This is a genomic window from Arthrobacter sp. B1I2 (genome assembly GCF_030816485.1).
In the GTDB taxonomy this organism is placed as follows: domain Bacteria; phylum Actinomycetota; class Actinomycetes; order Actinomycetales; family Micrococcaceae; genus Arthrobacter.
Window position 1 is genome coordinate 568,289 of the sequence record NZ_JAUSYC010000001.1, and the last position, 225,319, is coordinate 793,607.

At 66.3% G+C, this 225,319-nt stretch carries 205 protein-coding genes, 1 tRNA gene, 9 pseudogenes and 3 riboswitches (1 of these 218 only partly in view); of the genes and pseudogenes, 93 read left to right on the forward strand and 122 right to left on the reverse strand.

Annotation, left to right across the window (positions count from 1 at the left end):
* Positions 1-73 precede the first annotated feature (73 nt).
* Together QFZ57_RS02640 and QFZ57_RS02645 are read left to right on the forward strand one after the other, a co-directional pair.
* The gene (locus tag QFZ57_RS02640; protein WP_306628920.1) at positions 74-736 is read left to right on the forward strand and encodes a TetR/AcrR family transcriptional regulator; all 663 of its coding nucleotides are present in this window, start codon (positions 74-76) and stop codon (positions 734-736) included.
* A 41-nt stretch (positions 737-777) separates the two neighbouring features.
* Entirely contained in the window at positions 778-1,059 is a 282-nt protein-coding gene (locus QFZ57_RS02645) for a hypothetical protein (protein WP_306628921.1), read from the forward strand.
* Between the two features lie 47 nt (positions 1,060-1,106).
* Here QFZ57_RS02645 and QFZ57_RS02650 read toward each other — a convergent pair whose 3' ends face one another.
* The 7 genes and pseudogenes from QFZ57_RS02650 to QFZ57_RS02680 form a co-directional block, all read right to left on the reverse strand.
* The gene (locus tag QFZ57_RS02650; protein WP_306897730.1) at positions 1,107-1,523 is read right to left on the reverse strand and encodes a hypothetical protein; all 417 of its coding nucleotides are present in this window, start codon (positions 1,521-1,523) and stop codon (positions 1,107-1,109) included.
* An 83-nt stretch (positions 1,524-1,606) separates the two neighbouring features.
* The gene (locus QFZ57_RS02655; protein ID WP_306897731.1) at positions 1,607-1,864 is read right to left on the reverse strand and encodes a hypothetical protein; all 258 of its coding nucleotides are present in this window, start codon (positions 1,862-1,864) and stop codon (positions 1,607-1,609) included.
* 112 nt (positions 1,865-1,976) lie between these two features.
* Positions 1,977-2,288, reverse strand: coding sequence for an AzlD domain-containing protein (locus tag QFZ57_RS02660; RefSeq protein ID WP_306628924.1), 312 nt, complete (start codon positions 2,286-2,288; stop codon positions 1,977-1,979).
* Positions 2,285-3,076, reverse strand: a complete 792-nt coding sequence (locus QFZ57_RS02665) for an AzlC family ABC transporter permease (RefSeq protein ID WP_306628925.1) — start codon at positions 3,074-3,076, stop codon at positions 2,285-2,287. The genes QFZ57_RS02660 and QFZ57_RS02665 overlap by 4 nt, the downstream gene beginning before the upstream one ends.
* Positions 3,073-3,573 carry a DoxX family protein gene (locus QFZ57_RS02670; protein ID WP_306897735.1) on the reverse strand — a complete coding sequence of 167 codons (501 nt, stop codon included), beginning with the start codon at positions 3,571-3,573 and terminating at the stop codon, positions 3,073-3,075. Before QFZ57_RS02670 ends, QFZ57_RS02665 begins: the two co-directional genes overlap by 4 nt.
* Before the next feature lie 90 nt (positions 3,574-3,663).
* Positions 3,664-5,061: a CoA transferase gene (locus tag QFZ57_RS02675; RefSeq protein ID WP_306897737.1), complete on the reverse strand. Its 1,398-nt coding sequence runs from the start codon at positions 5,059-5,061 to the stop codon at positions 3,664-3,666.
* A gap of 9 nt (positions 5,062-5,070) precedes the next feature.
* Positions 5,071-5,971 (reverse strand): annotated as a pseudogene (locus QFZ57_RS02680) (glycerophosphodiester phosphodiesterase).
* A gap of 49 nt (positions 5,972-6,020) precedes the next feature.
* Between QFZ57_RS02680 and QFZ57_RS02685 the strand changes: the two are divergent.
* Complete coding sequence (locus QFZ57_RS02685) at positions 6,021-7,382, forward strand: DUF445 domain-containing protein (protein WP_306628929.1); 1,362 nt, start codon at positions 6,021-6,023, stop codon at positions 7,380-7,382.
* Positions 7,383-7,504: 122 nt separating this feature from the next.
* Here the strand turns inward: QFZ57_RS02685 and QFZ57_RS02690 are convergent, their stop codons facing one another.
* The 4 genes from QFZ57_RS02690 to cycA form a co-directional block, all read right to left on the reverse strand.
* The gene (locus tag QFZ57_RS02690) at positions 7,505-8,254 is read right to left on the reverse strand and encodes a LamB/YcsF family protein (RefSeq protein WP_306897740.1); all 750 of its coding nucleotides are present in this window, start codon (positions 8,252-8,254) and stop codon (positions 7,505-7,507) included.
* Positions 8,238-9,038 carry a hypothetical protein gene (locus QFZ57_RS02695; RefSeq protein WP_306632407.1) on the reverse strand — a complete coding sequence of 267 codons (801 nt, stop codon included), beginning with the start codon at positions 9,036-9,038 and terminating at the stop codon, positions 8,238-8,240. Before QFZ57_RS02695 ends, QFZ57_RS02690 begins: the two co-directional genes overlap by 17 nt.
* 163 nt (positions 9,039-9,201) lie before the next feature.
* Positions 9,202-10,083: a formyltetrahydrofolate deformylase gene (gene purU, locus QFZ57_RS02700; RefSeq protein WP_306632408.1), complete on the reverse strand. Its 882-nt coding sequence runs from the start codon at positions 10,081-10,083 to the stop codon at positions 9,202-9,204.
* A 59-nt stretch (positions 10,084-10,142) separates the two neighbouring features.
* Positions 10,143-11,684 (reverse strand): D-serine/D-alanine/glycine transporter, encoded by a 1,542-nt coding sequence (gene cycA, locus QFZ57_RS02705; RefSeq protein WP_306897742.1) that lies wholly within the window; start codon positions 11,682-11,684, stop codon positions 10,143-10,145.
* A 51-nt stretch (positions 11,685-11,735) separates the two neighbouring features.
* Positions 11,736-11,831: riboswitch (glycine riboswitch) on the reverse strand.
* Positions 11,832-11,929: riboswitch (glycine riboswitch) on the reverse strand.
* A gap of 290 nt (positions 11,930-12,219) precedes the next feature.
* A riboswitch (glycine riboswitch) is annotated at positions 12,220-12,319 on the forward strand.
* A 160-nt stretch (positions 12,320-12,479) separates the two neighbouring features.
* On the opposite strand from cycA, the gene gcvP reads away from it, so the two are divergent.
* From gcvP to lipA, 6 genes are all read left to right on the forward strand, one after another.
* Complete coding sequence (gcvP, locus tag QFZ57_RS02710; protein WP_306897743.1) at positions 12,480-15,332, forward strand: aminomethyl-transferring glycine dehydrogenase; 2,853 nt, start codon at positions 12,480-12,482, stop codon at positions 15,330-15,332.
* Between the two features lie 11 nt (positions 15,333-15,343).
* Complete coding sequence (gene gcvT / locus QFZ57_RS02715; protein ID WP_306897745.1) at positions 15,344-16,480, forward strand: glycine cleavage system aminomethyltransferase GcvT; 1,137 nt, start codon at positions 15,344-15,346, stop codon at positions 16,478-16,480.
* A 174-nt stretch (positions 16,481-16,654) separates the two neighbouring features.
* A complete protein-coding gene (gene gcvH / locus QFZ57_RS02720; RefSeq protein WP_306897748.1) occupies positions 16,655-17,038 on the forward strand; it encodes a glycine cleavage system protein GcvH in 384 nt (127 codons plus the stop codon).
* 11 nt (positions 17,039-17,049) lie between these two features.
* Complete coding sequence (glyA, locus tag QFZ57_RS02725; protein WP_306897750.1) at positions 17,050-18,351, forward strand: serine hydroxymethyltransferase; 1,302 nt, start codon at positions 17,050-17,052, stop codon at positions 18,349-18,351.
* 158 nt (positions 18,352-18,509) lie between these two features.
* Complete coding sequence (locus QFZ57_RS02730; RefSeq protein ID WP_306897752.1) at positions 18,510-19,937, forward strand: L-serine ammonia-lyase; 1,428 nt, start codon at positions 18,510-18,512, stop codon at positions 19,935-19,937.
* Positions 19,938-19,950: 13 nt separating this feature from the next.
* Complete coding sequence (gene lipA, locus QFZ57_RS02735) at positions 19,951-20,964, forward strand: lipoyl synthase (protein ID WP_306897754.1); 1,014 nt, start codon at positions 19,951-19,953, stop codon at positions 20,962-20,964.
* A gap of 119 nt (positions 20,965-21,083) precedes the next feature.
* Here lipA and QFZ57_RS02740 read toward each other — a convergent pair whose 3' ends face one another.
* The 3 genes from QFZ57_RS02740 to QFZ57_RS02750 form a co-directional block, all read right to left on the reverse strand.
* Positions 21,084-23,429, reverse strand: a complete 2,346-nt coding sequence (locus QFZ57_RS02740; protein ID WP_306897756.1) for a glycoside hydrolase family 65 protein — start codon at positions 23,427-23,429, stop codon at positions 21,084-21,086.
* A gap of 140 nt (positions 23,430-23,569) precedes the next feature.
* Positions 23,570-24,307: an HAD family hydrolase gene (locus tag QFZ57_RS02745; protein WP_306628938.1), complete on the reverse strand. Its 738-nt coding sequence runs from the start codon at positions 24,305-24,307 to the stop codon at positions 23,570-23,572.
* 198 nt (positions 24,308-24,505) lie between these two features.
* Positions 24,506-25,123: an alpha/beta hydrolase gene (locus QFZ57_RS02750; RefSeq protein ID WP_306897759.1), complete on the reverse strand. Its 618-nt coding sequence runs from the start codon at positions 25,121-25,123 to the stop codon at positions 24,506-24,508.
* A gap of 169 nt (positions 25,124-25,292) precedes the next feature.
* Here QFZ57_RS02750 and QFZ57_RS02755 point away from each other — a divergent pair, with 169 nt between their 5' ends.
* The 5 genes from QFZ57_RS02755 (at position 25,293) to QFZ57_RS02775 (ending at position 30,103) form a co-directional block, all read left to right on the forward strand.
* The gene (locus tag QFZ57_RS02755) at positions 25,293-25,550 is read left to right on the forward strand and encodes a DUF6458 family protein (RefSeq protein WP_306897761.1); all 258 of its coding nucleotides are present in this window, start codon (positions 25,293-25,295) and stop codon (positions 25,548-25,550) included.
* Positions 25,551-25,856: 306 nt separating this feature from the next.
* Positions 25,857-26,663, forward strand: a complete 807-nt coding sequence (locus QFZ57_RS02760; RefSeq protein WP_306897763.1) for a DeoR/GlpR family DNA-binding transcription regulator — start codon at positions 25,857-25,859, stop codon at positions 26,661-26,663.
* Positions 26,660-27,682, forward strand: coding sequence for a 1-phosphofructokinase family hexose kinase (locus QFZ57_RS02765; RefSeq protein ID WP_306628942.1), 1,023 nt, complete (start codon positions 26,660-26,662; stop codon positions 27,680-27,682). The genes QFZ57_RS02760 and QFZ57_RS02765 overlap by 4 nt, the downstream gene beginning before the upstream one ends.
* A 2-nt stretch (positions 27,683-27,684) precedes the next feature.
* A complete protein-coding gene (locus tag QFZ57_RS02770) occupies positions 27,685-29,763 on the forward strand; it encodes a PTS fructose transporter subunit IIABC (protein WP_306897766.1) in 2,079 nt (692 codons plus the stop codon).
* A gap of 61 nt (positions 29,764-29,824) precedes the next feature.
* The gene (locus QFZ57_RS02775) at positions 29,825-30,103 is read left to right on the forward strand and encodes an HPr family phosphocarrier protein (protein WP_015935750.1); all 279 of its coding nucleotides are present in this window, start codon (positions 29,825-29,827) and stop codon (positions 30,101-30,103) included.
* Between the two features lie 119 nt (positions 30,104-30,222).
* Here QFZ57_RS02775 and QFZ57_RS02780 read toward each other — a convergent pair whose 3' ends face one another.
* The 3 genes from QFZ57_RS02780 to ku all read right to left on the reverse strand — a co-directional run bounded on the left by QFZ57_RS02780 (position 30,223) and on the right by ku (position 32,792).
* Positions 30,223-30,654 (reverse strand): SRPBCC family protein, encoded by a 432-nt coding sequence (locus QFZ57_RS02780; protein ID WP_306897775.1) that lies wholly within the window; start codon positions 30,652-30,654, stop codon positions 30,223-30,225.
* 3 nt (positions 30,655-30,657) lie between these two features.
* Complete coding sequence (locus tag QFZ57_RS02785) at positions 30,658-31,500, reverse strand: class I SAM-dependent methyltransferase (protein WP_306897777.1); 843 nt, start codon at positions 31,498-31,500, stop codon at positions 30,658-30,660.
* Between the two features lie 131 nt (positions 31,501-31,631).
* Positions 31,632-32,792 (reverse strand): non-homologous end joining protein Ku, encoded by a 1,161-nt coding sequence (ku, locus tag QFZ57_RS02790; RefSeq protein WP_306897779.1) that lies wholly within the window; start codon positions 32,790-32,792, stop codon positions 31,632-31,634.
* 40 nt (positions 32,793-32,832) lie between these two features.
* Here ku and QFZ57_RS02795 point away from each other — a divergent pair, with 40 nt between their 5' ends.
* Positions 32,833-35,322: an ATP-dependent DNA ligase gene (locus QFZ57_RS02795; RefSeq protein WP_306897781.1), complete on the forward strand. Its 2,490-nt coding sequence runs from the start codon at positions 32,833-32,835 to the stop codon at positions 35,320-35,322.
* A 169-nt stretch (positions 35,323-35,491) separates the two neighbouring features.
* On the opposite strand, the gene QFZ57_RS02800 is transcribed toward QFZ57_RS02795, so the two are convergent.
* A complete protein-coding gene (locus QFZ57_RS02800; protein WP_306897783.1) occupies positions 35,492-35,749 on the reverse strand; it encodes a hypothetical protein in 258 nt (85 codons plus the stop codon).
* A 436-nt stretch (positions 35,750-36,185) separates the two neighbouring features.
* Between QFZ57_RS02800 and QFZ57_RS02805 the strand changes: the two genes are divergently transcribed.
* Both QFZ57_RS02805 and QFZ57_RS02810 read left to right on the forward strand, forming a co-directional pair.
* Positions 36,186-37,775: an MFS transporter gene (locus QFZ57_RS02805; RefSeq protein ID WP_306897784.1), complete on the forward strand. Its 1,590-nt coding sequence runs from the start codon at positions 36,186-36,188 to the stop codon at positions 37,773-37,775.
* Between the two features lie 210 nt (positions 37,776-37,985).
* Positions 37,986-39,095 carry an FUSC family protein gene (locus QFZ57_RS02810; RefSeq protein ID WP_306897785.1) on the forward strand — a complete coding sequence of 370 codons (1,110 nt, stop codon included), beginning with the start codon at positions 37,986-37,988 and terminating at the stop codon, positions 39,093-39,095.
* On the opposite strand, the gene QFZ57_RS02815 is transcribed toward QFZ57_RS02810, so the two are convergent.
* From QFZ57_RS02815 to QFZ57_RS02835, 5 genes are read right to left on the reverse strand one after another with little or no spacing between them, the layout of a single operon-like run.
* Positions 39,063-39,836: an SDR family NAD(P)-dependent oxidoreductase gene (locus QFZ57_RS02815; protein ID WP_306897786.1), complete on the reverse strand. Its 774-nt coding sequence runs from the start codon at positions 39,834-39,836 to the stop codon at positions 39,063-39,065. The genes QFZ57_RS02810 and QFZ57_RS02815 overlap by 33 nt on opposite strands.
* Positions 39,837-39,849: 13 nt before the next feature.
* Positions 39,850-41,697, reverse strand: a complete 1,848-nt coding sequence (locus tag QFZ57_RS02820) for an IucA/IucC family protein (RefSeq protein ID WP_306901509.1) — start codon at positions 41,695-41,697, stop codon at positions 39,850-39,852.
* 44 nt (positions 41,698-41,741) lie between these two features.
* Positions 41,742-42,326, reverse strand: coding sequence for a GNAT family N-acetyltransferase (locus QFZ57_RS02825; RefSeq protein WP_306897788.1), 585 nt, complete (start codon positions 42,324-42,326; stop codon positions 41,742-41,744).
* Positions 42,323-43,663: a lysine N(6)-hydroxylase/L-ornithine N(5)-oxygenase family protein gene (locus tag QFZ57_RS02830; protein WP_306897790.1), complete on the reverse strand. Its 1,341-nt coding sequence runs from the start codon at positions 43,661-43,663 to the stop codon at positions 42,323-42,325. The genes QFZ57_RS02825 and QFZ57_RS02830 overlap by 4 nt, the downstream gene beginning before the upstream one ends.
* The gene (locus QFZ57_RS02835; protein ID WP_306901510.1) at positions 43,660-45,291 is read right to left on the reverse strand and encodes a pyridoxal phosphate-dependent decarboxylase family protein; all 1,632 of its coding nucleotides are present in this window, start codon (positions 45,289-45,291) and stop codon (positions 43,660-43,662) included. Before QFZ57_RS02835 ends, QFZ57_RS02830 begins: the two co-directional genes overlap by 4 nt.
* 164 nt (positions 45,292-45,455) lie before the next feature.
* Between QFZ57_RS02835 and QFZ57_RS02840 the strand changes: the two genes are divergently transcribed.
* Both QFZ57_RS02840 and QFZ57_RS02845 read left to right on the forward strand, forming a co-directional pair.
* A complete protein-coding gene (locus QFZ57_RS02840) occupies positions 45,456-45,800 on the forward strand; it encodes a hypothetical protein (protein ID WP_306897791.1) in 345 nt (114 codons plus the stop codon).
* A gap of 252 nt (positions 45,801-46,052) precedes the next feature.
* Positions 46,053-46,376, forward strand: a complete 324-nt coding sequence (locus QFZ57_RS02845) for a hypothetical protein (protein ID WP_306897792.1) — start codon at positions 46,053-46,055, stop codon at positions 46,374-46,376.
* A gap of 83 nt (positions 46,377-46,459) precedes the next feature.
* Here QFZ57_RS02845 and QFZ57_RS02850 read toward each other — a convergent pair whose 3' ends face one another.
* From QFZ57_RS02850 to QFZ57_RS02885, 8 genes and pseudogenes are all read right to left on the reverse strand, one after another.
* Positions 46,460-47,425, reverse strand: coding sequence for an NAD(P)/FAD-dependent oxidoreductase (locus QFZ57_RS02850; protein ID WP_306897794.1), 966 nt, complete (start codon positions 47,423-47,425; stop codon positions 46,460-46,462).
* 107 nt (positions 47,426-47,532) lie between these two features.
* Positions 47,533-47,862: a GNAT family N-acetyltransferase gene (locus tag QFZ57_RS02855; RefSeq protein ID WP_306628958.1), complete on the reverse strand. Its 330-nt coding sequence runs from the start codon at positions 47,860-47,862 to the stop codon at positions 47,533-47,535.
* A gap of 15 nt (positions 47,863-47,877) precedes the next feature.
* A complete protein-coding gene (locus tag QFZ57_RS02860) occupies positions 47,878-49,257 on the reverse strand; it encodes an acyltransferase family protein (protein WP_373461173.1) in 1,380 nt (459 codons plus the stop codon).
* A 51-nt stretch (positions 49,258-49,308) separates the two neighbouring features.
* Positions 49,309-49,428, reverse strand: a pseudogene (locus QFZ57_RS02865) (DUF1304 domain-containing protein); the annotation flags it as partial.
* Positions 49,429-49,529: 101 nt separating this feature from the next.
* Entirely contained in the window at positions 49,530-50,381 is an 852-nt protein-coding gene (locus QFZ57_RS02870; RefSeq protein ID WP_306897800.1) for a class II fructose-bisphosphate aldolase, read from the reverse strand.
* Entirely contained in the window at positions 50,381-51,847 is a 1,467-nt protein-coding gene (locus QFZ57_RS02875; RefSeq protein ID WP_306897803.1) for a GntP family transporter, read from the reverse strand. The genes QFZ57_RS02870 and QFZ57_RS02875 overlap by 1 nt, the downstream gene beginning before the upstream one ends.
* A 230-nt stretch (positions 51,848-52,077) precedes the next feature.
* Positions 52,078-52,977, reverse strand: coding sequence for an NAD(P)-dependent oxidoreductase (locus tag QFZ57_RS02880; protein ID WP_306897805.1), 900 nt, complete (start codon positions 52,975-52,977; stop codon positions 52,078-52,080).
* 29 nt (positions 52,978-53,006) lie between these two features.
* Complete coding sequence (locus tag QFZ57_RS02885; protein WP_306897808.1) at positions 53,007-54,485, reverse strand: four-carbon acid sugar kinase family protein; 1,479 nt, start codon at positions 54,483-54,485, stop codon at positions 53,007-53,009.
* Positions 54,486-54,658: 173 nt separating this feature from the next.
* On the opposite strand from QFZ57_RS02885, the gene QFZ57_RS02890 reads away from it, so the two are divergent.
* Entirely contained in the window at positions 54,659-55,363 is a 705-nt protein-coding gene (locus QFZ57_RS02890; protein WP_306897810.1) for a FadR/GntR family transcriptional regulator, read from the forward strand.
* A 161-nt stretch (positions 55,364-55,524) separates the two neighbouring features.
* On the forward strand, positions 55,525-55,737 hold the full coding sequence (locus QFZ57_RS02895) for a dodecin (RefSeq protein WP_306628964.1): 213 nt from the start codon (positions 55,525-55,527) through the stop codon (positions 55,735-55,737).
* 72 nt (positions 55,738-55,809) lie between these two features.
* Here the strand turns inward: QFZ57_RS02895 and QFZ57_RS02900 are convergent, their stop codons facing one another.
* On the reverse strand, positions 55,810-56,016 hold the full coding sequence (locus QFZ57_RS02900; RefSeq protein ID WP_306628965.1) for a hypothetical protein: 207 nt from the start codon (positions 56,014-56,016) through the stop codon (positions 55,810-55,812).
* 139 nt (positions 56,017-56,155) lie between these two features.
* The gene (locus tag QFZ57_RS02905) at positions 56,156-57,055 is read right to left on the reverse strand and encodes a helix-turn-helix domain-containing protein (RefSeq protein WP_306897813.1); all 900 of its coding nucleotides are present in this window, start codon (positions 57,053-57,055) and stop codon (positions 56,156-56,158) included.
* Positions 57,056-57,274: 219 nt separating this feature from the next.
* On the opposite strand from QFZ57_RS02905, the gene QFZ57_RS02910 reads away from it, so the two are divergent.
* From QFZ57_RS02910 to QFZ57_RS02965, 12 genes are all read left to right on the forward strand, one after another.
* On the forward strand, positions 57,275-58,096 hold the full coding sequence (locus QFZ57_RS02910) for an aldo/keto reductase (protein ID WP_306897815.1): 822 nt from the start codon (positions 57,275-57,277) through the stop codon (positions 58,094-58,096).
* Between the two features lie 66 nt (positions 58,097-58,162).
* On the forward strand, positions 58,163-59,134 hold the full coding sequence (locus tag QFZ57_RS02915) for an aldo/keto reductase (protein WP_306897816.1): 972 nt from the start codon (positions 58,163-58,165) through the stop codon (positions 59,132-59,134).
* On the forward strand, positions 59,128-60,150 hold the full coding sequence (locus tag QFZ57_RS02920) for an NAD-dependent epimerase/dehydratase family protein (protein WP_306897818.1): 1,023 nt from the start codon (positions 59,128-59,130) through the stop codon (positions 60,148-60,150). Before QFZ57_RS02915 ends, QFZ57_RS02920 begins: the two co-directional genes overlap by 7 nt.
* A gap of 103 nt (positions 60,151-60,253) precedes the next feature.
* Positions 60,254-60,967 carry a TetR/AcrR family transcriptional regulator gene (locus tag QFZ57_RS02925; protein ID WP_306897820.1) on the forward strand — a complete coding sequence of 238 codons (714 nt, stop codon included), beginning with the start codon at positions 60,254-60,256 and terminating at the stop codon, positions 60,965-60,967.
* Between the two features lie 127 nt (positions 60,968-61,094).
* The gene (locus QFZ57_RS02930; protein ID WP_306897821.1) at positions 61,095-62,351 is read left to right on the forward strand and encodes an acyl-CoA dehydrogenase family protein; all 1,257 of its coding nucleotides are present in this window, start codon (positions 61,095-61,097) and stop codon (positions 62,349-62,351) included.
* Between the two features lie 34 nt (positions 62,352-62,385).
* On the forward strand, positions 62,386-63,582 hold the full coding sequence (locus QFZ57_RS02935; RefSeq protein ID WP_306897823.1) for an acetyl-CoA C-acetyltransferase: 1,197 nt from the start codon (positions 62,386-62,388) through the stop codon (positions 63,580-63,582).
* Between the two features lie 23 nt (positions 63,583-63,605).
* A complete protein-coding gene (locus QFZ57_RS02940; RefSeq protein ID WP_306901511.1) occupies positions 63,606-65,162 on the forward strand; it encodes a long-chain-fatty-acid--CoA ligase in 1,557 nt (518 codons plus the stop codon).
* Positions 65,163-65,371: 209 nt separating this feature from the next.
* Positions 65,372-67,933 carry a rhamnogalacturonan lyase gene (locus QFZ57_RS02945; RefSeq protein WP_306897825.1) on the forward strand — a complete coding sequence of 854 codons (2,562 nt, stop codon included), beginning with the start codon at positions 65,372-65,374 and terminating at the stop codon, positions 67,931-67,933.
* A gap of 35 nt (positions 67,934-67,968) precedes the next feature.
* Positions 67,969-68,802, forward strand: coding sequence for an aldo/keto reductase (locus tag QFZ57_RS02950; RefSeq protein WP_306897826.1), 834 nt, complete (start codon positions 67,969-67,971; stop codon positions 68,800-68,802).
* Positions 68,803-68,935: 133 nt separating this feature from the next.
* Positions 68,936-69,202: a GlsB/YeaQ/YmgE family stress response membrane protein gene (locus QFZ57_RS02955; protein ID WP_056331329.1), complete on the forward strand. Its 267-nt coding sequence runs from the start codon at positions 68,936-68,938 to the stop codon at positions 69,200-69,202.
* A 126-nt stretch (positions 69,203-69,328) separates the two neighbouring features.
* A complete protein-coding gene (locus QFZ57_RS02960; protein ID WP_306897830.1) occupies positions 69,329-69,745 on the forward strand; it encodes a YtxH domain-containing protein in 417 nt (138 codons plus the stop codon).
* A gap of 381 nt (positions 69,746-70,126) precedes the next feature.
* Entirely contained in the window at positions 70,127-71,863 is a 1,737-nt protein-coding gene (locus QFZ57_RS02965; RefSeq protein WP_306897832.1) for an HNH endonuclease signature motif containing protein, read from the forward strand.
* 4 nt (positions 71,864-71,867) lie between these two features.
* On the opposite strand, the gene QFZ57_RS02970 is transcribed toward QFZ57_RS02965, so the two are convergent.
* Complete coding sequence (locus QFZ57_RS02970) at positions 71,868-72,689, reverse strand: putative protein N(5)-glutamine methyltransferase (protein WP_306897834.1); 822 nt, start codon at positions 72,687-72,689, stop codon at positions 71,868-71,870.
* Between the two features lie 218 nt (positions 72,690-72,907).
* Here QFZ57_RS02970 and QFZ57_RS02975 point away from each other — a divergent pair, with 218 nt between their 5' ends.
* Complete coding sequence (locus QFZ57_RS02975; protein WP_306897836.1) at positions 72,908-73,954, forward strand: lactonase family protein; 1,047 nt, start codon at positions 72,908-72,910, stop codon at positions 73,952-73,954.
* Positions 73,955-74,139: 185 nt separating this feature from the next.
* Positions 74,140-77,295 carry an alpha-amylase family glycosyl hydrolase gene (locus QFZ57_RS02980; protein ID WP_306897838.1) on the forward strand — a complete coding sequence of 1,052 codons (3,156 nt, stop codon included), beginning with the start codon at positions 74,140-74,142 and terminating at the stop codon, positions 77,293-77,295.
* 81 nt (positions 77,296-77,376) lie between these two features.
* Here QFZ57_RS02980 and QFZ57_RS02985 read toward each other — a convergent pair whose 3' ends face one another.
* From QFZ57_RS02985 to QFZ57_RS02995, 3 genes are all read right to left on the reverse strand, one after another.
* Positions 77,377-78,285: an SDR family oxidoreductase gene (locus tag QFZ57_RS02985; protein WP_306897840.1), complete on the reverse strand. Its 909-nt coding sequence runs from the start codon at positions 78,283-78,285 to the stop codon at positions 77,377-77,379.
* 13 nt (positions 78,286-78,298) lie between these two features.
* Positions 78,299-80,518 carry a 4-alpha-glucanotransferase gene (gene malQ / locus QFZ57_RS02990; protein ID WP_306897842.1) on the reverse strand — a complete coding sequence of 740 codons (2,220 nt, stop codon included), beginning with the start codon at positions 80,516-80,518 and terminating at the stop codon, positions 78,299-78,301.
* A 165-nt stretch (positions 80,519-80,683) separates the two neighbouring features.
* A complete protein-coding gene (locus QFZ57_RS02995; RefSeq protein WP_306628984.1) occupies positions 80,684-81,418 on the reverse strand; it encodes a GAF and ANTAR domain-containing protein in 735 nt (244 codons plus the stop codon).
* A 176-nt stretch (positions 81,419-81,594) separates the two neighbouring features.
* On the opposite strand from QFZ57_RS02995, the gene QFZ57_RS03000 reads away from it, so the two are divergent.
* The 3 genes and pseudogenes from QFZ57_RS03000 to QFZ57_RS03010 all read left to right on the forward strand — a co-directional run.
* On the forward strand, positions 81,595-82,641 hold the full coding sequence (locus tag QFZ57_RS03000; protein WP_306897845.1) for an aldo/keto reductase: 1,047 nt from the start codon (positions 81,595-81,597) through the stop codon (positions 82,639-82,641).
* Positions 82,642-82,787: 146 nt separating this feature from the next.
* Positions 82,788-85,424, forward strand: a complete 2,637-nt coding sequence (locus QFZ57_RS03005) for a GH32 C-terminal domain-containing protein (protein WP_306897847.1) — start codon at positions 82,788-82,790, stop codon at positions 85,422-85,424.
* A 173-nt stretch (positions 85,425-85,597) separates the two neighbouring features.
* Positions 85,598-85,771 (forward strand): annotated as a pseudogene (locus QFZ57_RS03010) (DUF3040 domain-containing protein); the annotation flags it as partial.
* On the opposite strand, the gene QFZ57_RS03015 reads toward QFZ57_RS03010, so the two are convergent.
* The 4 genes from QFZ57_RS03015 to QFZ57_RS03030 all read right to left on the reverse strand — a co-directional run bounded on the left by QFZ57_RS03015 (position 85,748) and on the right by QFZ57_RS03030 (position 88,865).
* Positions 85,748-86,848 (reverse strand): DMT family transporter, encoded by a 1,101-nt coding sequence (locus tag QFZ57_RS03015; RefSeq protein ID WP_306901512.1) that lies wholly within the window; start codon positions 86,846-86,848, stop codon positions 85,748-85,750. The pseudogene QFZ57_RS03010 and the gene QFZ57_RS03015 overlap by 24 nt on opposite strands.
* Before the next feature lie 2 nt (positions 86,849-86,850).
* Positions 86,851-87,447, reverse strand: a complete 597-nt coding sequence (locus QFZ57_RS03020; RefSeq protein WP_306897850.1) for a TetR/AcrR family transcriptional regulator — start codon at positions 87,445-87,447, stop codon at positions 86,851-86,853.
* Positions 87,448-87,525: 78 nt separating this feature from the next.
* Positions 87,526-87,819 carry a putative quinol monooxygenase gene (locus tag QFZ57_RS03025; protein ID WP_306628989.1) on the reverse strand — a complete coding sequence of 98 codons (294 nt, stop codon included), beginning with the start codon at positions 87,817-87,819 and terminating at the stop codon, positions 87,526-87,528.
* 47 nt (positions 87,820-87,866) lie between these two features.
* Positions 87,867-88,865: a LacI family DNA-binding transcriptional regulator gene (locus QFZ57_RS03030; RefSeq protein WP_306901514.1), complete on the reverse strand. Its 999-nt coding sequence runs from the start codon at positions 88,863-88,865 to the stop codon at positions 87,867-87,869.
* 220 nt (positions 88,866-89,085) lie between these two features.
* Between QFZ57_RS03030 and QFZ57_RS03035 the strand changes: the two genes are divergently transcribed.
* From QFZ57_RS03035 to QFZ57_RS03070, 8 genes are all read left to right on the forward strand, one after another.
* Positions 89,086-90,162 carry a substrate-binding domain-containing protein gene (locus QFZ57_RS03035; RefSeq protein WP_373461292.1) on the forward strand — a complete coding sequence of 359 codons (1,077 nt, stop codon included), beginning with the start codon at positions 89,086-89,088 and terminating at the stop codon, positions 90,160-90,162.
* A gap of 30 nt (positions 90,163-90,192) precedes the next feature.
* The gene (locus QFZ57_RS03040) at positions 90,193-91,239 is read left to right on the forward strand and encodes an ABC transporter permease (RefSeq protein ID WP_306897854.1); all 1,047 of its coding nucleotides are present in this window, start codon (positions 90,193-90,195) and stop codon (positions 91,237-91,239) included.
* Positions 91,236-92,030: an ATP-binding cassette domain-containing protein gene (locus tag QFZ57_RS03045; protein WP_142029923.1), complete on the forward strand. Its 795-nt coding sequence runs from the start codon at positions 91,236-91,238 to the stop codon at positions 92,028-92,030. Before QFZ57_RS03040 ends, QFZ57_RS03045 begins: the two co-directional genes overlap by 4 nt.
* A 94-nt stretch (positions 92,031-92,124) precedes the next feature.
* Entirely contained in the window at positions 92,125-93,087 is a 963-nt protein-coding gene (locus QFZ57_RS03050; protein ID WP_306897859.1) for a carbohydrate kinase family protein, read from the forward strand.
* A gap of 164 nt (positions 93,088-93,251) precedes the next feature.
* Positions 93,252-93,728 carry a hypothetical protein gene (locus QFZ57_RS03055; protein ID WP_306897861.1) on the forward strand — a complete coding sequence of 159 codons (477 nt, stop codon included), beginning with the start codon at positions 93,252-93,254 and terminating at the stop codon, positions 93,726-93,728.
* Positions 93,725-95,590 (forward strand): glycoside hydrolase family 15 protein, encoded by a 1,866-nt coding sequence (locus QFZ57_RS03060; protein ID WP_306897863.1) that lies wholly within the window; start codon positions 93,725-93,727, stop codon positions 95,588-95,590. The genes QFZ57_RS03055 and QFZ57_RS03060 overlap by 4 nt, the downstream gene beginning before the upstream one ends.
* A 135-nt stretch (positions 95,591-95,725) precedes the next feature.
* Positions 95,726-96,025 (forward strand): DUF4193 domain-containing protein, encoded by a 300-nt coding sequence (locus QFZ57_RS03065; RefSeq protein ID WP_306628996.1) that lies wholly within the window; start codon positions 95,726-95,728, stop codon positions 96,023-96,025.
* Between the two features lie 126 nt (positions 96,026-96,151).
* Entirely contained in the window at positions 96,152-97,222 is a 1,071-nt protein-coding gene (locus QFZ57_RS03070; RefSeq protein ID WP_306628997.1) for a quercetin 2,3-dioxygenase, read from the forward strand.
* Positions 97,223-97,310: 88 nt separating this feature from the next.
* Here QFZ57_RS03070 and QFZ57_RS03075 read toward each other — a convergent pair whose 3' ends face one another.
* The 8 genes and pseudogenes from QFZ57_RS03075 to QFZ57_RS03110 form a co-directional block, all read right to left on the reverse strand.
* On the reverse strand, positions 97,311-98,552 hold the full coding sequence (locus QFZ57_RS03075) for a DUF3500 domain-containing protein (protein WP_306897866.1): 1,242 nt from the start codon (positions 98,550-98,552) through the stop codon (positions 97,311-97,313).
* On the reverse strand, positions 98,530-100,302 hold the full coding sequence (locus tag QFZ57_RS03080) for an FAD-dependent monooxygenase (protein ID WP_306897868.1): 1,773 nt from the start codon (positions 100,300-100,302) through the stop codon (positions 98,530-98,532). Before QFZ57_RS03080 ends, QFZ57_RS03075 begins: the two co-directional genes overlap by 23 nt.
* On the reverse strand, positions 100,302-101,186 hold the full coding sequence (locus QFZ57_RS03085; protein WP_306897871.1) for a fumarylacetoacetate hydrolase family protein: 885 nt from the start codon (positions 101,184-101,186) through the stop codon (positions 100,302-100,304). The genes QFZ57_RS03080 and QFZ57_RS03085 overlap by 1 nt, the downstream gene beginning before the upstream one ends.
* 56 nt (positions 101,187-101,242) lie before the next feature.
* Entirely contained in the window at positions 101,243-102,163 is a 921-nt protein-coding gene (locus QFZ57_RS03090) for an alpha/beta hydrolase (protein ID WP_306897873.1), read from the reverse strand.
* Positions 102,164-102,349: 186 nt separating this feature from the next.
* A complete protein-coding gene (locus QFZ57_RS03095) occupies positions 102,350-102,832 on the reverse strand; it encodes a hypothetical protein (protein ID WP_306629002.1) in 483 nt (160 codons plus the stop codon).
* Positions 102,829-105,294, reverse strand: coding sequence for a molybdopterin oxidoreductase family protein (locus tag QFZ57_RS03100; RefSeq protein WP_306897876.1), 2,466 nt, complete (start codon positions 105,292-105,294; stop codon positions 102,829-102,831). Before QFZ57_RS03100 ends, QFZ57_RS03095 begins: the two co-directional genes overlap by 4 nt.
* Before the next feature lie 96 nt (positions 105,295-105,390).
* Positions 105,391-106,389 carry a bile acid:sodium symporter family protein gene (locus QFZ57_RS03105; RefSeq protein WP_306897878.1) on the reverse strand — a complete coding sequence of 333 codons (999 nt, stop codon included), beginning with the start codon at positions 106,387-106,389 and terminating at the stop codon, positions 105,391-105,393.
* 90 nt (positions 106,390-106,479) lie between these two features.
* Positions 106,480-106,837: pseudogene (locus tag QFZ57_RS03110) on the reverse strand (AMP-binding enzyme); the annotation flags it as partial.
* Between the two features lie 11 nt (positions 106,838-106,848).
* Here QFZ57_RS03110 and QFZ57_RS03115 point away from each other — a divergent pair.
* The 3 genes from QFZ57_RS03115 to QFZ57_RS03125 all read left to right on the forward strand — a co-directional run bounded on the left by QFZ57_RS03115 (position 106,849) and on the right by QFZ57_RS03125 (position 108,759).
* Positions 106,849-107,265 carry a MarR family winged helix-turn-helix transcriptional regulator gene (locus QFZ57_RS03115; protein ID WP_373461293.1) on the forward strand — a complete coding sequence of 139 codons (417 nt, stop codon included), beginning with the start codon at positions 106,849-106,851 and terminating at the stop codon, positions 107,263-107,265.
* A 521-nt stretch (positions 107,266-107,786) separates the two neighbouring features.
* Positions 107,787-108,293: a hypothetical protein gene (locus QFZ57_RS03120; protein WP_306897880.1), complete on the forward strand. Its 507-nt coding sequence runs from the start codon at positions 107,787-107,789 to the stop codon at positions 108,291-108,293.
* Positions 108,294-108,525: 232 nt separating this feature from the next.
* Positions 108,526-108,759, forward strand: a complete 234-nt coding sequence (locus QFZ57_RS03125; protein WP_306897883.1) for a hypothetical protein — start codon at positions 108,526-108,528, stop codon at positions 108,757-108,759.
* A 117-nt stretch (positions 108,760-108,876) separates the two neighbouring features.
* Here the strand turns inward: QFZ57_RS03125 and QFZ57_RS03130 are convergent, their stop codons facing one another.
* On the reverse strand, positions 108,877-109,257 hold the full coding sequence (locus QFZ57_RS03130; protein ID WP_306897884.1) for a LuxR C-terminal-related transcriptional regulator: 381 nt from the start codon (positions 109,255-109,257) through the stop codon (positions 108,877-108,879).
* Between the two features lie 137 nt (positions 109,258-109,394).
* Between QFZ57_RS03130 and QFZ57_RS03135 the strand changes: the two are divergent.
* Positions 109,395-109,508, forward strand: a pseudogene (locus QFZ57_RS03135) (LysE family translocator); the annotation flags it as partial.
* Positions 109,509-109,613: 105 nt separating this feature from the next.
* Here QFZ57_RS03135 and manD read toward each other — a convergent pair.
* From manD to QFZ57_RS03170, 7 genes are all read right to left on the reverse strand, one after another.
* Positions 109,614-110,843, reverse strand: coding sequence for a D-mannonate dehydratase ManD (gene manD / locus QFZ57_RS03140; RefSeq protein ID WP_306897886.1), 1,230 nt, complete (start codon positions 110,841-110,843; stop codon positions 109,614-109,616).
* 62 nt (positions 110,844-110,905) lie between these two features.
* Positions 110,906-111,967, reverse strand: coding sequence for a sugar kinase (locus tag QFZ57_RS03145; protein WP_306897888.1), 1,062 nt, complete (start codon positions 111,965-111,967; stop codon positions 110,906-110,908).
* Complete coding sequence (locus tag QFZ57_RS03150; RefSeq protein WP_306629007.1) at positions 111,964-112,647, reverse strand: bifunctional 4-hydroxy-2-oxoglutarate aldolase/2-dehydro-3-deoxy-phosphogluconate aldolase; 684 nt, start codon at positions 112,645-112,647, stop codon at positions 111,964-111,966. The genes QFZ57_RS03145 and QFZ57_RS03150 overlap by 4 nt, the downstream gene beginning before the upstream one ends.
* A gap of 5 nt (positions 112,648-112,652) precedes the next feature.
* A complete protein-coding gene (gene dgoD, locus QFZ57_RS03155; protein ID WP_306629008.1) occupies positions 112,653-113,801 on the reverse strand; it encodes a galactonate dehydratase in 1,149 nt (382 codons plus the stop codon).
* Positions 113,802-113,811: 10 nt separating this feature from the next.
* On the reverse strand, positions 113,812-114,690 hold the full coding sequence (locus QFZ57_RS03160; protein ID WP_306629009.1) for a carbohydrate ABC transporter permease: 879 nt from the start codon (positions 114,688-114,690) through the stop codon (positions 113,812-113,814).
* Positions 114,687-115,640 carry a carbohydrate ABC transporter permease gene (locus QFZ57_RS03165; protein WP_306629010.1) on the reverse strand — a complete coding sequence of 318 codons (954 nt, stop codon included), beginning with the start codon at positions 115,638-115,640 and terminating at the stop codon, positions 114,687-114,689. Before QFZ57_RS03165 ends, QFZ57_RS03160 begins: the two co-directional genes overlap by 4 nt.
* A gap of 97 nt (positions 115,641-115,737) precedes the next feature.
* Complete coding sequence (locus QFZ57_RS03170) at positions 115,738-117,036, reverse strand: ABC transporter substrate-binding protein (RefSeq protein WP_306897892.1); 1,299 nt, start codon at positions 117,034-117,036, stop codon at positions 115,738-115,740.
* A gap of 138 nt (positions 117,037-117,174) precedes the next feature.
* Here QFZ57_RS03170 and QFZ57_RS03175 point away from each other — a divergent pair, with 138 nt between their 5' ends.
* A complete protein-coding gene (locus QFZ57_RS03175) occupies positions 117,175-117,927 on the forward strand; it encodes a FadR/GntR family transcriptional regulator (RefSeq protein ID WP_306629012.1) in 753 nt (250 codons plus the stop codon).
* A gap of 56 nt (positions 117,928-117,983) precedes the next feature.
* On the opposite strand, the gene QFZ57_RS03180 is transcribed toward QFZ57_RS03175, so the two are convergent.
* The 3 genes from QFZ57_RS03180 to QFZ57_RS03190 are packed head-to-tail and all read right to left on the reverse strand — an operon-like array spanning position 117,984 to position 122,670.
* On the reverse strand, positions 117,984-118,955 hold the full coding sequence (locus tag QFZ57_RS03180) for an alpha/beta hydrolase (RefSeq protein ID WP_306629013.1): 972 nt from the start codon (positions 118,953-118,955) through the stop codon (positions 117,984-117,986).
* The gene (locus tag QFZ57_RS03185; protein ID WP_306897895.1) at positions 118,952-119,944 is read right to left on the reverse strand and encodes an alpha/beta hydrolase; all 993 of its coding nucleotides are present in this window, start codon (positions 119,942-119,944) and stop codon (positions 118,952-118,954) included. Before QFZ57_RS03185 ends, QFZ57_RS03180 begins: the two co-directional genes overlap by 4 nt.
* Complete coding sequence (locus QFZ57_RS03190) at positions 119,941-122,670, reverse strand: alpha-L-rhamnosidase (RefSeq protein ID WP_306897897.1); 2,730 nt, start codon at positions 122,668-122,670, stop codon at positions 119,941-119,943. Before QFZ57_RS03190 ends, QFZ57_RS03185 begins: the two co-directional genes overlap by 4 nt.
* A 150-nt stretch (positions 122,671-122,820) precedes the next feature.
* Between QFZ57_RS03190 and QFZ57_RS03195 the strand changes: the two genes are divergently transcribed.
* Complete coding sequence (locus tag QFZ57_RS03195; RefSeq protein WP_306897898.1) at positions 122,821-123,651, forward strand: IclR family transcriptional regulator; 831 nt, start codon at positions 122,821-122,823, stop codon at positions 123,649-123,651.
* A gap of 142 nt (positions 123,652-123,793) precedes the next feature.
* Positions 123,794-124,552 (forward strand): SDR family NAD(P)-dependent oxidoreductase, encoded by a 759-nt coding sequence (locus QFZ57_RS03200; protein ID WP_306897900.1) that lies wholly within the window; start codon positions 123,794-123,796, stop codon positions 124,550-124,552.
* A gap of 12 nt (positions 124,553-124,564) precedes the next feature.
* On the opposite strand, the gene QFZ57_RS03205 is transcribed toward QFZ57_RS03200, so the two are convergent.
* From QFZ57_RS03205 to QFZ57_RS03235, 7 genes are all read right to left on the reverse strand, one after another.
* Entirely contained in the window at positions 124,565-125,029 is a 465-nt protein-coding gene (locus QFZ57_RS03205; protein ID WP_306897902.1) for a phage tail protein, read from the reverse strand.
* 80 nt (positions 125,030-125,109) lie between these two features.
* Complete coding sequence (locus QFZ57_RS03210; protein ID WP_306629018.1) at positions 125,110-125,685, reverse strand: hemerythrin domain-containing protein; 576 nt, start codon at positions 125,683-125,685, stop codon at positions 125,110-125,112.
* 91 nt (positions 125,686-125,776) lie between these two features.
* The gene (locus tag QFZ57_RS03215; RefSeq protein WP_306897907.1) at positions 125,777-128,065 is read right to left on the reverse strand and encodes a family 78 glycoside hydrolase catalytic domain; all 2,289 of its coding nucleotides are present in this window, start codon (positions 128,063-128,065) and stop codon (positions 125,777-125,779) included.
* A 39-nt stretch (positions 128,066-128,104) separates the two neighbouring features.
* Positions 128,105-129,112, reverse strand: coding sequence for an oligopeptide/dipeptide ABC transporter ATP-binding protein (locus QFZ57_RS03220; RefSeq protein WP_306897910.1), 1,008 nt, complete (start codon positions 129,110-129,112; stop codon positions 128,105-128,107).
* The gene (locus QFZ57_RS03225; RefSeq protein ID WP_306897912.1) at positions 129,109-131,205 is read right to left on the reverse strand and encodes a dipeptide/oligopeptide/nickel ABC transporter permease/ATP-binding protein; all 2,097 of its coding nucleotides are present in this window, start codon (positions 131,203-131,205) and stop codon (positions 129,109-129,111) included. The genes QFZ57_RS03220 and QFZ57_RS03225 overlap by 4 nt, the downstream gene beginning before the upstream one ends.
* Positions 131,202-132,155 (reverse strand): ABC transporter permease, encoded by a 954-nt coding sequence (locus QFZ57_RS03230; RefSeq protein WP_306897914.1) that lies wholly within the window; start codon positions 132,153-132,155, stop codon positions 131,202-131,204. Before QFZ57_RS03230 ends, QFZ57_RS03225 begins: the two co-directional genes overlap by 4 nt.
* A gap of 60 nt (positions 132,156-132,215) precedes the next feature.
* Positions 132,216-133,772, reverse strand: coding sequence for an ABC transporter substrate-binding protein (locus tag QFZ57_RS03235; RefSeq protein WP_306897915.1), 1,557 nt, complete (start codon positions 133,770-133,772; stop codon positions 132,216-132,218).
* 217 nt (positions 133,773-133,989) lie between these two features.
* On the opposite strand from QFZ57_RS03235, the gene QFZ57_RS03240 reads away from it, so the two are divergent.
* Complete coding sequence (locus QFZ57_RS03240) at positions 133,990-135,249, forward strand: glycoside hydrolase family 1 protein (protein ID WP_306897917.1); 1,260 nt, start codon at positions 133,990-133,992, stop codon at positions 135,247-135,249.
* 81 nt (positions 135,250-135,330) lie between these two features.
* Here QFZ57_RS03240 and QFZ57_RS03245 read toward each other — a convergent pair whose 3' ends face one another.
* The gene (locus QFZ57_RS03245) at positions 135,331-135,768 is read right to left on the reverse strand and encodes a universal stress protein (RefSeq protein WP_306897920.1); all 438 of its coding nucleotides are present in this window, start codon (positions 135,766-135,768) and stop codon (positions 135,331-135,333) included.
* Positions 135,769-135,804: 36 nt separating this feature from the next.
* Entirely contained in the window at positions 135,805-136,089 is a 285-nt protein-coding gene (locus QFZ57_RS03250; RefSeq protein WP_306629027.1) for a hypothetical protein, read from the reverse strand.
* A 196-nt stretch (positions 136,090-136,285) separates the two neighbouring features.
* Here QFZ57_RS03250 and QFZ57_RS03255 point away from each other — a divergent pair, with 196 nt between their 5' ends.
* Positions 136,286-136,591 carry a hypothetical protein gene (locus QFZ57_RS03255; protein ID WP_306629028.1) on the forward strand — a complete coding sequence of 102 codons (306 nt, stop codon included), beginning with the start codon at positions 136,286-136,288 and terminating at the stop codon, positions 136,589-136,591.
* Here the strand turns inward: QFZ57_RS03255 and QFZ57_RS03260 are convergent.
* Positions 136,576-137,328 carry a GAF and ANTAR domain-containing protein gene (locus tag QFZ57_RS03260; protein WP_306897921.1) on the reverse strand — a complete coding sequence of 251 codons (753 nt, stop codon included), beginning with the start codon at positions 137,326-137,328 and terminating at the stop codon, positions 136,576-136,578. The genes QFZ57_RS03255 and QFZ57_RS03260 overlap by 16 nt on opposite strands.
* Before the next feature lie 103 nt (positions 137,329-137,431).
* On the opposite strand from QFZ57_RS03260, the gene QFZ57_RS03265 reads away from it, so the two are divergent.
* Entirely contained in the window at positions 137,432-138,988 is a 1,557-nt protein-coding gene (locus tag QFZ57_RS03265) for a carboxylesterase/lipase family protein (protein WP_306897923.1), read from the forward strand.
* Here the strand turns inward: QFZ57_RS03265 and QFZ57_RS03270 are convergent.
* The 4 genes and pseudogenes from QFZ57_RS03270 to QFZ57_RS03285 all read right to left on the reverse strand — a co-directional run bounded on the left by QFZ57_RS03270 (position 138,966) and on the right by QFZ57_RS03285 (position 141,325).
* Positions 138,966-139,407: pseudogene (locus QFZ57_RS03270) on the reverse strand (SRPBCC family protein). The gene QFZ57_RS03265 and the pseudogene QFZ57_RS03270 overlap by 23 nt on opposite strands.
* A complete protein-coding gene (locus QFZ57_RS03275) occupies positions 139,407-139,676 on the reverse strand; it encodes a hypothetical protein (protein ID WP_306897925.1) in 270 nt (89 codons plus the stop codon). The pseudogene QFZ57_RS03270 and the gene QFZ57_RS03275 overlap by 1 nt, the downstream one beginning before the upstream one ends.
* A 26-nt stretch (positions 139,677-139,702) precedes the next feature.
* Positions 139,703-140,476 carry an SDR family NAD(P)-dependent oxidoreductase gene (locus QFZ57_RS03280; RefSeq protein ID WP_306897928.1) on the reverse strand — a complete coding sequence of 258 codons (774 nt, stop codon included), beginning with the start codon at positions 140,474-140,476 and terminating at the stop codon, positions 139,703-139,705.
* A gap of 24 nt (positions 140,477-140,500) precedes the next feature.
* Complete coding sequence (locus tag QFZ57_RS03285) at positions 140,501-141,325, reverse strand: sugar phosphate isomerase/epimerase family protein (RefSeq protein WP_306897931.1); 825 nt, start codon at positions 141,323-141,325, stop codon at positions 140,501-140,503.
* Positions 141,326-141,512: 187 nt separating this feature from the next.
* Between QFZ57_RS03285 and QFZ57_RS03290 the strand changes: the two genes are divergently transcribed.
* From QFZ57_RS03290 to QFZ57_RS03310, 5 genes are all read left to right on the forward strand, one after another.
* Complete coding sequence (locus QFZ57_RS03290) at positions 141,513-142,850, forward strand: MFS transporter (RefSeq protein WP_306629035.1); 1,338 nt, start codon at positions 141,513-141,515, stop codon at positions 142,848-142,850.
* A gap of 36 nt (positions 142,851-142,886) precedes the next feature.
* Positions 142,887-143,798 (forward strand): transketolase, encoded by a 912-nt coding sequence (locus QFZ57_RS03295; RefSeq protein WP_306897934.1) that lies wholly within the window; start codon positions 142,887-142,889, stop codon positions 143,796-143,798.
* The gene (locus QFZ57_RS03300; RefSeq protein ID WP_306897936.1) at positions 143,795-144,814 is read left to right on the forward strand and encodes a transketolase family protein; all 1,020 of its coding nucleotides are present in this window, start codon (positions 143,795-143,797) and stop codon (positions 144,812-144,814) included. The genes QFZ57_RS03295 and QFZ57_RS03300 overlap by 4 nt, the downstream gene beginning before the upstream one ends.
* 132 nt (positions 144,815-144,946) lie before the next feature.
* Positions 144,947-145,606: a GntR family transcriptional regulator gene (locus QFZ57_RS03305; RefSeq protein ID WP_306901517.1), complete on the forward strand. Its 660-nt coding sequence runs from the start codon at positions 144,947-144,949 to the stop codon at positions 145,604-145,606.
* A gap of 92 nt (positions 145,607-145,698) precedes the next feature.
* Positions 145,699-146,148, forward strand: a complete 450-nt coding sequence (locus QFZ57_RS03310) for a transferase (RefSeq protein ID WP_306897938.1) — start codon at positions 145,699-145,701, stop codon at positions 146,146-146,148.
* 29 nt (positions 146,149-146,177) lie between these two features.
* Here the strand turns inward: QFZ57_RS03310 and QFZ57_RS03315 are convergent, their stop codons facing one another.
* The 5 genes and pseudogenes from QFZ57_RS03315 to QFZ57_RS03335 all read right to left on the reverse strand — a co-directional run bounded on the left by QFZ57_RS03315 (position 146,178) and on the right by QFZ57_RS03335 (position 151,910).
* Positions 146,178-147,230: a LacI family DNA-binding transcriptional regulator gene (locus QFZ57_RS03315; protein WP_306897940.1), complete on the reverse strand. Its 1,053-nt coding sequence runs from the start codon at positions 147,228-147,230 to the stop codon at positions 146,178-146,180.
* A pseudogene (locus tag QFZ57_RS03320) lies at positions 147,230-148,715 on the reverse strand (glycoside hydrolase family 1 protein). Before QFZ57_RS03320 ends, QFZ57_RS03315 begins: the two are co-directional and overlap by 1 nt.
* A complete protein-coding gene (locus QFZ57_RS03325) occupies positions 148,712-149,611 on the reverse strand; it encodes a carbohydrate ABC transporter permease (protein WP_373461174.1) in 900 nt (299 codons plus the stop codon). Before QFZ57_RS03325 ends, QFZ57_RS03320 begins: the two are co-directional and overlap by 4 nt.
* A gap of 11 nt (positions 149,612-149,622) precedes the next feature.
* The gene (locus QFZ57_RS03330) at positions 149,623-150,615 is read right to left on the reverse strand and encodes a carbohydrate ABC transporter permease (RefSeq protein WP_373461175.1); all 993 of its coding nucleotides are present in this window, start codon (positions 150,613-150,615) and stop codon (positions 149,623-149,625) included.
* Between the two features lie 2 nt (positions 150,616-150,617).
* Positions 150,618-151,910, reverse strand: a complete 1,293-nt coding sequence (locus tag QFZ57_RS03335) for an ABC transporter substrate-binding protein (RefSeq protein WP_306897947.1) — start codon at positions 151,908-151,910, stop codon at positions 150,618-150,620.
* A 294-nt stretch (positions 151,911-152,204) separates the two neighbouring features.
* On the opposite strand from QFZ57_RS03335, the gene QFZ57_RS03340 reads away from it, so the two are divergent.
* Positions 152,205-154,136 carry an adenylyl cyclase gene (locus QFZ57_RS03340; RefSeq protein WP_373461176.1) on the forward strand — a complete coding sequence of 644 codons (1,932 nt, stop codon included), beginning with the start codon at positions 152,205-152,207 and terminating at the stop codon, positions 154,134-154,136.
* A 69-nt stretch (positions 154,137-154,205) separates the two neighbouring features.
* On the opposite strand, the gene QFZ57_RS03345 is transcribed toward QFZ57_RS03340, so the two are convergent.
* The 12 genes from QFZ57_RS03345 to arfA all read right to left on the reverse strand — a co-directional run bounded on the left by QFZ57_RS03345 (position 154,206) and on the right by arfA (position 164,583).
* Positions 154,206-155,246, reverse strand: coding sequence for a HoxN/HupN/NixA family nickel/cobalt transporter (locus QFZ57_RS03345; RefSeq protein WP_306897951.1), 1,041 nt, complete (start codon positions 155,244-155,246; stop codon positions 154,206-154,208).
* Entirely contained in the window at positions 155,246-156,076 is an 831-nt protein-coding gene (locus tag QFZ57_RS03350) for an urease accessory protein UreD (RefSeq protein ID WP_306901518.1), read from the reverse strand. The genes QFZ57_RS03345 and QFZ57_RS03350 overlap by 1 nt, the downstream gene beginning before the upstream one ends.
* A gap of 143 nt (positions 156,077-156,219) precedes the next feature.
* Positions 156,220-156,837: an urease accessory protein UreG gene (ureG, locus tag QFZ57_RS03355; RefSeq protein ID WP_306897953.1), complete on the reverse strand. Its 618-nt coding sequence runs from the start codon at positions 156,835-156,837 to the stop codon at positions 156,220-156,222.
* Positions 156,838-156,864: 27 nt separating this feature from the next.
* Positions 156,865-157,533 (reverse strand): urease accessory protein UreF, encoded by a 669-nt coding sequence (locus QFZ57_RS03360; RefSeq protein ID WP_306897955.1) that lies wholly within the window; start codon positions 157,531-157,533, stop codon positions 156,865-156,867.
* A gap of 144 nt (positions 157,534-157,677) precedes the next feature.
* Entirely contained in the window at positions 157,678-158,157 is a 480-nt protein-coding gene (gene ureE / locus QFZ57_RS03365) for an urease accessory protein UreE (RefSeq protein WP_306897957.1), read from the reverse strand.
* 27 nt (positions 158,158-158,184) lie between these two features.
* Positions 158,185-159,942: an urease subunit alpha gene (gene ureC, locus QFZ57_RS03370; protein WP_306897958.1), complete on the reverse strand. Its 1,758-nt coding sequence runs from the start codon at positions 159,940-159,942 to the stop codon at positions 158,185-158,187.
* The gene (locus tag QFZ57_RS03375) at positions 159,939-160,277 is read right to left on the reverse strand and encodes an urease subunit beta (RefSeq protein WP_306629051.1); all 339 of its coding nucleotides are present in this window, start codon (positions 160,275-160,277) and stop codon (positions 159,939-159,941) included. The genes ureC and QFZ57_RS03375 overlap by 4 nt, the downstream gene beginning before the upstream one ends.
* Before the next feature lie 11 nt (positions 160,278-160,288).
* A complete protein-coding gene (locus tag QFZ57_RS03380) occupies positions 160,289-160,591 on the reverse strand; it encodes an urease subunit gamma (protein WP_306629052.1) in 303 nt (100 codons plus the stop codon).
* A gap of 97 nt (positions 160,592-160,688) precedes the next feature.
* On the reverse strand, positions 160,689-161,240 hold the full coding sequence (locus QFZ57_RS03385) for a cysteine hydrolase family protein (RefSeq protein ID WP_306629053.1): 552 nt from the start codon (positions 161,238-161,240) through the stop codon (positions 160,689-160,691).
* Positions 161,241-161,335: 95 nt separating this feature from the next.
* Entirely contained in the window at positions 161,336-162,340 is a 1,005-nt protein-coding gene (locus QFZ57_RS03390; RefSeq protein WP_306897962.1) for a LacI family DNA-binding transcriptional regulator, read from the reverse strand.
* The gene (locus QFZ57_RS03395; protein ID WP_306897964.1) at positions 162,340-162,927 is read right to left on the reverse strand and encodes an HhH-GPD-type base excision DNA repair protein; all 588 of its coding nucleotides are present in this window, start codon (positions 162,925-162,927) and stop codon (positions 162,340-162,342) included. The genes QFZ57_RS03390 and QFZ57_RS03395 overlap by 1 nt, the downstream gene beginning before the upstream one ends.
* Before the next feature lie 129 nt (positions 162,928-163,056).
* Positions 163,057-164,583: an arabinosylfuranosidase ArfA gene (gene arfA / locus QFZ57_RS03400; protein WP_306897966.1), complete on the reverse strand. Its 1,527-nt coding sequence runs from the start codon at positions 164,581-164,583 to the stop codon at positions 163,057-163,059.
* Positions 164,584-164,952: 369 nt separating this feature from the next.
* On the opposite strand from arfA, the gene QFZ57_RS03405 reads away from it, so the two are divergent.
* A complete protein-coding gene (locus QFZ57_RS03405) occupies positions 164,953-165,753 on the forward strand; it encodes an ANTAR domain-containing response regulator (protein ID WP_306897968.1) in 801 nt (266 codons plus the stop codon).
* Positions 165,754-165,826: 73 nt separating this feature from the next.
* Entirely contained in the window at positions 165,827-166,300 is a 474-nt protein-coding gene (locus tag QFZ57_RS03410; RefSeq protein ID WP_306897970.1) for a hypothetical protein, read from the forward strand.
* On the opposite strand, the gene QFZ57_RS03415 is transcribed toward QFZ57_RS03410, so the two are convergent.
* The 5 genes from QFZ57_RS03415 to QFZ57_RS03435 form a co-directional block, all read right to left on the reverse strand.
* Positions 166,290-167,069 carry an anti-sigma factor gene (locus QFZ57_RS03415; protein ID WP_306629059.1) on the reverse strand — a complete coding sequence of 260 codons (780 nt, stop codon included), beginning with the start codon at positions 167,067-167,069 and terminating at the stop codon, positions 166,290-166,292. The genes QFZ57_RS03410 and QFZ57_RS03415 overlap by 11 nt on opposite strands.
* Positions 167,056-167,634, reverse strand: coding sequence for an RNA polymerase sigma factor (locus tag QFZ57_RS03420; RefSeq protein ID WP_306629060.1), 579 nt, complete (start codon positions 167,632-167,634; stop codon positions 167,056-167,058). The genes QFZ57_RS03415 and QFZ57_RS03420 overlap by 14 nt, the downstream gene beginning before the upstream one ends.
* Positions 167,635-167,685: 51 nt before the next feature.
* Positions 167,686-168,417 carry a class F sortase gene (locus tag QFZ57_RS03425; protein ID WP_306897973.1) on the reverse strand — a complete coding sequence of 244 codons (732 nt, stop codon included), beginning with the start codon at positions 168,415-168,417 and terminating at the stop codon, positions 167,686-167,688.
* Positions 168,418-168,528: 111 nt separating this feature from the next.
* Positions 168,529-169,365 carry a DUF4397 domain-containing protein gene (locus QFZ57_RS03430; RefSeq protein ID WP_306897975.1) on the reverse strand — a complete coding sequence of 279 codons (837 nt, stop codon included), beginning with the start codon at positions 169,363-169,365 and terminating at the stop codon, positions 168,529-168,531.
* Between the two features lie 121 nt (positions 169,366-169,486).
* On the reverse strand, positions 169,487-170,506 hold the full coding sequence (locus QFZ57_RS03435) for a LacI family DNA-binding transcriptional regulator (protein WP_306897978.1): 1,020 nt from the start codon (positions 170,504-170,506) through the stop codon (positions 169,487-169,489).
* A 143-nt stretch (positions 170,507-170,649) separates the two neighbouring features.
* Between QFZ57_RS03435 and QFZ57_RS03440 the strand changes: the two genes are divergently transcribed.
* Together QFZ57_RS03440 and QFZ57_RS03445 are read left to right on the forward strand one after the other, a co-directional pair.
* Positions 170,650-170,991 (forward strand): YciI family protein, encoded by a 342-nt coding sequence (locus QFZ57_RS03440; protein WP_306897980.1) that lies wholly within the window; start codon positions 170,650-170,652, stop codon positions 170,989-170,991.
* 61 nt (positions 170,992-171,052) lie between these two features.
* Positions 171,053-171,646, forward strand: coding sequence for a M23 family metallopeptidase (locus tag QFZ57_RS03445; protein ID WP_306897982.1), 594 nt, complete (start codon positions 171,053-171,055; stop codon positions 171,644-171,646).
* Between the two features lie 254 nt (positions 171,647-171,900).
* On the opposite strand, the gene QFZ57_RS03450 is transcribed toward QFZ57_RS03445, so the two are convergent.
* Positions 171,901-172,602 (reverse strand): GntR family transcriptional regulator, encoded by a 702-nt coding sequence (locus QFZ57_RS03450; protein ID WP_306897984.1) that lies wholly within the window; start codon positions 172,600-172,602, stop codon positions 171,901-171,903.
* Between the two features lie 231 nt (positions 172,603-172,833).
* On the opposite strand from QFZ57_RS03450, the gene QFZ57_RS03455 reads away from it, so the two are divergent.
* The 7 genes from QFZ57_RS03455 (at position 172,834) to QFZ57_RS03485 (ending at position 179,813) form a co-directional block, all read left to right on the forward strand.
* Positions 172,834-174,000 carry a mandelate racemase/muconate lactonizing enzyme family protein gene (locus tag QFZ57_RS03455; RefSeq protein WP_209742176.1) on the forward strand — a complete coding sequence of 389 codons (1,167 nt, stop codon included), beginning with the start codon at positions 172,834-172,836 and terminating at the stop codon, positions 173,998-174,000.
* 94 nt (positions 174,001-174,094) lie between these two features.
* Entirely contained in the window at positions 174,095-175,471 is a 1,377-nt protein-coding gene (locus QFZ57_RS03460; RefSeq protein WP_306897986.1) for a cation:dicarboxylate symporter family transporter, read from the forward strand.
* 114 nt (positions 175,472-175,585) lie between these two features.
* Positions 175,586-176,533, forward strand: a complete 948-nt coding sequence (locus QFZ57_RS03465) for a phosphoglycerate dehydrogenase (RefSeq protein ID WP_306897989.1) — start codon at positions 175,586-175,588, stop codon at positions 176,531-176,533.
* A 35-nt stretch (positions 176,534-176,568) separates the two neighbouring features.
* The gene (locus QFZ57_RS03470; protein WP_306897990.1) at positions 176,569-177,648 is read left to right on the forward strand and encodes a tartrate dehydrogenase; all 1,080 of its coding nucleotides are present in this window, start codon (positions 176,569-176,571) and stop codon (positions 177,646-177,648) included.
* A complete protein-coding gene (locus QFZ57_RS03475) occupies positions 177,645-177,953 on the forward strand; it encodes a hypothetical protein (protein WP_306897993.1) in 309 nt (102 codons plus the stop codon). The genes QFZ57_RS03470 and QFZ57_RS03475 overlap by 4 nt, the downstream gene beginning before the upstream one ends.
* 16 nt (positions 177,954-177,969) lie before the next feature.
* The gene (locus QFZ57_RS03480) at positions 177,970-178,887 is read left to right on the forward strand and encodes an HpcH/HpaI aldolase/citrate lyase family protein (protein ID WP_306897995.1); all 918 of its coding nucleotides are present in this window, start codon (positions 177,970-177,972) and stop codon (positions 178,885-178,887) included.
* Positions 178,888-178,991: 104 nt separating this feature from the next.
* Complete coding sequence (locus QFZ57_RS03485) at positions 178,992-179,813, forward strand: fumarylacetoacetate hydrolase family protein (protein ID WP_306897997.1); 822 nt, start codon at positions 178,992-178,994, stop codon at positions 179,811-179,813.
* A 139-nt stretch (positions 179,814-179,952) separates the two neighbouring features.
* Here the strand turns inward: QFZ57_RS03485 and QFZ57_RS21590 are convergent, their stop codons facing one another.
* Positions 179,953-180,186, reverse strand: coding sequence for a hypothetical protein (locus QFZ57_RS21590; protein ID WP_373461177.1), 234 nt, complete (start codon positions 180,184-180,186; stop codon positions 179,953-179,955).
* 823 nt (positions 180,187-181,009) lie between these two features.
* On the opposite strand from QFZ57_RS21590, the gene QFZ57_RS03495 reads away from it, so the two are divergent.
* From QFZ57_RS03495 to QFZ57_RS03515, 5 genes are all read left to right on the forward strand, one after another.
* On the forward strand, positions 181,010-181,768 hold the full coding sequence (locus tag QFZ57_RS03495) for a prolipoprotein diacylglyceryl transferase (protein ID WP_306898001.1): 759 nt from the start codon (positions 181,010-181,012) through the stop codon (positions 181,766-181,768).
* 59 nt (positions 181,769-181,827) lie between these two features.
* Positions 181,828-182,052, forward strand: coding sequence for a hypothetical protein (locus QFZ57_RS03500; protein WP_306898002.1), 225 nt, complete (start codon positions 181,828-181,830; stop codon positions 182,050-182,052).
* Positions 182,053-182,280: 228 nt separating this feature from the next.
* A complete protein-coding gene (locus tag QFZ57_RS03505; protein ID WP_306898004.1) occupies positions 182,281-182,643 on the forward strand; it encodes a hypothetical protein in 363 nt (120 codons plus the stop codon).
* On the forward strand, positions 182,640-184,244 hold the full coding sequence (locus QFZ57_RS03510) for a radical SAM protein (protein WP_306898005.1): 1,605 nt from the start codon (positions 182,640-182,642) through the stop codon (positions 184,242-184,244). The genes QFZ57_RS03505 and QFZ57_RS03510 overlap by 4 nt, the downstream gene beginning before the upstream one ends.
* A gap of 20 nt (positions 184,245-184,264) precedes the next feature.
* Positions 184,265-184,639 (forward strand): hypothetical protein, encoded by a 375-nt coding sequence (locus tag QFZ57_RS03515; protein WP_306898007.1) that lies wholly within the window; start codon positions 184,265-184,267, stop codon positions 184,637-184,639.
* A gap of 485 nt (positions 184,640-185,124) precedes the next feature.
* Here QFZ57_RS03515 and QFZ57_RS03520 read toward each other — a convergent pair.
* Positions 185,125-185,197: transfer RNA gene (locus QFZ57_RS03520), tRNA-Lys, on the reverse strand.
* Positions 185,198-185,408: 211 nt separating this feature from the next.
* Between QFZ57_RS03520 and QFZ57_RS03525 the strand changes: the two genes are divergently transcribed.
* The 4 genes from QFZ57_RS03525 (at position 185,409) to QFZ57_RS03540 (ending at position 188,649) form a co-directional block, all read left to right on the forward strand.
* Positions 185,409-186,068, forward strand: a complete 660-nt coding sequence (locus QFZ57_RS03525; RefSeq protein ID WP_306629079.1) for a hypothetical protein — start codon at positions 185,409-185,411, stop codon at positions 186,066-186,068.
* 348 nt (positions 186,069-186,416) lie between these two features.
* Positions 186,417-187,034 (forward strand): DUF47 domain-containing protein, encoded by a 618-nt coding sequence (locus tag QFZ57_RS03530; RefSeq protein ID WP_306629080.1) that lies wholly within the window; start codon positions 186,417-186,419, stop codon positions 187,032-187,034.
* A 1-nt stretch (position 187,035) separates the two neighbouring features.
* Complete coding sequence (locus QFZ57_RS03535) at positions 187,036-188,046, forward strand: inorganic phosphate transporter (protein ID WP_306629081.1); 1,011 nt, start codon at positions 187,036-187,038, stop codon at positions 188,044-188,046.
* Between the two features lie 195 nt (positions 188,047-188,241).
* Entirely contained in the window at positions 188,242-188,649 is a 408-nt protein-coding gene (locus tag QFZ57_RS03540) for a hypothetical protein (protein WP_306898010.1), read from the forward strand.
* A gap of 20 nt (positions 188,650-188,669) precedes the next feature.
* Here QFZ57_RS03540 and QFZ57_RS03545 read toward each other — a convergent pair whose 3' ends face one another.
* The 5 genes from QFZ57_RS03545 to pstS form a co-directional block, all read right to left on the reverse strand.
* Complete coding sequence (locus tag QFZ57_RS03545; RefSeq protein WP_306898012.1) at positions 188,670-189,068, reverse strand: hypothetical protein; 399 nt, start codon at positions 189,066-189,068, stop codon at positions 188,670-188,672.
* 90 nt (positions 189,069-189,158) lie between these two features.
* Positions 189,159-189,938 carry a phosphate ABC transporter ATP-binding protein PstB gene (gene pstB, locus QFZ57_RS03550; protein ID WP_018770927.1) on the reverse strand — a complete coding sequence of 260 codons (780 nt, stop codon included), beginning with the start codon at positions 189,936-189,938 and terminating at the stop codon, positions 189,159-189,161.
* A gap of 78 nt (positions 189,939-190,016) precedes the next feature.
* Entirely contained in the window at positions 190,017-191,129 is a 1,113-nt protein-coding gene (pstA, locus tag QFZ57_RS03555; RefSeq protein WP_306898021.1) for a phosphate ABC transporter permease PstA, read from the reverse strand.
* On the reverse strand, positions 191,130-192,062 hold the full coding sequence (gene pstC, locus QFZ57_RS03560) for a phosphate ABC transporter permease subunit PstC (RefSeq protein ID WP_306629085.1): 933 nt from the start codon (positions 192,060-192,062) through the stop codon (positions 191,130-191,132).
* Between the two features lie 100 nt (positions 192,063-192,162).
* The gene (pstS, locus tag QFZ57_RS03565) at positions 192,163-193,284 is read right to left on the reverse strand and encodes a phosphate ABC transporter substrate-binding protein PstS (protein ID WP_306898023.1); all 1,122 of its coding nucleotides are present in this window, start codon (positions 193,282-193,284) and stop codon (positions 192,163-192,165) included.
* Between the two features lie 254 nt (positions 193,285-193,538).
* Between pstS and QFZ57_RS03570 the strand changes: the two genes are divergently transcribed.
* From QFZ57_RS03570 to QFZ57_RS03580, 3 genes are all read left to right on the forward strand, one after another.
* Complete coding sequence (locus tag QFZ57_RS03570) at positions 193,539-194,666, forward strand: FUSC family protein (RefSeq protein ID WP_306629087.1); 1,128 nt, start codon at positions 193,539-193,541, stop codon at positions 194,664-194,666.
* Positions 194,667-194,737: 71 nt separating this feature from the next.
* A complete protein-coding gene (radA, locus tag QFZ57_RS03575) occupies positions 194,738-196,111 on the forward strand; it encodes a DNA repair protein RadA (RefSeq protein WP_306629088.1) in 1,374 nt (457 codons plus the stop codon).
* Positions 196,112-196,254: 143 nt separating this feature from the next.
* Positions 196,255-197,889 carry a sensor histidine kinase gene (locus QFZ57_RS03580; RefSeq protein WP_306898031.1) on the forward strand — a complete coding sequence of 545 codons (1,635 nt, stop codon included), beginning with the start codon at positions 196,255-196,257 and terminating at the stop codon, positions 197,887-197,889.
* Positions 197,890-197,966: 77 nt separating this feature from the next.
* Here the strand turns inward: QFZ57_RS03580 and QFZ57_RS03585 are convergent, their stop codons facing one another.
* Complete coding sequence (locus tag QFZ57_RS03585) at positions 197,967-198,206, reverse strand: hypothetical protein (protein ID WP_306629090.1); 240 nt, start codon at positions 198,204-198,206, stop codon at positions 197,967-197,969.
* Positions 198,207-198,324: 118 nt separating this feature from the next.
* On the opposite strand from QFZ57_RS03585, the pseudogene QFZ57_RS03590 reads away from it, so the two are divergent.
* Positions 198,325-198,814: pseudogene (locus QFZ57_RS03590) on the forward strand (NUDIX domain-containing protein).
* Positions 198,815-199,108: 294 nt separating this feature from the next.
* On the opposite strand, the gene QFZ57_RS03595 reads toward QFZ57_RS03590, so the two are convergent.
* Together QFZ57_RS03595 and QFZ57_RS03600 are read right to left on the reverse strand one after the other, a co-directional pair.
* Positions 199,109-200,335, reverse strand: coding sequence for a beta-ketoacyl-[acyl-carrier-protein] synthase family protein (locus QFZ57_RS03595; RefSeq protein ID WP_306629093.1), 1,227 nt, complete (start codon positions 200,333-200,335; stop codon positions 199,109-199,111).
* A gap of 6 nt (positions 200,336-200,341) precedes the next feature.
* Positions 200,342-201,955, reverse strand: a complete 1,614-nt coding sequence (locus QFZ57_RS03600; protein WP_306629094.1) for a peptide chain release factor 3 — start codon at positions 201,953-201,955, stop codon at positions 200,342-200,344.
* A 193-nt stretch (positions 201,956-202,148) separates the two neighbouring features.
* Here QFZ57_RS03600 and QFZ57_RS03605 point away from each other — a divergent pair, with 193 nt between their 5' ends.
* The 3 genes from QFZ57_RS03605 to disA all read left to right on the forward strand — a co-directional run bounded on the left by QFZ57_RS03605 (position 202,149) and on the right by disA (position 204,314).
* Positions 202,149-202,391: a hypothetical protein gene (locus QFZ57_RS03605; protein ID WP_306898037.1), complete on the forward strand. Its 243-nt coding sequence runs from the start codon at positions 202,149-202,151 to the stop codon at positions 202,389-202,391.
* 99 nt (positions 202,392-202,490) lie between these two features.
* Positions 202,491-202,991, forward strand: a complete 501-nt coding sequence (locus QFZ57_RS03610; RefSeq protein ID WP_306898039.1) for a 2'-5' RNA ligase family protein — start codon at positions 202,491-202,493, stop codon at positions 202,989-202,991.
* 246 nt (positions 202,992-203,237) lie between these two features.
* Positions 203,238-204,314, forward strand: coding sequence for a DNA integrity scanning diadenylate cyclase DisA (disA, locus tag QFZ57_RS03615; RefSeq protein ID WP_306629097.1), 1,077 nt, complete (start codon positions 203,238-203,240; stop codon positions 204,312-204,314).
* Between the two features lie 82 nt (positions 204,315-204,396).
* Here the strand turns inward: disA and QFZ57_RS03620 are convergent, their stop codons facing one another.
* On the reverse strand, positions 204,397-205,089 hold the full coding sequence (locus tag QFZ57_RS03620) for a hypothetical protein (protein WP_306898042.1): 693 nt from the start codon (positions 205,087-205,089) through the stop codon (positions 204,397-204,399).
* 116 nt (positions 205,090-205,205) lie between these two features.
* Here QFZ57_RS03620 and QFZ57_RS03625 point away from each other — a divergent pair, with 116 nt between their 5' ends.
* The 3 genes from QFZ57_RS03625 to QFZ57_RS03635 all read left to right on the forward strand — a co-directional run bounded on the left by QFZ57_RS03625 (position 205,206) and on the right by QFZ57_RS03635 (position 207,243).
* Positions 205,206-206,186 carry an A/G-specific adenine glycosylase gene (locus tag QFZ57_RS03625; RefSeq protein WP_373461294.1) on the forward strand — a complete coding sequence of 327 codons (981 nt, stop codon included), beginning with the start codon at positions 205,206-205,208 and terminating at the stop codon, positions 206,184-206,186.
* A 60-nt stretch (positions 206,187-206,246) separates the two neighbouring features.
* Entirely contained in the window at positions 206,247-206,678 is a 432-nt protein-coding gene (locus tag QFZ57_RS03630) for a DUF3592 domain-containing protein (RefSeq protein ID WP_306898043.1), read from the forward strand.
* A 76-nt stretch (positions 206,679-206,754) separates the two neighbouring features.
* Positions 206,755-207,243, forward strand: coding sequence for a hypothetical protein (locus QFZ57_RS03635; RefSeq protein WP_306629100.1), 489 nt, complete (start codon positions 206,755-206,757; stop codon positions 207,241-207,243).
* Between the two features lies 1 nt (position 207,244).
* On the opposite strand, the gene QFZ57_RS03640 is transcribed toward QFZ57_RS03635, so the two are convergent.
* The 11 genes and pseudogenes from QFZ57_RS03640 to lysS form a co-directional block, all read right to left on the reverse strand.
* A complete protein-coding gene (locus tag QFZ57_RS03640) occupies positions 207,245-207,568 on the reverse strand; it encodes a hypothetical protein (protein ID WP_306898046.1) in 324 nt (107 codons plus the stop codon).
* A gap of 152 nt (positions 207,569-207,720) precedes the next feature.
* Positions 207,721-207,894 (reverse strand): hypothetical protein, encoded by a 174-nt coding sequence (locus QFZ57_RS03645; protein ID WP_306629102.1) that lies wholly within the window; start codon positions 207,892-207,894, stop codon positions 207,721-207,723.
* A gap of 36 nt (positions 207,895-207,930) precedes the next feature.
* Positions 207,931-208,656, reverse strand: coding sequence for a dihydroxyacetone kinase phosphoryl donor subunit DhaM (gene dhaM / locus QFZ57_RS03650; RefSeq protein ID WP_306898048.1), 726 nt, complete (start codon positions 208,654-208,656; stop codon positions 207,931-207,933).
* On the reverse strand, positions 208,653-209,285 hold the full coding sequence (gene dhaL, locus QFZ57_RS03655) for a dihydroxyacetone kinase subunit DhaL (RefSeq protein ID WP_306901521.1): 633 nt from the start codon (positions 209,283-209,285) through the stop codon (positions 208,653-208,655). The genes dhaM and dhaL overlap by 4 nt, the downstream gene beginning before the upstream one ends.
* 2 nt (positions 209,286-209,287) lie before the next feature.
* Positions 209,288-210,289: a dihydroxyacetone kinase subunit DhaK gene (dhaK, locus tag QFZ57_RS03660; RefSeq protein WP_306629104.1), complete on the reverse strand. Its 1,002-nt coding sequence runs from the start codon at positions 210,287-210,289 to the stop codon at positions 209,288-209,290.
* A gap of 246 nt (positions 210,290-210,535) precedes the next feature.
* A complete protein-coding gene (locus QFZ57_RS03665; protein WP_373461179.1) occupies positions 210,536-211,054 on the reverse strand; it encodes an amino-acid N-acetyltransferase in 519 nt (172 codons plus the stop codon).
* 106 nt (positions 211,055-211,160) lie between these two features.
* Positions 211,161-213,285: pseudogene (locus QFZ57_RS03670) on the reverse strand (prolyl oligopeptidase family serine peptidase).
* Between the two features lie 275 nt (positions 213,286-213,560).
* Positions 213,561-216,053 (reverse strand): ATP-dependent Clp protease ATP-binding subunit, encoded by a 2,493-nt coding sequence (locus QFZ57_RS03675; RefSeq protein WP_306629107.1) that lies wholly within the window; start codon positions 216,051-216,053, stop codon positions 213,561-213,563.
* Positions 216,054-216,398: 345 nt separating this feature from the next.
* Positions 216,399-216,734 carry a histone-like nucleoid-structuring protein Lsr2 gene (locus QFZ57_RS03680; RefSeq protein ID WP_306629108.1) on the reverse strand — a complete coding sequence of 112 codons (336 nt, stop codon included), beginning with the start codon at positions 216,732-216,734 and terminating at the stop codon, positions 216,399-216,401.
* A gap of 129 nt (positions 216,735-216,863) precedes the next feature.
* The gene (locus QFZ57_RS03685; RefSeq protein ID WP_306629109.1) at positions 216,864-217,040 is read right to left on the reverse strand and encodes a hypothetical protein; all 177 of its coding nucleotides are present in this window, start codon (positions 217,038-217,040) and stop codon (positions 216,864-216,866) included.
* Between the two features lie 2 nt (positions 217,041-217,042).
* Positions 217,043-218,581, reverse strand: coding sequence for a lysine--tRNA ligase (gene lysS / locus QFZ57_RS03690; protein WP_306898051.1), 1,539 nt, complete (start codon positions 218,579-218,581; stop codon positions 217,043-217,045).
* A 68-nt stretch (positions 218,582-218,649) separates the two neighbouring features.
* On the opposite strand from lysS, the gene QFZ57_RS03695 reads away from it, so the two are divergent.
* A complete protein-coding gene (locus QFZ57_RS03695; RefSeq protein ID WP_306898053.1) occupies positions 218,650-219,564 on the forward strand; it encodes an alpha/beta fold hydrolase in 915 nt (304 codons plus the stop codon).
* Here the strand turns inward: QFZ57_RS03695 and atzF are convergent.
* The 3 genes in view from atzF to QFZ57_RS03710 are tightly spaced (at most 11 nt apart) and all read right to left on the reverse strand, a layout consistent with a single transcriptional unit that may run on beyond the window.
* Complete coding sequence (gene atzF, locus QFZ57_RS03700) at positions 219,542-221,386, reverse strand: allophanate hydrolase (RefSeq protein ID WP_306898055.1); 1,845 nt, start codon at positions 221,384-221,386, stop codon at positions 219,542-219,544. The genes QFZ57_RS03695 and atzF overlap by 23 nt on opposite strands.
* Entirely contained in the window at positions 221,383-225,120 is a 3,738-nt protein-coding gene (uca, locus tag QFZ57_RS03705; RefSeq protein ID WP_306901525.1) for an urea carboxylase, read from the reverse strand. Before uca ends, atzF begins: the two co-directional genes overlap by 4 nt.
* An 11-nt stretch (positions 225,121-225,131) precedes the next feature.
* A protein-coding gene (locus tag QFZ57_RS03710) for an urea amidolyase associated protein UAAP2 (RefSeq protein ID WP_306898056.1) crosses the window boundary here: on the reverse strand, positions 225,132-225,319 show its 3' end. 490 nt of this gene lie beyond the right edge of the window; the window shows 188 of its 678 coding nt (coding positions 491-678); its start codon lies beyond the right edge, outside the window; its stop codon occupies positions 225,132-225,134.

The following is a 225,319-nucleotide window of genomic DNA, read 5'->3' on the forward strand; positions in this document are numbered from 1 at the left end:
TGCCCGCCGTCACATAAGCCCCTACCCCGCAGTAACGGTGTTGGCCCCGGGCTCCGTTGCTAACCTTTTGGGCATGAGCCTCGCAGTCGCCCGAAAGCCCCTCCGCGCAGACGCAGCGCGGAACGTGGACAAGATCATTACGGCGGCGCGCCAGTGTTTCCGGGAGTTCGGCCCGGAAGTGCCGCTCCAGACCATCGCAACCACCGCGGGCGTGGGCCCGGCAACCTTGTTCCGCAACTTCGCGGACAAGGAAGAACTGGTCCTGGCAGCGCTTAACCGGCAGCTCCGGCTCACCGTGGACCCCGTCATGGACGGCGCCCTGGCCGATATTGATGCCGCTGCCGGGCTGTTGCGCGTGCTCGAGGCCCTGATGTCTGCCGCAAGCGACGACGCCAACCTGCTGTGCGCCGTGGCCGGCCGGCGGGAACTCCTCACCGGAATCACCGGATCGCTGATGGAATCCATGAGCGTCCTGCTGGTGCGCGGGCAAGGCCAGGGAAGCCTGCGCACAGACATCTCCATGACGGACATGTTCCGGCTGCTCGCCATGCTGATCGGCGTTGTGGACACCATGGAACCGGGCTCTGATGCCTGGCGCCGGCCCCTGGCGCTGGTCGAGGACGCCATCCGCACGGTCCGCCCGTCACGCCCGCTTCCCGTGCTGGTTCCCGTCCCGGCTGCCGCAGCACCTGGCATCCCCGCCGGCACCATTGTCGGCACACAGCAGGTGCAATAAACTCAGAGCGGGGTTAGGCAGCCAGCCTCGATAATTGCGAGATGGAGCAGACCCATGCATCTTTTCGTGCGTATCCGCCCTGCAACGGCCACGCTGCGATGAACAGCTCAAAGCTTTTCCGGTTCCTCACTGATCCACGCGGGCCGGAGGAAGTCCTGCCTACGCTGACATCCGGGGAACTCGTGGAACTGCTGGACGCCCTGTACCAGAACCTTGATACCCCTGAGCCTGAGTTCGGCGCGCAGGTCTGGTACGAAATGGGCGTCGAAGAAAGCTGCCGCAGGGCCGTCTCCCCTGACGGCGCCGCCCACGGGGTGGCCTAGCTACCGCTGTATCCAGCTCCTGCCAACCGGTCAGCGCCGCCCGGTTGTCAGGAGTCTTCCCGGCCTGCCTGCCCGGCGCCGGTTTCTTCCGCTTCGGCGCTGCCGTCAGTGCCGCGGGGCGCCTGTCCAGGTCGTGGCGGCTGTCCAGGTCCGGGACGCTCATTTCCCTCGTCCTGGTGTCCCTGGTGTTCGTGCCCCTGGTGCTCATGGAACTCGTTGGGGACGTGGTGCTTCGCCTCCATCAGATGCTGCTGGAGTTTCTCCTCGGCATCCCGGCGCCGCCGTGCGGTGTCCCGCAGTTCACGCGTTGATTCGGAGCCGCGGGGGTCCAGGTAGGCAGGCCGCTGCTTCCCGGACTGCTCCGCGGCAGGTACTCCAGCGCCATGCGCCTCGGCAGCGCTCTCTCCGGTGTCCTCGGTGCCGTGGCCGTCTTGCGGCTCAACCGGCGGTGACTGTTCGTCCATCTCGATTTCTCCTTTGGTGGCCGCCTGGGTCTTGGCTGCATCTCTTCCAGTCCACCACATATGGCATCCGGGATGTGGGTCCGCTAGGCGTTGCCCGCATCTGCACGCTTGCGGATTTCCTGCCGCACCAGGGCCTGCAGGGCCGGAACGGACGACGACGGGTCGAGGCCAAGTGCCGCACGGAGCCTTTGGGAGAGAATTTCCAGGTCCTCTTCCGGTACGTCCCTAAGGCCGGAAAAGCGCTTGAAGAAGCGTTTGGCTGGGAGGCCTGCACGCCGTCGGGCATTCTTGTGGCGGGGTCTGCCCGCCAAGCCCCCCAAAAGATGCAGCTGATTTTCCATGGTCGCCGTTCATAGGAATGCCATGGCCAACTGCATAAGCCGATCTCATAGTACAACCGCCAACCCGCCTGTAAAGTGACCTGCGTCACGACTCTTGCCGGCGGGCACCCTGTCAGTTCCAGCCCAAAGCCCTCAGCAGAGCAGCTGTGCCGGCTCCGGCGATGACCACCACCAGGAAGGGTGCCCGGCACACCAGTGCGATCGCGGCCGCGGCAAGCGCCCCCAGCCTGGCGTCCGCGGCGAGTCCTTGGCCCGACACCACGGCGTTCACCACGGTCAGGGAGGCAAGCAGGCCGATGGTCACGGTGCCCGCAACGCGTGATATGCGCGGGTCCTCCAGAAATCGGGCGGGCACGAAATACCCCACGATTTTCCAGGCATAGGCAAGCGCGCAGGCCACAAGCAGCCAGATCCACAAGCTCATGCGCCTGCCCCCGGATCCGTGCCTTTCGTACTCTGCCCGTCCGTACGGGGGCCGCTTACCTCCCGGTGGTGGCCGGGGTGATGCCCGGCGTAAGGCTCGATGTCCGGCTCAAGGCCCTCGTCACGGCGCCCGTGGCTGAACCAGCCCATCAGGGCGGCCACCAAGGCAGCCACCAGGATGGGTACGCCAGCAGGCACAAAGGGAACGGCAACTACGGTGGCCACGGCGCACACCACCGCGATGGCGACGGGCTCCCTGCCCTTGAGACGCGGCCAGAGCAACGCCAGGAAAGCGGCGACGGCGGCACCATCGAGCCCCCACTGCTTGGGATCGCCCAAGCTGCTGCCCGCTACCGCACCCACGGCCGTGAAGAGGTTCCACAACACGTAGACGCCAATCCCGGCAGCCCAGAATCCACGCCGCTGCTCGGCCGGGTCCGTCTGGCCCGTACTGGTGGCTGTGGATTCGTCGATGGTCAGCTGCGCGCCTACGTACTTGCGCCAGCCGGTGGGCCGCAGCAGCGCGTTCAGCTGCATGCCGTAGATGCCGTTGCGCATGCCCAGTAGGGTCGCAGCGCCCATGGCCGCGATACCCGAACCACCACCTGCCACCACGCCGATGAATGCGAACTGCGAACCGCCGCTGAAGAGGAGCAGGCTCAGGGCCATGGTCTGCCAGAAGTTGAACCCGGATGTCACGGCGAGCGCCCCGAAGGACACCCCGTACAGGCCGGTGGCGATGCTGATGGAGATACCCACCCTGACCGCCGGCGAGGCCAACAGCTTCACATCCGTGCTCCAGTTCCAGCTGCCTGCAGCGAGGGTTTCCGCAGGCTCCAGGCCCACACGATCAGCGGCGCCTGGAGCGGCAGCCGGACGGTGTGTATCTTCCGCCGGCGGGGTGTGCCCTGCGGGCCGTATGCCCTTACGAGGGCGTCAACATGTCCTGCCAGGAAGGCGGTGAACATCGCCGTGAGGGCCGTGGCAGTCAGCTTTCGGGTAGGCGGCAGGATGATTCCGACGGCGGCTGCCAGCTCCAGCAGCCCGCTCACGGCGATCCACTCATCCCGCGACAGGATGGCCAGCGGAGGGTTGACTACAGCGTTTTTGTTCGTGCCGGGTTCCGGATCTTGGCCAAGTTCCGGATCCCGGCGGCAGAGATATTCCGGAACTATGTCGCGGTAAAAGCCGGGATCCCTGAAGTGCTTGCCCGCGCTGGCCAGCAGGGCTCCCATGGCAGCTGCGGACAGGTTTTTGACAGCACGGCCGGACCAGGGAAAAGACATGGAACCACTCAATCACAGCCGCGGCGGCGGCCAGAAACCGGTGGGTTAGGGCAGGCCGGCGACGGCGGAACCGCCGCGTGCGTGCGGCGGTCATGCCCAGGCCGGCGGCGAGCTTCCGTAGGGCGGTGGCGGGGACGGGTAGTCCAGCCGCTGGCCCGCGGCCATCAACGGCGGACCAACATAGCGGAGCTTTCCGTAGCTGCTGTCCATCCACCGGTATTCGGGTGCGGGCACTTCTGCCGGGCGTTCAGTGTTCTTTGGAAGGGAAAACAGTTCCTCGGCGGTGCGGGCAAGCGACAGGTGTGCGGAGCCACCCGTCCCCGCCTCCCGGCGTCCATCCAGAAGGCGGACGGCAGCCGCAGCAACGCCGTACCCTGTGGCGTGGTCCAGCGCCTGGACCGGAAGGGCACCTGGGCGCCATCCGCCGTCGTCGTTGTCCTTCCCGTAGACGTGCGCGATTCCGCAGGCGGCCTGGACGATGCTGTCAAAGCCGCGCGTACCGCTCCATGGCCCCGTGCTGCCCCAACTGTCGAGGGTGACCACCACCAGCCCGGGGTGCGATGCCAGAAGTTCCCCCGGGTTGAGCCCGAAGCGGCCAAGGGCGCCGTGCCGGTAGCCAGTAATAACGACGTCGGCACCGGCCACGAGCTGCTGGAGGTCGTGCCGGCTCTGCGGGAGCCCGAGATCAGCCTCCGCGCTGCGCTTGCCGAATGCCGTGTCCACGAACTGGTCTTCGATTTCCGGTAAGGCAGGCGGGTCGATCCGCAGGACGTCGGCTCCCAGCGCCGCCAGCAGGCGGGTGGCCACCGGCCCAGCGATCACCCGGGTCAGGTCCAAAACCCGCAGCCCGTCCAGGGCCCGCAGCCCGTCATGGGGCAAGCCGCTATGGGGCGGGCCGTCGACGTGCCCGTTACCGGCGCCGGAACCGCCGCCCGCAGCTGTCGCCGCTGCAAAATCCTGCAGCCCTAAACCGGCTGTGGTGCCGTTGGCGAACTCGAAGGCAACCCAGGGCCCGGAGCCCGCCGCCCGGCCCATGTCCGAGGCCAGCCATTCACTGCGTGTCCTGACGGCCGAGGCTATCCCGCCGTGGCCCTGGATGGCGGCCTCGGCCTCCAGGGCCGTCATGGAGCGAAGTTCCCGTTCAACCCCCTCCGCGGAGGTGGCACCCAACGCCTGCAGCAGCCGCTGCTCATGGTGCGGGTAGTTCGCGTGGAGCCGGATCCAGCCGTCGCCGGTGCGCCGGAAGCCGGAGAGGGGCGCGAAGCCTTGCGGTGCACGTCCGGCGATGCGCAGGTGTCCGAAGGAATCGAAGGCAGCAGCAGTGAGCTCGGGTGTGGTGCTGAAACGGCCAGGGGTGCGGGCATACAGGTTCAGCGCCGCAGCCGCGGCTCCTACGGACTGCAGTGCCAGGCCTTCGACGTCGAGCGGCCCGGCCCACCAGCGGCGCGGGGAATATGGACCCGGCGAATACAGGCGCGGGGTGCCCATGTGTCCGCCCTACTTTCCCTGCGGTGAGGCCATGTGGAGCTGGTCAAGGACACGGGCCGGCACGTTGGTGGTGATTTCCTGGATGCCCAGCTCCTGGCAGAGGGCCACGTCCTCCGGCGAGTCCACGGTCCACACGCGGAAGCGCCGGCCGGATTCCAGCCAGCGGCGAATGGTGCCGGGGCGCTCGCGGACATAGTCGATGCCAGGGCCCGCCATGCCCACCTCGCAGTCGTCCAGGATCTGTTCACCCTCCAGCTGCGTGGCCTTCATGAAGTTGGCGATGGCGCCGCCGGCAATTGGCCCCACGCCCAGTCCACCGCGGATCTCGTGGATGGTGAGATCGTCGACGAGCTGGCAAATGTACTGGGGCGGGACGGAGCGGAGCAGATGGCGGACGGAATCCGGACTGAAACTCATGAAGGTCACGGCCACGTTGTCCACCGTGGAGCTCCGGGGGTCCCAGCCCTCGCTGCGGAGGACCTCCAGCACCCGGTCCTCCAGTTTCAGCTGGTAGGGGCTGGGATGTTTCAGCTCGATGGCGAGCCTTACGGCGCGGCCCGCTCCACGGAGGACGTCCAGCAACTCAGGGAGGGTGAGGAGCTGTTCCGAGCGTGCCCCATAGGTTTCGGGGATGCGGACGCCCTTTCCAGGACGAAAAATCCAGCTGGTGCAGCTCGCGCAGGGTCCGTTCAGCCACCGGCCCCGTCCCGTCCGAGGTGCGGTCCAGGTTGGCGTCGTGGAGCAGGACCAGGTGCTGGTCCCTGGTCAGGTGGACATCGCACTCCACCCCGTCCGCCCCGTCAGCCAGGGCCTGCAGGTAGGCGGCGCGGGTGTGTTCGGCGTAGGCGCCGCTTGAACCGCGGTGGGCAAAGACCAGCGGCCGCTGCAGCACTGACTCGTCAATTGTCATGGACACACGGTAGCCGACCCGCCCCCGCCTTCGGGGCTAGGCTTGGCACATGCAGGTGAACTCTGAGGCAACTACTGGGCCAACCACGCTGGAAGACCCCACCGAAGCAGTGCAGCAGGTGCGGCCCGGCACCAAGGCGGCAGGCGCCGTCGTAAGCCAACAACTAAGTGCCGGTGACGCCGAAAAGGCGGCAGCGCTGCGGAAGATGAAGCTGCTGGCGCTGGGCCTGCTGATTGCCATGGCCGTGATTTTCGTCTTCGCGTTCGCGCTGCAGAAGGAGTATCCGTGGCTGCAGTACGTGCGCGCGGCGGCTGAGGGCGGCATGGTGGGCGCGCTCGCCGACTGGTTCGCCGTGACCGCGCTGTTCAAGTACCCCATGGGCATTAAGATCCCCCACACTGCCATCATCCCGCGACGGAAGGACCAGATCGGCGCCTCCCTGGGCGAGTTTGTGGAGACCAATTTCCTTTCTGAACAGGTGGTTCAGGACAAGCTGGCGAGCGTTAATATCGCCCGCCGGGCGGGTGTTTGGTTGGCCGCGCCCGGCGGCGCCGACAGGGTGGCAAAGGAGGGCGCAGCGGTCATTCGTGGCGCCTTCAAGGTTTTGAATGACGACGACGTCCAGGCCGTCATCGAGGGCATGGTCCGCAAGCACCTGCTCACGCCGCCGTGGGGGCCTCCGGTGGGCCGGCTGGCGGAGCGGATTTTCCATGACGGACACCATCACACGCTGGTGGACCTGCTGGTGGACCGCGCGGCGGACTGGGTGGACGACAACCACGAAACCGTAACGCACCTGGTGTCCGACCGGTCCCCCACCTGGGTTCCGCAGTTCGTGGACGGGCTGGTGGGCGACAAGGTCTACATCGAGATCCTGAAGTTTGTGCGCGCCGTCCAGGCGGACCCCCGCCACCAAGTGCGGCAGTCGATCGACAAGTACCTCAACGACCTCGCGCAGGACCTGCAGCATGATCCGGCAATGATCGCACGCGCAGAGGACATCAAGGCACAGGTCCTGGGTGACCCGGAGGTGCGCGAGCTCGCCTCGCGGACGTGGGGCACCGTCAAGAATGCCCTGCTTGGCGCCGTGGACGATCCCCACAGCGAACTCACCATCAAGTTCAAGGCAGCGGTGCGCGATTTTGGATCGCGGCTCGTGGAGGATCCGGAACTGGCCGGGAAGGTCAACGCCTGGATCGGCGACGCCGCGGGGTACCTGGTCAGGACCTACCGTTCGGACATCGCAGGGGTCATCACAGACACTGTGGCGCGGTGGGATGCGGAGGAAACCTCGCAGAAGATCGAGCTCCAGGTGGGCAAGGACCTGCAGTTCATCCGCATCAACGGCACCGTGGTGGGGTCCCTGGCCGGGCTGGCGATCTTCACGGTGGCGCACCTGATCTTCGGGTGATCTGTTGCCGCGGGCTTGCGACCCGGATAAATTCTGACGACGCGGAGGTTACTTTTCGCACCCCATATATGGGGTGCGAAAAGTAACCTGCGTAGCGCCAGTTAGCGTGGGTGTCGAAATTCCTACGCGAAGGGCTCAAGCCCTACGCCGGCAGCCTCAAGTCCTGCCCGTACGCGGGCGGCCAGCTCTATTGCGGCAGGGGTCCCGCTATGGAGCCGCAGCGAATCCGGCCGGACCGCAACCACCGTTCCGTCCACGGCCACCACTTCGCCCTTCGTAGCCAGGCGGACGGCGCGCTCAACCACTGCGTCGACGTCGTGCAGGACCGCATCCTCCCCGGACAGCGGCAGCAGACTGCCGTCGGCGAGGTAGGCCCGGTCGGCGAAGGCCTCGATGAACACGGGGTGCCCTGCCTCCTTGGCCTGCTTCAGCAGCTCCGAGCCCGGGAAGCCCAGGATGGGAAGGCCTGGATCGTAGGCGTTGACGGCCGCAACCACGGCCGAGGCCTGCTCGGCGTCGTGAATCAGCGTCTCGTACAGGGCTCCATGCGGCTTCACGTAGTCCACCGAGGCACCCACGGCGTGCGCCACGCCGTCGAGCGCGCCCAGCTGGTACAGCACGTCACCGAAAAGCTCATCGAAGCTCATCCCAAGCGCGCGGCGCCCATAGCCGGCCAGATCGCGGTAGCCCAGGTGCGCGCCGACGGTGACATCCAGTTCGTACGCAGCACGGCAGGTGTCCAGCATGGTGACGGGGTCGCCGGCATGAAGGCCGCAGGCCACGTTGGCGCTGGTGGCCAGCTGGAACATGGCCGGATCGCCTCCAGTGGTCCAGGCGCCGAAGGATTGGCCTACGTCAGCGTTGAGATCCAAGTATGTTGCCTTCCAGCGTCAGGTTGTCCGGCCCGGCAGCGGCGGTCAGCTCTCCGGGGATGGTGTCCGGCATCGGCCCGAACGCCTCACGGGCATTCCTGGCCACCGCACGGCCCATCACGAGGTTACCGGCTCCACCCACCACGGCCCCTATGCCGAACGGAAGGGCCCTGCCGAACAGTGCAGTTCCCTGGCGCTTGAGCAGGTTCTTGAGGAAAGCCGTCTGGATTCTCTTCCGGACGCTGCCGAATCCCGGCACCACCATGGACTTGGACAGCACGTTGCCCCAGGTATTGGTGGCGCTGCCGGATGCCTGCCCGCCGAGAGTTCCCAGGAGGGCTGTGCCCTCCTCACCGAGCATGATGGCCATGACCATGGTGCCGGCCTTCTCCGGATTGGTGAGGCGGATGCCGTGGAGTTCAGCAAGCGAGGTTGCGTAAAGTGCCGTCGCTTCCAGGAAACCCACGGTGGCGGCGGCGGAAAGTCCCAGCGACGCCACGGTCCCAACGCCGGGGACGACGGCGGTTGCACCCACCAGGGCGCCGCCGCCGGCAACAGCACGCAGGTAGTCACGCTCTGCGATGTCCGCCAGCTGCGCAGCGGTGGCCCGTGGATGCTTCTTCTGGAGCCGGCGGATGTAGCCAACCACCAGTGGGCGTTGGATCTGCACCGCCTTCAGGAGCATGTTGTGGACGCCGGGCTTCGGCTTGCCCTCCGAATCGAACATTGTTCTGTGGGCGGTTTCCTGTGCAATACGTACTGCTGGGTTGCTGCGCCGGGCCATGGTCACCTTCATTCAAATCGACCTGCAGCGGGTAGGCTGCCGTGCTCTTTCCATCCTATGTGGACAGACACTAAGCATGCTTAACTTTCCGGTCCGTGGCTCAGGACCGGGCCGCTGCTGCGGCAGATTCCGTGGGATCCTGACGCAGCAACAGGGATTGAGGTCAGCGCAGGACCACGGTCCGGCCGCCGGACAGGATGACCCGGCCTTCAGCGTGCCAGCGCACGGCATTGGTCAGGGCGCGGCACTCGGCATCCTTGCCCACCCGCACCAGGTCGGCCGGCGTGTAGGTGTGGTCCACCTCGATGACCTGCTGGGAAATGATCGGTCCCTCGTCAAGCTCGGAGTTGACGTAATGAGCGGTGGCGCCCACCGTCTTCACACCCCGCTCGTAGGCCTGGTGGTAGGGCCGGGCCCCCTTGAAGCTCGGAAGGAACGAATGGTGGATGTTGATGGCCCTCCCACTGAGCCGGGAGGTTGTGCCGTCACTGAGAACCTGCATATAACGTGCCAGCACCACCAGTTCCACACCGTACGCGTCCACCAACTCAAGCAGCCGGGTTTCCGCCTCGGGCTTCGTTTCCGGCGTGACCGGGATCAGGTGGAACGGAACGCCGTGCCATTCCGCAAGGCCGGCCGTGTCCGGATGGTTGGAGACCACCGCAACGATTTCCACCGGCAGGTCGCCGTCCCGTGCCCGGACAAGGAGGTCGTTCAGGCAGTGCTCGTATTTGGACACCATCACCAGGATCCGCTGCCGGCGGCTATGCGGCTCCAGCCGCCATTCCATGCCCCAGTCCCCCGCAACGGGACCGAACCGCTCGCGCAGCATCCCGCCGTCGAACTCTTCCTGTGCGGTGAAATGCACCCGCATGAAGAACTCACCCGATGCCTTGTCACCAAACTGCTTGATGTCCACGATGTAGCACTCCTGCGCCAGGAGGAACGTGGCTACAGCCTGGACGATGCCCAGCGAATCCCGGCATTTGAACGTGAGGATGAAATCGGTGGCAGGTGACGGTGCACCCTCGGGATCGCCGGGCATTCCGGCCGGCTGTGCGGCGGGCTGTGCGGCGGACATGACAGTTGCTGAACCGCCGGCCGTCATTTCCTGGCCTGCTCAGCCTCGTGCGCAGCAGGATCAGCATCCCGGCCCGCGTTCCGCCCGACGGCGGCTTCGTCGGCGCGAAGCTCAGCCCGGAAGACCTCGAAGCGGGCCAGGTGCGCGGGCCGGCGCCGCAGAATGGCCCATGCCACGCCGAGGACGGCGAACCAGATGGGCGTTACCAGCAGGGCGATGAGCGTGTCCGGCTGGGTTGTCAGGGCCCAAAGGACGAAGGCGAAGAACGCGTAGACCACCCACACTGCGGGGATGCCGCCGGGCATCTTGAACTTGGAAGCCGCGTGCAGGTGCGGGCGCCGGCGCCGGAAGGAGATGTAGCTGGCCAGGATGATCGACCAGACGAAGACGAAGCAGACGGCTGACACGGTGGTGACCATTTCGAACGCCTTGCCAATATCCTGGCCGGCATACATGAGTACGACGCCGGAGAGCAGCAGGACGCAGGACAGGAACAGTGCGTTGCTGGGCACCTTCCTCCTGGACAGGCGGCTGAAGAGGTTAGGGGCATCGCCTTCCTGGGCGAGGCCGAAGACCATGCGGGAGGTGGAGTAGATGCCGGAGTTGGCGGAGGACATTGCCGAGGTGAGGACCACCAGGTTGACCACAGTGGCTGCGGCGCCGAGGCCGGCCAGGGAGAACATTCCGATGAAGGGGCTGTGGCCTGCGGCGAACTGTGTCCAAGGGGTGACGGCCATCAGGATGATCAGCGCGCCAACGTAGAAGAGCAGCACGCGGACGGGGATGGCGTTGATGGCCCTGGGCAGGGTGCGCTCGGGGTTCTTGGCCTCGGCGGCCGTGGTGCCCACCAGTTCGATGCCTACGAAGGCGAACACTGCGATCTGGAATCCGGCCACGAAGCCCATGAATTCGTTGGGGAAGAACCCGCCGTGGCTCCACAGGTTGGTGAAGCTTGCCGTGCCCGCGTCGCTCTGGAAGCCGGTGAAGATCATGAAGAGACCCACGATGATCAGGGCAGCGATGGCGATGATCTTGATGAGGGCGAACCAGAACTCGGTCTCGCCGAAAGCCTTGACGGTGGCGAGGTTCAGCAGGAGCAGGATGGCCACCGTGGCCAGGCCCGGGATCCAGAGCGGCAGGGCCGGCCAAAGTTCCCGTGAGTAGCCGGCGATGGCGATGACGTCCGCGATTCCGGTGATCACCCAGCAGAACCAGTACGTCCAGCCGGTGAAGAAGCCTGCCCAGGGCCCCAGGAGGTCAGCTGCGAAGTCGCTGAAGGACTTGTAGTTCAGGTTGCTCAGCAGCAGTTCGCCCATGGCCCGCATGACGAAGAAGAGCATGAAGCCGATGATCGTGTACACGAAGATCACGGATGGGCCGGCCGCGGAGATGGTCTTGCCCGAGCCCATGAAGAGGCCGGTTCCAATCGCGCCGCCGATGGCGATGAGCTGGATATGCCGGTTGGTAAGCTGCCGCTCCAGGTGGGGAGGCTCGCTGCGGGCTGCCGTGGTGGCGCCGTGATTGCGGGCTGGTTCGCCGTTGGACGTGGGGGGATGAATCGCCATGAGGAACTCCATCGATAAAGCGGCTTCTTGGGTGCCGCAAAAGATTTGGTTCCTCCCCGCTCTGTTGTGGACCTGAGAGTTTCCGCAGCCAAAGCCGCTTGCACCGTCGGTGAGCCAGGGACATGCCTGGCTGCTTTCCAGAGTTGCCTGTCCGCGGCGGTACGGGGGCCTGAGAGTTTCCTGGGGAGGATTTGCTCCTACGGCGCCTGCTGGATGTACCGGCAGGGCTCTCCCGCCGCAGGTCGAAGGCGTGTTCAGTTGGAAGCCGCAGCCTTTTGGGCCACAGCCGTCATGCGATGGGATGGGCGCCGGCAACCAGCCGCTCCGGATACGCTGAGCCAGCCACTGGCAGGCGCCGATCCCGGGGTTCAGTGTGGTGTCCGTCACGATCGAATGTCAAACCCCTCCCGACACAAAGCAGGTGCCAGCGCGCTTCAGATGCCGGGTCCAGCCCCAAACGCTGCCGCCGATTTGCCAGAGGGCCGCATATCCCGATACCTTGTGAGCCGAATCACCCACATTTGAATAAGCCTTTCGAGCTGTGACGGGAGAGTCCTCCCGGCATCCACCGGGCAGGCGCCGTAGGAGCAAATCCTCCCCAGGAATCTCTCAGGCCCACGTACCGTCATGGCGAGGCGACTCTGGAAAGCAACCGGGCTTCAGTCCGGTTCACCGACGGTGCAAGCGGCCCCCTGCCAAGAGCAGGCAACGCGGAATCTCTCAGGTCCAATACAGAGCGGGGAGGAACCCATCACACGCCGTGCCACCTCAGGCCGGCCAGAACCGGAGTTCCTCATGACGATTCAATCGCTTCCAACATCGTTTGTTGACCGCCATATCGGCGCGCGCCGCCAGGCCGACGTCGACACCATGCTCAAGGCCGTGGGCTACGACAGCGTGGATGGCCTCGTGGACGTTGCCGTTCCCGCCTCCATCCGCCAGGAAACCGCGCTCAAGCTGACCGACGCCCTCAGCGAGGTGGAGGTCCTTGCCGAGCTCCGCCGGATCGCGGGCAGGAACAAGACCGCTGTCCAGATGATCGGCCAGGGCTACTACGACACCGTGACCCCGCCGGTGATCCGCCGCAACATCCTCGAATCCCCCTCCTGGTACACCGCCTACACCCCGTACCAGCCGGAAATCTCCCAGGGCCGGCTTGAGGCACTGCTGAACTTCCAGACCATGGTCCAGGACCTGACGGCCCTACCGGTGGCCAATGCCTCGCTGCTGGATGAAGCAACCGCCGTGGCAGAGGCCGTGCTGCTGATGCGCCGCGCAAACAAGACCAAGCCCGCGGCCGACGGCAAAACGGTTATGGACGCCGACTGCCTCCCGCAGACCATCGCCATCGTCAAGGGCCGCGCCGAAGCCCTCGGCTTTGACGTGGAAGTCGCCGATCTCTCCCAGGGCCTGCCGGAAGGGACCATCAACGGCATTGTGCTGCAGCAGCCCGGCGTCTCCGGCCGGGTCTGGGACCAGTCCGCCGTGATCACCGCAGCGAAGGAGCGCGGCGCGCTGGTCACCGTTGCCGCGGACCTGCTGGCCCTCACCCTGATCACTCCTCCGGGTGAGCAGGGCGCGGACATCGCCGTCGGCTCCACCCAGCGTTTTGGCGTGCCGTTGTTCTTTGGGGGACCGCACGCCGCCTACATGGCCGTCCGGAAGGGCCTGGAACGCACCCTTCCAGGCAGGATCGTGGGTGTCTCCAAGGACAACGCCGGCGCACCCGCCTACCGCCTGGCGCTGCAGACCCGCGAGCAGCACATCCGCCGCGAGAAGGCCACCTCCAACATCTGCACCGCCCAGGCGCTGCTGGCCATCGTTTCCTCCTTCTACGCGGTCTACCACGGCCCGGACGGGCTGAAGGCGATCGCCGAGACCGCCCACCACAAGGCGAGGGTCCTGGCTACCACCCTCACGGCCATGGGCCGCGAACTCGTCAGCGATTCATTCTTCGACACGCTCACGGTCCGCGTCCCGGGCAAGGCCGCCAAGGTGGTCACCGCCGCCGAAGGCCGCGGCATCAACCTGCGTTTCATCGACTCCGGCACGGTGGGCGTCTCCATTGATGAGACGACGACGGCGGCAACACTTTCCGCCGTCGCCGTCGCCTTTGGCGCCGGTCCGGTGGGTGACGCGCAGGGTTTCGAGCTGCCCGAAGAAGTGCTGCGCACCTCGGCGTACCTGCAGCACCCGGTCTTCAACACCCACCGGTCCGAAACGCAGCTGCTGCGCTACATCCGCAAGCTTTCCGACCGCGACCTGGCGCTGGACCGCACCATGATCCCGCTGGGCTCGTGCACCATGAAGCTGAACGCCACCGCCGAGATGGAGGCCATTTCCTGGCCGGAATTCGCCTCCATCCACCCGTTCGCCCCGGACTCCCAGACCGAAGGCTGGCGTGAACTCATCGCGGACCTGGAAGCGGACCTCACCACGATCACCGGCTACGACCAGGTGTCCATCCAGCCCAACGCCGGCTCCCAGGGCGAACTCGCCGGGCTCCTGGCGATCCGCGGCTACCACCACTCCCGGGGCGAGGCGCAGCGCAACGTCTGCCTCATCCCGGCCTCCGCCCATGGCACCAACGCCGCCTCCGCCGTGCTTGCAGGCATGAAGGTCGTCGTCGTCGCCACCGCGTCCGACGGCACCATCGACCACGACGACCTGACGGCCAAGATCGAAGCCAACAGGGACGTCCTGTCCTGCATCATGATCACCTACCCGTCCACGCACGGCGTGTACGACGGGGACGTCCGCGAGGTCTGCGACGCTGTCCATGCTGCCGGAGGGCAGGTCTACATCGATGGCGCCAACCTGAACGCGCTGGTGGGCCTGGCCCAGCCGGGCAAGTTCGGCGGCGATGTCTCCCACCTGAACCTGCACAAGACTTTCTGCATCCCGCACGGCGGCGGCGGACCCGGCGTCGGCCCGGTCGCAGCCAAGGCGCACCTGGCACCCTTCATGCCCGGCGACGCCACTAAGGCTGCCCACGAGGATGGGCACGGGGTCGCCATCAGCGCGTCCCGGTTCGGTTCGGCCGGCGTGCTGCCGATTTCCTGGGCCTACGTGAAGCTCATGGGCGGCGAGGGACTGACCGAGGCCACCAAATCCGCGCTGCTGGCAGCGAACTACGTGGCCTCCCGGCTGAACGAGTACTTTCCTGTTCTCTACACGGGCGAAAGCGGCTTGGTTGCCCACGAGTGCATCCTGGACCTGCGTGAACTCACGGCCAGGACCGGTGTCACCGCCGAGGACGTGGCCAAGCGGCTGATCGACTTCGGCTTCCACGCCCCCACCCTGTCCTTCCCCGTCGCCGGCACCCTGATGGTGGAGCCCACCGAGTCCGAGGACCTGGCGGAGATCGACCGATTCATCGAAGCCATGATCACCATCCGCGCCGAAATCCAGCAGGTGGCCAATGGCCACTTCACACTTGAGGCATCGCCGGCGCGGAACGCACCGCACACGGCGGCCGCCGTCGTCACTTCAACCTGGGACCGTGCCTACCCGCGCGAGCAGGCCGCCTTCCCCGTTGTGTCGCTGCGGCAGGACAAGTACTTCCCGCCCGTGGGGCGCATCGACGGCGCAGCCGGGGACCGGAACCTGATCTGCTCCTGCCCGCCGCTCGAAGACTTCGAAAACTAAGGACCGGCACCATGACCGAGAACTACACCGCCCTTTACGACGAGCACAAAAAGCTCGGAGCCTCGTTCACGGACTTCGGCGGCTGGCAGATGCCGCTCAAGTACGAATCCGAACTCGCCGAGCACCACGCTGTCCGCAGCGCTGCCGGCCTGTTCGATCTCTCCCACATGGGCGAGGTCTGGGTGACCGGCCCGGACGCCGCCGCCTTCCTGGATTACGCCCTCGCAGGGAAACTCTCCGCGGTGGCTGTTGGAAAGGCGAAGTACTCGCTGATCTGCGATGCCGACGGCGGCATCATCGACGACCTCATCACCTACCGCCGGCCGTCCCCCGAAGAGGGCATGGACAAGTACCTCGTAGTGCCCAATGCGGGCAACGCCGCCGTGGTAGCCAAGGAACTCCTGGCACGCTCCGCCAACTTTGACGTCACAGTGGAGGACGCCTCTGCGGAGACTTCGCTGATCGCCGTGCAGGGGCCGAATTCCGAAGCGATCCTCCTGCAGCTGGTCCCGGCCGAACAGCACGGACTGGTCGCGGAGTTGAAGTACTACGCCGCCGTCGAGGTGGAAATCAACGGGCAGGACCTGTTGTTGGCCCGTACCGGCTACACCGGCGAGGACGGCTTCGAAATCTACATCCCCAACGGGGACGCAGCCGGCCTGTGGGAAGCGCTGCTGGAAGTTGGCGCCGGCCACGGGCTGATCCCCGCCGGGCTTGCCTGCCGCGACTCCCTCCGTCTCGAGGCCGGGATGCCGCTCTACGGCAACGAACTCTCCCGCCGCACCAACGCCTACGCGGCCGGGCTGGGCCCTGTGGTGTCGCTGGCAAAGGAGAGCGACTTCGTGGGCAAGGAAGCCCTGGCCGCCATCAAGGCCGCAGGAGTCGGTTCAACCATGGGGCAAAAGCTGGTGGGCCTCAAGGGCACCGGACGACGGGCCGCCCGAGCCCACTACTCCGTCCTGAAGGCCGGCAGCCTCGTGGGGGAAGTGACCTCCGGCCAGCCCTCCCCCACCCTCGGCTACCCCATTGCCATGGCCTACGTTGACGTCGAATTCGCAGAAGTCGGCACCATGCTGGACGTTGACCTTCGCGGCAAGCCGGAGCGCTTCGAAGTGGTAGCTCTCCCCTTTTATAAGCGAAGCAAGTAACAACGTGCGCACCGTCGCTCCAACCTTTCGGCAAGTGAGTGACTACGCCCATGGTGGCTGAGCGGATTCCGGAAGCGTGCGTCAAAGCGACGAAGGAGCAGCACGCGGAGGAATTCGGTCAGACGCCACCCAACTGAACCACGACCTGTTTTTGATGAGTAAGGAAAATAGATAATGAGCAAAGTTGTTTCTGAACTGAAGTACTCCGCCGAGCACGAGTGGGTTGCCGCTGACGGAGCCGGACCTGCGGGGATCGGAATATCTGCCGTCGCCGCCGATGCCCTGGGCGACATCGTGTACGTGGACCTGCCCGAGGTGGGCTCCACCGTTACCGCCGGCGAGACCTGCGGCGAGGTGGAATCCACCAAGTCCGTCTCCGACCTTTACGCTCCGGTGACCGGTGAGGTCATCGAGATCAACGACGGCGTGGTGTCCGACCCCGCCCTGATCAACACCGATCCCTACGGGGCCGGCTGGCTCTTCAAGGTGGCCGTTACAGAGGAAGGCCCGCTCATGTCGGCCGAGGAATACGCAGCAGCGAACGGCGGCGAGCTGTGAGCGGCGCTGGCATGACCACAACAGCAGCCTTCGAGCAGGTAGTCTCCCCGTCCCTGGACGCAGACCTGTCCGCCCTGGATCCCGAGATCGCCGTAAAGATCGACGACGAACTCACCCGTCAGCGTGACGGCCTGGAGATGATCGCTTCCGAGAACCACACCGCCGTCGCCGTGATGCAGGCGCAGGGTTCGGTGCTGACCAACAAATACGCGGAGGGCTACCCGGGCAAGCGCTACTACGGTGGCTGCGAGCACGTGGACGTCATCGAACAGCTCGCCATCGATCGGATTAAGGCACTGTTCGGCGCGGAGTTCGCCAACGTGCAGCCACACTCCGGCGCTCAGGCCAACGCCTCGGTGATGCACGCGCTGATCAAGGCGGGCGACACCATCATGGGCCTGAACCTGGCCCACGGCGGCCACCTCACCCACGGAATGAAGATCAACTTCTCCGGCAAGCTGTACAACGTGGTGCCGTACGGCGTCCGCGAGGACACGCACACGGTGGACATGGCCGAGGTGGAGCGGCTGGCCCGGGAGCACAAGCCGCAGCTGATCGTTGCTGGCTGGTCCGCCTACGCCCGCCAGCTGGACTTCGCCGAGTTCCGCCGGATTGCCGACTCCGTGGGCGCCTACCTCATGGTGGACATGGCGCACTTTGCTGGCCTCGTGGCCGCCGGGCTGCACCCGTCGCCGGTGCCGCACGCCCACGTCACCACCTCCACCACGCACAAGACCCTCGCTGGTCCGCGCGGCGGCATCATCCTGACCAACGACGCCGACATCGCCAAAAAGATCAACTCGGCTGTGTTTCCCGGTCAACAGGGTGGCCCGCTGGAGCACGTCATCGCCGGCAAGGCCGTAGCGTTTAAGATCGCGGCTTCGCCCGAGTTCAAGGAGCGCCAGGAACGCGTCCTGGCCGGCGCCCGGATTTTGGCCGAACGCCTGGTGCAGCCCGACGTCAACGCCAAGGGGATCTCTGTGGTCTCCGGCGGCACCGATGTGCACCTGGTCCTGGTGGACCTGCGCAACTGTGAGCTCGACGGCCAGCAGGCCGAGGACAGGCTTGCGGAAATCGACATCACGGTCAACCGCAACGCTGTCCCCTTCGACCCGCGGCCGCCGATGGTGACCTCGGGTCTCCGGATCGGCACCCCGGCACTGGCCACGCGCGGCTTCGGTGAAGCAGCCTTCCGGGAGGTTGCGGACGTCATCGCCGAGGCATTGATTGCCGACGCCGGCGCGGACCTTTCCGGGCTGCGTCACCGCGTCGAGGCTTTGGCTTCTGCGCATCCGCTCTACCCGGGCCTGTAATCCCCTGCGGGACCGTCGGACCGGACATTTTCACGCGTGCTGCTCCTTCGTCGCTTTGACGCACGCTTTCGAAAAGTCCGGCTCCGCCAGCCCCTCGTGCCCACGTCGCCTTGGTGACGCTCTACCCGCCCGCTACACGACTAGTAAGGAATCCCACCATGGCCGTTGGCGTATTTGATCTCTTTTCGATCGGTATTGGCCCTTCCAGCTCCCACACTGTGGGGCCGATGCGGGCTGCTGCCGTTTTTGCGGAGGAGCTCAAGGGCCTGGGCAAGCTCGCGGAGGTGGCCTCGCTGCGGGTGGACCTTTATGGTTCCCTCGCGGCGACGGGGCATGGGCATGGCACAATGACCGCGGTCCTGCTGGGGCTGGAAGGGTTCCATCCGGAGCTCATCCTGCCCGACGAGGTGGAAGAACGGCTGGTCGCCATCGCGGAGACCGGGATGTTGCAGCTCGCCGGGGCGGTGTCCTTGCCGTACGGGGTGAAGGATATGGTGCTGCGGCCGCTGACTGTCCTGCCCCGCCACACGAACGGCATGACCTTCACGGTGTCCGACGCCGAGGGCAACGTCCTGCACGCCGCCACGTTTTTCTCGGTGGGCGGCGGCTTCATAGTGCGCGAGGGCGAGGAGGACGCCGCCCAGCAGGAACTCGAAGAGTCCAAGAAGGAACTGCCGCTGCCGTTCCGCACCGCTGCCGAGCTGCTGGAACACTGCCGGGAAACCGGGCTGGGCATCAGCGACGTGATGCGGGTCAATGAGGAGGACAGCCGTACTCCCGGGGAAATCCGCGAGGGCCTGCTGCACATCTATTCCGTGATGGAGGGCTGCGTAGCCACCAGCCTGAAGCGCGAAGGCGTGCTGCCCGGGGGACTGAAGGTCCGCCGTCGTGCCCCGGACTGGTACGACCGGCTGAAAAAGGAAAGTTCACGGCCGGACTGTAAAGGCCAGGACCAGGACTTCTACGACCAGAAGTATTGGCAGGAGTGGGTTAACTTGATCGCCCTTGCGGTGAACGAGGAGAACGCCTCCGGCGGTCGCGTGGTCACCGCGCCGACCAACGGCGCGGCAGGGATCATCCCTGCAGTGTTGTTCTATGCGCTGCACTTCGCCCCGGGGATGGAGAACGCCACACAGGAGGACCGCGACGACGTCGTGGTGAAGTTCCTGCTCGCCGCCGGCGCCGTCGGGGTGCTCTACAAGGAACAGGCCTCCATCTCCGGGGCGGAGGTGGGCTGCCAAGGCGAAGTGGGTTCGGCGTCGTCGATGGCGGCCGCCGGACTCGCGGAAGTGATGGGCGGGACCCCTGCCCAAGTGGAGAATGCGGCCGAGATCGCGATGGAGCACAACCTGGGCCTGACGTGTGATCCGATCGGCGGGCTGGTGCAGGTTCCCTGCATCGAACGAAACGCGATCGCCGCGGCGAAGGCCATCAACGCCGCGAAGATGGCGCTCTGGGGGGACGGTTCGCACCGCGTCTCGTTGGACGAGGTCATCATCACCATGCGCGAAACGGGCAAGGACATGAGCTCCAAATACAAGGAAACGGCCATGGGCGGCCTCGCCGTCAACGTCGTCGAATGCTGAAGGAAGTACAGAAATGACATTGGCACCTGAAGGCCGGAAGATGCTGCGGATCGAGCAGCGCAACGCTGCGGTCCCGGTGGAGCGCAAACCGGAATGGATCAAGGCCAAGGTCCAGATGGGCCCGGAGTTCGTCGGGCTGAAGAACCTGGTGAAAAAGGAAGGCCTGCACACCGTCTGCGAAGAAGCCGGCTGCCCCAACATCTTCGAATGCTGGGAAGACAAGGAAGCCACGTTCCTGATCGGCGGCTCCGAATGCACCCGCCGCTGCGACTTCTGCCAGATCGACACCGGCAAGCCCTCACCCGTGGACCGGTTCGAACCCACCAAGGTGGCCCGCTCCGTCCAGTCCATGGCCCTGCGCTACGCCACCGTCACCGGGGTGGCCCGCGACGACCTCGCAGACGAAGGCGTCTGGCTCTACGCCGAAACGGTCCGCAAGATCCACGAACTGAACCCCGGCACCGGGGTGGAACTGCTGATCCCGGACTTCTCCGGCAAACCCGACCACATCAAGGCGATCTGCGACTCCGCCCCCGAGGTCTTCGCGCACAACGTCGAAACCGTCCCCAGGATCTTCAAGCGGATCCGGCCCGCGTTCCGCTACGAACGCTCCCTGGACGTCATCACCCAGGGCCGGAACCTGGGCATGGTCACCAAATCCAACCTCATCCTGGGCATGGGCGAAACCCGCGAAGAAATTTCCGAAGCCCTCCGCGACCTCCACGAAGCAGGCTGCGACCTGATCACCATCACCCAGTACCTGCGCCCCTCCGAACGGCACCTGCCCGTGGACCGCTGGGTCAAACCCCAGGAATTCGTGGACCTCCAGCACGAAGCCCAGGAGATCGGCTTCCTCGGCGTCATGAGCGGACCCCTGGTCCGCTCCTCCTACCGCGCCGGCCGCCTCTGGGCCACCGCCATGCGCAAAAAGGGCCGCGACATCCCCGCCGAACTCGCCCACATCGCCGACGGCATCCAGGACTCCGGCACCACCCGCCAGGAAGCCGCCACCCTGCTGGCAGGCTAAGAACTTGCTAAGCGGCAGGAATGGGTGGAACGCACGACGGCGGCAGGATACCCAGGCGGGCCGGCGGGACTACCTGCCGGCCCGCCGTCGGACGGGTACCCCTGAACCTGGCAACCCGCTCAGCTGTTGCCGCGCACCACGGGGATGCTCGCCGTCGGCAGTCCGCTCGGGAAGACCGTGGGCTCCGGTTCCGGGACGCGCTCCAGTGGCACCTGCACGGGCTGGCCCGCCACAGTGAGGCGCTGGCCGCGGACATCCACCTCCAGCGGCCCGCCCTCCTGGACCGTCAGCGTGATGGCGCCGGCCGCAAGCTGCACCAGCAGCAGGCGGCCCCGGATCTTCAGGTGGAAGGCGAGTCCTTCCCATTCGGCGGGCAGGCGCGGATCGAAGAACGGGACGCGGCCCTGGTCACGCATCCCGGCGAAGCCGCATACCAGCGAGCTCCAGACTCCCCCGGTGGAGGCGATGTGCACGCCGTCGATGGTGTTGCCGTGCGTGTCGTCAAGGTCGATGAAGACGGCGCTGGTGAAGTGATCCAGGGCTTCCTTTGAATAGCCCACCTCGGCGGCCATGATTCCCTGAACACAAGCGGACAGGGTGGAGTCGCCCGTGGTGATGGGATCGTAGAAGTCGAAGGCGCGCTGCTTTTCCTCGGCTGTGAAATCCTGCCATTGCAGGAACATGGCCAGGACCGTATCCGCCTGCTTGAGGACCTGGTGGCGGTAGATCACCAGCGGGTGGAAGTGCAGCAGCAGCGGGTACTTGGACCGCGGCGTGGTCCAGTCCCAGGCCTCCAGGGTCATGAAGTCGTTGTCCTGGGAGTGCACCTGCATCCGCTCGTCGAACGGCAACTGCATCCGGCTGGCCGCGGCCTCCCACAGCTGGCGTTCCTCGTGTGAGATGCCGGCGTGCTCAAGCGCGGCCGCTGCGCGCAGGTTGAAGCGGGCCATGACGTTCGTGTAGAGGTTGTCGTTCACCACCGCCGTGTACTCATCAGGACCCGTAACGCCGTGGATATGGAACTGCCCGTCCTTGCCGAAGAAGCCAAGGGATATCCACATCCGGGCGGTCTCGATCAGCAGCTCCGCGCCCATTCCTTCCCGGAAAGCGGAGTCGCCGGTAGCCCAAAGGTACCTGTTGGTGGCGAAGGCAATCGCGGCCGCAATATGGAACTGGGCCGTGCCGGCGGCGTAGTAGGCACTGGCTTCGAGCCCGTTAATGGTGCGCCAGGGGAAGAGTGCGCCGTCCACGCTCAGCTCCTTGGCCCTGATTTTTGCTTCGGGGAGCATGCCATGGCGGAACTCCAGGACCTGCCGCGCGCCGTCGGGATTCGTGTAGGTCAGATACGGCAGGAGGTACACCTCCTGGTCCCAGAAGTAGTGCCCCTCGTAGCCGGAACCAGTCACGCCTTTGGCGGGGATGCCGGCGACGTCGGCCCTCGCCGTGGCCTGGGCGAGCTGGAACAGGTTCCACCGGATGGCCTGCTGCAGGCCTGGGCGCCCGCCCTCAACCACAATGTCGGATGTAGCCCAGTAGTCACGGAAGTGGGCAACACTTTCGGCAAAGATGTCATTCACCGGACGTAACGCCTCTTCCGCCACCGCGGCTGCGTCGATGTCCGGGTCCTGGACGGTGCGGCCGGCCGCGTAGCTGACGCTTTTTTCCAGCCGGAACGGATCGTAGGCGTCGACTGCAAGAACGTACCGGACGCTGCTGTCATCCTGGTCCACCAAGGTCTCGAACGGCTGGTGACCGGCGGAGGTCCAGTGGTCCACCGCGATCCCCACCCGCTGCTTGGATTCGGCCGCCTCCCAGGACAGTCGCAGGGAGCCGTCGCCGCCGTCGAGCCGCACGGGCAGCAACACCCGTCCGGCGTGCCGGCCGGCCCTGCGCGGATCATGCACGGAGTGGTCTTCCACCGGCTGGTCCTGGCGGTTGATGACTGAGGAGGTGACGTCCAGGGAGACCTGCCGGTCCGTGGCCACCTCCAGGGAGATGGCAAGACTGCCGCGGGATGCGTAGCCAACGGCACGCCGTTCAGTGGTGGTCACCGTGGCACCGGACCGGCACTGCCAGGTGATCCTGCACTCGTAGATGCCGGTGGAGAAATCGACGGTCCGCCGGTAATCGAGTACCTCGGATTCGGCCAGGCTCAGGCTTTCCCCGTCCACCACCACCGTGAAGTTGTTGGCGTCCGGGATGTAAAGGATGCGCTGCCCCGTCCGGGCGAACCCAAAGGCGTTCTCCGCATGCTTGATGTCCCAGATTTCGTGCAGCCCGTTGATGAAACTGCCCGGCAGTTCCGCGTCGGCCGCCGACCAATGGGAACCCCGGATCCCCAAGTGCCCGTTTCCCAGGGCGAACAGGGTTTCAAGGGCACCCGCGCTGCCGGTCTCGTGGCGCGTTTCAACGAGTTGCCAGGGGGTGTCGGGGAACCGTTCGCGGTCCGCGGTGATCAGTGCCATGGTCGGGGTCCTTTTGGCCTTGCCGTGCTGCCGGGCAGGCCGGCACGGAGTATTCGGGGGAAGAGTGGTATTCGGACTTGAGCTGCCCGGGGAAGCAGCAGAGTTGCCCGGGGAAGGCAACAGGGGGTCTGGCGGCGGGTTTAGGGGATGAGTTCCTGAAGGTCGTCGACCACCAGGGTGGCCCCGGCGTCCAGGAGCGTCTGCCGCCCGGCACCGCGGTCCACCCCGATGACCAAATGGAACGATCCCGCTTGTCCGGCCTGCACGCCCGACACCGCGTCTTCCACCACAACGCACTCGGAGCTGGGCAGGCCCAGCAGTTTGGCTGCATATTCGTAGGTGTCCGGGTTTGGCTTGCCGGGCAGCCCCTGCGCTGAAGCCACCACGCCGTCCACCACGACTGCAAAGTGGTGGCTGAGTCCGGCGGCCTTCAGAACGGCGGGGGCGTTGCGGGAGGAGGAGACGACGGCGACCTTGAGTCCGCGGTCCAGCGCGGCCTGGAGGAAGCGCACCGAGCCCTCAAACGGTTCGACGCCGGCGCTCACGATGTCATTGAAGATCGCGTTCTTACGGTTGCCCAGGCCCTGGACGGTTTCGTTGTCAGGGGCATCATCCAGCGGGCCTTCCGGCAGCTTGAGCCCCCGGGAGGCCAGGAAGTCGCGCACTCCGTCAAAACGGGGCTTGCCGTCGATGTGGTCGAAGTAGTCGCTTTCGCTGTATCCGGAGACCCCGGGCTGCGAGGACAGGTAACCGTCGAACAGTTCCTGCCAGGCACGCTCATGCACGGTGGCCGTGGGCGTCAGCACCCCGTCCAAGTCAAACAGGATCGCTGCCGCGCCGGTCCAGGCGGCGGTATCAGCTGCAGTTTGTTGTGTCATCGGCAGTGCGATGTCCTCTCGATTTGCGGACTGGCGGCACTGCCGGGGCGGCCTGCAGGAGGGTACTGCTGGCGCGGCATGCGCGCAGCATCGCTTCCTGTCCGCCCACTGCAGGACCGACTATGGCCGTAGACGAGTGTAAGCGCTTGCAAATTTGACTTGCAAATGTTTTTTATGGCTGACGCATTTGCCTGCGGCTCAGCGCAGTACGTAATGGCGCAGGAAGGCGCTGACGTCCACCATTTCCGTCTTTGACATGGCATGCCCCATCCCCGGGTACGTCCGGGCCGTCAACAGGGTGTTTTCTTCCAGCCATTCCTCGGTGTAGGCCACGGCGTCCTCGTTGATCACCAGGTCCGCCTTGTCCCGGCCCCAGAAGAACGGGGGTTTAGCGTCGAAGGAATCCGTCACCGTGAGGAGCTCGTTGTTGAGTACGAAGCCGGACAGGCCCACAACGGCCTTGTAGTCATCCGGATGCAGCCGCAGGAGCGTGGTCGCCATGGCCATGCCCTGGGAGTACCCCATCAGGCTGACGCTGCTGTGCTGGTCTTTGACGGAGCTGATCCAGGCCTGCACTGCGTTCGCGGCCGAGATGACGTCGGCGAAGTCGTTTGCCAGGAAGTAGTCGAGCAGGAACCAGCCCCAGTGGTCGCCGATCGGCATCGGGGCACGCAGGGCCGCGAAGGTGAACTCCTGCGGCAGGTAATCGAAGAGGCGTACCATCCGCGACTCATCCGTGCCGTAACCGTGCATCATCACCAGCAAGGGAGTGCCGGCGCGCTGGCCTTCCGGCTTTGACCACACAACTGTTTCCACCGGACAAGCCTAACGAGGTAAGCGCGCCGTACCGGCCGGGTCATTGAATCCGGAATCACCGGGAGGTAGCGTGACGCTTGACAGACAGCAGGCTTAGCTTTGGCAGTGTACGCACCACCTCTCCGTAACGCCCAACCAGTGCCGCCCAGACGCGGCTAAGGAGCAAGTCATGAGAATCGGCTCTTCAATCTTCCTCATCGCCCTTGGCGCCATCCTTGCCTGGGCCGTGGCTCCCGGCTTGATCCCCTTCGTGGACCAGCAGCTGGTGGGCTACATCCTGATGGCCGTGGGCGTGATCGGGCTCATCGCTTCGCTGGTCCTCGCCTCCCCCGGCCGCAGCCGCCGCGTGAGCGAGTCCCGCTCCGTCATCGATCCCGATACGGGCGAGCGGATCACCCGCCACGAAAGCCGCGACGGCGGCATCTAACCTAAGCGGAACCGGGACGGGGATCCCGGAGTGCTGCTGATGACCCCGACGAGCCGGGCTGGACCACCACGCGTCCAGCCCGGCTTTCGCATTCCCCGGAGTTTTTGGGCAGCTGTGAAGAGTTGGAGGGCCCGGAAGTCCCGGCATCTGCCCAAAAATTCCAACGGATCGTAAGGGAATCTTTGTTTCATGTTGATTTCCATTGACAAACCAACAGAAGCAAAGATAAAGTCAAGTAACTCAACATCCGTGTGATACCAATCACGCTGGAAACAGAAACAGCAGGACCTACGCAACGGAGGGTACGTGTTCGCCGAAGAGCGCCAGCAAAAGATTGCCGAGCTTGTAGCCGGCAGCGGCCGGGTCAGCGTGACCCTGCTGGCTGAGCGCTTCCGCATCACCACCGAAACAGTCCGCCGGGACCTTGCCGCCTTGGAAAACGCCGGCACCCTCCGGCGCGTCCACGGCGGTGCCGTGGCGGCGGATCGTTTCAGCACCACCGAGGAAAGCATCACCGAGCGCGCCATCCAGCGGCCGGACCAAAAGATCCGCATCGCTGAAGCCGCCCTGGCCCTGATACCCCGGAACTCGCCGGCCAGTGTCCTCATGGACGGCGGCACCACCACCGAGGTGCTGGCGGACATGCTGGCGCGGCGCACCGCCGTCGAACCTTCCGACGGCAGCGGGCCGCACCACGAACTGGTGGTCATCACCCACGCGGTACCGATCGCCAGCAAGCTTTCCAACGTTCCCGGCGTTGCCCTGCAGATCCTCGGTGGCCGGGTCCGCGGAATCACCCAGGTGGCCGTGGGACAGGCAACGGTGAACGCCGCCGCCCGCATCCGCCCGGATATCGCGTTCATTGGCACCAATGGCATCCACGCCACTTTTGGCGTCAGCACTCCCGATCCTGAAGAAGCAGCCGTCAAGGCAGCCTTCGTCCAGTCGGCACGCCGCATTGTGGTGCTGGCCGACTCCTCCAAGCTGGACACGGAAACCCTGGTCCAGTTCGCCTCCCTGAAAGATCTGGACACCTTGATCACAGACAGTGAACCCGGACCTGAACTCGCGGCCGCCCTGGAAGATGCCGGCGTGGACGTGGTGGTCGCATGATCGTCACCTTCACGGCCAACCCCAGCCTCGACCGCACCGTCGCCCTCCCCGGGCCCCTGGCACGCGGTGAGGTGCAGCGCGCCGTCTCCGTCCGCCAGGAGTCCGGCGGCAAGGGCGTCAACGTCTCCCGCGCCCTGGTGGCTTCCGGCCTGGAGTCGCTCGCCGTCCTCCCCGGCGCGGACAGCGATCCCGTCCTTGCCGGCCTGCGCGAAAGTGCAGTGCCGTTCGTGTCGCTTCCCATCGATGAGCCGCTGCGCACCAACGTGGCACTCACCGAGCCCGGCGGCGTGACCACCAAGATCAACGAGCCCGGGCCGGTCCTGGCCGCCGACCAGCAGGAGGCCCTCATCAAGCTGCTGCTGGAAAGCTCGCGCGGTGCCGGCTGGGTTGTCCTGGCCGGCTCCCTGCCGCCGGGATTCCCGGACAACTTCTACGCCACGGTGGCGCGGCGGATCCGGGAGGCGGGCAACGGCACTGCGCCGCTGATCGCCGTCGACTCCTCCGGGGCGCCCCTCGCCGCCGCTTTGACCGACGCCGGAACCTCCGACGACGGAACAGGCACCGGCGGAACAACCACAGGTTCCGGGAAACCGGACCTCCTCAAGCCCAATGCCGAGGAACTGGCGGAGCTGGCCGCAGCCGCCGGTTTTGCCCCGGTCACCGGTGACGAGCTGGAAGCGGACCCGGCTGCTGCCGCTGCCGCCGCAGCCGCCGTCGTACGTTCCGGTGTGGGTGCTGTGCTGGCAACTCTCGGTTCCAAGGGAGCTGTCCTCGTAACGGCAGACGGCGCGTGGCTGGCCACGCACCCGCCGGTCGCCGCGGTCAGCACGGTAGGCGCGGGCGATTCCGCACTTGCCGGCTACCTGCTTGCCCACGGCAGGGGCGCCGCCCCTGCCGACTGCCTTCGTCAGGCGGTGGCCCACGGTGCCGCCGCTGCCTCCCTGCCGGGTTCCACTGTTCCGGCAGTAAACCAAACCACCCCGGATGCCGTAATCATCACGGCCCTTCGAAAGGATTGACAGTGACCCAGCTCATCACCACGGAACTGGTCGAGCTCGACCAGAACCTGGGCAACACCCCCGAGACGGTGATCCGGCACTTGGCAAGCAAGGTTGCAGCCACCGGACGCGCATCAGAAGTTGAAGGCCTCTTCGCCGACGCCTTCGCCCGCGAGCAGAAGACCGCCACCGGCATCCCCGGCGGCATCGCGATCCCGCACTGCCGCTCGGCGGCGGTCACCGTACCCACCCTGGCCATGGCACGGCTGAACCCGAAGGTGGACTTCGGCGCCAAGGACGGCCCGGCAGACCTGGTGTTCTTCATCGCCGCTCCGGACGGCGCGGACCAGGAGCACCTGAAGCTGCTGTCCAAGCTGGCCCGGTCCCTGATCAAGAAGGACTTCACCGCAGCCCTGCGCAACGCTTCCTCGGAGGCGGAGATCGTGGAGCTGGTGGACGGCGCCCTGGCCGACAAGCCTGCCGCACACGCCGCAACCGCCCCGGCTGATGCAGTCCCGGTTGGCGCCGCCGTTGGTGCCGCCGGCTCCTCCGCAGCAGCCGGCAGCACGGCAACCGGCGCTGCAGGTTCCGCCGGCCGGGGCCCCAAGCGCCTCGTGGCCGTAACCGCCTGCCCCACCGGCATCGCCCACACCTACATGGCGGCCGATTCTCTTGTGGCAGCCGCCCAGGAGGCCGGCGTCGACCTGCAGGTGGAGACGCAGGGTTCCTCCGGTGCCAAGCCGCTGGATCCCGCCGTCATCGCGGCCGCCGACGCCGTCATCTTCGCGGTGGACGTGGATGTACGCGGCAAGGAACGCTTTGCCGGCAAACCCGTCATCAACGCCCCGGTCAAGCGCGGCATCGACGAGCCGGCCAAGATGGTCCAGGAAGCCCTTGCCGCGGCGGACAACCCCCATGCCCGCCGTGTCCCGCACTTCGGGGCTGAAGAGCAGGCAGAGCATGAGGCCGAGGAAAGGGGCGAGCACATCGGCCAGAAGCTGAAGCGCGCACTGCTCACCGGCGTCAGCTACATGATTCCGTTCGTGGCGGGCGGCGGCCTGCTGATCGCCCTGGGCTTCCTGCTCGCTGGCTTCGACATCGCCCTGGGCACCAAAGCCAATGACATCCTGGCAGCCAACACGCTGTTCAACCTGCCTAACGGCAACCTGGCTCTCTACGTCGGTACTGTCCTATACAAGATAGGCAGCCTGTCGATGGGCTTCCTGGTCCCCGCACTGGCCGGTTATATCGCCTACGCAATCGCCGATCGACCGGGCATCGCGCCCGGCTTCGTTGCCGGTGCGGTTTCCGGATTCATGGGGGCCGGGTTCCTCGGCGGCATCGTTGGCGGCCTGTTGGCTGGATACATCGCCCATGTCATAGGGACCTGGAGCGTTCCCCGCTGGCTCCGGGGCCTCATGCCTGTGGTGATCATTCCGCTCCTGGCCTCCATCGTTGCCTCCGGACTGATGTTCCTAGTGCTCGGCGGACCCATCGCCGCCCTGACCAACGCCCTCAACAGCTGGCTGTCGGGCATGACCGGTGCCTCCGCCGTGGTCCTGGGCGTCATCCTCGGCCTCATGATGTGCTTCGACCTGGGCGGCCCGGTCAACAAGGTCGCCTACGCGTTCGCTGTCGCAGGGCTCGGCGCCGGCAGCGCCACCAATCAGGCTCCGTGGCAGATCATGGCAACGGTGATGGCTGCGGGCATGGTGCCCCCGCTGGCGATGGCACTGGCCACTGTCCTGGACCGGAAGCTCTTTAGCCTGGCCGAGCGTGAAAACGGCAAGGCAGCCTGGCTGCTGGGCGCGTCCTTCATCTCCGAAGGTGCCATCCCGTTCGCCGCAGCCGACCCGCTGCGCGTCATCCCCGCCAGCATGCTGGGCGGCGCCCTTACCGGAGCACTGACCATGGCCTTCGGTGTGACGTCGCAGGCACCCCACGGCGGCATCTTCGTGTTTTTCGCCATCGGCAACGTGCTGATGTTCATCCTCTCGATCATTGCCGGCACCATCGTCACCGCCCTTGCCGTCGTGGCACTGAAGCGCTGGGCAGCCCCGAAGACCGCTGATACCGTGGAGAGCGTTCCCGCAACGGTCTGACCGCCACTCATAACCTAACCGGCGCTGATCCAACAGCAAGCCGAACCACAAAGGAGCAACAATGCCAGAACGCACCGCAACCGTCGCCAGCCGTGTAGGCCTGCACGCCCGCCCCGCCGCGATCTTCGCGGAGGCAGCCGGCGAGTTCGACCTGGACATCACCATCGCCCGTGAAGGTGAGCCGGCCGACGAGGCCATGGATGCCGCCAGCATCCTGTCCCTCATGAGCCTGGGCGCCTCACACGGCGACGTGGTGGTCCTGCGCGCTGAGGGTGCCGGCGCGGACGATGCGCTGGAGCGCCTGGTGCAGATCCTGGAAACGGATCACGACGCCGAGTAGCAGCCACGCTGCCTGACAGCACAATGCCGTCGGCCGCCGTCGGGCTTTCCCCTTTGCGGGAGAAGGCCCGACGGCGGCCGCTTGGCTTTAAGCGTCATACCCACCCAGTGCGGGACCAGTCAGCCCCGCTCGGCGATCGCTTTGACGTCAGCCACCAGCTTGTCCCACATGGCCTTCGAATGCGCCGCCGCCTCTTCCGTGGGATTGTTGTCCTGGGCCAGGGTCAGCCGCGTTGAGCCGTCCAGTTCCTCCAGGGTCCACTCGAGTGTGTGGTAGTTCTCCGGCTTGTCCTCCTGGCCGGACAGCGCACTGAAGTGGGTGTGCACCAGTTTCTGTCCCGGCCGGACGTCCTTGATCTCTCCCTTGTCCTGGTATGTCTTGCCGTTCCACTCGCCCTGCCAGGTGATGGGGTTTCCCACTTTCCAGTCTGTTGCCAGCTCTGTCCCGAACATGAACTCCTTCACCGCGGCCGGATCGGTGATCACCTCCCACACGCGCTGCGGAGGGGCGTTGATGGTGGTGACGGCCGTTGCCACATGGCCTTCCGGCATGGCTCACGCCTTTTTCGCAGTGAAAAGCAGGTACTCCCATTCCATCTGGAACGGGATATCCCCGTGCGCGTCCCCGAAGGAGTCAGCCAGCTCCGTGAGGGCCTGGTCCAGTGCCTGGACCTTGTCCTGGTCCTGTCCCAGCGATTTGTAGACGGAGATGATGGGACCGTAGTGGGACTTGAAGTACCGCACGAAGTCCGCCGGCTGGTGGAAGCTTTTGACGGCCAGGTTCTGCTTGCGGGTATGGACGCCGGTGATCCTGCCGCCGAGCAGTTCGCGGACATGCTCCTCGCTCCCCCACAGCGGCGCGGGCTGCGCGCCGGGCGGTGGCGGCGGAGCAAAGGGCTTCATGGCGGCAAACATCTGCCCGATGAATCCCTCCGGTGTCCAGCACAACAGCCCTACGGAGCCTCCGGGCTTGCACACCCGGAGCAGCTCGTCGGCAGCCGCCTGGTGGTGCGGCGCGAACATGACGCCGATGCAGGACATCACCACGTCGAACTCCGCATCGCCGAAAGGCAGTGCTTCCGCATCCCCTTCCTGCCACTCCAGGCTGACGCCCCGGTTTGCGGCCTCCCGGCGCCCTGCCTCGAAAAGTTCGGGAGTGAGATCGCTGGCCACCACTTTGGCGCCCATCATTGCGGCAGGAATGGCTGCGTTGCCTGTTCCGGCCGCAACGTCCAGGACCCGTTGGCGGGACTTGATGCCGCAGGCCTCCACCAGGACCGCGCCCAGTTCCAGGAGCATCTCATCCGCCAGGGCCGGGTAGTCCCCGGACGCCCACATTGCCCGGTGCTTCTTTTTCAGCTCCCGGTCCGCCTCCGCCACATCGGTCTGATCGCTCATGTCCGTGCCCCTTTACATGTCCGTCCACAATGGGTGACAGCACGCTGTTGGCCCAGCGGAGGCTGCGATGCGACCCATTGTGGACGCGATGCAGGCCGCTGTAAAGGCAGGGTTGCAGGCGGACGCCCGGGTCAGGCGGGCTTGCGGGCCCTGGTGGTCTTGGCTGCGGTCTTGCTTCCCGTGGACTTGGTGTCCGAGTTGGTGCCGGATGCCTTGGACGCGGTTGACTTGGCTGTGCTGGATTTGGCGGCGGTGGACTTGGACGCGGTTGACTTGGCTGTGCTGGACTTGGACGCTGTTGAAGCGGCTTTCGTGGACGCGGACTTCGCGGACGACTTCGCTGCCGCAGGCTTCGCATCGTCCGTGCCGGTCTTGGCAGCCGTCTTCGAGGTTGACCGCGAAGAAGCGGTTTTGGTGCCGGAAGACCCGCGCGCCGGCTCGGCATCCTCGTCCGCTGTGTCCGCTTCGTCGTCGGAATTTCCACCGGCGGAGGCGGCCTCCCCGCCGCCGCGCTTCCTGTCCAGGCTCCGCTTGAGGGCCTCCATAAGGTCGATGACCTCGCCCTTGCCGCCCTCCCCGGCCTCGACGCCAAAGGTCTCCTCCGTGTCCAGCGATTCGCCCTGTTCGAGCTTGGCGTCAATGAGCTGGCGCAGCTGCACCTGGTACTCATCCGTGAAGGAGGTGGGTTCGAAGTCCGCGGCCATGGACTCCACCAGCGCCGCAGACATGTCCCTTTCCTGCGCGGAGATCTTGATGGAGGCGTCCAGGGACGGGAAGTTCGCCTCGCGCACCTCATCGGGCCACAGGAGTGACTGCAGCACCAGCACGTCGTCCTTGATCCGCAGGGCACCAAGCCGGGTCTTCTCCCGCAGCGCGAACTGGACGATGGCCACCCGGTCCGTGTCCTCCAGTGCCCGGCGCAGCAGCACGTAGGCCTTGGGCGACTTGGAGTCCGGTTCCAGGTAGTAGCTTTTCTCGAACATCATGGGTTCAAGCTGCTCGGACGGGACGAACTGCACCACTTCGATCTCATGGCTGTTCTCCGCGGGAATGGACTTGAGCTCATCCTTGGAAAGGACCACCGTGCGGCCGTCCTCCTCGAACGCCTTCTCGATGTCCGAATAGTCCACCACCTCCCCGCAGACCTCGCAGCGGCGCTGGTAACGGATCCTGCCGCCGTCGGCGTTGTGAACCTGGTGCAGACTGATGTCATGATCCTCAGTGGCGCTGTAGACCTTCACAGGCACGTTGACCAGCCCGAACGCGATGGCACCTTTCCAGATGGCTCTCATTCCTACAGTCAACATCAGAGCGGGCCGGAGGTGAAGCCCCGTGGCCGGCAGTAAGGAGCGTGTCCGGGTTGCGGGACGCGAACTGACCCTCACCAACCTGGACAAAATCATCTATCCGGAGACCGGCACCACCAAGGCGGACGTGCTGGCCTACTACGCCGCGGTGGCCCACGTCCTGATCCCGGCGGCGGCCAACCGACCGGCAACGCGCAAGCGGTGGGTCAACGGAGTGGGCACGGCAGACAAGCCCGGTGAAGTGTTTTTCCAGAAGGACCTGGAGGACTCTGCCCCCGGCTGGCTGCCACGGGCCGCCATCACGCACAAAGACCGGACCATCCACTACCCCATGGTCAATGACGCCGCCACGCTGACCTGGTTCGGGCAGATCAATTCAGTCGAAATCCACGTGCCGCAGTGGCGGGTGGACTCGCACGGCAACCAGCTCAACCCGGACCGGCTGGTGCTGGATCTGGACCCGGGCGAGGGCGCGGGCCTGCCGGAATGCCGCGAGGTGGCCCTCCTGGCGCGCACCATCCTGCAGGACGTGGGCCTGGACCCGGTGCCGGTCACCAGCGGCAGCAAGGGCATCCACCTCTACGCAGCGCTGGACGGGACGCAGACCTCGGACCAGATCTCCGCTTTCGCGCGGGAACTGGCCCGGGCGCTTGAGGCCGACCACCCGGACCTGGCGGTCAGCGACATGAAGAAGTCTCTCCGGACGGGCAAGGTGCTGGTGGACTGGAGCCAGAACAACGCCGCCAAAACCACCGTGGTCCCCTACTCGCTGCGGGGAAGGCCCACGCCCATGGTGGCCGCACCCCGGACCTGGCGGGAAATCGACTCGCCCCGGCTCAGCCACCTGGACTACCTGGAAGTCATGCGGCGGGTGCGGGACGGCAAAGACCCTTTCGCCGCCGTCGTCAATGCTGCGGCAAGCACAACGGAGGGTGCCGCCAGCCACGAGGAAACGCACGACGGCGACCCCCGCCTGGGCAAGTACCGCTCCATGCGCGACCCCGAGGCAACACCCGAACCGTTCGCAGGAGTTCCGGCCGGCGGCAACTCCTTTGTCATCCAGGAGCACCACGCCAGCCGGCTGCACTGGGACCTCCGGCTGGAACATGAGGGCGTGCTGGCCTCCTGGGCCCTGCCCAAGGGTGTCCCGGAGTCGGGCGGCAAGAACCACTTGGCTGTCCAGACCGAGGACCATCCCATGGATTACCTCACCTTCCACGGGACCATCCCAAAGGGGGAATACGGGGCCGGTGAGATGACCATCTGGGACACCGGCGCCTACGAGCTGCACAAATGGATCAACGGCAAGGAAGTCATCGTCACCCTGACCGGTTCCGAGGGCGGCGGGCTCGGTGGCACCAGGAAGATCGCGCTCATCCACACGGGACGCGGGCAGGGCAAGGACGCCGAGGGGCAATGGCTCATCCACCTGATGGACCAGGAGCATACAGGCGGACGACGGCGGCATGCGGCTCCCGCGGCTCCGGAACCTTCGCAGGAAGCCGGTGAAAGCGAAGCTGCCGCTGATGTGCAGCCCTCAGCTGATCCCGTCGCGGACCCGCTGGAATACCAGCCCATGATGGCCACCTCCGGGGATACTGCCGATCTTCAGGGCAGCAACTGGCAGTACGAGCTCAAGTGGGACGGTGTGCGGGCCATCCTGGTGGCGGACAGGGAGAGGGTCCGGATCTTCTCGCGCAACGGCAACGACGTCAGCCGGACGTACCCCGAATTCACGGACCGGGCCTGCTGGCCGGAGCAGCCGTTCGTCGCCGACGGTGAGATCATCGCCGTCGGGCCGGGTGGAAAGCCTGATTTCGGGCTGTTGCAGGGCCGGATGAAGCTCACCCGGGCCGCCGACGTCGCCAAAGCCCGCACCGCGATCCCGGTCCAACTGATGCTGTTCGACCTGCTTTTCGACGATGGAAAGGACCTCCGGCGCCTGCCGCTCAGCACCCGGCGCCAGCGGCTGGAGGCATTCTTCCGCCCGTCCGGCTGCCCCGTGGACCTCTCCACGGTGCTCAACGAGCCCGTGGAACTCCTCCTGGAAAGCGCGCAGGAACTTGGCCTCGAAGGAATCATGGCCAAAAGGACGGACAGCCGCTACGTCAGTGGCCAGCGGACGCGGACGTGGACCAAACTCAAGACCGAGAAGACCCAGGAAGTGGTGGTGGGCGGCTGGCGGCCGGGAAAGGGAGGCCGCCAGGACACTGTGGGGTCACTGCTGGTGGGGATTCCCGACGGCGGCAAGCTTCAGTACGTGGGCCGCGTCGGCTCTGGATTCAGCAGCCGGGAACTCACGGAACTGCGGCAGACGGTGGAACGCCTCGGCCGGAAGACATCGCCTTTCCACGACGTCCCCCGCCCCGATGCCGCCGACGCCCACTGGGTGTCACCGGAGCTTGTGGGCGAGGTGACCTACAGTGAGTGGACCGGGCCGGGCAGGCTGCGGCACCCACGGTGGCGGGGCTGGCGCGTGGACAAGGACCCGTCGGAGGTGGTTCGGGAAGACTGACCCGGGCTTACGGCGCGGCAACCCCGGCGACCATGTGCCCTGGCGACGCGCAAATTACCTGCTGACGCACAAATTACCTGGCGACCCGATATTCGGTGGTCGCCAGGTAATTTGCGTGTCGAGATGCGAACGTGCGCGTCGTGGGTGCGGCGCCCGCTACGGCCGCGCCCTACGAAGAGTGCGGCATCTGCGGCCGGCCGGTGCGGTGGACGGCGGTCACGGCAGCCTCATGTCCCATGCGGCCATGCCCGGCAGCCCGGTCCTTGGGATGCCGGCGTTTCCCGTAGCCGTCCGGCCACCCGCTTTGCTGCTCCGCGGGGACGGCGACCATTGCCGCCGGGCCTGGGGCCACCGTCGCATCCATGGCTGCCGCAATGTGGTCCGCCACCTCGGGCCTGATATGGAACTGGTTGGACTGTTCACCCATTCTTGGTTCTTCCCTTCTTTCCTTCGTTCTTCCATGAAACGAAACGCCAACGAATGCGCCCGGGCGCACGCGGACTACTGCCCGGAAAGAGGTGTGTTCATCGCTCCACCATAGGCACGTCGGAGGCTCCTGTGAACCCCCTCCAGGCTGCGTGGGCCGGGTCACTTCCCCGCCCACAATCACCAAAAAAAGGGGCCTGAAACGGAGCTCGACGAAAAATTTTTGGGAACCCTGCCGTTGATCAGCCTGCTTCCCAGTAATGGTGCGGGAAACGGCGGCGCAGAAATCTCTGGAATATGCCCCTGAAGCGGCCCAAAAGGGTGCACTCTACGCCATTGAACTGTTGTCACGCTACAGCATCCCGTAAAATTGAAGGCCTGCCCGGAGCGGGGCAGCTACAAGTCGTAAGCAAATGACCTCCACAGGAGTTGCCCAAATGCCCACAGACCGAAGCATGACCGACTCTTCAGCAGGCGCCAGGAACGCCCGCGGAACAGACCCGGCAGCCGCCAAGGCTGCCAAGAAACCAAAGCTTTTGCCGCGGCGACGGCTCAAGGAATCCGACGTCAACGTCGTTGACCAGCCGATGCTCAAGAAGGCCCTCGGCGGGACCATCGTGGGAAACACGATGGAATGGTACGACGTAGGCGTCTTCGGCTACCTCATCACCACCATGGGCCCGGTGTTCCTTCCCGAGTCAGATCCCACCACGCAGACGCTGTTCCTGCTGGGAACCTTCGCTGCCACCTTCATCGCCCGCCCCCTGGGCGGCGTGATCTTCGGCTGGCTCGGCGACAAGGTGGGCCGCCAGAAGATCCTGGCCACCACGCTGATGATCATGGCGGCAAGCACCTTCGCCGTCGGCCTCCTGCCCGGGTACGCGCAGATCGGACTGTGGGCTGCCGCGCTGCTGGTGCTCCTCAAGGTCGTCCAGGGCTTCTCCACCGGTGGTGAATACGCCGGCGCAACCACCTTCGTGAGTGAATATGCGGCCGACAAGCGCCGCGGCTTCTTCGCAAGCTTCCTGGACCTCGGCAGCTACCTGGGCTTCGCCATGGGCGCCGCCCTGGTTTCCGTCCTGCAGCTGACGTTGGGCCAGGACAGCATGGTGGACTGGGGATGGCGCATCCCGTTCCTCGTTGCAGGCCCGCTGGGCCTGATCGCCGTCTACTTCCGGAGCAAAATCGAGGAATCGCCGCAGTTCCAGGCCACCCTTGATGCCCAGGAAGAAAACGCAAAGAATGCATCCGCTGGTGAGACTGCCACGGCCAAGGGTCCCGTGGGGATCGTCAAGGCCTACTGGCGCCCCATCGTCGTTGCCATGGTTGTGGTGGCTGCTGCCAACACGGCCGGCTATGCGCTGACGTCCTACATGCCCACCTACCTGACCGAGTCCAAGGGCTACGACGAGGTGCACGGCACGCTGCTGACCATTCCGGTGCTGGTGGTCATGAGCCTCTGCATCCCGCTGACCGGCAAGCTGTCTGACCGGATCGGCCGCCGTCCGGTGCTCTGGATTGGTGCCATCAGCACCATCGTCCTGGCCATCCCGGCGTTCCTGCTGATCGGTATCGGCGCCGTGTGGTCCACCCTTGCCGGGCTGGCCTTGATTGCATTCCCTGTAACCTTCTACGTGGCCAACCTGGCCTCGGCACTGCCGGCCCAGTTCCCCACGTCCAGCCGCTACGGGGCCATGGGCATCGCCTACAACTTCGCCGTGGCCATCTTCGGCGGCACCACGCCCTTCATCGTGGCGGCCCTGATCAGCGCCACCGGGAACGACATGATGCCTGCCTACTACCTCATGGCCACCTCCCTGGCGGGCGCCATCGCCATCTACTTCCTGAAGGAATCCGCCAACCGTCCCCTCCCGGGATCCATGCCCAGCGTGGACACCCAGGCAGAGGCAAGGGAACTGGTGGCCACCCAGGACGAGAACCCGCTGATCAACCTCGACGAACTGCCGTTCGAAACCCTGGACGGCACCGACCCCCAGGCACACCGCGGGGTTCCGGCGCGGGCATAACTCCAGCCGGCCGCGCGGGCACTCTTGTAGCCCACGCTCACAGGCCCGTCCTGCGTGTTTCCTTGGGGGAAGCACGCAGGACGGGCCTTCGCGTGTCTGCCGGATGTCCTCGTGTGACTGCCGGCAATATGACTCTGCCTGATGCCCGGTGATACGTTCCCAAGGGCCTTCGGGCCGAGGCAGGACAACAAGACAGGACAGGTCAGGGACATGAAGCGCGTCGTGGAACAGGTACGCGCACTCCACCGGCTGGAACCGGCCAACAACGACCACCTGGCTGCGTTGCGCGTGGCCCTGAGCGTCGCCGTCCCGTCGCTGCTCCTGCTGGCCGCCGGCCGGACCGACCTCATCATCTACGCCGTGTTCGGCGCCCTGACCGGCATGTATGGCCGCTCAGAACCCCACCAGCTGCGGCTCCGCCATCAGGCCCAGGCTGCCCTGGTGCTGCTGACCGGAGTAGCCGTGGGGGTAACGCTGTCGACGAGCCACATCCATTCCTGGTGGCTGGTAGCGGTGGAAGCCACCCTGGCAGGAGTGGGCTCGGTGTACTCGGACCGGGTACGGCTGAAACCAAACGGGCCCTTCTTCGGAATCCTCGCCTTGGGCGCGTGCGCCTCCGTTCCCACCGCAGTCCCCTGGTACGCCGCCCTGCTCATCGCGGCCGGATCCGCGTTGTTCTCCATCGCCGTGGGCTTCAGCGGCTGGATGCGGCGAAGGTCATGGGAACCCGGCGCAACGAGGAGGGTGCCGACCCGCTCGGCGGCAAAGCGGCGCGAACTGGCGGTCCACGCCGCCCGGTACGTCCTGGCCGTGGGTGCCGCCGGGACAGTGGGCGTCCTGAGCGGCAGCGGCCACCCGCACTGGGCCATGGCCGCGGCCGCAGTGCCGCTCGCCGGCGCAGACCTGCCCAGCAGCGTCCGGCGGGGTGTCCACCGCATCGTGGGGACGCTCCTGGGCCTGGCGGTCACCGCCGTCGTGATCCTTCCGGGACCCTGGACCCTGTCAGCGCTCTATCCCGCGTTTCAGGAGCCGGTACGCCAGGCCACGGTGCTGGCCCTCCTGGTAATCCTCTTCCAGTTCGCCACCGAGCTGTTCATGACCAGGCACTATGGCCTGGCGATGGTCTGGTTCACGCCGGTCATCCTGCTGATGACCCAGTTGGCGTTCCCCACCGAACCGCAGGTACTGATCCTTGAGCGCGCGGTGGAAACCCTGGTGGGCGCGCTGATGGGGATCCTGGTGGTGGTGGCTGTCCGCCGGTCCGGTTGGCGCACGCGGACCGCGCCCCTACTTCGGTTTCCGCGCCGGTCCCGCCATTAGCCGCGCCGGGGCCACCTTGGCTACCGCTGCCAGCACCTTGTAGCGTTTGGACGGGATGGACACCGCCTTGCCGCGCTCGTTGTCCGCCAGGCCTTCACGGACCACGCGCTCCGCGCGCAGCCACGTCCAGGCCGGGGCCACCGACTTGTCCATCCCCATGCGGTCGTGGAACTCGGTGTGGGTGAAACCCGGACAGACCGCCGTGACCTTGATGCCGCGCGGGCGGTAGGCAAGGTTTGCCCACCGGCTGAAACTGAGAAGCCAGGCCTTGGCCGCCGAATACGTACCGCGCGGCAGGAACGCGGCCACGCTTGCCACATTGATGATCCTGCCTTCTCCGCGCTCCAGCATGCCCTTCAGTGCCGCGTGGGTGAGCACCATGGACGTTTCCGTGTGCAGCTTCAGGTGCTTCTTCTCCTCCCCCGCGTGGTTGTCCTCGAAGTTGTGCAGCAGGCCGATCCCTGCGTTGTTCACCAGGATCCCCACCGGACGCCGGGCGTCTTCAAGGCGTTCGACGACGGCGGCCACGTCGTCATCCTGCGTCAGGTCGGCGGGGAGCACCTCAGCGGTGATTCCGTAGCGCCGCCGGAAGTCCTCCGCTGTTTCCGCGAGCCGGGACGCGTTCCGCGCCACCAGGACCAGGTCGTGCCCCTGCGCGGCGAGCTGCTGGGCGAATTCGTGGCCGAGCCCGGCGCTGGCGCCGGTGACGAGTGCTGTTGTCCGGGAGCTGGATGGCGTCATGCTGCAAGCCTAGTCATGCCGGTGCGCGCCCGTCCGCGAACGGGGCCAGCGGGTTGGCCAGTCGCCCGGCCATCTGCAGCCCTCCGGACGGATCCGCGAGGTCCAGCATGTTCTGGTTGTTGCGGAGCTGAAGGCGGTTCAGGCAGGACAATGCGAAATCAGGAGCGAAAAGATCGTGCCGTGCGAACTGGTCGGCGAGTTCCGGATGCTGCCGCTGGTAGTCCTGGATGGCCGCGGCTGCCGTGCGCCAGAAATTCTCCTGGCACAGCCGGCCGTCCTCCTCCAGCAGGGCGGCCAGGAACCTGAAGATACAGTCGAAGATGTCCGTGAAGATGGCCAGCACCTTTTCGCCGTCGGGAATGGCGGTGCGGATCCTGGATACGTCCGCAGGCAGGTCCAGCCGGTCCCCCATCACCACGATTTCCTCCGCGATGTCCTTCATGATGGCCCGGACGGGAACGCCGTCCTCAAGGACCAGGATGACGTTCTCGCCGTGCGGCATGAACGCCAGCTCGTACCGGTACAGGCCGTGCACCAGGGGCACCAGGTAGGCCTCGAAGTAGCGGCGCAGCCAGTCCTCCGGGTCCAGGCCGGACCGTTCGATGAGCGCGGAAACCATGGGTTTCCCGGCGGAATCCACGTGCAGGAGCGAGGCCATGGTGGCCAGCTGCTGGCCGTCCCGCAGGAGCGGCAGCGGGCTCTCCCGCCACAGCGCGGAGAGCATCTTGCGGTAGGGGGATCCGGCGGCGGAAGCGGCCTCGTAGTACCGGTTGTGGTAGCCGATGGCCGCCACTTCCCCGATCATGGTGAATCCGCGCCGCTGCAGGGCACCGTCCGCTCCGATCAGTTCCCGCAGCCAGTCGTTGATGGCGGGGGTGGCCTTCATGTATTGCGGTGACAGTCCCCGCATGAACCCCATATTCAGCACGGACATGGCCGTTTTGACGTAGTTCCGTGCCGGCGCCGAGGTGTTGAAGAACGTGCGGATGGACTGCTGCGCCTGGTATTCGTCCGTGCCCGTGCCCAGGTGGACGATCCGCTGCCCGGAAATCTCGGCCGCGAACGTCACGGTCAGCTTGTTCTCCCACTGCCAGGGGTGGACCGGCATGAAGAAGTACTGGTCCGGGTCCAGGCCCTGCCGCTGCAGGTCAGTGCTGAAGTCCCCGGCGAGCGGGCCGAGTTCAGCCTCCACGTGCGCCGTGTAGTCGAGCCCGGCGCTTGATGTGAACACGGCATGGGACCGGTGGACTGCGATCCACTCCAGCCGGACGGGCGCCCCGGCCTCCGGAGCGTACGCGTGGTAGTCGCTCATGCCGAAGCCCAGGCGGCCGTTGTTGGCCACGAAGCACGGGTGGCCCTCGGTCATGCTGCGCTCGATGGCCTGGAAGTCGGCGGCAACGTCCCGTCCGCCCGTGACCCCGGCGGCGAGTTCGGCAGCTGGGGGCTGGTCCGCCCGCTGCTTGTAGGCGTGGCTGGCCAGGGTGCTGCTGACCTCTTCCAGGTAAACCGGGAGCATCTGGAGGCTGATGCCCAGCGTCCCATGGAACTCCGTAATGAACCCAAGGACGTCCAGCGGGACTTCGGTGCCATTCCGGAAGTACCGGATGGAGGCAGCATCGATGGACCAGTGCTCAAGCTCCAAAATCCTGGCGCTGAAACGGTATTCGTGCGCACCGTCCGCACTGGTGACACGGTAGCTGCCGGCGTCCGGCGTGGCAGAGACCCGTTCAGGCGGGAGGATCCGTTCGGGCGAGAGGATCCGTTCGTGAGAGAACTCCGCGAGCGCCTTGCGGAGCAGGTGCCGGTTGGCGGCGTCCCAGCGGTCTGCCGTCAAGTGGGAAACGGCGGTGCCGGCGGGCATGGCCGTACGGGCGGCAACGGTTTTGTGGTCTTCGAGGTGGACAGTCACAGTGCTCCTTGCGGGACAGGGGTGCGGGAAGGGCTGGAAGGGGTGTTGCGCGGCAGCATGGCGCGGGCGGACAGGTAGTCGGAGCGGCTGCAGAAGCTCAGCAGTGCCTCCTTGTCCGGAAGCGCCACCACCCCTGCCGGCCGAAAGCCGAGCCGTTCGTTGAGTGCGTGGATCCTGGTGTTCCGGACGTCCGGTTCCACCACCACGCGTTCCACCTCAGGCCTGTCGAACAGCCGGCCAAGGACTGCGTCCATCACCGCGGCGGTGTAGCCCGGCTGTGGAGCGTCCGACGGCGGCCCCACCAGCAGGTGCATCCCCACGTCACCGGGGCGGACCGGGTAGGCACCGGCCAGGGGTGAGGACCCCGGAAGGTACTCCTCCGTCAGGAAGGCGGGGACGCCGCCGTCGAGCCCCAGCAAGGCGTGGTGGTGTCCGCTCGCCTGGATGCCGGCATATTCGGCGGCGACGTCGGCGACGCCGTCGGACAGCATGCCCCAGAAGGAGGCGTAGGGCCTGGTGACCCAGCTGTGCAGGAGCGGCGCGTCAGTCTCCGGGTCCACGCAGCGGAAGGTGAACCTCATGCCGGCACCCCTTCGGTCACGCCCGCCGGTACCCCGAACTGCTGGAAGGCGATGCTGCGCTCCACGGGGTACACTTCCCGGCCGGTGATCTCCCGGAGGATGCAGGAGTTTCGGTAGGCACCCATGCCAAGGTCCGGGGTGGCGAACCCGTGGGTGTGCAGCTCGGCATTCTGGACGAAGACCTCCCCCGGTTCCACGCCCGCGCCGTAATGGCGGTCCACTGCCAGCCGGCCGGCGTTGTCCCGGGCGATCCGGTCCTGGATGCCGGCCAGGAAGGCCGGCTCGCGGTAGCGGTAGCCGGTAGCAAAAACCACCGCTTCACTTTCCACCGTGTAGGCCCGGTCCTGTTCCCCATGGTGAAGGTGCAGGGTGTGGGTTCGGGCCTCCGGATCCCACCGGGCGCCGGTAAGGGTGGAGTGGGTCAGCAGCTGCGTGTCCACCATGCCGGAGATGCTCCTGGTATAAAGCAGGTCGTAGATGGCATCGATCAGGTCCGGGTTGATGCCCTTGTAAAGGTTCTTCTGCGTCTTGTTGAGGTGGTCGCGCCGATGCGGCGGCAGGCCGTGGAAGTAGTCCACGTACTCCGGCGACGTCATCTCCAGCGTCAGCTTGGTGTACTCCAGGGGGAAGAACCGGCCGGAGCGCGTCACCCAGTTCAGCTGGTACCCGTGGCTGTCCGACTCCTGCAGGAGCTCATGGTAGATCTCGGCCGCGCTCTGGCCACTGCCCACGATGGTGATGCTGCGCTGCCGCTGGAGTTCGGCCTTCCGGGACAGGTAGTCGGCATTGTGCAGGGCCGCTCCCCCGCGCCCGGCGGTTGCTTCCGCGAGTATGCCCCGGCCGGCTTCCGGCACGTACGGGGAGGTTCCGGTGCCCAGCACCAGCCGCCGCGCCAGCAGCACCTCCTGCCCGGCCGGACCGGAGACGGACAGCCGGTACACGCCGTCGTCGTACGCAGCATCCAGCACAGCTGTGCCAAAACGGACCGAGGGCAACTGCCCGGCCACCCACTGGCAGTACTGGTTGTACTCGGCGCGCAGCGGATAGAAGTTCTCCCGGATATAGAAGCGGTACAACCGGCCCGTCTGCTTGAGGAAGTTCAGGAACGAATACGGCGAGGTGGGGTCGGCCATGGTCACCAGGTCCGCCATGAAGGGAACCTGCAGGTGGGCGGGCTCCAGCATCATGCCGGGGTGCCACTCGAAGGAGCCGCGCCGCTCAAGGAAGACGCCCCGAAGGCCCTCCACCGGTTCGGCAAGGGCGGCAAGGCCCAGGTTGAAGGGCCCGACGCCGATCGCGGCGAAGTCGTAAACGGTACCGCGCGTGGGGGTGCTCATGCGCCTGCCCCGTTCCGTACTGCCCCGTTCCGCAGCAGCCCCGCCCCGGTGCGGCGCAGGAGGTTGATGATTCCGGCGATGTCACCAAGGGTGGCCTCGGCATTGAGGAGCGTGAACTTCAGGTAATGGCGGCCACCGACCCTGGTTCCGGCCACCACGGCCTCACCGGAAGCGAACACTGCCGCACGGATGGCCGGGTTCAGTGCGTCTGCCCCGTCCTCGGACAACCGGGCGCCGCCTTCCGTCCGTGGCCGGTACCGGAACACCAGGGTGCTCAGCTGCGGCGGGGCCGCGAGCTCGAAGTCATCGTCGCTGTCAAGGAGTGCGCCCACCCGCCCGGCGAGGTCAATCGCTTCGTCGAACAGCGCGCCGATGGCGTCCGCTCCCATGATCCGCAGGGTGAGCCAGAGCTTCAGGGCGTCGAAGCGGCGGGTGGTCTGGATGCTTTTGTCCACCTGGTTGGGAATGTCGGCCAGGGCCGCACTTTCCGGATTGAGGTAGTCCGCGTAATAGGTGATGTGCCGCAGCATCGCGGATTCGCGAACCAGCAGGGCGCTGGAACTGACGGGCTGGAAGAAGGTCTTGTGGAAGTCGACGGTAACGGAGTCGGCCAGGGAGATGCCGTCCAGCAGGTGCCGGTACCGGCCGGAAAGCATCAGGCCACCGCCGTATGCGGCGTCAACGTGGAACCAGGCACCATGGGCGCGTGACAGGGCTGCGAGCTCTGCGAGCGGGTCCACCGCGCCGAAATCGGTGGTCCCGGCGGTTCCCACCACCGCCATTGGTATCAGGCCGCCGTCGTGCGCTTCCGCCATGGCCGTAGCGAGGGCCGCGGGATCCATCCGGTGGTCCGCCGTGCAGGGAACAGTGATCACGGCATCGAAGCCCAAGCCCAGCATGGATGCGGATTTTTGGACACTGAAGTGGCTGTCCGCCGAGCTGAAGATCCGCAGGGAGTCCAGCAGCGCCGGCAGCCGGAGGCCATTGCGGGCCGGGTCCTGCCGGAGGGCTGCCACGGCATGGTTGCGGGCGATCAGCAGTGCCTGCAGGTTGGACTGGCTGCCGCCGGAAGTGAAAACGCCGTCCGCGGCGTCCCCCAGCTGGAGCCTCTCCGCGGTCCAGTCCACCAGGCGCCGTTCGATCATGGTGGCACCGGCGCTTTGGTCCCAGGTGTCCAGGGAGGAATTCACGGCGGAGAGGACGGCCTCGCCCACCAGGGCCGGGATCACCACTGGGCAGTTCAGGTGGGCCGCGTACTTGGGGCTGTGGAAGTAGACGGCGTCCCGCAGGTAGACGTCCTCAAGTTCCTGGAGGGCGGTGGCAGTGTCCGGCAGTGGGGTGTCCAGGTCCACCGCGGCAACCCGCGCCTGTATCTCGGACGGGGTGATGCCGGTAAACGGTGCGGTGGTGCGTTCAACTTTGGTGGCCACCGCAGTGACGCCCTGCAGCACCTGCGCCACGTACCGGGCTGAATTGCGGGGGTTGAAAAGATGGTTCCCCGCCGCCAGCGCAAGTTCGACGCGGCCAGCGAAGTCCTGGTCCGGAATGGTTTCCGGCAGTCTCCGGTCAGCCCGTGGATGGTCCACAGGCTGCTCCGATCGCTGGTTGGGCTGGTCGCGGCGGGTCATCAACGGCAAGGTTTTTCCTTCTGTCGGCACGGTCGGGTAAGGACAGCCTTACTTAGGTGACCCTTTTAATCAAACTTTCGTGCCGTAATTATCCGACACAGGTCCGCGGACGTTAGGCTGTTGCCTTCAGCAGGCAGCCAGGCTGCCGGCAAAAAGGGGGAAATATGGACCAGCAACAGTCCGGCACCATCGGATTCCGCGAGGTGGACCGGGACGGCAATCACGTGCCGGCGGAACTGCAGGACATGGAGCCGGCTGGGACGGGACGGTCCCGGCCCGCACCGAATCCGTTCATCGTGGTGTTGTGGCTGCTGGCGGCAGGGCTGATCCCCGGGGGAACGTCGGTGCTGCTGAACGGGCCAATGGCCGTTGGGCCCTCATCCAGCGGCGGGGTGCCGTTGGCATACCTGGTGTTCACGTTCGCCCCGCAGGTGCTCCTGGCCGGTTTCGCCACCCTGATTTTCCTGCTGTTCTGGCATGCCTGGCACTGGCAGCGCCGGCGCGGGTAGCCGGGCTTTTCACGGCAGCCGGACCGGCAGTCGATGGGTCAGCCGGTCCGGCAGGGAACAGCGCGAGGGCGCGTGCCCGGAACGCGGGAAAGTGCCTGCGAGCCGCGTCCCGGCTGGCTGGCCCGCCAATCCTGACTTGTGCATCAATTAGTAAGCATGCTTTGCTTACGGGGTAGATGAACCTCCGCAAGCAGTTCGCGGCGGGGCTGCCAACGCTGGTGGTTCCGTGAAAGAAGCCCAAGGAAGAACATAATGACCACCGCAATGGAAGACCAGCTGACGGCGTTTGGGGAACGCAGCGAAGCAGCTGGACAGCTCTTGACCGCCACCGTACCCGTGGACGCTGGGCTGCTGATGACCCTTAATTCACGCATGCACTGCCGCATGCCCATGCAGCGCGTTGACCACGAGGAAATGCCGGTCCGGCAGCCCGTATACGTTGACGGCAACGCCGTCGTTGCCCTGCGGCCGGGATCCGTCCCGGAGAGCGTGGTCACCTACCGTTGTGCCTGCGGCTTCACCATCGATGATCCGGGCACCGCCATGCCGGTCAACGATCAGGCCCTCGCCAGCTGAGCAGGCCCTCTTAGGCGCAGGCCTGCTCCACATTGAGAGGCCCTCCCGCCAACCAGCTCTTTCCATCACAGGACCTTTAGCGGCTACTGCCCCGCAGGAACGCGGGCGGCCTCAACAGCGCGCCGCGTGTCCGCCATGACCAGGTCTGCATTGATGGCCTCTGCCGCCCGGAGGCCCGCTGCGGCCGCCGTCATGACCTGGGCCGAAACGTCCACGGCGTTCCCGGCGGCCCACACTCCCGGGGAGGATGTCCGGCCGCTTTCGTCGGCCTCCAGGCGGCTCCCCGGGCCTTCCTGGAGGGCGGCCGGTTCCAGCCCCAGCCGCTGGAGCATGTGGGCTTTGCTCATGGTGGCCGGACTGACCACCAGCACGTCCAGGTCCACCGTCCCGCCGCCATCCAGGGCGGCGCCGGCGAGCCGGTCCTCCCGGATCTCCAGCGCCCGGACCTTTCCCTCCACCACACGGACGGACCGCGCCGCCAGCTGTTCCTCCTGGCCCGGGCTGAGCTCCAGGGCGTCGTTCAGCAGCAAGGTCACGTCCGGACTCCACTGCCGGAACGTCAAGGCCTGCATGACGGAGTGGGAATCGGCCGCCAAGACCCCGATTCTTTGATCGCGGACCTCCCAGCCGTGGCAGTACGGGCAGTACAGCACGTCCCGTCCCCAGCGGTCGGAGACTCCGGGAAGGTCCGGCAGCTCATCCACAATTCCTGACGCGATCAGCAGGCGCCGGGCAGTCCGGGTGGAGCCATCGTCCATGGTTAGGACGAACTGGTCTTCCAAGCGGCTTGCTGACCGGACAAACCCCGAAGCCATCATCCCGCCGTACCGGGCCAGCTCTTCCCTGCCGGCTGCGATCAGGTCCCGCGGGCTCGTCCCCTCCCGGCTGAGGAATCCGTGGACGCTTTCCGCCCCGAGGTTGCGCTGTTCACCGGCGTCGATCACCACCACCGAACGCAGTGCCCGTGCCAGGGCTATGCCCGCGCTCAGCCCCGCCGGTCCCCCGCCAATGACAGCCACGTCGAAATTGGTGTCCTGGTTATCCGCCACAGTGCCCTTCCCTGCCTTGCTGCACATGCCCTTTGGCACATGCGTACCTATCCGGGCTGTACCCGGGCAGGCCGGAAAGTAACGGAAGTGGCGATGGCCAGGGTGGGTCAGCCCTCCGGCCAGTCGATGAACTGGCCATAGCCTTCATGCTTGCGCAGGTAGCCGGAAATGAAGGGGCAATGCGGGATGATGCGTTTGCCGGTGGCCACCACGTCATCAAGGGCAAAGTGCGCCAGGACTTTGCCAAGGCCCTGGCCCTCAAAGTCATCGCTGGTCTCGGTGTGGGTGAAATCGATGTGCCCGGGAAGGTCGCGGAAGAAGGCCTGCACAGCCAGCCTGTCATCCACCAGGAGTTCGTACCGGTGCTGCGCGTCATTGCGCCGCAGGGTGACATTGGCGGTGAACTTGTCCTCCGCGGACGTGGTGTTCTCGGTCATGGTTCGACACTGGCACTACTTCACCGCGCTGGCAATGCCCCCTCGCCCCCTCTTCCGCCGGGCCCTGCCTTGAGCCCTGGGAACAGCAGCCCACCGCCGGAACGGAAAGCCCCCCAGCAGAAGTATCGCCACGGAAAAGCAGGCAGCGCCGGCTGCCAGCAGCCCCAGAGATAGTCCGTTGAGGGCGGCGTCCGCCACGGGGATGAAGACCACCACGACGGCGGCCCCTGCCACGGTGGGCCTGCAGCGGAAGGCGTGGGTCGCCGTCGTCCGTTCTTCCAAACGGCCAAAGGCTGCAGCCACCGGCAGGAGCAGCAGGACCAGCGCGAGGACCACCACGGGCCGCGACCACCACCATTCAGCGGTTCCGGAGACCGGTTTGGGGATCGGCGCCAGAAGTAGTAACCCGGACATGCCTGCCAGCAGCGGCAGATGCCACAGGTACACCGTCAGGGACCTGGCACCAACCAGCAGCAGGAGCCGGCCGATCCAGCGGATGACTGCCAGCGGTGCCAGGAGCGGCCGCGCCAGTTCCATCACAGCCAGTTGGGAGGCGCCCAGGAGCACCAGGGTCAGGTTGGGCGGGTTGAGGTTGACCAGCATGTTACCCCGATACAGTCCCAGGCCCGTCACGAGCCCCAACAGCAGGTGTGCCGCCACGGCAAGGCCCAGGAGCCCAGAGCGGGACAGGCGGGAAAAGTGTCCGTCGGCAGCCAGGAAACCAAGTTGTTGGACCGCGCACCACACGAACACCAGGTTGGCATTGGAAAGGTCCGGCAAGGCACCCCTGAGGCAGTCCACGGCAACCACCAGCCCGGCAAGCAGGCCGAAGGTCAGCCACGGCGCGCGGGCATGAAGCGCTGCCAGGACCGGAATGTTCAGCTGCGCCGCGAGGTAGGCGGCCAGGAACCACAGCGGCATGGCCGCCCCGGCGGACACGAGTTGGACCACCTGCTGGTCCACGCCCAGCGCGGCTGCCACCGACAGGCCCGCCACCATCGTTGCCAGCAGGGCGGTGGCCGGGCGGACCAGGCGCAGGAGGCGGGCGCGCATGAACTGGGCCCCCGTCCCGCCGCTTGCTTTGAGCCGGCGCCAGGACTGCAGGCCGGTGATGCCGCCGGTGACGAAGAACAACGGCATCACCATGAAGATCCAGATGACGGGTTCGAACCAGTCCTGTTCGGCGAGGGTGTTCTCGGTTGTCACCGTCCCGTCCGGGTGCAGGACCGGGCTGACCATCAGGGAGTGCCCCACCACCACCAGAACCAGGCAGATGAAACGGACAAGGTCGATGGCCGGATCACGGCCTGCCGTGTCCGGCCCGGTTCCTGTCCCCCGCTTGCTGGTGCTGCGCACGGGGATCCTACAAAGACTCGACGCTGCCCATGGGACCATTGTGCCCCCGGCGGCCCGCGCGGTATCAGGACTTTCGCCGGTTGCCGGCCTTTACGGCAGTGTTGCCAGCAGCCCAAGAACGACGGCGAGCAGCGGCGTGGTGCCCTGTGTCAGGGCGGCGCGGAGGTACTTTCGTCCGGTGAAGGCCAGGACGGCGGCCGCCAGCAGCATGGGCCGACCCCGCGCCAAGCGCCACGAGCCCTGGGCAAAAAGAAGGGAGGCAGGGATCATTCGTTGATCCCAGCCTCCCGTCTTTGCTGCTTCCTGTGGCGTTACCGTGCCAGTGTGGCGAGCGTGGTGACGGCGAAGCCCTTGGCCGCCTGGTTCCACGTGGCCAGCAGGCCCTGCAGGTTTTCGCCGTCCGCGCGGTGGGCGGGAAGCTGGTCCTGGAGGGTGGCCAGCACCCCGGTCCGCAGCTCGGTGTTGAAGTTGACCTTGCCAACGTTCATGGCCGCGGCCTTGACGAGCTCCTCTGCGGGGATGCCGGAGGCGCCGTGCAGGACCAGCGGAATGTGGATCCGCGCCGCGATGTCCTGCAGCACGTCCCAGCGCAGCCGCGGCTCGCCCTTGTACTTGCCGTGGACGTTGCCCACGGCCACTGCCAGCAGTTCCGCACCAGTGCGGGACACGAAGTCCTCCACCTGCGCGGAGTCCGTCAGCCCTGCCACGTCCACGCCGGACTGGTCGGCGCCGAAAGCGCGGTCCTCGTCCCCTGCCAGGCCGCCGAGTTCCGCTTCCAGCACCACGTCGGGGCCCAGCAGCTCGCGGGCCGCCCGGACCAGCGCGATGTTGTCCTCGAAAGGGAGTGACGAACCGTCGGCGAGGACCGAATCCGCCCCTGCCGCGACGGCGTCGGCCATGACCTTGAGGTCAGTTGCGTGGTCAAGCTGCACCGCGACGGGCACGGCAGCGGCATCAGCCAGGCCGCGCAGCGCCGCGATGAGCCGGAGACCGTTCGCGGTGGCGGCGGTCTTGGGTGCCACCAGCAGGATCACGCCCCGGCCGGATTCCTCGGCGGCGCCCACCACGGCCAGCGCGGTGGTGAAGTCGTAGCAGGTGAAGGCGGGCACCGCAGAGCCCTGCTGCAGGGCGGAGGTGACCAGGTGGTCCAGTCGGGTACGCATCAGACGCCCAGGCCTCCCACCAGGATCCAGGCAACGAAGGTCAGCGCGAAGCCGGCCAGGCCCAGGACGGTGGTCAGGACCGTCCAGGTCTTCAGACCGTCGGAAACGGTGAGTCCGTAGTAGCGGACCACAACCCAGAAGCCGGCATCCGTCACGTGCGAGAGTCCCAGGGCGCCGAAGCCGATGGCGATCACGATCACGGCAATCTGCGCGGGGCTGTAGCCGCCGCCGCTGACCGCTGCGGACAGCAGCCCGGTGGTGGTCACGATGGCCACGGTGGCGGAGCCCTGCGCGGCGCGGAGGGCCAGCGAGATGATGAAGCCAAGGAGCAGCAGGGGAACGCCGAGCGTGTCCAGGGTCTTGGAGAGCGCGGAGCCGATGCCGGAAACCTGCAGGACGTTGCCGAACACGCCGCCGGCGGCCACGACCATCAGGATGGAGGCGATGGGAGGCAGGGAGCCTTCGAAGATCTCGCCGGTTTCCTTGAAGGACCAGCCGCGGCGGACGGCCAGCAGGAAGAAGGACAGCGCTACGGCTACCAGCAGGGCCAGGAAGGGGTTCCCGATGAAGGCTGCAAGGCCATACAGCGGGTGGGACTTGGGGAGGATGAGGGTGCCGGCGGTACCCAGGAGGATCTGCACGATGGGGGCGGCAATCAGGAAGATGATCAGGGCCGGCCGGGGCGGTGCGATCGCGGCGGCACCGGGGCCGTCATGGCCCACCTTGACCAGCGAATCGGAGCCGAATTCCTCCACCTGGGCCTTCACGGCAGGCAACAGCTCGTAGTCCTTGCGGTTCATGATGGCGGCAACCCAGTAGGACAGGAAGCCCAGCGGGATGCAGATCAGCAGAGAAATCAGGGCGATGAGTCCGATGTCGGCACCGAGCACGCCGGCGCCGGCCACGATCCCGGGATGCGGCGGGACCGCAACGTGGATGGCGAGCATGATGCCGGCCATCGGCAGGCCGAACTTGACCGGGTGGACCTTGGCGATCTTGGCGAAGGCGTACACGATGGGCACCAGCACGATGATGCCCACCTCGAAGAAGACGGGGATGGCCACCAGGAAGCCGACGGCGGTGAGCGCGACGGCCACCCGCCTGGCACCCAGCTTGCGGGTGAAATGGTCCGCGAGGGACTGGACGCCGCCGGAGACCTCGATCATCCGGCCCAGCACTGCACCAAGTGCGATCAGGATGGCGACCTTGCCCATGGTGCTGCCCACTCCGCCGGAAACCACGGTGAAGATGTCCTGCAGCGGGATGGTGGCAGCCACGGCCACCAGGATGCTGACGGTGAGCAGGGCCACGAAGGCCTGGATCTTGAAGCGGATGATCATCACCAGCAGGATGGCGATGCCCACCGCGGCGATGGTGAGCAGCACCGGCGTGCCGAGCTCAACTGCGGGTTTGATGGCCGGGGCATCGGCCGCCCGCTGTATCAGCGGATTCATGAGGTGGTTCACGGGGAATTGTCTCCTTTGACCTGCCGGTCTGGGCGCAGACGGGCATCAGGGGTTAACGGTGTGGCCGGACGCGGCGGGGAACCGCTCCAGCCGCGCTGGGAGGTGCGACGACGGCGGAGGGGGGACCGCCGTCGTCGCACGTTCTTCGGCGTGGAGTTTTTGGGCAGATAACGGGACCAAAAGGCGTTTTTAGTCGTGGCATCTGCCCAAAAACTCCACGCGGGGGCGGTTTACTTGGTGCGCTTTGTGGGCGCGACCACCTTGATGACGGCGGAGTCATCGGCGGCCGCCAAGCCCTGGGCCTGGCCCAGGAGGTACAGCTGCTCGGCGGCGGCGGCAACAGGGGCTGCCATGCCGGCGGCGCGGGTGGCCTTGCCCACGATGCCCATGTCCTTGACGAAGATGTCCAGGCGGGAGAGGACCTCGGCGCCTTCCTCGTCGTAGGCCTCCAGGATGCGGGGGCCGCGGTTGGAGAGCATGAAGGATCCTGCCGCACCGGCTTCCAGGGCGGCGAGGGTCTTGGCCTGGTCCAGTCCCAGTGCGTCGGCCAGGGCCAGGGCCTCGGCCGCGGCGGCGATGTGGACGCCGCAGAGGAGCTGGTTGACGGTCTTCAGGGCCTGCCCGTCGCCGGGTTTGTCGCCCACAACGGTCAGGGTGGAGGCCAGCAGTTCCAGTGCCGGCGCGGCCTTTTGGCGGGCTTCGGCGGAAGCACCGACGACGATCAGCAGGTCACCTTCGCCGGCGCGCTTGGGTCCGCCGGACAGCGGGGCGTCCACCAGGTCCACACCGTATTCGGCCAGCTTGGCCACGGTGGCGGGAATGGCTTCCGTGCCCACGGTGCTGCCAAGGATGACGACGGCGCCCGGCTCGAGTACCGGGGCCACGCCGTTCTCGCCGAAGAGGACGTCGTTGAGCTGTTCGCCGTTGCGGACGGCCAGGAGCACTGCGTCAGCACCCTTGGCGGCCTCGCGGGCCGTGGTGAAGGTGGCGATGCCGGCTTCCCGGGCGAGCTCCAGGCGCGGCTCGGCGATGTCGAAGCCGTGGACGGTCAGCTGGGAGGTCAGGCGGGTGGCCATGGGCAGGCCCATGGCGCCAAGGCCCAGGACGGTAACGGTGTAATTGCTGGTCATGGTGTTCTCCGTTGAATTTCGTGCGGGTTTCAGAAAGTATTGCTGAGCTTGCGGGTGACCTGGGCCAGGGAATCGTCGTCGCCCACGTTGCCGGCGAACACGATGTACGGGATGCCCTTGGCGGGTCCGTCCACCGGTTCCCAGAGGCTGACGATGCCGGGGAGCATGGGGCCGCGGACAATCGCGTGGCGGATTTCCAGGCCGTGGGCTGCCACATCCGAGGAGGTGATGCCGCCCTTGGCGATGACAAACCGCGGCGGGAAGGTCTTCAGGGTCCGGTTGACCACGTCAACGACGGCGGCGGAGACGGTCCGGGCGATCCGCAGGCTTTCGGCGGGGTCGTCCGTCTTGATGAGCAGGCGGCTGGTGTGGACGATGACGTCACCGCTGCGGAGGGCTTCGACGACGGCGTCCACCGTCCGGTCCAGGTGCGCCTTGGCTTCCGGCTCGGCGCCAAGGAGCTTCTCGACGTCGATCTCGATGGTGCGCGCAGAGCCGTGTTCTGCCGTGAGGACGTTAAGCTGCCGGGTGGTGAGGCCAACGTGCGAGCCCACCACGATCAGGCCGCCTGCCTCCGACGGGGTGTTGCCCGCATAGGCCTCTTCGGCGGTGAGGGCGGTGCGCACTTCCTGGCCGATGCGGCCACGGACGAACGGGGGGCCGACGCGGTAGAGGAGCTTCTTGCCCCGGCGTTCCGCTTCATCAAGGCCCAGGGCCAGGGCGCGGAAGTCGTTCTCCGTGACAATGTCCGCCACGATGGGCGTTGAGTCGGTGGCCGGTTCGATGGCGTCGGCGATGGCCTTGGCGGAGATGGCGGGGTCCTGGGCGGTGGCGCCGGCGCGGATGGTGTTCAGGTCCAGGACGATCACGGAGTCTGCGGGGAACCTGCCCTGCGACTTCTCCGCCACGTAGTCGGCCATGACGGAGGTGCTGAAGCCGAAGGACGCGTCCTTCGCGAACTCGGTCTCGGAGACGGGGACCAGGGTGCCCTTGGCGTCGCCGGTGCCGCGCATGTAGTGGACGCCGCCGATGGTGAGCCGGCCGGCGTCGGGGAACGCCGGAACCAGGACAACGCCGTCGGTTTTCTCGCCGCTGACTTCGGCAACGGTGGCTGCAATGACGTCCGGTTCCAGGGGGTAGTGGCCGCGGAGGGTGGAGTCGCTGCGGCTGACGAAGCCCAGGCGCAGGCCGGAGCCAGCCGCGGTCAGGGCGTTCCGGACCACTTCCTCGTTGCGTGCCGCCGCCTCTGCAGGGTCAAGGCTGCGGGTGTTGGTCAGGACGTAGACGGCGGGCTTGCCCTGGCCCAAGGCCCAGGAGAAGTCTTCCACTTCCCAGCGGGTGAGCACCGGCAGGTCTGCCACGGACTGCGTGCCGGTGGGGTCGTCGTCGAGCACTACCAGGACGCGGGGAACCTCCGCGTCGGAAGCGGCCAGCGCGCGGGCAACCAACCCGGCGGGGATGTCCATGTCTGCCGGATAGGCGGCCAGAACGTCTGCTTCAAGCGTCACAGTGCACTCCATTGTGTAGCGATCCGGCGGGGCGGATCCAGATGTAAAGGTAACTGTAAGATGTCTGACATCTTGCATTTGAATGTCAGTGTGGCACACCACATACGGACGCGCAAGTACACTTGTCTGACATATCCGCCAGGCGCAGGCCGGGAACAGGGATCGGGGGCAACATGGCAAGGAAGTCACTGGTTGGCGTGGTGGCCGACGAGTTGCTGGACCGCATCATTGAAGGCGAATTCCCGCCCGGCTCCACCGTTCCCGGCGAGCACGAACTGAGCGCGCGCCACGAGGTCAGCCGCATGACGGTCCGTGAAGCCATGAAGACGCTGCAGGCCCAGCGCATCCTGAGCGTGGAACGCGGCCGGGGAACATTCGTGAATCCGCTGAGCCGCTGGGCCTCGTTGGAAGCCGTGCTCCGGGCCGCATCCGAGGGCAAGAACGACGCCGATGCCTCCATCCAGCTCATCGAGCTCCGCCGGATGCTCGAAACCGGAGCCTGCGAGCTTGCCGCCGGACGGATCGCGGAGGAGGACATCGAGGCCCTCTTCAACCACGTCTCAGCCATGAAGGCCGCCCACAGCATCAACGACGTCGCCGCTTTCGTGGAGGCGGACCTTGCCTTCCATGACGTCATCCTGCACGCCTCCGGGAACGTCTTTGTGTCGGTCCTGTTTGATCCGCTGCACCGCGTGCTGGAAAAGCGCAGGACTGAGACCTCTGCCGTTCCCGCCATTCAGGAGCACGCAATCGGCCATCACCGGAATATTGCCGAGGCCCTGAAATCCCGGGACGCCGTCCGGTCACGCGAAGCCATGGACGCCCACATGCAGCAGACCCTGGACGACCTCAGGCAGCTGGTGCTGGAAACCAAATAGCCCCGGAGTTTTTGGGCACGTATGCGGACTTGGGGCGGCCGGAAGTCCGCTTATCTGCCCAAAAACTCCAGCGCCCTGGCCTCTGTTCAACGCTCCCGCAGTCACACTAGGCTTCAGGAACGCCCCGCAACCGGGAGCATCGACGATCACGAGGAGCGAAGTTGTCCAACCACACGTACAGCATTTCTGAAATTGTCGGCACCTCCACCCAGGGCGTGGACGATGCCGTCCGCAACGGTATTGCCAAGGCATCCCAGACCCTCCGGAACCTCGACTGGTTCGAGGTCAAGGAGGTCCGCGGCCACCTGGAGGACGGGAAGGTCGCGGACTGGCAGGTCACCATCAAGATCGGCTTCCGCCTGGAAGATCACTAGACACACCAGCCGTAACGCGAAGGGGTCGTGAAGCCTGGCTTCACGACCCCTTCACTTTTGACCGAATGTGCCCTAGTTCGCCGCGCCCGGGCTGCGCCGCCGCCAGACGGTGGGCACGCCGTCGAAGGCGGGAAATACGTGGCCTTCAAAGAAGGACAGGACGGTGTGCGGATCGAGGTCGGGGCTCCAGAGACCCGAAACAGGGCAGTGCGAACCGGTGGCGGTGGAGGCGGCGCCGGCTGACGCCTGGCGCTCCTTCAGCAGGGCGATGCGTTTCATCGTTGAGACCATCCTGGGTGTTAAAACTGGGCGGGGAAAGCTGGTACTCCCACCCTAGGAAACGGCAAACCGCGCACCAATGGGCGGCTGGCCAGAATCAGCCCTCCGTGCTGGACGAATGTACAGAAGGAGCGGGCGGTCAGCCTGCCTCGCCGCTTTCCGGTACGGCCGCAGCGTCCCGGTTCCGGTCCACATCCGGCGCAGCGCCGAGGCTTCCCAGCAACGCCAGGGCGTCCGACGACGGCGATCCCGGCCGGGCGGAGTACACCCTCAGCGTCTGGTCGGGGTCCTCCGGCAGGACAAGGTTTTCAAAGTTCAGTTCCAAGTCCCCCACCGCCGGGTGGTGCAGCCGGACAGTGCCGGCCGCGCGGGTGGCCACCCGGTGTCCGGCCCACCACTGGCGGAAGTGCTCACTGTGGACGGCGAGTTCGCCCACCAGATGGTTCGCCTGCGGATCATTCGGGTGCCGTCCCACATCCAGCCGCAGGGACCCCGCAGCTTCAGCCGCCACCGTCTTCCAGTCCCTGAACAGTTCCCGCGCCGCGGGGTCCAGGATGGTCCAGCGGGTGAGGTTGCGCTCCGCGGGCGGCAGCGCCGGAAAGTCGGCGAACAGCAGGAACGCCATCCTGTTTCCTGCCAGGACGTCGCTGCGCCGGCCCAGCACCATCGCGGGCACATCCCCCACCGCGTCGAGGAGTTGCCGCAGTGCCGGGCGGACGCCCTGCACTGCATTGGCGCCGGGCTCGCGGGGGGCGCCGGCGCAGTTCTCGAGCAGGTCCATCATGTGCGCATGTTCGCTGCTGTCCAGGCGAAGCGCCCGGGCCACCGCATCCAGGACCGTGCGTGACGGGTGGATGTTGCGGCCCTGTTCCAGCCGGACGTAGTAGTCGGTGCTGACCCCGGCCAGCCGGGCCACTTCCTCCCGCCGGAGGCCTGGAACCCTGCGTGCGCCCGTACTGGGGCCGGTCCCCGCAACGTCGGGGCTCAGCCGCGACCGCATGGCCTTGAGGAATTTTCCGAACTCGGCGCTTTGACCCATGGAGACCATTGTGCCCCCGATGGATGCCTTGCTCTACAACGAAGGTAGGACTGCCGGTCCTAGGAAAAACAGGAACAGCCTTGTCTGCTGACTTGATGGGAAAAAGTGCATAGGCTCAGGAGTGAGCCGGCGGAAACCGCTTTCTCAATGTCGAGCAGCCGGCACCAATCGTTCCAGCCTCAAATCGTTTCAGCACCATCACGTTCCAAGGAGCACACCATGTCAGAGCTGACACTCAACAACGGCGTCACCATTCCGCAGCTTGGCTTCGGCGTTTTCCAGGTCCCGCCGGAAGACACCCAGCGGACCGTGGAGGACGCCCTGGAAGCGGGCTACCGCCACATCGACACCGCCGCCGCCTACCGCAACGAGGCCGGAGTGGGGGCAGCGCTGGCCGCTACCGGAATCTCCCGCGAGGACATCTTCGTCACCACCAAGCTCCGCAACGGCGAGCAGGCCCGGGCGCAGGAGGCCTTCCAGAACAGCCGCAAGGCACTGGGCCTGGACTTCATCGACCTCTACCTCATCCACTGGCCGGTCCCGTCGCAGGGGCTGTTCGTCCAGGCCTGGAAGGAGATGGAGCGGCTTTACGAGAACAAGGAAATCCGCGCCATCGGCGTCTCCAACTTCCTCTCCGACCACCTGGACACGCTGCTGGAGTCGGCTGAAACCGTGCCGGCCGTTAACCAGATCGAGCTGCACCCCAGCTACCAGCAGGCGGACCTTGCGGCGAAGTGCCGGAGCCTGGGCATCGCCGTGGAGTCTTACAGCCCGCTGGGGCAGGGCGGGGACCTGAACGGAAACGCCGTCACGGCAATCGCCGGCGCGCACAACGCCAGCACGGCCCAGGTGGTGCTCGCCTGGCACCTTGCCAACGGAAACATCGTCATTCCCAAATCGGCAAACCCGGACAGGATCCGGGAAAACTTCGCAGCCTCGTCCCTGAAGCTGTCCCAGGACGAACTGGCCGCCATCACCGCCCTGGAGTCCGGCGCCCGCATTGGCTCCGATCCCGCCGTCGCCGCCTTCACCCAGATGTAGGTTTCCCACAGGCTCCACCACCGGCATTCCATCCGCCGGCAGGCATCGCCACCGAAAGGATTTTCCATGCAGTACACCCACCTGGGCCGCTCCGGCCTGAAAGTCTCCCGCCTCTGCCTGGGCACCATGAACTTCGGCCCCCAGACGGAGGAGGCGGACGCCCACAGCATCATGGACTCGGCCCACGAGGCCGGCATCAACTTCTTCGACACCGCCAATGTCTATGGCGGCGTGGACCACCGCGGCTGGACTGAGGAAATCATCGGCCGCTGGTTCGCCAAGGGCGGCGAGCGCCGTGAGCACACCGTGCTGGCCACCAAGCTCTACGGCACCATGACGGACCGGCCCAATGAATCCAAACTCTCGGCGCTGAACATCCGCCGGGCACTGGATGCCAGCCTCAAGCGCCTGCAGACCGACTACATCGACGTGTACCAGTTCCACCACATCGATCGCGATACTCCGTGGGATGAGATCTGGCAGGCCATCGAAGTGGCCGTGCAGCAGGGGAAGATCCTGTACTCGGGCAGCAGCAACTTCGCCGGCTGGCACATCGCCCAGGCGCAGGAAGCCGCCCGTCGGCGGAACTACACCGGCCTGGTCAGCGAGCAGTCCATCTACAACCTGTTCATGCGCCAGGTGGAACTGGAGGTCATCCCGGCCGCGCAGCAGTACGGCCTGGGCCTCATCCCCTGGTCGCCGCTGCAGGGCGGACTCCTGGGCGGTGTCCTGAAGAAGGAACGCGAGGGCGTGCGGCGCACCGAAGGACGGGCTGCAGAAACGCTGAAGAAGCACCAGGACCAGATCCGCCAGTACGAGGACTTCGCCGACGAACTGGGGCATGAACCCGGCGATGTTGCCCTGGCCTGGCTCCTGCACCAGCCTGCCGTGACCGCCCCGATCGTGGGTCCGCGGACGCAGGAACAGCTGGACGCTGCCATCCGGGCCCTGGACGTCACGCTGGATGCCGATGCGCTTAAGAAGCTGGACGACATCTTCCCCGGACACCGAACGGCACCGGAAGACTACGCGTGGTAACCCCGGCAGCGGCCGATACGGTGGCGCCCAGGAGCATCCTTTTCATCGGCGGCACCGGGGTCATCAGCGCGGCGGCGGCGGAACGCGCCGTCGCGCTGGGCCACCGGCTGACCATCCTGAACCGGGGCCAGTCCACCAGGCCGGTCCCGGACGGGACGGAAGTGCTGCACGCGGATGTCCGCGATGCCGCGTCGGTCCGGGAGGTCCTGGGCGGCAGGGAGTTCGACGCCGTCGCGGACTTCATCTCCTACACCCCGGACCAGGCGCAAACAAGCATGGACCTGTTCCGGGAGCGGACCGGCCAGTACGTCTTCATCAGCTCCGCCTCCGCGTACCAGAAGCCACCCACCAGGCTGCCCATCCTGGAGTCAACGCCGCTGAAAAACCCCTTCTGGCAGTACTCCCGGGACAAGATCGCATGCGAGGAACTGCTCTACCGGGCCTACCGGGAGCAGGACTTTCCACTGACCGTAATCCGGCCATCGCACACCTACGACCGCACCAAGATTGCCATGGTGGGCGGCTGGACGGACATCCACCGCATGCGCAGCGGCCTTCCGGTGATGGTCCATGGCGACGGCACCTCGCTGTGGACGCTGACACACAGCAGGGACTTCGCCAAGGCATTCGTCGGCCTGCTGGGAAGGCCGCAGGCGGTGGGCGAAAGCTACACCATCACCTCGGATGAGTACCTGCCCTGGAACCAGATCTATCGGCTCTTTGCCAGGGCAGCAGGTGTGCGGGAACCGGAACTGGTTCACGTGGCGTCGGAAACCATCGCCGCCCACGACCAGGAACTGGGCTCCAACCTCCTGGGCGACCGGTCCCATTCGGTGGTCTTTGACAACACCAAGATCAAGTCCCTGGTCCCGGACTACACCGCCACCATCCCGTTCGCGGACGGGGCCCGGGAGATTGTCGAGTGGTACGACAGCCACCCGGAGTTGCAGCAGGTGAATGAGGCCTACATGCAGCTCTCCGACAAGCTCACCAGCTGGTCCCGGCAGGGCGCCTGAACCGGCTTTCCCGGCGCCGCTGGCCTGCCGTATCCGGCGGCAGGCCAGGGGGCAGGTCGGCGGCGAGGCCGGCACCCAATGGTGACTGTGCTAATTTCGGCGCATGACGTTGCCCCCTTCCGAACAACCCGTCGTCGATACACCTGTTGCGGCCGCCATCGGACTCCTGGCCAGGCAGGGTTTCGACGCAACGTCCGTTGAGGAACTTGCAGAGGCTTCGGGCATGAGCCGCAGCACGTTCTTCCGGCGATTCGGGTCCAAGGAGGACGTTGTCTTCGCTGACCATGAGCGGATCCTGAGCCAGGTGAACCACCGGCTCGCGGAATCGAGGCTGGAGCCCCTGGCCGCCGTTGCGGACGCGGCATTGCTGGTCTTCGACCACCACCTGCGCAACCGGGAAACGTCGCGTGCCCGGTACGAACTTCTGCAGGCGGTTCCGGCCCTGCGGGACCGGGAGCTGGTCACCTCGCATCGGTACGAGCGGGCGTTCCTGCAGTACCTGAATGACAAGCTGCCCCGGGACGGGCGGCGCGGGTACAAGGCCGTGGCCTTCGCCGCAGCCGTGGTGGCCGTGCATAACGCCTTCCTTCGGCAGTGGCTGCGCGCCTCGCCCGAGGCCGCGGAAGCAGCGGATGGCGACCGGAAAAGGGCCGCAGCCCTCGCGGGCGAACTCCGGTCCCTGGCGGAAACCTTCAGGCCCGCACTCCTTGCCGCCACTGCTGCCACCGAACCGGCGCGGACCGTCGTCGTGACCGTCCTTCCGGGCTCGGCCGATAAGGAAGCGGTGGCCCAAGCGGTCCGGGACGCACTTCCCTGAGGACCAATTTCCGGCTGATACTCAGTTTCTTGACGTGGAACTGCGTTTCAATGCATCCTTAGTTCCTGTGGTCCAAGCCACATGGTTGCGGTGGTCCCACCACCATTGATTCAGAGGATGCAGATACATGACGACGACGTCGCCCGCCCACGTGCCCACGCGCACCGGACGCTCCACCAGCTTCCCTGCCGGCACCGTGGAGCCGGGCTACCTCCTGACCGAGGCCCTGGGGACGGATCCGGCGTCCGTCCTGGCCGGCGTCAGCGACGAGGACCGAGCCTACTGGGACCGCGCGCGCCGCTTCGTCCAGGATGAGGTCCTCCCCGTCATCGATGGCTACTGGGAACGCGGTGAGTATCCGCTGCACCTGCTCCGGCGCCTGGGTGAACTGGACCTGCTGCGCGACGGCGTTCCGGTGGACGGCTTCGCTCCGATGAGCAGCATGGCCGCCGGACTGGTGAACATGGAAATAAGCCGCGGTGACGGCTCCGTGGCAACAATGATCGCGGTCCAGGGCGGCCTGGCCCTGCGGTCCGTTGCCGAATGCGGGTCTGCGGCGCAGCGGGAGCGCTGGCTGCCGGCGATCGCCAGCGGCACCGAGTACGCGGCGTTCGCGCTGACGGAGCCCACCCACGGCTCCGACTCGGTGGCCCTGGAAAGCACGGCGACCCGTACTGACGGCGGTTTCCTGCTCAACGGTGAGAAGAAGTGGATCGGCAACGGCTCTATCGGCGGCGTCAGCATCGTGTGGGCGCGGGGTGAGGACGGCCAGGTCCACGGCTACCTGGTTCCGCAGGACTCCCCCGGGTACACCGCGACCAAAATCGAAGGCAAACTTGCCCTGCGTGCCATCTGGCAGGCCCACATCAGGCTGGAGGACGTCTTCGTCCCGGAAGGGAACGTCCTTCCCGGCGCACGTACTTTCAAGGACACAGCCCGTGTGCTGCTGGCGACCCGACTGGGGGTGGCCTGGTCCGCCGTCGGCCACGCCACCGCCTGCTACGAAACGGCCGTCCAGTACGCCAAGCAGCGCAAGCAGTTCGGCCGGCCGCTGGCCGCCTCCCAGATCGTCCAGGAACGGTTGGCCCGGATGCTCAGCGAACTTGCCACCATGCAGCTGATGGTGGTGCAGATGACGCGCCTCGATGAGGCCGGAACGCTCACACCGGAGCAGGCATCGCTGGCCAAGTACACCTGCACCCGCACTGCGCGGGGCATCGCCTCCAACGCCCGCGACCTGCTGGGCGGCAACGGCATCCTCCTGGAAAACCGCGTGGCCCGGCACCTGGCCGATATTGAAGCCATCCACACCTACGAAGGCACCGAGACCATGCAGGCCCTGATCATCGGCCGGGGCATCACCGGCACCTCCGCCTTCGCCTGACCTCCGCCGCACCGCCACCCCGAAAGGACTGTTCTTGAACCAGAACGCCAACATCCCCGTCATTCTGAGCGGCGCCCGTACCCCGTTCGGCAGGTTCCGGGGCAGCCTCACGCCCTTCTCGTCCAGCCAACTGGGAGCTCATGCCATCCGGGCTGCGCTGGAACGGACCGGTGTGGCACCGGAACAAATCGGCGCCGTCATCGTGGGGCAGGTCATCCAGGCCGGAGCCGGGCAGGGCCCTGCCAGGCAGGCCAGCCTGGCCGCCGGAATAGGCTGGGACGTCCCCACCGTCACCATCAACAAGCTCTGCCTGTCCGGGCTGACGGCCGTGATTGACGCAGCCCGGATGATCCGCACGGGGGAAGCCGACTTTATTGTCGCCGCCGGCCAGGAGTCGATGACCAACGCACCGCACCTGGTCCCCGGGCTTCGCGCCGGCGTCGTCATCGGTGATGCTCCCATACTTGACTCCCTGAACCACGACGGACTGCAGGACCCGGTCAGCGGCAAGCTGATGGGCGAGGCCACCGACGCCGGCAATGCGGGGCGCGGGATCACCCGTACCGAGCAGGACGCCGTGGCGGCACGCTCCCACCAGCGCGCCGAAGCAGCCCGCGCTGCCGGGGTGCTGGCCGAGGAAATCGCGCCGATCCAGGTGCCGCAGCGCAAGGGCCCTGCCGTAACCCTCGAGCATGACGAGGGCATCCGCCCGGAAACCACGGCCGGATCACTGGCGCAGCTCCGGCCGGCGTTCTCCAAGGAGGAGACGGCCACCATCACCGCAGGCTCATCGTCCCCGCTCTCCGACGGCGCCGCAGCCCTGGTCATTGCCAGCAAAGCGGCAGCGGAAGCCGCAGGGCTGGAGTGGATCGCGGAAATCGGGGCGCACGGGCAGACTGCCGGGCCAGACGGATCCCTGCACTCCCAGCCTGCCCGGGCCATCGAACGTGCGCTCAAGGATGAGGGGCTCACCGTTCAGGACCTGGACCTGGTGGAAATCAATGAAGCGTTCGCCTCGGTCCTCATCCAGTCCGCCAACGACCTGGGCATCGAAACTGGAGCCGTGAACGCCGAAGGCGGTGCCATCGCCCTGGGCCACCCCGTCGGCGCCTCAGGCGCGCGTCTTGTGCTGCACCAGGCACTGGCGCTGAAACGCCGCGGCGGAGGCACCGGCGTCGTAGCCCTCTGCGGGGGCGGCGGGCAGGGCGACGCCCTGATCCTCAAAGCATGACCATCCCAACCAAGAAGCAGGCCATGACCAACACCACCTCCGCCGACGGCTTCGGCACCATCTCCGTCGCAGCCGTCCTGGCTGAATCTGCCAAAAGGACCCCCGACAGCATCGCCCTCGTCGTCGGAGAGGACCAGGTCAGCTACGGCGAACTCTGGGACCAGGCCCGCGCCTATGCCGGTGCACTCCGGGCCCGCGGCATCGGCCCTGGAGACGCCGTCGCTGTCCTGATCCCCAACGTTCCGGACTTCGCCCGGGTGTACTACGCCATCTTGTCGCTCGGCGCCATCGTGGTCCCCGTGCACGCCCTGCTGAAGGCCCGCGAAATCGAATACGTCCTCCAGGACAGCGGCGCCAGACTGCTGATCTGCGCCGCTCCGCTGCTCGCGGAGGGCGCTGCCGGTGCTGCGGCCAGCGGAGTCGACGTCCTGACCGTGATGGCTCCCAACGACGGCGGCTTCCCCCGGCTGGAGGCGGAAGCCGCAGGCGCGGAGCCCATCCGGACGTATGAACCGTGCCGCCCCTCCGATACAGCCACCATCCTCTACACCTCGGGCACCACCGGCAAACCGAAAGGTGCGCTGGGAACCCACTTCGCGCTGGTGGAACAGACCAGCGTCCTGCTGACCAGCGTGATGGATTTCCGCCCGGGTGACGTCCTGTTTGGCGGCCTGCCGCTCTTCCACACGTTCGGCCAGACGGTGGTCCTCAACACGGGACTGAGGGCCGGCGCCACCATCGTCCTCATGCCGCGCTTCACCGGCGAGGACGCCCTGAAGCTGCTGGCCAGGCACAACGTCAACATCTTCCTCGGCGTGCCCACCATGTACGTGGCGCTCCTGGAAGCTGCCAAGACGGTGCCGGACCGGCCGACAGCCCTGCGGTACGGCATCTCCGGCGGCGCATCCCTTCCGCTGGCTGTCATGGACAAGTTCCGCGACGTCTTTGGCGTGGAGATCCATGAGGGCTACGGCCTGACCGAGACCTCCCCGGTAGCCGCTTTCAACCACGTGGGGACGGCGCCACGGCCTGGCACTATCGGCGTCCCGATCTGGGGCGTGGACATCGAGATCGCCCGCCCGGAGACCGTGGAGAGCATCGAGCTGCTACCCAACGGCGAACTCGGCGAGCTCGTCATCCGCGGGCACCTGCTGATGAAGGGCTACCTCAACCGGCCGGAGGCCACCGCGGAGGCGGTGGTGGACGGCTGGTTCCGCACCGGGGACCTGGGGACAAAGGACGACGACGGCTACCTCACCATTGTGGACCGCAAGAAAGACATGATCATCCGCAACGGATACAACGTTTACCCCAGGGAAGTGGAGGAAGTCCTGCTGACCCACCCGGCAGTGGTGAGCGCCGCTGTCTACGGCATCCCCGACGACGCCCACGGGCAGGAAATCGCCGCTGCCATTGTGCTGGACGCCGGGGCCACGGTCACCGAAACCGAGTTGAGGGACTTCGCCAGCAACCAGCTCGCGGCCTACAAGTACCCGCGGGTGGTCAGGATCCTTTCCGAACTGCCGTTGGGACCCAGTGGAAAGATCCTGAAGCGGAAGCTGGCGGAGGATCCCGCCTAGCACAGGGCCGGCGCCACACGGCAGGACGCTGAAGGCACGCCCGCCAAGCGCTCTTGGCGGGCGTGCCTTGGCGGGCGTCTGGCGCCCACCTTCTACATCGTTCTAAATACCCTGCCAGAGCCAGGAAAACAAGGCTTGCCTTGACCCCTCCCCCACTCATAGATTGCTTGGGAAGCGTTTTCCGGTCTCAAAATTGAAAGGATTCACTGATGAATCCACGCCTAACCCCCGTACGTCTTCTCTCCGTGGCCGCCGCCGGCCTGGCACTGACGGTTGGCTGCCTTGCTGCCCCGGCCTCCGCCGTCGGCCCCTCCCCCAAGCCGGGGAACCCCGGCATCCAGCTGGACCACCTGGACCGCGGACTGGTGGCCGCCGGCACCTCGGAGGGCGTCTTCCTCAGCTGGCGCCTGCTGGGCAATGAAGCCACCGGGTCCTCGGCCACCGGCCTCACCGGTACTGACTTCAATGTGTACCGTGACGGCCAAAAACTGGCCACCGTCACAGACAGCACCAACTTCCTGGACCGCGCAGGAACCGCCGCTTCGGCATACCAGGTGCGTGCCGTCGTCGGGGGCGTTGAAGTGGACCACAGCGCCACGGCCACCCCCTGGGGAAGCAACTTCAAGGACATTCCGCTTAAGAAGCCGGCGGACGGCGTGACCCCCGCCGGCCAGCCCTACACCTACTCCGCCAATGACACCTCGGTGGGTGACGTGGACGGCGACGGGCAGTACGAGTTCGTCGTCAAATGGGACCCGAACAACTCCAAGGACGTCTCGCAGGTGGGCTACACGGGCAACACCTACGTGGACACCTACAAGGCGGACGGCACACTCCTCAGCCGGATCGATCTCGGCGTCAATATCCGCTCCGGCGCCCACTACACCCAACTGCTGGTCAACGACTTCGACGGCGACGGCCGGGCGGAGATGATGATGAAGACGGCTCCGGGGACCAGGAGCACCAGCTTCAACGCCGACGGAAGCGTGGCCGCGAGCTCCTTCATCTCCCTGCTCCAGTCCGACCTTGACGCCGGGTACTCCAACACGGATGACTACCGCATGAGCGCCGCGGACTACTACCAGCACATGGTGAAGACCTTCCAGGGCTGGACCGAGCACCCCGAGGTCAAGGCCGGCCACTGGCCCGCCACCCTGGAGCAGGCCTTCGGCATCGCGCCGCAGTACAAATACCCGCTGTCCCAGGCCGACGCCGAAAAGCTCACGGACTACTTCATGGACGTTTACGCTCCGTCGCGCAGCGCCCGCAACAACCTGCGCGCGTTTGAAGGCTTCATCGTGTCCGGACCCGAGTACCTGACAGTTTTTGAAGGCGCCACGGGCAAGGAACTGAAAACTGTGGCCTACCAGCCCGGCCGCACCGACGACGGCCTCATGTGGGGCGACTACGCCTTGGCGCGCATCGAACCGGGCAACCGCGTGGACCGGTTCCTGGCCGGCGTCGCCTACCTCGACGGCAGGAAGCCTGCGGCAGTCTTTGCCCGCGGCTACTACACCCGCACCACCCTGGCCACCTACACCTGGGACGGCGCCAACCTCTCGCCGGTCTGGAACGTGGACTCCGGCTGGACGCCCATGACCAACCCGTTCAACGACTCCCCGCACGGCCGTGACGGTACGGACCCCACCTACGGCAAGCTCACCACGCAGGGCTTCCACTCGCTGAGCGCCTCGGACGTGGACGGTGACGGAAAGCAGGAGATCGTCTACGGATCGGCAACGCTCGACGACGACGGCTCAGTTTTGTACACGTCGTTCGACACCCTGCCAACGGGCAGCGCCGCGCCCGGCGAAGAGGCGCGGCTGGGCCACGGCGACGCCATGCACGTCACCGACATCGATCCCAACCGGCCGGGCAAGGAAATCTTCACCGTCCACGAGGGCGCCGCATACGCACCCTACGGCTACGCCATGCGGGACGCGGCCACCGGTGAGGTGCTGTTCGGCGCGTACTCGGGCAAGGACACCGGCCGCGGCATGATCGGCGACGTTGACCCGTCCGTCCCCGGCATCGAGAACTGGGCCATCGGCATGCAGGCCGCGGACGGCACCAAGCTCTCCGGCTCCCAGCCGGGTACCAACATGAGCATCAAATGGGCCGCGGACATGACCACGCAGATCATCAACGGATCCGGTGACCAGACCCCCACCATCGACGACTGGAAGCGCGGGCGGCTGCTTACGGCCGAAGGCACCCGGACCAACAACAGCACCAAGGGCACTCCCAGCCTGGTGGCGGACATCCTCGGCGACTGGCGCGAGGAGATGGTGGTCCGGACAGCAGACAGCTCGGCCCTGCGCATCTACCTGAGCACTGAGGTGACCAACCACAAGCTCTACACCCTGATGCACGATCCGCAGTACCGGGCCGAGGTTGCCCGGCAGAACACGGCCTACAACCAGCCCGCCTACACGGACTTCTACTTTGCCTCCGACATGAACTTTGGCGACGTCCCGCTGCGCGCCGCCTGGCTCCCGGGCAGCATCAAGGCCCTGCAGGACATCCTGGCGGACCTGGTGGAGTCGGGCGATGTCTCAGGGCCGGTCGCGAGCCAGCTTGGCGCCAGCATCCAGCAGGCTGCAAAGGCAGTCCAGGACGGCGAGCCGACCAAGGCAGGCCAGGCCCTGCAGCGGTTCGTGGACTTCCTTGCCCAGCAGAAGAACCCGGATACGGTATCAAGTACGGCCCGGGTGTCGCTGGACTACAACGCCGGCAATATCCTCCGGGCCTTTTCGAATCCGGGCCTCTAAGAGCCGGGACGGCCGATACAGGGGAGACTGATGGCATGACACTTGCACCGCTCATCGAACTCAATGACGGCAACACGATTCCGCAGCTGGGGCTTGGCACCTGGCCGCTGGACGACGAACAGGTGGCGGCCGCCGTCGTACAGGCTGTGGAAGCCGGGTACCGGCACATCGATACCGCCGTGAAGTATGGCAACGAACGCGGCGTAGGCAACGGCATGCGGGCCAGCGGCGTGGACCGCAACGAGCTCTTCATCACCACCAAGCTCGACGGTGAATTCCAGGGCCACGACCGCGCGGTGGCGGGCTTGGAGGGGTCCCTGAAGCGCCTTGGGCTGGACTACGTGGATCTGCTGCTGATCCACTGGCCGCTGCCCGGCAGGGACCAGTATGTCTCCACGTGGCAGACGTTTGAACGGCTGCAGGCAGAGGGAAAAGTCCGGTCCATCGGCGTATCCAACTTCAAGCCGGCGCACCTCGAACGGCTGATGGCGGAGACCGATGTGGTGCCCGCGGTGAACCAAATCCAGCTCAGCCCGGCAATAACCCGCTCCGCGGAGCGGGAATTCCACGCCAGGCACGGAATTGTCACCGAATCGTACAGCCCCCTTGGCGGGTCGGGGGCAGGTTTAGTCGGCGCTCCTGTCCTCGTCCAGTTAGCGGAAAAACACGGAAAAACACCTGCACAACTGGTCCTGCGGTGGCACGTACAAAACGGATTGGTAACGATTCCGAAGACGGCCTCACCGGAGCGGATGGCGGAGAACCTGGACGTGTTCGATTTCGCCCTGGATCCGCAGGATCTAGCGGAATTATCGATCCTGGATGAGGGCCCCGGAGCGGGCAACGACTCGGACAAAACCGGGCACTGAAACCGGCCTGAACTGCGCCTTTTTACAAATACGGGGTTGGCAAAAAGATAGTAAGCATGATTACTATTGAGGCAGAAGGATGAAGTGCCTCCGGGATCCGGAGGCCTCCTTTACTTAGGAAGAGGAACGACAAATGGGATTTATTGCATTTCTGATTCTCGGACTTATTGCTGGTGCGATCGCTAAGGCGATCCTCCCGGGCAGGCAGGGCGGCGGCTGGGTCATCACCCTGATCCTGGGCGTCGTTGGCGCCTTCCTCGGTGGCTGGCTGGGCGGACTGATCTTCGGCAGTGGACTGCAGGAGTTCTTCTCCATCCAGACGTGGCTGCTGGCGATCGTCGGCTCGCTGATCGTCCTTGCCATCTACGGCATGGTCACCAAGCGCAGCGCCCGCGGATAACTAAACGGGCAAGCCAGGAGGCCGGCCTGGGGACACTATCCCCAGGCCGGTTTTCATTTTCTCCGGTAACGGGCGCCCGCTACCCCGGCCGGGACTGACAACCTTCTCGCAGAGCAGGAGTTCATCATGAAAAACAAGCTTCTTTTGGGTGCAGGCGTTGCCGTCGGCTACGTCCTCGGTTCGCGTTCAGGCCGTGCGGCCTATGACAAGCTGAAGGCCCGCGCCGCCGGTCTCTGGGACAGCAAGCCCGTCCAGGACAAGGTCTCTGTAGCTACTGAGACCATCAAGGAAAAGGCGCCTGAGGTGGCGGACCAGTTGAGTGAGGCAGCGCGCCGGGCAGGCACAGTCATCGGCTCTGCGATGCACCGGGACAGCGCGTCCGGTACGTCCGGCGGGAGCCACTCCCCGGCGCCTGTCGCTGGTACTTCCACTTCCACGGCCGGCGATGCCGGTGGCCTGGGCGAAGACCACATCCCCGCGCACAGCACGCACCCGGAAACCACCAACCTTGGTACCTCCGACGGGACCGACACCAAAGCCTGATTGCCGCTTCGTCCCCGTTCGTTACGCCGGCACCGCCGCGTGACAAATGGAATGTACCGGCTATGTGCTACAACTAAATCGCCTTGCTGGCCGTCGCGATCCTTGGGGGACGCGGCGGCCAGCAGCGTTTAACCAGCAGTGTCTAAAAGGACTCGGGACAACTCCCGCCCAAGTTTTCCACATAGCAGTATTGCCGACTCCTGATTGTCAGTGCTGGCTGGCAGAGTTGGGTTATGGAGGCCATTGGGGAGCAGCTTGGGGAGACGGACGACGCCGGCAGTTGGCTGCCGCGTCCGGCCTACCTTCACGCGGTCCCTGGGGAGGAACCTGCACGGCAACCTGAGCCCGTGTTTGACCCCGGACTTGTTTCTGAGCTGGTTTTTGAAGCCGGACCTGTTTCTGAGCCCGGACCTGCCGCGCCTGTTTCTGAGCCCGGACCTGCCGGGCATTCCGGGCCGGGACGTGTTGGACGGGCTGGCTGCGCAGCTTGCCGCCGCCGCCCTGGCCGCCCCGGGCGTGCTCGCAACGGCCACCTACGCCCAGGCCGCCGATTTCGCTGACCACGTTGAGCGCCTCTCCCGCAACATGGAGTACCTCCAGCTCCTGGCAGCCGGGACCGTGGACCGGACCCGCGCACAGGCCATCAGAGACGCAGCCGCAGCAGGATACAGCCGCGGCAGGCGCTCCATGTGGGACGCCGACGGTGTGGAAACCCTGAATGAAACTGACGCTGACTGGCCCGCCCGCTTCGCCAGTCCCACCCGCCCTGTCGCGATCTCTCCGGCCGATGACGGTTGCCGGAACACCGCTGAGTTCCTCCGTCTGCGCCTCCGGATTCCCATCCGCGAAGCCCGCCGCCGGCTCACCCTCGCCCAGCACACGCTCCCTGGTACCAGCCTCACCGGCCAACCCGTCCCACCGGCCCGGCCCCGCATCGCCGCCGCCCTCGCCCCCAGCACGCCCAGCACGCCCAGCAGCAGTGAAGCCGGCATCACCGAAACCGGGTCAGTGCAGGGGCCGGCGGTGTCCTCGCACGCCGGCACACTCATCACCGCCACCCTGGACCGGCTCCAACACCACACCACCGCCGGCACCCTGGACCGGATCGAACACCACCTCACCAAAGCCGCCACCACCACCGACCCCGACTTCCTCGCCCGCCTGGCCCAACGATGGACCGACACCATTGACGCCGACGGCACCGAACCCACCGAAGAAGCCCTCCGCCACACCCAAGGCGCCTTCATCCGCAAACCCCGCCACGGCCTGCACCACCTCGAAATCTTCGCCACCACCGACCAGTACGAACACCTCCTCACCGTCATGAACACCGCCACCAACCCCCGCACCAACAGCACGGAAACAGGCACCACCGCCACGAACGGCACGGCCAGTGAAACCAAATCCGATGACGGCACGGGAACAGTCCGGTCGGGTCAACGGACAAGCAGGAACCCTGACCTGCCCGACCTGGACCGGCGGACCCGGCCACAAAAACAACTGGACGGCATCATCACCGCCGCCAAGATCGCCCTGGCAACCAACACCCTGCCCACAACCGGCGGCAACCGACCCCAAATCATCGCCACCATCCACTACCAGGACCTCTTCCCCACCCGCACCACACAACCCGGGACAGGGAGAGAGCCAGGGGCAGGGCCTGGAACGGCATCAGGGACCGGTGCGTTCGCATTCACCGGCCCCGTCGCCGCGGCCACCCTGCGCAAAATCGCCTGCGACGCCGACATCATCCCTGCACTCCTGGGCACCCGCGGCGAAATCCTTGACCTCGGCCGTAAAACCCGCCTCTTCACCCCAGCCCAACGCACCGCCCTCATCGCCCGTGACCAAGGCTGCGCCTTCCCCAACTGCACTATCCCCGCACCCTGGTGCGAAGCCCACCACATCACCTACTGGTCACGTGGCGGCCCCAGCACCACCACCAACGGCGTCCTGCTCTGCAGCCACCACCACCACCTCATCCACAAAGAACAATGGACCATCACCACCACCCACGACACCCCAACCTTCATCCCCCCGCCCTACATCGACCCCACCCAAACACCCCAGCAAAACCACTACTTCAAACCTCCGCCACCACCCCACCCACAAGAATGAAGACCTAACCCATGACGCAAGGGACAACCGCGCGACCGACAACCACGGTCCCGTCAAGCTCCTCCGAACGGACCGTCCGGGTGCGGAACCCGGCTGCAGCCAGGATTGCGGAGGTGCCGGCCGCCTGCCGCTGGCTGGTTTCGATGAGCAGATGACCGCCGGGGGCCAGCCACCCACGAGCACCGGCAGCAACCCGGCGGTGGAAGTCCAGGCCGTCAGGACCGCCATCAAGGGAGACAACGGGCTCGTACAGGCGTGCTTCCGGCGGCATGGTGCGGATGGCTTCCGTGGGAACGTAAGGAGCATTGACAACGAGCACCTGGACACGGCCGCGCAACACGGACGGGAGGGCGTCGAACAAGTCCCCCGCATGCACCTGACCACCAAGGGGCACAACATTCCGACGGGCACACCGTACCGCCGCGGGGTCGATGTCCGCGGCATGCAGCTCCACCAACGGCACTTGATGAAGGAGTGCCGCTCCCACAGCACCGGACCCACAGCAGAGGTCGACGACGACCGGCAGCGTCGGCTCGAGGCCGTCCGGCAGCAGGGCCCGTGCCTCGTTGACCAGCAGCTCGGTACGGCGCCGCGGCACGAAGACGCCGGGCTCGACCAGGACGCGGCGGCCCGCAAATTTTGCCCAGCCCAGGATGTGTTCCAGGGGGACGCCTTCCACCCGGCGCTGGACATTCCGGGCAAGGCCGGTGGGACTTGAAGCCTCAGCCAGCAGCAGACGGGCCTCTTCCTCCGCAAATACACAGCCCGCGGACCGCAAGGCACAGGCAACTTCCTCGAAGACCGGCGAAGTGGAAGGACTGTGCACAGCCTGTGGCTCAGGAGGCGGCGCAGCAACGCCATTCGGTGAGCTGACGGGTACCCCCACGCCGGTTAGGCCAGGCTCTCCGGCCGACGCCGGGAGGGGATCCCCAATACCGTTACAGCAGTCATGGGACCCACCTCCTTCAGCCGTTGCTGGAAATTCCATGCTAGTAGGTGGCCGGGCGCACGGGAATGGACGGCAACAATTGGCAGGATGGGACCATGACTACGGGCACAACCAGCAACATTCTCTGGATCGGCACCTACACCCCCGACGGCGGCGGCCGCGCCGATGGCATCGGTGCTGTCCGGGAGCATCCGGACGGAAGCCTCGAATGGCTGGGCACGGCAGTCGAGGCACAGTCGCCGTCGTTCCTTGCCGTCCACCCGACGCTGCCGGTGGTGTACGCCGCGGCGGAGCAGCGCAAAAAGGTCCAGGCCTACCGCCGCCGGGGCGATTCTGCGTTGGAACTGCACGGGACACCGGAGCGGGCCGGCGAGGCCACGTGCCACGTGGCCGTGGACCCGATCGGCCGCTTTGTCACCGCTGCCTGCTGGGGCGACGGGCAGGTCCTGCTCTACGAGTTGGATGCCGACGGCGGCATGATCGGGCGGTTCCCGGCCGCACCGTCGGCCGACCCCCACGCCAGCCTTTCTCCCGGCAGCCCCCGACAAAGCCGAGCCCACGCCAGCCTCATGCTGCGTGACGGGCGGATCATGACCACAGACCTGGGCCATGACGTCCTCCGCATCTGGACCTACGAGCCGGGCACCGGGCTGGTGGCTGACCATGAAGTGGTCCTCCCCTACGGTTGTGGCCCCCGCCATATGGTGGAGCACCCAACCGGCAACGTCTTCATCGTGTCGGAGTACTCCGTGGAGGTCTTCGTGGTCCGTCCCGAGGCAGGCACTTACGAGCTGGTATTCCGCGGGCCGGCAACGGCAGGCGCCAGCCAGGAAGGCGATTCCGCCGCCGAAATCTGCCTCGGCCCGCAGGGAAACTTCGCGTATGCCGGCGTCCGCGGCTCCAACGTCATCAGCGTTTTGGAAGTCGCAGCGGACGGCACCGAACTGATCCCCGTGAAGGACATCGGCAGCGGCGGGGACTGGCCACGGCATCACCTGGTCCGGGGAAGCTGGCTGCACGTGGCCCACGAACGGTCGGACAACATCGCCACGTTTGAGCTGGATCCCGTCACCGGGCTCCCGGGCCCGGCGCTTCACAGCCTGCCTACTCCATCCCCCACTGCCCTGGTATCCGCCGGCTGACGGCACCTCCAGGCAGACCTTCATAGGCGAAAGCACCCTCCACAAACACTGGAGTAATTAAGTGCAAGCGCTTACAGTTGTGACTTGGTTCACAGGTCAGCATGCTGTCCTTCGAACCCTCCTGCCGCATCCCTTGTCAACGGCAAGCCTGTACAGCAGCGCTGCTTCCCAGGAAGGTCTCACCCTTGTTATTCCGCACCCCTCCGGGCGCGCCCCCAAGCGCCCACCTGCCGGCAAAGCCCGCAGGAACACAGCACCCCACAAGCGGCCGGCCACTCTCCGGCCGCTCCGTCACAGCCAGGTCCGCGGCCGGCCTCCTGGCGGCCGCCGTCGCCATTTCCGTTGCAGTCCTCCCGGCTCACGCCGCCCCCAACCCTAAAGACCAGGGCCCCAAGGATCCTGGTACCAACGGCCGGGGATCCTCCTCCGCCCTGCATTCGCTGCGCGGTCCCGTGACGGACGAGAACTTCTACTTCGTCATGGCAGACCGGTTCAGCAACGGCAGCCCCGGCAACGACCAGGGCGGGCTGGGGTCCGACCCCATGGTCTCCGGCTTCGATCCCGCAAAGAAGGGCTTCTATAACGGCGGCGACCTGGCGGGCCTGCGCAACAAGATCGACTACATCCAGGGCCTGGGCACCACGTCCATCTGGCTGACCCCCAGCTTCAAGAACAAGGCGGTCCAGCCGGAGGACAAGTCAGCCGGCTACCACGGCTACTGGGTCACCGACTTCACCCAGATCGATCCGCATCTGGGCACCAATGACGAACTTAAAGCCCTCATTGACGAGGCCCACGCCCGCGGCATGAAGGTGTACTTCGACATCATCACCAACCACACGGCTGACGTCATCGGCTACCAGGAAGGCGACCGCAAAGGCTACGTCTCAAAGGATGCTGTCCCCTACAAGACGGCCGCGGGCGAAGCATTCGATGACCGCGACTACGCCGGCACCGGAACGTTCCCGCAGCTGGACCCAAACACATCATTCCCCTACAAGCCCCTCCTGGCCCCCGGCGAAGAAAACCTCAAGGTCCCCGCATGGCTGAACGACCCCGCGCTTTACCACAACCGCGGCGACACCACCTTCACCGGCGAAGACTCCATGTACGGCGACTTCTTCGGCCTCGATGACCTCTTCACCGAAAATCCCACGGTGGTGCACGGCATGGAGGACATCTATAAGTCCTGGATCGGCGACTTTGGCGTGGACGGCTTCCGCATCGACACCATGAAGCACGTGAACAACGAGTTCTGGCAGGAATTCGGCCCTAACGTCCTCAGCTATGCCAAGGAGCATGGCAAGGACGAATTCTTCATGTTCGGCGAAGTCTTCGATACCACCAAGAGCTTCACGTCGCAGTTCACCAACGGCAACAAGATGCAGGCAGTGCTGGATTTCCCCTTCCAGGACGCCGCCCGCAACTTCGCCTCCAAGAGCCAGGACGCCACGGCGCTGCAGGCCTTCTTCGCCGGCGACGACTGGTACACCGACGCCGATTCCAACGTCTATGAGCTGCCCACCTTCCTGGGCAACCACGACATGGGCCGCATCGGCACCTTCATCGGCCAGGACAACCCGGCCGCAAGCGACGCCGAGAAGGTGGCACGCGACGAACTGGCCCACGAGCTGATGTACTTCTCCCGCGGCAACCCGGTGGTCTACTACGGCGACGAACAGGGCTTCACCGGCCCGGGCGGCGACCAGGACGCACGCCAGACCCTCTTCGCCAGCAAGGTCCCCGAGTACCTGGATGACGACCTGCTGGGCACGGACGCCACTCACGCCACCGACAACTTCAGCCCGGGCCACCCGCTCTACGCCAAGATCCACGAACTGGCAGCCCTCACCAAGGAGCACCCGGCGCTGCGGAACGGCGCCCACCAGCACCGCTACGCCTCTGATGGGCCGGGCATCTACGCCTTCTCCCGCACCGATGCCCAGGACCAGCGCGAATACGTGGTGGCCCTGAACAACAGCGCCCAGCCCCGGACAGCGGAGGTCCCCACCTACATCGCCAAGCGCAGCTACACGCGTATCTACGGTGAAGGCGCCGACGAGGTGAAAACCTCGGGGGACGCCAAACTGACCGTGACCGTGCCGCCGCTCTCCGCCGTCGTCTATGAATCCTCGGGAAGGATCCCGCACTCCCAGGCGGCTCCCGCCGTCGCCCTCCAGCAGCCAACCGGCGCGCCGGGTGACAACGGACGCATCAACGTGACGGCCGACGTCGACGGTTCCTCGTTCTATGAGGTCACCTTTGAAGCGAAGACACCGGGCGGCGGATGGCAGCCGATCGGGACGGACGATACCGCGCCGTACCAGGTGTTCCACGACGTGGCAGCGCTGGACGCCGGCACGCCACTGGAGTACCGCGCCACCGTGCTGGACAACGGCGGGCACACCGCCACCAGCAAAACCCGTTCGGCGAGCGTCCCCGCGCCAGTCCTGACCCTGCAGGAGCCCGCCGAGGGCAGCAGCGTGGAGGGCAAAGTCGAGCTGAGCGCCACCGCTGATCCGGAGAAGGCCAGCCATGTGGTGTCCTTCGAGCGCAGTGTTGACGGCGGGCACTGGACGGCGGTGGGCACCGACTCGTCGTCACCCGTGTACTCGGCAAGCGATGACGTGTCCGGCCTCGCGGCCGCCACGAAGGTGCGCTACCGCGCCTCAATGAACGGCACGGGCTTCAACGTCACCAGCGGGACCAGGACCGTGACGGTGGGCCAGGCCCCGCAGCCCGACTCTGTCACGGTGGCCGGATCCCTGAACCAGGCAATGGGCTGCAGCGCGCAGTGGGATCCAACCTGCAGCCAGGCGCGGATGGTGCTGGATCCCGTCGACCGCATCTGGCGGTTGACCGTGGACCTGCCGGCCGGGAAGTACGAGTACAAGGCCGCCCTCAATGGCGGCTGGGACGAAAACTACGGCGCCGACGGCCAGCTCAACGGGCAGAACATCGTGCTGGACCATCCCGGCGGCCCGGTCACCTTCCGCTATGACAACAGCACCCACCTGCTGAGCGCCGTTTACGCCTCCCAGCAACCGGCCGCCGTGGCTGCAGCGGGAAGTATGGACAGCGAGCTGGGCTGCGCCGCGGACTGGGAACCGTCCTGCAGCCAGGCGCAGCTGGTGCTGGACACGGCAGACCTGGTGTGGAAGCTGTCTGTTCCGGACCTGCCGACGGGAAGCTACGAGTTCAAGGCTGCCCTGAACCGCAGCTGGGACGTCAGTTACGGGGCTGGCGGGGCTTCCCCGGGTGCCAATATCGTGTTTGAGCACGACGGCGGCCCGGTCACCTTCCGGTACGACCACTTCACGCATGTGATCGCCGCGGGCTAAGGCACGAGGAGGGGGTCACTGTCAGCCCGGTCCGAAAGCTTCGGAGCGGTTGACAGCGGCCCCTTCCGGCCCCGGCGGCGCCTACCCGCGCACGGAATGTCCCAACGTCCCCATGAGCCGCCGAATCGCGTCCTCGGCCGTGGGCGGCGGGCCAAAGACATCCCGCTGGCGGGTGGTATCAGCGACGTAACGGCCGGTTTGGAACCAGGCCATCATGGTCGCCATGTCCTTGACGATGGGGTTGCGGCGGCCAACCACGGCAGCGGCAGCCTTCAGGACCGGCATGGGGACGGAGCGGACCTTGATCCGGGTGCCAGTCATGCGCCCCGCGATGTCCGCGAAATCCTGCATGCCCATCGGCCGGTCCCAGCCAATATCGATGTGCTGGCCCTCCACGCCGGGGGAATCGACGGCATCGGCCAGGTAACGGGCAAGGTCAGCGGTCAGCACGAACGTCAGCGGGACACGCGGAGAACCAAACCACATAACCCTTCCCTTGGCCACGGGGTCGCCGCCGGACCGTGTCACCTGGTCCAGGAAGGCGCCGGGGCGCAACGCGACGTAAGGGACTCCCAGCTGGCCCAGTCGGTCCTCCATCAGCTTCTTGTGCCAGAAATGGGGCACCTGCGGGGTCTGGTCGCAGGTGAGGATGCTGGTCAGCACGAAACGTCGAATTCCGGCCCTGCTGGCCGCCTCGGCAAGGTTGGCGTTGCCCACCGTATCGATCTCCGGGCTGTCGCCCTTGCGGTGCCGGGTGTAGCCGGCTGCGGAGGTGATGACGGCATCGACACCTGCCAGGGCCTGGTTGAGCGAGTCGGGTTGCATCATGTCGCCCCTTGCAATGTCGACGCCGACCGCCTCCAGCTTGGCGGCATCGGAGCCGGGACGCACCAGGGCGCGCACTTGTTTCCCCCGGGACATCAATTCGCTGACGACCTGGCTGCCCAGCATGCCAGTACCGCCAACCACCAGGGTAGGACCGTCGCTCATTGCATTCTCCAACCTATTTGTCGTGCAGGGCCCCCTCTACCGCCGCGAGCAGCGAGTTGAACCGCTTGTTGGCGGGAAGGTCATCGAGGTATACGGGTTTGCCGTCCGGGCCGCCCAGCGGCACCTGCCAGTTGGGGTACAGCGCCTCGGTGGTGCCGGGCTGGTTCTGGACCCGCCGCTCCCCCACCGCGTCCACCAGGGCCACGCCGAGGAGGACAGAAGGCGCCTGTGCCAGCAGCAGGTGCAGCGCCTCGATGGTGTGCTCCTCCGCAGACAGGTCCCCGCCGGCGGCAGCCCCCTCAGAGAGGTAGCCGCGTTCGCGCAGCAGGGCAAACATTTTCTCCAGGGAGGCGTTGTGTTCGGCGCGCTCTTCCTCCTCGGACCGTTCCAGCAGGCCCAGCCTGCTTCGCAGCCCCACATGATCCCCGGCAAGGTAGCCGGCGGTGGGCGGAAGGTCGTGGGTGTTGACGCTGGCGAGTGCCTGGGTGCGGTACTTTTCCGGCGCAAGGGGCGAATCGCCGTCGTACTCGAACCACAGGATGGACGTGCCCAGGATGCCGCGCGCCGCCAGGTAGTCGCGCACCCACGGCTCGAAGGTGCCCAGGTCCTCCCCGATCACCACCGCACCGGCGCGGTGCGCCTCGAGGGCGAGGATGCCTATCAGTGCCTCGTGGTCGTAGCGGACGTAGGCGCCGTCACCCGGAGCATTGCCCATGGGGATCCACCACAGCCGGAACAGGCCCAGGATATGGTCCACGCGGATGCCGCCGGCGTGCCGGAGCACGTTGGCCAGCATGTTGCGGAACGGCTCGTAGCCGGCCTCGGCCAGCCGCGTGGGGTGCCAGGGCGGCTGCCCCCAGTCCTGGCCCTGCTGGTTGTACATGTCCGGCGGTGCGCCCACGCTGGTGTCCGGGGTCAGCACGCCGCGCAGCGTCCACGCGTCGGCACTGCTGTGGTCCACGCCAACTGCGAGGTCGTGCACCACGCCAAGCCGCATCCCCGATCGCAGCGCGGCCCGCTGGGCGTTTTCCAGCTGCTCGTCACAGATCCACTGCAGCCAGCGGTGGAATCCGATCCGGTCCGCCAGCTTCTCCCGCAGCGCTTCGGCGGCCGGCGTTCCGATGGCGCACGCCGGGTCTTTCCAGAGGGGATCGCCCGGTGCCAGGTCCTCGCGGATGGCTGACCAAAGCGCGAAATCTTCCAGTCCGCTGCCGGAAACGCGGCAGAACTCGTCGAAGGCAGCCTGCCGGGCCGGCGGGCGCCGGGCGTGGTAGAGCATCTCCAGCGCCTGCAGCTTCGCCCCGTAGACGGCGTCGCGGTCCAGGCGGGCGCCCTCCCTGTTCAGCCCTGCCACTTCCTCGTGCAGCTTCTCCAGCGCCGCACGTTTCCGCGGCCGGAGGTACGCCAGTTCGGGGATGGCCTCGATCCGGATGTACAGCGGGTTGAAGAACCGGCGGGTGGACGGCGAGTAGGGCGAGGGCTGCACCGGCGGAACGGGCTCAGCCGCGTGCAGCGGGTTGACCAGCACGTAGTCGGCGCCGCGCGCACCGCTGATCGCCGCCAGGTCCGCCAGGTCGGCAAAGTCGCCGATGCCCCACGACCGCTTTGAGCGCACCGAATACAGCTGGGTGGCCAGCCCCCAGCCGCGGCGCTCCTCCAGCGGCTTTGCCGTGGCCAGCCGCGCCGGCGTGACCACCAGGGTCGCGGTGGCGGTAGCGCCTTCCGACTCCGCATGCAGGGCGTGCCAGCCCAGCGGCAGGTCCTCGGGAAGGGAGAACGTGGCACGCCCCACGGAGACGCCGTCGACCTCCCGGGGCGGGACCCAGACATCCTGCTGAACCGCCTCCCGCGACCCGGCTCCCCCTTCCAGGGTGATGGTCAGGCGGGCGGTGGCGCCGTCCCGAAGATGGACCGGCACCTGGGCGGGTTCGCCCTGTTTGATGACGACGGCGGGCGGCAGCATCCGCCGCCAAGGCGCCAGTTCCGCTTCCGCCAGGGCAGCCTCGATGAGCTGGTTGGTGTGTGCCTGAACGCCGAGGGCGGCCAGCACCTTGACCAGCGTCGCTTCGGCCACGGAATGCGGAAGCCCGTCCCAGGCCTGGAAGGACGTGCCTACGCCGTGTGCGTCGGCCAGCTGCTGCAGCAGGTGCGGATCCACCGGTTCAGGGGCAGCGGCAGGAGGGTCTGCGGGCATAGCTGGCCGTGGTGCGTGCTGCTGGTCTGAAGCCGTCATGGGTGTCCGCCTCGTCTGTGATGGTCCCGGAACTTACAGTGCTGCTGTTACACCGGGCGCTGACACCCCCGTGCACAACCGTTGGTTCAGATTATTGCAGGGCGGCGCGAAGGCGAAACCCGGCCGGCATGCAGGCCGGTCGGGAGAAAGGTTTCCGGGACGGGCCTACGGATCGAAGTGCGTGGTCACCCCTCCGTCACTGACCCGGCCAATGATTCCCGCCGCCAGGTCCCGCAGCTTCTGGTTCCGGTGGCTGGACGCCTTGGTAAGCATGGCTATGGCTTCATCCTGGGAACACCGGTTCTGCGCCATGATCACCCCGCAGGCCAGGTCGATCGTGGTGCGGTTCGCCATGGCAGCTGTCAGGTCATCCGCCAGGTTCCGGGCATCGGCGATCCGCAACGAGAGCCTCAGTGCGCGGCCCGCGAGCTCTGCAAACCCTTCAGCCTTACGGATGACGTCGGGAGCAAAGATATCCGGCTCCGCCGCGAAGAAGTTCAACGCGGCGGACTGATGTTCGTCCAGGACAAGGGGAACGCCCAGCGCACTGCGGCAGCCGTTATCAGCCAGCACCTTCCGGTAGTCGGGCCAGCGGTTATCGGTGCCTACATTGGACAGGACCATGGGCTTCATGGCGTCCAGCGCTGCAATGCACGGCCCATCCCCCAGAACCTGTTCCAGCTGGTCCAGGACTACGGCGCGCTCGCTGCTGCCGGCGATGGTGGTGCTGCGTTTGCGGCGGCGGAGCGTAACCCCGCATTCGATGAAGACGCCCGCTGCATCGGTGAGCGTGGAAGCGGCAACAGTGGACAGCTCAGTCAGGAAGTCAGCCACATTGCTGCTGCCGATGATGAGATCGTGCAACTGGACGAACTGATCGTCACTTTGAAGGGTGCCCATCCCTCAATATAGGCGCCCGGCCTTGCCGTGCGCGCGCCACAAAACGTCATTCCCATGGCCCCGGTTACCCCATGCGACGAAAAGAGAAGGACTAAGGCGGAAATCTGTGGTGGTCCGTGCAATCTGTGTAGCCTCATGACGATCCGGGCACGGCAACTGAATGGAGGAGAAGGCAGATGAGTCTGAGCGAACTGCGGGTGTTCGGACGGTCGGGCACTCCCATCAGTCCCTTTACCCTTGGCACCATGAATTTCGGCGAGGGTACCGGCAGCTCCCAGGGCGCTCCCACCGGAGCGGATGAGAGCATCCGCATCATCCACGCAGCCCTGGACGCCGGCATCACCGCAATTGACACCGCGGACGTCTATTCACAGGGCGAGTCCGAACAGGTGGTGGGCCGGGCCCTCCGCGGCCGTCGGGACGATGTCTTCCTCGCCACCAAGTTCCACGGCCAGATGAGCCCCAATCCTGCGCACTCCGGGAACTCCCGGCGCTGGATCACCCAAGCCGTGGAGGGCAGCCTCCGGCGGCTGCAGACAGACCGCATCGACCTGTACCAGGCGCACCGGCCGGACTACAACACCGACGTGCTGGAGACCATCACCACCCTTAACGACCTGATCCGCCAGGGCAAGATCCTCTATTACGGCACCTCCGTGTTCACGCCGGCGCAGCTTGTCGAGGCGCAGTGGCTGGCCACCACCAACCACCTCATTCCGCCGCTGGGCAACCAGGTTCCGTACTCCATGCTGGTCCGCGGCAACGAACGCGACGTCCTGCCCATCGCCCAGCAATACGGACTGGGCGTGCTCGCTTACGGACCGCTGGCGGGCGGCTGGCTGTCCGGCAGCTTCGTCCTCGAATCGGGCAGGCCGCCCACCCGCGTCCACACCCTCCCGGGACGGTACGACATCTCCGGGCCGGCCAGTGAGCGGAAACTGCTCGCCGCGGACTCGCTGGCCAGGCTGGCAGACAAACTGGAGCTGTCCCTGGTGGACCTTGCCGTGGGGTTTGCCCTGACCCACCCCGCCATCAGCAGCGTGATCATCGGACCGCGGAGCGGGGAACACCTCCAGGCCTACCTTCGCGCCGCGGACGTCCAGCTGGGCGAGTCGGTTCTGGACGCCATCGACGACCTGGTGCCCCCGGGCACCAACTTCGTGGAACGGGACGCAGGCGCAATCGTCCCGTCCATCGAGTTCGCGGAATTACGACGGCGGTAAGCGGCTCCTGCAGCCGTCAGGCGCTGGAATAATCCGTTGACTTGTCTTGTGGACATCCTTTAGCGTTCCTGTCACTGACAACGTTGTCTAGATGACAAGACGCGCGATGAAGGGCGACTCCACGCATGAAATCCCCTGCATTAAGAATGAAACGGGCAAGCGCAGCATTGACCCTGGCCGGGTTCGCCCTGGCAGCGGCACTCGCAGGAGCCGGGGCGGTCCAGGCCACGCCAGCCACCCTGGATCCGCAGCCGGGCGGGGAACCTTTCCGGCCGGCAATCCACTTCACCCCGCAGCAGAACTGGATGAACGATCCAAACGGGCTGGTGTTCCACAAGGGGGTCTACCACCTCTATTACCAGCACAATCCTTCCGGCAACACCTGGGGCAACATGTCCTGGGGCCACGCCACCTCCATCGACCTCACGCACTGGAAAGAGCAGCCGCTGGCCATCGCCACCGATGACCAGCAGGACATCTTCTCCGGCAGCGTGGTGGTGGACAAGAACAACACCTCGGGCTTCGGGACCCCGGAGAACCCTCCGCTGGTGGCCGTGTTTACCAGCGCCTACAAGGATGCTTCCCCGTACCGGGGACTGCAGGCCCAGTCCTTGGCGTACAGCCTGGACGATGGCCAGACGTGGACCAAGTACAGTGCCAACCCTGTCCTGAACCGCAACTCCGCCAACTTCCGCGACCCCAAAGTCTTCTGGTACGACACTCCCGGCGGCGGAGGGTATTGGGTGATGGCCGCCGTCGAAGCCACCGACCACAAGGTCCTGCTCTACAAATCCACCAACCTCAAGGACTGGGGACTGCTCAGCCAGTTCGGTCCGGCAAACGCCACCGGAGGCCTGTGGGAATGCCCCGACCTGTTTCCGCTTGCGGTGGATGGGGATCCGGCCAACATCAAGTGGGTCATGGTGGTGAACATCAACCCTGGCGGCGTGGCCGGAGGGTCTGCTGGCCAGTACTTCGTAGGCAACTTTGACGGCACCACCTTCACCTCGGAGTCCACCAAGGCCAGCGATGTCCTGCCCGCAGGGACCCCCGTGGCCGGCTTCAACGACGGCAGCTACAACGGCTGGGCGGTCAACAATGAGCCGGGCAACTGGAAGAACGGGCCATTCGGCGACGTTCCCGCACCCGGCACACTGCCGGGCCAGAATGCCGTGACCGGATTCGCCGGCACCGGCCTGGTCAACTCGTTTCACGACGGCGACTGGCCGGTGGGGTCCATGGCCTCGCCGGAGTTCACGCTCACCAGTGACTACCTCAACTTCCTGGTGGGCGGAGGCCAGCACCCACGCGTCTCGGACAAGCTGGACAACACTCCCCCTCCCGGCGACCTGCTGTTCGACGGCTTTGAGGTTCCGGACGGAACCACACTGGCCGACGCCGGCTGGACCGGCACCGGCGACCTCGCACCGGTGTTCCAGCCCGCCACGGCCGGGGGTGACTTCTACATCGGAGCCAAGCGGATCAATACGTTCGAAACCGGCGGAGCTCCCGGCGACGACCGGCAGGGAACCCTGACCTCGCCGTCCTTCACTCTCAGCCGCAACTTCATCAGCCTGCTGGTGGGCGGGGGTTCCCGTCCCGCCGGGTCCGGACAGACTCTTGAGGCCCAACTTTTGGTCGACGGCCAGGTGGTCCGTTCAGTCGCCGGCGGTGACACCGGACAGCTCAACTGGAAGGGATGGGACGTCTCCGAATTTGCCGGACGTACAGCCCGGCTGCGGATCGTGGACCAGGCCACCGGGGGCTGGGGCCACCTGACCCTTGACCACGTCATGCTGACGGACCAGGCTGCCGTCCCGCGTTCGGACGAAACCACCGTGAACCTGGTCGTGGACGGCCAGGTAGTCCGGAGCGCTACCGGCGCCAACAGCGAGGTGCTGGACTGGGCGTCCTGGAACGTCGCGGAATTCAAAGGCCGCCCGGCAAGCATCCGGATCGTGGACAACAACCGCTTCGGCTGGGGCCATATCCTTGCCGACGAATTCGTTGCGTCCCCGAAGCCGGCCACCCCACGCCTGCAGGCCTATGACTGGCTTGACTACGGCCGGGACTACTACGCGTCCGTATCCTTCGCCAACATGCCGCAGGACAAGCGGATCATGCTGGGCTGGATGAACAACTGGGACTACGCCAACAGCGTTCCCACCTCCCCTTGGCGCAGTGCCATGTCCCTGCCGCGCGAAGTGGGGCTGACCTGGACGGCTGACGGTCCACGGCTGGTGCAGAAGCCGGTCAAGCAGGTGGATGACCTGGCCGGGAAGCCCGCCTACCAGGAAAAGACGGCCCGCAGCATCGCCCCGGGTACAGCCGTTCTGCCCCCGGCAGCAGCCGGCCAGGTTCAACGGATTGACGTGACCTTCTCCCCCGGAACGGCGTCCAGGGCCGGCATCTCCGTCCTTGGGAACGGCACCACGTCAACCGTGATCGGCTACGACGCCGCAACCGGTGAAGTGTACGTTGACCGCAGCAACTCCGGGAACACGGCCTTCCATCCGCTGTTCAGCTCGGTTGATTCCGCCCCCGTGCAGCCCGAGGCCAGCGGCAACATCACGCTGCGCATCTACGTGGACAGGTCCTCGGTGGAGGTCTTCGCCCAGAATGGACGCCGCACCATCACGGACCAGGTGTTCCCGGCCGACGGTGCCGGAGAAGTGGCGCTGTTTGCCGACGGCGGCACCGCCGTCCTTAAGTCCGTCACCGTCACCCCGTTGGATCAGGCCATGTTCACCACGCAGTCCAAGCCGGCGAAGGGCCACCGGTAGGAAGCCGGCTGCGGTGCCGGGGGGAGGGAGCCTTCGCCTTCCCCCCGCACCGTACAGGGCTTTCCGGCCGTTACTGCAAGCCCGGCACCGGACACCCTTGACTAACTGAGACAAGACTCCTACGGTCAATACCGACACCGCGTCTCATGGAATCCAGGGGGCATGCAATGCCAATGTCCGAAGAGGAGCGGAGGCTGCTCAAGGAGCTTGAGCTGGGGCTGATCGCCGACGATCCCCACCTGGCCATGGAGCTGCTCTCCGGTTACCCGGCCCGCCGCTTTCCGGCAGGGCTTTTCTCTGGCGTAGCCGTTTGCCTGAGTGCTCTAGTGCTCATTATGGCGGGAATCGGCAGCCAGGCACCTGCCGCCGTCGTCCTGGGTATCCTGCTGCTGGGACTGGGCGCCTGCTTGCTCCTGGACCGGCCCCTCCTGGACAGGATGCGGCGACGGGAACAGCCCACCGGCTGACGGGCGCGCCGTCCTGGCCGGGCGACCGCCCCTGGTTCTGCCGGTGCCTGGCGTCAGAATGAACAGGCCCACCAGGACGACGGCGGCGCCGAGCCAGCCAGGTGCCGGGAGCCGCTCCCCCACCACCAGCACGGCGAGGACCGCGGCGACCACCGTTTCCAGCAGGGAGATGCTGGTGGCCGCGCTCGCCCGGATCCGGGCCAGTCCCCAGCCGAACAGGACGTACCCGACGAACATCGGGACGAGGGCCATGTAGGCGCCCACGGAGAAGTTGGTCCATGACTGGAGCAGCGGCCCTCCCGTTACGGCAAGCACCGGCATCAGCAACAGCCCTCCGAACCCGAAGACGGTTCCCATGGCTGCCCTCGACGAAATACCGGTCCCGATCAGGCGGTGCGAGGCCCAGGAATAGAGCGCGTACGTGCCGCCGGCCACCAGCCCCAGGAGGATGCCGGCGGTCGTGGGCCACGAACCGGCGGGTTCGGAGGCTGCCGGGCTATGGCCTGCGGGGCTGCTGCCGGCAAAGGACAGAAGCCCGGCGCCGGCAACTCCCAGCACTGCCCCGACGATCCATCGGCGGGTGAGGGGCTTCCGGTCCGCAAACCGCTCGATCAGTGCCGCCACGACCGGGGCTGAACCGATGGAGACCACCGTTCCCACCGCTACCCCCGAAAGATGCATGGAGCTGTAGAAGGCGAGGGGATAAACGGCAACGGCTGCCGCCGCCACGGTAACCAGCCGCCACCGCTCCAGCAGGCCGGGACCCTGGGACGCGATGTGCCGGGCGGCATAGATTGCCTGCAGGAGTCCGCCCACACCCATGGCGGCAGCTCCGATGGCCAGCGGGCTCACCGCCGGTGCAAAAGTGGCCGCGGTCCCCGTGGTTCCCCACAGGATTGACGCCGCAGCCACGAACAGTGCGCCCCACAGCGGCGTGTTGGCTTGGCTTGGCTGCATTGTCACAGGCCTGCCAGCATCCTGGCAGCGATGGCGCGGGCGTCCTTGAGCAGCGCGTCCCGGCCATCGAGCCCTGCCCTGGCCATGGCACCCTCCAGCAGGAAGGACAGGTGCCGGGCAAGGTCCGCGGCCCGTTCCTCCCCGTCCGGCAGCAGCTCGGCCAGATGTTGTGCCAGCAGGCGTTCCACCTCTTCCTTGTGCTGCCGGACGGCCAGTCTCCCCGGGTGGCCCGCGGGAAGTTCCGCTGCCGCGTTGAGGAGTCCGCAGCCGCGGAAGCCATGGACATAGGCGGAATTGGCGTGGTCCAGGTAGGCGTCGAAGATGGCGAGCACGCCGCCACCGGCGCCCGCCGCGGTTTCCATCCTTTTCCGGTACAGGCCCAGCCATTCCCCATGGCGTGCCTCCAGGTAGGCGGCCACCAGCTCGGCCTTCGAAGCGAAGTTGTTGTACAGGCTCTTCTTTGCCACTCCTGCTTCCGACGTGATGGTGTCGATGCCGGTGGCCGTCACGCCCCGCGCATAAAAGAGGCGGGCCGCGGCATCAAGCAGCAGCTGGCGCGCCGGGCGCCGGGGTGGGACGGAAACGCCTGGAGTGGCCACAATGTTCTCCCGTTCTGGTAGGTAGACCAGTCTACCTACCAGAACGGCGTCCTGCGCCAGCCTTGCAGCCGGAGCCCCTTAGTGCACTGGCTGCAGCCAGGTCAGGACGGAACCATCCCCTTCGATATGCTGCGCCAGTTCGCCGTTGAACCGTGCACCATAATCGGCCGTGATGTGCTCCTGGAAGGCAGCGTCGTCCCCGTAGACCTCGAAGACGAAGTACTCGCGCGGGTTGCTTTCGCGGGTGTACGGCAGGAAGAGCTGATTGCCGGGCTCGCGGCGGACATGCTCGGTAAGCTCGCGCATCATCTCGGCAACGCGGTCTTCGCTGCCGGGCTTGACGGTGAATTCGGCGTAGAGCGTTTTGGTCATGGTTGTCCCCTTGGTTGGTTAGTGGCGGGTGGGCAAAATTGCGGAAATTACTTTGGCGGCCGGATTTCCCCGGATCCCCGCTCAATAAGTTCGGACGGAACGACGTATGTCCCTGGCGGCCGGTTGTCGCCGTCGATCCTGGCCAGGAGCCTCTCAGCAGCAAGCCTTCCAATCCGGTCCGGATGCTGGGCAATCACCGTGATGCCGGGGTCCATCATGTCCGCCAGCGTGAAGTCATCGAACCCCACAAGCGCCACGCGGCGGGCGAGGTCCAGTTTCTTCAACGCGCGCATCACCCCGAAAGTGACGAGGTTCTGGCTGGAGAAAATGGCCGTTGGCGGGTTCTCCCCGCCAAGCAGTTCAAGGGCTGCCTGCCGGGCTGATTCCTCGTCGTGAAGGCCCTCCCGGACGGGAATGGTGGTGGTGGAAATCCCGGCGCGGCCCAGTTCCTCGATGAAACCGCGGCGGCGTTCGCGCGCCGTCTGGATGTCCGTCCGGTCGCCCAGGTAGGCCAGTCTGGTGTGGCCATGTGCCAGCAGGTGCGCGGCAGCAGTTGAGGCGCCGACGGCGTTGTCGGTCACCACGGCGTCCGCGTCGATACCCACCGGCTCCCGGTCGATAAACACCATGGGCAGGTCACGTGAATGCTCCGGGATGGCATAGGCCTGGCTCCTCGCGATGGGGGTCAGGACCAGGCCGTCCACCCGCCGCCCCAGGAACGCCGCCACCAGGGCCTTCTCACGGTCCGGGTCGTCGTCCAGGCTGGCCGCGAACACGGCAATGCCGCGGGCGGTCATGGCATCCTCCAAGGCGCGGTGGATCTCGCTGCTGAAGGGGTTCGCAACGCTCGGGAGCAGCAGCCCGATGGAGAGCGTCTGCCGTCCCGCCCGGCGCAGGCTGCCCGCGGCCATGTCCAGCTGGTAGTTCAACTGTTGGGATGCACCCAGGACCCGCTGCCGGGTGGCCTCGGAAACTCCGGGCTCATCGTTCATTACCCGGGACACCGTCTTGATTCCCACACCGGCCAATGCCGCCACATGCCGCATGGTGGGCCGGCCCTTAGCGGGATCCGCCAAGTAACGATTAGACATCGTTGTCACAACATCGTCCTTCATCATCGAATTTGTATTGACTCTACCCTGTGACGCTGATTACATGATGCCTGACATCGTTGTCATCGACCAGCACGGCTTGAGAAAAAGTGCTTGAGAAACAGGAGATTCAAAGATGAGTTCCATTCGCTCCCGCTCCACCGCCCGCCGCCTGATGGCCGCAGGTGCCGTCCTGACACTTGGCACCCTGAGCCTGACCGGCTGTGGCGGAAGCTCCAGCGCCGGTTCCAGCACCGGCGGCGCCGGCGACGGAAAGGTGGGCGTCTCCCTGATCGTCAAAACCACCACCAACCCGTTCTTCATCTCCATGCAGGACGGCGCCAAGAAGGCAGCGGAGGCTGACGGCGTGGACCTGAAGCTCGCAGCCGGCAAGGCAGACGGTGATGAAGACACGCAGATCCAGGCAATTGAGAACGCCATCTCCAAGGGAGACAAAGGCATCCTGATCACTCCCAACGGCCCTTCCGTGGTGGATGCACTGAAGAAAGCGAAGGACGCCGGCCTGTTCGTCATCGCTCTGGATACCCCGCCGGACCCGGCAGACGCCGCGGACATCACTTTCGCCACGGACAACTTTGCCGCCGGCCAGCTCATCGGCAAGTGGACGGCTTCACAGCTTGGCGGTAAAAAGGCCACCATCGCCCTGCTGGATCTCTTTGACGACAAGATTGTGTCCGTCGACTACAACCGCGACCAGGGGTTCCTGACCGGGCTCGGCATCGACACGGCGGACAAGAAGAAGAACGGCGACGAGGCCAAGACCGGGAAGTACACCGGAGGCAAGGGCGGCGACTACGAGATCGTTGGCAGCCAGGCCTCCGGCGGCAACGAGGACGGCGGCCGCACCGGCATGGAAACCCTGCTGTCCAAGAACCCCAACATCAGCGTTGTGTACACCATCAACGAACCCGCAGCGGCCGGCGCGTACGAGGCCCTGAAGTCCGCCGGCAAGGAGAAGGATGTCCTGATTGTCTCGATCGACGGCGGCTGCAGCGGCGTGAACAACGTCAAGTCCGGCGTCATCGGGGCCACTGCCCAGCAGTACCCGGTGAAGATGGCCGAGATGGGCGTGAAGGCCATTGTGGAGCTGGCCAAGACCGGCAAGAAGCCGGCCAACTCCGAGGGCCTGGACTTCTTCAACACGGGCGTGGAGCTGGTAACGGACAAGCCGGCCGACGGCGTCAAGAGCATCACTACCACCGACGCCGGCAATATCTGCTGGGGCAAGTAAGCAGGCCGGCAACCCATGTCAGGAGTACCAGTGACCCAGCAACAGACTGCAGGACCGCCCGCGGCAGGGCAGGCGGACCTGGCCGGCGAATTCATCGACCGGCAGACCCCCCTCAGCCGCATCCGGAACATCCTGCACCGCTACCCGGCCCTCAGCCCGGCAATCGTCCTGATAGTCGCCGTCGTGGTGTTCGGCCTCCTCAATGACCGCTTCCTGCGCTTCGAAAACCTGTCGCTGATCACCCAACAGGTGTCCGTGGTGGGAACCCTGGCCATAGCCCAGACCCTCATCATCCTCACCGCCGGCATCGACCTTTCCGTTGGCGCAGTGATGATCCTCGCGTCCATGGTGGTGGCGCAACTGTCCGTAGGCAGCGGCATCCCCGGACCGTTGGCACTCCTTCTCGGCCTGGTGGTGGGCCTCGCCGCGGGCGCCTTGAACGGGTTCCTGGTCACCCGGTTCCGGCTGCCGCCGTTCATCGTGACGCTGGGAACCCTCAACATCTTCATCGCCCTGACCCTGCTGTACTCCGGCGGTTCCACCGTGCGCGGCTCGAGCATGCCCGGCCTGCTCACCTGGACCGGGAGCACCTTCCCCGTAGGCCCGGTCCGCATCTCCACGGGCGTAGTGATGATGCTCCTGCTCTACGTCGCCGTTGCGTTCATCCTCGGCAAGACCGCCTGGGGCCGCCACGTGTACGCGGTAGGTGACGACAAGGAAGCTGCCCGCCTGGCCGGCATCCCCGTCAACCGGGTCCTCATGAGCGTCTACCTCGCCGCCGGCGCGGTGCTGGCCGTCGGTGCCTGGATCCAGATCGGCCGGACCAACGCCGCCAGCCCCAACGCCGGTGTGGACCTAAACCTGGACTCGATCACCGCCGTCGTGATTGGCGGCACCAGCCTCTTCGGCGGCCGCGGCTCCATCTGGGGTTCGTTGCTGGGCGCGCTGATCGTGGGCGTCTTCCGCAACGGGCTCTCCCTGGCCGGCCTGGATGTGCTCTACCAGACTCTCGCCGTGGGCGTCCTTATCATCCTCGCTGTGTCCATCGACCAGTGGATCCGAAAGGTGAAGTCATGACCGCCACGTCCGTGGAGCCGGCCGGCACCAACGTCCGCCAACCCATCCTGCAGGCACGAAACCTCGTCAAGACCTTCGGCAAGGTGGTGGGCCTGGACGGCGTCAGCCTGGACCTCTACCCGGGCGAGGTACTTGCCGTGATCGGCGACAACGGCGCCGGCAAATCCACGCTGATCAAATGCCTTACCGGCGCCGAGATCCCGGATTCGGGTGAGCTTTTGGTCTCCGGCGAGCAGGTCCACTTCAAGCGGCCGCAGGACGCCCGCGCCCACGGCATTGAAACCGTGTACCAGAACCTTGCCGTATCTCCGGCCCTGGACGTTGCCTCCAACCTGTTCCTGGGGCGCGAGGAACGGGTGGCCGGCCCGTTGGGCAGCATCTTCCGGGTGCTGGACACCAAGGGCATGCGGCGCAAGGCCAAGGAAGAGCTGACCCGGCTGGGCATCTCCACCCTCCAGGACGTCACCGTACCCGTGGAGAACCTCTCCGGGGGCCAGCGGCAGGCCGTGGCGGTGGCCCGCGCAGCGGCTTTCGGTTCCAAAGTGGTGGTCCTTGATGAGCCGACGGCGGCCCTTGGCGTGCGGGAATCGAACCAGGTCCTGCAACTGGTCCGGGACCTGCGTGACCGTGGGCTCCCCGTCATCCTCATCAGCCACAACATGCCGCATGTCTTCGACGTCGCGGACCGGATCCACATCCAGCGGCTGGGCAAGTGCGCGGCCACCATCACCCCGCAGTCCCACTCCATGACGGACGCAGTAGCCATCATGACCGGCGCGGCAACCGCCTGACCGGGCTCCCTCCCCACCCCCCCAACACGCCGTCCGCGCGCCTGCCACTTATCCACGTGGAAAGGCCCGCGGACGGCTCCATGAAAGGCACCCCATGCGCCCCCAACCCTTCCGCCGCCCAACCGGCACGGCCACCCCCGAGGTGCGGCCCGACGTCGTTGTTATCGGCGAGGCCCTGATGGACATCGTCTCCACCCAAGACGGCACCGCCGAACATCCGGGTGGCTCTCCCGCCAATGTCGCCTACGGCCTGGGCCGCCTCGGCGTGCCCACGGCCCTGCTCACCTCGCTGGGTGAGGACCAGCGCGGACACGCAATCGAGGAGCACCTGGCGCGTGCCGGCATAGAACTCCTGCCCGGTTCACGGTCGGCCGGCCGGACCGCATCGGCTACCGCCACCATCGCCGCAGACGGGTCCGCGGCGTATGACTTCGACATCGCGTGGGAACCGGCCCTAGTGGCGCCGGCGTTCCTGCCGCGGATTCTGCACACGGGTTCCATCGCCACCTTCCTGGCGCCGGGTGCGACGGCGGTACGGCGACTCTTGGAGCAGTCGCACCGCGAGTGCATGGTCACCTACGATCCCAATATCCGCCCGGCCCTGCTGGGCAGCCACAGCGAAGCAGTGGCGCTGTTTGAGGACCTGGTCCCGCTGACTGATGTGGTGAAGCTCAGCGACGAGGATGCTGCCTGGCTGTACCCCGGCCGGAGCATCGAGGACACTGCCGGACGCGTTCTCCGCCTGGGCGCCCGGCTCGCGGTGGTCACGCGTGGCGCGGAGGGATCACTGCTGGCCACCGGCTCCGAAGCCCTGCACGTTCCGTCCGTGCCGTCCATTGTGGCGGACACGATCGGCGCCGGCGACTCCTACATGGCCGCCCTGATCTACGGACTGCTGACCAGGGGAACCGACGGCCTGGGCCGGGACGCCGTGGAGAACCTTGGGATCCTGGCGTCCCGCGCCGCAGCCATCACCGTCCGAAGGCCGGGGGCCAACCCGCCCAGCCTCGCCGAGCTCGAGGCTGGGCTTCCGGAGGAGCTGGCAGAAGCGTCTTGACAGACATTGGGATTCGCTCTAAATTCAAGATACTTATTTTTAGAGCGAGGCTCCCATGCTCAACCAAAGAGAAGTGCTCAACCGGATAGACGTCCTCAGTCAGTCGCAGTTCCCCTCCGGAACCGTCTCCGCGGCCCAGCGGCTCCGGGGTCGGGCGGCGTGAGATGGACTGGCAAGGCTGGGGGCTCTTCGGCCTCCTGGCAACCGCCCTCCTGACCCTCATCATGATCGCGGCCCAAATGGCCGGCCTGACCCGGCTGGACCTGCCGCTGGTGCTGGGCACCCTGGTGACGCCCGACCCCGACCGGGCCCGTGTCGCCGGCTTCTTCATCCACCTCATGGCGGGCCAGGTTTTCGCCCTGGGATATGCCGCGGCCTTCGCCCTCCTGGGCAGGACCACGTGGTGGATCGGTGCGCTCTTGGGCCTGCTCCACGTGGGGGTGGCCTTGACGGTAATCCTGCCGCTGCTGCCCGGCGTGCACCCGAGGATGGCATCCACGCGGGCTGGCCCCGCCAGCACGGCAGTGCTGGAACCACCGGGACTGCTGGGCTTGAACTATGGAATCCAGACGCCAGCAGTCGCCATACTGGCCCACGTTGCATACGGCGCGGTGCTTGGGCTCCTGCTGAGGGCGCTGTGAAAGCCGCACCGGGATGGAGGCGGCCGGCCGCACCGGAGCCGCACGCCGCCGTCGCGCCCTTCCCCGCGGAGGCCTGGCAACCCGCGCCGATCGCCGACTACGGCCTGCTCGGTGACACCCGGACCGCAGCCCTGGTCTCCTCCGCAGGATCGGTGGACTGGATGTGCGCCCCGGCGTTCGACGGCGAACCCATTTTTGGTGCCCTGCTGGGCGGCAAGGAAGCCGGTCAGTTCGTTGCCGGCCCTGCCGGAACGGCACACCTGCTGCGCCGACGGTACCGCGGCAACACTGCCACGCTGGAAACAACATGGTCCTCGGGCGGGGCGCAGCTGACGCTGACCGAGGCAATGGTTGCTGAAGTGTCCGGCGCCCTCCTGCCCACCACGCTCCTGGTCCGGAGGCTCTGTGCGGACGGGGCTCCGGTAGCCGCCGTCGTCCGCTTCAATCCGCGGCTGGGCGAAACCCACCGGGTGCCACGCGTCAGCCGGCGGGGCCAGGACCTGGTGTGCGAATGGGGCCCGCTCGCCGTGTCGCTGGGCTTCAGCGAGGGCTGTCCGCTGCCGGACGGCGACCATCAGACGGTGCTGGTGCATCCCGGGCACCCCGTCACCCTGGTCCTCGCCGTCGCCTATGGCGAGCCGCTCATCCACGTGGATCCGGAGGCAGCCTGGGACCTGGTGCGCACTGATGAGCGGCGGTGGGAGAGCTGGGCCGCGGAGGTGGACGCCGGCATCCCCTTCCGCGAACAGGTGCTGCGGAGCCTGCTCACCCTGAGGCTGCTGACCTACTCGCCTTCCGGTGCGCCGGTGGCGGCGCCCACCACGTCCCTGCCGGAGGATCCCGGCGGCATACGGAATTGGGACTACCGGTTCGCGTGGCCCCGCGATGCCAGCATCGGTGTGGCCGCGTTCCTGCACGCGGGAAAGACGAACGAAGCCCTGGGCTTCCTGGGGTGGCTGCTGCATGCCAGCCGGCTCCAACGGCCCCGGCTCCCGGCCCTGCTCACGCTGTCCGGCGGCCGGGTGCCGCGCGAGCGCGTGCTGCGCGGGTGGCAAGGGTATGCGGGGAGCGTGCCCGTGCGCACAGGCAATGGCGCGGCCGGGCAGCATCAACTGGACGGCTATGGGTGGGTGCTGGACGCAGCCTGGGTACTGGTGGAGAGCGGCCACCGGCTGTACTCGGAGACATGGCGGGCCATGCGCGGCTTCGCGGATATGGTGGCAGTCACGTGGTCCGCGCCGGACGCGGGCATCTGGGAAATCCGCGCCGACGCCGCCCACCATGTGCACTCCAAGCTCATGGCCTGGCTCGCCCTGGACAGGGCCCTGCGGATTGCTGCCACCCACCGTCTGCCAAAACGGCAGCGGCGGCGCTGGCAGGCCGCTCGGGACCAGCTTGGCGCCGAGATCCGGAGCAAAGGCGTGGATCCGGTGCGGAACTGCTACACCCGGACCTATGGGTCAACGGACCTTGACGCCGCCCTGCTGGTCCTTCCGCTGATCGGGCTGGAGGACCCTGGATCCACGGTGGTCCGGACAACGGTAGACGCGGTGTGGAACGAACTGGGCGCCGGCGGCCCCCTGCTTTACCGGTACCCGCCGGGGCAGGACGGGCTGGAAGGCGGCGAGGGAGCCTTCCTGCCGTGCTCATTCTGGCTGGTGCAGGCGCTGGCCATGACCGGCAGGACCGCCGAGGCACTGGCAACCTTTCGTGCCCTGCTGGACTTGGCGTCCCCGCTTGGCCTCTTCAGTGAAGAAGTGGACCCCGCTTCAGGCGTCTTCCTGGGCAACTACCCCCAGTGCCTTACCCATGCCGCGATGGTGCAGGCTGCGCTGGCATTGCGGGACAACCCCGCGACATAACCCTGCCGCGGGGAACGGCGTCGCACCGCTGCCATGCCGCCCTCGAACCCGGCCGGGAATTTGTTGCCTGCGTCCTGCGTTGTCGATCTGTCCGGAACAATCTGGACTTGGAAGCTTGACAGGAGAAGACACCACATGTCAGTTGACTACGACGCTCCGCGCGTGGCTCCGGAGGAAGAGCCGAACGTCGCCCTGGAGGAGCTGAAGTCCGATAAGTCCGGCCGCCGGGAGGCCTCTCCCGAAATGGACGAAACGGACCTCGCGGACAGCTTCGAGCTGCCCGGCGCAGACCTCTCCAACGAGGAACTGCTCATCCAGGTGGTCCCGGTGCAGGCAGACGAATTCACCTGCATGTCCTGCTTCCTGGTCCACCACCGCAGCCAGTTGGCCCGGGAGAAGGACGGCAAGAAGTACTGCAGGGAATGTGAGGGCTAGCATCGGCACGGGGAAAGGCCAGGTTCAGGTTTCAACCATTGGAATCCGTACTCGTGGCCGGAGCGGCAGCCAGTCATGATGTAGGTCACGCTCCGGCAAGGGCCGGCCGACTGGAAAGAAGGAAACATGTCCCTCAGCGTTGAGGAAATGAACAAGCAGCTCCCGGCGGCCAACGCGCTGCCCGGAGAGGCAGTCCCGTACTACATGGCGTCGGGCGAGGGCGCGCGCTACGAAATCAACGGCCAACTGGTGACAGTCATTGCCCGCGCCGCCGACACCGGGGGCATCTTCAGTGCTGCCTACATTTCCGGCGGCATGGGGGCAGAGTCCCCGTTTGTCAGCCACAGCATCGAACACAAGACCCTCTATGTCTTCGACGGCATCCTGCACGTCTGGCTCCCCGGCGAGAGCAGGATCCTCACGCCCGGCGACTCGGTGGTCATCCCGCCGAACACTCCGCACGCTTACCGGATGGCCAGCCACTACACCCGCTTCCTGAACTGGATGACACCCGGCGGCGGCGAGAAGTACTACGAGCGGGTGGGAACGCCCATCGATTCCCACGTCCCGCCGGTCCGCCCCGGTCACAAGGCAAGCCTCCAGGAGCAGGCCGAGGTGGGCGCCGGGTTTGGCATCACCTTCCCGGACGTTGAGCGCGTGGCGCCGTCGTTCAAGCACGACGCCGGCCTGCCGCCTGCGCAGAGCCCCTACTTCCTGAGTGCCGGGGAAGGCGACCGCATGGTCAGCTACCAGACTATGTTCACTTACCTGTCCCGCCCGGCCAACACGGGGTCGAACTACTTCGCCGTGCACACCAAGGGCGCCAAAACCCCTTACATCCCGCTGCACTTCCACTCGGAGCACACCGAAAATTTCCTCTGCACCGAGGGCCGCATGTGGCTGTACGCCAACGGCCGCGAGATGCTCCTGACCAAGGGTGACTTTGTGCACGCGCCCGCAGGAACCATCCACTCCTTCGCGCTTGATGCGCACAACACCCAGATGGTGGGCTTCCTGACGCCGTCGGTCTTCAACGGGTTCTTCGAGTACTTCAACAAGCCCACCGAGGACTACATGTACACCGAGGGCGGGGAGCCGTACATGGACATGGAAGGCTTCGGCCGCGCCCAGGCCGAGATGGACCTGACCGTCGTGGGACCGCCCCCGCAGCGCCGTGCCGCACTGGACATCTCCTAGCTCTTAGGCCCAGGCAAGCAAATGGCCCGGACTTCCGAAAGGAAGTCCGGGCCATTTGTTTGTAGCGGTCCAGTCGCCAGCGTCGAGCTTAGCTGCCGGTGAGCGCCTGTTTGACCAGTTCGCGGCCGTAGTCGTTGCCGTTGGGGGTGCGCACCACGGTGTGCATGTGGAACGGGGCAGGTTCATCGTTGCTGAGGAACACCCCGGTGTGGTGGTCCAGCTCGAGCACCACCACAGGACTCTGCAGCCGGAAATAGAACGCTTCTGCCCCCTCCCAACCGCCGATCCAGCTGAAATAGGATTCCCCATAGTGCTCCCGGATTTCCCGACGGCGGGCTGCGCGCGGTCCGTCGGGAAGGTAGGCGATGAAGTCGTCCACCACGGCGTCGAGCAACTTCCGCGCGTCAGCCGGCATGTCGGCAACCGGGATGCCCTCATAGGGGATCACCCGGTTGTCCTGAAAGCAGCCGCCCAGGTGCCGCTCATCGCCGGGGTGGAGCCGGCCTTCGGGCATGGCGGGATCCACCATCGATTCATACACAACAGCGCGGGTCCGCAACTCTGCCGGCAGCGCACCCATCAGTTCCCGGGCCAGCGCAATGCGCTCCTTGAACACCTTGACGCCCTGGTGCGGGCCGGCGTCGATCATGTCCGGTTCCGCGCCCATGAACACCGGCGAGACGACCAGTTGCGTCCCCGCCACCAGGCAGTTCAGCGCCGCGTGGTGGCCGAACAGCTGCCACCCCCACGGTTCGGTTTCGGACGGCTCCCCGTACAGGGCGAAGTTATAGCTGTACTCGTTCATGAGCAGCGGCAGCTCCACCAGGTCGCCCAGGAAACCGTTGATGCGCATCAGGTTCCGCACCAGCTCAAACCCCTGGGCGCTCAGGCTTGCCTCCACCACCCCCAGCACGGCGTCGCGGACGGCAGGATCCAGCTCGTCCAGGCGGAGCCCGGTGTCGTGCTGCATGAACTCGGGGTTGGCCCAGCTCTGCCATTCGGGCGCGTCCACGGCGTAGCTCAGCTTGCGGGCCTGGTCAGCGCGCACGGTGCCCAGCAGCTTGTCGGCGGCAGCCACCATCTCCGCGGTGGGCGCCTCTTCGCCCGGACGTGCCGGGGTGAGCGGATACAGCCCTTGGCGGCGGACGCCGTCGCTGGTGATTCCGATGAAGGGCTGCGGGTAGAGCTTCTGCCAGCCTTCGATCATGGGCCCGGCAAACGAGTCGGTCTTGGCCGCTTCTGCGTACTCGCGGGCGTTCAGGCCCCGGATGTCCGCCACCCGAGGGTGGCCAGGGGCAAACAGGTAATCACGGAATGACGGCGTCGACACGGGTGCTCCTGGTGTTGTCAAGGGAAGCTGCTTGTTCGGGTAATGCGGTTTCGACGAGCGGGTCGGACGCCCACCCGGCTGCGACCGAGAGAGCCGCTGCGGCGGCTTCGGCGGAATTGCCGCGCCAGGCCACGTGCTGGTCGGGCCGGACCAGCACGGCCTCGGCGCCCCACAGCACGGAAAGCGGGGTTCCTTCCCCGGAAGATCCGACGGCGGCAACGGCCACCGGAATGCTCTGCCGGGCAGCGGCCGCCAGCACCGGTTCGAAAAATGTTGCGGCCGGCACCCCACCCAGCCTGCCGGCGTCGGCCAGCAGCGTGAAGCCGGTTCCCACGTGGCCGTAGAGGGATGTGCCATCCGGCAGCCAGGCGTGCGGCAGCAGGGCGCCCGGGCGGGCGGAGGGGACGTAGTGGATGGGGTCCTCTGCCGGTGCGGGCAGGCCATCGGGCACCACCAGCGGCGAGTCCCCGTAGGCGTAGCCGAGAACAAGGCCCAGGGAGTCGAACTCGCTCTGCTTCACGGCGAGCGCCGCCTCCGCCCTTTCCCGGGCAGCCTCGCCGGCAGGCCCGGTAGCCGCCAGCTCCGGATCAGCGAAGTGGTAGGCCAGGGCCTTGCCGTTTTCGGCGGCGTCGCGGATGGTGCGGGCGGCCACCGGTCGGCGTTCCTGCCCGTAGCTGTCGAGCAGCCCGGGTCCGGCCCAGCCCTTGATGGTGGCTGCGAGTTTCCACGCCAGGTTTGCGGCGTCGCCGATGCAGGTGTTGAAGCCGTGGCCGCCCCAGGGCGGATTGAGATGTGCGGCGTCGCCCACCAGGAAGATGTCGCCGCGGCTGTACTCAGGGGCCAGGAGCATGCGGGCGGTCCAGGGGTCCGTGGCCAGCACCTCGATGTCCACGCCGGCACCCACCAGTGAACGGACCATGGCAGCGGCGTCCCCGGCGCTGACGGCGACGGCGGGGTCCACGCCCTGGACGATGGCCCACCAGGTGCCGGCCAGGTCCATGGGCCCAACCATGCCCGAGGTCTCCGATCCCACCACCCAGTACTGGACGGCGGGGTCCAGCGTGATCGCCGAGGCCAGCGAATCCGAGCGGAACAGGATGCTGATGTTGGACAGCGCCGCGGACCCGCCCTCCAGCCGCAGTCCCAGGCTCCGGCGCACGGCGGAGGACGCGCCGTCGGCACCGATGACAAAGTCCGCGCGGACGGTTCGTTCCGTGCCCCCGGGATTGGTTGCGACGACGGCGTATGGCGGCGTGGCAGCGTCACCTTCAGCATTGCTGACCCCAGTTACAGTCCAGCCGGCCAGGAAGGTGACCAGGGGGTTGTCCGCGACGGCGGCGCGGAGCACCTCTTCGAGGACGGGCTGCGGGACCTGCTGGCCGCACTCGGGCTGTGGTCCGTAGCGGCCGGGAACCAGCTGGAAGGCGTTGCGGAACCGGCGCAGCTCGTGCGAGGCAGGACCGGTGAGCCCGGTGCAGAAGATGACGTCCTGCGCGTAGTCCACCGGCAGCGGCGACGCGTCCCGGAGCAGGTCCGCGAGCCCCAGCCGGCGCAGGTGGGTCATGGTGCGGGCGTTGGTGGTTTTGGCCCGCGGCCGGGTGTGGTCCACGGCGGTGCGGGGTTCGATGACGGTGCTGGGGATGCCCCGCGCTGCCAGGTCCAATGCCAGGAACAGTCCGCTGGGCCCGCCGCCGGCAATCAGGACCTGTACTTCCCCCGGAATATCCTCGGCGTTATGGAGAGCGTTCATCAGGCACGGCTCCGGAGGGAAGCATCGCCCACGGGGGTGGTCAGGGTGCCGAGCTTTTCAATGTCCACTTGCACGGTGTCACCGGGCTGCAGCAGCCACTGTGGGGTGCGGGCGTAGCCCACGCCTTCCGGAGTGCCGGTGGCAATAACGTCCCCGGGGTGGAGGGTGAAGGTTTCACTGATGAGGGAAATGATGGCCGGGACGGAGAAGATCATGTCCCGGGTGTTCCCGTTCTGGGCCTCAACGCCGTTAACCAGGGTGCGGACCTGGAGGCCGTCCCGGAGGTCACCCACTTCATCGCGGCTGACCAGGGGGCCAAGTGGACCGCTGAAGTCGCCGTTCTTGCCCAGGGTCCACTGCGACGTGAGCTTCTGCGCCTTGCGGGAGGTGATGTCGTTGAAGGTGGAGTAGCCAAAGACGGACGCTGCTGCGGTTGCCTCGTCTGCGGATTCGACCCGGCGGCCGATGTAGGCGGCCACCTCGCCTTCCCAGTCCAGCCCGGCTTCGCCCGCGGGGACCGGCACCGGGACATTGCCCACGGACAGGGACGCGGTCCACCGGCCAAAGAGGGTGGGGTACGGCGGCAGTTCCTGGTCCTTGTAGCTGCCCTCGGCGGCATGCGCCTTGTAGTTAAGGCCCACGCAGATGACCCGTGCGGAGGCGGGGACGAGCGGCACCTCGGTGACGCTGCCGCGCTCCAGCCAGGTCCCGGCGTCGGACGTTCCGGCTGTGGTGCCGGCGCCGGCAACCAGGGAGGCGGCCTTGTCCTGCCAGCCCTCGGCGTCCGCCCAGAAGTCCGTGACGGTGGCGAGCGGGAGGACGCGGGAACCGGCAAGGGCTGCCGCCCAGGATTCGCCGTGGTGGTTGATGCCAATGAACTGCATGGAGGGCCTTTCAGGTCTGTTCCGGGCGCGCGTGGCGCCCCGGGGGAATGCGGAAATCAGTGCTGGTTCGCGTGGCGGCGGAAGAAATCGATGGTGGCCGCGGTTGCCTGTGCGGCGGCTTGGCTGCCGCCGTCCGGGGTGGACCACATGTGGTCGGCGCCCTGGAGCAGGAGGAGTTCGACGGCGTTGCCCGCGCCTTCCAGCGCGTCGGCGAGGCTGGCGGACTGGGCCGCGGGGACGAAGCGGTCAGCGGTGCCATGGATGAGGAGGAAGGGCGGCGCATCCGGGTGCACGTACGTGAGGGGACTCGCTGCCCTGGCTTTCCCCGGGGCATCGGCTGGCTGCGCCCCGATCAGGAGGGCTTCACGGGAACCGGGGTCATCGGCGCGCGCGACGGCGTCGGGCCGGGCTTGCTGGCCCATCCGTTCCAGGTCCGTGGGCGGGTACCAGGCCGCGACGGCGGCAACGGTATCAGCAACGTCAACGGCACCGGCAACAGCATCGTGGGCGGCATCGGTGCCGGGCTCGGCGAAGGCTGTGGACCCCGGGGTCAGGCCCAGGAGGCAGGCGAGGTGCCCGCCGGCCGAATCGCCCCAGGCGTAGATCCGGTCCGGGTCGATCCCGTAGTCGGCGGCGTGGCCGCGGAGCCAGCGGACTGCTGCCTTGGCATCAAGCAGCTGGGCCGGGAAGGTGGCGGCGGTGCTGAGCCGGTAGTCCGCGGAGGCCACCACGAAGCCGGCGTCCACCAGCTGCTCGATGGGACTGAGGCCGAAACCGTCGACAGTCGGTCCCAGCGAGGACCGCTCCCCCGTCCGCCAGCCTCCGCCGTGGAAATGGATCACGGCGGGACGGCCCTGCCGGGTGCCCCCGGCGGCGGGCAGGTGGGATTCAGCCGGGAGGTAGAGGTCCAACAGCAGCGGCTCCGCGTTCTGTGGCCTGGCGAACTCGATCCCCCGGAGGATCCGCAGTGCCGTCATCGTTGACTCCATGTGTGCTGCGCCGTTTCTGTCCTGTAGCTGGAGCGGGTCCATACCTTGGTCCGCGTTCATGGACTCAACTCTGGGCCATCGGCGGCACTGCACGCGCTGCCGGTTTCACTGAATGAAACTAGTTCGGCGGGCTGTGCCCGGCGTGCGGATGCCGGGAAGACGCAGTGCGGAAGATCAGCTGACCAGGACCTGGGTGGCAGACTCCTTCAGCTTGCCGTTGGCCCACTTCATCTGGCGGATCGTTTGCGGATGGCACCGCTCCGCAAGGGCCAGCAGGTCGCGGTCCTTCATCCCCTGGGCAGCCTGGGCCAGCAGCTCCCAGTCGGCCGATACGCCACAGGCCTTCAGGTAGAGCTCCCGGAGGTCCCGCAGCAGAAGCAGTCCGGTTTCGGGGCGCCGGCCCACCATCTCGCTGCCCTTCTCCCGGAGCGTTTCCATGAGCCCCGTTTCGCTGCGCGGCTCCGGATCCAGGTCCTGGCCGTAGTTTTTGGCGATGTCCGCGATGTCCCGGACGTGCTGCTGGGACCAGCGGGCCAGGTCCCGGGCCAGGTGGTAGATCTCGTGGTCAACCTTGTGCCGCTCGGAGATGACCAGCAGGTGGTGCGCCAGATCGTTTTCGGACCGGTGCATTTCCTCGAGTACAAGCCCGAACTTCATCGTGCCCCTCCTTGTGTGCCGGTGGCTTCATCCGCCAGGGCAGAGGCGATCCCCTTGGTCCTGGCCCCTTCCGGAAAGTCGCCGGCGGGAGCCGACGCAGTGTTGGTGGGTGCCGGGGACGGCCCCTCACCGCCGGCAACCCGGGTAATGCGCGCCGCCGCCGTCTTGAAAATGGGCTGCTTGGACGCGGCATCCCAGTCGGTGATGGTCAGCTCGTTCGCTGCCCTGCCGGCCCCGTCCGGCTGGTGCCCGCCGTCGGTGTCCCAGTAGCCGTAGTGGAAGGGCAGGAAGAGCACCCCGTTCCGGATTCCGCTGATGCGGACCCGCGCCCGGACGGAACCACGGGGAGTCTCCACCTCCGCAAGGTCCCCTTCGGCAATCCCGTACGCGCCGGCGTCGTCCGCTGACGACTCCACCCAGACGTCGGGTGCGGCCGCCTGCAGCTCCGGCGCACGCCCGGTCTTGGTGCGGGTGTGGAACTGGTAGAGCGTGCGGCCGGTGATGAGCTGCAGCGGAAAATCCTGGCTGGGCAGCTCGTGCGGCGGGACGTACTCCGCGGCCTTGATGATGGCCCTGCCCTCCGGATTCAGCGCCTTGTATTCGGATGGCTCCACGGGCGCGCCGGTGATCAGGTCCCGGCCATACGTCTCGCAGTACTCCGGGTGGGCCCAGAACTTCCCGTCAGCGTAAATCCGTTCGGTGCCGTCCGGGTTCTCGTCGTTGCACGGCCACTGGATGCCGGAGCCGCCGCGCAGCTTGCTGTAGGTAATGCCGGTGTAGTCGCACGGACGGCCCCGCGTGCATTCCTTCCACGCCTCAAAGGCGGATTCGGGATCGTGCCACTTGATGAGCGGCTGCCCGTCCTTGTCCTGCAGGCCCATCCGGTGGGCGTAGTCGATGAAGATCTCCAGGTCGGGTTTGGCCTCGCCGGGCGGCTCCACCGCTTTCTCTGAGAGGTGGACCGTCCGGTCCGCATTGGTGAAGGTGCCCGTCTTTTCGCCCCACGTGGCAGCCGGAAGGACGACGTCGGCCAGCTGGGCGGTCTCGGACAGGAAGATGTCCTGCACCACCAGGAACAGCCGGTCCTGTTCCAGGATGCTGCGGATGCGCGCCAGCTCCGGCAGTGAAACGGCCGGATTGGTGCCACTGACCCAGAGCATCCGGATGGAGCCGTCCTCCACGTACCGCATCATCTGCATGACGTGCGTGGGCGGCGAGTAGTGCGGAATGGACATGGGGTCGATGTTCCATACCCGGGCGAGGTCCTGGATGTGGGCGTCGTTGGACCAGTTGCGGAAGGCGGCAAGGTCGCCGTCGGCACCGCATTCGCGGGTGTTCTCCGCGGTGGGCTGGCCGTTCATCTGCAGGATGCCGCAGCCCGGCTTGCCCAGCATGCCGCGGATGATGTTGATGTTGTTCACCTGCACCGCGGCGGCCGTGGCCTGGTTGGACTGGTAGAAACCCTGCAGCACCGTGGACAGCAGCCGCTCGGCGTGGCCGATGATGCTTGCCGCCTCGGAGATCTGCTCCGCCGGGACCCCGCAAATCTCCGCTGCCAGGGCGGGCGGGTAGTTCTTGACTTCTTTTTCGAGTTCTGAAAAACCCACGGTGTGGGCCTCGACGTAGTCCTGGTCCACCCAGCCGTTGCCGATGATTTCGTGCAGGATGGCGTTCATTAGGGCCACGTTGGTGCCGGGCCGTGGGGCCAGGTGCACGGTCGCGGCCCTGGCCACGGGGGTGAGGCGGGGGTCCACGCAGATGACCTTGGGCGGGTTGGGTCCGGCCAGCCGGTCCAGCATCCTGGTCCAGAGGACGGTCTGGGTTTCGGCCACGTTGTGCCCGTACAGGGCAATGACGTCCGCGTGGTCCACGTCCGTGTAGGAGCCGGGCTGGCCGTCGCAGCCGAACGATTCCTTCAGCGCCTCCCCCGCCGTCGCCGTGCAGAGCCGGGTGTTTCCGTCCACGTGGTTGGTGCCGATGCCGCCGTGGGCAAGGGTTCCCAGGGTGTAGTACTCCTCGGCGAAGAGCTGGCCGGTGGTGTAGAAGCCGATGGCGCTGGGCCCCTGCTCCGCCAGCAGTGCCTTGGACCGGTCCACCACGCGCTGCATGGCGGTGTCCCAGTCGGTTTCCACCAGCTTCCCGCCATCGCGGATCAGGGGTTTGGTGAGCCGGTCCGGCGACGCGTTCGCCTGCCAGCCGTACAGGTCTTTCGGTCCCAGCCGGCCGTGGTTGACCCGGTCCATGGCCCGTCCGCGCACACCGACGATCCGGTTGTCCTTGACCGCGATGTCCATGGCGTCGCCGTTCGAGTGCAGCAGCGACGCCGTCTGGACCCACCTGTCCACGTCCTCCGGTGCAACCCCTTCAGCCAGATGGGTGTCAACCCTGACCGGCCAGTCACCGCCACTGGCGTACGGCGTCCGTGTCCCCCATGGTTCAGCTATTCGGTCAATCCGAGCCATCTGTCCACCTCCCGTTCGGAACTGGCAGGCAACGCCGGGAACGGCGTTGTCCCTACCGGATCCTTTACCCGGAATGGATGGCTGGAAACGGGGCTTTTAGGCCTGCTTGTCCTCGAGCGGACGCCGGGCGAGCCAGGCAGCGACGATGGCACCGGAGATGTTGTGCCACAGGGAAAAGACGGCGGACGGCAGCGCGGCCAGCGGGCTGAAGTGGGCGGTGGCCAGCGTCGCGGCCAGGCCGGAGTTCTGCATGCCCACTTCGAAGGCGAGGGCGCGGCGCGCCTTGTCGTCCAGGCGGCCGAGCTTGCCGGCGAGGTACCCCAGGCCCAGGCCGAAGCCGTTGTGCAGCACCACGGCGAGGAACACAATGGCACCGGCCCCGATGATCTTGCCGGCGCTGCCTGCCACCACGATGGCCACAATCAGGGAGATCACGACGGCGGACGCCCACGGCAGTGCGGGCAGCACCTTCGCGACGAGCTTCTTGAGGAAGAGCCGGGCAGCGAGGCCGGCCACCACCGGCAGCAGCACGGTCTTGACGATGTCCAGGACCATGCCGGCAGCATCGATCTGGAGGTAAGAACCGGCCAGGAACAGGACCAGCAACGGGGTGACGATCGGGGCGATCAGGGTGGATACGGATGCCACCGCCACCGATAGGGCAACATCGCCCTTGGCCAGGAAAGCCATCACGTTGGAGGCGGTCCCGGAGGGCGCGCAGCCCACCAGGATGACGCCGACGGCCAGCTCAGGCTCGAGGTTGAGGGCGCCCGCGATCAGCCAGCCCGCGCCGGGCATGATGATGTAGTGGGCAACGATTCCCAGTGCCACCGCCCAGGGCCGCTTGGCCACCGCCGCGAAGTCCGGCGGGGTCAGGGTCAGGCCCATGCAGAACATGATGACGCCCAGCAGGTAGGGCACGCTGGGCGCAAGGGGTTTGAAGACTCCGGGGAGCAGGAAGCCGATGACGCCTGCGGCCACCACCAAAAGGGGGAACACCGTCACGGCGACGCGGGCGATCCTGCTCTCCGCTTCCAGTGCGGGGTTGACGGGCGTCCCGTCCGGGGAATTGTGGGGTTTAGTTGCCTCAAGCATCCAACTATGCTGGCACTGGCTGGTATGGTTCCGCCAATTGATGACCGTGAACGGTAACAACGGCGGAACCACACTGGCCCGTTGGAGTTATCAATGGAGCTGCTTGCCGAGCTCCATCTTCCGGATCTTGCCGCTGGCCGTGCGCGGCATATCCGCCACCACCACCAGCGACTTGGGGGATCTTGTAGCGGGCAAGCCGGCCGTCGAGGAAGCTGCGCAGCTGCTCCTCCGTCAGGGATTCGCCTTCCCGGAGGGTCACGATCGCCTGGGGAACCTCGCCCCAGTTGTCGTCGCTGACGCCGATGACCGCCACGCTGCTGACGGCACCGTGCTCCGCGATAACGGCTTCCACCTCGGCCGGGTAGATGTTTTCCCCGCCGGAGATGATCATGTCCTTGAGCCGGTCCGAAACGAACAGGAAGCCTTCCTGGTCCCGGTAGCCCATGTCGCGCCGCCAGAATCGGCAGTGATGTCGGCCTGCTGCTGGCCAAGCTGCATGCCGCGGGTTCGATCCTAAACAACAAGGCGCTGGCGGACTTCGGCCTGCGCGAGCGCTCCTTCTCCGTCCTGACGCTGGCATGCAGCGGGCTGGAGCCGACGCAGCGGGAACTGGCGGATTTCCTCAGCCTGGACCCCAGCCAGGTCGTGACGCTGGTGGATGACCTGGAGCGGCGCGGACTGGTGGAGCGGGCGCAGGGGAAACAGGACCGGCGCGCCAAGATCATCGTTTCCACCGCCGAGGGACGGAAGATGCACACCAAGGCACGCGCGGCCATGGACGAGGCGGAGCTAAAGCAACTGGCCGGACTTTCCGTCGAGGAGTCGCACGAGTTGAAGCGGCTGCTCCGCAAAGCGCTGTGGGGCGCGGCGGAGTAGCCGCACGAACCCGCAAAATTGCCGCAGGGCAGCGGATTTCCGTTATTTATCTATTGTGGTCCTGCCTGGAAAAGCGCTGTCAGGACAACGATTCAGCGCTAATCTGTGACTAATGCCCGTGCCCTGATTGTTCAGGGGCGAGACACGGCAGATGCCGCGCGCAAAAGCGCTTTCTTGGGGGCTTCAAAATCATGACTTCAAACCGATTCGGCCTTTATGGCGCCGTGACTGTCGCAGGCGTCGCCATCAGCCTTGTCCTTTCGGCCTGCGGGCCTCAGCCAGCAGAGAATGCGGCCGCGGAAAAAACGGCTCCCGCATCATGGGCCACCACATCATCGCCGCCGGTTGCTCTTGGTACACCGAGCGCTGAAGCTGCTCCGTCATCAGCTGCGCCCTCCGCTGAGGCTCCTGTCCAGCCCGCTTCCCCGTCCGCGCCCGCGGAGCCTGCACCTGCAGTTCCGGCCCAGCCTGCAGCGCCGGTCCAGCCAGCACTGGCCTCGTTCACCTTCCCTGATGGGCACATGTCCTTCTCCTACCCGGCTTCGTGGTCCGTGAGGACGCAGCGGGGCCCGGGCCGGGAGGGGCCCGGGTTCCAGCCCGTTGAAGCGATTGTCTCGGACGGAACCGGCGCTGACCTGTTCAGGATTGCGAGCGGCGCGGACGGGATCGGCTGCACGGCGGGACCTGTCAGCCGTACCGTGCTCGATGAGGCAGCCGTCCCAGGCATGACGGAGGTTGATGGCAGCACGCCGCTGTTCGGATTCATCGTGGAACGCATCGGCAGTCAAGACCAGTACGCCATGGCGGTCATGAACCGCCGCAATCTTCAGGAGGGTGACGTCGGGTCGCACTGCACGTTGCTCGTGATGGGAAACGGCGGGTCAGTGAACCAGGTCATATTTGTCGACCAGCCCGCCACCCTGGCCACCCGCTCGGCGTTCAACAGCCGCCAGGGGGCGAAAGAATGGATGGTCACGGAGCAGTACGCACAGCTCAAGGCCCTGATACTAAGCCTCAAATACTCCTAGGGGCATCGGGGAATAGGCCGCGGCGGCCCGGACCGGCGCGGGCCCGGTCCAGTGCTCCTTCCCCATGTGCCGCAGGCGGCCATGAAGCTGTCACCTCGTACCGGGTGGATGCCGGTCCAGCTGTTCATGGACGAGGGTGCGGTGTCCGCCGTCGTGCAAGTCAGGTGGCCCGACGGGGAATGGTCCAGGGTGGACTATGTACCCACGGCCTCCTCGGTGGAATGCTGTGTTGATGGATATCCAAGCGTGGTGGCCTTTGCTCGACGCCGAAACCCGCGACTGGCTCATTGAACACAACGGCGAGCCACTGCCGCCGAAAGTAGTCGCCGGCATCATGGCGGCTGCGGGCGGCACCACCGATTCCAGGTGGTGGGCCAGCGAATCAGCAGACGGCCCCGAGCTTTCCGACGATGCTGTGGACTGGATCGAGGGTGTCACGAACGACGAGGATCCGACTGCCAGCTGAATTACTTTCGAAGCGTCCCGCAGAAGGATCCTCCATCGGGCGCCCCAAGATCTATCCGGCTGCTTCTTTAACTGGAGGGTGCCTCGCCCGTCTTTGGGCGGCTGGCTCCGAGCACAGTCACTCTCCGAGGAGTCTGTGTTCGTGAGCGAACGCGATTAACTGCAGCCTGGTACGCAAAGTCAGTTTGTCGAGGACGCTACGCAAATGTGTTTTCACTGTGGCATCGGAAACGAACAAGGCTTCGGCCATGTCCCTGTTGCTGAGGCCTTTGGCGGCCAGGAGAAACACGTCCCGTTCACGGACCGAGAGGACGTCCAGGACCGAGAGGTCCGGTCCCCTGCTCGGACCGCGGCTGGCGGCGTGCTCGAACAGTGAGTGTACCGATCCCGGCGCTATGACCGAGTAGCCGGAATGAACGGTTCTTATTGCTGCAAGCAGGAATTCCGGTTCCGCGCTCTTCAGCAGGTATCCGCTGGCGCCGGCCTGGACAACGTCCAATACGGCGTGGTCGCGGTTGAAGGTAGTTAGTGCAATTACTCGGGGCCTGTCAGAGTGGCAAGCATCCGCATCGTTCATATCTCCCCATGGGAGTCAACGTCTGTTAGGTAGGGGATAAATGCCGTGACACGGAACTCGCCCGCGCCTGGTTCGCCCGCAACCCGAAACGCCTCACCCGCATGAGCGCCGGCGGCGGAGTCATGATGATCGGCCTCGGCGGAGGCCTCGCCCTCACCGGCAACAAAACCTAAGCAGGTCGATAAGCTCGCCCGCCCGCACCGCCTCGATAAACAAAAGGACTTTCAAGACATCTTTCTGCTATTCAGAAAACAGGGCGCTACCAGTCGTGGCCTGTCTTACCAGTCGTGGACGGTGCCGTCGACCAGGCGGTTGTAGGGCAGGTAGGCCTGCTGGTACGGGTAGGCTGCGGCGGCTTCTTCGTTGAATTCGACGCCGATGCCCGGCGTCTCGCCCGGGTGCAGGTAGCCGTCGGTGAACGTCATGGACTGCTCGAAGACCTCGTTCGTCTTGACCGAGTGCTGCATGTATTCCTGGATCCCGTAGTTATGGATCGCCAGGCCCACATGCAACTGCGCCGCGAAGCCCACCGGGGAAATATCCGTGGGCCCGTGGAAACCGGACTTGATCTGGTACTGCGCGGCGAAGTCCATCACCTTCTTCAACGGGGAAATCCCGCCGAAATGCGTGGACGCGGCCCGCACATAGTCGATCAACTGTTGCTTGATCAGCGTCTGGAAGTCATACACGGTGTTGAAGATCTCCCCGATCGCCAACGGGGTGGTGGTGTGCTGGCGCACCAGGCGCAGGCCCTCCTGGTTCTCCGCCGGCGTGCAGTCCTCCAGCCAGAACAAGTCATACGGCTCCAGCGCCTTGCCCAGCTTCGCAGCCTGGATCGGCGTCATCCGGTGGTGCCCGTCATGCAGCAACGGGATCTCCGGGCCGAACTCGTTCCGCACCGCCTCAAACACCGTGGGCAGGTGCCGCAGGTACGCCCGGGTGTCCCAGTCCTCCTCCAGCGGGAACGCCCCACGCCCGGCGGGTTCGTAGTCATACCGCTCCCCCGAGGCCTGCGCCTGCGCCGCCACCCCGTACACGGCCTTGATCCCGGGAACGGCCGTCTGGATCCGGATCGATTTGTACCCCAGCTCCAGGTGCTCCCGGACCGAATCAAACAGCGACTCAAGATCAGCACCCGACGCATGCCCGTACGCGCGCAACCCGTTCCGCGACGCCCCACCGAGCAGCTGGTACACCGGCATCCCGGCCATCTTGCCCTTGATATCCCACAACGCCATATCCACCGCAGCAATCGCGGCCATCGTCACCGGCCCCCGCCGCCAATACGCGCTCCGGTACAGGAACTGCCACGTATCCTCAATCCGGTGCGCATCCTTACCGACCAGCAACTGCGCCACATGCTCCCTCAAATACGCCGCAACAGCCAACTCACGGCCATTCAACGTGGCATCACCAATACCGGTCACACCATCCTCGGTAGTGATCCGGAGCGTCACAAAATTCCGCGAGGGACTGGTAACGAACACATCGGCGGCAATGATTCTCATGGCTGGCTTTCGGGTCGGGGACGGCAGGAAGTGCGGAAAGTGTGGGGTTTGACGGGCAAGGGTCAGCGTTGGGTGCTGCCTCTGGCGGCGTCGAGCAGGGCAAGCTCGTCGCGGCGGGGCAGCCCTTCCCAGTCGCCACGGGTACTGACGGCGAAAGCGCCGGCCAGGATGCCGCGCTTCAGGCGGCCGGCAACGTCACCGCCGTCGAGCAGCGCCGAAAGGTAGCCGGCGGTAAACGCATCCCCCGCCCCCACGGTGTCCACGCTGGTCACGGGGACGGCCGGCGCTTCAAGGCGGCCTTCCGCTGTGTAGACTGCTGCGCCCGCAGCACCGCGCTTCACCACCACTTCGCTGACTCCGGCGCCCAGCAATGCCCTGGCGGCGCACGCCTCAGCATCGTCAGCGGCCTCTCCGCGGGCAGGCTCGCCGGCGGCAGCGGCTGCTTGCCCTGCCGCCCCGTTCCGTTCCTGCGGCGGGGCGATCAGGTCCAGTTCGTCGTCGGACGCGATGACAATGGCGGCATGCCGGGCCAAGGGGCCCAGGAGGGCCCTCGCCTCGTCCCGGGACCAAAGCTTGCTCCGGTAGTTGACGTCGAGGGAGACCAGCAGCCCTTCGGACGCAGCCCGTTCCGCAGCGTATTCCACGGCATCCCGGGCCTCCACGCTGAGCGCCGCGGTGATGCCGGTCAGGTGCAGGATCCGGGCGCCGCCATCCAGCGCGGCGGCAACGTGGCCGCGGGAGATGGTGGACCCGGCAGACCCGGCGCGGTAGTAGAAGGCCCTGCTGAGATCGGCGGTGCGCTGTTCCAGGAACATCACCCCGGTGCTCCGTTCCGGATGCACGCTGTGGTGCAGTTGGACACCCTCGCCCCGCAGTTGTTTGAGGATGAACTCACCGTGCGGATCCGCGCCCACCACCCCGGCCCAGGCCGACGTGTGGCCAAGCCGTGCGACGCCGATGGCAACATTCGATTCCGCCCCCGCCACCTGCATGTTCAGGGTTCCGCCTGACGCCAGGGGGCCGGTGGAACGGAGCGAGACCATGGACTCGCCGAAGGTCAGCAGGTCCACCTGGTGTTCGGCGGGGTTGCGTCCCGCGGAGCCGGGCACGGCAGCAGCCGTCATATCTGCGTCCCGGTTCCGGCACGGGCTGCGAACCCGGCGGCGAGGCCCAGGAAACTGCGGGCGCGCTCACGCATTCCGGAAAGGTCGCCGCCGGAGGCTGCCTTCCCGAACAATGGCCCGCCCAGGCCAACGGCGATGGCGCCGGCTTCCCAATATCCCGTGGCTTCGCTGAGCCCCACGCCGCCAACGGCGATGAAGGGGATGTCCGGGAAGGGATCCCGGACGGCTTTGAGGTAGCCGGGGCCGCCGATCGATGCCGGGAAGAGTTTGATGGCGGTGGCGCCGCGTTCCATCGCTTCATAGGCCTCGCTGGGGGTCAGCGCACCGGCCAGGACCGGGATTCCGGCCTTTGCTGCTTCACTGATCGAGGGGGCCAGGGAGGGAGTGACGATGAACTGGCCGCCGGCAGCGGTGACCTGTTCGACGTCGGCCGGAGTCATCACGGTGCCTGCTCCAACCAGGCAGCCGTCAGGGGCAGCCGCGCGGACCTCGCGGATTGCCTCCAGCGCGTTGGGCGTGGTGAGGGCGATCTCCACGTACTGGAAGCCTTCCTCCATCGCGGCCAGCGCGGCCTTGGCGGCAGCACCGCCGTCGTTCCCGCGCACGATGCCGACAAGGCGCGCCTGCCGGATACCCTCGAGCAGGCTGGCGGCAGTAACGGCTGGGTTTTGGATAGTCATAGGGTTCACCATTCTGCGAAGGATCCGTCGGGGTGGCGCCATACCGGGCCGCGCCAGGCGTGACCGCGCTTGTCCGCGGCACGGACCACGGCCTCGTCGATTTCGATGCCCAGTCCGGGCCCCGTGAGCCGCTCGATGTGGCCATCCACGAACTTGAAAGGCGTCTTGTCCACCACGTAGTCAAGGACTTCTGCGCCCTGGTTGTAATGGATGCCGATGCTCTGTTCCTGGATGAGGAAGTTGGGGGTGGCAAATCCCACCTGGAGGCAGGCGGCGAGCGCCAGGGGCCCCAGCGGGCAGTGCGGCGCCAGCTGGACTTCGTAGACCTCCGCCAGCGAGGCAATCTTCCGGACCTCGGTGATGCCGCCGGCGTGCGAGAGGTCCGGCTGCGCCACCGCTATCCCTGCCTGCAGCGCGGGCAGGAACTCCTGCCGGTTGTAGAGCCGCTCCCCCGTGGACACCGGTGTGGTGGTGCATGAGGTGAATTCCCGGAGCAGGTGGGTGTTTTCGGGCACCACGGGTTCCTCAAGGAAGAAGGGCCGGAACGGTTCCAGCAACGGGGCCACGCGCCTGGCGTTGGCCAGGGTAAAGCGGCCGTGGAAGTCGACGGCCACGTCCCGGTGGTCGCCCAGGACCTGCCGGGCCGCGGCAACACGGCGGATGACGCCGTCGATCTCTGCCACCGAAGCCACCGGGCTCATCCGTCCGCTGGCGTTCATTTTGACGGCGGTGAGGCCCACCTCCAGCTGGGCGCTGATTTGGTCCGCCACCTCGTTCGGCTCATCGCCGCCCACCCAGCCGTACATGCGGATCCGGTCCCGGACGTGGCCGCCCAGGAGCTGGTGCACGGGGGTGTTGAAGTGCTTGCCGGCGATGTCCCAGAGTGCCTGGTCCAGGCCGGAGACGGCGCTGGCCAGGATGGGCCCGCCACGGTAGAAGGAGCCCTTGGTCATCACCTGCCAGTGGTCTTCGATCCGGAGGGCGTCCCTGCCGATGAGCAGTTCGGAAAGTTGCCCGACGGCGGCGCGCACCGTTTCGCTGCGGCCTTCGCAGGTCGCCTCGCCCCATCCCACGATTCCGCTGTCCGTCTCGATCCGGACGAAGAGCCAGCGGGGTGGAACGAGGAATGTTTCGATCCGGCTGATGACAGTCACGCGGCGGTTCCTAACCCTTGGTGGCGCCGGCGGTCAGGCCGGAGACGATGTACTTCTGCGTGAAGAGCGCAATGATCATGATGGGGATGGTGACAACGGTCGCCGCGGCCATGAGCCCGCCCCAGTCGATGCTGGCGTAGGAGACAAAGTCGAAGATCGCCACCGGCAGGGTCTTGGTCTTCGCGCCGGACAGCACCAGCGCGAACATGAAGTTGTTCCACGAGAAGATGAAGGACAGGATGCCTGCGGTGGCGATGCCGGACACCGACAGCGGAAGCGTGATCAGCCGGAAGGCTCCAATTGGAGTAAGCCCGTCCACCTCGGCTGATTCCTCCAGCTCCAGCGGCAGTGAGTCGAAGTAGCTCATCATGATGTACACGATCAGCGGCAGGGCGACGAACATGTGGCTGAGGATCAGCACCTCGAACTTCCCCACCATGCGCAGGTTGGAGAAGACGTAGTACCAGGGCACCAGGAGCGAGACGCCGGGGATGACGCGGGCCATCAGGACCACCAGCGCTGAGCGGTGCATGGTGAACCGGCTCATGGCGTAGGCCGCCGGGACGCCGAGGACGATCGACAGCGCCGTGGAGACGAAGGCCACCCAGAAGCTGTTGATGACGAAGACAAAGTAGTTGTTGCGCTGCAGCACATTCGCGTAGTTCTCGATGGTGGGCGAGAACAGGAAGGCCTTGCCGGTGTCGTAGATGTCCACGTTGGTCTTCAGCGAGGCCAGGAGCATCCAGAACAGCGGCGCGAGCAGGAACAGCACCACAAGGATGAGGGCCGCTACCCGGAAGACCTTGTAGGCGCGGGTGGCCAGCGGCTTGCGGCGGCGCGGGCGCCGGTTGTCCGCGGCGGTGGCGGCGGAATCTGTCATGACGGTCATTTGCTTACCGCTTTCCTGCGCATGGTGAGCAGCCACATCGAGCCGATGATGATCATGAAGAACAGGATCAGCACTGCCGAGGAGAGCCCGTACTGGTTGTAGTCGAAGCTCAGCCCATAGGCATAGACGTTCAGCGTTTCCACCTCGTGGAACGAGCCGCCGCCCTTGCCCTTGGTGGCGTAGAGGATGTCGAAGGTCTTCAGGGCATCAATCCCGCGGAGCAGGATGGCCACGATCACGGTGGGCATCATGAGGGGCAGGGTGATGAAGAAGAACCGCTGGAAGGCGTTGGCGCCGTCCACGCGGGCGGCCTCGTCCGGTTCATCGGAGAGCGACGTCAGGCCTGCCAGCAGGATCAGGACCACCATGGGGGTCCACTGCCACACGTCCATGAAGATGGTGGTGCCCAAGGCAGTGTCCTGCCCGGACAGCCACGGCTGGGGCGGGATGCCAACCATGCCCAGGAGCTGGTTGACGAAACCGATGTTGGGATCGAAGATCAGCCGCCACATCATGCCGACAGCCACGGGGGTGGCCACCAGTGGCAGCAGGATGGCCACCCGGACCCACTTTTCGCCCCGGAAGGGCCGCCACAGGAGCAGCGCGACGCCCATCCCAAGCACCACCTCGAACGCCAGTGCGACGCCGGTGAAGGCAAGGGTGCGGCCCACGGCGGGCCAGAAACGCTCGGTATCACTGAGGACCGTGATGTAGTTCTGCAGCCCGATGAAATCCGTGGCAGCCCGGACGGAGCCCTGGGAATCGGTCAGGCTGAGGTACACGGTCCAGGCAAGGGGAAAGACGATCAGGACGCCGACGAAGATCATGGCCGGTGCCGCGAAGAGCCACTTGCGGTGCCGGTTGGCCCAGGCGGAAAAGCTCCCCCCGGCACCGGCGGGGCCACCCGGGCGGCGGGTGCGGGCGCTGCGGGGAGGGTTCAAAACAGACATGGTTCACCTAAGGAGTTTGGGGGTGAAGTTGGCCCCGCCGGGGCGGCCATGGGCCGTCCCGGCGGGACGTTGTGGCGCCGTGACGGCGCCTGGCGTCCTACTTCTTTTCGCTGTCCAGGAAGGTCTGGAAAGCAGTCTGGGCGTCATTGGCCGCCGCGGCGGCGTCTGCGCCGGTGATGGTGGCGACGATCGGCGCGCCCACGATTTCGCGCGCCTTGCCCACGGTGACAACCTCGGGCCGGTCGTGGCCCACACCGTTCTTGGCGCTGGCGGAGATCGCCTCGGCGAGGTCCTTGGGATAGGTGGAGGTTCCGTCAGGGTTGGACCAGACGGACGTGCGCGGGCCGGGGACGCCGGCCTTCTGGGCTGCCAGGGTGCGTTCCTTGCTCGTTGCCCACTGGATGAACTTCCAGGCGTTGTCCTGGTTGCTGGAGTTCTGGTTCACGCCCAGCGCCCAGGAGGGGATGTTGTACGGCTTGGAACCGGCGGGGCCGGCGGGCAGCGCAGCGAATCCCACCTTGTCCGCAACCTTGGACTTCGCGGGGTCGGTGGCGTTCTTGTAGAGCGAATCGGCCTCGGTGTAGAAGGCGGCACCGCCCTGGGTGAAGATGGCCATCGCCTCCGGCCAGCTCATGTCCGTGCTGACGTTGGCAGGACCGTAGTTGCGGATCAGGCCGCCGTAGTAGGCGTAGGCCTTCTTGGCGGCATCGGTGTTGACGGAGGCCTTGCCGCTGGAGTCCATGAAGTCACCGCCGAAGCTGTACAGGAAGCTGGAGAACTGGGTCACTGCGGCGGACTTGCCGGTGCGGGCCACGAAGCCGGCGGTGTCAGGAGAGGAAGCCTTGATGGCCTTGGCTGCCGCTTCCAGTTCCTCCATGGTCTTGGGTACCTGGAGCCCTGCGGCCTGCAGCAGGTCCTTGCGGTAGTACAGGACTTCGCGTTCGGTGATGATCGGAACACCCACCACCTTGCTGTCAACGGTGGTGGCCTTGACCGGGCCCTCCTGGTAGTCCTTCCAGTCCCAGCCCGAGTCCGAAGAGACGTTCTTGGTCAGGTCCGCCAGGTAACCGTTCTTGGCGAAGGCCTTGCCTTCCTGCAGCGGGCGGTACATCATCACGTCGATCTCATCGCTGCCTGCGTTGAGCTTGACGTTGTACTGGTCCGAGAGCTGGTCCTCGCCGAGCTGGGTCAGCTCCACCTTGAGCCCGCTGGACTTCTCGAACTCCGGAATGGCTGACTTGATGCCCTCTGTCCAGACGTGGTTGGCCAGGGTGACGCGGACGGTCCCGGACTCCTTCGCCTGGTCACTGCCGCCTCCACCGCCGCTGCAGGCGGTCAGCCCCAGCGACATCGCCGCGGCAACTGCCGCGTACTTCACAATCGAACGCCGCTTCATTACGACTCCCTTTGCCTTCAGGGCCCGCCGCTCCGCGGGCCGGTTGCAAACGCCTCTTTACGTCTGCTGTGTTCAGCGAGCATAAACAAATAACGCAGACATATACAAGACCTTGCTGTCCCCCCATATGATTTATTCATGACCATCCCAAAGGCGGCGTTGTCCCCTGACCTGCACTCATCGCTGGTCGACAACCTGGGACTCGCCATTGCCGAGGGAACACTGGCACCGAATTCAATCCTTCGGCTGGATGAGCTGGAGGCGCAGCACAAAGTGTCGCGCTCCGTGATCCGGGAGGCCACCCGTGTCCTGTCCTCCATGGGAATGCTGGAGTCGCGCCGGCGCCTCGGCACGGTGGTGCAGCCCGAAGCCAGCTGGAACCTTTATGACCCCCAGGTGATCCGGTGGCGGCTGGCATCGGCCAAGCGGCTGGAACAGTTGCAGTCCTTGAACGAACTGCGCGGCGCCATTGAGCCGCAGGCCGCCCGGCTTGCCGCCGAACGCGCCTCACTGGATGAGGCCAGCGACCTTGTGTCCATGGCCGCCCGGCTCTGGGCCGCCGGGCAGCGGGGAGACCAGGACGATTTCCTGCGCCTGGATATCGAATTCCATGCCGCGGTCCTCAACGCGTCCGGCAACCTCATGTTCTCGCAGCTGCATAAACTCGTGGCGGAAGTGCTGGCGGGGCGGACCCAGCACGGCCTGATGCCGCATCTCCCGGACCATGAGGCACTGCAACTGCACGTCGATGTGGCCAGCGCCATCCAACGCGGCCAGGCAGGCGCCGCGCACGCCGCCATGAGCAGGATCGTGGAGCAGTCCACCGAGGAGATGGGCGATATCTGGTCCAGCAGCCACCCTGCCGGTGAAAGCAGCCCGGCTCCCGGCTAAGTCAGGTGCCCTGCTAAGTCAGGTGACCGGCGGCAGCGCTGGGGACGCCGGAGGCATCACGCCCGCCGCGCCGCCGCCAGTTCCTTGGCCAGGAAATCCAGGGCCTGCTGCCCCTCGGGAAGGCCGGCGGTGTGGTTGAGGTGGCCGTGCACCGCGCCCTCGGCGAGGAAGTAGGAGACCGGTACCCCGGCCCGCTCCAAAGCCGCGGCGAACTGCTCCGTTGAGCCGCGGGCGTCGTCGTACTCGCAGGCAAGCAGGGCCGTGGGCGGAAGCCCGGCAGGGTCCGCGTAGCCCGGCATGGCGTAGGACGGTGCCATGCTGACCGGCCCGCCCACGTAGTTTTCGGCAGTGCGGATGCAGTCCTCCAGCGTGAACCGCAGATGCCGCGGCAGCCCGGCCATGACCTCCTGGTCCAGTCCCCCGGCCGGCGGCGGGAGTTCGGCGTGCAGGAAGGGATAGGCCAGCAGGAGCCTGGCCGGCAGCGGCTTGCCGGCGTCAATCAGGTAGAGCGCGGCCCCCACGGCCAGGTTGCCGCCGGCACCGGCACCGCCCAGGCAGAGCAGCTCCGGATCCAGTCCCAGTGATACGGCATTCTTCCGGGCCCAGAACCAGCCGGCCAGTGCGTCGTCGTGCGGAATGGGGAAGGACACGCCGTCCCGTGCCAGCCGGTAGTCCACGGACAGCACCGGCGTCCCCCGGCTGGCGAGCACCCGTGCCAGGTAGTCCGATTCGGGGGTGTCCACGCTGCCGCTGACGAAACCGCCGCCGTGCAGCCACACCAGTGCGGGGCTGTCCGTGCCTGCCGGCTCGCCGTAAATGCGGATGGCCACCGGCCCGTGCCGCCCGTCGGCGGTGGCGGTACGGATGGGGACATCCGGGCCCGGCGAGCGCACGGCGTCCGGGTTCAGGAACTGCGGCCCCTCCGGGCTGGCCAGGTATTCGGCGAAACCCGCGGCCGATGCCTCGCCCTGTCCCGCGGTTTCCGTGGCGTCGGCGGATGCCGCAGCTGGTTCAGTTCGGGGTGTCATGGTGTTCCCAGCTTCCGTGAGAAGTAGTCGACGGCGGTGTCCAGGATGGTGTCCATCTGGTCCTCAGCTCCAAAGAAGCAGTGGTCACCGCCCGTGATGGTCACCACCTGGTGCTCGACGCCGGAGTTGGCGAGCGCGGCGGCCAGCAGCTCGGTCTGCGAGTGCGGGACCAGGCCATCGCTGTCGCCGTGGACCAGGAGGAACGGCGCGGCATCAGCGGCCACGTAGCTGACCGGGCTGGCCGCGGCCAGCAGTTCCGGGTCATCCGATCCGCCCACCAGCATGTATTCGGGCTGCAGCGGCATCCCCGGCGGGACAGCTGCGGTCAACGCGGGCGGAAAGAGGCCGTCCGGGCGCTGCATGGGCGGGATGTCCACCAGCGAGGAAACCCCGTAAAAGTCGACGACGGCGCTGACGCTGCTCGGGTGCCCCTGCGCACCGAGTCCACCCTCAAGGTCGGGGCGGTTGCCGGTGAGTCCAAGGAGCGCCACCAGGTGGCCGCCGGCGGATTCGCCCCAGGCGCCGATACGGTCCGGATCGATGTTGAGGTCAGCCGCGAATTCCCGGAGGTAGCGGACAGCGGCCTTGAGGTCGTGGAGCTGCGCCGGGAAGGGCGCTTCGAGGGAGTGCCGATAGTCAGCCGTGGCGCAGGCGATGCCGGCCTCGTTGAGCAGCCGGAACACGGAGCCGGGCGCGAACGTGGGCGGCAGTTCGCGGCGGTCGCCCAGCTGGAAGGCACCGCCGTGCACCCACAGCACCAGCGGCACCGGCCCGGACGCCTGGCGCGGCAGCCAGATATCCATCTTCAGCGGACGGAACCCGATGGCCCGCGCATACGTCACCTCGCGGTGGACCACGGACACGTCGCCGGCCGGCTCCGGTGTCCCGGGCGCGTCAAAGACCGGGAAGGGCGGAACCTCCCTGCCTCCGGGCTGGGATACGTCCGGGCGGGACGGGTCAAGTACGTCGGTAGCGTCATCCACTGTCATAGTGTGCTCCTCATCAGCTCAGGTTGTGCGGTGTCCCCACCGGTTCCGGCAAGGAAAGTATGGTGTCCGGGTCCGACGACGGCGGCCGGCTGGCCGGGCAGCAGCACCTCCGCCGTGGTGCCCGGGGGGATCGTGGCAGTGAGCGTCAGCACGCCGTCGTCCTGTATCCCCTCAGACGTTGCCCCCTCCAACGCAGTCCATCGCACCTCGACCAGGCCGTGCGGCCCGTGATGGGAGGTGGAAGCGGAAGTAAGGCCGGCCCCCGGGCACGGCTCGATGATGATCCGCTCCCAGCCCGCGCTTCCGGGTGCTTGCCGCAGTCCGGCGGCGTAGCGGTGCAGGAAGGACACCACGGCGCCCTTGCTGTAGTGGTTGAGCGACTGGTGCGCGGTACCGCGGGCGTCGATGCCGTTCCACAGTTCCCACACAGTGGTGGCGCCGCGGTCTACCATGGCCAGCCAGGACGGCTCGGTGTCCTGCATCAGCAGTTCGTAGGCCAGGCCCAGCTCGCCGTTGTCGGCCAGGACCGGGAGCAGGTAGGGCGTGGCCAGGAAGCCTGTGCCCAGATGGGTGCCGGCGTCCCGGATCAGTTCCACCAGCTGCGCCATGACGGTGGCGCGGTGGTGTGGGCCGGCCAGGTCAAAGGCCAGGGCGCGGACGCAGTTGGCCTGGCTGGCCTGGGTGACGTGGCCGGAAGGGTTGAGGTATTCCGTCTCCCACGCGTCCCGTATCCGGAGCGAAAGCACCGCCAGTTCCGCTGCCTCCCCAGCCAGCCCCAGGACACCGGCGATGCGGGCCATCAAGTCCGTGGTGTGCCGGTAGTAGGCCGTAGCCACGATGCCGTGGTCTGCGCTGCGGGCGGCGAACAGGTCCGGCTCCGGCCCGTCCGGTTCCATCCACTCCCCGAAGTGGAAGCCGGTGTCCCAGAGGTACTCCTCGTGCGGCGCAGGGGCGGGGCTTGCGGCCACCCGGGTGGCGTGCCGCTGCGTTTCCGCGGTGGTCCGGACAAAGCGCAGCCAGCGGTTCATCGCGTCCCAGTTCTCGGCCAGGAGCGAGGCATCTCCGGTGGCCAGGTACAACTCCCACGGCACCATCACGATCGCGTCCCCCCAGCCGGAGGATCCGTTGGTGAAACCCATGAACTCGGCGGAGGTAACAGCGGGGCCGGGCGTGGGCGAGATGTTGGCAATGACTCCGCTGTCCCACTGGTCCGCGCGGACATCCCGCAGCCACTTGCGGGAGAAGCCGGTGACGTCGTACAGGTACGCGGCGGTGGGAACGAACAGCTGCCAGTCCCCGGTCCAGCCGGCCTTTTCGCGCTGCGGACAGTCGGTGGGGACCTCGCAGGAGTTGTCCAGGAAGCTCCATTCCACAATGTGCTGGAGCTTGTTCAGGCGTTCATCGCTGCAGCGGAAGGTGCCGATGCGCTCCAGGTCGGTCCGGACCAGGCAACCGGTGATGTCCCCGGGTTGCAGATCCTCCCTGAGCCCCTGGACGGAGACGTACTGGAACCCGTGGGTGGTGTGCCGGGGTTCGAAAACCTCGCCCGGGGCGCCGGACGAAATGACGGTGTCCACCTGACCCGCATCACGGAGGGCACCCGGAGTCCGGAAATCGAGGGGCCGCAGGTGGTCCCGGGTAACGTCGCCGCCCTTCCCAAGGGCTTCGCCGTATTCAAGGGTGACGGTTTCGCCCGGCAGCCCGAGCCTGGTGAGCCGGATCCAGCCGTGGATGTTCTGGCCGAAGTCCACCACCTGGCTGCCGCCGGGCAGGCGCGTTATGGACACCGGGGCCAGCTCCTGCGTCACCCGGGTGGGTGGGGCCAGGGAGCCAGTCAGTGCATTGAAGCTGCCGGGACGTACGACGGCGGGACGCGGCTGCGGTGCGCCGGCCGCCACAGGCGCCCTCCCGCCGTCGTACATCCGGAAGTCCACCCACTGGCCGCCCATAAGGTCGGCGCGGAGCATCTCCGTTGCGGACACCTGCCAGGTCGCATCGGTGCCGATGACCTGCCTGCCCGCCCCGGACTCCATCTCCAGCTGCGCCAGGAGGGCTGTGTGCGTGCCGTACATGTCGGCGTCGCGGGTGTATCCGAAGGTGCCGCGGTACCAGCCGTCGCTGAGGATCGCTCTGACGGTGTTGGTGCCCGCGCGGAGGAGCCCGGTGATGTCATAGGCCTGGACCTGGAGGGTGGTGTTGTAGCTGGTGGAGCCCGGGGTGAGCTGCTGGTCACCCACGCGGCGGCCGTTGATGAAGAGTTCGTAGATGCCGTGGGCGGTGGCGTAGGCGCGGGCCTTGTGCGGGGCCGCATCCAGCGTGAAGCTTTTGGTGAAGGCATATCCGGGACGCTCTCCTGGCGCCGGCACCTCCGGCTCCTCGGGCCCGATCCACTGCGCCGTCCAGTCCGCGGCGTCCAGCAGGCCCAGCTCGACCGGCATCGGCCCGGACCAACCGCCGGCCGTCACCCCGCCGTCGGCGCCGGTGTTCCAGGTGCGGACGCGCCACTCGAACCGGTCCCTCGAATGCAGCGCCGGGCCGCTGTACGGGATGCCGCTGCTCGCTCCTGACTCCACCTTGCCGGTGTCCCAGCCGTTGCTGGCCGTGACGCGGTACGCCGCCTGACTGGTGGTTCCGGCGGCCGGTGTCCAGCTGAGCCTGGGCTCCCGGACGGTCAGGCCCATCGCCTCGGACAGGTGCTCGGCCCGGAGCCGGGTGGGGGCGGTCATGCGGCAGGACTCCTGGAGTGCGGTGGCTGGGAGTTCAAGCTTCCTGCGCCACGACCCGTCCCCCACAGGGGGCTTTCAATAGTTGGAATAGTATTGTGGTTCAGCTCACTGCGAGCCATGGATCCATCAACGGCGCTAGGAACTCCTGCCATGACTGCCACTCCGGAAACGGACACCCCGCCCGCCCGCGGAAAGCGGCCCAAACAGGGCGAACCGGTCGTCGACCGCGCCCTCAGCCTGCTCGCTGTTTTTTCGGACCGGCGCCGGGCACTGACCCTGTCCGAGCTGGCACGGTACGCGGACATGCCGGCGCCCACGGCGTTGCGGCTGATCGCGCGTCTGGTGGCCTGGGGCGCGTTGGAAAGGCTCGACGACGGCCGCTACGTGGTGGGGGTGCGGCTGTGGGAGGTCGCGTCGTTGTCGCCCCGCGGGCACGGGGTGCGGGAAATCGCGCTGCCCTACCTGGAGGACCTTTTCGAGGTCACGCGGCACCACGTCCTGCTCGCCGTGCGGGACAACGAACAGGCGGTGCTGATCGAGCGGCTGTCCGCGAAGGACGCCACCGAGGTGGCCTACCGGGTGGGCGGCCGGGCGCCGCTGCGGTCCACGGCCATCGGGCTGGTGCTGCTGGCCGGGGCGGACCAGCAGTTCCAGGAGACCATCCTGAAGCGGCCGCCGGAAAACGAGCCCGGGGTGTCCGAGATGCCGGAGGGCCAGCTCCGACGCACCCTGTCCGACGTGCGGCGCACCGGCATCGCTATGATCCGCCGCAGCCTGCCGTCCCGCACCGTCTCCGTGGCGTCCCCAATTTTTGATGCCCAGGGCTCCGTGGTGGCGTCCTTGTCCATCGTGGTTCCGGACGGGTCCACTCCCCCAAACGTGCTGGCCCCGGCCGTGCGGGCCGCCGCCCGCGCCGTCTCCCGGAACCTGGGGTACCAGGCGCAGACGAGCACCGGCCTCAGGACGCACTCGCAGGGGTAGGGCCGGAAGCGTTTGGGCTGGTCAGGAATGCGTTCTGCCCCGACGTGGTTGTACAAGCAGTGCGGGAAGACCTCCTGCGCACCGGTTTACAGACACTAGCGGGTCCGGCGGAAGCGGCGGATCCGGAATCGAGGATTCAGGCATGGCACAGTTCACGGACAGGGTTGCACTGGTTACCGGCGGCGGTTCAGGGATCGGCGAGGCCACCTCAAAGGAGTTGGCGGCCAAGGGCGCCAAGGTTGTGGTCCTGGACCTGGACCTGGCGGCTGCCCAGCGCGTGGCCGACGACATCAGCCAGGCCAGCGGAACGGCGGTGGCTTTGCAGGGCAACACGGCAGTCAGGGAGGATAACGAAAAGGCTGTCCGGTTTGCCGTGGACACCTACGGCAAGCTGAACTACGCAGTGAACAACGCCGGCATCGGCGGCAAGCAGGCCCCCACCGGAGAGCTGGACCTGGACGATTGGGACAAGGTCATCGGCATCAACCTCAACGGGGTGCTGTACGGCATGCGGTACCAGATTCCCGCCATGCTCGACGCCGGCGCGCATGAAAGTGCCATCGTCAACATGGCCTCCATCCACGGCGCAGTCGCCGCGCCGCAAAGCAGTGCCTACACCGCCGCCAAGCATGGTGTGGTGGGACTGACTAAGAACGCTGCCGCCGAGTACGGCGCCCAGGGCCTTCGAATCAATTCCGTTGGCCCCGGCTACATCGCCACCCCGCTGCTGGACAAGAACCTGAACGAGGAGGCCCGGAGCGGCCTGATCGCCAAGCATCCGCTGGGCCGCCTGGGCACGGCCGAGGAGGTCGCCCACATGGTGGCCTTCCTGCTCTCCGATGAGGCGTCGTTCTCTACCGGCGGCTACTACCTGGTGGACGGCGGCTACACCAGCGTCTGACGCCGGCCCGGCTCAGTACTGCCCCTTGATCACGAAGTAGGAGCCGCGGATGGTGCCGGCGAGCTTCGATTTCTGCCGCGCGAACTTGAAGCTGGACGCCAGCTCCTCCGGAACGTCCATGCCGTCGGAGAGCTTGAAGCCCACAGCCCGCTTGCCACCCTCTTCGATGCCGTACATGACATTGATGGACAGGCCCGATTCATAGAACACGTAGGCCATCCGCAGCCCGTCCACCTCGAAGGAAGAGACTTCCAGGGGTTTGGCGGCGATGACCAGGTTCCGCTCCGACTTGAGGATGTTGTTCACGTACTCGAGCACATCCGGAGCATCTTCTGCTGGGACAACGGTGAAGTCGTGGTCGTATTTGTTCTTGTAGTAGCGCGCCTCGTTGGCGCGCAGCCCTGCAAGCGGCTCCGCCACCGGCGACGATTCCAGACCAACGGTGGACACGTTCTTGAAATCCACGGTGTAGGGCATGAGTCCTCCTGGGAATGATCTTTCGCTCATCCTCGCAGACCCGTGCCGGGGGCGGCACCCGCGAAACGCGCCGGTCTCCTCTACGAGTCCGTGTGCCTGCCGGTGAGTTTGTCCAGGATCCGGTCCACCATGCCGACGCCTGGCCCCACGGTCTTGTGGAACAACTCGGAATGCGGTGCACTCGGGTGCGGCCTGGTCGGCGCCAGCTTCTTCGCCCGCTGCACCTTTTCGCCGATGTCGACGAGTTTCTCACGGGGAATGTGCAGGCGGAGCTTCGGGAACTGATCGGATTCCTCGTCGTTGGCATGGTGGCTCAGCTGTGCCTCAAGCTCATTGACCAGGTCCATGAAGCCCGCCTCTGAAGGTTCCACCTTCTCCAAGCGCTTCATCAGCTTGACGATTTCCTGGTGCTCCTTCTTGTCATGTTCCACTTCGTCATGGCCGTCGGGCACGTGGTCCTCGATGGCCGGGTAGACGTACATTTCCTCGGCAACGGCATGGCGCATGACCTCCGCGATCAGGGTGTCCGCCAGGTCCCTGCGCTGGCTTTCATCGGTGGTGCCTTTGATTTGCCCGATCAACGCAATCATTTCCTGGTGATCGCTGGTCAGGATGTCCACGACATCCATGTTTCCGGCGGGATTGGTATCACTCATAAGCTGGCACTCCTCCTGGATAGCTTCCGGCAAGCGACATAAGACGGTCAAAGTACCATGCAGCAACAGTGCGATCCAGAGGTGGAAGCCCCTATACCCGGCTGGGGATGGCCGAGTCCGCAGACGCGCTGAAGCTGTGTGTCCCGCCCTCAATGGTCTGCCGCGCACCGTCCGGAAGCACGACGTCGGCCGCCACTCCGTCGGGGACGGTCGCCTCCAGCCGGAACTCCCCGCCGTCGAGCCTCCATTCCACCCGGACCTCACCGTGCGGAGTCTCCAGCGACGTCCTGGCCCAGTGGATCCCCTCCCCCGGCTGCGGCGCGATGAGAACCTTCGCATACCCCGGCTCCAGCGGGCGGATGCCGCCGATGGCCTTGTGCATCCAGTCCGCCACTGCGCCCAGGGCGTAGTGGTTGAAGCTGGTCATTTCGCCGGGGTTGATGGTGCCGTCCGGGAGCATCGAGTCCCAGCGTTCCCAGACCGTGGTGGCACCCATGGTTACCGGGTAGAGCCAGGACGGGCAGCCCTCCTCCAGCAGCAGCCGGTAGGCCTCGTCCACGTGGCCGGTGTCGGTGAGCGCGTGGGTGATGAACGGCGTCCCGGCGAACCCCGTGGACACCCGATAGTTGTTGTCCCGGACCAGATCCGCAAGCCGGTTCCCTGCAAACTCCCGCAACTCCGGAGTGTCCAGCACGTCGAACGCGAGAGCCAGTGCGTAAACGGTGGTGCAGTCGCTGAAGATGGTGCCGTCGGCTGCCACGTAGTGCTCGGCGAAGGAATGACGCACCCGGGCGGCGAGTGCCTCAAAGTACGCTTCGTCGTCGTGCTTCCCCAGCAGGCGTGCAGCCTGCGCGGTGATGCGTGCCGTCCGGTACATGCAGGCGGTGGCCACCACGCCGGTGTCCGCCTTGGCTGCCCACGGCTGGTCGGGCGCGGCGTCCGGGTCCAGCCAGTCGCCGAACTGGAAACCGGAGTCCCACAACCCGGTGGGCGAGAGCAGGCCCTCCACCCGGCGGGTGTGCGAGGCCATGGAGTCGAACTGGTTCTCCAGCACGCTGATGTCGCCGTAGGCCTCCCACAAGGCCCACGGCACCCAGACGGAGGCTTCGCTCCACAGCGCGGAGGACTCGGGCTCCGGGAATTCCGCCGGTTGCGGGCAGTACTTCAGGGCGTCCGGCACGGTAATCGGGACCAGGCCGTCCTGCGCCTTCTGCTCCGCGGCGAGGTCCAGCAGCCAGTCCTGCAGGAACCCCTTGACGTCGTACAGGTAGGCGGCGGTGGGGGCGAACACGCCGATGTCGCCCGTCCAGCCGAGCCGCTCGTCCCGCTGCGGGCAGTCCGTGGGCAGGTCCAGGAAGTTGCCCCGCAGCCCCCAGACGATGTTGCGGTGCAGCTGGTTCACCAGTTCGTTGGAGCATTCGAAGGTGCCGATGCGGTTCAAATCGGAGTGGACCACCACGGCTTCGAGGTCACCTTCCGCCAGGGTTCCCGGCCAGCCGGCGATTTCAGCGTAGCGGAAGCCGTGGAAGGTCCTGGTGGGCTCGAAAACGTCCTGGCCCCCGGACAGGATGAACGTGTCCGTGGCTTTGGCGGAGCGCAGGGGGCGGACGCCCAGCTCGCCGTCTTCCAGGACCTCGGCGTGCCGCACGGTGATCATCCGGCCAGCCTCGCCCCGGACGGTGAACCGCAGCCAGCCCACCAGGTTCTGGCCGAAGTCCACCAGCGTCCTGCCGCTTGGCGAGGTGAAGATTTCCACGGGACGCACGACGCCGGCACGCACCACGGGCGGGCCCACCGGCTCAGCCAGCCGGTCGACGTCGAACGCCACCTTGCGCACGCCCGTCCAGGCAGCGCCGGGGGCAAAGCCGGGCTCCGCCCAGCCCCTTTGAAGGCGGCGGGCGTCAATGGTCTGCCCGTCGTAGAGGTCGTTGGAGGTGGTGGTTGAGGGGCCTGCCAGCCAGGTGGTGTCCGAGGCAACCGACTGCACGTGGCCGTCCGCGAACCCGATGTCCAGCTGGCCGAAAAAGCCCAGCTCACTGCCGTAGAGGTTGGACATGCCGTGCCAGGCGAGCCTGCCGCGGTACCAGCCGTTGCCCAGTTCCACCCCGATTGCCGTGGACGGCCCCACCAGGGACGTCACGTCGTAGCTGCGGTAGCGGAGCCGCCATTCGTAGGAGCTCCAGCCGGGGCTCAGCACGTCCGGGCCCACCGGAACGCCGTTGATGGATGCCTCGTAGACGCCGAAGGCGGTGGCCCGCAGCGTCGCCTTCACCACTGCGCCGTGGCCCTCCTCAAGGGTGAACTCCTTCCGAAGCAGCGGGGCACCGTCGAAGTCCTGCTCGGGCGAGATCATGGCGGCGAGCCAAGGGGCAGATGTCATGGAGAAAGTGTTCCGTTCTGAAGAAGGAGTGAAAGGGACTCAGGCGTAGTGGCAGGCGACGTCCGCGGCGCCCACGCGCCGAAGCGCGGGCCGTTCGGCGGCGCAGAGGTCCGTGGCCAGCGGGCAGCGGAGCCGGAAGGGGCAGCCGCCGGGCCCCGGTACAGCAGCCGCTCCGGTGCGGACGCCCAGCGACTCGCGGGCTTCCCGGCGCTCCGCCTGTTCCGCGGGCCGGGGCACCGGGGACGCCGCCACCAGGGCCTGGGTGAAGGGGTGCTTCGGGTTCCCGGTGACCGCAGCGGCAGGTCCGCTTTCCATGACCTGCCCTCGGTACAGCACCACCACGCGCTGGGCGAGGAACTGGACCACGGCGATGTCGTGGGCGATGAACAGGTAGCTTAAGCCGCGTTCGTCGCGGAGGTCGGCCAGGAGGTTGAGCACCTGGGCCTGCGTGGAGAGGTCCAGGGCACTCACGGCCTCGTCACAGACCACCAGCTGGGGGTCGCAGATCAGGGCGCGGGCCACGGAGATGCGCTGCCGTTGGCCGCCGGAGAACTGGCTGGGGTACCGGTCCACGGCGTCGCGCGGGAGGCCCACGCGTTCCAGCATGTCCCCGGCGCGCTGCCGTGCCTCCGCGGCGGACACGCCGCGGAGCCGGAGCGGTTCGGCCAGCGAGGTGCCAATGGTGGTCCGGGGGTTGAGGGAGGAGTTGGGGTCCTGGAAGACGGCCCGCAGTTCCCCGCCCAGGGCCCGGCGCTGCGCGGCGCCGGCGGAGGTGATGTCCTTGCCCTGGTAGCTGATGGTGCCGCCGGAGACCTTCTGCAGGCCAAGGATCGCCTTGCCGATGGTCGACTTGCCGGAGCCGGATTCCCCCACCAGGCCCACGGTCTCGCCCGGTGCGATGCTGAAGCTGACTTGGTCGACGGCGGCCGGCGCGGCGGCTGCCCTGCGGCCCCGGCCGTAACGGACCACCAGGTCCTTGACCTCGAGCATGGGGGTTGCGGCGGCGGGCAGGGTGGAACCGCGGCGTTCGGTGACTGAGGTGCTCATGCCAGGTCCTTTTCGACGATGCCGGTCAGTTCGGGCGGGTTCTGCTTGGGGGTGACCTTCAGGACGCGGGAGGCCGGCACGTCCGTGGCCAGCCAGTCCATGCCCTCAACGGCCAGCTGGTCCGCTTTGACGCACCGCACCAGCCCTTCGCCGGTGCCGGAGCGCAGCAGCGGTACGGGTTCCGTGCAGGCGGAGCCGGCGAACTGGCAGCGGGCGGCGAAGCGGCAGCCGGTGGGCCAGTCCTTGGGCTGCGGCACTTGTCCGCTGATGGTGGCAAGGCGTTCCGGCATGTCTGCTGCGTGGTTGGCGTGCGGGTCGGCCGCCAGCAGGGCCAGGGCGTAGGGGTGGCGGGGGTGGTCCAGGACGGCGGAGGTTTTGCCGTTCTCCACTACCTGGCCGGCGTACATCACGGCCACCTGGTCGCAGATGTCCGCCACCACGCCGAGGTCGTGGGTGACCATCACCACGGACATGCCGGTGTCCTTCACCAGGGTCCGGAGCAGGGACAGGATTTCGGCCTGGACCGTGACATCCAGGGCGGTGGTCGGTTCGTCCGCCACCAGCAGTTTCGGTTGCCCGGAGAGCGCCAGGGCGATGGCCACGCGCTGGGCCATGCCGCCGCTGATCTGGTGCGGATAGGTCTTCAGGATCCGGGCGGCGTCCACGATGCCCACCTTCTCCAGCAGGTTCTGCGCCTCCTTGCGGGCCTCGGCCCTGCCCATGCCGCGGAGCCGCCGGATGGTGGCGGTGAGCTGGTAGCCCACGGTGAACATCGGGTCCAGGGCGCGCATGGGTTCCTGGCTGATCAGCGCGATCTCCCGCCCGCGGATGGCTTCCATGTCCTTCTCGGTGGCCCCGGCCAGGTTCCTGCCGTTCCACAGGATCCGGCCGCCCGTGGCACTTACACCCGAGGGCAGAAGGCCCAACAGGGACAGCGCGGTCATGGTCTTGCCACAGCCGGATTCACCCACCAGGCCCAGGACGGTGCCGGGCTGGACGTCGAAGGAGACGTCGGTGACCAGCGGGACACCGTTGTCGACGCCGACCGACAGGCTGCGGACGCTGAGCGTCCCCGTCGCGGCGCCGTCCTCGGTGACAGGAGCCGGCGCGGCGGCGATGGCGGCGACTGCTTTGGCGCGCTGCCGGCGGGCCGCGGCGGAGGGCAGGTGCGGGGCGGCGGCGTTGGGTGCCTTGCCGAGGGCGTTGCCGATGGCATTGGCGGACAGGACCGTCAACGCGAGCACGGCGCCGGTGGGCACCATCAGCCAGGGGGCGTCGTAGACGTGTTGGGAGGCGCCCTGGATCATGCCGCCCCAGCTGGGCTGCGGGATGGGCGGCCCGAATCCGATGAACGCCAGGCCGGCCTGGATGAGCATACCGACGGCGAAAATCAGCGCGGCCTGCACCACGATGGTGTTGGCCAGTCCGGGCAGGACATGGCGGAGGCTGATCCCCAGCGGGCCGACACCGTCCACCTTGGCCGCATCGACGTAGAGCTGGGACTGCAGCGACTTGGCCTGGCCCAGGATCACCCGGTAGATGCCGGCGGACATCAGGATGCCCAGGATGGCCATGACCACCGGAATGTTGGTTCCGACCGCACCGATGACGGCCAGGATGATCACGGTTCCCGGCAGGGACATCATGATTTCAGTGACCCTGCTGATCACGGCCTCGGTCCGTTCGCCGGCGCCGGCGGCAAGCATGGCCAGGATGGTGCCCAGCCCGACGCCGACAATCACCGTGAGCATCGACGTCCCCAGGGTTCCGGCTGCGGCGGCAAAGATGCGGCTGAGGATGTCCCGGCCCAGTTCGTCGGTCCCCAGCCAGTGGGCGGCGGTGGGGCCGGAGAGGACCGCGGTAAAGTCCTGGTCCTCGGTCTTGAAGGGCAGCCAGAGCGGGGCGGTCAGGGATGCGGTGACAATGGCCGCGAGCCAGATCAGTCCGGCCACGGCACCCGGGGAGGTCAGCAGCCGGTGCCGGGAAAGCCTGGTGATGGCCGCCTTGCCGGCGCTGGGCGCGGGCGCTGCTGCCGGCGTCGTACTTCCTGCCTGGTCCGCGTCCGCGGGGGCCGGGGCAACTGTTGGGATCATGAGGCACGCAACTTCGGGTCGAGGAACTTGGTGGCCAGCTCCAGCACCAGGTTGACGGCAACCACCACCACGGTGGCGATCACCACCACGCCCTGGACGGCGGGTGCGTCGTGGGTGCTGACGGAGGTCTGGACGGCCTGGCCCAGGCCGGGCATGGCGAACAGCTGCTCCGCGATCACGGAGCCGCCGAACAGGCCGATGAACTGCAGGGCGATGCCGGCCACGATGGGCAGGCTGGCGTAGCGCAGGGCGTGGATGTAGAGGATTTTCCAGGTGGGGGTGGCCGTGGCCCGCAGTGTGCGGATGTGTTCCTGCTGCAGCGCTTCGAGCATGGAGGCGCGGGTCTGGCGGGCAATGAATGCGGCACCGCCCACGGCAAGGGTGATCACCGGCAGCGCCAGGGACATCGCCCAGTCCTGCGGGGAGACCTCGAACGGCACATAGCCGGTGGCAGGGAAGACCGAGGACTGGACGGCGAACAGGTACACGAAGAGGACGCCCACCCAGAAGGCCGGCAGGGCAACGAGGAGGCCGACGAAGCCGCCGATTACCTGGTCCAGGAGGCCGCCGCGGACGGCGGCGGTGACGCCCAGGGCGATGCCGAGGACGGCGCTGAGGACGGTGGCGCCGGCAGCAAGCGAGGCGGTGACGGGCAGGCGGCTGGCAAGGTCGGCGCTGACCGAGCGGCCATCGATGAGCGAGACGCCCAGGTCGCCCTGAAGGGCGGACCCGAGCCAGGTGAAGAACTGGGCGAACAGCGGATCGTTCCAGCCCAGCCTCTGGTTCACCTCATCGATGGCTTCCTGGGTGGCGCCGGCGCCCAGGGACACGGCGCCCGGGCTGCCGGGCATTGCGTGGACCAGCATGAATGCCAGCACCGCAACCACCAGCACGGTGGCCAGCGCCATCAGCAGGCGCTTAGTGATGAATAGTGCCATGGTGACCTCCATCGGTCAGGCCCTGTCCGCGGGGCCCACCTGTTGCGTGGGCCCCGCGGACAGGTGCGGGTATTAGCTGGCCGGCGTGTAGGACGAGAGGAGCGGGTAGGCGTTGGTGCCGGCGAACTTCACCGGGGCCACCTTCTTGGTGTTGTAGCCCTGGTTGGTCAGCGCCTCGTACAGCGGGATCATCCAGCCGGACTCCACCAGCCGCGTGTTCAGCTTGGTGGCGGCTGCCTTGACGGCTGCGTCGTCCTTGGCTGCGGCCAGCTCGCCGGTGGCGGCGGACAGCTGGTCATCGGTGGCCTTCTGGACGTTGGTGAACCCGTTGAGGATGGCTCCGTACATCACGCCGACGGGGTTGTCCCAGTTAAGGGGGGCATAGCCCAGGGGCGTGGTGGCGACGGCGGCGAAAGCTTCGTCGGTGGAGGCTGCCATCTTCACGTTCATGGTGATGCCGACGGCGGCCAGGTCCTTCTGGACTGCCTGCAGGTCCGTCTGGGTCTGGGCGCCGGCGAGGATGGTGAACTCGAAGCCGTTCGGGTAGCCGGCCTCGGCCAGCAAGCTCTTTGCCTTCTCCGGGCTGTACGCGAACTTGGTTTCCAGGTCCTTCGTGAAGCCGGCCGAGTCCTTGGGGAGGGCGTTCCAGGCGGGGATGTCACCCTTGTGCAGGGCATCCACCAGGGCCTGGCGGTTGATGGCGTACTGGATCGCCTGGCGGACCTTTTCCTGGGCGAAGGCCGGGGCGGTCTTGCCGATCTTGTCGAAGGAGATCATGGTGTTGACGGTGCCGCCGATCTGGGAGACGCCGACGCCCTTGGACTTGGCGAAATCGACCGTGGAGGACGTCAGCATCGCAACGTCCGCCTGGCCGGAGACCAGCGCATTGGCACGCGCCTGGGGGTCCAGGACAACACTGAAGACCACCTTCTTGAAGGCGTATTTGGTAGCGTCGGGGCTCTTGTCGTTCTTTACCAGGACGTACTTGTTGCCCTTCACGGTGGACGGGTCAAGAGTGTAGGGGCCTGAACCGTCGGGGGTGGCGGACAGGCTTGCGGTGTCCGTGACGCCGTTCTTGCCCACGATCATGCCGGTGGTGGAGGTGAGGTTCTTCTCGAATCCGGGCTGCGGCTTGGCGAAGGTCAGTGCTACCTGGGTGGGGCTGACCACGTCCACGAAGGTGATTTCCTGGGCTCCGCCCTTGGCGACGGCGGAGTAGGCGCTCAACGCGGGATCGGACCGGCGGTCCAGGTTGGCCTTGACCAGTGCGGCGTCCAGCTTGGAGCCGTCAGTGAAAGTCACGTCATCCTTGAGGGTCAGCGTCAGGACGGTGTTGTCCGCGTTGTAGCTGAACTCCTTGGCCAGGCCGGGACCCGCGGAACCATCCGGCTGGAGCGTCATCAGGCTGTCGTAGAGGCCCTCGAAGAACTGGCGCTGGGCGGCTGAGACACGCAGCGGATCGAAGCCGAACGAGGCCGAGTCGCTGTCGATGGCGAGCGTCAGGCTGCTGGTGTCTGCCTTGGGGGCGGCCTGGCTGGACCCGCCGCCGCAGGCGGCCAGGGAACCCATCAGCAGGGCACCGGTCAGAACGGCAGCGCTGCCGCGTGCGGTGGTGGTCAGAAGTTTCATGTGGTGCGCCTTCGCATTCTTCTATGACTGCAACGGAAAGAAAGAAGTGGGGCCGGACGTCCCCGGCTCCCTTCCAGAATCGGCCCCGGCTGGTCCCACCAAACATGTCAATGTCATTGATTGAAAAAGTATTGTGGCGGCCATCACGCTGGCCCGCAGGATGGAAGCAGGGCAGTGAAGCCTGGGACGCCCACGCGTCCATTACGAAAGGAATCCCATGACCAATACGTTCCCCCGCAACTTCCTTTGGGGCGTGGCCACCGCAGGCCACCAGGTGGAAGGCAACAACGTCAACAGCGATACCTGGTTCCTGGAGCACCTGCCCGGGACGATCTTCGCGGAGCCCTCCGGGGATGCCGTGGACCATTACCACCGTTACCGGGAGGACATCGCGCTGATCGCCGGCCTGGGTTTCACCAGCTACCGCTTCTCCATTGAATGGGCCCGGGTCGAGCCGGAGGAAGGCCAGTTCTCGGTGGCGGAGTTGGACCACTACAAGCGTGTGCTGGAGGCGTGCGTGGAGCACGGCCTGACGCCTGTTGTCACCTTCCACCACTTCACCTCACCCCGCTGGCTCCTGCAGGTGGGCGGCTGGGAAGGGGCCCGGACACCTGAACTCTTTACCCGTTATTGCGACCGGGTGATGGCGCACCTCGGTGACCTCATCGGCGTCGCCTGCACTTTGAACGAACCCAATCTTCCGTGGCTCCTTGAATCATTCGGCATCGGCGGAGAGGCACCGGAGAACCGCGGGTCCGTGCCGGTGTGGGCTGCCGCGGCGGAACGCCTCGGTGTTGACGCCAGCACCATCGCGCCATTCCAGTTCTGCTCCACCGAAACGGGCTTCCAGGTGAAACTGGAGGCCCACCGCGCCGCCACTGCAGCCATCAAGGCGCGGCGCCCGGACCTGCCGGTGGGCTGGACCCTTGCAAATTCGGACATCCAGTGGATCGAAGGCGGCGAAGAAACCGCCGCCCGCGTGCGCCGGGACGTCAACGAACGCTTCCTGGAGGCTTCCCGCGGGGACGACTTCGTGGGTATCCAGACGTACGGCCGGACGGTCTACGGCCCGGACGGACACGTGCCGGCCCCGGGAGGGGTGCCCACCAACCAGATGGGTGAAGAACTTTATCCGGAAGGCCTGGAGGCGACCATTCGCGAGGCCCACCGGGTTGCCGGCATTCCGGTGATCGTCACCGAGAACGGACTGGCCACGGAGGACGACGCCGAACGCGTGGCGTACCTCAAGACGGCCGTCGACGGCGTGGCCTCCTGCCTTGCGGACGGCATCGACGTCAGGGGTTACATCGCCTGGACGGCCTTCGACAACTTCGAGTGGATCTTCGGCTACCGGCCCAAGTTCGGCCTGATCGCCGTCGACCGCTCCACCCAGGAGCGCACGCCGAAGGAAAGCGCGCGCTGGCTGGGCAGCCTTGCCCGGGAGCAAGCTTTGGCGGAGGCACAGCAGCCCGCGTAACAGGGGTGAGTTTTTGGGCAGATAACGCGACTTGGCCGCAGGCTAAGTCGCGTTATCTGCCCAAAAACTCCAGCGCACGCCCTAATCGGCACCCGGCCCGCGGATCACCAGTACCGGGCAGTGTGCGTGGTGGATGGTCTGGTGGGATACAGAGCCGAGCAGCATCCCGGTGAATCCTCCGTGGCCGCGTGAGCCGACAACGACGAGGCCTGCATCCCGGGAAGCATCGATAAGCGCCGAAGCCGGATTGCCCTCCACGATTTTCCCCGTAACAGGCACCCCCCGGTCCTTGACGCGTTCGAGCTCGGCTTCAAGGATGGCCTGCGCGTCCTTCTGGAAAATTTCATAATCCCAGGCCGTGCCAAGGGCATCGCTGACGTAGGGAAAGTTCCAGGCTGCCAGCGCCTGTATCTCGGCTCCGCGCAGCCTGGCCTCTTCAACAGCCCAGTCCATGGCAGACCGGGACTGGTCGGAGCCGTCCACGCCCACCACAATCCTGAAAGTCCCGCTACCTGCCACGGTTCCCCTCTTCCTGCTGCACCATTGCCGGCGGGACTAGCCCTGGCCCGTTGGCGCGCCCTGCGCCGGCACTGCCACCGTGGCGTTCCCGGCTTTAGCGGCCTTCTGGGGATTTCCTGCTTCCCTGGCGCAGTGGAGGCAACAGTAGATGCCTGCGTCGCTTTCAACAGGGTGGCCCAGGATCCGGCAGCCGCAGTGCTCGCATGCCGGTGCCATCATGTGGATGGCGCATTCGAAGCTGTCGAAAGTTCCGGTTTGGTGCCCCATGCTGACGGTGAACATGCGGCCCTCGCTGCTGCCGCAGACATCACATGAGCCCATGGTCTTTGCCTCCTGTTGTACTCGACTGATCCAGACACTCAAGTGGACTGCTGCCAGGAGCGGCCTGCCTAGGGGCAAAAGTCCCCCGGAGGCCCGGGGCCATTCGCGCAGCAGATTCTTCGATCCCTTCCCATCCACCGGGCCGCACGTTCCGAACCCCAACCGTAGTACTGCAACCAAAGGCAAGGACGGGGCGATGGATGCCGTGGACCAGCAATCCATGACGGGTGCTGTCATCAAGGAGTACCGGCTGGATCTGGCACAGCTGTGGCTGGAGTTCGTTGGGCTGGGCGGGGACGCCTCAGAACAGCTCATCCGGGACTACTGTGCGGGCGACGCCGCGCTGCCGGCAAAGGAACGTGACGCACTGGCGCAGGCCGTCAACGAACACTGTGCGGCCGTTGGCCTGCCGCTCCGGGCTCCCCTCAGCGAATCTGCCCTTTTCCTTTTGCAGCCGGAACGGCATGACCCGGAGCGGAAGGACCCCTACTCGTCGAAGTAGGTAAAGGTGTCCGCGGCGCCGGCAACTGATGCGACCACGGCGGCCGCAACATCCCGGAGTTTCATGTTCCGCGTGCTGGATGCGTCCGCCAACAGCTTGAAGGCCGCAGCCTGGCTGCACCGGTTCTGCGCCATGATGGCTCCGGTTGCCAGGTCGATCACGGTGCGTGTCTGCATGGCGGCGCTCATGCCGTCTTTCGTCTCTTCCAGCTTCAGCATCCGCAGGGCGAGTTTCAGGCCCTTGGAGGCCTGCCGGACGAACGCTTCCGCCGCATCAACACCGTTGGTGCCGAAGGCGACGGGCCGCGAGCAGTAGAACGTGAGCACTCCCTCCGAACCCCCTTCAAGCGCTGCGGGAATGCTCAGCACGGAGAGGAAGCCCCGGCCCTGGACGGCCTGGACGTACTCCGGCCAGCGCTTTTCCCGCCGCAGGTCGGCAACCAGCACGGTCGTCGCTGTCCGCATCGCCGTTCTGCCCGGACCGTCACCGAGTGTGGACTCCAGCTGCGATATGAGTTGTGCACTGGGATTGCTGCCGGCGCTCGCCGCAGGCTTCTTGGGCCGCAGCACCACGATTTCACAGGAGCATTCGTGGCCCTGCCCGCCGAGCCGGGTGGCAGCGTAGGTCGCGAGATCCTGGAGAAATGCCTCAACCTCGGGGTTCTGCAGGAACGACTCCTGGAGATGCAGGGCAACGTCTGCGAAGTCTTCGTCTTCAGGCACGCCGGCGTGGGGCACGCGTCTTACCTCCCGGACAATAGTTAAGAGCCACATCACTGTGGCCGCCCACTGCCGGACGGTGATGCCAGCCTACCTTCGCCGCTGTCGTAATGTGTCAACCATGACGCGCCTCTCCACCCCCTGCGGATCCGTCGATGGCAGCTCTTTGGTGACTGACGGGACCACAATCCATCGGTTCCTCGGCATCCCGTACGCCGGGCCGCCGTCGGGAGCCAACCGTTTCCGGCCGCCGGTACCGGTATTGCCTTGGAGCGGCGCGCTGGACTGCACTGCTCCCGGCCCGGCGGCGCCCCAAAACCCCGAGTCCCATGCACCTCCCGGCTCTACGCCGCGCTCCTGGAGCGAAGCGGGATGCCTGAACCTGAATGTCTGGACGCCGGGGACGGATGGACCGGCCAAACCGGTGATGGTGTGGATCCACGGCGGCGCATACCTCATGGGCGCCAACAGTGATGCAATGTACGACGGCACCCGGCTCGCCGCTGCGGCGGGCGTGGTGCTGGTGTCCGTCAACTACCGGCTGGGCGCGCTGGGTTTCCTGCACCTGGCGGACCTGCTGGGGGCAGGTTACGAGGACTCGTCCAACCTTGCCCTGCTGGACCAGCTGGAGGCCCTGCGGTGGATCCGCCGCAACATCGCCGCATTCGGCGGCGACCCGCACAACGTGACCGTTTTCGGCGAGTCCGCAGGCGCCGCAGCCATCGGGACCCTGCTGGGCATGCCGGCGTCGGAAGGTCTCTTCCGCCGGGCCATCATGCAGAGCGGCACGGCCGAACGCTACTGCCGGCCGGAGGACTCGGCACGAGTCACCTCCACTTTCCTTGAGCTGTGCGGTCTGGACGCCTCTTCGGCCCAACACCTGCTCACGCTCCCGGTGGAGCAGCTGCTGCAAGCCCAGGCTGCGCTCGAACAGCGCGTCGCGGCGGAATCCTTCGCGGTCCCGCTGCCGTTCCAGCCCACGGTGGGCACGCCGTCGCTGCCGGTTCCGCCGCTCGACAGCGTCCGCAACGGCGTCAACCGCGGGGTAGACCTGCTGATCGGAACCAACCTGAACGAGGGCTCTTTCGCCGTCGAAATGCGCCCGCCGGCTCCTGCTGACCCGGACTACCCGGACCGTGCCGCCGCCGTGCTGTCCGGTGCCGGGGTTCCGCCGGCCCTTGCCTCCGGCTATGCAGACGCGCTGGCCCGGATGCTGCGCAGGGAACCGGCAGACAAGGAACTCCTGGAGGCGGCCATCGCGGATTCCCTCTACCGCCAGCCCAGCAACGGACTCCTGGCTGCACGGCAGGTGGCTGCCGGCGGTGGCGCTCCCGGGAAAAACTTCGCCTACCTCTTCACCTGGCGGAGCCCCGCCATGGGCGGGAAGCTCGGCGCCTGCCACGCGCTGGACATCCCTTTCGTCTTCCGGCAACTGGATGCGCCGGAAGCTGCCTTCCTCACGCGGGGCGAGGCGCCGCAGTCCCTCAGCGACGCCATGAGCGGGGCATGGGGCGCTTTCGCGCGCACGGGAACGCCCGGCACGCCTGCTCTTGCGTGGCCCGAGTATGGCGGGCACCGCAGCACCATGGTGCTCGACGGCGAGTCCCGGCTGGAAGCCGACCCCCGAAGCGAGATCCGCGAGTTCTTCGAAACCGTCAGGCTGCTGCCAGCGAGTTAAGCGTGTCCCGGATGCCGTTCAGTGCCGGATCCCGAAGCGACATGAACGCAGGTTTCAGGAGCGGCTGGATGATCCTGGCCGGTCCGTTGATGCTGAACTCAGCCGTGTATTTGACCACCGAACCGGTCCCGTTGGGGCTGACGTCGATCGAGTCGAAAGCAGTCACGGTCTTGTTCTCGCCCCGCAGCTTGATGTGGTTGTCCGTCAGCTCGATGGACCTCATAGACCAGGGTCTGGCGCTTCCCCCGGAACTCGGACTCAGCGTGGTACTTGTGCCCCACGGCCACCGGCCCGGGGGTGAGCTTGTCCATGACAGGGGTGTTGGGGTCCCACTTGCTGGTGTTCTCGAACTCACTCATGAAGGCAAAGGCCTTCTCGGCGGACAGGTTGGTTTCCACACTTCCGGTGACTGTGATCATCACCCCAGTCTAGGAGCCGACCCCAGCTGGGCGGCAGCCATCTTGTAGCAGAGTTTCCCCTCCAGTTCCCGGGGAGTAATCCACACTTCGTATCCCTCGTCCGCGGAAAAAAGCACCCGGCCCGCTGCGGAGTCGGCGGCGAGCCACAGTGCAGAGGAATCCTGCATGGCGTCATCGACCACTCCGGCCCGGACAAGCTCGGAATCCTTGCGGACCTCCACGGGAGTTCCAACAAGCCGGCTCCAGTCCTGATAGCGGTAGGGCTTCATGATGGCCTCCCGGGGGTCCGTTGCTGTTAGTGGATGTGGCTGCCGCCGTTGATGTCGATGGTGGTGCCGGTGAGGTAGGCGGAGTCTTCGGAGGACAGGAAGGTGATCACGGAGGCCACTTCTTCCGTGGTGGCGTTCCGTCCCAGGGGAATGCCGGCGTTGATGGCGGCTTCCTGCTCTTCGGTGCTGCCCACGCGGATGTTGGTGTCCACGGCGCCGGGGGTGATGGCGTTGACGGTGACGCCCGTGGTGCCAAGCTCACGGGCGAGGGCCTTGGTGAAGCCCAGGATGGCGGCCTTCGCAGCGGAGTAGGGGACCTTGCCGAACACGCCGCCGCCGCGCTGGGCGGAGACGGAGGACATGTTCACGATCCGGCCCCAGCCGTTTTCGATCATGTCCGGCAGGAACGCCTTGGTAACCAGGTAAGTGCCGGTGGCGTTGACGTCCATCACCTTGTGCCACAGCTCAAGGGTGGTTTCCAGGAACGGCACCGGGGAGGTGATGCCGGCGATGTTGGCCAGGGCACCGACCGGCGGAAGGTTGCCGGCGGCCACCTCGGCGGCGACGGCGGCCTGGGCTGCGGTCACGGAAGCCTCGTTGGCGACGTCGATTTCGTGGCCGAACGCGGGAACGTTGAATTCATTGCCGATTTCCGCGGCGACCTTGGCGGACTTTTCGCCGTCCAGGTCCAGGATCACGATGCCCCAGCCTTCACGGGCATAACGGCGGGCGGTGGTGATGCCGATGCCCCGGTCCGAGGTTGCTCCGGTGAGGACTGCAGTGCGGTGGATGGTGGTCATGATGGTGCTCCTTTGCGTTGTGCTTTAGATGAGGTCGGTGATGAAGCTTGCCGCCTTGGCGGCGGCGGCCGGGCGTTCGTCGTTGGTGACGTCCCGGGTTTCCAGTTCAAGTGAGAAGTGGCCCGCGTAACCGTCCGCGGCGAGCCGCTTCAGGCCACCGGCGAAGTCGGCGTCCCCGTTGCCGATGCTGAGGTTGATGTTCCCCGGCACGGCGTCGCGCAGGTGTACGTGGCTGATTCGGCCGCGGTGCCGGTGGAGGTACGCCCGGATGTCCTCGCCGGACGCCACAATGTGGCTGAAGTCCATGACGATTCCGACGCCGGATCCGGCCAACCGGTCCGCCAGCAGTCCCGCGCGCTGCAGGTTCCAGCAGAACCGCAGAAAGTGCAGCGATTCCGTCCAGAGTTCGACGCCGAACTCCGCCGCCCGCTGACCGGCACCAATGAGCTGCGCGGCGATGAGGTCCAGGTCCTCCTCGACGCTCCGGACCGGGTTGTGGTCCAGGGCGCCGCAGGGCAGGACCAGGGCCTTGGCGCCGGTGTTGGCCGTGAGGGTGAGCAAGGCGTCCAGGTGGCGCTGCCTTGCTGCCTTGCCGTCGGCGTCGAGCACTGCGTTCAGGTCCCCAATGTCGCCGTTCACAGACCGGACGCGGAGGCCGGAGGCATCCACTTCGGCTGACACCGCAGCAACCGCGGCCGCATCGAGTTCGTAGGGAACGTGGTCGCACACACCGGGCAGTGCGCCCAGGTCGATCTCCTCGAAGCCCAGCCCCTTCATGGTGCGCAGGGCGCCGCCCAGGTCCTGGTGCCGGAAGCTGATGGATGAGCACCCGAGTCTGGAATGGAACATCGTTGATCCTCTGGTTTGTGCCAAGCGGTAGTGATGGAGACCACAGTATCTGCGTCCACTGTCAACAGTCAACTATGGAAGTCGACTGTTGACACTGAAGCATGATGGAGGTCACACTGGGTCGTATCAATTTGTTAACAGTCGACAGCGGCGACTTCCTTCAGCCGCTCTTCGAAAGGGAACCACCATGAGCAAAGATGCTCTGACCATGCGCGGTCCGGTCCACGGCACCAAGGACGCCAGGCGTGTTGCCATCGGATCCGGCGTGGGGGCCGTCATCGAGACCTATGACTTCATCGGCTTCGGCACCGCTGCCGCACTGTACTTCGGCACCGCATTCTTCCCCGGGAGCGATCCTGTCACCGGCACCCTTGCCTCCTTCGCCACCCTCGGCGTCGGTTTTGCGGCCCGTCCCCTGGGCGGCATCATCGGCGGCCACCTCGGTGACAAGGTGGGCCGCAAGCCCGTCCTGGTCGCCTCACTGATCCTGATGGGCCTGGCCACGTTCGCCATCGGCCTGCTCCCGACCTACGCGGCGGTGGGGCTGCTGGCCCCCGCACTGCTCGTCTTTGTCCGAATCGTCCAGGGCCTGGCCTTCGGCGCGGAATGGGGCGGTGCCATCCTGATGAGCTACGAGCACGCACCCTGGAAGACCAAGGGCAAGTACACCGGCATCGTCCAGGCCGGCTTCCCCGTGGGCCTGCTCCTGGCCAACCTGACCTTCCTGGCGAGCACCAGCCTCGGCGGCGAACTGGCCTGGCGCATCCCGTTCCTAGCAAGCATCGTCCTGGTGGTTGTCGGGCTGATCATCCGTTCCAAGGTCCCGGAGTCCCCCGTCTTCGACGAGGTCAAGGACAGCGGCACCATCGTCAAGTCGCCCATTGTCGAGGTCATCAGGACTGACTGGCGCAACATCGTCAAGGGCATCGGCCTGCGCATCGCCGAAACCGCCGGCTACGCCGTGTCCATCACCTACATGATTTCCTACCTCAACAGCCAGCACCTGGCGGACAAGAGCCAGACCCTGGTCGCCCTCTGCATCGCCTCCGCTATCGGTATCTTTGCCACCCAGGCCTGGGCAGCCCTTACCGACCGCATTGGCCGCCGTCCGCTGTACGTCTGGTCCACGGCCTTTGCCGCCCTGTTTGCGATCCCGATGTTCCTGCTGGTCAACACCGGCCTGTTCATTGCCATCATCATCACCCTCGTAATCTCCTACGCGGTCTGCCAGAACTCCCTCGCCGGCGCCCAGGGCGCCTGGTTCCCCGAGCTCTTCCAGGCCAAGACCCGCGCTTCCGGCGCCAGCCTGGCGTACCAGATCTCCGCCATGGTGTCCGGTTTCACCCCGTTCATCACCACCCTGCTGTTTGTCAGCTTCGGCTGGATGGGTCCGGCGTTGCTCTTCGGCACCTACGCCCTGATCGGACTCTGGGCCGCCATCGCCACCCGCGAAACCTGGGGCAAACGGGAGCGCGAGCTGGCTGACGAAGCCACCAAAAGCACCCCCAACACCGTCAACGCCTGAATGACCACCACGCGCCAAATGATCACGGAGCCAGTAATGCCAACAGATACCGTCCAGGACCGTGCCCCACAGGGACCTAAACTGCAGACCGAAGTGACCCCGGGGCGGGTGGACAGGATCAGCGCCGCCGCCTACCGGATCCGGCACCACGCCCTGAACATGGGCGAGGTCCAGGGCCAGGGCTACGTGGGCCAGGCCCTCGGTGCCGCGGACATGCTCGCCACGGTCTACGGGGACCAGCTGAATTTCCGCGCCGGGGACCCGCACTGGGAGGCACGCGACCGGTTCCTGCTCTCCACCGGGCACTACGCAATCGGCCACTACGCTGCCCTCGCCGAGGCCGGGATTGTTCCGGTCGAGGAACTGGAAACCTACGGCTCCGATGACTCCCGGCTGCCGATGTCCGGCATGTCCACCTACACGCCCGGCATGGAAATCTCCGGCGGTTCCCTGGGGCACGGCCTGACCATCGCCGTGGGCATGGCCCTGGGCCTGCGTTACCAGGGCTCAAGCGCCCGGGTGTTCAACTTCCTCTCCGATGGTGAGCTGGACGAGGGCTCCACCTGGGAAGCGGCAATGGGGGCGCACCATCACCAGCTGGGCAACCTCACCGCCATGGTGGACATCAACGCCCTGCAGGCCGACGGCAAGACGGACACCGTGCTGCGCACCGAGCCGGTCACGGAAAAGTGGGAATCGTTCGGCTGGTACACCCAGCGGGTGGACGGCAACGACGTCGGCGCGCTGCTGACGGCGTTCGACAACGCAGCCGCCCAGGCCGCCGCCGTCGGGCGTCCCTCCGTAATCCTGTGCGACACCAAGGTGGGCCGCGGGGTGCCGCTGCTGGAAGACCGCGAAAAGGCGCACTTCATGCGCATCGAAGAACACGAATGGCAGACCTGCCGCGAGCAGCTCACCGCCGGCTACGAAGGAAAGGCTTCAGCATGAGCACCACCACCGAGGCTCCCGACACGACCACAGCGGCCAAGCCCAAGCTGAAGACCTCCGCGATGATCGCCTCCTTCGCCGACCCCGGCCAGAAGACGTCCTCCGCACCGTTCGGGCACGCACTGGTCAAGGCCGCACAGGAGAATGACAAAATCGTCGGCCTCACCGCGGATCTGGGCAAGTACACGGACATGCACATCTTCGCCAAGGCCTTCCCGGAGCGGTTCTTCCAGATGGGCATGGCAGAGCAGCTGCTCTTCGGCGCCGCCGCCGGCCTGGCTGAGACCGGGCTGGTGCCGTTCGCCTCCACTTATTCGGTGTTCGCCGCCCGCCGCGCCTACGACTTCCTCTGCCTGGACGCTGCCGAACCGAACCTGAACGTCAACATCGTGGGCGGCCTGCCCGGCCTGACCACCGGGTACGGCCCCAGCCACCAGGCCACCGAGGACATGGCGATCTTCCGGGGCATGCCCAACCTGACCATCGTGGACCCCTGCGACTCGGTGGACATCGAGCAGGCAGTCCCCCAGCTTGCAGCTTCGGAGGGACCGACCTACCTGCGGCTGCTGCGCGGCAACGTGCCCACCGTGTTGGATGAGTACGGTTACACGTTCGAACTCGGCAAGGCCAAGGTCCTGCGCGGCGGCAACGACGTCGTGTTCATCTCCTCCGGCCTGATGACCATGCGTGCCCTGCAGGCAGCGAAGGCCCTCGCGGCACACAACGTGGACGTCGCCGTCGTGCACACCCCCACGATCAAGCCGTTCGACGCCGCAACCGTCCTCAAGGAAATCAACACGGACCGTCTGGCTGTCACCCTGGAAAACCACTCCGTGGTGGGCGGCCTGTTCGAAACCGTCGCGTCCGCCGTCGTCACCGCGGGCCTGGGCAAGCGCGTGGTGCCGGTCGCGCTCCCGGACCAGTTCCTGGACGCGGGCGCACTGCCCACCCTGCACGACCGCTACGGCCTGGCCGTGGACCGCATCGTGGCCAAGGTCCTGGCTGAGCTCGGCTAAGACCTGCAGCCCGGGCATCAGGACATTCCGGAAAGCACGGCACCGGTCCCGGCCGGTGCCGTGCTTTCTGCCGTACTATCGAAACTACTTCCGACTGTAAACAGTCGACTTATGACATTGAGGACAGAAGCCATGGCCGGACTGACCGCCCCGCTGCTGGGACTGGAAAAGAAGAGCCTGCGCGAGCAGGCGCTCTCGGCGCTGAGGACCGCCATCACCAGTGGCGAGCTGGAGCCCGGCCGGCACCTGGTGGAGACAGAACTTTCCGAAATGCTGCAGATCAGCCGGGGCACCCTTCGGGAAGCCCTCCGCCAGCTGGAGCAGGAGGGGCTACTGTCCGCAGGGCCGCGCGGCCGGCTGTCGGTCCGGCACCTGGACGAAAAGGACATCCGGGACATCTACGCCGTCCGCGCCGCTTTGGAATCCCTTGCCGCCCGGACCTTGTGCGAACTGCCGGACCGGCAGCACGTCACCGAATCCCTGCACAAAGCCATCGACGCCATGGCGGCGGCAGCCAGCGGAAGCCTCGAGGAACGGATCGAGTCCGACCTTGAGTTCCACCGCACACTCTGCCGGCTCACCGGCAACGAAACGCTGCTCCATTCCTGGGAATCACTGGAGGGCTCCATCCGCATGTCCATCATGTTCGCCGGCCTTCAAAAAGGTGTCAGCAACATGAGCGTGGACCGCCACAAGGACATCGTGGCAGCCATCGACACCGGGGATGCCACCCTGGCCCGCAAGACCATCCTGGAACACATGGCTACCGCTGCCGCGAACCTGGTGGCTTAGTCCCCTTTCAGGGGCACGTTCGGGAATCCCAGCTCCCTCCCGCCCGTTAACCTACTGCGCGGTAAATAACCGCGGCGTTAACGAGGGATGGTATGACCGCAAAGTTTGTGTCAGTTGAGGACGACGCCGGCAAGGTCACCCGGTACGCCCGCCACGACAACGGCGGCGGACTCATCGCACCCGGCGCCCACGTGGCGGACAGCGCCAGGATCGGCCCCATGACCTATGTGGAGCACGGCGCCGAGGTGGGTGCGGGCTGCCGGATTGGGCACGGCAGCTGGATCGACCGGGACGCAGTCATCGGTGACCGGACGGTCATCGGGGACGGCGTACGGATCGGCCGGGGCACCGTCATCGGCAACCGGGTGAACATCGGCAGCCACTCGCGCATCGGCTCCAGCGTCCTGATCGAGCACGGCGTCCACCTGGATACCGACAGCACGGTTCCCGACGGCAGCGAGGTCCTCGCCGGGGCGCACTCCCGCCTCGCACCGGCAAGGCACCGGACGCACCGCAAAACCAGGGGCGGAATGGCGGCGTAAGCCGGCAGGAAACGCTGTCGGCTTAGGGGTCAGGAAGCTGCGCTCCCGCGTACCACCAGTTCGGCCGGATAGATTACCGGGTCCAGCCGTTGATCGGGGTTCTCGATGGCGCGGATCAAGAGCTGTCCCGCTGCCACCGCCATGTCAACCATCGGATGGGCGACCGTGGTCAGTCCCAGGCCGTCGGCAGCGAGGATGGAATGGTTGTCGAAGCCAACAACGGCCACGTCGTCAGGCACACGCCGGCCCATGCTCCGCACGGCGTCCACCACGCCCAGCGCCATGAGGTCCGAGGCGGCGAAAATGCCGTCCAGCCCGGGCGATTGGGTGAGGAGGCTCTTTGCGGCGCCGGCACCGCCCGCCGTCGTGAAGTCGCCGTGGATGACCGGGCCGGGCTGCAGCCCGGCCTCACTGAGCCCACGCATCCATCCTTCCAGGCGGTCGACGGCGGCTGTCATGTCAGTGGGACCGGCAACAGTTCCCAGCCTGGTACGTCCCATTTGGGCCAGGTGCCGCGCAGCCAAGCGGCCACCCTCAAAGTTGTCCAGGTCGACAAAGGGCAGCCCTGAGGCCGTGTCCCATGGCCTGCCTATAAAGACTGTTGGCAGTCCTGTTTCCCCCAAGGTCTCCACCCAATCGTCTGCACGGTGGTGTGATACCACGATTGCCCCGTCCACGTGGCCACCGCGCAGGTACCGGAGGGTCCGCGCGGAGTCGTCCCCCGCCCGGGACATCAACAGCACGAGCTGCATGTCGGTATTGCGAAGTGCTTCATTAACGCCCGTGATCACGGCGGCGAAGTATGGATCCATCATGACCCGCGCATCCGGTTCCGGAATGACCAGCGCAACCGATGCCGTGCGACGGGTCACCAGGCTGCGTGCGGCACGGTTGGGCGTGTAGCCCAGGGTAATGATCGCGGCATCGACGGCGGCCTGGGCTTCCGGGCTGACCTTCGATCCGCCGTTGATGGCCCGTGAGGCAGTGGAGCGGGACACCCCGGCAGCCGAGGCCAGATCCTCCAGCGTCGGACTTGGCCGCCCCGCCCTGGCAAGGGCGGGGCGGGTAGTCTTTTCGTTCATTACACAGACAATACGACACCCCGTCCAGAAGATGGCATGTGGAGGCCGGCAGTGGTCAAGGCGTTAGCAGCGGCCACCTCGCTGTACCACAGAGCGCTTGCTTTCGGTATCCTCTCCTGGGTTTGATAGTCCACCCTGACCAGACCAAAACGCTGGTGGTATCCAAAGGACCACTCGAAATTGTCCATGAGGGACCAGGCCAGGTAACCGCGGACATCCACACCGTCAGCAATGGCAGCGTGGACAGCCTCCAGGTGGGCGGAGAAAAACGAGAGCCGGTCCTGGTCGTCAACGAAGCCGGATGCGTCCGGGACATCATCGTATGCAGCACCGTTTTCGGTGATGTAGACCGGGATTTCCGCCGGACCGGTGTACTCGGCCTGCAGCCTGTTAAGAAGTCGCCGCAGCCCCTCCGGCTGGACTTCCCACCCCATGCCGGTGACAGGTAGCCCCCGGGGGACGGAGCGCGCGCCATCTGCGGCGACAAAGGGGGAAGACGTCGGGCGGAGCGCCTGCCCCGCGGCCGCCCCCGGCACCTCCTCCCCACCCTCGGATGGGGCTTGGGGATCCTTCGTCACGGATTCTCCGTGGTAGTAGTTGACGCCGAGCAGATCCAGGGGCCCCGAAATGATGTCCAGGTCGCCCTCCCGTACAAAATCAACCAGCCCCAAGTGCGCAACATCCGCCAGGAGGTCGACCGGGTACTCCCCCTTGAACAGCGGATCCAGGAAGATGCGGTTGAACTGCCCATCCATCCGCCTGGCGGCGTCACAGTCACCTTCGCTGTCCGGATCCCGGGGATCCGCCACGGTCAGGTTCAAAGTGATGCCCAGGGCGGCGTCCTCATCCAGAGTGCGCACTTCCCGGGTCGCGAGTCCGTGGCCGAGCAGAAGATGGTGGGCCGCGGCCAGCGCGGACCGGGGTTCCTGCCGGCCCGGCGCGTGGACGCCGGCCGCGTAGCCAAGGAATGCCGACGCACCAGGGTTCGTTCAGGGTGGTCCAGAACCGGACCCGGTCGCCCAAGGCGTTATGCATAACCGCCGCATATTCGGCGAAGCGGTAGGCGGTTTCCCGGTTCGCCCAGCCGCCCTTGTCCTCCAGCGCCTGCGGCAGGTCCCAGTGGTACAAGGTCAACCAGGGCGTGATGCCGGCCGTGAGCAGCTCATCCACCAAGCGGGAGTAGAAAGCGATGCCTTCGGGGTTGGGCGTCACACCGTCAGGCATGCACCGGGCCCACGACGTGGAGAAGCGGTAGGCCTGCATGTTCAACTGGCCCATGAGCGCTACGTCCTGCCGGTAGCGCCGGTAATGGTCGCAGGCCGCGTCTCCGTTATGCCCGTCCGCCACGGCTCCGGGAATACGGGCGAAGGTATCCCAAATCGAGTCCTGCCTCCCGTCCGCGTGGGTGGCGCCTTCGATCTGATAGGCAGCCGTGGCGGCACCCCAGAGAAAATCCTGGGGAAACGAAAGTGGGGTGAAACTCATCCTTTTACTGCTCCTTGCATGATTCCTGATACGAGTTGCCGGCCTGCCGCAATGAACAGGAGCAAGAGAGGGACGGTAGCGAGAACAGCGCCGGCCAGGACCACCGAGTAGTCAACAAAGTGGGCAGCCTGGAGCAACTGCAGTGCCACCGGAAGGGTGGGGTTTGAGGGGTCGAGGACGATGAAGGGCCAGAAGAAGTTTGTCCAGGTGGCCACGAACGTGAACAGGGCAAGCATTGCCGCTGCAGGCCGGGCGGCCGGGAATCCGACGTGCCAGAACGCCTGGATCATCGACGCGCCGTCCATCCGGACCGCCTCAATAAGCTCGTCCGGCAGGGCGTCCCGAAGGTACTGCGTCATCCAGAACACTCCGAAGGCCGTGACAAGGCCCGGGATGATCACGGCCCACAGCGAACCTGTCCATCCGAGCTTCGACATCACGATGAACAGCGGGACAACACCCAGCTGGGTGGGAACTGCCATCGTGGCGATAACGAAGATCAGCAGCGCCTTGCTACCCCGGAAGCGGAGCTTGGCGAAAGCGAATCCGGCCAGGGTGGAGAATACGACGACGGACGCGGCAGTCACGCCGGAGACGATGAGGCTGTTGCCCATGGCTTTCCAGAACGGGATGCTGTCGAGGACCTTTGCGGCGTTGGCGGGGAAGTTTCCGCCGGGGAGCAGCGGGATGCCGCGGCTGAGTACCGTGTTGTCGTGGCTGCCCACCAGGAAGGACCAGTACAGCGGAAAAATCGAGGCGAGAAGCACAGCGCCCAGGAAACCATAGGTGAGGAAGCCGGGCCGACGTGCACCGCCAAACCCTGCTTTGGGTTTCCCGCCGGCGTTTCGCCGGGCCGCCGCCCTGGCGGCTCCCTTGCCGGCAGTCTGTTCAGTCATGGGAATGGAGCTCACTTGCGGCCTCCCTGGCTGGCGATGCGCTTGGTGACGATGAAATTGAGGAGGGCGATCAGCACGATGATGAGGAAGAGCAGCCACGCCACTGCGGAGGCCCGGCCGAAGTTCCGCTGGCCCCAGCCCAGCTCCCAGATGTACATGGTCAGCGTCTGCCACTGCCTGTCCGCTCCGCCCAGGCCGGACTGGTCGAACACTCGTGGCTCATCGAAAACCTGGAGCCCACCGATAGTTGAGGTGATGACGACGAAGATCACTGTGGGGCGAAGCATGGGCACCGTTACGGAGAAGAACTGGCGCAGGCGGCCGGCTCCGTCGATCGTTGCCGCCTCGAACACGTCCCTCGGGATCGCCTGCATGGCAGCAAGGAAAATCAGCGCGTTGTAGCCCGTCCACCGGAAGTTAACCATGGTGGCGATGGCCGCATGGCTTGCCAGCGAATCCGAATGCCAGCGGACCGGGTCAAGGCCCACTGCCTTCAGCATCTCGTTGATCAGCCCGAACTGGTCTGCAAAAAGGTTGTTGAAGATCAGCCCCACCGCCACGGGCGCGACGACGAACGGCACCAGGACCCCCATCCGCCAAAACGTCCTGGCCCTCAGGTTCGCATCCAGAACCGCCGCAATCACCAGTGCGATGGCAACCTGGGGAACCGAGGACAGGATGAAGATGCTGAAGGTGTTGCCAACAGCATTCCAGAAGTAGGGCTGGGCCACTACGAAGGCATAGTTTTCCAGTCCCGCGAACTTTCCCTGCCCTCCGATGAGGTTCCAGTTATGAAGTGAGACCCATGCCGTGTACACAAGCGGGAAGAGACCCGTGATGGCAAAAAGGATGAAGAACGGGGAGATATAGAGATAGGGGGACAGCCTGACATCCCACTTGGAAGCCCTGTGGGAGAACGCGAGGCGCCGGACGCTCTTTTCCTCATTCATGGCGTGGAGGTTGCGCCCGGCGCTTGGCGGTTTGACCCGGTCGGTGACAGCCACGACTAGAGCGACTTCACCGCGGCAACGAACTTATCCCAGGAGGAGGCGGCGTCGTCCGTCTTGTCGACGTCCACCCGGGTGAGGGCCTGCTGCATGGCATCGTTGATGGCAAAGAACTTGGCGCCCTTGAACGGGGTCACCTCAACAGCCTTGGCACGCTCGGCAAAGATCTCGCCGGTAGGGGCACCATTGAAGAATGCGTTGGTCTGGCCAAGCAGTTCGCTGCTGTCCAGGGCCTCCTTCTGGCTGGGGAAGGTGCCCTTTGCGGTGAACGCCTTGATCTGTTGCTCCGGCGCCGTCAGCCAACCGGCCAGCTTCTTGGCCTCAGCCTGGTGCGCGCCCTGGGTGGGAACGGTCAGGTAGGACCCACCCCAGTTTCCGCCGCCGCCGGGAAAGACGTTGGCTACGTCCCAGCCAGTGACTCCTGCCGCATTGCCTTCAATGACACCGAGCATCCAGCCGGGGCAGAGAGTGGTGGCGAAAGCTCCACTCTGGAAGCCGGCGGCCCAGTCGTCGCTCCACTGCTTGAGGTGGGCGGACAGCCCGTCCTCCGTGGAAGCTTTCAACACCTGGCTGTAGATGTCCTTTACCTTCTGGTTTTCAGTAGCGATGACGGTGCCGTCCTCGTTCTCGTAAACCTTCTCCAACTGGTTGCTCATGCCTTGGTAGATGGCCCCGGCAGAATCGAACCATGCAGCGCCCGGAGCGGCCGCCTTGAATTTTCGGCCGGCGTCGAAGTAGCTGTCCCAGGTTCCGCCAAGCATCCTGGCCACCTCAGCGCGGTCGGTGGGCAATCCCGCCTTCTTGAACAATTCGGCGTTGTAGCAAACGGCTTCGGGCCCGGAGTCCGTGCCGTAACCGAGGAGCTTGCCGTCAGGAGTCGTGGCGGCCTGGGCCTTCCAGTCCAGCCATCGTCCCTCCACAGCCGGGTCACTGAGGTCGGCAAACTTGTCGGGGTACTGGAGCAGTTCCGGCAGCCAGTCCACCTCGATGCCTTCGATATCGGACAGTCCAGAGCCGGCAGCCAGGCGTGTGGTGAGGTTGTCCCTCGCCTCGTTGGTGGTGGCAGCCTTTTTGTGCTCAATGGTGACGTTCGGGTTCAGTTCTTCATACTCATCAAAGAGTTTTTCGTAGCCGAATTCGTTGAAGGTGGCGACAGTAAGGGTGACCGGCTTGGAGCCGGTGGCCTCATTCACACCGCCCTTTTCAGGGGCCGCGGATCCGCAGGCCGAAAGCGACATGGCCAGGCAGACGGCGGCAGCCGAAAGCAGGGAAAACTTGCCGGAATTTTTCACAGGGGAGGACTCCTTTGTCTAAAAGATTTTCCGCACTTCCCCGCAGGATGCGGCCACAGATGCGACAGGTGCCGGGAAGGGAGAGAGCAGACGCACACCCGTCGTGGGAGCGCTTCCACGCCATGGTGTCGCAGTTCACAAAGCATGTCAAGGAGGGTGGGAGCGCTCCCTCAAACCCTTGCCGCCGTAAAAGCGCGATGTTACGCTTCCCCGACGGGAGCGCTCCCACCACCCTATGGGTGCTTACACGAGAGGGCCCCGTTCAAACCCGCCGCACCAATGACAGGACCAGCAATGCCGCTAGCCCAACGCCCTGACACGTCGCAACCCGCCCCGGCATCGCGCCGGCACCACTCCAGCCTTTTTGCCACCAGCACCGCCCTTCTCATCGGACTTCTCGCCGCCAGTGGCAACGCTTCAGCCCATGCTTCACCGTCAGTACTGCCGCAGGGATCACCACAGCAGGTCCAAGCTTCACCAGCGGGGCCACTACGGGCGGCCCAGCATCCATTCGGACCCAATGTCTACGTTTTCGATCCGAGCATGCCAGTGGCGCAAATCCAAGCCACGGTGGACTCCATTGCGGCGCAGCAGGTGGACGACGAGATGGGGACCAAGCGCTACTCACTGCTGTTCAAGCCCGGCACTTATGGCACCCCGGAGGAGCCGCTGATTGTCCAGGTGGGCTACTCAACGGAGGTTGCGGGGCTGGGTGCTGCACCTACCGATGTCACCATCAACGGTCATGTTGACGTTTACAACCGTTGCCTGACCGCGGACAACTGTATCGCGCTGAACAACTTCTGGCGTTCGCTGTCCAATCTCACCATCAACGTCACGGGACTTGAAGGCTGCCGCAGCTCAGCGAATTTCTGGGCAGCTTCACAGGCCTCCCCCATGCGCCGGGTCAACATCGCCGGCGGCAACCTCTCCCTGATGGACTACTGCACCGCCGGACCGCAGTACGCCAGTGGGGGTTTTATTGCGGATTCAAAGGCTGGTGCGGTCATAAACGGCTCCCAGCAGCAATACCTGGTGCGTGACAGCAGCATAGGAAGCTGGTCCAACGGAGTCTGGAACCAGGTGTTCTCGGGCGTGGGCGGGGCACCTGCGGATTCCTTCCCCAACCCGCCGTACACCACGCTGACCAGCACCCCGATAAGCCGCGAGAAGCCATACCTGACTTTGGATTCAGCTGGCCAGTACAGCGTGTTCGTGCCTGCCGTCCGTCAGGACTCCGCCGGGACCACCTGGGAAAACGGTCCCACGGAGGGCCGCAGCATCCCCTTGGCCGACTTTTATGTCGCAACCCCCAAAGATTCGGTCCAGACCATCAACTCCCAGCTGGCCAGGGGAAAGAACCTGATCCTCACCCCGGGGGTTTACGACGTTGACCGGAGCATCGAGGTCAAGCGCGCAGGAACCGTGGTTCTTGGGCTGGGCATGGCAACACTCACCGCTGTCAATGGAGCAGTTCCCCTGACGGTCGCAGACGTACCCGGTGTCGATATCGCCGCCGTTACCGTTGATGCCGGCGAGGTAAATTCACCGGCCCTGATGCGGATCGGCAAGGCCGCCGAGGGTGCGGGAGGCGGGTCGGCCAACTCGCCCGTGCACAGCGACCCCGCGAACCCCACCACACTCCACGACGTGTTCTTCCGGATCGGCGGCCCGCACGTCGGCAAAGCCTCGGTCAGCCTGGAGGTCAACAGCGACAATGTCCTGCTGGACCACATCTGGGCCTGGCGGGCAGACCACGGGAACGGCGTCGGCTGGACAACCAACACGGGCAGGAACGGCGTCATCATCAACGGTGACAACGTCACCGCGACGGGCCTGTTCGTGGAGCATTACCAGCAGTACAACGTCATCTGGAACGGCGAAGGCGGCAAGACGGTCTTCTTCCAGAATGAACTGCCCTACGATGCGCCCAACCAGGCAGCCTGGCAGCACGACGGGGTCCTCGGCTGGGCAGGCTACAAGGTCTCGGATTCCGTCAAGGCCCACGAACTGTGGGGCGGTGGCAGCTACGTGTACAACAACGTGGACCCCACCATCCACGCTACCCGGGGCTTCGAGGTGCCCGTAACGCCCGGAGTGAAGCTTCATAGCCTTTTGACAGTGAATCTTGGCGCGGGGACGCTGGATCACGTTGTTAACGACACAGGCGCACCGGTTTCGACCGATGCCGTCGGGGTTCCCAGCTACGTAGCCGACTTCGGCTAAAGAGGCCAAGGAGCCAGTCAGGACCGGCGGAGGGCGCGGTGCAGGCAGTCAAGCCGGCACCGCGCCCGACTATTGGTGCCGGGACCGCCTCAACTTCAGCACCGCCGCGGCCCAGGCGGCCAGCAGGACACCCACGAGCAGCAGGCCGGCGTCGCCCAGGTCGATGGATCCCAGCCACGCAGTCAGCGGGTCTTGGAGGGCAAACGCCGCGTGGGCGAAACCGCCCAGCGTGACCACCGCAATGAACAGCGCCGACACCGCGGAAATGCCGGTGACCAGCGCGTTGAAGCCAAGCTTCCGCTGGGGATCGTCCAGCGCTGAGCGGTACATCCGCATCATGGCCATCCCGTTCACCGAGTCGCACAGGGTCATCGCGGCAGCGAAGGCAAGCGGCAGCGCGAGCAAGGCGAAGGGCGGCACCCCGGCCAGCGAGGCCGCCGTCGTCATCATCAGCAGCCCGATGGTAGTGGCGGTATCGAACCCCAGGCCAAACAGGAAGCCGATCACGTAGATGTTCCGTGGCCGGCGCACCCGGGACAGCGGCCGCCCGAGGAGCCGTACCACCATGCCCTGCGGCTCCAGGTCCCGGGGGTTGATGGCGGCGCCGGTCCGCGCCCTGCGGTACGCTTTGGCCGAACACGCGAACGCGGAGCCGTTGAACAAACCCATGGTCAGCAGGAACAGCCCGGACACGCCGCTGCCGATCAGCCCCAGGACCACGCTTCCGGCCGTCCCCTCCTGCATCAGCCCGCCCACCATGGACGCGCCGGCGATCACCAGCACGCCGGCCAGGGTCACCACCGAACTGTGGCCCAGGCTGAAGGCGAAGCCCACGCTCACAGGGTCCTGCCGCTGCGCCACGAACTTCCGCGTGGAGTTGTCGATGGCAGCCAGGTGGTCCCAGTCGTAGCTGTGCTTCACGCCCGCCAGGTAAGCGGTGAGGACCAGTCCCCCGGACAGTGCCTGCGAACGGTCAGCGCCGGTGTTCCCGGCAAACAGAAGTACGACGGCGGCAGCATGGAGCGCGGCCACCGCACCAAAGGTGAACAGCGCCCGGATCCGAAGCGGCAGTGCGTCCCGTTCCCGGTAGAGGGCGGCGATGCTGGTCATCAGTGCTTCCTCAGGTCCAATGGCTCTTGGCCGTACCAGCGGTGGCGGAGCAAATCGGTACAGGATCGAAGCAGTCGGTTCAGTTCGTCGGTGCTGTTGGAGAGGCTCCGCAGCACCAGCCCCGTGGTCCCTGCTACGGTGCGGGTCAGCGAGATACCGGTCAGGGCTTCCCGGCCGGCGGTGAGCAGGTGCAGTTCGTCGGCGAGCGCCTGATCCACGCGGGCGTCCACCACCACCAGCGACCCCAGGTGGCTGTAGCCCTCCATGAAGCCGAGCCCGGTGATGTCATGCAGCGGCGGCCGGATCAGCAGGTTGTCCAACGCCAGCAGCTCCGTCCCTTGGCCGGTTTCAACATGGACCTCGTTGCGCAGCCGGACTTCTTCGTAGCGGAAGGCCGCTCCGTCCGGGGACCAGCCGGGTGTCACCACTTCCGCCATGACAAGGCTCGACGACGGGCGCAGGGTCACGCAGGTCCGTTGCCGGTAGCTGGCCTCCCGGTAGGCGATGAGCTGGTCCGGCATGAGTTCCAGCCGCGCCCCCTCCCCCAGCCGGACATTCATCCGCTGCTCGGCAAACGACCCGGGAGTCCGGTAAACCTTCGTAGCGGACTGAGTGGTCAACAGCAGCGAGGCGCAGTCCCCCACTTCCACATCAATGACAAAGAGATCAGCCCCAAGATAAGCCCCGCCTGGATTCACAACGACATAACAAACCTGCCCGGACTCATCCAGATAATGAGGTCGCAACACCCGAAGAGCGCCCTCGTGGAACTGGCGCGAGGCAACCGACTGGCCGCCACGAATACCGACGCCCAGCTCAAGCCGCCCCATTGGTGCCTGTCCGTGGCTGGGTCCGGCGGCTTCGCCGGATTTGGGGCCGTGCCCGCTCCGCGGTGCCCGCCACGCCGCGGCCCCAAAATCCGGCCTCGCCGCCTCAACGAGTACGTCACCTTTGCGCAGGTCCATAGCCATGTCTATTGCGCCAAGTCGAGCATTAAGACGTCGTGCCGGATCCAATCAATGACCTTGTCCAGGCCCTCGTCAGTTTTCAGGTTAGTGAAACAAAAAGGCCTATCCCCTCTAAAGTCCTTCGAATCTTTCTCCATTACACTCAAATCGGCACCCACGTGGGGGGCGAGGTCGGTTTTGTTGATGATGAAGAGGTCGGACTTGATCATGCCCTGGCCGGCTTTGCGGGGGATTTTCTCGCCTTGGGCAACGTCGATGATGTAAATGGAGAAGTCCACGAGTTCGGGACTGAAGGTGGCGGAGAGGTTGTCGCCGCCGGATTCGACGAAGATGACCTGCAGGTCGGGGTGCCGGGCTTTGAGTTCCTCAATGGCGGCGGTGTTCATGGAGGTGTCTTCGCGGATGGCGGTATGGGGGCAGCCGCCGGTTTCGACGCCGATGATCCGGTCCACGGGCAGGATGCCGTTGGCGGCAAGGATTTTGGCGTCCTCGATGGTGTAGATGTCGTTGGTGATGGCAGCCATGGAGATCTCACCGCTCATGTGCCGGGTGAGCCGCTCCACGAGCTGGGTTTTGCCGGCGCCGACGGGGCCGCCGATGCCGATCTTGATGGGTTCGCTCATTGTTTCCTCCTTGAATTCAAAGCACAGCTAGCTCATGAACATCCGGGCGCGTTGGCGCTCGTGCCGCATTTGCGAAATTTCCAGTCCGGGGCTGACGGCGCCCAAGTCGTCCGGCGTGAGGCGGGCGATGCTGTCGATGGCGGCAGCGACGTCGTCGTGCGCTTTCCTGAGCACCCGCTGCCCGGCGTTTTGGCCGAGCGGGACGGCGCGGACGGCGTTCTGCGTCAGCGAGGTGACAGCTGCGAAGAGGTAGGCGGCGAGCGCTTCCTGCAGCGGCACCCCAAGGGAACGGGCGACGACGGCGAACGCCAACGGCTGGTGCCCGGCGGCAAGGCCTGCACCCACCAGGTCCCGGTACAGTGCCAGCGCAGCCGAAGGAAACACCTCCCCACCAATTTCGAGCAACCGAAGCCCCATCTTGCAACTGGCCTCCCGAACCTGCCGGGGCAACAGCGAAGCCGTAAGCAGCGAGTCCAGTTCCCCAAGATCAACCCCCTCAAAGAGAAGGCGAATGGCCAATCCATCAGAGTAAGTAAGCTGCTGCCCCACAAAAGCAGAGAGCCACACTCCGAATGACTCCTCATCAAAAACGAGCCCGGCGTCGACATAAGTCTCAAACCCAAGCGAGTGCGCAAAAGCCCCAGTAGGAAGCGCAGAGTCGGTGAGCTGTTGAAGTGCAAGCTGATACCCACTCACTGAAGGCGCACCCAAGGTGAGGAACCCAAGCGACGCGAGGGATATGGGGCCGCGGCGTGGCGGGCACCGCGAAGCGGGCACGGCCCCATATCCCTCGCGGCGTCCCTAGCCCGCACCTCAATGGAAGCGTGCAGCGCATTAACCTCAGTGCGAGTGCTCAGCATGGCGGAAAGGTACAGGCATGACGCGTTCCTGGCGGGTGTAGGGCACTGAGTTGTGGCGGAGGTAGTCCTCGACGGTGTGGTCGTAGGCGCACACCATGACGTCGGCCCCGTACTCGGACGAAGCATCGAAGAACTGGGCCTGGAGGTGCCGGTTGCCGAGGGAGTGGGCCACGACGCCCATTTCGGGGATGCTCCGGGGCGCGATCACGAGCACGTCGGTGGGCAGGACTGACACCACGATCATGTTGGACTCTTCCACGTGGAGGATGTCGCCGTCGCGGAGGTCCCCGGACCCGGCCGGGAGGCGGATGCCGATCTCCTTGCCGTGGTCTGTGGTGGCGCGCTGGATGCGTTTGACCAGCTGGGCGCTGGGGAGAACCACTTTTTCCCGGTGGAGGCCGGCGTAGGTTTCGGGGTCCGGCAGGTCGTTCAGGTTGCCGAGGATTTTTTCGATGATCACGTAGTTCTCCGAAAGTTGGATGGAGGTCTAGAACAGGAAGTAGCGCTGCGCCATGGGCAGCACGTCAACGGGGTCGCAGGTGACATCTTCGCCGTCGACCGTCACCTGGTAGGTTTCCGGGTCCACCTGGATGTCCGGGGTGGCGTCGTTGTACTTCAGGTCTGCCTTGGTGAGCGTGCGGATGCCGGAGACGGGCCGGATGACCTTCTCCAGCCCCAGTTCCTCGGGCACGCCGGCGTCGATTGCGGCCTGCGACAGGAAGGTGATGGAGGACTGCTGCATGGCCCTGCCGAAGGTCGCGAACATGGGCCGCATGGTGCGCGGCTGCGGGGTGGGGATCGAAGCGTTCGCATCCCCCATCAGCGCGTAGGCGATCTGCCCGCCCTTGAGCACCAGTTCCGGTTTGACGCCGAAGAACGCGGGATCCCACAGCACCAGGTCGGCGAACTTGCCCACTTCCACGGACCCCACGGAGTCCGCGATGCCCTGGGCGATGGCAGGGTTGATGGTGTACTTGGCCACGTAGCGCTTGATCCGGAAGTTGTCGCTGCCTGGCGAGCCGTGGGCACCCGGGGCTGTCCCGCCGTCGGCCTCGTCCAAACCCCCGCGCTGCTTCTTCATCTTGTCCGCAACCTGCCACGTGCGGGTGATCACCTCGCCCACCCGGCCCATGGCCTGGGAGTCGGAGGAAGTGATGGAGAAGATGCCCAGGTCCTGCAGGACGTCCTCTGCGGCGATGGTTTCGGCGCGGATGCGCGAATCGGCGAAGGCCACGTCCTCGGGGATGTCCGGGTTGAGGTGGTGGCAAACCATCAGCATGTCCAGGTGCTCTTCGATGGTGTTCCGCGTGTACGGCAGCGTGGGGTTGGTGGAGGCCGGCAGGACGTTGGGCATGCCGGCGATCTTGATGATGTCCGGCGCGTGGCCGCCGCCGGCGCCTTCGGTGTGGAAGGTGTGGATCACGCGGCCGCCGATGGCCCGGATGGTGTCCTCCACGAAGCCGCACTCGTTGAGGGTGTCGGTGTGAATGGCCACCTGGACGTCGTATTCGTCGGCCACCTTCAACGAGGTGTCAATGGAGGAATGCGTGGCGCCCCAGTCCTCGTGGACCTTCAGCCCGATGGCACCGGCGCGGATCTGCTCGGCGAGGGGTTCGACGGCGGACGCGTGGCCCTTGCCGAACAGGCCGATGTTCATGGGGAGTCCCTCGGCGGCCTGCAGCATCCGCTGGATGTGCCACTTTCCGGGGGTGACGGTGGTGGCTTTGGTGCCTTCGGCCGGGCCGGTGCCGCCGCCGATCATGGTGGTGACGCCACTGGCGAGGGCGGTGGGCACCTGGTCCGGGGAAATGAAGTGGATGTGCGTGTCGATGCCGCCAGCGGTGAGGATCTTCCGCTCCCCCGCGATGATCTCCGTGCCGGCGCCGATCACGATGTCCACACCGTCGGTGATCTGCGGATTGCCGGCTTTGCCGATCCGGAAGATGTGCCCGTCCTTCAGCGCGATGTCCGCTTTGTAGATGCCGGTGTAATCCAGGATGACCGCGTTGGTGATCACGGTGTCCGGGATGGCGCTGCCCTGGCCGTCATCGTCCCTGACCGCCTGGCCGTTCTGGCCCATGCCGTCACGGATTACCTTGCCGCCGCCGAACACCACTTCCTCGCCGTAGACGGTGTGGTCTTTTTCGATCTCCAGGAACAGCTCGGTGTCAGCCAGGCGGATCTTGTCCCCCGTCGTGGGGCCGTACAGGTCCGCGTACTGACGGCGTGGAATCTCGAAGCTCACTTGGCATCCCCTTCCAGGCGGGTGCCGCCGTCGAGCGGTCCATTCACTGCGTTGCTGAGCCCGTACACCTCGCGGTGCCCTGCCAGTTTGATCAGCCGCACGTTGCGGGAGTCCCCCGGTTCAAACCGGGCAGCCGTTCCTGCGGGAATGTCCAGGCGCCGGCCGTATGCGGTGTCCCGGTCGAAGGACAAGGCCGTGTTGGCCTCGGCGAAGTGGAAGTGGGAGCCCACCTGGACGGGCCGGTCGCCGGTGTTGGTCACGGCCACCTCGATCGCGTCCCTGCCCGCGTTCGCGGTCACGGGCTCCGGCCGGAGGACGTACTCGCCTGGAATCATTGCGGCGCTCCTTAGCGGATCGGGTTGTGGACGGTGACCAGCTTGGTGCCGTCCGGGAAGGTGGCCTCGATCTGCACGTCGTGGATCATTTCCGGCACACCTTCCATGACGTCCCCGCGGGAGAGGAGGGTGGTGCCGTAGCTCATCAGGTCCGCCACTGTGCGGCCGTCCCGGGCGCCCTCGATCAGTTCGTAGCTGATGATGGCCACGGCCTCGGGGTAGTTGAGTTTCAGGCCGCGGGACTGCCGGCGCCGGGCCAGGTCCGCGGCCACCACGATCAGAAGCTTTTCCTGCTCACGCGGCATCAGATGCATGGAGTTCCCTTCGACGGCCAACGGCGTGGGGTCCAGCGTAAACCCGGCACGTTTCCACCACGTTTCAGCAGCGTCAGGCAGCTCTATCCGGCCGCGTTCACCCGCTGAGCCGGGCCAGGATCTCGTCGCTGGACTGGACGGGCTGGCGGTAGGTGCTGGAGAGGATGCGGAGCATGTCGGCGGCGTCCTGGTCCGCCTCGGATGCCATGGCGTCCTTCGCATACGTCACGCGGATGTTGTGCGCGAATGCGTCCGCAGCCGTCTGGGCGATGCAGTTGTGGGTGGAAACTCCGGCGAGCACCACCTCATCCGCGTTCCAGTTCCGCAGCCGGGCCAGCAGGTTGGTGCCCACGAACGCACTGTCCCTCGTCTTGTTCAGCTGCGGCAGGTCTTCGGTGATGAGCCCCGGCACAGACCGGGCCTGCTCGCTGCCGCGGAAGATGAAGCCCTGGTCGTCGTCGAGCATGCTGAGGGTCCAGGTGGATTTGTCCCGCTCATGTTCGGTGCCCACCAGAAGGGCCGCGTGTCCGGCTGCCTTGAAGCTTTCCAGCAGCCGGTTGCACTCACTGACCACCCGCTCCTGCTGGGCTGCCAGTTCGGGTGTTTCGAAGAATGCGTTCTGCATGTCGATGACCAGGAGGGCAATCATGGGGGCACCTTTCCTTCTCTTGAACCGGTGCCATAGGCGTACCCGCAGGCGGAGCGGGCCAAACCTGCAGTGCGAAACCTGCAGTGTCCGGGAAACTAGGGCGCGGACTGCCGGATCTTCAGCTCGAACCCGGCCTTCACGTGCACGCCCGCACCGGAGGTCTCACGGCCGCCTATCCGGTCCAGCAGCAGGCCGATGGACCTCTCCGCGATCTCATCCATGCCCGGCGAGACGGTGGTCAGGGACGGGGACGCGAACCGGGCTTCGTCGATGTCGTCAAAGCCGGCCACCGCCACTTCCTGCGGCACCTTGACCCCGCGGATCAGGAGTTCGTGCAATGCGCCCAGTGCCAGGACATCATTCAGCCCGAAGACGGCGTCGAATTCCACGCCGGATTCCAGGAGCCGGGCCACGGCGGCCGCACCCGCGTCGCGGCGCCACTCGGCGGGTGCCACCAGCGCGGGGTCGAACGGGACGCCGGCCTCCTCGAGTGCCTTCCGGTACCCGTTCAGCCGCAGGCCCGCGCTGCCGGAGGACTCCCCGGCGTTCGCTCCGATGACAGCAATACGACGGCGGCCGCCAGCCAGCAGGTGCGCTGTGAGCGAAGCCGCGGCTTCCTCGTTTTTCATGGTGACCAGGTCAAAGCGGGGATCCATGATGTGCTCACCGAGCATCACCAACGGCTTGTTGCCGGCCCGTGCGGCAATGGCGTCCGCGTCCACCACCAGCGGCGTGAACAACAGGCCGTCCGTGAGCTGCCGGAACGTCCCCTGCAGGGCACTGAGTTCAACGGGTTCCTCGGCGTCGGACTGCTCCACCAGCACCCGGTAGCCGTGGCGGGAGGCGGCCTTCATCAGCTTGGAGGCCAGCTCGGCGTAGTACGGGGCGGAGAGGTCGGACAGGACCAGGCCCAGCATGGAGGTTTTGCCGGACCGGAGGCTGCGGGCCGTAAGGTTGGCCTCGTAGCCCAGCTCCGCGATGGCGTCCTGCACCCGCTGCTTGGTGGCCGGACGGATGAATTCGTAGTCGTTCAGGACATTGGAAACGGTCTTGAGGGAAACGCCCGCCGCCCGTGCGACGTCATTCATGGTGACTGCCATTAACGTTCTTTTCCTGCTTTCGCTGCCGCCTTGGCGGCCTGCTTGCTGGCGCGGACCTTCGCCAGGGATTCCGGATCCACGATGTCTGCCACTGAGAGGTAGCTGCCGTCCTCACCGTAATGTCCCGCGGCTTCACGCCACCCGGGCGCTTCGAGGCCCCGCTGCTTGCCCAGGAGGGCCAGGAAGATTCTGGCCTTCTGCTCGCCGAACCCGGGCAGGGCCTTGAGCCGGCGCAGCACCTCCGCGCCGTCCGGTGAGCCCTTGGTCCAAATGGCGGCGGCGTCACCGTCCCACTCGTTCTGGACTGCCTCGGCGAGCGCCTGCACGCGTGCAGCCATGGAGCCGGGGAAACGGTGGACGGCGGGCCGTTCCTTGAATACCTCCACGAATTCCTGGGGATCGTGGGCGGCAATGGCCTCCGGCTTCAGCGACCCGATCCGGGTGCGGATCTTCTCGGGCCCGGCGAAGGCCGATTCCATGGTTACCTGCTGGTCCAGCAGCATGCCGGTCAGCAGGGCGAAAGCGTCCTCACTCAACAACTTGTCCGCAGCGGGATCGCCCGTGATGTGCAGTTCCATGCGGTCCATCCTCCCACCTGCGGCCCCGCCGTCGTCATAGGGGCGCCCCCGCCCTCCCCGCCCAGGAGTTTTTGGACAGATACCGTGACTCCAAGCGACGGGAAGTCCCCGTACCTGCCCAAAAACTCCGGGGGTGGGTCAGGAACCGACCGCCAGCCGGATCATGGACCATGACACTGCCGGGAGTTCGGCGGTGAGCTGGCCGCCGTCGACCTTTACCGTGCCGTTTTCCGATGGCAGGACGGAGGTGGAATCATCCGCGCTTGCCTGCCAGTACGGGTCCTTGTTGGCGTAGGTCAGCGCCTCCACCACCCGGACATTGCCCAGCCTGGCCACGGAAGCGTCGAGCGTAAGCGCCTGGTCGGCCGACCGATTGACGGCGAACACCACGGCCCCGCCCTTGTCCGCGTCATAGGTCGCGACGGCGGACAGCGCGGCGACGTCGGCGGTCTTGCCGCCGCTGACCAGCGGGGATTCGACGGCGAGCTGCAGCACGGTGCCGGACGCGTGCCGGGATGTCAGGGCGAAGGGGTGGAAGGTGGTCTGCTTCCACGAGCGGCCGCCGGGCTCGGTCATGATGGGCGCGATGACGTTGACCAGCTGCGCCAGGCTTGCCGAGTGGACGCGGTCCGTGTTCCGGAGCAGGGTGACCAGGAGGTCGCCCACCACCACGGCGTCCGCCACCGTGTAGGTGTCCTCCAGCAGGACGGGGGCCACCGGCCAGTCCTTGCCGGTGGGCACCTTGGACTCGTCCCGGCTCATGTGCCAGACGTTCCACTCGTCGAAGGAGATGTTCACCTGTTTGCTGGATTTCTTCACCGACTTCACGTGGTCGATGTGGCTGACGAGGTCGCGGATGAAGGCTTCCATTTTGTGACCGGCGGCGAGGTGTTCCTGCAGGTCGCCGAAGTCCTCAAAGTACTGGTGCGCGGAGATCAGGTCCACGAGCTCGTAGGTTTCCGCCAGGACCACGCGCTCCCATTCACCGAAGGTGGGCATGGTGGGCCCGGAACTGCCGCAGGCCACCAGTTCCAGGTCGGGATCGATCATGCGCATGCCGCGCGCCGTGTCGGCGGCAAGGCGGCCGTATTCCAGGGCATTCTTGTGCCCGATCTGCCAGGGGCCGTCCATTTCGTTGCCCAGGCACCACATCCTGATGCCGTAGCCCTTTTCTGCGCCGTTGGCCCGGCGCTGTTCCGAAAGGGACGTGCCGGCGTCGATGTTGCAGTACTCCAGGAGGTCCAGCGCCTCCTGGGTGCCGCGCGTACCGAGGTTGACCGCCATCATGGGCTCCACGCCGGCTTTGGCACACCACGCAGCGAACTCGTCAGCGCCCACGGTGTTGGGGTCGGTGGAGTGCCAGGCCAGGTCCAGCCGCACGGGGCGCTGGTCCACCGGGCCCACGCCGTCCTCCCACCGGTAGCCGGAAACAAAGTTTCCGCCCGGGTAACGCACCGTTGACACGCCCAGTTCGCGGGTGAGCTCGAGGACGTCGCTGCGGAAGCCGGCCCCGTCAGCGTCCGGGTGGTCAGGCTCAAAGATGCCGGTGTACACGCACCGGCCAAGGTGTTCCACAAAGGCACCGAAAGTACGACGGCGGACCGGCCCCACGGCGAAGGAGGGGTCGATGGTGATTTTTGCTGCGGCGGGTTCTGGCTGGGTCACGAAGGCATCCTCGGCTTGGCTTTTACAACGTTATAGAAATATTGTTGGCGGCCCTGCTTCCGGAGTCAAGTGTTTTGTCCAGCCGGGTCCAAGTAATACCTAATTGAAAAGACAGGTACCGGTTACGCATTCACCGAAGGCCGGGCGGCAATTAGGTTTTTCACAGAGACAAGACCTGTTCTGCTTCCCGGTACTTGGCTCACTAGGGGGTGTGAGACTGGAATGCATGCACGACAGGTAAACCCAGGCTTCCCGGTCCATAGGACACGGGTAATAAGCGGGGCCGGCGACGAGGAGTCCTTTGAGACCAAGGGCTCTCCCCCAGCCGTCGCCGGCCCTCTTTCTTCAGGGAACGCCCGCAGGGGCCGTGTGCCCCATCCGGAAGCAGGAGGCCATCAACGGGGCGCGCCACGGAACCCGGCCCTCGTTCTGGACCTGGTCAACGGTGCGCAGACCCTGTCCGATTCGCTTGACCTGCTGGTGGCTGCCTCGGCTGGGCATGTGGCCAGGACTGCCGGGATCGACGTCGGGTGCGGCCTGGTGCTGCACCAGCCCAAGCGGGTTCCTTCCATTACAGGCACCACAAATGAGGTGGTGCGCCTGCTGGACTGGGAACGTGAAAGCGCCGAGGGGCCGGTTACTGACGTGATGTCCGGCGGCCACCCGGTTGCGGTGCTCCAGAGGAACGGGGACTTCCGGTGGCAGCGATACTCCGCACAGTTGCAGTTGTCCGGGTTTGGCAGCGCACTGGCGGTGAGGCTCCGCCTGGACACCGACAACCCCGCAGATGACCAGGCCGACGGGCACAAGGTCCCCGGCCAGACGAGCGCCGCGCTTGCCTTCTTCGCATGCGACTCGAAAGCCTTCCCGCTGCAGGCCATTGCCGAGGCACGCACGTTTGCCGCGCTGGCAACCCAAAGCCTGCAGATGGCCATCAACCTGCACGCGGCCCGCTCACTGGCCACCGACCTCCGCTCGGCCCTGGACAGCCGCACGTCCATTAATGTTGCCTGCGGCGTGATCATGGCCCAGAACAGATGCTCCTACCAGGAGGCCTTCGCCATCCTCGCCAAGGCTTCGAGCCACCGGAACATCAAGGTGCGCAAGGTGGCAGAGGAGCTGCTGGACCGGCTGCCGGAAGGTCCGCCGCACTCGCACTTCGGCCGCTGACCGCCCCCTGGTTCACCCGCACCCGATTGGGTAGGGAACAATGAGGACCAGGCAGCGCGGGAGGGGCGGACGGATGGAAAACACGCAGCCGATTGCCCGCGGTACGCGCATCAGCGCCTTCACCTGGCTGGCCGGACCCTTGGGCACCGTCCTCGGACTGGCCGCGCACATTGCGGGCGGGGGCCAGTCACCCGCAATCGCCATCGTGGCCGCACTGGCGGCGCTGCTGAGCCTGGGCGCCGTGGTCCTGGAGCGGCTGGCCTCCGCGCAGCTTCCCGGCTGGGCAGTCCTGTTGGTGTCCGCCGTCGCACAACAACTGCTGCATCTTGCCTTCGCAGCCTTTTCCGCGGCCAATGCCGTCCCGTTGCCGGGCCACGTCCATGGCGGCCTGCCTGCACCGGATGTTCCGCCGTCGCCTGGCGCTCCGGCCGCCCACTCGCTGCACCTGATGCTGTACCTGCATGCCGGCGCCGCGCTGGTAACCGCCGGCGCTGTGGCCCAGTGGAACAGGATCACCGGGTGGGCACGGGCACTTGTCAGGACGTAAGGGTGCCCCTGGCGATGCTCACGCTGGAGTGGGCAGGGTTGCCGTCCAGGGGCTCGTCTGAAACATCCACCACCGGGTACTGGGAGAGGTCCAGGCCGGGGGGCACCTGGAACGTTCCGGACGTGGAATTCATGACGCCGAGGCTCACCAGCCGGGAAAGGTCCGGCGCGATCAACCACACCTCCTGGTAGCCCCTGGCTTCATCCTTGTCGAGGCTGATCTCGAGGCTGCGGGAACCATCGGCGGTCGTCACCACCTTGGCGGATCCTTCAGCGGAGTGCTGCGCCAACGGCGTCAGCTGGGCAGCGGCCAGTTGCTGGGGCTGGGGCGGCCGGTTCAAGGTCCACACCGCGCCAAAAACCACCAGGACGGCCGCCGCCGCCGCTGCCATCCAGGTACCGGGGCGCTGCCACCACGCGGCCTTTGTCCGCGGACGGATAGGAATAACGTTCGACGGCGGCTGGTCGCCGGGTGCCGCCGTCGCGGCAGGACCCGCTGGACCTTCCCCGGCTGAGCCCGCGGCCAGCGGATCCTCCCTGAGGGAATCAGCAAGCCCCAGTTCCCGGTGGATTCCAGCCCACACTTGCGGCCCGGGAACCGTCAAACGGCTGGTGTCGGGGGCCGTCTTTACCGCTTCCACCGTCCGGCGAAGGGCGGCATAGTCCGCGGCGCACTCGGGGCAGGCCGCCAGGTGCTCCCGGCCACCCGGGTCACCCCAGTCGTCATAGAGCGCCAGGAGGCTCAACTGTTCCGGATCAAGATGCGGCATGGTCTACCTCCAATCTGCTTCTTAGGTGCGACAGGCTGCGGCGGATGTGGCTCTTGACGGTACCAAGGGGCAGGCCCAGTTTGCGCGAGATCTGCTCGTGCGTCAGGTCCTCGTAAAAGGCGAGCTTCATGATCGAACCCTGAGGCTCCCCCAGCCGCTCCAGTTCGCCGTCCAGGAGCAGGCGGTCCGCCAGCATCTCCGCCGCTTCCGTTCCTGTTCCTGCATCTTCCGCCATGCCGGCTCCGGCCGCCGCGAAGGCCTTGCGGGCTTCCCGGGCTGCCGCCGAGTGGGCATCCGTAATGGCATTACGGGTGATTCCCACAATCCACGCCGGAAGCCTGGCCACCTGCGGATTGAAGGTGCTCCGCGAACGCCAGGCCCGGATGAAGACTTCCTGGGTCACGTCGTCCGCCGCCGCTCGGTCCGGAAGGGAACGCAGGGCCAGGGTGTGCACCAGGGGCGCGAACTCGCGGTAGGCCGCCGCCAGCGCATGCTCATCCCCGGCCAGGAAGGAGTCGGTCAGTGCGTCATCCCACCCGCGGGAAGCGTGCCCGGGAAGCGTCACAGGGCGACTCCTTCCCGGCTTCGGCGCACGAGTTACATAGGTGGCCACCGATCATCCAGGGACTGCGGTGACAATCACATTGTCACTGTAGTCCATCCGCTCGTCCAGCCATCTGCCGCCGCAGGTGACCAGCTTCAGTTCATGCGGACCGGTCCGGCGGAACAGCGACCCGCCGTCGAACTGGTCCTTCGCCATCAGTTCCACCCGCACCACCCGGTACGTGAGCGCCGGAGCGCCGTCCCGCCCCACCCGGATGACGGTTCCGGCGGCGAGGGACTTCAGTGCCGAGAACGGGGCCCGGTCGGAGGTGGTGTCGATGTGTCCGGCGATCACCGCCGCTCCTTCAGCCGCTCCCGGCGCCGGGCCGAATTTGTACCAGGCGGCCCGGTCGAAGACGTCAGGTATTTCCATCGCTCCCCCGGCGGACACTCCCCCGGGCACCACCGGCATGTTGATCGCTGTGCCCGCCACGGTGAGTGACGTTGGTCCAGGCACAACCGTGGCTGCGGCCGGCGGAGTCGCCGGCCGCAGCGGGATGGCGCTGGGGGCATTAACAGCCGGGCCGGCCGGGCCACCGGGAGCGGAAGCAGCCGGCGGCTGCGGGGAGTTCGACGGGGCCGGCGGACTGCTTGCGGCCAAAGGCGGTGCCGGCTGCGTGGAAACCGCGGTACTGGCGGAACCGCAACCGGACAGAACCAGCGCAGCAGCCACCATCGCTGCTGCGGCGGCGCCTGCGGTACGCCGAGGGCGGTACTCCCTTTCCGGCGTCGTGGGTGCCTTCATGCCTGCCGCCTCCCTCCGTGTGTTGTGTGCGTGTGGCTGGATCAGCGCAGGGGCCCGTCCGTGGATGTCCGGCCGGGCCCCTGCGCTTTGGTACTTCAGGCTTCTGTCCGGTTACAGCTCCGCCCGCCGGGTGCGGACCGCGCGGGCTGCGCCCACCGCCCCTGCCAGGAGGGCCAGCGCTGCCAGGCCAAACCCTGCGGTGGCAACGGCAGTGCCCGCTCCACCGGCATCCTTGGAACCGTCAAGGGCACCCGGCACCGAAGCCGGCGCGGAGTGCAGGCCCTCGATGGTCTGCACGGCGAGTTTCAGGTTCTGGTCGGCAAGGCTGCCCCAGGCGTAGACGATGGTGTGGGTCCCCTCAGCCACCGTCACGTCCGCCGGACCGATCACCGGGGTGGTGGTTCCGGCGGCGGCAACTGCGGCCGGGACAGTGCCGGGATCAAGTGCCAGGGTCTGCTCGTTCGGGTTGGCCAGGTTGCTGATAACGGCGGTGCCGCCTGCCAGGACATCGACGGCGGGGGCCGCGGCCGCATGCCGAACAGTGAGTTTGCCCTTCCCGGCGGGGATCTGGGACACATCATTAGTGAAGAGGCTGGCGGTGGGTTTGCCGTCGGCGCCCAGGTGGGCCGCTGCCGTGTAGTTTCCGTTTGCGGCAAGGTTGACGCTGACGGGACCAATGGCGGGTGCGGACGCGTCGGCGGCGTCGGCTGCCGTGATGGCAATCTCGTAGGTGCCGGCGGGAAGGGCGAGCGGCCCGGCAAGGGTTCCCGGGGTGAAATCATCCAGGGTGCGGTCGCCGTTGACCCAGACGTCAACGGTCAGTCCGGGAACGCCGTGCAGCACCGACAGCTGGGCATCCCCTCCTGCTGCCTGGGCGGGACCGGCCAGAGCGATTGCGGCTGCAATGGCTGCTGCACCGGCACCTGCGGTGAAGATTTTGTTGCGCATGTCTATCTCCTAGAACGGCCCGGCTGTCGGGCGTTTTTTGCTGACACCCCTACTACCGGCGCAGCCCCCGGTTTGGATGCAGAATCATGGAAATATTTTTTTGGCTGTTCGGGCCGGCTGGTTATGCGGACGCGGGTGCTGCGGTGCTGGCACGGCGGACCAGCACCGGTTCCACCACGGTGGAGCTCACCTCGGCACCGGACTCGATTTCCTTCAGCATGATGTCCATGCAGCGCCGCCCCAGCTCCTCGAAGTCCTGGCGGACGGTGGTCAGCGGGGGCGTGAAGTACCCCGCCTCCGGCTGGTCGTCGAAGCCCACCACGGAGACGTCGTCGGGCACCCTGACCCCTGCCTCGGTGAACGCGCGCAGCAGGCCCAGGGCCATCTGGTCATTGCCCACGAAGATGGCAGTGGCTGTGCGTCCGGATGCCAGCTTGCGGCCGATGGCGTAGCCGCTGCCCGCGCTCCAGTCCCCTTCCACCAGCAGGGACTCGTCCAGCCCCGCTTGCCGCAGCGCAGCACGCCACCCCTCCGCGCGTTCGGCGCCGTCCGTCCAGTCAGGCGGGCCTGCGATATGCCCGATCTGCCGGTGGCCTTCCTTGATGAGATGTTCGACGGCGAGCCTGGCGCCCGCGCGCTGGTCCACCATGGCCCCGCTGATGGATGCGCTGCCGGCGGATCCGACAGCCACCACTGGCACGGGAAGGTTCATTTGCTCCAGCACGGCGAGGGTGTCCGAGTGCGGCACCAGCACGGCGATCCCGTCGACGGCCTGGTCCATGAAGTGGCCCACGGCGTCGGATATGGTGTCCCGGCTGACTTCCCGCAGGGCCGCGATGCTGACAAAGTAGCCGGCGTTGCGGGCGGCGTGTTCAACCCCCAGCAGGGTGTTCGCCGGGCCGTACTGGGAAAGTTCACTTGCCAGCACGCCAATGGTCTGCGAGCGCCGCGTGACCAGGCTCCGGGCGGCGGTGTTGCGCCGGTATCCCAATTCCGCAATGGCCGCCTCCACCTTTTCCCGGGTCGCCTTGCTGACGTTGGGGTGGTTGTTCACCACGCGGGAGACGGTCTGGTGGGAGACGCCGGCAACCTTGGCCACGTCTTCCAGGCGCGGCATCCGGCCCTTGCTGGTTTTTCCCATGTGCCTATTGTGCCTGTTGCCATGTTTGCGCACCCGGTACTGGCATCACCGGTCACGGGGCCACGCGGTTGAATCCTTGCGCGGCGCCGGCCGGGTGGGAAGGATGAAGGTGATCCCGTGTCTGCAACGAAGGAGCCAGCGGAATGACCAAGTACCTGATCTCGTTTCCCAGCGGTGCCATGGACATCCCGGATGGGGGCCTGCAGGCGGTATCGGACGCATCGCACGCCGTTGTCCAGGAGGCGAAGGACGCCGGCGTCTGGGTCTTCGGCGGCGGCATCGATGAGAGTGTTCCGCCCGTGATGGTCGACGGCGCCGGTACCGTGAGCGAGGGCACCTACCCCCAGACGGCGCAGATCGAAGGCGGCTACGCCGTGCTGGAACTGCCCACCTACGACGCTGCGCTGCATTGGGCAGCGAAGATTGCCGCAGCCTGCCGCTGCGCGCAGGAAGTGCGCGCTTTCGGATACGACCCCGCCAGCTGACCTGTGAAGTCCAGTGAACCGTGAAGCCCGGGGAACGGTGAATCCGCCAGATTCGGTCCACTTGGAGTATCCGTTCGCGGGGCACTGGCTGGTGCAGAATTCACCCGCGGACCGCGTACCCAGCCACGGAACACGGCTCTTCGCCACGAGCCACTCCATCGACTTCACGCCCGTGGACCGGAACGGGCGGTTCGCACCGATGACCCTGGCATCGCTGTTCCTGCCCGAGCCGCCGGAACGGTTCGTGGGGTTTGGCAGGGCTGTGACGGCACCGCTCTCCGGGGTTGTGCGGGCCGTCCATGACGGGGAACCGGACCACGCCGCTTTTCGCGGCTTCCCATCGGTTGGCTACGCGGCCACGCAGGCAAAGCGGGTGCGGGAGGGGTGGCTTGGCCTTGCAGGCAACCATGTGATCATCGAGCGGGATGGGGTGTTTGTCGCCCTGTGCCACCTGCGGCGCGGGAGCGTCTGCGTGCGGCCGGGCCAGCTGGTGGAGTGCGGGGAGGTGGTGGCGGGTTGCGGCAACTCCGGCAACAGCACCGAACCGCATGTGCACGTGCAGGCGATGGATTCCGCAGACCCCCAAAGGGCTTCCGCCGTTTCCATCTTGTTCCCTGGCGGTCTGCCGCGGAACGGAATTGTTGTATCTGCCTGAGTCCGGCTGTCTGGCTGGATCGCGGCGCTAAATGGCGGCATTTCTGCAGCGGTTCCGTACTAACGGCGCCCAGGTTTAATGGGCACGGCATACTGCTGGTGTGGACGAGTGACCTAACTGCCGCGCTGAAGGGCCCGCTTGAACGAAAGTTTCGCGCCGTCGGCCCCGTGGATGCTCGGACTGAATAGCCGGGGCGGGACAAGGGCCCGCGGCAGTGGCCCGGTTGCTGTCGGTCGGACGGGAGTCGGCGGATACTAGGCGGTTTTCTCCAGGGTTACAGATTGGACGTTCTCGCGTTCCTCCAGAGCTCCGGTGACCGAGGCTGTGAGGCTGTTGGCGATGTGGGTGCGGGCGAGTTCGGCAGCACCGGCGCCGTCCCCGGCAATGACGAGCTCGAGTATCTGGTGGTGCTGGTTCAGGTCTATGGTCCGGGGCTCATCCCCGGAGGGGAGCTCGAGGCCGATGCGGCGGTAGCGGTCGGATTTGTCCCACAGGTCATCCAGGAGCTTGATCATGACGTCGTTGTGCGAGGCGGCGTAGACGGCCCGGTGGAATTCCCGGTGCACCGTGATCGCGTCCTCGCCCCATACCCGGGTGACAGGCAGGAGCTTCTCGGCTGCTGTGCGCATTGCTGCGATATCAGCGTCAGTCCGGCGGGAAGCCGCCAGTTCTGTTGCTGATGGTTCGAGTGAGAGACGGACTTCAAGGAGTTCCCGTGCTTCGGAGGCGCTCATGGTGGCCACGCGGGAGTCCCGGTGGGTGTCCATGATGATCAGGCCCTCGCTTGAGAGGCGGCGGATCGCTTCACGCAGGGGGGTGATGCTCATTTGCATGTTGTCGGCCAGCTCGTACTGGGAGATGCGCGAGCCCGGGGCAAGGCCACCGGAGAGGATCAATTGGCGGAGTTCGCTGTAAGCCAGACTGCCCTTACTGGAAAAGACGTTCGTGGTGCTCATCTGATACTCCGAATCTCTCACGAGGCGTGGCCCCCGTTGCTCACAGTATAGCTATGGAAACATCTTATAAGAAGTTTCAACAGGAGGCTTGTGCTTCCGGTCACTCCGGGCTAGCCTTGTCGCAAGGTCTTATAAGATATTCGTCAGAGGGGCTTGTTCCCGCATCACCTCGGGTTAGCCTTGAATCCGAGCTTATAAGAAATAAGATATCCCTACAGGAGAGATTCAAAGATGAAAATCGTTTCCGCCCACGTTGGCACCATTCCCATCAGTTCCTCGATCCGGAACGCCTTCATTGACTTCACCAAGATGGACTGCACGATCATCGCGCTCGTCTCCGATGTGTTCGTCGACGGAAAGCCGCTGGTTGGCTATGGCTTCAACTCCAACGGCCGCTACAACGCGACGGGCATCCTGAAGGACCGCATTCTTCCGCGCATCATGGATGCTCCGTCGGAGGACCTTCTCGATGAGGACGGCCAGCTTTCGCCGGAGAAGGCGTGGGACCTGATGATGTCCAACGAGAAGCCCGGCGGACACGGCGAACGCTCGGTCGCCGTCGGCGTAGCCGACATGGCCCTGCATGACCTTGCCGCGAAGATCGCCGGGGTCCCGCTCTACCGGTGGATCTCGGACCACTACGGTGACGGAAACCCCGACAAGGACGTCTTCGTGTACGCCGCCGGCGGCTACTACGCCCCCGGCAAGAGCCTCGAAGACCTGCAGAACGAGATGCGCGGCTTCCTGGCCAAGGGTTACAACGTGGTCAAAATGAAGATCGGCGGCGCCGACCTCGCCGAGGACCTCCGCCGCATCGAAGCCGTGATCGAGGTCCTCGACGGCGACGCCTCCCGCCTGATGGTGGACGTCAACGGCAAGTTCGACCTGGATACCGCCCTGGAATACGGCAAAGCCATCGACCAGTACGGATTGTTCTGGTACGAGGAAGTCGGCGATCCGCTGGACTACGCCCTCAACGCCACCCTCTCAGAGCACTACAAAAACCCGATCGCCACAGGAGAGAACCTGTTCTCCCTCCAGGACGCGCGGAACCTGGTCCGCTATGGCGGGATGCGCCCGGACCGCGACTTCATTCAGGTCGACCCGGCCCTGAGCTACGGCCTGACCGAATACCGCCGGATCCAGGACATGCTCGCCCAGCACGGCTGGTCCTCACGCCGCTGCATCCCCCACGGCGGACACCAGTTCTCCCTGCACATCGCAGCAGCCCTCAAACTCGGCGGCAACGAGTCCTACCCGGGCGAGTTCCAGCCCACCGGCGGCTTCACCGATGACGCCGTTATCGTCAACAGCCGCGTGGCCCCGGGCGACCTGCCGGGCATCGGACTCGAAGGCAAGGCCGAGTTCTACAAGGTCCTGCGCGCGCTGCACAACTAATCAATCCTGGTAGTGCCCCGGTCCCGGGCAGCATCACTGCCCGGGACCGCACCTCCCCCTTTTTCTCTGTCTGTCGTGCAAAGGAGCACCCAAGATGTCGTCCCACACCCTGCAGAACCCGCAACACTCAGCCCACCCGCCCAAGCAGCGATCCCGGTTCGGCCGGCTGATCCGCGAACTCTGGTTCCAAGTCGTCCTGGGCGCCGTCCTGGGCATCGCCGTCGGCCTGCTCCTGCCCTCCGTCGGCAAACAACTCACCCCACTTAGTGACTGGTTCATCGCCCTGGTGAAGATGATCGTCATCCCCGTGGTGTTCTGCGTCGTGTCCCTTGGCATCGCCTCGATGGACAGCCTGCGCAAAGCAGGCCGGATCGGCGTGAAGGCCCTGGGCTACTTCATCACCCTGTCACTGGTGTCCATGCTGATCGGACTGGTCGTCGCCAACGTCTTCCACCCCGGCACAGGCATGAACATCGATCCCTCCAAACTGGACGCCAGCAAGGTGCCCGCCGCCGCTAACAAGGGCTTCGACGGTCTCGAGTTCATCAGCAACATCATCCCCGAATCACTCTTCGGGGCGCTGACCGGCCACACCATCATCGCCGCGCTCATGGTCTCCATCGTCTTCGGCGCCGCCCTGAACGTCTCCGGCGAATCCGGCGCGTTCCTCACCAAGGGCATCCAGGCCCTGTCCACGGTCATCTTCAAGATCGTCAGCTGGGTCATGCGCCTCGCACCCATCGGCACGTTCGGCGCACTCGCAGCAGTAGTCGCCAACTACGGCACCCAAAGCCTGCAGCAGCTCGGCTACCTTGTCCTGCTGTTCACCGGAACCTGCATCGTCTACGTCGTCGTGGTCCTGGGCACCATCGCCCGGGCCTGCGGACTGAACATCTTCACCGTGATGCGCTACCTCAAGGCCGAACTGCTGATCGCCCTGAGCACCTGCTCAAGCGAAGCAGTCCTCCCGCAGCTGATCAAGAAACTCGAAAACATGGGCGTCGGCAAATCCACCGTCGGTATCGTGATCCCCTCCGGGTTCTCCTTCAACCTCGACGGATCCGCCGTCTACCTGACCATGGCCTCGGTGTTCCTGGCCCAGGCCGTCGGCATGGACCTCTCCTGGGAACAGCAGCTGGTCATGGTCGGCGTCATGATGCTCACCAGCAAAGGCACCGCTGGCATCGCCGGAGGCGCGTTCATCGTCCTGGCCAGCACCCTCAGCTCCGTCGGCGGCATCCCGCTGGCCGCCCTCGCCCTCATTGTCGGCATCGACCGGCTCCTGAACGAAGGCCGCGTCTTCATCAACGTCCTGGGCAACGCAATGGCAGCTGTCGTCGTCGGCAAATGGGAAAAGGACTTCGACCCGGAACAAGCCCGCAAAGCCCTGCACGCCGCCGGCCAGAAAAAGCCCGCCATCGAGTCAAAGACACCGGCCTCCGTGGAAGCGGACAAGATCGAGGTCCACTAACACCGCATCACGCAGGGCCGCCGCGCAACCGCGGCGGCCCTGACCGCGTAAACAAGTAAGCCCACAGGGGCGGAACGCATCCGTATCAAACAACAAGAGGAACCTACCAGCACCATGGCCGGCCGCATCCTGATCACCACCGACTACCTCCACCCGGGAGACGCCGTTGACCGGCTCCTGCGCGGGCACGGCCTGGAACCGGTCTACGCACCCTCCCGGGGGCCACGGACCCCGGAGGAACGCCGATCACTCTTCGACGGAATCTCCGGCGCGATCCTCGCCAGCGAACCCGTGACCGCCGACATGCTCACCGGCGCCGGGTCCCTGAAAGTCATCGCCCGCAGCGGCGTGGGCTACGACTCCATCGACGTCGAGGCCGCCGCAGCCCACGGAGTCAGGGTCTGCAACGCGCCCGGAACAAACCACCACTCGGTCGCCGAACTGGCCATCGGACTGATCATCATGGCCGCACGCCGCCTCCTGGAGGTCACCGCCGCCGTTCGCCAGGGTGGCTGGCCCCGGGAAGCCGGCCATGAGCTCCGGGGTTCCAGCCTGGGAATAGTCGGCTACGGCCCCAGCGGACGCGCCACCGCAAACCTGGGCGCAGCGCTCGGCATGAACGTCCTGGTCAGCACCTCCCACCCGGACCCAGCAAACACCACGTTCCAGTACACGGATCTCGACACCGTCATCGCCGGCTCCGACTACCTCTCCCTGCATACCCGCGGAGGCCAAAGCACCGGCAAACTCATCGACGCGCCCCGGCTGCAAACAATGAAACCCACCGCAGTCCTTATCAACACTGCCCGCGGCTCCCTCGTGGACGAAGAGGCCCTGGCCAAAGCACTCTCCGACGGCACCATCGCCGGCGCCGCGCTGGACGTACTCGAGAGCGAACCCCTACCCGACGACAGCCCCCTACGCGGCCTGGACAACCTGCTCATCACCTCCCACCTCGCCGGACAAACGATCGAGGCACGGGCACGGGCCGGCCTCGCTGCCGCACACGCCGTCATCGACGTCCTCGAAAACCGCGAACCGGCCCACCCGGTCGACCGCTAACCCCGCACACCCAACAAAGACGAAGAAGGATCCTGATGTCGAAACCCCACCGCATCGCAGTCATTCCCGGCGACGGAATCGGCACCGAAGTCGTGCCCGAAGGGCTGCGCGTCCTGGACGCCGCAGCATCAGCCTTCGACCTCAACCTCACATACGAGCACTTCGACTACGCCTCGGCTGACTACTACAGCCGGCACGGCAAAATGCTGCCCGACGAGTGGTTTGAGGAACTAAACCAGTTCGATTCCATCTTCTTCGGCGCCGTCGGCTGGCCCGACGTCGTCCCCGACCACGTTTCGCTGTGGGGAAGCCTGCTGCAGTTCCGCCGCCATTTCGACCAGTACGTCAGCCTGCGCCCGGTCAAGCTCCTTCCCGGGGTGCCCAGCCCCCTCACCGGCCGGGTCCCCGGCGACGTGGACTTCTACGTCGTGCGCGAAAACACCGAAGGCGAATACTCCAGCATCGGTGGCAAAATTTTCGAAGGCACCGACCGCGAAACCGTGGTCCAGGAAACCGTCATGACCCGCACCGGCGTGGACCGTATCCTCAAGTACGCCTTCGACCTGGCGCAAAGCCGGCCCAAGAAGCACCTGACCTCCGCCACGAAGAGCAACGGCATCTCCATCACCATGCCCTACTGGGACGAACGCGTGGAAGCCATGGCGAAGGGTTTCACGGACCTGAAGGTCGACAAGTACCACATCGACATCCTGGCCGCTAACTTCGTTATGCACCCCGACTGGTTCGACGTCGTGGTCGCCAGCAACCTCTTCGGCGACATCCTCTCCGACCTCGGACCGGCCTGCACCGGAACCATCGGCATCGCACCCAGCGGAAACATCAACCCCGAACGCAAATTCCCCAGCCTTTTCGAACCCGTCCACGGCTCCGCACCGGACATCGCCGGCAAAGGCATCGCCAACCCCATCGGCCAGGTCTGGTGCGCCGCCATGATGCTGGACCACCTGGGAGAACCCAAAGCCGCCGCCGCCATCACCACCGCCATGGAAACCGTGCTCGCCACCGGACAGCAAGCACTCACACCGGACATGGGCGGCAATGCCACCACAGAGGAACTGGGCAAAGCAGTGGCATCGGCCCTGACCGCATCATGACCCCCTCGACTGGCCCCAGCAACGGGCGCACACCCGCCTTCGGAGAGCGGATCATGCTCCGCCAGCACCTCCACTGGCGCCGGCTCATCGGAGAGACCGTCCAGATCCACGAGCACGGCCACATCATCCGCACCGGAACCGTGGATGACGCCATGGCAGACTCCACAGCGCTCTGGATCGCAGGCGACGCCGCCCAACCACGCACCATGTACGAAGCCGCACACGGGATCGAAGTGTGGGCCCACCCGGAAGAAGCCGAAGACGGGCTCTGCTACCGGATGACATCCACATCATCACAGAACTGATCTAGCACGGAGACCCATGACGCAGCCCACCTACATGCCCCAAAGCACCGACGACACCTCCTACTCCACCCCCGTGCCAGGCAATGTGCTTCCGGGCTTCATCCCCGAACGCAATATCCCAGCAGAGATCGCCCGCTCCTGGCTGCTGGTCAATGCCATGAAGCCGGAGCTTTTCGACCAGTCGGCTGTCTCCCGCGCTGACTCGGTCATCCTGGATATTGAAGATGCGGTGGACCCCTCCCAGAAGGACCAGGCCCGCGGCAACGTGATCGACTGGCTCACTGCCGGCGGCAAGGCCTGGGTCCGGATCAACGACGCCACCAGCCCGTTCTGGGCCGATGACCTCGCGGGCCTCCGCGGCACCCCCGGCCTGCTGGGCGTCATGCTCGCCAAGACCGAATCCGCCGACCAGGTCACCGAGAGCTTCCACCGCATGGACGGCAAAACCCCCGTGATCCCCCTGGTGGAATCCGCCCTCGGCATCGAGGAAGCCAACCACATCGCCAAGGCCCAGGGCGCGTTCCGCCTGGCCTTCGGCTCCGGTGACTTCCGCCGCGACACCGGCATGGCCGCCACCCCGGAGGCCATGGCCTACCCGCGGGCCAAGCTCGTGGTCGCCAGCCGCGTGGGCAACCTGCCCGGCCCCATCGACGGCCCCACGGTCGGCACCAACCACCCGATCCTGCGCGAGCAGACCGGCATCACCGTGATGATGGGCATGACCGGCAAGCTGTGCCTGGCCATCGACCAGACCCCGGTCATCAACGAGGTCATCAGCCCCACCCCGTCGGACGTCGCCTGGGCCACCGACTTCATGAACGACTTCGAAGCCAACGGCCGCGTCATCCGTGACGGCTCCGACCTGCCCCGCCTGGGCCGCGCCGAGAAGATCATGAAACTCGCCGTAGCCTTTGGCGTGCATCCGGCACACTAACGCCCGCGCGGACGCCTGCATAGGGCGACCAAAGCGAACAACCACCCTTCGCACGTCCGACCCCACTGCCGTAATCAGCAACCAAGATCATGAGGAGAGAACGAATGGGTTACGCAAACTACCGATATAAGGGTCACAACTACCTTGGCGAAGTTCACGGCGAACACCTCATCCCGCTGGCCGGGCTCACCGACATCGGATCGGAAACCTCCGCCGGTCTCCTTGCCAGTGCCGCCCGTCTGGGGGAATCACGGGTTCCCATATCCGAAGTCACCCTGCGCGCGGCGTCACCAAGGGCCGGCAAGATCCTCTGCGCGGGCCTGAACTACAAAGACCATGCCGACGACACCAGCATGGCCGCCTTTCCCGTCCTCTTCCCCAAGTACACATCCACCCTCATAGGACCTGCCGACGACATCATCCTTCCCCCGGAATCCACCCAGGTCGACTTCGAGGGCGAACTCGCCGTCATCATCGGCAAGACAGGCCGCCGCATCGCCGAACAGAACGCCATGGACCACATCCTTGGCTACTGCGTCTCCAACGACGTCACCATGCGCGACTTCCAGAACAAGTCCCACCAATGGCTGCAGGGCAAGATCTGGGACAACACCACCCCGCTCGGCCCGCACATCGTCACACCCGCAGAAACCGACATCAGCAAGGCTGGCATCAGCACCACCCTGAACGGGGAAGTCGTCCAAAAATCGGATCTCTCCCACCTGATCTTCAGCATCCCCACACTCATCGCCACCATCTCCGAATTCACCACACTGGAACCAGGGGACGTCATCCTCACCGGCACACCAGCCGGAGTCGGATACCGCCGAGACCCCCAACTGTTCCTCAAAGACGGTGACACCGTAACCGTGACCGTGGAAGGGGTCGGCAGCATCACCAACACCGTCAGAGCAGAGACCACCTGACGCATACCTCGTGCGGTTTGACGATAGCTGGCGGCGTTCTGGGTTCGGTCGGGTGTCGCTAGTTCTTTGTGACGACGACGCCGCGGCGGAGCTGATGATCGGCACCGCACGCCGGCACGAAGAACCCAGTCTGGCCGGGCTAGTCGCGATGGTTGTATTCGAACCGTTCGATGATAACGCTGCCACTGGTTGCCGCCAGCCCGATAACGCGGCCAGTGAACCCGCCCGCGACCTCGGTGGAAAGATACGGGCCATCTATTCGGGCGAGTGTCGTCAGCTGGCCGTGCTCACGAAAGCCCAAACTGACTTCGTCCGGCCCGGTATTCTTGCCCGGTTGGCCCGCCAAGCGTTGATCGGGATGGCCGAATTCCACGAATCGATCAATCCGGAACTGACGAGAGAGGCACGCGCCGACTCCATCGTGTTCAGGTCCGACAAGTGACCAGCTGATGCGATAGGCGATCCCGCCTGGGGGCGCCGGCTCCTTCTCTGAACCCGCCTGGGTGTCTCATAGCCTCAGTGTCTCGAAACGCTAGGGTTGAGAGGCTCCTACTCCAATCGGAGCAATTGGCCCAGTGAGGTGATTCCTCCGTCGCTTCACCCACCGCTGGAGGTGGTCTTGGCGAAGGCTGTAAAGGGCGTTCCTCCGCCTGCAGCGTTGCCTGGCCAGATGCTTTTCGAGCCGAAGTTCCGACGGCTATCGGGTCCTAATTACTCGTGAAGTAGCGCAAAACGAGCACAACTCGTCCGGCGAGGGAAGCAACTGAATTCGGCACAGGACCCGATACTGCTGTTTGGTTCTGGCACTTTCGGTGGCGGTATCCAGCATAAGCGGGTCGCCCTGGATCAGACCACGTGAGTGGTCTTGAACCACGTCGGCATACTGAGTCGTATCATCCTGCGCCTAGTAGCTGGCCGATAAGGGCCACACACGCTCTGCCACCCGCGACATCCACCGGGCGGGGCAGTTCAGCCCTGGTAGGCCTCCTGCTGGTTGGTGCCGCATCGGCCACCGAAACCATCCTGCAGACGCCCTGCTTCCCTTAATGAGTAGGGCTTCGCGAGCACGTTCATCGTGTGCCCGTCTCTCAGCGGTTGTATCTCTGAAGCCGCGCGGCTTCACGTCCACATATAGTGCCCGCGAACCTGCAGATGTAGGACCGGAGTGGGGGAATGCTCACTGCTACACTCTGCTCATGATCGGGCTTCCCCTCGCGGGAGACGGGCTGGTGCACGCCGGCTTGTTAGGGCTGGGAATCCTCGCAGCCCTGCTGTTCTACGCTTACGAAAAGCGCCGCAGAGGTCTCACCGATCCCCGGCTATGGCCCATTGCAGGTTTCGCCATCGCTTTCGGAGCCATCGGCTCAAGGGTCCTCACATGGGATGTTTCGCGGCAAGTCTCCCTGGCGGACTGGTGGGGCAACGGCGACCGCAGCATCCTCGCGGGCCTTGTGGGCGCGTGGTTCGGGGTCCATCTGGGCAAGCGGCTGACAGGTTACCGGGAGTCCACTGGGGATTTGCTTGCGCCCGCTGTCGCTTTGGCGTTGATCCTCGGGCGCGTCGGGTGTCTCCTGACTGAGTTGCCCGGCACCCCGACCGGGGGCGCATGGGGGATAACGTTGACGCCCGGGCAGACTGCCATGTTGGGTGGAGTTCCCGGGGTCGGGCTCCACCCCTCCTTTGCCTATGAAATCGTGTTCCATGTGGCCGCGTTCGCGCTCATGTGGCGTTACCGGGACCGCCTGCCCCGGTCCGGCGACCTCTTCATCTGCTACGTAACCTCCTACGCCCTGTTCCGTTTCGGAGTCGAATTCGTCCGCGGCAATGAGTTGCTCTGGCTGGGGATGAGCCGTCCCCAGTGGTTCCTCCTGGTGGTTCTCCCCCTGCTGCTCTGGCGAATGCTGCGGGTATTCGGGAGGCCTCTCCGCCCCAAGTTGGAGGAAAGAGCAGCATGAGAAAGGACAACCTATCGCCTCAGGAAAAGGAGGAGCCGCCTGAACCAGGGCTCGGCCCTATGGGGTTCGGAGTTCTGTTGGGGACTGTTGCCCTTTTTGGCATGGCCTTCCTCGCTGGGCCTGCAGCGTTAATACCAATCGCCGTCTATCTGGTAGTGGCGATTGTGCTGGCGGTCCGGCCACGCACGTCCCGCTGGGGCGCGGGGCTGCTGATTGGCCTGGGAATCTTCACCTTGGCTGGCGCTGGAATCTGCGTCGGATACCTCGCGCAGGTAAGGCCCTGAGATGAATCCGTCCCCGTTCTCTTCCCGGCAGGCTCTGCCCGGCCCGGGCCAGCCGCTCTGCGGGGACCGCATTCCGGTTCGGCGTCGAATTCGTGCGCAGCAACGAGCTGCTCTGGTGGAGGCTGAGCCGTCCCCAATGGTTCCTCATGATGATTCTCCCCCTGCTGTTCTGGCGGATGCTGCGGGATTCGGGAAACCACTCCGCCCAAAGTTGGAAAGAAGAGTGGCATGAGCGATGACAACCCCGAAGAGGCTTGGAGCCCACTGCCACCGCCCCGGGAAGAGGAGCCGCCCCCTGAACCAAGACGTGGCTCCATGGTGCTCGGCATCCTGCTGGGCGCTGTTGCCCTTTATGCCCTCTATTTCGGGACAACAGCTGGCATTGCTCCGGATGAAGGGTACAAGACCTTCCTCGCTGGGCCTGCAGCGCTAATACCAATCGGCGCGTATCTGGCAGTAGCCGGTGCCCTGGCAATCCGGCCACGCACGTCCCGGTGGGGTGCGGGGCTGCTGATTGGCCTGGGGATCTTCATCCTGGTCGGCGGCGGGATCTGCGTCGGATACCTCGCACAGATGAGTAGGCGGATATGAGCCCGTCTCCATTTACTTCCCGGCAGGCGCTGCCGGGACCCGGCCAGCCGCTGCGCGGGGACCGCATCCACCGGTACGTCACAGCCTTCTGTCCCCACTGCCACGAGACAAACCCCCCGCTTGCCCAGGTGCGGCGCCTCTCCGGCGCGCTGCTAATCCGCGAGGACCGGGTCTGGCTCGAACGCGGCTGCCCGGATCACGGCCTCGTCAGCACCCTGTATGACGAGTCTCCCGAAATCCTGCGCTACCTGGAGAAATGGCAGGCGCCGACCAAACAACACGTCCCTGACCAGGCCGGCAATTACCGGCAGATACCGGAGGCTTACGCCTATGGACTGCCCGCCATGCAGACGCAGCACACCTGCATCCTCCTGCAGGACATCATCGAGCACTGCAACCTGCGCTGCCCCACCTGCTTCACCGCCTCCGGCCCCCAACTGCAGGGAGTCGCGCCGCTCAGCGAAGTGCTCGCGAACATCGACACCCGGCTTTCCCGTGAAAACGGGCGGCTGGACGTGCTGATGCTCTCCGGCGGCGAGCCGACGCTTTATCCCCACCTGGCCGAACTGCTGGATGAGCTCGTGGCCCGGCCGATCGTCCGGATCATGGTGAACAGCAACGGCATGCTGATGGCCACCGACGACGACCTGCTCGCACTGCTGGCCAGGCACCGGGACCGCGTTGAGGTGTACCTCCAATACGACGGCCCGTCCAAAGAAGCATCCATCCACCACCGGGGAGGAGACCTGACCCGCTTCAAAGATATGGCCATTGCGCGCCTGTCCGAGGCGGGTGTTTTCACCACCCTGACGATGACGGCGGCCCTCGGTGTCAACGATGGTGAGGTCGGCGCCGTCGTGATGAGGGCCTTGGAAACACCGTTCGTGGGTGGGGTTGCGCTGCAGCCGGTGTTCGGTTCGGGGCGCGGCCACGGCATCGACCCCCTGGACCGGCTCACCCACACAGGCGTGCTGGAACGGCTCGGGGAGCAAACGGCAGGGGTGGTCTCATGGCACGACCTGACAGCACTCCCGTGCTCACATCCGCATTGCGCATCCGTGGGCTACATGCTGAAGGACGACTCAGGGGTCTGGCGTTCCCTGACAGCCCTCATCGGGCACGACCAGCTGCTCGCCTGGCTGGAACTTAATCCTGACAGCATCGCCAACCGCATCGCCGACAGCGCGATCCCGCTCGAGCTGCGCAACCTCATGAAGTCCTCCCTGCTGGACCTGCTGAGCGAGCAGTCCTCGCTGTCCCACCCGCGGACTATGGATCTTTGGAAGAGCATCTGCACCCAGTGCGACCTCGGCATCGGCACGCTCACCACACTGGCTGCCGGTAAGCTTCCAGGACAGCAACAGCGGCTGCGTCGACTCCTCGGCGAACGAATCACCCGGATCATGGTCAAGCCCTTCATGGACATCTCGACCATGATCGAGGAACGGCTCACGCAATGCTGCGTCCATGTGGGAACCAAGAGCGACGCCGGCGATCACCAGTGTGCTCCGTTCTGCGCCGTCCAGGCCTGGCCTGCCCTGGCACGGCAACGAATGAGCACAGCCACGGGCACACGGCTTCTCCCGGTCCGCCAAGTCTGAGTCAGCGATAAGGAGGAATGATGAGTTCAGCTTCTGATGCCCGGCGTATTGCAGCCGGGCCATCGCCGTCGCAACTGATGCGCTTCAAGCACGCGGGCCCGCACGGACACAGACCTGACCCCGAAGCGGATCCTCAGGCCCCGCCGCCCTTCGATCCGCTGCGGCTCTGCATCTTCGCCACCATTGCCCTGCTCGGCTGGGCGGCCGGTCCCCTGGCACTGGCCGTGTTCGCTGCAGTCGGATTCACAGGCTATTGGAAAGCCCGACGGCGGGGCCTGACGAAGTCGAAGTGCTACCTCCGCGATACGAGGCTGGTCCTGGCCTACCTGGGCGTCCTGTTAGCGGCCGGGTTGTGGGGGCTATATTCGCTGGCAGCTCAACTGTTCGGCTTCTAAAACCAACAACAGCGGGCTGTCATCAAGTGCTCTTGACCCAGGTCGCGGTCCGCCTCGCGGGCGGCACTTAGTGCCTCCTCCTGATCTTGCAGCCTGGCTTGCAGTTCTTGGATCTCGTTCTGCAGTGTGTGGTTCTGTTCCTCGACGACTCCGTCTTCCTCAACACAGCTGGCGAGGGAAGTGTCTCGCCAGAGATTCCCCATCTAGCACGGTGGCGGACGTACTTGATGCGCTGATGATGAAAGGCAGCTTCAGCTCGAGGAGATGGGGACTATGATCCGGGCGTTGCACGCGAAAGCGGCCGAAAACCGAGTGAGGCAGAGCTGCTGTTTCCTTGGGCACGCGGTGCGGTTGATCGAGCACGGGTGGCAACAAGGATTACTTCCCAAAAGCGGCTTCGAATCGAATTAGTTGGGTTTCAGATGGGTTGCTGCCCTAAAACACCAGCAGGCCAGAGGCGACGTGCCTCTGACCTGCGTAAACGGTGGGCCCTGTGGGGCTCGAACCCACGACCCACGGATTAAAAGTCCGATGCTCTACCAACTGAGCTAAAGGCCCCTGCCGGCCAGTCAAACACGCTGTGTCTGCCCGTCCGGCCCAATCCATTTCTGGACGTTAACACTCTAACCCATGGTTCCGGCGTCTTCGCACACGCCCCGGGCGCCGTCGTCGGCCGCTTTGCCCCCTCGGCAAAAGCACTTCCTGCGGCCACCGGACAAGCCCGGCAGATGCTCGATTTCGGCATGGGCACAGGAGTAGCGTGGGGGGCATGAGCGAGCAAGCAGGAACCAGTCCGTACGGCGGCAGCAACCGGCACCATAAGCCCAAGCCTTTCGCCCCAATGGATTTCGAACCCTTCGCCGGCGGGGCCGATCCCGCCCGCGTGTCCGAGGCCGCCCACCTTGCCGCGCAGGCCCTGGTCCGCCACGGCCGCGACAGCGATGATCCCGTGGTGACCGAACGCCTGGTGAAGCTCGCCGATGAACAGGGGCTGGAGGCCATTGCCGAAATGTGGGCCGAGAGTCCCGCCCGTTCCCTTCCCGGCGCACTGTGGCGGCTCTACGCGCTGCGCGCCGCCACAGTCCAGGACCCGGAACGCATCTCGGTCTACTTCCGCGCGGGCAAAGACACTGCCCAGGTCTCCAACGTGGTGGCCGGCGCGGCTGAACCGCCGGGCGCGGAAGAAATGCGCACCATGGCGGATGCCATCCTTTCCGGGGCGTTCGACGGCGATTTCGACGTCGCGCTGGAACGCTCCGCTGCCTTCTGCCGCGTGGTGGCGCTCGGCCAGGCCACCCTTGCCGATGGCGCCGACCATGCCAACGAGGCCCACGCCAGCAAGCTGACCCGCAACTCCCACCAGCTGGTGAAGACCGCCGAGGACCTGGAACACGCCGCCAACGCGTGGCGCCTGGGTGAACTGGACTGAGTTCCCTGAGTGACTGGCTTCTTTGCTGGATTGGGCCTCATTGATACCGGCGGACCGGTTTTCCGGGACAGGCCGGGCCCGCGCTGTCAAGATTGACTTGGGCCCAGTGAAGTAGAAGACTGAAATCGGTGCCGAGCCGCGAAACCCCCGGGCTTCAACAATTAGCCGCCTAGAGCGGCCTACCGCCGAGAGGCGTATCCGGTTCGGCACCATTTTTCTGCCCTCTTCCAGGAGTCCAATTCCGGGGCCGCTGTAACGGGCCGGTAGAGTAGGCGACAGTTGCGCGCCGGGGTCAAGTCACACGGCAGCAACCCCCGCCTTGATAAGTCCCCGGAGACCGGTAAACACGTGAAGCTGCGCCTTTTTCCCCAGGAGCCCGCAGGGCTGAACCTGCTCTCACAGATGGCACACCAGATCGTGCTGGCCAGTGCCACCCTGGCCGAAATACTCGGGGTACCCGCGGACGAGCACGGCAAGCTCGTGGAGGACATGCACAACCACGAGGCCAAGTCCGCCGAACTGCATTTCGCATTGCTGACCCACATGCGCACCAGCTTTGTGAACCCACTCCCCCGCGAGGACATGTACGCCCTGTCCCGGTACCTCAACGAGGCCATGGAGAAGATGGATGCCGCCGCGGAGCTGGTGGCCCTGTACAAGCTGGACCGCCTGCCCAGGCGCGCCGCGGACCAGTTGGAGATCATCAGCCGGCAGGCAGACCTGACGGTGGACGCCATGCGCAGGCTCAACAACCTGGATGACCTCGAGGACTACTGGATCGAGATCCTGCGCCTGGCCCAGCGCGCCGAGCGGACCCACCGGGTCTGGGTGGCGGACATGATCGCGGAGATGAAGTGGGCGCAGTACTCCCGCAACCGGGATATTGCCAACCAGCTGGTGGAGGTCACCAAGGACATGCGGCGGGTGGCCACCCAGGTAGGCAGCATCATCGTCAAGGAATCCTGAGGTGGCGGCAGTCATCTTCGCCGCGGTGGTGCTGCTGGCCGCGGTGTTTGCCTTCCTCAACGGCTTCCGCGACGCTTCCAACTCGGTTGCCCTTGCCGTCCGGAACCGCGCCCTTACCCCCAGCGTCGGCGTGCTCCTTGCCGCGTTCTTCAACTTCGTCGGCGCCCTCCTGAGCGCCCTGCTCGCCGTCGCCGCCAGCCAGACCTGGATCAACCTTCCGGCCGGTACTGACGGACTCACCATCCTCGTGGCCGGGCTGGCCAGCGCCTGCGTCTGGGGCCTTCTGATGTGGCGGCGCGGCATCCCCGCTTCCTCCACCCATGCACTTGTGGGCGGGCTTGCCGGGGCCGGCCTGGCCAGCCTCGCCATCGGCGGACCGGGGGTGGCCGGGGTGGACCAGTCACTGCTGTTCCAGGTGGTCCTGCCGCTGGTGCTGTCTCCGCTCGTGGCCTACAGCGGTTCCTTCCTCCTGGTCTATCCGGCCACGTGGGTGGCCCGGTACACCCAGCCGAATGTCGTCAACCAGCGCTTCCGCCGGGGCCAGGCCGTTGCCGCCGGCGCAGTGGCCTTCGGCCACGGCCTGCAGGACGGACAGCGCGTCAGCGCCGTGCTGCTGCTGGCCCTCCTGGCGGCAGGCTATTCCGACGGCGGGATCCCCACCTGGGTGGCAGGGCTCTCCGCGGTGATGATGACGGCCGGGACGCTCTTCGGAGGATGGCGGATCTCGCACACCATCGGATACAAAATCACCAGGATCGACCCCCTGCGCGGATCCGTGGCCCAAACCTTCAGCGCCCTGATGCTCTTTGTGGGCGCCATCGGGCTTCACTGGCCGCTCTCCACCACCCACACCGTAACGGCCGGCGCCCTGGGCGCGGGGGAGAACCAACATTTTTCGGTGACCAACCGGAAGCTGGTCATCCGGATCCTGTGGCTCTGGGCGCTGACCCCCCTTGCCACCTGCGCCCTGGCATTCGTGCTCGCGCTGGCCCTCTCCCCCATAGCTGTTTAGCCTGCACCGTTTGGGCCGTGGAGCCGAGTTGGAGCCGCCCTGTACAGGGGCACTGCCGTGACGTACATTCGGTAATGCGCCCCCGGCCAATGGTGCTGCCGGGGACCGGCGTCCGCGCCGCGTGCAGGGCCGCGGACGAGCGCCGCTGCAGCAACACGGCGGCCTGGATGCACAACGCGGAAAAGAGCAGGCGTCATGTCTCCCTCCTATTCCCGGCGCCCCCTGCCACAGCCACTGCAAGTTCAGTGCGAGGCCTGCGGAACCGGGCACCACCTGACCATTCACGCCATCACGGCAATCGGCGCCGCCGGCGGGGACCTGGTCACGGTGTCCTACACCTGCGACGACTGCAACCTCTTCCAGGAACACACCGCTTTCGCCACCGACGTGGCCGCCGCATTGAACCAGGTCCGCTGGATGGCCAAGGTGATCCTCTTCGGGGACGAGTACATCCACTGCGGCTATCCCATGGAGGAAGCGGAGTACGAGGTTGAGCGGCTCTGCTACCGCAGCAGCAACACGGGCAGCGGCCTCAATGCCGTGTCCCTGCCCACCCGGGTGCTGCGCTGCCATTGCGGGTTCCAGCTGGAAGTCCCGGAGTAACCTACGGAACGGGCACCTTGCTAAACCTGGACGCCGGCCGGACCGCCGGCTGCGGGCACCAGGACGGCTGACAGCTCGTCCGGCGTCAGGTTCCCCGCCGTGCACAGTTCATCGTGAGCCACTCCTGCGGCGGAGGCTCTGCGGACCGCTTGCCGCAGGGACTCCAGGGCGTTGTCCAGTTCCCACTGCATGCTCTCAAGGTGCGAACTGGTTCGCCACACCTCCGAGAGGACATCCCCCTCTTCCTGCACGACTGCCGCGGCCGGCCCGAGGTGGGACTCAAGCTCCGGGACCAGAGGACCCGCGGCAAGGGGTCCAGCCAGGCCGGCGGCTGCGGCAAATCCCTGCACCGCTGACCCGGGCTCAGGCACGGAAACCGAAAGCCGGGGGCCCAGGGGGTTGCTGGCCGTCTGCGTCATGGCAAAACTCCTCAAACTGCTTACTACTGGTTCCGGAAGTATCCGGCTGAGCGTACTAACGTTTCAGCAGAACGCCAACAAGAGCAGTGCCTACCCAAAACGTCCCGAGACGTAGTCCTCAGTCGCTTTTTGCACGGGGTTGCTGAAGATGGTGTGGGTGTCCCCGTACTCGATCAGCTTGCCCGGCTTGCCGGTGCCCGCAATGTTGAAGAACGCCGTCCTGTCAGATACGCGCGCCGCCTGCTGCATGTTGTGGGTCACGATCACCACCGTGTACTGGTCCTTGAGTTCATTGATCAGGTCCTCGATAGCCAGTGTGGAGATGGGGTCAAGGGCGGAGCAGGGCTCGTCCATGAGGATCACCTGCGGCTCCACGGCGATGGCGCGGGCAATGCAGAGGCGCTGCTGCTGGCCGCCGGAGAGGCCGGAACCGGGCTTCTCCAGCCGGTCCTTGACCTCGTTCCACAGGTTGGCGCCCTTGAGTGAGCGCTCCACCAGGACATCGGCCTCGCCCTTGGAGATCTTCTTGTTGTTCAGCTTGACGCCGGCCAGTACGTTGTCCCGGATGGACATGGTGGGGAACGGGTTGGGGCGCTGGAAGACCATGCCGATCTGCGAGCGCACGGTCACGGGGTCCACCCCGGGGCCGTAGAGGTTGTCGCCGTCCAGCAGGACCTCACCCTCCACGCGGGCTCCCGGGATGACCTCGTGCATGCGGTTCAGGGTGCGGAGGAAGGTGGACTTTCCGCAGCCGGACGGGCCGATGAACGCGGTGACGGACTTGGCCTCGATGTTGATGCTGACGTCCTCCACGGCGAGGAAATCGCCGTAGTACACGTTCAGGTCCTTGACGTCGATGCGCTTAGACATGGTGTTCCTTCACTTGCTGGGTGTGGTTGAAGTCTAGATCCGCCCCGGGAGGGCGGAGCCGGTCAGCGGCCGGTCTGGTTACCGGCCCGCTTTGGGGGCGAAGATCCTGGCGATCAGGCGGGCCACCAGGTTCAGGACCATCACCAGGATGATCAGCACCAGCGCCGCACCCCAGGCCCGCTGCGAGGACGGGTCCGGGTTGGAGGGCGAGGTGGGGTTGAGGATCTGGGTGTAGATGTATGTGGGCAGCGACGCCATCCAGCCGCCGAAGACGTTGGAATTGATGCTGGTGGCAAACCCGGCGGTGACCAGGATGGGCGCCGTCTCGCCGATGACCCGGGCGATCGCCAGGGTGACGCCGGACGCAATGCCGGAGATCGCCGTCGGAATCACCACCTTGAGGATGGTCCGCCACTTGCGGACGCCCAGGGCGTAGGCGGCTTCGCGGAGTTCGTTGGGGACGATCTTGAGCATTTCCTCGCTCGAGCGGACCACCACGGGGATCATCAGCACCGAAAGCGCGACCGCCGCCACCGCACCGGTCTTGGTTCCCGGGCCCATGACCACGAAGAAGAACGCGGCGGCGAACAGGCCCGCCACGATGGAGGGGATGCCGGTCATGACGTCCACGAAGAAGGTAATGGCCCTGGCCAGTTTGCCGTCCTGGCCATACTCCACCAGGTAGATGGCCGTGAGCAGCCCCACCGGAACGGAGATCACGGTGGCCAGCAGGGTGATCTGCACGGTGCCCAGGAGGGCGTGGTAGATGCCGCCCAGCACGGGGCCGCCGCTTTCCACGGCCTTGTTGTCGAAGGCGCCGGTGACCCCGTTCATGGAGGTGGTGAGGAACCCGGGGGTGATGAGCCCCGGCACGCCGTTGACCAGCACGGTCCAGATCACCGAAACCAGGGGCAGCAGCGCCACCAGGAACGAGCCCACCACCAGGCAGGTGGCCAGCTTGTCCTTGGCCTTGCGGGAGCCTTCCACGGCGGCACTCCAGGACACGAGGCCGATCGTGAACAGCAGTGCCGAGACCAGCCCCCACCCGAACGCGTTGAAGCCGAGCAGCGCCAGGATGGCGGCACCCACGATCAGGGCCGCGCCCAGAACGGCGTAGGGGGCGTACTTGGGGAGCTGGCCCTTGGTGAGTGCGGACCGCTTGCTGCGGACCGGGGTAAGCGTGGAGGTCATTTAGTTGGCTCCCGAGAATTCTTTGTGCCGGGTGATGACCCAGCGGGCGATCATGTTCACTGCCAGGGTGATGATGAACAGCACCAGGCCGGCAGCGATCAGGGTGCTCACCTTGAGCCCGCTGGCTTCGGGGAAGTTCAGCGCGATCTCGGCAGCGATGGTCTGGTTTCCGGACTGGATCAGGCTGGCCGTCAGGGCGCCTGAGGACAGCACCAGGGCTACGGCCATGGTTTCGCCCAGCGCGCGGCCCAGGCCCAGCATGACGGCGCTGATGATGCCCGGGCGGGCGAAGGGCAGCACGGCCATCTTGATCATTTCCCAGCGTGTGGCGCCCAGGGCCAGCGCAGCTTCCTCATGCAGCTTGGGGGTCTGCAGGAAGATCTCGCGGGACAGGGAGGTGATGATCGGCAGGATCATGACCGCCAGGACGATGCCCGCGGTGAGGATGGTCTTGCCGGTGGTGGAGGCAGGGCCCTGGAAGATGGGGAGCCAGCCCATGTTTGCCGCGAGCCAGCCGTATGCCGGCGAAATTTCCTTGGCCAGGAATGCGGCACCCCAGGCACCGTAGACCACTGACGGGATGGCGGCGAGGAGATCCACCACGTAGCCGAGTCCGGAGGCCAGTCCGCGGGGCGCGAAGTGCGAGATGAACAGCGCCACTCCGATGGCGATGGGCGTGGCGATCACCAGGGCAATGACGGCGGCGATGAGGGTGCCGATCACGATGGGCCCGATGTAGGCGAAGAAGCCCTGGCCGCCCTGGATTTTGTCGGCAGGCGCGGTCAGCGCGGGAATTGCCTGGACCACCAGGAAGAGTGCGACGCCGAAGAGGACGGCGAGGATCAGGCACCCGGCTGCCAGCGCGGCGCCGGAAAAGACTTTGTCCCCGGCGCGCCCGGCGCCCTGGGTACTGGTCAGGGAGGTGGCGGTCATTCGACGGCCCTTCGATTCGTTGCTGGATTGAGGAGGGTGCAAAGCCAAGTTCCCCGCGCTGCCTTTCCGGCAGGCGGGGAACCCGGTTTAGCAGCGTTGGCTAGGACTTGGCCTTGATCGAGTCGATGGCCTTGGCGGCCTTGGCTGCGAGGTCCGAGGACAGCGGAGCGGACTTGGCCGACTCTGCTGCGGCCTTCTGGCCTTCTTGGGAAACCACGTAGTTCTCGAAGGCCTTGACCAGGTCAACGGTCTCCTGCTTGTCGTACGTGCTGCACAGGACGTGGAAGGACACCAGGACGATCGGGTAGGCGCCTTCGATGGTGGTCTTGCGGTCCAGCTTGATGGACAGGTCGTTGGCGGCGCGGCCCTCGACCGGCTTGCCCGCGTCCACTGCCTTGGCTGCGGCATCGGCGGAGATCTTGGTGAAGGACTCGCCCACCTTGATCTGGGCCACGCCCAGCTTGCCGCTGACGGCGGAGTCATCCGCGTAGGTCACGGCACCGGGGGTGTCCGTGACGGTCTTGACCACGCCGGAGGTTCCCTTGGCGTTCTCACCCTGGAGGCTGGCGGGCCAGATGCCGGCGGCCTTGTCCGTCCAGACGTCGGAGGCTGCGGCGGCCAGGTAGTCGGTGAAGTTCTGGGTGGTGCCCGAGTCGTCGGAGCGGTTCACCGGGGTGACCTTCAGGTCCGGCAGCGCGACGCCGGCGTTCAGGGCGGCGATGGCGGGGTCGTTCCACTTGGAGATCTGGCCGCGGAAGATCTTGGCCACGGTGGTGGCGTCCAGCTTCAGGTCCGTGACGCCGGGAACGTTGAATGCCACGGCGATCGGCGAAATGTAGACCGGTACGTTGATGGCGCCGTCGGGGCCGCAGACTGCCTTGGAGGAGGCGTATTCGTCATCCTTCAGGTAGGCGTCCGAGCCGGCGAACTGGGCCGAGCCGTCCAGGATCGCCTTGCGGCCCGCACCTGAGCCGTCCGGGGAGTACTGCACGGTGGCGCCGGAGTTGGCGGAGGCAAAGTTGGTCTTCCAGGCGTCCATGGCGGCGCCCTGCGCGGAGGAGCCGATGCCGGTCAGCGTGCCGGTAACCTTGGTGCCGCCGGCAGACTGGTTGCCGGCCGGCGCGGTGCCCGTGGCGTTGTCTGAACCGCATGCGGTGAGCGCGAGTGCGCCTGCCGCGATAACAGCGATAGCCGCGTGGCGGCCGAAGCGAAGTGCCTTCACTGGATATACCCCTTCCAGGGTTTTTTCAGGTGCGGGACAGGGCGGAGAACCCTGCTGCGCGATGCGTACGGTGTGTACCTTCTAGAAAGTTATGGGCCGCAGGTAACGGGATGGGCTGTCCAAAGTGAACGCAGGATTAACGACGGCGGCATATTGGCTGACAAATGCCGGGTCGCCATTGCGTGGATCACATGGGCGGCCCTAGTGCGCCGGCTGCCAAATAAACGGACGGGGCAGCAAATAGACTGGACGGCATGGCTCCAGCAGCAGGACTTTCAGCAGGCAGGCGGTTCCTGCACGGCCGCATCCGGACCGGGCTGATCCGGAGCCGGAACTCCCTGGTTCCCGCCATCCAGATGACCATCTGCGCGGTGGCGGCCTACGCCTTCGCCGAATACGTCCTGGGGCACAGCGGCCCGCTCTTCGCTGCAACGTCATCCCTGATCGCCCTGGGTTTTTCGCGCGAGCCGCGGCTGCGGCGGGTAGTGGAGGTTGGCCTTGGCTGCACCATCGGGATCGCGGTGGGCGACCTGCTCCTGCACTGGCTGGGCAGCGGCATCTGGCAGGCCGCCGTCGTCCTTCTCTTCTCCATCCTCCTGGCCCGCTTCCTGGACAGCGGCACCATCTTCACTACCCAGCTGGGGCTGCAGTCGCTGCTGGTGGTGCTGCTGCCGGCGCCCGCGGGCGGCCCGTTCACCCGCAGCATCGACGCTGTTGTGGGCGGCCTCTGCGCCCTGCTGGTGACCATTCTCATGCCCAAGGATCCGCGCCGGGAGCCGCGCCGTGACGTCCAGAAACTGCTGCACGAACTGGCCGAGGTGCTGCGGGAATGCGCCGGCGCGCTGGCCAACAGCGACTCAACACAGGCCTGGCACGCGCTGATCCGGGGCAGGAACTGCCAGCCCCTGGTGGATGCCATGCGCCAGTCGCTCCGGGCCTCCGGGGAGGTTGCAACGCTGGCGCCCGCCTACCGCCGGCACCGGGAGGAACTGGACCGGCTCAAGCAGTCGCTGGACTTCATCGACCTGGCGCTGCGCAACAGCCGCGTTTTTGCCCGCAGGCTCACCAGCGCCATCAACCATGCCGCCCTCTCGGACGAGGCGACGGACAGTATCGCGGAGGTGCTGCAGGAGACCGCTGCCGCGATTGATGAGCTTTCGCTGGGCCTTGCGGAATCGCACGACGGCGTACGCCGTGCCCACCTGCGCACTGCCCGGCGCGACCTGAGCGAAATCGCCCTGCGCCTGCACCCCAAGCTGCTGGAGGTGCAGCGGCTGGAGGGTGAAACCGTGGTGATGCTGTTCCGGCCGCTGATGGTGGACCTGCTGGAGGCCACGGGCATGGACGCGGACGAGGCCAGGGACGTGCTGCCCGCGCTGTAGTGCGGGTGGGCCCACGGGCCGGGGACGGGTGCGGGCGGGGAATGTCAGTGCCCGCCACTAGGGTTGAACTCATGGCAACAAAGACTTCCCGGGCCTCCAAGGCGCCCGCGTACAAATGCGCAGAATGCGGCTGGACCACCGCCAAATGGGTGGGTCGCTGCGGCGAGTGCCAGGCGTGGGGCACGGTTGAGGAAACGGGCACTGCGACAGCGCGGACGACTGCGGCAACAACAGTCGTGGAGCCGGCGCGGCGGATCGCGGACGTGGACGCCACCACCGCCGCGTTCCTGCCCACCGGGGTGGACGAGCTGGACCGGGTGTTGGGCGGAGGCCTGGTTCCCGGCGCCGTCATCCTGCTGGCAGGAGAGCCCGGGGTGGGTAAGTCGACCCTGCTGCTGGACGTTGCTGCGAAGTTCGCGCGGACCGCCCAGGACGTCCTCTATGTCACGGGCGAAGAGTCGGCCGCGCAGGTGAAGCTGCGCGCGGAGCGGATCGACGCGGTTGCAGATTCCCTGTACCTGTCCGCGGAGACGGACCTGGGCCAGGCGCTGGGACAGGTGGAGAAAATCGAACCGCGGCTGCTCATCGTGGACTCCGTGCAGACCCTCAGCAGCGCGGACGTGGACGGCAGCGCCGGTGGCGTGTCCCAGGTCCGCGAAGTGGCGGCGTCCATTATTGCCGCGGCCAAGCGGCGGAACATGACCACCCTGCTGGTGGGTCACGTCACCAAGGATGGTTCCATCGCCGGGCCGCGGCTGCTGGAACACCTGGTGGATGTGGTGTGCCAGTTCGAGGGTGAGCGGCACTCCCGGCTGCGGCTGCTCCGGGCGGTCAAGAACCGGTATGGCCCCACCGACGACGTGGGCTGCTTCGACCTCAACGAGAACGGCATCGAGGGCCTGACCGATCCCAGCGGGCTGTTCGTCAGCCGCACCAAGGACCCGGTCTCCGGAACCTGCATCACGGTCACCATGGAGGGGCGCCGCCCCCTGCTGGCGGAGGTGCAGTCGCTGCTGGCCGAAAGTCCCAATTCGCAGCCGCGGCGGGCCACCAGCGGACTGGACAGTTCGCGTGTGTCCATGCTCCTGGCCGTGCTGCAGCAGCGGGCAGGGACCCTGCTGCACAAGGACGATTCATACGTTGCCACGGTGGGCGGGGTGAAACTCAGTGAACCGGCCACGGACCTTGCGGTTGCCCTTGCCGTGGCCTCTGCAAAAGCCCGCAAGCCCTTGCCCATCCGGCTGGTCGCGTTTGGTGAGGTGGGGCTGGCCGGCGAGGTCCGGCCGGTACCGGGCATCAACCAGCGGATCCAGGAGGCCCACCGGCTGGGATTCACCCATGCCGTGGTTCCGGCCAGCCATACTGGACCGGGCCCGGTACCGGCAGGATTTTCGGTGCGCGAAGTGGAGCACCTCACGGAAGCGCTGAGCCTGCTGATCGGATAGCGCCTGCTGGTAGTTCCCCTTCCACGGGTAATCTGTGTACAGCGCCTTCTTGCAGACGGAGGCTTGAATTTCTGTGCTCTGGGGGCACCGTGGTAATTCAGGAACAGCAGGGCACCGCTGCAGGTGGGGGCCACGGACGGAGGGTGCCGGCGCAGCCCGTGGTGTCGGACCGCCTTGACGGGCTCTTTGGCAGCCTTAGTGCGCGCAAGAGGGTAGTGGCCAGCCAAATGCCGGTCACCTTGACCATCGCACTCGTGGTGGTTGCCGCGGCTATCTTCAGCCCGGAGACATTGACCAGCAATTTGTTCCTGGCGGCGCTGCTGTTCCACTTGGCCATCGCCGCAGCGTGCGTGGCCATACCGTGGGCCCGACTTCCCGCAAGGGCATTCGCCGTGATCCCGCTCCTTGACTGCCTTGCCATCGGCTTCACCCGTGAGGCGGGAGGCCCCGCCTTCAGTGTCCTCAGCATGATGCTGGTGTTCCCCGTCATCTGGCTCTCCGCCCATGTCCCGCCATACATGCCTGCCCTGGCCATTGCAGGGACCGTCCTCAGCACGGTCGTCCCCTCCGCCGTCCAGGGCTCACCGCCGGCGGGGGGATCGATGATCCGCACCCTTATCCTCCCCCTGGTCATGTCGGTTATCGCCGTGACCGCACACGTGGTGGCCACCACTATCCGCCGGCAACGGATCAGGCTCATGGAAAACGAGAATGAACTGGCCCGCACGCTCGGTGAAAGCATCCGCCGGCAGGGGTTGCTCGACGCCGTCCTCAAAGCCGTCGGAGTGGGCGTCTGGGTGGTGGACGGCCGTGGCAGCACCGTGCTGGCAAACAGGGCCATGCATGCGGACCCTGCCCTTGCCGGTGTCATCAACCCGGCCCGCGGCCAGGGGCAGCTCCTGGCGCCCGACCGCTCCACCCCGGTCCCGGAGAACCTGCTGCCTGCGGCGCGCGCCGCCGCAGGGGAATCATTCACTGACGAGTTGTACTGGGCAGGTCCACCGGACCGCCAGCGCGCCTACTCCGTGGGCTCGCACGGCTTCCCTCCCGCCGGCGGGCAGGAAGGCGGCGCCGTGATCACGTTTGTGGATGTGACCAGCCTCATCGGCACCCTGGCTGCCAAGGACAACTTCGTTGCCACTGTCTCGCACGAGCTGCGGACCCCGTTGACGTCCATTCTCGGCTACCTGGAACTGGTCCTGGACGAACCGGGGCATGAGGACATCCGCGAGGAGCTTCTGGTGGTCCGCCGGAACGCGGAACACCTGCTGGGCCTCGTCAATGACCTCATTGCGGTCGCTTCAGAGCGTGTTGACCTCTCGCTGGAGGAGGCGGACCTCGCCCGGTTGGTGGCCCGGGAGGTGGACGCAGCCCTGCCCAAGGCTGCCGGCAACGGATTGCGGCTGGTGCTTGACGTGGAGCAGCCCCTGCCCGCCAGGATGGACCCGGCACGAATCAGCCAGGTGGTCCGGAACCTGCTCTCGAACGCCATCAAGTACTCCCCCAACGGCGGCGTGATCACCGCCAGGGCCTTCAGGGCCGAGACGGGCCCGGCCTGTGCCATCACCGATCCGGGTCTGGGGATGACGGAGGAAGAGCAGGAACAGGCCTTCACCAAGTTCTTCCGTTCGGCACGGTCCCGCGCAACAGCCATCCCGGGCGCAGGCTTGGGACTGCCGGTCAGCAAGACCATCGTGGAAGGCCACGGCGGGTCAATCAGCCTGGACAGTGAGCCCGGCGTGGGCACCAGGGCAACCTTCATCCTGCCGGAGACTTGACCGGTACCGGCAAGACCCGTTATCCCTGCCTGTGGTGGCGGGACGTGCCGGACCGCGTAGCGGGCCGGGCGAACGGGTCAGGAGCCGGCGTCGGCCAGCCACCGCGAGACGTCGCTGCGCAGCACCAGGAGGGGGCCGCCGGTGGCGCTCACGTTGCCGTTCGCCACGTAGTACCCGCGGCCCGAACCTGTTCCCCCGGCGGCGCGGTCCAGGGCATCCACCAGATGCCGTGGCAGGTGGCCCTGCGCACCAATGCTGCGGAGCTCATCGACTTCCTCCGGCGTGAGCCGTCCCAAAACCTCGGCAATGTTTGCCATGAGTGGTCCCTTCGAGCAGAGTGCCTGAAGGAATAACCTAAAGCAGCGCCGTGAACTCCACGTTAACGGCAGGCAGCAACTGAACTTTTCCATGGAAACGACAGATCGGAAGTACCACATGCCCATTCGAAGCGCCGGCATCCTGCTGTACCGGCAGGACCCGGGCGCCGCTGCCGGTGCCCCGGACGGGCTGCAGGTATGGATCGCCCACATGGGAGGCCCGTTCTGGGCGCGCAAGGACGCGCATGCCTGGTCGATTCCCAAGGGCGAGTATGCCGATGGGGAGGACCCGCTGGCCGCCGCACTGCGCGAGTTCGAAGAGGAGATGGGCACCGCGGCCCCGGAAGCTGAATACCGGCTGCTTGGCGAATTCCGGCAACCCTCCGGAAAGCTCATCATGGTCTACGCGGCGCAGGCAGATTTCGCCCCCGGGGTGATCACCAGCAACACCTTCCCGCTTGAATGGCCCAAGGGGTCCGGCCGGATCCAGCACTACCCCCGAAATCGACGACGCCCGCTGGTTCCCGGAACAGGAGGCCCGGCTCAAACTCGTGAAGGGCCAGCTGCCCATCCTTGACGCGCTGGCCAAGGACGCCGCTGCGACGTGAGGCCACCGCAGAACGGCGAACACCGGAAGCGTCATCCCCGGCCTCTTCGCGCTTGCCGCCGCGTCCACGATCGCCGCGGGCCTGGTGTACTTCCTGAAGGAGCGGCGCAGCGGCCACGACGCAGCGCCGGCCGCCGAAGCCCAGGACCGCAGCGTGGAGGCGGCAGTGCCCACCCGGGCCTAGGCGATGATGCGATTGCGCCGCAATCGCCGGATCGGTGCCGGGACGCCCTAACGTTCGGGCGTTACCGCACCGTTCCGGCGTCCCGGGCGCAAACGGCCCGGGACTCTGAGGCTATGAGCCCGTGATCACCAGCGCCACGCTGTGGCCACCAAAACCGAAGGCATTCACCAGCCCGGCCGGGGCATAACCCGGCGGAAGCTGGTGGGTGCCTTCGGTGATGACGTTAAGGTCCACTTCCGGGTCCAGCGTCTCCACGTTCAGCGTTCCCGGCACCTTGCCGGTGCGCAGGGCTTCGAGGACCACGACGGCGGCCAGCGCGCCGGCGCCGCCCAGCAGGTGGCCGGTATGCCCCTTGGTGGAAGTGACCGGCACATCAGCACCAAAGACCGCGTTGATGGCCTGGCCTTCCAACCGGTCGCCCACGGGAGTTGAGGTGGCGTGCGCGTGGACGAATCCGATGTCGGCCGGCTGCATGCCCGCGGAGTCCAGCGCCTTCTCCATGACCCGCCGCTGCATGGCAGGATCGGCGGCCACAATGTCGTTCGCGTCGGAGGTCACCGCTCCCCCGGCCACGGACCCAAGCACCGCGGCGCCGCGGGCGCGGGCGTGCTCTTCGCTCTCCAGCACCACCACCCCGGCGCCCTCAGCGAGCACAAAGCCGTCCCGGCCGCCGTCGAACGGCCGCGACGCCCGCTGCGGGTCAGCCGAACGGGTGGACAGGGCACGGATCTGGGCAAAGCCGCTGATCACCAGGTCATTCACCGAGGCGTCAACACCGCCGGCAATCACGACGTCGGCAGCACCGGAGCGGATCATCTCGGCTGCCTGGACAATCGCCTCAGCCCCGGAGGCACAGGCGCTGACAGGCGTCCGGGCGCCGCCGCGGGCGCCGAGATCGATGGACACCCAGGCGGCCGGGCCGTTGACCATCAGCCGGGTGAGGGTGTGCGGGGAAACCTTGCGCGGGCCGGACTGGTTGAGCGTACGGTCCTGTTCGATGGTGGAGCCCAGCCCGCCATACGCGGAGCCGATCACCACCGCGAACCGCTCGGGATCCACCTCCGGGGCACCGGCCTGTTCCCACGCCTCACGTGCCGCAATCAGCGCGAACTGCCCGCACCGGTCCATCCGCTTCAGCTCGCGGGTGCTCAGGTGCTCCGAAAGGTCTGCCGTGACCTGCCCGGCGATCCTTACCGGCAGCTGCTCCGCCCAGTCCTGCTCCAGAGCCGCAATCCCGGAACGCCCGCCAAGCAGGGCCTCCCAGGTTTCCTTGACTGTGGAACCAAGCGGGTTGATGGTGCCGACGCCGGTGACCAGCGCGCGTTGATGGTTGGTCATTTGGTCCTACTTCGCGGGGTTGTGCGTGCCGATGGGCACGAGCGTCAGGTCCGGGTGGTTCTTTTCGATGCGGCGCAGCGCGTAAACGTCGTTGAACAGGGCGAGGTACTCGCCGTCGGACCGCAACAGCACCTCGGCACCGATCACGTTGGCCAGCGCAGGCATGGCGTCCGCCGTGGAGATCCTGGCCAGGGAGTAGGGCAGGCGTTCAAGGCGCATCGGGGCGCTGAAGTCATGCGCCATGCGGTCCTCCACCACCTCGAACTGCATGGGTCCTACGGCGGCAAGCACCGGCGCCTGGTCACCGCGGACGTCGGAGCGGAGCACCTGGATGACGCCTTCGTGTTCGAGCTGCTCGATGCCGCGGCGGAACTGCTTGAACTTGCTGGGGTCCTTGGACCGGGCCACCTGGAAGTGTTCGGGGGCGAACAGCGGGATGGCCGGGTATTCCACGGGTTCTTCAAGGAACAGGCTGTCGCCGACGCGCAGCGATGAGGCGTTGACCAGGCCCACCACGTCCCCGGGGTAGGCCTCGTCGATCACCTCACGTTCGCGGCCGAACACCTGTTGCGCGTACTTGGTGGCGAAGGACTTGCCGGTGCGGGTCTGGGTGACCACCATGCCGCGCTCGAACACGCCGGAGCAGACGCGGATGAAGGCCACATGGTCGCGGTGCGCTTTGTTCATGCCGGCCTGGACCTTGAAGACGAAGCCGGAGAACGGGGATTCCACGGGACGGGGGTTGCCTTCCACGTCCGGGCGGGGCGCTGCCGGCGGCGCGAAGTCCACCAGAGCGTCCAGCAGTTCCTTGACGCCGAAGTTGAGCGCGGCGGAGCTGAACAGGATGGGGGTGGCCTTGCCGGCGTGGAAGGCGTCGACGTCGAACTCGAGGTTGGACTCGATCACCAGGCCGGCCTCGTCCACGGCGTCGGACCAGTTGCTGCCCTGGGTTTTTGCCGCTTCCTCGGGGGTGAAGTATTCAGTGATGGCGATCTGGGCGCCGGCGTTGTTGCGCTGGAACCGGGCGAAGCGGTCGTTGCGGAGGTCCCAGACGCCGCGGAAGTCGCCGGAGATGCCCACGGCCCAGGTCAGCGGCATGGGCTGCAGGCCGGTGCGTTCGGTGATCTCGTCCATCAGCGCCAAGGGGTCCAGGCCGGGCCGGTCCCATTTGTTGATGACCGTGATGATGGGCAGGTTGCGCTGCTTGCAGACCTCGAAGAGTTTCATGGTCTGGGTTTCCAGGCCCTTGGCGGCATCCACCAGCATCACGGCGCAGTCGACGGCGGCCAGCACACGGTAGGTGTCCTCGGAGAAGTCGGCGTGGCCGGGGGTGTCCAGGAGGTTGATGACGGTGTCCCGGTAGGAGAACTGCAGCGCCGCCGAGCTGATGGAGATGCCGCGGTCCTTCTCCATCTGCATCCAGTCGGAGACGGTTTCCTTGCGGTTGGCTTTGCCGCTGGAAGCGCCCGCGGTGCCGATGACCTTTGCGTGCAGGGCCAGCGCCTCGGTGAGCGTGGACTTGCCGGCGTCGGGGTGGGAAATGACAGCAAAGGTCCGACGGCGGCCCGCTTCTTTGTGAATGGCAGAGACCCTGGCGGGGGTCAGGACATCTTGGGACACGGTGCTACCTTCGCTGCGGTTGGGCTGCCCAGTGCGCTTTTGGGTATGCGCTGCGACTCGAGGGCGGGGATTGTTATTGGCAAACGGCCAAAGTACAAGTTTATCGCAGCGCTGCAAACGGGACGGGTTCGGCTTAACGCAGGCGAAACCGGACGTTCAAAGCTGCGAAATGCGGGACCGTTAGCTTGGGCGCATGATCCATGGCGTCACTTTCTCCGGGAACCTTTTCTTTGACCCGTTGGCCACCAACCTGGGCACCAAACTGGCAACAGGCCTTGGCGCCGCCGGGGCGCAGGCCCCTGGTTCTACCCCTCCTTCCAGCCCGGCCCGGAAGCGCAGGGTGCAAACAGCGGCTGAGCATAAGGCACTCCGGGCCGCGTCCCTCTCCAAAGTCAGCAGGGACTTGGAACGGATGCTCAGGGAGCGGAAGCGCTGAAGCCCTCCGGGGCAGTGGCAGCTTCCGGCGCGCAGCCGGTATCGGACAACGGACAACGGGCAGCAGGCAGCGGGCAGCGGGCAGCGGCATGATGTGTTCATGCGAAGCATCGAGTTGGTCTTTGATGGCCCCACCGATTCCCTGATCAGGGCCGACTGGGCACGGCTCGCGGCCGCCGGCCTCCCGAGCCTGGCCGCGCATTCCTCCCCCAGCAACAGCCCACACATCACGCTTGCCGCCGGCTTGGACCTGGTTGCCGCGCAGGAAGGCCCCTGGCAGAGGCTGCCCATGGACATCACCTTCTCGGGAGCGATCGTTTTTCCCGCGGGCGCCGGTAAGTACGTCCTTGCCCGGGCGGTCCTGCTGACTGCTCCCCTGCTGGACCTGCACTGCCTCCTGCACCAGGCCCTGTCCGGGGCGCTGCCGCTGACGTGCCCGGGGGCGTGGACACCGCACGCCACGATCTCCCGGCGCATTCCCGGGCACCAGCTCGGAACAGCCATGGACCTGCTGGACCTGCGCCTTGAGGGCCGCTGTACGGGAGCGCGGCTCTGGGACAGCAGCACCAAAACGGTCACACCCCTGGGGCAGCCCGCCTGAGCAAGACGGTGGACCCCGGGTCACGAGCGGCGAAAGTGCCCGGACCGGACAGGGTTAAACAGGCGTTTTCCCGGCCGTTCCGGGCACCCCCTAATGGGGCACTTTGGGGCTTGCCCGTGCGGAAGTTCGGTTTCTTACCCCTATCATTGAGCTTGCGGGAATCAGAGCACTTTTTGATCCTGCCGGCCAACTGCGGACGTCGGCATTCCTGCCGGCGGCGGTCCGCACCTTCGAAGGGAAACACCTATGGCGCGGAGCCCCGAAGAATCGCTGAGGGCTACTCTGGGCAGGGTTGCACCCGGAACCCCCCTCCGCGACGGCCTGGAACGGATCCTCCGCGGGCGCACCGGCGCGCTGATCGTCCTCGGTTCCGACCGCACCATCGATTCCATCTGCTCTGGCGGATTCGATATCGGCATCGAATTCTCGCCTACCCGCCTGCGCGAACTGGCCAAGATGGACGGCGCCATCATCTGCGACAAGGACGCGGGCAACATCCTGCGTGCCGCGGTCCAGCTGGTCCCGGACTCAAGCATCGAAACGCAGGAGTCCGGCACCCGGCACCGCACGGCGGAACGGGTAGCCAAGCAGACCGGAGCCCCGGTCATTTCCGTCAGCCAGTCCATGCAGATCATCGCCCTGTACGTCAACGGATTGCGGCACGTCCTGGAGGGCTCCGAAAACGTCCTTGCCCGCGCCAACCAGGCGCTGGCCACCCTGGAGCGCTACGTGGCCCGCCTGGACCAGGTCACCAGTTCGCTGTCAGCGCTGGAAATCGAGGCGATGGTGACGGTGCGCGACGTGGCCGTGACCCTCCAGCGGCAGGAAATGGTCCGCCGCATTTCGGAGGAAATCTCGCAGTACGTCCTGGAACTGGGCGAAGACGGCCGCCTCCTCTCCCTCCAGCTGGACGAGCTGACCGTGGGACGGGGTCCGGGCAGCGACGTGATCATCCGCGACTACGCCAGCCCCAATGCTTCCGCCGAAGACATCGAAAATGCTGTGAATGAACTCGTCAACCTGGGACCAACGGAACTGATCGACCTGGGCAAGATCTCGTCGATCGTGGGATTTGCGGGCGGCGAAGCAAACCTTGACGCCGTGGTGCAGCCCCGCGGCTACCGGCTGCTGTCCGGCCTGAAGGCAGTCCCGAAAGCCGTGGCGGACCGGCTGGTGGACCATTTCGGCGGGCTGCAGTTCCTGATGGCCGCCACCATTGATGACCTCATGACCGTTGACGGCATCGGCGACCAGCGTGCCCGCACCGTCCGGGAGGGGCTCAGCCGGATGGCCGAAGCAAGCCTCCTGGACCGCTTCCTCTAAGCAACATCGATCTAAACGCGCAGGGGTTTCCTGGCCTGGCCAGCGGGGCAAGGGCCCGTGGGCGGCACTCCGTGAGGCCGGATTAGTTCAGCTGGAAGACGGCCTTGGGGCTGGCCCGCGAGCCGAGCTTAGCGGTGAAGATGTAGTACGCACCACCGCCGCCCGGGGCTGCAGCCACGGCCTTGCAGCCTTCGGCACTGCGGTTCCGGCTCCACGGGAAGTTCGCCGTTTCGCTGGCGCCGGGCGCGATCACCTTCACCAGGTCCTCGCTGGACGCCTGGCAGTCCTTTGAAGAAAAAATCCGGTCGGAGCCGCTGGTCACCAGAAATTCCATTTGCGAGGTTCCGATGTTGACCTCGCACGCGACGGTGCCGCCGTTGGTCACTTTCAGGCTGAACATCGGGTTTTCTCCCGGGCCATAGGCAGGCTTGTCCGTCGAGGCCGAAACAGTCACCAGGTTCTGGTTGCAGGAGGGGGTTGCGGAGGCAGTGGGCGACGGCGTGGCGGACGGGGTTGCCGGCGCGGAAGCAGAAGGGGTGGCGGAAGCAGACGGGGCGGCCGCGTCAGTGGAAGACGGTTGGGTGGAGGACGCCTGCTGGGAACCGCCCTTGAAGGCAGCGGCCAGGGCGAAACCGCTGACCACCAGCACAATCACCAGCAGCAGCGCCCCGCCAACAACCAGCCGACGGCGGCGGTACACGGCCGCGCTGGGCTTCCGGACACTGCTGGAACCGGATGCCGTGCCGCGTTCTGGTGAATTGCCTTGCCTGCCCATCCTCCTAGGCTAGGGAACGCCGCCGGATCTGCACTGCCACCACGCCGCCGCACGCCCATCGCTCTGGTCACACCCGGTTTGCAGCCCGCCCGAACCCATAAACTAAGGTATTGGGCATCGACACTCAAACCTCCACCGCCGCCGCGGGCACTCCCACGGGCCTCGCAGACCGGGAGTCGCTCCATTACCGGATCAACTCCTGGTTCGACGGCATCGCCCGCGACCTGCCGTGGCGTAAGCCTGACTGCCCCGCCTGGGGTGTGCTGGTCAGCGAGATCATGCTGCAGCAGACACCCGTGGTCCGGGTCCTCCCCGTCTGGCACGAGTGGCTCAAGCGCTGGCCCACCCCGGCCGGGCTGGCCGGCGAACCGGCAGGGGAAGCGGTACGTTCGTGGGGCAGGCTGGGGTACCCCCGGCGGGCTCTCCGGCTGCACGCCGCGGCCACCGCCATTGTCCGGGACCACGGCGGCCAGGTCCCGGATACCTACGCGGAGCTGCTGGCCCTGCCCGGGGTGGGCAGCTACACGGCAGCGGCAGTGGCGGCCTTCGCTTATGGCCGCCGCGAAACGGTGGTGGACACCAACATCCGCCGGGTGCACGCCCGGCTGGTCACCGGTGTTGCCCTTCCCGCGCCCACGCTGACCGCGGCGGAGATGCGCCTGGCCGCAGCCCTGTTGCCGGACGACGACGAAACCTCCGTGCGCTGGAACGCTGCGGTCATGGAACTGGGGGCGCTGGTGTGCACGGCCCGGGCGCCCAAGTGCGCTGCCTGCCCGGTGAAAGACTCCTGTGCCTGGCTCGCGGCGGGTGAGCCCCCGCCGTCGTACGTTCCCAAAGGCCAGGCGTGGCACGGGACCGACCGCCAGGTGCGCGGTGCAGTCCTGGCTGTGCTGCGGCTGGCGGAATCTCCCGTGCCGCCGGACATGTTCCAGCGCGAGCCTGCCGATCTTGGCTTTACCCCGGAAGGAGTCGGCGTGCCCCTGGCCGCGCTGCACCGGCTCAACTCCGCTCCCGAGCAGCTGGAGCGGGCGCTGGCCGGGCTGCTGGCGGACGGGCTGGCCGAGATGCACGACGGCGGCTACCGGCTCCCAGCCTGAACCGCCGGCGGCGCACCACGGGAATGGCATACTTCTTGGTGACCGGAACCGGGGGAAGCCATGAAAACCATTCTGTACGTCGTTTGGGCGCTGTTTGTTGCCGCCGCGATATTCTCGCTGGTCCATGCGGCCCGCAGGACCAGGCGCCAGGGACAGCTGATGGCGGACTGGCCCAAGGCGCAGGCCACCGTCACCGGCAGCACCACCGGCTGGACCAGCGGCGTGGGCGGCGCCAGCCGGAACCTCCGTTACTACCCCACGTACCAGTTCACTGATCCGCATGGCAGCCTTTTCATGGGCAAGTCCGAGATCTCCGGCGTAGAGCAGCCGGTGCCGGGGTCGCTGATCGAGGTGGCCTACAACCCGCAGAACCCCAACGAATCCCTCCAGGTTTCCGCAGAGCCGCGCACCGCCATGGGTTGCCTGATTCCGTTTTTCGCGGTCTTTGCCATTGCGCTGTTCTGGTTCATTGGCATCTTCCCGCTGGGTTAGGGCGGGAGCATAACAATGCCGCCTCCAATTGGAGCCGGCCCGGTTGGCGTGCCTCCGCCCGGCGTAGCCTGTAGGCATGCACAAGCCCGGGCTGCTCCTGGCGTTGACGACGACGGCGCTCATCTCCGCCTGCGGGTCCCCCGTCGGCGCCTGCCCGGCTATTGCGCAGGCCACCGCTGTCTCGGTAACAGTCACAGTGGGGTACTCACCGCAGGTGGGGGCGCTGCATGTCCGGGCCTGCCAGGACGGCACGTGCAAAGAGGCCGACGTCGAACTTCGCCCGGGCAGTACTTCCGTGGACTCAGGGTGCAGTCCTGAGGGTTCGTGTTCAGCTACTGCCTCGCCCGACGGCACCAAAGTCGCGGTGCTGATGCTTCAGTCCTTGACGGAATCACCCATGACGGCGACCGTGTCCGGCACGGCCCCGGACGGAACCGCGCTGCCGGTGCGCACCCTGGAGTTCCAGCCGCAGGCGGCGTACCCGTTCGGCGAGCAGTGCGGGAAGGTCCTTTCAGCGTCTGTCTCTTTGGATGACGCCGGGCTGCACCAGCTGGCCCGGCCCTAAATCATGCCGGCACGCCGCTAAGCTCCCGTGCGGCGGCTTCCGCTGGCGGCACTGTCCAGCCGTACCGTGGCTTCCTGGTAGCTCTCTTCGCGCGTCTCTTCCTGCAGATCGTCGTACGGCCTGGCAGCGAACCCTTGGCGAGTCCGAGCAGCACGAGGTGTCGCAGCGATAGCTGTCCGGTGTGTGCAGCAACCGTCGTAACTGCGGCCGGATGTGTGATTCTGGCATTTGCCATCTCATCGGCACCGGACGCTCCGGCACCGCCAAGAAGGACTACAGTTATGGCCGCAATGCGGGGCACCACGTATTTCTTCCAAATCCTCATGGTTGGCTCCTAAGCTCCCCCCTAATACATCCTCGTCCGGCTGCTGTGGGCATGACCGGAGACGCCTATGGATGCGCTGTGAATGGTGCCAGTTCCATTACGTCGTGGGATTCGCGGCGTCCGTCGCCGTCATAAAGCTCTAGTGCGCAGGATTAGAACAGCGCGGGCTGTGTGAAGGTTTCGCCCTCGGAAGTCCCGGTTGCGGGAGCGCCGCCCACGGGCTCAGCGCTCCAGTTGAATCCAAGTTCGGCGAGCAGTTCCTCTACGGAGATCTGGCCGTCCAGCACTTCGATTTCCTGGGAGTTCTCTGCAAGCGGCCGTTCCATGGCATCGAGCTTATTCGCAGGCCGCCGCCATGGAGCTTAGGGCTCGCCGAAGCCGGCCTGCACCAGCCCGCCAACATACTCCACTGCCTGTTGCGCATCCGCGCCCCACGCTTCCACGTGCAGAACCGTGCCCTTGCCGGCGCCGAGGGTCATCAGTCCCGTCATGGACGCGCCATCCACCCCGTTGATGGTGACCTCGGCGCCAAGCGAAGCGAGCCCCCCTGCGACTTTCGCTGCAGGCCGTGCGTGCATGCCGGCCTGGTTGACCAGCTCAAAGTCGCCGGTGAAATCGGGGGCAGGGCTGCTGACCGGCCCAGTACCCGGTTCCGCATCTGCGGGCCCGGGTTGGTGGGCCGGACCCCGTGCGGCTTCAGCCGCCTCACGGACCCCTTGCACGTCGGCTCCGCCCTGCGCGGCGACCGCCGCGGCCACCAGGCCTTCCACCAGCGGCGCGTCGGCGAGCAGGACGCCGGCGGAATTCTCCAGGAACTCCAGCGCCGATTCGGCGGTCATCACCGCTGATCCCAGGTCCGTAAGGACCACCGTGCCGTCCCCGCCGGCCTGCGCGCTGTTGTGCGCGCTGTCCTGTGCAGCGGCCTGTTCAAGGGCGGCGAGGACTTTCTCCAGGCTGGTGCCGATCCTGCCGTCGTCGGTGCCGCCGGCGGGCAGGATCACGACGTCCGGCGCCATCTGGGCGGCAAGCTCCACGGCGCCGTCGGCGATCTTTTCGCTGTGGGACACCACCACGATGCTTACGGTCACGCAGCTGCCCCAACTGCCGCGCGCAGGATCAGCGCGCTGGAGACGGCACCGGGATCCCGGTGGCCGGCGCTGCGTTCGCCAAGGTAGCTGGCCCGGCCTTTCCGTGCGATAAGGGGATCGGTGGCCACGGCACCAGCCTCGGCAGCCTCGGCGGCCGCCACCAGGACATCAAGGACATCCGAACTGCCGCCGTCGGCCGCGGCCCGGGCAGCATCAACTGCCGGCGTCCACGCATCCACCATCGTCTTATCCCCGGGCTCCGCCTTCCCCCGCGCCACGATCCCGTCCCGCGCGGCCTCCAGGGCACCGGCCCAGGCGGCCGGATCGATCTCAGCGGCATCGCCGAGGGCGGTGGCGGCGCGAAGGAACGCGGTGCCGTAAAGGGGGCCGGCAGCTCCACCCACTTTGGACATCAGGGTCATGGCGGTCATCTTCAACGCCGCCCCGGGCGTCTCCGGGGCGGCTTCGCCGAGCTTGGCCAGGACGGCCTGGAAGCCGCGGTCCATGTTCTCGCCGTGGTCCGAGTCCCCGATGGCGCGGTCCAGTTCAATGAGTTCCACGCGGTGTTCAGCCATGGCCTGTGCGCAAAGGGTCAGCCATTTCACGGCCCAGTTGACGTCCAGGACCACAATCACACGCCCCAACGCAGCGCGGCGGTGTGCACGGGCGCGTCCCACAGTTCCGTGAGCTCGTCGTCCAGGCGGAGAACCGAAATGGAGCAGCCCTGCATCTCCAGCGCCGTGATGTAGTTGCCCACCAGTGAGCGTTCCACCGTGGCACCTGCGTCGGCGAGCACCTGCACGGCACGCCGGTACACGATATAAAGCTCGCTCAGCGGGGTGCCGCCCATGCCATTGACGAAAAGCAGCACCTTGTCCCCGGAGCTGATCTTCAGGTCAGCCAGGACCGGTTCCAGCAGGCGGTTGGTGATGCTGTCCGCGTTTTCCATGGGAATGCGGTGCCTGCCCGGCTCGCCGTGGATACCGATGCCGATCTCGATCTCATCCTCGGCGAGGTCGAAACTCGGCGTGCCGGCATGAGGAACGGTGCAGGCGGACAGTGCCACGCCCATAGTCCTGACATTGGCGTTGACCCGTTCACCGATGGCGGCAACGGCGTCCAGGCCGTCACCACGTTCGGCGGCGGCCCCCGCAATTTTCTCCACCAGCACGGTGCCGCCCACCCCGCGGCGGCCGGCTGTGTAGAGGGAATCCTCCACGGCGACGTCGTCATTGACCAGTACGGTGCGGACGCTGACGCCCTCGGCCTCGGCCAGTTCGGCCGCCGTCTCAAAGTTCAGGACGTCGCCGGTGTAATTCTTGACGATGTGGACCACGCCGGCCCCTGAGTTGACTGCGAGGGTGGCGGGAAGGATCTGGTCCGGCGTAGGTGAGGTGAACACCGCCCCCGGCACGGCGGCGTCGAGCATTCCCTGCCCCACGTACCCTGCGTGCAGGGGCTCATGACCGCTGCCACCGCCGGAAACCAGCCCCACCTTGCCTGCCACCGGCGCGTCTTTGCGGGTGATGTACACGGGGTCTTCGCTGACCGTGACCAGTCCGGCGTGCGCCAGGCCAAACCCCTGGACAGCTTCCTGGACAACGGACTTTGGATCGTTGATGAGTTTCTTCATGGCCGTGCTCCTGGCTGTGTCCTGAAGGATGTGTTCTGAACCCTACTACCGTCATCCCGGGTGGCGGTAGGTTCCTTCCGCCCGGTTTACCGGCTGGCCCGGGGCCCTCCGGGCCAGGACGCAGCAAAGGGACAGCCCCCAATGACTGTCCCTTTCCTGAGGCCCCCCACATACCGGCCTCCAGAAGTTTATCCATCAATTCGAGTAAAGCCAAGAAGGGTTACCGCTGTGCGCCCAGGGAGACGCCTAGAGGGTGCGGATCATCCGCGTATTGCCCAGGGTATTGGGCTTGACCCGTGCCAGATCCAGGAATTCCGCCACACCTTCGTCGTGGGAGCGCAGCAGCTCCGAGTACACTTCAGGGTCCACCGCGGACTGGTCCGCCATCACTTCGAAACCGTGGCGCTTGAAGAAGTCCACCTCGAACGTGAGGCAGAAGACCCTGGCCACACCAAGGGCACGGGCTTCCTCCAGCAGGCTTTCCACCAGGACGTGCCCCACCCCTTTGCCGCGCCATTGCCCCGAAGCTGCGAGGGTGCGGATCTCTGCGAGGTCCTCCCACATCACGTGCAGGGCGCCGCAGCCGATCACGTCGCCGTCGCTGGACTCGGCGATGCGGAACTCCTGGAGGCTCTCGTAGTACGCCACCGTTTCCTTCGCCATCAGGATGCGCTCCTCTGCCAGCGGCGCCACCAGCTTCTTGATGGCAGAGACGTCACTGGTGCGTGCTGGGCGGATGTGGAAGGAGTCGGTCACAGAAGCCATCCTACGAGGCGAAGGAGGCTGGGACATTTACGTAGCTTGCGTCAAGGCGACGGAGGAGCAGCAAGCGGTAAATGTCCCAGCCTCCGAGCCGGAGGTGACCAGTTGTTCACAGCCCCAGTTCAGCCGGCAGTTCGATCTCCTTGCCCAGCACGTTCTTGGCCAGGAACCACTCCACCACCTGGTACCAGACCCTGGCGTGCTGTGGCTGGAGTACCCAGTGGTTCTCGTCGGGGAAGTACAGGAACCGGTGCGGCGTCTGCCCGTCCTGGTCCGCTGCGAGCCGGGACCTGGACAGCAGTTCGTACCAGAGCCGCAGGCCCTCCCCTATAGGCACCCTGTAGTCCTTGTCCCCATGGATCACCAGCATTGGGGTACTGATGTCCTCCACGTTCAGGTGGGGCGAGTTCTCGAGCGCCATCTCTTCGGTCATTTCCTTCAGCCAGTACTGTGAGGCGTCCGTGGTTGGCCCGAACTGGTCCAGGGCCCAGAGGCTGGCATGGGTGACAACAGCCTTGAAGCGGTCCGTGCTGCCTGCCACCCAGTTGGCCATGTAGCCGCCAAAAGAGCCGCCCATCGCAGCTGTCCGGGACTCGTCGATGTCAGGCCTTTCCACGGCTGCATCGGTCACGGCCATCAGGTCGGTAAAGGGCGCTTTTCCCCCAGGATCCCCAGCCCCGCTGGACGTAGGACTGCCCATAGCCGGTGGACAAGGCCGGATCCGGCAGCAGCACCGCGTACCCCCTGGCCGTCAGGAGCCACGGGTTCCAGCGCCACGTCCAGGCGTTCCAGGATCCCAGCGGACCGCCGTGAATCCAGAGGAGCAGCGGCGCCGGCTCATCCGCGGAGGCACCCTCCGGCAGGGCGAGGTAGGCGGATACGCGCGATCCGTCGGCCGCTGTGGCGGCGATGCGCTCCAGCCGTCCCGGGCAGGACGGGCGTTCTGCCGGTGCGGGCAGGCGGGTGGTTTCCCCCGTGGCCAGGTCGATCCGCACGGCTTCGGCCGGAAATTCGTAGGAGCTGCGCAGGGCATACGCGCTTCGCCCGTCGGGAGAAATCACGACGTCGGAGTAGGCCGCCGTGTCCTGCGTCACCCGGGTGACGCCCACTTCAGCGGCAGCCGCCGGAACGCTGACCCGGAAAACCGGCGACGCGCCGTCGTCGTCCGCCGTGACCAGGATGGCGGAGCCGTCAGGGAGCCACGCCGCGGGCTTGGGCCAGCGGTCCCAGTCGTGGGCCAAGGGCTGCAGGCCTGCGCCATCCCCGGCAGCCTCACCCGAGACATCCAGCAGGTGCATTGTGATCCGGGGAGCCTGCTGCGGGGTGGAGTCACTCTCACTGAGCACCACCAGCGTCCTCCCGTCAGGGCTGACGGGACCCGGGAAGTAGCTCATCCCCTCCTGGTCCAGCAGCACCTTGAGGCTGCCGGAGGCCACATCCACCGCAACCAGGATGGAACGGCTGTCCGCTTTGGCCAGCGGCTTGGTGTAGCTGCTGTAGACGGTCCTGCCGTCCGGGCTGACCATCGTCTCCGCTTCCCTTAGCCGCGGCCCGGCGTCCGGTGTCAGGTTGCGCAGGACCAACGGACCGATGGCGTCAACGGTCGAGGGCTTGCCTGACGCGTTGTCCTCCCCCGCTTCCACGGCAAAGATCCGCGGCTGGCCCGGCCCCAGGTCCGCGTCCCAGTAGCGGACCGGATATTCGCTGTGCAGGATGGCCGAGACCTTCTTCTCCTTGCGGGACTTGCGCCGCCCGGCGTCGTCCTCCTCGTCGGTGGACCCTGCGAGGACCTCCGCCGTGACGAACGCGGCATCAGCGTCCCTGGCCGTCATCACCTTGCTGATGCCACCGGGCCGGCTGAGGACCACGCGGGCCTCCCCGCCGTCGGCCGGAAGCAGCCACAGCGCGTTGACCGGCTCTTCGTCGGGGCTGTCCGGATCGGGACGCGCGGACGTGAAGTAAACGTCACCGTTGGCGGCGAAAGCGGCTCCCGCCTCACCCTTGGCGCTGCGCGTAATGCGCCGGGCGTGCCTCTGCCCGGCCGGGTCCAACTCCCACAGTGCGGTGGCAAACTCGGTGCCTTTGCCGTTCAGGGTGCTGACGGTAGTCACCAGTCGTGAGCCGTCCGGGCTCAGGGCGAGGCCGCTTACCCGGGGGATGGACAGGTAGTGGTCGAGGTCGTGGAAAGGGGTCAGTGGTTGCTCATCCGGGATCACCGGTTCCAAGTTAGCCATGCTCCCGATTCAACACGGTTTGTGCCCCGCATCACAGCCGCCACGCTCCCGCTTCGCTTCCTGCGGCCTTGGAAGGCCAGACGCGGCTCCGTGGCTGGGTCCGCTCCGGCTATGACCGGCCCTGCCCCGCATGACCGGTGTTGGCCTGCAACGGTTGTGCGGGTTCGGGCCGGTCGTAACCCAAGGCGCCGCCGGCACCGAACCCAGCCGCTGTGGCTTTAACGAGCGAAAGCCCCGCCGCTCCTGGTGGAGTGGCGGGGCTTTGGCTGTGGAGACTAGACGCTCGGGGCGATCTCCGGGATGCGCGGCTTGGCGTTGCCGGCGAAGGTGAACTTCGCGTCGTCGCCTTCGCCTTCCACATCCACTACGACGATGTCGCCGGCGTGGATCTCGCCGAAGAGGATCTTCTCGGAGAGCTGGTCCTCGATCTCACGCTGGATGGTGCGGCGCAGCGGCCGCGCACCCATGGCGGGATCGTAACCTCGCGTTGCCAGGAGCACCTTGGCGGCCGGCGTGAGCTCGATGCCCATGTCCTTGTCCTTGAGGCGCTTCTCCAGGCGGTTGACGAACATGTCCACGATCTCGATGATCTCGTCCTGGGTGAGCTGCGGGAACACCACAACGTCATCCACGCGGTTCAGGAACTCGGGCCGGAAGTGCTGCTTGAGCTCCTCGGTCACACGTGCACGCATGCGGTTGTAGCCGGTCTGCGTGTCGGTGCCGGACTGGAAGCCGGTGGCCACACTCTTGGAGATGTCCCTGGTACCCAGGTTGGTGGTCATGATGATCACGGTGTTCTTGAAGTCCACCACACGGCCCTGGGAGTCGGTCAGGCGGCCGTCTTCCAGGATCTGCAGCAGCGAGTTGAAGAGGTCCGCGTGGGCCTTTTCCACTTCGTCGAACAGGACCACGGAGAACGGACGGCGGCGGACCTTCTCGGTCAGCTGGCCACCCTCTTCGTAGCCCACGTAGCCCGGAGGGGCCCCGAAGAGCCGCGAGACGGTGTGCTTCTCGGAGTACTCGGACATGTCCAGCGTGATGAGGGCGTCCTCTTCACCGAACAGGAACTCCGCGAGTGCCTTGGCGAGCTCGGTCTTGCCGACGCCGGTGGGGCCGGCGAAGATGAACGAGCCACCGGGGCGCTTGGGGTCCTTGAGTCCTGCACGGGTGCGCCGGATGGCCTGGGACAGGGACCTGATTGCCTCGTTCTGGCCCACCACGCGCTTGTGCAGTTCATCTTCCATCTTGAGCAGGCGCGAGGACTCTTCCTCGGTCAGCTTGAAGACGGGGATGCCGGTGGAGTTGGCCAGCACCTCGGCGATGAGATCCTCATCCACCTCGGAGATGTCGTCCATGCCGCCGGACTTCCAGTGGCGTTCCTTCTCCGCGCGCTCGGAAATCATCTTCTGTTCCTTGTCGCGGAGCGAAGCGGCGCCTTCGAAGTCCTGCGCGTCGATGGCGGATTCCTTCTCCATCTTCAGCTTGGCGATGCGCTCATCCATGGCCTTGAGCTCCGGCGGAGCGGTCATGCGGCGGATGCGCAGCCGGGCCCCGGCTTCGTCGATCAGGTCGATCGCCTTGTCCGGCAGGAAGCGGTCCGAGATGTAGCGCTCGGACAGGCTGGCAGCGGAAGCCAGGGCGCCATCGGTGATGGTGACGCGGTGGTGTGCCTCGTACCGGTCGCGCAGGCCCTTGAGAATCTCAATGGCGTGTGCCACGGAGGGTTCCTTGACCTGGATCGGCTGGAAGCGGCGCTCCAGCGCGGCGTCCTTCTCGATGTGCTTGCGGTACTCATCCAGCGTGGTGGCGCCGATGGTCTGCAGCTCGCCGCGGGCCAGCATGGGCTTCAGGATCGAGGCCGCGTCGATGGCACCTTCGGCGGCACCGGCACCCACCAGGGTGTGGATCTCGTCGATGAACAGGATGATGTCACCGCGGGTGCGGATCTCCTTGAGGACCTTCTTGAGGCGCTCTTCGAAGTCACCGCGGTAACGGGAGCCTGCCACCAGGGAACCAAGGTCCAGGGTGTAGAGCTGCTTGTCGCGGATGGTCTCCGGGACATCGCCGCGCACGATTGCCTGGGCCAGCCCTTCGACGACGGCCGTCTTGCCGACGCCGGGCTCACCGATGAGGACGGGGTTGTTCTTGGTGCGGCGGGAAAGGACCTGCATGACGCGTTCCATTTCCTGCTCGCGGCCAATGACAGGGTCCAGCTTGTTCTCGCGCGCAGCCTGCGTCAGGTTGCGGCCGAACTGGTCCAGCACCACGGAACCGGCCGGTGCGCCCTCGGGCTGTCCGCCGCCGACGCCTGCGCCGGTGGTTTCCTTGCCCTGGTATCCGGAAAGGAGCTGGATGACCTGCTGGCGGACCCGGTTGAGGTCGGCACCAAGCTTGACCAGCACCTGGGCGGCGACGCCCTCACCCTCGCGGATGAGGCCGAGCAGGATGTGCTCCGTGCCGATGTAGTTGTGGCCCAGCTGGAGTGCTTCGCGCAGCGAGAGCTCCAGCACCTTCTTGGCGCGGGGGGTGAAGGGGATGTGACCGGAGGGAGCCTGCTGGCCCTGCCCGATGATCTCCTGCACCTGCTCGCGAACGCCGTCGAGCGAAATGCTCAAGGACTCAAGAGCTTTGGCGGCAACGCCCTCACCCTCATGGATCAAACCCAAGAGGATGTGTTCGGTACCGATGTAATTGTGGTTCAGCATGCGTGCCTCTTCTTGGGCAAGCACAACTACGCGACGGGCACGGTCCGTAAATCGCTCAAACATTTCGCCACACTCCTAGCTACGACGTACTTTGATGCTACGTGGCCGTTCCGGACTTGTGGAGCGTGTTCGCCACAGGGGAAACCCGGAGCCTTGCGGGAATAAGCACAGCGGCGAACTGTAGCGCCGCGAACCGGGCAGGCACGGAAGCAGGCGGCGCGTGGGACAGCGCGCCCGGCGGTTCATGGGCCGTGAAAATACTGACGGACGCGAGGCGGCCGGACGGCGGCCTAATTAGGCCTATTTGGGCGGCTCCACAGCCAGCCCATAGCAGTTAAATCCGAAAATTGAAAAACCCCGCCCCGCCTGGCGGCGGTAAGCGGGGTTTCGGCGGAGCTAAAGGCAGTCCTAGGAATTTGCCTTTTGGTAGGCTTCCTGGATTTCGGCCTGAATTCGGCCGCGGCTGTTAACGGTGTAGCCGTTATCCCGCGCCCATTGCCGGATTTGCGCCGAATCGTGGCTGCGTCCGCCGGTTGGCGCCTTGGCCCGCTGGGCCGCGCGGCCTGCGCCGGATGCCTTGCGTGCAGCAGTGACGAACCTCTCCAGTGAAGAGCGAAGTTCAGCGGCATTGGATGCCGACAGGTCAATCTCGTAGTTGACCCCGTCGAGGCCAAACTTAACATTCTCGTCTGCGGATCCCCCATCCAGATCATCAACGAGGATGATGTTTACTTTCTGTGCCATTAAAGGTCTTCCTCTTGGGTTTTCAGAAAAGCAGGATGTTTCCCAAAAAAATTATGACTCTTATCTTGGCAACGCGTCAAAGCGCCTATTGGTTCCTTGGGGATAAAGCCGGAAAGAAGGGGGTTTTATCTATTTGGATTCCGGGCCCGGGCGGTCGGAAGGCTGCACGGGGAGGGAATCGGCTTCGGCCTGCGCACGGGCCTCCGCCTGCCGCTCGGCCTTGTCCGCGTTGAAGATCGCCTTCATGGCGAACCAGAACAGGAGGCCCACCACCAGGGAGGGAAGAATAACTGCTACGTATTCCATGATCAGTGCCCTTCGGGCTTCAGCAGGGGGAACAGGATGGTTTCGCGGATACCGGCCCCGGTGAAGAGCATCACCAGCCGGTCGATGCCCAGGCCGATGCCGCCCATGGGCGGGGCGCCGTATTCCAGGGCCCGCAGGAAGTCCTCGTCAAGCTGCATGGCCTCCACGTCGCCGGCGGCCGCATGCAGGGACTGCTCGGTCAGCCGTTCGCGCTGGATGACGGGGTCGATCAGCTCGGAGAAGGCGGTACCGCGCTCCATGCCGCCGATGATCAAGTCCCAGGCCTCGATCAGCCGGCCGTCCTCGCGGTGCGGGCGGGCCAGCGGCTGGGCGGAGGGCGGGTAGTCGTAGACGAAGGTGGGGTTGAGCAGGGTGGGCTCCACGATTTCGCCGAAGAGTTCCACCGCCAGCTTTTCCGCATCCCACTTGGGGTCCACCTTGACATCATGCTTTTCCGCGATTTCGCGAAGAACCACAGCAGGCGTGTCCGGCGTGATCTCCTGCCCAACGGCGTCGGAAAGTCCGGGGTAGACGGCCAGCCAGGCCCACTCGCCGTCGAGGTTGATCTCCCCCGCCTCGGTCTGCAGCACGCGGCCGGCACCCACGGCGTCGGCGGCGTCGAGGATGATCTCCTTGATCCGCTCGGCCATGACGAACTGGTCTGCCCAGGCCTCGTAGCACTCAAGGGTGGTGAATTCGGGGCTGTGGGTGGAGTCCACGCCCTCGTTGCGGAACACGCGCCCCATGTCGTAGACGCGGTCGATTCCGCCCACCACGGCGCGCTTGAGGTACAACTCGGTGGCGATGCGCAGGGTCATCTTCTGGTCAAACGCGTTCATGTGGGTCTCGAACGGCCGGGCCAGGGCGCCGCCGTGGACCAGGTTCAGGATGGGTGTTTCGACTTCGACGTAGCGGTGCCGGAACAGCGTTTCGCGGATGGAGCGGGTGATGGCCGCACGCGTGTAGACCATCTCGCGCGCTTCATCGCGGACCATCAGGTCAACGTAGCGCTGGCGGACACGGGTTTCCTCGTTCAGGTCCGCGTGCAGCACCGGAAGCGGGCGCAGGGCCTTGGAGGCCATGGACCAGGATTCAGCCATGATGGACAGCTCGCCGCGGCGGGAAGAGATGACCTCGCCCTTGATGAACACGTGGTCGCCGAGGTCAACCAGGGCCTTCCAGTCGGCGAGCGCTTCTTCGCCGATGTTGGCCAGGCTCAGCATGGCCTGCAGCCGCGTTCCCTTGCCGTCGGTGCCGCCTTCCTGCAGGGTGGCGAAGCAGAGCTTGCCGGTGTTGCGGATGAAGACCACGCGTCCGGTGACGCCTACGATGTCGCCGGTGGTGTCGTCCGCCTCGAGGTGGGCGTACTTTTCCCGGATCTCGGCGAGGGAATGCGTCCGCTCCACACCCACGGGGTACGCCTCGGTGCCGCGCTCAAGGAGTTTGGCACGCTTTTCCATGCGGATCCGCATCTGCTCGCTGGCATCGACGGGCTCTGGGGCGTTCTTGGGCGCGGGGGTGTTTTGGGAAGTCACAATCATCAAGTTTACCGGGCATCAGGTACCCGGGCTCCCAGTTGCCCCGCAGGTGGGCGCCCTAGGATGGGCTGGTGAAAGAACGGGTACTTCCAACGCACGACGGCGGCAGGCTGGCTTTGTACAGTTACGGCTCCGAGGATGCGCCGGGCGAAAAAAGGGTGCTGCTGATTGGCGGCGCGTTCCTCACGGCCCTGATCTACCGCCCGTTCTCCATTGCACTGGCGAAAGGCCTGGGAGATGGCTGGGCGGTCGATGTCTATGACCGCAGGGGCCGGGGAAACTCGTCCGAACAGCCGGCGGACTACTCCATGGCCACCGAGATCCAGGATGTCCGGACTGTGCTCACTGCCACAAGCGCACGCAACATCCTGGGCCACAGCCTGGGCGGATCGGTGGCCCTCAATGCGGTGCAGGAGTTCACCGGGACCGCATTCGTCCCGGACAAGCTTGCGGTGTACGACGCCGCTGTGAACATCGATGGCAGCATCGACACCGCGTGGCTGGATGGATTCGAGGACGCGGTCAACAACGGCAGGATGGGCCACGCGCTGGCGCACATGAAGAAGGCCACGAGCCCCGGTTCAGTCATGGCCAGGATCCCCGAACCGGTGCTGGCGGGCCTGATGGCCCTGTTGTCCCGGACCAAGGTCAACAAGATGTTCCGCCAGGTCATGCCCAGCGGGGTGGGCGAGCTCAGGGCAGCGTACGACGAAAAGGATCACGCCCGGGACTTCAGCGTGCTGCCCGCCGGCACCCATTTCATGGCAGGCGGAAAAAGCCCAAGCTATTACAGGGTGACGGCCGAGCGGCTGCACGCTGCCGTCCCGGGCAGCACCTACCAGCTCTCCCCCAAGGGCTTCCACGGGTCCATTCCAGCAGCGGTCAAGGAGCTGGTGGCGGACATCGCGGCGTACTTCAGGGGAGGGACTCCGGACGGGGAGCACCGCGCGGATGCTGCTGAGGTCAGCCCCGTTCGCCGCGGCTGAAACCGGCCAGGGCAACCTCCCCAAGGTCCCGCCACACGGTCCGCGGCTTCGGTTCCACGTTCCGGTCCGCCAGCCAGTCACCCCAGGCCGTGATGTCCTTCCCGCCGGCAGCGGCAACGGCGTCGCAGGCGAAACCAACAGCGGTGGAGCCGTCCGAAAGCTGCACGGATCCGAGGAGCATGGGTTCGGGAAGGGATGCCAGGAACGTCCCCAGGGCCGCCGGGGACAGCAGCCACCGCTCCCCCACCAGCTCTGCTCCGTCGTCGGACCGGTAGACGCCAGGCTTGGCCGGCACCGTGTCCAGCGCCACCATCCGGTAACGCGCAGCGGTCCGGACCGGGCCGTCCCAGAACGCCCCGAGTTCCTCCAGCTGCGGGGCCAGTGGCTGGCCCTTGCGGTGTGCACCCACCACCACCAGCGGCACGGCGGTTGCACCGGCGGCCAGAGGCCAGGGCGCGGACGACGACGGCTGGCCGGGTGCCGCTTCGAGGTGCGCCACAGCGCCGTCGAAGAGTGCGGGCGGGGCGGGGGTGGTTTCGATTCGGCGGGCGATGTCCGCTGCCAAGGCGTCATCGAAGGTCCGGCCCACCACTGTGAGCCCGAACTGGGCGCCGTCCACTTCCCCGGCAGGGACGGCTACGGCGCAGAGGTCGAACAGGTTGCAGAAGTTCGTGTAGGTGCCCATCAGCGAGTTCACGCCCACGGGGTCCGCGGCAACCTCGGCGAGGGTGGGGTGGAAGGGCGCCGTGGGAACAAGGAGGGCGTCGAAGCCTTCCAGCCCCGTCATGGCCTTCCCTTTCAGCGCTTCGAGCCGGGCCGTGTCCGCGATGTAGCGGTGGGCGGGAACGGTGCCGGCTGCCCGGATGATGCCCTCCACCGTGGGATCGATACCCGCCGGGCCACCAGCGCCGCCGTCGTTCTTCTCCAGGAACGCCCCCACCGCAGCGTGGCGTTCGGCAACCAGGGCGCCGTCGTACAGCAGCCGTGCGGCATCGAGGAAGGCATCAAATTCGATGGCCTGGGCGTCCACGCCGGTGTCCCGCAACCGGTCAATCTGGTGGTGGAATTCGGCGGCCCAGGCCTCCGGGAGTGCCGGCAGGGTTGCGGGGTAGGCCACCCTCGGCCTTTCCGGCGCTGCCAGCCGGATGTCCGCCGGCCAGGGCCGGGAGTTGCCGGCCATGACGCCCATGGCGAGTTCGGCGGTGGACAGGTGCCGCGCAAAGATGGTGACGGCGTCCCAGGACCGGCAGGCGGGCACCACCCCCGCCGTGGAGACGACGTTCAGCGTTGCCTTGATGCCCACAATGCCCTGCAGCCCGGCCGGGACCCGGCCCGAGCCGGCGGTATCCGTACCAATGGCAATGTCCACCAGTCCCAGTGCCACGGCCACCGCGGAGCCGGAGCTGGAACCGCCGGAGATGTACTCCGGCCGGCGGGAATCGCGGACGGCGCCGTATGGACTCCGGGTCCCCACGAGGCCGGTGGCGAACTGGTCCAGGTTGGTGGCGCCCAGGACCAGGGCACCGGCGGCACGGAGCCGGGCCACTGCTTCGGCATCCTTTTCCGGGGTATACGCAAAGCCCGGGCAGGCCGCCGTGGTGGGGATGCCTGCCACGTCAACGTTGTTCTTGACGGCGAGCAGCAGCCCGGCCAGCGGAAGGTCCGCGCCGCCGGCCGCCGCGGCGTCGATGGTGCCGGCCTCCGCCAGGAGGTCCTCGCCGCTGCGGAGCGTTATCCAAATTTCGGGACGGTCCGCTGCTTCAACCGCCGCGAGCGCAGCCTGGACGCGCCGTGTGGCCTTGCCGGTGCTGTTTGTGCTCATACTGCTGCCTCTTCCAGTTCCAGGGTTTCCGAACCGGCCGTCTCCAGCTCCGAGCCGCCGAGGACCACCACTGCCTCGCCTGCGACCACCTGCGAGCCGGCACCGGGGAGCACCCGGAGCACCACACCGTCGCACGGCGCTTCCAGCACGGTTTCCATCTTCATGGCCTCCAGGGACACCAGGGGCTGGCCCTTGGTTACCCGGTCGCCTTCCGCCACGTCTACCTTCCAGACGCTCGCGGCGAAGGGTGCGGAGACGAGTGAGCCGCCGTCCGGAACCACCACATCGTCAGCTGCCGGTGCCACGACGGCAGCCAGCGCCTCGGCGCGGTCAAACTCGCCGGCGTCGGCCCATGCCTGCCGCTCCACTGCGAAAGCTGCCCCCTGTTTCTCCCGGAAGACGTCGATGGACTCACGGTTCTCCGCCAGGAAGAGTTCGTGCTCGGCCAGGGAGAATGTGCCGTCCTCGATCTCCACGCCGCGGCCACGTCCGGCCGCCATGTCTGCCCGCAGGTCAAGGAGTTCCTCGGGGCTGACGGGGTACCAGGAGATGCGGTCGAAGAAGCGCAGCAGCCACGGCGAACCGGCTTCGAACGGTGCCGAGTCCGCGTACCGCGACCACACCTGGGTGGTGCGGCCAACGAACTGGTAGCCGCCCGGTCCTTCCATGCCGTAAATGCACATGTACGCGCCGCCGATGCCCACGGCGTTTTCCGGCGTCCAGGTCCGGGCCGGGTTGTATTTGGTGGTGACCAGGCGGTGCCGGGGGTCGAGCGGGGTGGCCACCGGCGCGCCGAGGTATACGTCACCCAGGCCCAGGACCAGGTATTCGGCGTTGAAGACGGTGTCGAACACATCGTTGACGGAGTCCAGGCCGTTGATCCGGCGGATGAATTCGATGTTCCAGGGGCACCAGGGGGCGTCGTCGCGGACGCCTGCCATGTAGCGTTCGATCGCCTCGCGGGTGGCGGGGTCGTCCCAGGACAGCGGCAGCCGGACGGTGCGGCTGGGAACCACCAGTTCGGAGCTTGCCGGCAGGGCGGCCTCGACTTCCTGGACCAGGTCCAGCAGCCGCGTGGTGGACAGGACGGACGGGTCAACTTTGATCTGCAGAGACCGGATTCCCGGGGTGAGGTCCACGACGCCTGGCACGCGGAGCTGCTCGATGTGCTGGTGCAGGGCGTGCACCCGGGCACGCAGGCCAAGGTCCAGCACCATCTCGCCGTATTCCACCAGCAGGTTGTCGTCGCCGGACCGGCGGTAGGTGACCGCGGGCCGGCCGGGACCATCGGGCACCCGGCCCAGCACGCCGTCGTCGCCATCGCCGCGGAGCACGCGCTGCCCCGCCGAAGCGCCCGCCGGAGGGTTCGTTGAAAGGCTGTCGGACCAGCCGGCGTCGCCCGGAAGGACCAGCTGGCGGCCGGGTCCCAGGTCCTTGGCCGACGGCGCCTGGCTGGCTTCGATGGGCACGAACCGGACTTTATCCCCCGGCCGGAGCTGGCCGAGCTTCCAGCGCTCGGCCGTCACTACGGTGACCGGGCAGACGAACCCGCCCAGGCTGGGTCCGTCCGGGCCCAGCAGGATGGGGGTATCGCCGGTGAAGTCCAGGGCACCCACGGAGTAGGCGGTGTCGTGGATGTTGGAGGGGTGCAGGCCCGCCTCGCCGCCGTCGGTCCGCGCCCAGCGGGGCTTGGGGCCGATGAGGCGCACCCCGGTGCGGGCGGAGTTGAAGTGGACCTCATACTCCGCGTTGTACAGCTCTTCGATGTCTTCGCGCTGGAAGAACTCCGGGGCGCCGTGCGGGCCCTCGGCCACGGCAAGTTCCCAGGTGGAGGTGAGGGCGGGACGGTTGTCGAGCGGGACGGCAGTGGCAGGTGCTTGTTCTGACGTGCCGGCAGGCTTGACGGCCCTCAGCACGTCGCCGGCGCGCAGGACCCGCCCGGCGTGGCCGCCGAACTGGCCCAGCGTGAAGGTTGAGGCGCTGCCCAGGTACTTCGGGATGTCCAGGCCGCCCTGGAACAGGATGTAGCCGCGAAGGCCCTTGCCGGCTGCCGTGCCGACGTCGAGCGTTCCCCCTGCCGGGATGGTCACGGGCGTCCAGGCGGGCAATTCCATTCCGTCCACTGTCACTGCCACGTCGGCGCCGGTAACGCAGACGGTGGTGGCATGCGTGAAGGCCAGGCTGGGGCCGGTCATGGTGAACTCAAGGCCCGGTGCGCCTTCGGGGTTGCCCAGCGCGGTGTTGCCAAGCCGGAAGGAGAGGTCATCCATGGGGCCGCTGGGCGGCACGCCGATCTGCCACAGCCCGGTACGGCCGGGCCAGTCCTGCACGCTGGTCTGCAGGCCGGGGCGGCCCACGGTGATGCGCGGCTCCGGGTCCCCCACGTTGTCCAGCGTGTTGGTGGAGTGCTGGACGCTGCGGACCACGTCCATGCCACTGACGGCGCGGAGCATGCCCAGGTTGGTCTCTATGCCGTCGATCCGGGTGTTTTCCAGGGCTGCGGCGAGCCGGTCAAAGGCCTCGGTACGGGTTGCGCCGGAGGTGATGATCTTTCCCAGGAGGGGATCGTAATTCGTGGCGACCTCGGTGCCGGTTTCCACCCAGGCGTCCACCCTTGCCTCCGCTGCGGTGGGATAGGCGGCATTGGTGACGGTTCCGGCGCTGGGCTGGAATCCCCGTGCCGGGTCCTCGGCGTAAAGGCGGGCTTCCACGGCACTGCCGGTCACGGGCAGGCTGTCCGGCAGGCTTTCCAGGACCGTTTGGGCTTCGCTGCCGCCCTGGGCCAGGCGCAGCATCCATTCCACCAGGTCCACGCCGGTGACGGCTTCGGTGACGGGGTGCTCCACCTGGAGCCGGGCATTGACTTCAAGGAAGGAGGCTTCCTTACGCGCGGAGTCGTAGACGAATTCCACCGTGCCGGCGGAGCGGTAGTTAAGGGAGGCGCACAGGGCGCGGGAACTCCGGTGCAGTTCCTCCCGCAGTTCGGCGGGGAGGTCCGGAGCCGGGGCTTCCTCAAGGACTTTCTGGTGGCGGCGCTGCAGGGAGCAGTCGCGGTCGCCGAGGCTGACCACCCGGCCTTCGCCGTCGCCAAAGATTTGCACCTCAACGTGCCGGGCGTTCTCCACGTACCGCTCAGCGAAGACGCCGGCGGTGCCGAAGCTGGCGCCGGCGAGGCGGGCCACGCGGGGGAAGCTTTCCACAAGCTCCGCCTCCGAGCGGCAGACGGTCATGCCGATCCCGCCGCCACCGCCGGTGGCCTTGAGCATCAGCGGGAAGCCGATCGCCTTGCCGGCTTGGACGGCGTCGTCCACGTCCTCCAGCAGCCCGGACCCTGCGATCATCGGCACCCCGGCTGCCCGGGCGGCGTCGCGCGCTGTGTGCTTGGTGCCAAAGATGCGCAACTGTTCGGCGGTGGGTCCCACGAAGACCAGTCCGGCTGCTTCCACCGCCTCGGCAAAGGCTGCGTCCTCGGACAGGAAGCCGTAGCCGGGGTGGATGGCACCGGCGCCGGTGGCCTTGGCTGCCGCCAGGATCGCGTCCACCCGCAGGTAGGACTCCTTGGCCGGGGCCGGTCCCAGCAGCACGGCCTCGTCGGCGAGCCTGACGTGCTTGGCACCCCGGTCCGCCTCGGAGAAGACGGCAACAGTCCGCAGTCCCAGCTTTGTGGCGGACTCGATGATCCGGCACGCGATCTCGCCTCGGTTGGCGATCAGGAGCGTGTTGAAAGAGTTCAGGTTCTTGTTGCTCACTTGGCTGCCTCCGGCCGGGTGACGATCATGCGGACGGGGGTGGGGTTGAAGCCGTTGCAGGGGTTGTTGATTTGCGGGCAGTTGGAGACGAGCACCAGGGTGTCCACCTCCGCTTTCAGGGCCACGCGCTTGCCGGGGGCGGACAGGCCGTCAACGATGCCCAGGGCGCCGTCCGGGTCCACGG

Bases quoted from the DNA above. Each gene is read 5' to 3' on its own strand.
- QFZ57_RS02640 (WP_306628920.1), top strand. From the start codon at position 74: ATGAGCCTCGCAGTCGCCCGAAAGCCCCTCCGCGCAGACGCAGCGCGG.
- QFZ57_RS02645 (WP_306628921.1), top strand. From the start codon at position 778: ATGGAGCAGACCCATGCATCTTTTCGTGCGTATCCGCCCTGCAACGGC.
- QFZ57_RS02650 (WP_306897730.1), bottom strand. From the start codon at position 1,523: ATGGACGAACAGTCACCGCCGGTTGAGCCGCAAGACGGCCACGGCACC.
- QFZ57_RS02655 (WP_306897731.1), bottom strand. From the start codon at position 1,864: ATGGAAAATCAGCTGCATCTTTTGGGGGGCTTGGCGGGCAGACCCCGC.
- QFZ57_RS02660 (WP_306628924.1), bottom strand. From the start codon at position 2,288: ATGAGCTTGTGGATCTGGCTGCTTGTGGCCTGCGCGCTTGCCTATGCC.
- QFZ57_RS02670 (WP_306897735.1), bottom strand. From the start codon at position 3,573: ATGTCTTTTCCCTGGTCCGGCCGTGCTGTCAAAAACCTGTCCGCAGCT.
- QFZ57_RS02675 (WP_306897737.1), bottom strand. From the start codon at position 5,061: ATGGGCACCCCGCGCCTGTATTCGCCGGGTCCATATTCCCCGCGCCGC.
- QFZ57_RS02685 (WP_306628929.1), top strand. From the start codon at position 6,021: ATGCAGGTGAACTCTGAGGCAACTACTGGGCCAACCACGCTGGAAGAC.
- QFZ57_RS02695 (WP_306632407.1), bottom strand. From the start codon at position 9,038: ATGGCCCGGCGCAGCAACCCAGCAGTACGTATTGCACAGGAAACCGCC.
- purU (WP_306632408.1), bottom strand. From the start codon at position 10,083: ATGCCCGGCGATCCCGAGGGTGCACCGTCACCTGCCACCGATTTCATC.
- cycA (WP_306897742.1), bottom strand. From the start codon at position 11,684: ATGGCGATTCATCCCCCCACGTCCAACGGCGAACCAGCCCGCAATCAC.
- gcvP (WP_306897743.1), top strand. From the start codon at position 12,480: ATGACGATTCAATCGCTTCCAACATCGTTTGTTGACCGCCATATCGGC.
- gcvT (WP_306897745.1), top strand. From the start codon at position 15,344: ATGACCGAGAACTACACCGCCCTTTACGACGAGCACAAAAAGCTCGGA.
- gcvH (WP_306897748.1), top strand. From the start codon at position 16,655: ATGAGCAAAGTTGTTTCTGAACTGAAGTACTCCGCCGAGCACGAGTGG.
- glyA (WP_306897750.1), top strand. From the start codon at position 17,050: ATGACCACAACAGCAGCCTTCGAGCAGGTAGTCTCCCCGTCCCTGGAC.
- QFZ57_RS02730 (WP_306897752.1), top strand. From the start codon at position 18,510: ATGGCCGTTGGCGTATTTGATCTCTTTTCGATCGGTATTGGCCCTTCC.
- lipA (WP_306897754.1), top strand. From the start codon at position 19,951: ATGACATTGGCACCTGAAGGCCGGAAGATGCTGCGGATCGAGCAGCGC.
- QFZ57_RS02740 (WP_306897756.1), bottom strand. From the start codon at position 23,429: ATGGCACTGATCACCGCGGACCGCGAACGGTTCCCCGACACCCCCTGG.
- QFZ57_RS02745 (WP_306628938.1), bottom strand. From the start codon at position 24,307: ATGACACAACAAACTGCAGCTGATACCGCCGCCTGGACCGGCGCGGCA.
- QFZ57_RS02755 (WP_306897761.1), top strand. From the start codon at position 25,293: ATGAGAATCGGCTCTTCAATCTTCCTCATCGCCCTTGGCGCCATCCTT.
- QFZ57_RS02765 (WP_306628942.1), top strand. From the start codon at position 26,660: ATGATCGTCACCTTCACGGCCAACCCCAGCCTCGACCGCACCGTCGCC.
- QFZ57_RS02775 (WP_015935750.1), top strand. From the start codon at position 29,825: ATGCCAGAACGCACCGCAACCGTCGCCAGCCGTGTAGGCCTGCACGCC.
- QFZ57_RS02780 (WP_306897775.1), bottom strand. From the start codon at position 30,654: ATGCCGGAAGGCCATGTGGCAACGGCCGTCACCACCATCAACGCCCCT.
- QFZ57_RS02785 (WP_306897777.1), bottom strand. From the start codon at position 31,500: ATGAGCGATCAGACCGATGTGGCGGAGGCGGACCGGGAGCTGAAAAAG.
- ku (WP_306897779.1), bottom strand. From the start codon at position 32,792: ATGAGAGCCATCTGGAAAGGTGCCATCGCGTTCGGGCTGGTCAACGTG.
- QFZ57_RS02800 (WP_306897783.1), bottom strand. From the start codon at position 35,749: ATGGGTGAACAGTCCAACCAGTTCCATATCAGGCCCGAGGTGGCGGAC.
- QFZ57_RS02805 (WP_306897784.1), top strand. From the start codon at position 36,186: ATGCCCACAGACCGAAGCATGACCGACTCTTCAGCAGGCGCCAGGAAC.
- QFZ57_RS02810 (WP_306897785.1), top strand. From the start codon at position 37,986: ATGAAGCGCGTCGTGGAACAGGTACGCGCACTCCACCGGCTGGAACCG.
- QFZ57_RS02815 (WP_306897786.1), bottom strand. From the start codon at position 39,836: ATGACGCCATCCAGCTCCCGGACAACAGCACTCGTCACCGGCGCCAGC.
- QFZ57_RS02820 (WP_306901509.1), bottom strand. From the start codon at position 41,697: ATGCCCGCCGGCACCGCCGTTTCCCACTTGACGGCAGACCGCTGGGAC.
- QFZ57_RS02825 (WP_306897788.1), bottom strand. From the start codon at position 42,326: ATGAGGTTCACCTTCCGCTGCGTGGACCCGGAGACTGACGCGCCGCTC.
- QFZ57_RS02830 (WP_306897790.1), bottom strand. From the start codon at position 43,663: ATGAGCACCCCCACGCGCGGTACCGTTTACGACTTCGCCGCGATCGGC.
- QFZ57_RS02835 (WP_306901510.1), bottom strand. From the start codon at position 45,291: ATGACCCGCCGCGACCAGCCCAACCAGCGATCGGAGCAGCCTGTGGAC.
- QFZ57_RS02840 (WP_306897791.1), top strand. From the start codon at position 45,456: ATGGACCAGCAACAGTCCGGCACCATCGGATTCCGCGAGGTGGACCGG.
- QFZ57_RS02845 (WP_306897792.1), top strand. From the start codon at position 46,053: ATGACCACCGCAATGGAAGACCAGCTGACGGCGTTTGGGGAACGCAGC.
- QFZ57_RS02855 (WP_306628958.1), bottom strand. From the start codon at position 47,862: ATGACCGAGAACACCACGTCCGCGGAGGACAAGTTCACCGCCAATGTC.
- QFZ57_RS02860 (WP_373461173.1), bottom strand. From the start codon at position 49,257: ATGGTCCCATGGGCAGCGTCGAGTCTTTGTAGGATCCCCGTGCGCAGC.
- QFZ57_RS02870 (WP_306897800.1), bottom strand. From the start codon at position 50,381: ATGCGTACCCGACTGGACCACCTGGTCACCTCCGCCCTGCAGCAGGGC.
- QFZ57_RS02880 (WP_306897805.1), bottom strand. From the start codon at position 52,977: ATGACCAGCAATTACACCGTTACCGTCCTGGGCCTTGGCGCCATGGGC.
- QFZ57_RS02890 (WP_306897810.1), top strand. From the start codon at position 54,659: ATGGCAAGGAAGTCACTGGTTGGCGTGGTGGCCGACGAGTTGCTGGAC.
- QFZ57_RS02900 (WP_306628965.1), bottom strand. From the start codon at position 56,016: ATGAAACGCATCGCCCTGCTGAAGGAGCGCCAGGCGTCAGCCGGCGCC.
- QFZ57_RS02905 (WP_306897813.1), bottom strand. From the start codon at position 57,055: ATGGGTCAAAGCGCCGAGTTCGGAAAATTCCTCAAGGCCATGCGGTCG.
- QFZ57_RS02910 (WP_306897815.1), top strand. From the start codon at position 57,275: ATGTCAGAGCTGACACTCAACAACGGCGTCACCATTCCGCAGCTTGGC.
- QFZ57_RS02915 (WP_306897816.1), top strand. From the start codon at position 58,163: ATGCAGTACACCCACCTGGGCCGCTCCGGCCTGAAAGTCTCCCGCCTC.
- QFZ57_RS02925 (WP_306897820.1), top strand. From the start codon at position 60,254: ATGACGTTGCCCCCTTCCGAACAACCCGTCGTCGATACACCTGTTGCG.
- QFZ57_RS02930 (WP_306897821.1), top strand. From the start codon at position 61,095: ATGACGACGACGTCGCCCGCCCACGTGCCCACGCGCACCGGACGCTCC.
- QFZ57_RS02940 (WP_306901511.1), top strand. From the start codon at position 63,606: ATGACCAACACCACCTCCGCCGACGGCTTCGGCACCATCTCCGTCGCA.
- QFZ57_RS02945 (WP_306897825.1), top strand. From the start codon at position 65,372: ATGAATCCACGCCTAACCCCCGTACGTCTTCTCTCCGTGGCCGCCGCC.
- QFZ57_RS02950 (WP_306897826.1), top strand. From the start codon at position 67,969: ATGACACTTGCACCGCTCATCGAACTCAATGACGGCAACACGATTCCG.
- QFZ57_RS02955 (WP_056331329.1), top strand. From the start codon at position 68,936: ATGGGATTTATTGCATTTCTGATTCTCGGACTTATTGCTGGTGCGATC.
- QFZ57_RS02960 (WP_306897830.1), top strand. From the start codon at position 69,329: ATGAAAAACAAGCTTCTTTTGGGTGCAGGCGTTGCCGTCGGCTACGTC.
- QFZ57_RS02975 (WP_306897836.1), top strand. From the start codon at position 72,908: ATGACTACGGGCACAACCAGCAACATTCTCTGGATCGGCACCTACACC.
- QFZ57_RS02985 (WP_306897840.1), bottom strand. From the start codon at position 78,285: ATGAGCGACGGTCCTACCCTGGTGGTTGGCGGTACTGGCATGCTGGGC.
- malQ (WP_306897842.1), bottom strand. From the start codon at position 80,518: ATGACGGCTTCAGACCAGCAGCACGCACCACGGCCAGCTATGCCCGCA.
- QFZ57_RS02995 (WP_306628984.1), bottom strand. From the start codon at position 81,418: ATGGGCACCCTTCAAAGTGACGATCAGTTCGTCCAGTTGCACGATCTC.
- QFZ57_RS03000 (WP_306897845.1), top strand. From the start codon at position 81,595: ATGAGTCTGAGCGAACTGCGGGTGTTCGGACGGTCGGGCACTCCCATC.
- QFZ57_RS03005 (WP_306897847.1), top strand. From the start codon at position 82,788: ATGAAACGGGCAAGCGCAGCATTGACCCTGGCCGGGTTCGCCCTGGCA.
- QFZ57_RS03015 (WP_306901512.1), bottom strand. From the start codon at position 86,848: ATGCAGCCAAGCCAAGCCAACACGCCGCTGTGGGGCGCACTGTTCGTG.
- QFZ57_RS03025 (WP_306628989.1), bottom strand. From the start codon at position 87,819: ATGACCAAAACGCTCTACGCCGAATTCACCGTCAAGCCCGGCAGCGAA.
- QFZ57_RS03030 (WP_306901514.1), bottom strand. From the start codon at position 88,865: ATGCGGCATGTGGCGGCATTGGCCGGTGTGGGAATCAAGACGGTGTCC.
- QFZ57_RS03035 (WP_373461292.1), top strand. From the start codon at position 89,086: ATGGCCGCAGGTGCCGTCCTGACACTTGGCACCCTGAGCCTGACCGGC.
- QFZ57_RS03045 (WP_142029923.1), top strand. From the start codon at position 91,236: ATGACCGCCACGTCCGTGGAGCCGGCCGGCACCAACGTCCGCCAACCC.
- QFZ57_RS03050 (WP_306897859.1), top strand. From the start codon at position 92,125: ATGCGCCCCCAACCCTTCCGCCGCCCAACCGGCACGGCCACCCCCGAG.
- QFZ57_RS03055 (WP_306897861.1), top strand. From the start codon at position 93,252: ATGGACTGGCAAGGCTGGGGGCTCTTCGGCCTCCTGGCAACCGCCCTC.
- QFZ57_RS03065 (WP_306628996.1), top strand. From the start codon at position 95,726: ATGTCAGTTGACTACGACGCTCCGCGCGTGGCTCCGGAGGAAGAGCCG.
- QFZ57_RS03070 (WP_306628997.1), top strand. From the start codon at position 96,152: ATGTCCCTCAGCGTTGAGGAAATGAACAAGCAGCTCCCGGCGGCCAAC.
- QFZ57_RS03080 (WP_306897868.1), bottom strand. From the start codon at position 100,302: ATGAACGCTCTCCATAACGCCGAGGATATTCCGGGGGAAGTACAGGTC.
- QFZ57_RS03085 (WP_306897871.1), bottom strand. From the start codon at position 101,186: ATGCAGTTCATTGGCATCAACCACCACGGCGAATCCTGGGCGGCAGCC.
- QFZ57_RS03090 (WP_306897873.1), bottom strand. From the start codon at position 102,163: ATGACGGCACTGCGGATCCTCCGGGGGATCGAGTTCGCCAGGCCACAG.
- QFZ57_RS03095 (WP_306629002.1), bottom strand. From the start codon at position 102,832: ATGAAGTTCGGGCTTGTACTCGAGGAAATGCACCGGTCCGAAAACGAT.
- QFZ57_RS03100 (WP_306897876.1), bottom strand. From the start codon at position 105,294: ATGGCTCGGATTGACCGAATAGCTGAACCATGGGGGACACGGACGCCG.
- QFZ57_RS03105 (WP_306897878.1), bottom strand. From the start codon at position 106,389: ATGCTTGAGGCAACTAAACCCCACAATTCCCCGGACGGGACGCCCGTC.
- QFZ57_RS03120 (WP_306897880.1), top strand. From the start codon at position 107,787: ATGTCCTTCTCCTACCCGGCTTCGTGGTCCGTGAGGACGCAGCGGGGC.
- QFZ57_RS03125 (WP_306897883.1), top strand. From the start codon at position 108,526: ATGGATATCCAAGCGTGGTGGCCTTTGCTCGACGCCGAAACCCGCGAC.
- manD (WP_306897886.1), bottom strand. From the start codon at position 110,843: ATGAGAATCATTGCCGCCGATGTGTTCGTTACCAGTCCCTCGCGGAAT.
- QFZ57_RS03145 (WP_306897888.1), bottom strand. From the start codon at position 111,967: ATGACGGCTGCTGCCGTGCCCGGCTCCGCGGGACGCAACCCCGCCGAA.
- QFZ57_RS03150 (WP_306629007.1), bottom strand. From the start codon at position 112,647: ATGACTATCCAAAACCCAGCCGTTACTGCCGCCAGCCTGCTCGAGGGT.
- QFZ57_RS03160 (WP_306629009.1), bottom strand. From the start codon at position 114,690: ATGACCGTCATGACAGATTCCGCCGCCACCGCCGCGGACAACCGGCGC.
- QFZ57_RS03165 (WP_306629010.1), bottom strand. From the start codon at position 115,640: ATGTCTGTTTTGAACCCTCCCCGCAGCGCCCGCACCCGCCGCCCGGGT.
- QFZ57_RS03170 (WP_306897892.1), bottom strand. From the start codon at position 117,036: ATGAAGCGGCGTTCGATTGTGAAGTACGCGGCAGTTGCCGCGGCGATG.
- QFZ57_RS03175 (WP_306629012.1), top strand. From the start codon at position 117,175: ATGACCATCCCAAAGGCGGCGTTGTCCCCTGACCTGCACTCATCGCTG.
- QFZ57_RS03180 (WP_306629013.1), bottom strand. From the start codon at position 118,955: ATGACACCCCGAACTGAACCAGCTGCGGCATCCGCCGACGCCACGGAA.
- QFZ57_RS03185 (WP_306897895.1), bottom strand. From the start codon at position 119,944: ATGACAGTGGATGACGCTACCGACGTACTTGACCCGTCCCGCCCGGAC.
- QFZ57_RS03190 (WP_306897897.1), bottom strand. From the start codon at position 122,670: ATGACCGCCCCCACCCGGCTCCGGGCCGAGCACCTGTCCGAGGCGATG.
- QFZ57_RS03195 (WP_306897898.1), top strand. From the start codon at position 122,821: ATGACTGCCACTCCGGAAACGGACACCCCGCCCGCCCGCGGAAAGCGG.
- QFZ57_RS03200 (WP_306897900.1), top strand. From the start codon at position 123,794: ATGGCACAGTTCACGGACAGGGTTGCACTGGTTACCGGCGGCGGTTCA.
- QFZ57_RS03205 (WP_306897902.1), bottom strand. From the start codon at position 125,029: ATGCCCTACACCGTGGATTTCAAGAACGTGTCCACCGTTGGTCTGGAA.
- QFZ57_RS03210 (WP_306629018.1), bottom strand. From the start codon at position 125,685: ATGAGTGATACCAATCCCGCCGGAAACATGGATGTCGTGGACATCCTG.
- QFZ57_RS03215 (WP_306897907.1), bottom strand. From the start codon at position 128,065: ATGACATCTGCCCCTTGGCTCGCCGCCATGATCTCGCCCGAGCAGGAC.
- QFZ57_RS03220 (WP_306897910.1), bottom strand. From the start codon at position 129,112: ATGAGCACCTCAGTCACCGAACGCCGCGGTTCCACCCTGCCCGCCGCC.
- QFZ57_RS03225 (WP_306897912.1), bottom strand. From the start codon at position 131,205: ATGATCCCAACAGTTGCCCCGGCCCCCGCGGACGCGGACCAGGCAGGA.
- QFZ57_RS03230 (WP_306897914.1), bottom strand. From the start codon at position 132,155: ATGGAGGTCACCATGGCACTATTCATCACTAAGCGCCTGCTGATGGCG.
- QFZ57_RS03235 (WP_306897915.1), bottom strand. From the start codon at position 133,772: ATGAAACTTCTGACCACCACCGCACGCGGCAGCGCTGCCGTTCTGACC.
- QFZ57_RS03240 (WP_306897917.1), top strand. From the start codon at position 133,990: ATGACCAATACGTTCCCCCGCAACTTCCTTTGGGGCGTGGCCACCGCA.
- QFZ57_RS03250 (WP_306629027.1), bottom strand. From the start codon at position 136,089: ATGGGCTCATGTGATGTCTGCGGCAGCAGCGAGGGCCGCATGTTCACC.
- QFZ57_RS03255 (WP_306629028.1), top strand. From the start codon at position 136,286: ATGGATGCCGTGGACCAGCAATCCATGACGGGTGCTGTCATCAAGGAG.
- QFZ57_RS03265 (WP_306897923.1), top strand. From the start codon at position 137,432: ATGACGCGCCTCTCCACCCCCTGCGGATCCGTCGATGGCAGCTCTTTG.
- QFZ57_RS03275 (WP_306897925.1), bottom strand. From the start codon at position 139,676: ATGAAGCCCTACCGCTATCAGGACTGGAGCCGGCTTGTTGGAACTCCC.
- QFZ57_RS03280 (WP_306897928.1), bottom strand. From the start codon at position 140,476: ATGACCACCATCCACCGCACTGCAGTCCTCACCGGAGCAACCTCGGAC.
- QFZ57_RS03285 (WP_306897931.1), bottom strand. From the start codon at position 141,325: ATGTTCCATTCCAGACTCGGGTGCTCATCCATCAGCTTCCGGCACCAG.
- QFZ57_RS03290 (WP_306629035.1), top strand. From the start codon at position 141,513: ATGAGCAAAGATGCTCTGACCATGCGCGGTCCGGTCCACGGCACCAAG.
- QFZ57_RS03295 (WP_306897934.1), top strand. From the start codon at position 142,887: ATGCCAACAGATACCGTCCAGGACCGTGCCCCACAGGGACCTAAACTG.
- QFZ57_RS03300 (WP_306897936.1), top strand. From the start codon at position 143,795: ATGAGCACCACCACCGAGGCTCCCGACACGACCACAGCGGCCAAGCCC.
- QFZ57_RS03305 (WP_306901517.1), top strand. From the start codon at position 144,947: ATGGCCGGACTGACCGCCCCGCTGCTGGGACTGGAAAAGAAGAGCCTG.
- QFZ57_RS03310 (WP_306897938.1), top strand. From the start codon at position 145,699: ATGACCGCAAAGTTTGTGTCAGTTGAGGACGACGCCGGCAAGGTCACC.
- QFZ57_RS03315 (WP_306897940.1), bottom strand. From the start codon at position 147,230: ATGAACGAAAAGACTACCCGCCCCGCCCTTGCCAGGGCGGGGCGGCCA.
- QFZ57_RS03325 (WP_373461174.1), bottom strand. From the start codon at position 149,611: ATGACTGAACAGACTGCCGGCAAGGGAGCCGCCAGGGCGGCGGCCCGG.
- QFZ57_RS03340 (WP_373461176.1), top strand. From the start codon at position 152,205: ATGCCGCTAGCCCAACGCCCTGACACGTCGCAACCCGCCCCGGCATCG.
- QFZ57_RS03345 (WP_306897951.1), bottom strand. From the start codon at position 155,246: ATGACCAGCATCGCCGCCCTCTACCGGGAACGGGACGCACTGCCGCTT.
- QFZ57_RS03350 (WP_306901518.1), bottom strand. From the start codon at position 156,076: ATGGGGCGGCTTGAGCTGGGCGTCGGTATTCGTGGCGGCCAGTCGGTT.
- ureG (WP_306897953.1), bottom strand. From the start codon at position 156,837: ATGAGCGAACCCATCAAGATCGGCATCGGCGGCCCCGTCGGCGCCGGC.
- QFZ57_RS03375 (WP_306629051.1), bottom strand. From the start codon at position 160,277: ATGATTCCAGGCGAGTACGTCCTCCGGCCGGAGCCCGTGACCGCGAAC.
- QFZ57_RS03380 (WP_306629052.1), bottom strand. From the start codon at position 160,591: ATGCATCTGATGCCGCGTGAGCAGGAAAAGCTTCTGATCGTGGTGGCC.
- QFZ57_RS03385 (WP_306629053.1), bottom strand. From the start codon at position 161,240: ATGATTGCCCTCCTGGTCATCGACATGCAGAACGCATTCTTCGAAACA.
- QFZ57_RS03390 (WP_306897962.1), bottom strand. From the start codon at position 162,340: ATGGCAGTCACCATGAATGACGTCGCACGGGCGGCGGGCGTTTCCCTC.
- QFZ57_RS03395 (WP_306897964.1), bottom strand. From the start codon at position 162,927: ATGGACCGCATGGAACTGCACATCACGGGCGATCCCGCTGCGGACAAG.
- QFZ57_RS03410 (WP_306897970.1), top strand. From the start codon at position 165,827: ATGGAAAACACGCAGCCGATTGCCCGCGGTACGCGCATCAGCGCCTTC.
- QFZ57_RS03415 (WP_306629059.1), bottom strand. From the start codon at position 167,069: ATGCCGCATCTTGATCCGGAACAGTTGAGCCTCCTGGCGCTCTATGAC.
- QFZ57_RS03425 (WP_306897973.1), bottom strand. From the start codon at position 168,417: ATGAAGGCACCCACGACGCCGGAAAGGGAGTACCGCCCTCGGCGTACC.
- QFZ57_RS03430 (WP_306897975.1), bottom strand. From the start codon at position 169,365: ATGCGCAACAAAATCTTCACCGCAGGTGCCGGTGCAGCAGCCATTGCA.
- QFZ57_RS03435 (WP_306897978.1), bottom strand. From the start codon at position 170,506: ATGGGAAAAACCAGCAAGGGCCGGATGCCGCGCCTGGAAGACGTGGCC.
- QFZ57_RS03440 (WP_306897980.1), top strand. From the start codon at position 170,650: ATGACCAAGTACCTGATCTCGTTTCCCAGCGGTGCCATGGACATCCCG.
- QFZ57_RS03450 (WP_306897984.1), bottom strand. From the start codon at position 172,602: ATGAGCACCACGAACGTCTTTTCCAGTAAGGGCAGTCTGGCTTACAGC.
- QFZ57_RS03455 (WP_209742176.1), top strand. From the start codon at position 172,834: ATGAAAATCGTTTCCGCCCACGTTGGCACCATTCCCATCAGTTCCTCG.
- QFZ57_RS03460 (WP_306897986.1), top strand. From the start codon at position 174,095: ATGTCGTCCCACACCCTGCAGAACCCGCAACACTCAGCCCACCCGCCC.
- QFZ57_RS03465 (WP_306897989.1), top strand. From the start codon at position 175,586: ATGGCCGGCCGCATCCTGATCACCACCGACTACCTCCACCCGGGAGAC.
- QFZ57_RS03470 (WP_306897990.1), top strand. From the start codon at position 176,569: ATGTCGAAACCCCACCGCATCGCAGTCATTCCCGGCGACGGAATCGGC.
- QFZ57_RS03475 (WP_306897993.1), top strand. From the start codon at position 177,645: ATGACCCCCTCGACTGGCCCCAGCAACGGGCGCACACCCGCCTTCGGA.
- QFZ57_RS03480 (WP_306897995.1), top strand. From the start codon at position 177,970: ATGACGCAGCCCACCTACATGCCCCAAAGCACCGACGACACCTCCTAC.
- QFZ57_RS03485 (WP_306897997.1), top strand. From the start codon at position 178,992: ATGGGTTACGCAAACTACCGATATAAGGGTCACAACTACCTTGGCGAA.
- QFZ57_RS03495 (WP_306898001.1), top strand. From the start codon at position 181,010: ATGATCGGGCTTCCCCTCGCGGGAGACGGGCTGGTGCACGCCGGCTTG.
- QFZ57_RS03500 (WP_306898002.1), top strand. From the start codon at position 181,828: ATGGGGTTCGGAGTTCTGTTGGGGACTGTTGCCCTTTTTGGCATGGCC.
- QFZ57_RS03505 (WP_306898004.1), top strand. From the start codon at position 182,281: ATGAGCGATGACAACCCCGAAGAGGCTTGGAGCCCACTGCCACCGCCC.
- QFZ57_RS03510 (WP_306898005.1), top strand. From the start codon at position 182,640: ATGAGCCCGTCTCCATTTACTTCCCGGCAGGCGCTGCCGGGACCCGGC.
- QFZ57_RS03515 (WP_306898007.1), top strand. From the start codon at position 184,265: ATGAGTTCAGCTTCTGATGCCCGGCGTATTGCAGCCGGGCCATCGCCG.
- QFZ57_RS03525 (WP_306629079.1), top strand. From the start codon at position 185,409: ATGAGCGAGCAAGCAGGAACCAGTCCGTACGGCGGCAGCAACCGGCAC.
- QFZ57_RS03540 (WP_306898010.1), top strand. From the start codon at position 188,242: ATGTCTCCCTCCTATTCCCGGCGCCCCCTGCCACAGCCACTGCAAGTT.
- QFZ57_RS03545 (WP_306898012.1), bottom strand. From the start codon at position 189,068: ATGACGCAGACGGCCAGCAACCCCCTGGGCCCCCGGCTTTCGGTTTCC.
- pstB (WP_018770927.1), bottom strand. From the start codon at position 189,938: ATGTCTAAGCGCATCGACGTCAAGGACCTGAACGTGTACTACGGCGAT.
- pstA (WP_306898021.1), bottom strand. From the start codon at position 191,129: ATGACCTCCACGCTTACCCCGGTCCGCAGCAAGCGGTCCGCACTCACC.
- pstC (WP_306629085.1), bottom strand. From the start codon at position 192,062: ATGACCGCCACCTCCCTGACCAGTACCCAGGGCGCCGGGCGCGCCGGG.
- QFZ57_RS03570 (WP_306629087.1), top strand. From the start codon at position 193,539: ATGGCTCCAGCAGCAGGACTTTCAGCAGGCAGGCGGTTCCTGCACGGC.
- radA (WP_306629088.1), top strand. From the start codon at position 194,738: ATGGCAACAAAGACTTCCCGGGCCTCCAAGGCGCCCGCGTACAAATGC.
- QFZ57_RS03585 (WP_306629090.1), bottom strand. From the start codon at position 198,206: ATGGCAAACATTGCCGAGGTTTTGGGACGGCTCACGCCGGAGGAAGTC.
- QFZ57_RS03595 (WP_306629093.1), bottom strand. From the start codon at position 200,335: ATGACCAACCATCAACGCGCGCTGGTCACCGGCGTCGGCACCATCAAC.
- QFZ57_RS03605 (WP_306898037.1), top strand. From the start codon at position 202,149: ATGATCCATGGCGTCACTTTCTCCGGGAACCTTTTCTTTGACCCGTTG.
- QFZ57_RS03610 (WP_306898039.1), top strand. From the start codon at position 202,491: ATGCGAAGCATCGAGTTGGTCTTTGATGGCCCCACCGATTCCCTGATC.
- disA (WP_306629097.1), top strand. From the start codon at position 203,238: ATGGCGCGGAGCCCCGAAGAATCGCTGAGGGCTACTCTGGGCAGGGTT.
- QFZ57_RS03620 (WP_306898042.1), bottom strand. From the start codon at position 205,089: ATGGGCAGGCAAGGCAATTCACCAGAACGCGGCACGGCATCCGGTTCC.
- QFZ57_RS03630 (WP_306898043.1), top strand. From the start codon at position 206,247: ATGAAAACCATTCTGTACGTCGTTTGGGCGCTGTTTGTTGCCGCCGCG.
- QFZ57_RS03635 (WP_306629100.1), top strand. From the start codon at position 206,755: ATGCACAAGCCCGGGCTGCTCCTGGCGTTGACGACGACGGCGCTCATC.
- QFZ57_RS03640 (WP_306898046.1), bottom strand. From the start codon at position 207,568: ATGAGGATTTGGAAGAAATACGTGGTGCCCCGCATTGCGGCCATAACT.
- QFZ57_RS03645 (WP_306629102.1), bottom strand. From the start codon at position 207,894: ATGGAACGGCCGCTTGCAGAGAACTCCCAGGAAATCGAAGTGCTGGAC.
- dhaK (WP_306629104.1), bottom strand. From the start codon at position 210,289: ATGAAGAAACTCATCAACGATCCAAAGTCCGTTGTCCAGGAAGCTGTC.
- QFZ57_RS03665 (WP_373461179.1), bottom strand. From the start codon at position 211,054: ATGGCTTCTGTGACCGACTCCTTCCACATCCGCCCAGCACGCACCAGT.
- QFZ57_RS03675 (WP_306629107.1), bottom strand. From the start codon at position 216,053: ATGTTTGAGCGATTTACGGACCGTGCCCGTCGCGTAGTTGTGCTTGCC.
- QFZ57_RS03680 (WP_306629108.1), bottom strand. From the start codon at position 216,734: ATGGCACAGAAAGTAAACATCATCCTCGTTGATGATCTGGATGGGGGA.
- QFZ57_RS03685 (WP_306629109.1), bottom strand. From the start codon at position 217,040: ATGGAATACGTAGCAGTTATTCTTCCCTCCCTGGTGGTGGGCCTCCTG.
- lysS (WP_306898051.1), bottom strand. From the start codon at position 218,581: ATGATTGTGACTTCCCAAAACACCCCCGCGCCCAAGAACGCCCCAGAG.
- atzF (WP_306898055.1), bottom strand. From the start codon at position 221,386: ATGAGCACAAACAGCACCGGCAAGGCCACACGGCGCGTCCAGGCTGCG.